This is a genomic window from Pseudomonas sp. BW16M2 (assembly GCF_014268865.1).
Taxonomy (GTDB): domain Bacteria; phylum Pseudomonadota; class Gammaproteobacteria; order Pseudomonadales; family Pseudomonadaceae; genus Aquipseudomonas; species Aquipseudomonas peradeniyensis.
On the sequence record NZ_JABWRI010000012.1, the window covers coordinates 1 to 172799 of the forward strand.

The following is a 172799-nucleotide window of genomic DNA, read 5'->3' on the forward strand; positions in this document are numbered from 1 at the left end:
GGCCCCAGCGCTTGACGGGCATCCATGCCCGTCACCTCCCTCCGCAAGGCCTGCGTTCGGCCTCCTGAAGTCGCGAAGGCACGGGCGGCGCCTGGACTGACGTAGCTGTCGCTAGCTGACGGTCTGGCTAATCTTCCGGCCACCAAGCTGTATGGCTCACCCACATGGGTTACACAGCAGTTCACTCACATAGGTAACAGTCATGAGGCCAGGGCCCCGCCCTTAATCGCTAGAACTCGCCTGATAACTATCAATCACTTCCTGCGCCGCCCGAAACGCATCAATCGCCGCCGGCACCCCGGCATACACCGCACAATGCAGCAGCGCCTCGCGGATCTCCTCAACGGTGCAACCGTTGTTAAGCGCCCCGCGTACGTGCCCCTTGAGCTCCTGCGGGCACTTGAGCGCGGTCAGGGTGGCCAGGGTGATCAGGCTGCGGGTCTTCAGCGGCAGCCCGTCACGGGCCCAGACACTCCCCCAGGCATGTTCGTTGACGAAGTCCTGCAGCGGTTGGGTGAACGCGGTCGCATTGCCCAGGGCGCGATCGACGAAGGCATCGCCCATCACCTGGCGACGAATGCTCTCACCAGTCTGTTTCGTGTCAGCCATGTTGTTTTCCTTAGTGTTGGCGGCGCCAGGCCCGAGCCGTGGTGTACAGCAGCACGATCCCGAGCACGGGCATCACATAGAACAGCATCAATCGTTCAAGGCGTCCGGCCAGCGGCATCCCGGTGGTGAAGGCCACCACATGCAGGCCGTAGGCCAGGTACAGGCACAGGAACACCAGGCCTTCGGCGCGGGTGACCCGGTAGCTGGAATAGAACACCGGCAGGCACAGGGCGGCGACACCGAGCATCACCGGCAGGTCGAAGTCCAGGGCGTTGGGTGAGATCGACAAGGGCTCGGGGGTGATCACCGCAGTAAGCCCCAGCACCGCCAGCAGGTTGAACAGGTTGCTGCCGATCACCGTGCCCACGGCGATCTCCCGTTCGCCGCGCAGGGCCGCGATCAGCGCGGCGGCCAGCTCCGGCAACGAAGTGCACACAGCCACCACGGTCAGGCCGATGATGCGTTCGGACAGGCCCAGGTCGGTGGCCACTTCCACCACCGCCTCGAGCAGCAGGTGCCCGGCCAGGCTCAGAAGACCCAGGCCCACGACGATCTGCAACAGCGCAGCGCTCCAGAAGCGCAGCGGGCTGGCATGCAGGGTGCTCGGCGCGGGGTAGGTGCGGGCGTAGTGGCGTGACTGATGCCAGAGCATGGCCAGGTAAGCCAGCAGGCCGAGCAGCAGCAGGCCACCTTCCAGGCGCCCCAACTGGCCGTTGAGCGCGAGCAGGTACACCAGGGCACTGGCCAGGATCATCAGCGGAATGTCCAGGCGCACCAGCTGGCGCGACACGCGCAGCGGAATGATCAGTGCCGCCAGGCCGAGGATCACCAGCACGTTGAAGATGTTGCTGCCCACGACACTGCCCAGCGCCACGTCCGGCGCGCCCTGGTAGGCGGCCTGCAGGCTCACGGTCAGCTGTGGCGCGGTGCTGCCGAAGGCCACCAGGCTCAGGCCGATGATCAGCGGGCGCACGTGCAGGCGGCTGGCCAGGCGCAGGGCGGCGCGCACCAGCAGTTCGGCGCCGATGATCAGCAGCACGAGGCCCAGGCCCAGTTGCAGCAGGCTGAAGGCGGGGAGGGTGGCCAGGTCGAAAATGGCGAGGGCTCCAGTCAGGTCAATCGCTCAGACCTTGTACCCGGACTCGCGCGGTTCCGCTACGGAGCATGCCGATTTTTTCTGCGGCGGCGCGTGACAGGTCGATCAGCCGGCCACGGGTATGCGGGCCGCGGTCGTTGATGCGCACCACGACGCTGCGCTGGTTGGACAGGTTGGTGACCAGCACCCGGCTGCCGAAAGGCAGGCTGCGGTGGGCGGCGGTGAGGCCGTGCTGGTTGAAGGGTTCGCCGCTGGCGGTGCGTTTGCCGTGGTGGCGGGCGCCGTAGTAGGAGGCGGTGCCGGTCTGGTCGTAGCCGCGTGGGTCGATGTCATGGCTGGCGCAGCCGGCCAGGAGCGAGAAGAGGGTGAGGGAGGTGATGGCGCGTCTTAGCAAGTCGGATGCTCCGCTGTTGCCGCTGATCATCGCGGGGCAAGCCCGCTCCCACGCCAGTGGGAGCGGGCTTGCCCCGCGATCGGGATCACCCTTCGAGCTTGGCCTTGAGCAATTGGTTCACTTGCCCCGGGTTGGCCTTGCCTTTGGACGCCTTCATCGCCTGGCCGACGAAGAAACCGAACATCTTGCCGCGCTTGGCCTCGTCGGCGGCGCGGTACTGTTCGACCTGTTCGGCGTTGGCGGCGAGCATCTCGTCGAGCATCTTGTCGATCGCGCCGGTGTCGGTGACCTGCTTGAGACCTTTGCTTTCGATGATGCCGTCGGCATCGCCTTCACCGGCGGCCATGGCCTCGAACACGGTCTTGGCGATCTTGCCGCTGATGGTGTTGTCGCGGATGCGCAGCAGCATGCCGCCGAGGTGCTCGGCGCTGACCGGCGACTGGTCGATCTCGACACCCAGCTTGTTCAGCAGGCTGCCCAGCTCGACCATGACCCAGTTGGCGGCCAGCTTGGCGTCGCCGCCGATCTTCACCACCTGCTCGAAGTAGTCGGCCTGCTCGCGGCTGGAGGCCAGCACGTTGGCGTCGTAGGCCGACAGGCCGTACTGGCTCTGGAAGCGCTCGACCTTCTGCGGTGGCAGCTCCGGCAGGGCGGCGCGCACGCTGTCGAGGAAGCTCGGTTCGATGACCACCGGCAGCAGGTCCGGGTCGGGGAAGTAACGGTAGTCGTTGGCTTCCTCCTTGCTGCGCATGGAGCGGGTCTCGTCCTTGTTCGGGTCGTACAGGCGGGTTTCCTGCACCACCTTGCCACCGTCCTCGATCAGGTCGATCTGGCGCTGGATCTCGCTGTTGATCGCCCGCTCGATGAAGCGGAACGAGTTGACGTTCTTGATCTCGCAGCGGGTGCCGAACTCGGTCTGGCCTTTCGGGCGGATCGAGACGTTGCAGTCGCAACGCAGCGAGCCTTCGGCCATGTTGCCGTCGCAGATGCCCAGGTAGCGCACCAGGGCGTGGATGGCCTTGACGTAGGCCACCGCCTCTTTGGCGCTGCGCATGTCCGGTTCGGAGACGATCTCCAGCAGCGGCGTGCCGGCGCGGTTCAGGTCGATACCGGTGGCGCCGTTGAAGTCTTCGTGCAGGCTCTTGCCGGCATCTTCTTCAAGGTGCGCGCGGGTCACGCCGATGCGCTTGATGGTGCCGTCTTCCAGGGCGATGTCCAGGTGGCCCTTGCCGACGATCGGCAGGTCCATCTGGCTGATCTGGTAGCCCTTGGGCAGGTCGGGGTAGAAATAGTTCTTGCGCGCGAACACGTTGCGCGGGCCGATTTCGGCATCGATCGCCAGGCCGAACATGCACGCCATGCGCACGGCTTCCTGGTTGAGCACCGGCAGCACGCCGGGCATGCCCAGGTCGACCAGGCTGGCCTGGGTGTTCGGCTCGGAGCCGAAGGTGGTGGCGCTGCCGGAGAAGATCTTCGACTGGGTGGCGAGCTGGGTATGAATCTCCAGCCCGATCACAACTTCCCATTGCATGTGTGAACTCCTCAGAAGCCGTTGGGGGCGCGGGTGTGCCAGTCGGTGACTTGCTGGTAACGGTGCGCGATGTTGAGCAGGCGGCCTTCCTGGAAGTACGGGGCCAGCAGTTGCACGCCCACCGGCAGGCCGTCGACGAAGCCGGCCGGCATCGACAGGCCCGGCAGGCCCGCCAGGTTGGCGGTGATGGTGTAGAGGTCTTCAAGGTACTCGGCGACCGGGTCGCCGGCCTTGGCACCGATCTTCCAGGCCGGGTTCGGCGTGGTCGGGCCGATGATCACGTCGACCTCTTCGAAGGCGGCCATGAAGTCGTTCTTGATCAGGCGGCGGATCTGCTGCGCCTTGACGTAGTAGGCGTCGTAGTAGCCGGCCGACAGGGCGTAGGTGCCGACCATGATGCGGCGCTGCACTTCGGCACCGAAGCCTTCGCCACGGGAACGCTTGTACAGGTCGGTGAGGTCCTTGGGATCCTCGCAACGGTAGCCAAAGCGCACGCCGTCGAAACGCGACAGGTTGGAGGAGGCCTCCGCCGGGGCGATCACGTAGTACGCCGGAATGGCGTGCTGCATGTTCGGCAGGCTGATTTCCTTGACCACCGCGCCGAGCTTTTCCAGCTCCTTGACGCTGGCCTGGACCAGGTCGGCGATGCGCGGGTCGAGGCCGGCGCCGAAGTATTCCTTCGGCAGGCCGATGCGCAGGCCTTGCAGCGAGGCGTTGAGGTTGGCGCTGAAGTCTGGCACCGGCTCGTCGACCGAGGTCGAGTCCTTGGCGTCGAAGCCGGCCATGCCTTGCAGCAGCAGGGCGCAGTCCTCGGCGGTGCGGGCCAGCGGGCCGCCCTGGTCGAGGCTCGAGGCGTAGGCGATCATGCCCCAGCGCGACACGCGGCCGTAGGTTGGCTTCAGGCCGGTGAGGTTGGTCAGCGCCGCCGGCTGGCGGATCGAGCCGCCGGTGTCGGTGCCGGTGGTGGCCGGCAGCAGGCGCGCGGCCACGGCGGCGGCCGAGCCGCCTGACGAGCCGCCCGGCACGTGCTCGAGGTTCCACGGGTTCTTCACCGCGCCGTAGTGGCTGGACTCGTTGGCCGAGCCCATGGCGAATTCGTCCATGTTGGTCTTGCCCAGGGTGACCATGCCGGCCTCGGCCAGCTTGGCGACCACGGTGGCGTCGTACGGGGCGGTGAAGTTGTCGAGCATCTTCGAGCCGCAGCTGGTACGCACGCCGTTGGTGCAGAACAGGTCTTTGTGGGCGATCGGCGCGCCCAGCAGCGCGCCGGTCTCGCCGGCGGCGCGACGGGCGTCGGCGGCGCGCGCCTGCTCCAGGGCCTGGGTTTCGGTGACGGTGATGAAGCTGTTGAGCTGCGGGTCGAGCTGCTTGATGCGCGACAGCAGGGCGCCGGTCAGTTCTTCCGAGGAGAACGACTTGTCGGCGAGGCCACGGGCGATCTCGGCCAGAGTGAGTTGATGCATGGCAGGCGCTATCCCTTAATCGATGACTTTCGGAACCAGGTACAGACCGTTCTCGGTCGACGGAGCGACGGCCTGGTAGCGGTCGCGCTGGTTGCTTTCGGTGACCTGGTCGGGACGCAGGCGCTGGGTGGTCTCCAGCGGGTGGGCGAGGGGTTCCACGCCGGTGGTGTCGACGGCTTGCATCTGGTCGACCAGCCCGAGAATACTGTTCAAGGCATCGGTGGTGCGTGGCAATTCGCCTTCATTCAGGCCCAGGCGGGCCAGATGGGCGATCTTTTCCACGTCGGAGCGTTGAAGCGCCATGGGGATCTCCAGGAAAACGACAGACGGAATGAGTCCGCAAATGAGGAACATGCTGGGATTCTGGCGGTCAAAGGGCCGCGATCATCGGCAGGCATGCTCGGAAAAACAGCCAATTTAACATATTGGCTCCTTGCCCAAAATCCCTGCCATTGTTAGAGTTTGCCGCACTTTTTTACCCACGCTTTCCCCAGGGTCACTTTCCCATGTTCAAGAAACTGCGTGGCATGTTTTCCAGCGATCTGTCCATCGACCTGGGTACTGCCAACACCCTTATTTACGTGCGTGAGCGCGGTATCGTCCTGAATGAGCCCTCGGTGGTTGCCATCCGCACCCACGGCAACCAGAAAAGCGTCGTCGCAGTCGGTACCGAAGCCAAGCGCATGCTGGGCCGTACGCCTGGCAACATTGCAGCCATTCGCCCGATGAAGGACGGCGTGATCGCCGACTTCAGCGTTTGTGAAAAAATGTTGCAGTACTTCATCAACAAAGTGCACGAAAACAGCTTCCTGCAGCCCAGCCCTCGCGTGCTGATCTGCGTGCCGTGCAAGTCGACCCAGGTCGAGCGCCGCGCCATCCGTGAATCGGCCCTTGGCGCCGGTGCCCGCGAAGTGTTCCTGATCGAAGAGCCAATGGCCGCTGCCATCGGTGCCGGCCTGCCGGTCGAAGAGGCCCGCGGCTCGATGGTCGTCGACATTGGTGGTGGTACCACCGAAATCGCCCTGATCTCGCTCAACGGCGTGGTCTACGCCGAATCCGTGCGCGTCGGCGGCGACCGCTTCGACGAAGCCATCGTCACCTACGTGCGCCGCAACTACGGCAGCCTGATCGGCGAATCCACCGCCGAGCGCATCAAGCAGGAAATCGGTACCGCCTACCCGGGCGGCGAAGTGCGCGAAGTCGACGTCCGTGGCCGCAACCTGGCCGAAGGCGTGCCGCGTGCCTTCACCCTGAACTCCAACGAAGTGCTCGAAGCGCTGCAGGAGTCGCTGGCGACCATCGTCCAGGCGGTCAAGAGCGCCCTGGAGCAGTCGCCGCCCGAGCTGGCCTCGGACATCGCCGAGCGCGGCCTGGTGCTGACCGGCGGTGGCGCGCTGCTGCGTGACCTCGACAAGCTGCTGGCCCAGGAAACCGGCCTGCCGGTGATCGTCGCCGAAGACCCGCTGACCTGTGTCGCCCGCGGCGGTGGTCGTGCCCTGGAAATGATGGACAAGCACGCCATGGACCTACTCTCCAGCGAGTGATCGCTGCGCAGTAGCATCCTCAGGTTTACAGGTGGCACGCACAGTGCTACCTGTATGCGCTGTGCTGGCGCCCGCCTGGGCGCCGTTTCCGTCAATCCGCAGCAGGCCGGTGCATTGCCCCATGTCCCATGACCTTCTGAGTCGTCCACGAGGAACGGCCTATTAAACCGCTTTTCTCCAAGGGCCCCTCGCTGGGCGTTCGCCTGCTCGTGCTGGTGGTGATGTCGGTCGCGCTGATGGTGGTCGACTCGCGCTTCGACCTGCTCAAGCCGGTGCGCAGCCAGATGGGCCTGGTGCTGATGGAATCCTACTGGATCACCGATCTGCCACAGCGCATGTGGCAGGGCGTGGCCGGCCAGTTCGGCAGCCGCACCGAGCTGATCGCCGAGAACGAGAAACTCAAGACCGAGGCCCTGCTGTTGCAGGGGCGCCTGCAGAAGCTGGCGGCCCTGACCGAGCAGAACGTGCGCCTACGCGAGTTGCTCAACTCCTCGGCGCTGGTCAACGAGAAGGTCGAGGTCGCCGAGCTGATCGGTGTCGACCCCAATCCCTTCACCCACCGCATCCTGATCAACAAGGGCGAGCGCGACGGCGTGTTTCTCGGCCAGCCGGTGCTCGATGCCCGTGGCCTGATGGGCCAGGTGGTCGAGCTGATGCCGTACACCTCGCGGGTGCTGCTGCTCACCGACACCACCCACAGTATTCCGGTGCAGGTCAACCGCAACGGCCTGCGCGCCATTGCCAGCGGCACCGGCAATCCGGAGCGCCTCGAACTGCGCCATGTGGCCGACACCGCCGACATCAAGGAAGGCGACCTGCTGGTCAGCTCCGGCATGGGTCAGCGCTTCCCGGCCGGTTATCCGGTGGCCACGGTCAATGAAGTGATCCACGACTCCGGCCAGCCGTTCGCCATCGTCCGTGCCATTCCGACCGCCGCGCTCAACCGCAGCCGCTACATGCTGCTGGTGTTCAGCGACCGGCGTACCCCGGAAGAGCGCGCCACCGAGGCGGCGATCGCCCAGGAAGAGGCCGACCGTCAGGGCGCTGGCCACACTCCGCCAGCGGCCACGCCCGCGACACCCGCGCCGGCCCATGCCGCGCAGCCCGCGCCTGGCACCACTCCCGCGGCTGCGCCAACGACGCCCAGCCCGGTGCCGGCTCAACCGGCCGCCGCGCCCGCTCAACCCCGGAGACAATAATGGCCAGCACCCGTAGCAGAAACGGCTGGGCCATCTGGCTGACCTTCGCCATCGGCCTGTTGCTCAGCGTCTCGCCCATGCCGCAGTTCATGGAAGTGTTCCGGCCTATGTGGCTGGCCCTGCTGCTGGCCTTCTGGACCCTCGCCGTGCCCGGCAAGGTCGGCATGACCACGGCATTCCTGCTCGGCCTGGCCGAGGACGTGCTGTACGGCACCCTGCTCGGCCAGAATGCCCTGATCCTCACCCTGATCACCTTCCTGGTGCTGTCGCTGCAGCAGCGCCTGCGCATGTTCCCCATGTGGCAGCAGAGTCTGGTGATCCTGGTGATCTTCGGCATCGCCCAGCTGATCCAGCTGTGGCTCAGCGCGCTCACCGGCAATCGCCTGCCGACCCTGGCCCTGGTCTGGTCGGCGGTGATCAGCGCCTTGCTCTGGCCCTGGGTGAGTTTCGCCCTGCGCGGCCTGCGCGTTCGCCTGCACATTCACTGACGACCCGCCGCCACTGACAGGGAGATGTCCATATGACTCAGCTGTACCTGGCCTCCGGCTCGCCGCGCCGGCGTGAACTGCTGACCCAGATCGGCGTGCCGTTCACCGTCGTCAGCGCACCCATCGATGAAACCCCGCTGCCGGGCGAAGCCCCGGCGGCCTATGTCGAGCGCCTGGCCCAGGCCAAGGCCGTGGCGGGCTTCGCCCACACCGACGGCGCCGGGGTGGTACTGGGCGCCGACACCACCGTGGTGCTCGATGGCCAGATCCTCGGCAAGCCGGAGAACCGCGAGCAGGCGCTGGCCATGCTCGGCGACCTGTCCAAGCGCGAGCACCAGGTGCTCACCGCCGTGGCGCTGACCGACGGCCAGCGCAGCATCAGCCGCTGCGTCAGCACCACCGTGCGTTTTCGCACCATCTCCTTCGAGGAAGCGCTGCGCTACTGGGACAGTGGCGAACCGGTCGACAAGGCCGGCGGCTATGCCATCCAGGGCCTGGGCGCGGTGTTCGTCAGCGGCATAGAGGGCAGCTACTCGGCCGTGGTCGGGCTGCCCCTGAGTGAAACCGCCGAACTCCTCGAGCAATTCGGCGTGCCATGTTGGCAACTGCAAGAGGGTTCCGCACAGCGCTAGCCAGCCACGCCGCAGCAATCCATCATTACCCCAGACCCCTGACGAGAGCGCGCCATGAGTGAAGAGATCCTGATCAACATCACCCCGATGGAGTCACGCGTGGCGGTGGTGGAGAACGGCGTCCTGCAGGAAGTGCACGTGGAGCGCACCCAGCGCCGTGGCATCGTCGGCAACATCTACAAGGGCAAAGTGGTGCGGGTCCTGCCGGGCATGCAGGCGGCGTTCGTCGACATCGGCCTGGAGCGGGCGGCGTTCATCCACGCCTCGGAGATCTCCCAGCGCGAAGGCTCGGCAGTGGAGAACATCACCGCGCTGGTGCACGAAGGCCAGGCGCTGGTGGTGCAGGTCACCAAGGACCCCATCGGCAGCAAGGGCGCGCGCCTGACCACCCAGCTGTCGATTCCGTCGCGCTACCTGGTGTACATGCCGCGCAGCAGCCATGTCGGCATTTCCCTGAAGATCGAGGAAGAAGCCGAACGCGAGCGCCTCAAGCAGGTGGTCACCGACTGCATGGCCCAGGAAGACATGAAGGACGCCGGCGGATTCATCCTGCGCACCGCCGCCGAGGGCGCCCGCGCCGAGGACATTCTCCAGGACATCCGCTACCTGCGCCGCCTGTGGGAGCAGATCGGCTCGCAGATCAAGACCTGCGGGGCCCCCATGGTCATCTACGAGGACCTTGGCCTGGCCCTGCGCACCCTGCGTGACCTGGTCAACCCCAAGATCGAGAAGATCCGCATCGACTCGCGGGAAACCTTCCAGAAGACCACGCAGTTCGTCGCCGAGCTGATGCCGGAGATCGCCGATCGCCTGGAGCATTACCCCGGCGAGCGGCCGATCTTCGACCTGTATGGCGTGGAGGATGAGATCCAGCGCGCCCTCGAACGCAAGGTGCCGCTCAAATCCGGTGGCTACCTGGTGGTCGACCCGGCCGAGGCGATGACCACCATCGACGTCAACACTGGGGCGTTCGTCGGCCATCGCAACCTCGAAGAGACCATTTTCAAGACCAATCTCGAGGCCGCCACCGCCATTGCCCGGCAACTGCGCCTGCGCAACATCGGCGGGATCATCATCATCGACTTCATCGACATGGAGGACGAGGAGCACCAGCGCCAGGTCCTGCGGACCCTGGAGAAGCAGCTCGAGCGTGATCATGCCAAGACCAACATTATCGGCATCACCGAGCTGGGCCTGGTGCAGATGACCCGCAAGCGCACCCGCGAAAGCCTCGAGCAGGTGCTGTGCGAGCCCTGCGCGGCGTGCCAGGGGCGCGGCAAGCTGAAAACCCCCGAGACGATCTGTTACGAAATTTTCCGCGAGATCCTGCGCGAGGCCCGCGCCTATCAGGCCGAGGGCTATCGGGTACTGGCCAACCAGAAGGTGGTTGACCGCCTGCTCGATGAAGAATCGGGCAACGTCGCCGAACTGGAGACGTTCATCGGGCGAACCATCCGCTTCCAGGTGGAGTCCATGTATTCCCAGGAACAATACGATGTGGTGCTGCTCTGACCTTCGCTAATGGCGGTCGCCCCATGGACGGGCTGGCAAAGCGCTATTCACCGGCCATAGTTAAGGGACGACTTGGAGGGCCATGGCCATGGAACGTCTGACCCGCGTTCTGGGCGCCTTGACCCGCTGGGGGCTGGGAATCTGCGCCCTGCTGGCGGTGCTGGTGGCGCTGTATGTCAGCCTCGGTCGGCAACTGGTACCGCTGGTCGCCGAATACCGTGCCGACGCCGAACTCAAGGCCGAACAGGCCTTGGGCATGCCCGTGCACGTCGGTGCCCTGGAAGGGCGCTGGAGTGGACTGGCGCCGGTGTTGCGCGTGCGCGACCTGCAGCTGGGCGAAGGCAAGGCAGCCTTGCGCCTGGACGACGTCAAGCTGGTGCCCGACCTGTGGGCCAGCCTCAAGGCCCGCGAAGTGCGCCTGGCGCGCATCCAGCTCAGCGGGCTGCAACTGATCCTGCGCGAGAGCGAGCAGGGCGCCTGGACCCTCGAAGGCCTGCCGCAGAAGGATGATGCGCCGCTCGATCCGGCCGATACGCTCAAGCGCCTGCGCCAACTGGGGCGGATCGATGTGTTCGACAGCCAGGTCACCCTGCATCCCTGGCAACGTGATCCCCTGACCCTCACCTATGTCAGCCTGGGATTGCAGGCCGGGGCGTCGCGCCAGAGCGTCGACCTGCGCGCCACGCTGCCCGACGGCCAGCCCCTGGCCCTGAACCTGAACAGTCGCGCCACCGCCAAGGCCTGGCGCGACGGTCGCGTGCAGGCCTACCTGAGCCTGCCGCAAAGCGATTGGGCGCGCTGGCTGCCGCCGCAGCTGCTGGGCCAGTGGCAGGCCGACACCCTGCGTGCCGGTGGCGAGTTCTGGATCGACTGGAGCAAGGGGCAGTTGCAGCAGGCGATGGTTCGTCTCAACGCCCCGCAGCTCAAGGGCGCCTACACCGGGCGCAAGGCCATTACCCTGGACAACCTGGCCCTGTCGGCCTGGTTCCAGCGTCAGGATCAGGGCTTCGACGTCGTCGTCGACTCCCTGGCCATGAGCCTGGGCAAGAATCGCTGGGAGTCGCACCTGCAACTGGCGCAGCGTCCTGGTCAGAGCCCGGCCGAGGAAAGCTGGCAGGTGCAGGCCGACCGCCTCGACCTGACCCCGCTGACCCCGGTGATCGACGCCCTGGCGCCGTTGCCGGACAAACTGATGACGGTGGTCGACGCGCTCAAGGTGACCGGCGCCCTGCGCAACGTGCGCCTGGACATCCGGCCCAAGGCCGAGGGCGACCGGCGCCTGCAGTTCGCCGCCAACCTGGAGAAAGTCGGCTTCGACGCCTATCACGGCGCGCCGGCCGCCGGCAACGTCAGCGGCGCCATCAGCGGTGACCTCGGGCACGGCGAACTGCGCCTGGACACCCAGGCCTTCATGCTGCATCTGTATCCGATCTTCGGCAAACCCTGGCATTACCCGAAAGCCAACGCACGGCTGACCTGGACCCTGGACAAGGAAGCCTTCACCCTGGTCGCCCCCTATATCAAGGTGCTGGGCGACGAGGGCAAGATCGCCGCGGACTTCCTGATTCGCATCCACCTGCAACCGGGCCATGAAGACTACATGGACCTGCGCGTCGGCCTCACCGAGGGCGACGGTCGCTACACCGCCAAGTACCTGCCCGAGGTGCTCAGCCCGGCCCTGGACGAATGGCTGCGCAGCGCCATCGTCAAGGGCAATGTCGACGAGGGTTACTTCCAGTACCAGGGCTCGCTGCATCACAACGCGCCGCCCCATGCCCGCGATATCAGCCTGTTCTTCAAGGTCCACGACGCCGCGCTGGATTTCCAGCCGGGCTGGCCGCAGGTGCAGCAGGTCGACGGCAATGTCTACATCGAGGACACCGGCGTGCGCATCCAGGCCCGCAAAGGGCTGCTGCTGGACACCCAGGTCAGCGATGTCAGCGTCAACATTCCCCATGTAGAGGGCGACCAGCACAGCCACCTGTTCCTCGATGGCGACTTCGACGGCAGCCTTAGTGATGGTCTGAAGATCCTCAAGGAAGCGCCCATCGGCACAGGCGAGATCTTTGCTGGCTGGGACGGTGAAGGCCCGCTCAAGGGGAAGGTCAAGCTCGATATACCCCTGGCCCATGGGCAACGGCCCAAGGTGCTGGTGGACTTCGCGACCCACGACGCGACCCTGAAAGTGGCGCCGCCGAGCCTGGAACTGACCCAGCTCAAAGGCGACTTCACCTTCGATTTCGACAAGGGCCTGAGCGGCAAGGACATCAGCCTGCACGCCTTCGGCAAACCGGTGACCGCGCAGATTACCGCCGAAGGGCAGGGCGGGCAGATCCAGACCCGCATCAATGCCAATGGCCAGGTCGGCCTCAAGGCCCTGACCGACTGGTTGCAGTACCAGCAGCCGCTACCGGTCTCGGGCGAGCTGCCTTATCAGTTGCAAGTGACACTCGGCAGTCGCGACAACCGCTTGAGCGTCAGTTCTTCGCTCAAGGGATTGGCCATCGACTTGCCGGCGCCTTTCGGCAAGGCCGCCGGGGAAACCCGCGACAGTCGCTTCGGCCTGACCCTGCAAGGCCCCGAGCGGCGCATCGATGCCAGCTACGCCGACCTTGCCCGCTTCGCCTACGCCGCGCCCGCCGACAAGCTGGCCCAGGGGCGTGGCGAGCTGCTGCTGGGCACGGGTGAAGCCAGCCTCCCCAGCGGCCAGGGCCTGCGTGTGCGTGGCCGGCTTGAGACCCTGGACCTGGCCCCCTGGCAGCAACAGATGGAGCGCCTGGCCGGCAAGGATCCGGGCGGCAGCGCCCGGCAGAACCTGCAGAGCGTGGACCTGAGCATCGGCCAGCTCAAGGCCTTCGGCATGGACCTCAACCAGGCGGTGATCCGCCTGATGCGCGGGGGCCCGGCCTGGGACCTGCGCCTGGACAGCCAGGAAGTCATCGGCAATGCCCGTATTCCCGATGCCAAGGCCACGCCCATGACCGTCCGCCTGCAGAGCCTGCGCCTGCCGCCGGCGGACCCGAATGAAGCCCAGGACGAGAACGCGCCGGACCCATTGGCCGGGGTCGACCCGCGCAAGGTGCCGCCGCTGGACCTGACCATCGACAAGCTGTACCGCGGCGACGACCTGTTCGGCAGCGTCAACCTGAAGCTGCGCCAGACCGCCAAAGGCATGGCCATGAGCGATGTAGACCTGGACCTCAAGGGGCTGCACATTGATGGCAGCGGTGGCTGGGAAGGCGAGCCGGGCAGCAGTTCGAGCTGGTACAAGGGCCGGCTGGATGGCAAGAACCTGGGTGATGTGCTCAAGGCCTGGGGCTTTGCGCCCACGGTCACCAGCCGCGACTTCCGCATGGACGTGGACGGCCGCTGGCCGGGCTCGCCGGCCTGGGTCAGCCTCAACCGTTATTCTGGCAGCCTCGACGCGGCCTTGCGCAGCGGCCAGTTCGTCGAGGTCGAGGGCAGCGCCCAGGCCTTGCGGGTGTTCGGGCTGCTCAACTTCAACTCCATCGGCCGGCGCCTGCGCCTGGACTTCTCCGACCTGTTCAGCAAGGGCCTGGCCTATGACCGGGTCAAGGGGCTGCTGGTGGCCAGCGAAGGGGTCTACGTGACCCGTGAGCCGATCACTGTCACCGGGCCGTCGAGCAATTTCGAGCTCGACGGCACCATGGACTTCGTCCGTGACCGGGTCGATGCCAAGCTGCTGGTGACGCTGCCGGTGACCAACAACCTGCCGCTGGCCGCGCTGATCGTCGGCGCGCCGGCGATCGGCGGCGCGTTGTTCCTGGTCGATCGGCTGATCGGGGACCGGGTGGCGCGCTTCGCCAGTGTGCACTATCGCGTCGAAGGTCCGGTCAAAGAGCCTAAAATCACCTTTGTGAAACCTTTCGACAAATAACCCGGGGTGGTCATGACGTCAGCTGTGATCCAGATGGTCAGCCAGGACGATGTGCTGGCCAACCTGCAACGTGCCACGGCACTGCTGGAGCAGGCCGCCGCCAGTGGCGCGCGCCTGGCGGTGCTGCCGGAGAACTTTGCCGCCATGGGCCGGCGCGATGCCGCGGCCATCGGTCGGGCCGAGGCGCTGGGCGAGGGGCCGATCCTGCCATGGTTGAAACGCACCGCCCGCGACCTCAGGTTATGGATAGTCGCCGGTACCTTGCCGCTGCCGCCGGTTGGCCAGCCGCATGCCAAGGCCCACGCCTGCTCGTTGCTGGTCGATGAGCACGGCGAGATCGCCGCCCGCTACGACAAGCTGCACCTGTTCGATGTGGACGTGGCCGACAACCGTGGCCGCTACCGCGAGTCGGACGACTACGCCCACGGCAGCCAGGTGGTGGTGGCCGACACGCCCGTTGGCCGGCTGGGCCTGTCGGTGTGCTACGACCTGCGCTTCCCCGAGCTGTACAGCGCCTTGCGCGCCGCCGGGGCCGAGCTGATCAGCGCGCCGGCGGCGTTCACCGCGGTGACCGGCGCGGCGCATTGGGAAGTACTGATTCGCGCACGGGCCATCGAGACCCAGTGCTATGTATTGGCGGCCGCCCAGGGCGGCCTGCATCCGGGGCCGCGGGAAACCCACGGCCAGGCGGCGATCGTCGACCCCTGGGGGCGGATCGTCGCGCAACAGGCGCGGGGCGAAGCGGTATTGCTCGCCACGCGCGACAGTGAAGAACAGGCGTCCATCCGGGCGCGCATGCCGGTGGTCACGCACCGGCGCTTTTTCTCGCAGGACGCCTTGCGGCCTGCGCACACCTCGGAGTGACTATGAGCGAGATTTTATCCACCGTCAGCGAGCAGCTCCTGGCCCCGGGCGGCCTGACCCTCGACAGCCTGCAGACGGTGCTGGGCGAGCTGGCCGGCCCCGGCATCGATGCCGCCGACCTGTATTTCCAGGGCCAGATCTCGGAAACCTGGGCGCTGGAGGACGGCATCGTCAAAGAGGGCAGCTTCAACCTCGATCAGGGCGTGGGCGTGCGCGCCCAGTCCGGCGAGAAGACCGGCTTCGCCTACAGCAACGCGATCAACCTCGAAGCCCTGACCTCGGCGGCCCGCGCCGCCCGCTCGATCTCCCGTGCCGGGCAGGATGGCAAGGTGCAGGCGTTCCGCAGCCAGGATGTGACTGCCCTGTACGCGTCTGACAATCCACTGGATGTGCTGAGCCGCGCCGAGAAGGTCGAGCTGCTCAAGCGCGTCGATGCCGCCACCCGCGCCCTCGACCCGCGCATCCAGCAGGTCAGCGTGAGCATGGCTGGGGTCTGGGAGCGGATCCTGGTCGCCGCAGCCGATGGCAGCCTGGCCGCCGATGTGCGTCCGCTGGTGCGTTTCAACGTCAGTGTGATCGTCGAGCAGAACGGTCGTCGCGAGCGCGGTGGGCAGGGCGGTGGCGGTCGTACCGACTATCGCTTCTTCACCGAGGAGCGGGTGATGGGCTATGCCCGCGAGGCGCTGCGTCAGGCCCTGGTCAACCTCGAGGCGATCCCGGCGCCGGCTGGCACGTTGCCGGTGGTACTCGGCCCGGGTTGGTCCGGCGTGCTGTTGCACGAGGCAGTCGGTCACGGGCTGGAAGGCGATTTCAACCGCAAGGGCAGCTCGGCGTTCAGTGGGCGTATCGGCGAGCAAGTGGCCTCGAAACTGTGCACCATCGTCGACGACGGTACCCTGGAAGGCCGCCGCGGCTCGCTCAGCATCGATGATGAAGGCACGCCGACCGAGTGCACCACGCTGATCGAGAACGGCATCCTCAAGGGCTACATGCAGGACAAGCTCAACGCCCGCCTGATGGGCATGGCGGTGACCGGCAACGGCCGGCGTGAATCCTACGCCCACCTGCCGATGCCGCGCATGACCAACACCTACATGCGCGCCGGCGACAGCGACCCCGAGGAAATCATCAAGTCGGTGAAGAAGGGCATCTACTGCGCCAACCTCGGCGGTGGCCAGGTGGATATCACCAGCGGCAAGTTCGTGTTCTCCACCAGCGAGGCCTACCTGATCGAGGACGGCAAGATCACCGCGCCGGTGAAGGGCGCGACCTTGATCGGCAATGGCCCGGAGGCGATGCGGGGTGTGTCGATGGTCGGCAACGACCTGGCGCTGGACAGCGGCGTGGGTACGTGCGGGAAGGATGGGCAGTCTGTGCCGGTAGGCGTTGGCCAGCCGACCCTGAAGCTGGATGCGATCACTGTCGGTGGTACAGGGGCTTGATGATCAATCGCGGGGCAAGCCCGCTCCCACGCAGCCTTTCCAGGCATCTGTGGGAGCAGGCTTGCCCCGCGATGGCCTCAACGCAGGCCGCGCTGGACCTCGTCGAGGTCGCGGATGTACTTGAACACTTTACGCGCAGCCGCAGGCGGCTTGTTCCGCGCCTTCTCGTGCTGGGCATGGCGGATCAGCGAGCGCAGGTGCTGGCGATCGGTGTCGGGGAACTCGTTGACGAAGCGTTCGAGGTCCTCGTCGTTGCCGTCGATCAGACGGTCGCGCCAGCGCTCGAGGCCGTGAAAGCGCTCGTTGTACTGGCGAGTCGAGCTGTCGACCTGCTCGAGCACGGCATGGATGGCGTCCAGGTCCTGCACGCGCATCAGCTTGCCGACGAACGACATGTGGCGTTTGCGGGCGCCGTGGGCGGTGTGCTTGCTGGCTTCTTCCAGCGCCTTGCGCAGCTCGTCGGTCAACGGCAGGCGGGCCAGGGTGTCGGCCTTGAGGGTGGTGAGGCGCTCACCGAGCTCGACCAGCGCATGCAGCTCGCGCTTGATCTGGGTTTTGCTTTTTTCGCCGTCGAAGGCGTCGTCGTAAGAATCAACCATGGGGGCAGTCCGCAGGAAATCGCCGCCATGATAACCAGTCGGGGGCCGCTTGTCCGGCCCGGTCGTAGAATGACCCACGCCGTACGCAGAATTTTCAGTGGAGAGAACCATGAGTGCAGTCCAGAGCGTAGGCCCCAAGGACCTGCCGGCGTTGCAGGAGCAGGTCGAGGCGATCGTTGCCGAGGCGCGCCGCCAGGGCGCCAGCGCCTGCGAAGTGGCGGTGTCGCTGGAGCAGGGCCTGTCCACCACGGTGCGCCAGCGCGAAGTCGAGACGGTCGAGTTCAACCGCGACCAGGGCTTCGGCATCACCCTCTACGTTGGCCAGCGCAAGGGTTCGGCCAGCACCTCGGCCAGCGGCCCTGAGGCGATCCGCGAGACCGTCGCGGCGGCCCTGGCAATCGCCAGGCACACCTCCGAGGACGAGTGTTCGGGGCTGGCCGATGCCGCCTTGATGGCCCGCGAGATCCCTGACCTGGACCTGTACCACGACTGGGACATCGAGCCGGAGAAGGCCATCGAGATGGCGCTGGCCTGCGAGGCGGCGGCGTTCGATGCCGACAAGCGCATCCTCAACGCCGACGGCACCACCCTCAATACCCACCAGGGCGTGCGGGTCTATGGCAACAGCCACGGTTTCATTGGCGGCTACGCGTCCACCCGGCACAGCCTGAGCTGCGTGATGATCGCCGAGGCCGAAGGGCAGATGCAGCGCGACTACTGGTACGACGTCAATCGCCAGGGCAACCTGCTGGCCGACCCGCGCAGCATCGGCCAGCGCGCCGCGCAACGCGCCGCCAGCCGCCTGGGCGCGCGTCCGGTGCCGACCTGCGAGGTGCCGGTGCTGTTCTCGGCGGAGCTTGCCGGCGGCCTGTTCGGCAGCTTCCTGTCGGCGATTTCCGGCGGCAACCTGTACCGCAAGTCATCGTTCCTCGAAGGCACCATCGGCCAGCGCCTGTTCCCCACCTGGCTGACCCTCGACGAGCGTCCGCACATCCCGCGTGCGCTGGGCAGCGCGGCGTTCGACGGCGATGGCCTGGCCACCTACGCCAAGCCGTTCGTCGACAAGGGCGAGCTGGTGTCCTACATCCTGGGCACCTATTCCGGGCGCAAGCTGAGCCTGCCGAGCACCGCCAACGCCGGGGGCGTGCACAACCTGTTCGTCACCCATGGCGTTGAGGACCAGGCGGCATTGATTCGCCGCATGGGCCGCGGCCTGCTGGTGACTGAGCTGATGGGGCATGGCCTGAACATGGTGACCGGTGACTATTCCCGTGGCGCGGCGGGCTTCTGGGTTGAAAACGGCGAGATCCAGTTCCCGGTCCAGGAAGTGACCATCGCCGGCAATATGAAGGACATGTTCCAGCAGATCGTGGCGATCGGCAGCGATATCGAGACCCGCAGCAATATCCACAGTGGCTCGGTGCTGATCGAGCGGATGACGGTGGCGGGCAGCTGATCGGCGCTCTATTGGCTGGGGAGGGTGGGAGCGGGCTTGCCCCGCGATAATCTCACCTGCAATCGCGAGGCAAGCTCGCTCCCACGCTGCCCTGCTCATGTCTTGTAAAGGACCCGGCCATCGCGCCGGGTTTCTTTTGTCCATTGCTCAGCTTGAACTGATTCTATTTATCACATAATAATGAATATCATTATCCAGTAACCCGGCGATGATGTTCATGAAATCCGTCCTCCACGAACTGCCCTACCTGGAAAACTGGCGCTGGCTCAGCCGGCGCATCCGCTGCGCGCTCGAACCCGACGAGCCGCGTCTGATCGAGCATTACCTGGCCGAAGGTCGCTACCTGGTGTGCTGCACCGAAACCTCGCCCTGGACCGTGGCGCTGACCGCCTTCCGCCTGCTGCTGGATACCGCCAACGATCGCATGCTGCCGTGGCATTGGCGCTGCCTGTGCCTGGACCAGGCCTGGCGGCCCTTGCTCGACCTGCGCAACCTCGATCGCTGCGAACAGAACCAGCGTTGGCAGCCCTACGCGATGCAGCTCGCCAACAGCGTGCTGCTGCCGTCGATTTCTCCCGAAGAACTGATGCAAGGACTTGAAGATGAGTGATACCCGTATCGAGCGTGACAGCATGGGCGAACTGCAGGTGCCGGCCCAGGCCCTGTACGGTGCCCAGACCCAGCGCGCGGTCGACAACTTCCCGGTCAGCGGCAAGCCGATGCCGGCCCAGTTCATCCGTGCCCTGCTGCTGGCCAAGGCGGCGGCGGCCAAGGCCAACGTCGAGCTGTCCCAGCTGAGCGCGGGGCAGGGCGAGGCCATCGTCAAGGCCGTGGAGCAACTGCTGGCCGGCGACTTCATCCAGCACTTCCCGGTGGATGTGTTCCAGACCGGTTCCGGCACCAGCTCGAACATGAACGCCAACGAGGTCATCGCCACCCTGGCCAGCCGCGTGCTGGGCGAGCCGGTCAATGCCAACGACCACGTCAACTGTGGCCAGAGCAGCAACGACATCATCCCCACCACCATCCATGTCAGCGCCGCCCTGGCCCTGCACGAGCAGTTGCTGCCGGCCCTGCGCCACCTCACCCAGGTGATCGAGGCCAAGGCGGTCGAGGTGCACAAGCATGTGAAGACCGGCCGCACCCACCTGATGGATGCCATGCCGGTGCGCATGAGCCAGGTGCTTGGCGGCTGGGCCGCGCAGGTCAAGGGCGCCCAGGCGCATATCGAAGCCACGTTGCCGAGCCTGCAGGCGCTGGCCCAGGGCGGCACCGCCGTGGGCACCGGCATCAACGCCCACCCGCAGTTCGCCGCAGGCTTTGCCCATCAGTTGAGCGGCCTGACCCAGGTCAAGTTCACCCCCGGTGAGAACCTGTTCGCCCTGATCGGCTCCCAGGACACCGCCGTGGCCCTGTCCGGCCAGCTCAAGACCGCCGCCGTGGCGCTGATGAAGATCGCCAACGACCTGCGCTGGATGAACTCCGGCCCGCTGGCCGGTCTCGGTGAAATCGAGCTGCAGGGCCTGCAGCCGGGCTCGTCGATCATGCCGGGCAAGGTCAATCCGGTGATCCCGGAAGCCACCGCCATGGTCGCTGCCCAGGTGATCGGCAACGATGCCACCATCGCCGTGGCCGGGCAGTCGGGCAACTTCGAGCTCAACGTGATGCTGCCGGTGATCGCCCGCAACCTGCTGGAAAGCATCGAGCTGATGGCCAACGTCAGCCGCCTGCTGGCCGACAAGGCCATCGCCAGCTTCAAGGTCAACGAAACCAAGCTCAAGGAAGCGCTGTCGCGCAACCCGATCCTGGTCACCGCGTTGAACCCGATCATCGGCTACCTCAAGGCCGCCGAGATCGCCAAGACCGCCTACAAGCAGGGTCGCCCGATCATCGACGTGGCGCTGGAGCACACCGACCTGTCGCGTGACCAGCTCGAGGCGCTGCTGGATCCGGAAAAACTCACCGCCGGCGGCATCTGAGCCCGGGCCGCCCAGGAGACACGTCATGCAGCACTGGAAACGCACCACGCAAGACGCCAACCGCCTGTTCGAGCAGGGCGAGCTGGTCGATGCCCGGGAACACTACCTGCAAGCCCTGGCCCTGGCCCAGGTGCTGTTCGAGCGCTGGCATGACGTCGACGAGGCGGTGGCCGCACTGGTCATCGCCCATCACAACCTGGCCGACCTGCACCTGCGCCTGAACCAGCCGCAGGAAAGCGCCGACTACCTGTGTGCGGCGCACCAGCGGCTGCTCCAGGCCAGCCAGGATCAGCGCCTGCCCCAGGCCCTGCGCGACGCTGCGTTGCGCCACAGCGGGCGCACCTACACCGAGTTGCTGAGCTTCATCGCCGAATACGGCCAATACCCGCGTACCGAGCGCCTGCTCAATCGACAGGCCCCGGTGGCCGGCGAGCTGGTCGCACATACGGATATCACTGATCGCACACCTGCCTACGGAATCCACTGACATGCCGCATACTTTGCCTGCGTTGCCCTATGCCTACGATGCGCTGGAACCGCACATCGACACCCAGACCATGGAGATCCACCACAGCAAGCATCACCAGACCTACATCAACAACCTCAACGCCGCCATCGAGGGCACCGAGTGGGCCGAATGGCCGGTGGAACGGCTGGTGGGCGCGGTCAAGCAACTGCCCGAGAAGCTCCAGGGCGCGGTGATCAACCAGGGCGGTGGGCATGCCAACCACACCCTGTTCTGGACCGTCATGTCGCCCAAGGGCGGCGGCCAGCCGGCAGGGCAGGTGGCCAAGGCCATCGATGCGCAGCTCGGCGGCTTCGAGGCGTTCAAGGAGGCTTTTACCAAGGCCGCGCTGACCCGTTTCGGCAGCGGCTGGGCCTGGTTGAGCGTGACCCCGCAGAACACGCTGGTCGTTGAGAGCAGCGGCAACCAGGACAGTCCGCTGATGCACGGCAACACGCCGATCCTCGGCCTGGACGTGTGGGAGCACGCCTACTACCTGAAGTACCAGAACCGTCGTCCGGAATACATTGGCGCCTTCTACAACGTGGTCGACTGGGCCGAAGTGGAACGTCGCTACCTTGAAGCCCTGAAGTGAGCCTGACCGGTATGCGTGCCGAGGTGATGTCTGTCAGCAGTGTGCGCCTGTTCCGCCTGGCGCTTGGGACCATGCTGTTGCTGGTTGGCACCGCGTTGCTGGTGGCACGCGGCATCGCCTGGCTGGACCTGGAGCCGCGCATGTTGCGTGCCCTCGAGGGCGGCGCATTGTGCGCACTGGGGACGGCGTTGGGCGCGGTACCGGTATTGGTGATTCGCAACATGCCGGTGGCCGTGGCCGACACCTTGCTTGGCTTCGGTGCCGGCGTGATGCTGGCGGCCACCGCGTTTTCGCTGATCATGCCGGGGCTGGATGCGGCCCAATCCATCGGTTTCAGCCCATGGGGCGCCGGTGGCCTGATCAGCGGCGGCTTGCTGTTCGGTGCGCTGTGCCTGTTCCTGGTCGACCTAAAGGTCTCCGGTGCCTCGCCAGAGGCCCTGGTCGGCAGCGATCAGCAGCCGGTGATCGCGGCGCGGATCTGGTTGTTCGTCATTGCCATCATCGCCCACAACATCCCCGAAGGCATGGCCATCGGTGTGTCCGCCGGCGGTGGCATGCCCGATGCCGACAGCCTGGCCATGGGCATCGCGCTGCAGGATGTACCGGAGGGCCTGGTGATCGCGCTGGTGCTGGCCGGGGCCGGCATGCCGCGGTTCAAGGCGTTCCTGATCGGCGCGGCATCCGGGCTGGTCGAGCCGCTGGCCGCGGTGATCTGCGCCTGGCTGGTGAACATCGCCGAACTGCTGTTGCCGCTGGGCCTGGCCTGCGCGGCGGGGGCGATGCTGCTGGTGGTGACCCAGGAGATTATTCCCGAATCGCGCAGCAACGGGCATCACCGCCTGGCGAGCCTGGGGCTGTGTGTCGGGTTCTGCCTGATGATGGTGATGGACACGGCGCTGTCGTGAAAAGAGCAGGAGGGTGGGTCGACCTTCTCGTTGCGCTTGCTTTGAGCGTTGCTCAGGCGAAGATGACTTCCACCCGCCCTTGAGGCCGTGAGCGCGGTGCGGCCTTGACCACGATCTGCACGTCTCGGCCAAGGCGTGCCAGGCAGTCGATCATCTTGCTTTCGCTGATGCCACGGAATTTTCCGCGAATCATTTCCGATACTTTTGGCTGAGGCAGGCCAAGGATTTGCGCGGCTTGCATCTGGGTCAGATGACGGGCCTTGATGATGCTGCAGATCTTGCTCGCCAGGCGTGCCTTGACCAGCATCTCGTCTGCATCCGGGCAGTTGAGGTCTGCGTAGACATTGCCGCTGCCCTGTTCGATTTCGCTCATGTCTGGATTCCTTCTGAGTGGGCCTGTGCAAGCTTCAATCGCTTGCGCACCAGGGCGATGTCTGTTTCGGGCGTCCTGATGCCCGCCTTGGACTTCTTCTGGAAGCAATGCAAGACATACACCGCAGCGCCAAGACGTACGGTATAGACCGCGCGATAGGTATTACCGTCATGGTCCTCCACGACCTCGAGCACGCCAGCGCCTGAAAACCCTCTGAGGACTTTCGCCTGGAGGTGCCTGCTTCCCGTCTGAGCCAGATGCAGAGCAAAGCCGACGGTTTGCTGGACGTCTTCGGGGAGGCACAGCAGATCCTTTTTGCTGCTTGCGACCCAGTAAAGCGGCTTGGGTTGCCTGTCCGATTCCATGAAATCACCTGCTGAATTTATACCTATATAGGTATAAATTCAATCTGGCGAAGCTGCATCCGGACAATTGGAAGAGGATGTTGCGGGAGGAGAAAGCGTTACTCGCCTTCGTCGAAGAAGTTCTCGATCAACGCGACCAGCGCATCCATGGCTTCAGCGTCCTGCTCGCCCTCGGTGTGCAGGTGCACTGGCGTGCCCTTGCCGGCGGCGAGCATCATCACCGCCATGATGCTCTTGCCGTCCACCAGCTTGTCCGGCGCGCGGCCGACCCGCACCTGGCAGGGGAAGCGACCGGCCACGCCGACGAACTTGGCGGCCGCCCGCGCATGCAGGCCCAGCTTGTTGATGATGGTGATTTCGCGGGCGGGCATCGTGGGGCGGATCCTGTGGGCTAGAGGTCGCGGTGGCGGACCTGGACGTTTTTCAGGGATTGCTGGAGCAGTTGGCCAAGCCGTTCGGTGATGTACACCGAGCGGTGGTGGCCGCCGGTACAGCCGATGGCGATGGTGACATAGGCGCGGTTGCTGGCGGCGAAGCGCGGCAGCCATTTGAGCAGGTAACCGGAGATGTCCTGGAACATTTCCTCGACGTCCGGCTGGGCGGTCAGGTAGTCGATCACCGGCTGTTCGAGGCCGGAATGCTCGCGAAGTTCCGGCTTCCAGTAAGGATTGGGCAGGCAGCGCACGTCGAACACCACATCGGCGTCCACCGGCATGCCGCGCTTGAAGCCGAACGACTCGACCAGGAACGCGGTGCCTGGCTCGGGCTGGTTGAGCAGGCGCAGCTTGATTGAATCGCGCAGCTGGTAGAGGTTCAGGCTGGTGGTGTCGATCTTCAGGTCGGCGAGGTCGGCGATCGGCCCGAGCAGCTCGCTTTCCACACGGATCGCCTCGGCCAGCGAACGACTGTCGTTGGTCAGCGGGTGGCGGCGGCGGGTTTCCGAGAAGCGCTTGAGCAGGGTGTCTTCGTCGGCGTCCAGGTACAGCACGTCGCATTGGATATGCCGTGAACGGGCCTCTTCGAGCAGCTCGGGGAAGCGCGACAGGTGGCTGGGCAGGTTGCGCGCGTCGATGGACACCGCCACCTTCGGTTGCAGCAGCTCGGTGTTGATCAGCGCGTTTTCAGCCAGCTGCGGCAACAACCCGGCGGGCAGGTTGTCGATACAGTAGTAGCCGTTGTCTTCCAGCACGTCGAGGGCGGTACTCTTACCGGAGCCGGAGCGGCCGCTGACGATGATCAGGCGCATGTTCAGTGCTCGTTCTGTACGTCCAGGACGACCTGGTACAGGGTCTCGCTGCTGTCGGCGGCACGCAGGCGATCGCGGACCTCCTTGCGATCGAGCATGCTGGCGATCTGGCGCAGCAGTTCAAGGTGGGCATCGGTGGCGGCTTCCGGGACCAGCAGGACGAACAGCAGGTCGACCGGGGCGCCATCGATGGCATCGTAATCGATGGGGGCGTCCAGGTGCAGCAGGGCGCTCACTGGCGCGGTGCAGCCCACAAGCCGGCAGTGGGGAATGGCGATGCCATTGCCAAAACCGGTGGAGCCCAGTTTTTCCCGAGCGATGAGCTTGTCGAAGACGTCTTGCATCTCCAGCTCGGGTACTTGCTCGGCGATCAGGGTGGCGACCTTTTCCAGGGCGCGCTTCTTGCTGCCGCCCGGCACGTTCACGAGGGAACGGCCGGGGGTCAGGATGGTTTCAAGTCGGATCATGGATGAGGGGGATCAGCGGGCGGCTGCGCCTTGCAGCAGGCTTTGCTGTTTTTCCTTGTGTTTTTTCAGTTGGCGATCGAGTTTGTCGGCCAGGGCGTCGATCGCCGCGTACATGTCTTGATGTTCGGCGTTGGCGACGACTTCGCCACCGGGAATCTGGAGTGTGGCTTCCACCTTCTGCTGCAGCTTCTCGACCTTCATGATCACCGTCGCATTGGTGATCTTGTCGAAATGACCCTCGACGCGGGCGAGCTTCTCGAGCACGTAATCGCGCAGTGGTTGGGTGACTTCTACATGCTGTCCACTGATGTTGACTTGCATACAGCTTCTCCTTTGTTGCCCGTGCATAAAGAGGCAGGTATTGCACCTGCCACTGAAACGCTGTGGCACATCCCGGGGCTACATCAGTCGCTTGCGCTCGCTCGACGGGGCGATGCCCAACGATTCGCGGTACTTGGCGACGGTGCGACGGGCTACCTGGATGCCTTGTGCCTCCAGTAAACCAGCGATCTTGCTGTCACTCAATGGCTTTTTCTGATTTTCCGCCGCCACCAGTTTCTTGATGATCGCGCGGATTGCCGTGGACGAGCATTCGCCGCCTTCGGCGGTGCTTACGTGGCTTGAGAAAAAGTATTTCAGTTCGTAGATACCGCGTGGGGTGTGCATGTATTTCTGCGTGGTCACCCGGGAAATGGTCGACTCGTGCATGCCCACCGCCTCGGCGATATCGTGCAGCACCAGCGGTTTCATGGCCTCGTCGCCATGGTCGAGGAAGCCGCGCTGGTGCTCGACGATCTGCGTCGCCACCTTCATCAGTGTCTCGTTGCGGCTCTGCAGGCTCTTGATGAACCAGCGCGCTTCCTGCAGCTGGTTGCGCATGAAGGTGTTGTCGGCGCTGGTGTCGGCGCGGCGGACGAAGCCGGCGTACTGCGGGTTGACCCGCAGGCGCGGTACCGCTTCCTGGTTGAGCTCGACCAGCCAGCGCTCGCTGTCCTTGCGCACGATGACGTCGGGCACGACGTACTCGGGCTCGCTGGACTCGATCTGCGAGCCGGGGCGCGGGTTGAGGGTCTGCACCAGTTCGATGACCTGGCGCAGCTCGTCTTCCTTGAGCTTCATGCGGCGCATCAGCTGGCTGTAGTCGCGGCTGCCGAGCAGATCGATGAAGTCGGTGACCAGGCGCTGGGCCTCGCTCATCCACGGTGTCGAGGCAGGCAGCTGGCGCAGTTGCAACAGCAGGCATTCACCGAGGGAGCGGGCGCCGATGCCGGCGGGCTCGAATTGTTGGATGCGATGCAGCACCGCCTCGACCTCGTCCAGCTCGATGTCGAGCTCCGGGTCGAAGCCTGCGCAGATCTCCTCGAGGGTGTCTTCCAGGTAGCCCTGGCCGTTGATGCTGTCGATCAGGGTGACGGCGATCAGGCGGTCGGTGTCGGACATCGGCGCCAGGTTGAGCTGCCACAGCAGGTGGCTCTGCAGGCTCTCGCCGACCGAGGTGCGGGTGGTGAAGTCCCACTCGTCGTCATCGTTGCTCGGCAGGCTGCTGGCGCTGGTCTGGTAGATGTCTTCCCAGGCGGTGTCGACCGGCAGTTCGTTGGGGATGCGCTCGGCCCATTCGCCGTCTTCGAGGTTTTCCGCGGTGCTGCTGGTACTGGTTTCCTGGAAACTGTTGTCCTGGACTTCGGCGGCCGGCTTGTTCTCGGCGTTGTCCGCCATCGGGTCGCTGTTGTCGAAGTCCTCGCCGTCTTCCTGACGTTCGAGCATCGGATTGGACTCCAGCGCTTCCTGGATTTCCTGCTGGAGGTCCAGGGTGGAGAGCTGAAGCAGACGGATGGCCTGTTGCAACTGCGGGGTCATCGTCAGTTGCTGGCCCATTTTTAGGACGAGCGATGGTTTCATGGCTGGGGCTTGATACCTTGTTGCCGGCGCGCATGCGCCATCCACTACACGGAGGGCGCCTGGGCGCCGATTTTAAGCAAGTTATATGCCTGAAATTGCAGCGTTTGCCTAGAGCACTGTAACAACTAAAGCCTCGAACAGGCGCCTGCGCCAGTGCTCCGGGCAGGCCGGGTCAGAGTCGGAACTCGTGCCCCAGGTACACTTCCTTGACCAACTGGTTGGCCAGGATGGTCTCGGCGTCGCCTTCGGCGATCAGCTGGCCATCGTTGACGATGTAGGCGGTCTCGCAGATATCCAGGGTCTCGCGAACGTTGTGGTCGGTGATCAGTACGCCGATGCCCTTGTTCTTGAGGTGGTGGATGATCTGCTTGATGTCGCCGACGGAGATCGGGTCGACACCGGCAAAGGGTTCGTCCAGCAGGATGAACTTGGGCGCGGTGGCCAGGGCGCGGGCGATCTCGACGCGGCGGCGTTCGCCGCCGGAGAGGCTCATGCCGAGGTTGTCGCGGATGTGGCTGATGTGGAATTCCTGCAGCAGGCTTTCCAGCTCCTTGCGCCGGCCGTCGCGGTCGAGGTCCTTGCGGGTCTCGAGGATGGCCATGATGTTGTCGGCCACCGACAGCTTGCGGAAGATCGAGGCTTCCTGCGGCAGGTAGCCGATGCCGGCCTGGGCGCGCCCATGCATGGGCTGGTGGCTGACGTCGAGGCTGTCGATCAGCACGCGCCCCTGGTCGGCCTGGACCAGGCCGACGATCATGTAGAAGCAGGTGGTCTTGCCGGCGCCGTTGGGGCCGAGCAGGCCGACGATCTGGCCGCTGTCGATGGACAGGCTGACGTCGCGAACGACCTGCCTGCCCTTGTAGCTCTTGGCCAGGTGCTGGGCTTTGAGGGTTGCCATTTACTCGGCCTTTTTCTTCGGTTGAATGACCATGTCGATGCGCTGACGTGGTGCAGTCACGTTGCCACCGCGACCGGCGGTAGCCACCTGGGTCTTGGTGTTGTAGACGATCTTCTCGCCTTCGGTGGTGTTGCCTTCGTTCTCGACCTTGGCGCGATCGGTGAGGATCACCATGTCTTTCTGCGCCTGGTACTGGATGGTCACGGCCCAGCCTTTCATCTTGTCGGGCTTGGCGGCGCTCTGCTGCTGCTCGAAGTAGGCCAGGTTGCCCACCGAGGTGACCACGTCGATGTCGCCGGAGGCGGCGCGGGTCATGGTCACGGTGTTGCCTTTGATCATCATCGAACCTTGGGTGATGATCACGTCGCCGGTGTAGGTGGCAACGCCCTGCTTGTCGTCCAGGTGGGCGTTGTCCGCCTGGATGCGGATCGGCTGGTCACGGTCGTTCGGCAGGGCGAAGGCGCTCGCGCTTCCCAGTGCTACGCCCAGGCTGAGCAGAAGGGGGATGGTTTTAACGAGCCTCATACTGTCCTCTTACGTTAGAGAGCAGGTCCATCCTGCCTTCTTTCAAATACGCTTTCATTCCTTTGCCCGTAGTCGTGCCACCGGCGCCGTCGATTCTAACGGCTTGCTCGGTCTGCGCATATTGCTTCTGCGGGAACACGGTCATGCGTGTGCTGGTGATGATGGTTTCACGTTGCTTCTCGTCGGTGCGCGCCACGCGCACATCGTCGATCAGTTCGACCTCGGTGCCGTCCGGGTTGACTTCGGCGCGCTTGCTCTGCACGTGCCAGGGGTACTCGGTGCCGCGGTACATGTGCAGGTCGGGCGTGGTCACCAGGGTAACCTCGCTGGCCTTGAGGTGCTCGACCTTGGCGGCGGTCATCTCGTACTGCAGCTTGCCGTCGGGCAGGAACTGCAGGCTGTGGGCGTTGATCGCGTAGTAGTCGATGGCGCTCTGGTCGACCTGGGCCTGCGGCTGGTCGAGGAAGCTCTCCGGGCTGATGTTCCAATAGCCTACCGCAACCAGCACGGCGGCGATCCCGCCTAGCAGCGCGACATTTCTGATCTTCTTGCTGAGCATGGGCAGCCTTACAGGTAATGGGCGTTGGCAGCGTCCAGGGTGCCCTGGGCCTGCATGATCAGTTCGCAGAACTCGCGGGCGGCGCCTTCGCCGCCGCGAGCCTGGGTGACGCCGTGGGCGTGCTGGCGAACGAATGCCGCGGCGTTGTGCACCGCCATGCCCAGGCCGACGCGGCGGATCACCGGCAGGTCGGGCAGGTCGTCGCCGAGGTAGGCGACCTGTTCATAGCTTAGATTGAGTTCGGCGAGCAGGCCGTCCAGCACCACCAGTTTGTCCTCGCGGCCCTGGAACAGGTGCGGGATGCCGAGGTTCTTCGCCCGGCGCTCGACCACCGGGGTCTTGCGCCCGCTGATGATCGCGGTGGTCACGCCCGCGGCCATGAGCATCTTGATGCCGTGGCCATCGAGGGTGTTGAAGGTCTTGAACTCGCTGCCGTCCTCGAGGAAGTACAGGCGGCCGTCGGTGAGCACGCCATCGACGTCGAACACCGCCAGCTTGATGGCCTTGGCGCGTTGCATCAGGTCCTGGTTCATTTACATCACTCCGGCGCGCAGCAGGTCGTGCATGTTCAGGGCGCCGGTGGGGCGGTCGTCCTGATCGACGACCACCAGCGCGCTGATCTTGTGGTCTTCCATGATCTTCAGTGCCTCGGCGGCGAGCATCTCGGCGCGGGCGGTCTTGCCGTGGACGGTCATGACCTCGTCGATGAGGGTCTTGTGCACGTCGATGTTGCGGTCCAGGCTGCGGCGCAGGTCACCGTCGGTGAACACGCCGGCGAGCTTGCCGTCGTCACCCAGGACCACGGTCATGCCCAGGCCTTTGCGGGACATTTCAAGCAGCGCGTCCTTGAGCAGGGTGCCGCGTTTGACCTGGGGCAGCTCCTCGCCGGAGTGCATGACGTTCTCGACCTTCAGCAGCAGGCGACGACCCAGCGCGCCACCGGGGTGGGAGAAGGCGAAATCCTCGGCGGTGAAGCCACGGGCCTCGAGCAGGGCGATGGCCAGGGCGTCGCCCAGCGCCAGCGCGGCAGTGGTGGAGGAGGTCGGCGCCAGGTTGAGCGGGCAGGCTTCCTGGGCGACGCTGGCGTCGAGGTTGACCTCGGCGGCCTGGGCCAGGGGCGAGCCCGGATTGCCGGTCAGGCTGATCATCTGGATGCCCAGGCGCTTGATCAGCGGCAGCAGGGTGACGATCTCGGCGGTGCTGCCGGAGTTGGACAGGGCAAGAATGACATCGTCCCGGGTGATCATGCCCATGTCGCCGTGGCTGGCCTCGGCCGGGTGCACGAAGAACGCCGGGGTGCCGGTGCTGGCCAGGGTGGCGGCGATCTTGTTGCCGATGTGTCCCGACTTGCCCATGCCCACCACCACGACCCGTCCCTTGCTGGCCAGGATCAGTTCGCAGGCCTTGACGAAGTCACCGTCGATGCGGGCCAGCAGGGCCTCCACGGCCTCGAGTTCGAGGCGCAGGGTGCGCTGGGCGGATTGGATCAGCTCGCTGGATTGGGTCATGTCGAAACGCAATGCCTGATGAAAAGGCGGCGATTATAGCCGCAATGTGTGAAAGGCTCATCCTTCGAATGTCATATGGATGCCGCGCCAGCCTGTCTGTGCCCTGAACGAGTGGGGGGACGCCCTTGGGGCGGGCCTATCAGCGGTGCTATAGTTCGCCGCTATTCAGCCCGCAGGGGACCTGTGTGCCTTCAAGATGAAGGCAGGCGTCCACATGACGAGGCTGCACTAGCAAGGAGTCTAGATGAGTGTGGATAGCGCCTACGCGGTCGAGTTGAAGGGCGTCACCTTCAAGCGCGGTTCGCGCAGCATTTTCAGCAATGTGGACATACGCATTCCCCGCGGCAAGGTCACCGGCATCATGGGGCCTTCGGGGTGCGGCAAGACCACCTTGCTGCGCCTGATGGGCGCGCAGTTGCGCCCGTCCGGTGGCGAGGTCTGGGTCAACGGGCAGAACCTGCCCGCGCTGTCGCGCAGCGACCTGTTCGATGCGCGCAAGCAGATGGGCGTGCTGTTCCAGAGCGGCGCGCTGTTCACCGACCTGGATGTGTTCGAGAACGTGGCCTTCCCGCTGCGGGTGCATACGCAGCTGTCGGACGAGATGATCCGTGACATCGTGCTGATGAAGCTGCAGGCCGTGGGTCTGCGCGGCGCCATCGACCTGATGCCCGACGAGCTGTCCGGCGGCATGAAGCGCCGCGTGGCACTGGCCCGGGCGATCGCCCTGGATCCGCAGATCCTCATGTACGACGAACCGTTCGTCGGCCAGGACCCGATCGCCATGGGCGTGCTGGTGCGCCTGATCCGCCTGCTCAACGATGCCCTGGGCATCACCAGCATAGTGGTTTCCCACGATCTCGCGGAAACCGCGAGCATCGCCGACTACATCTATGTGGTCGGCGACGGCCAGGTGCTGGGGCAGGGCACGCCGGACGAACTGATGGGCTCGGACAATCCGCGCATCCGCCAGTTCATGAAAGGCGACCCGGACGGCCCGGTACCCTTCCACTTCCCTGCGCCTGACTACCGCGCCGATCTGCTGGGGACGCGTTGATGCGCAGAAAATCCTTACTCGAACGTATCCGTCTGTTCGGCCGTTCGGCCATCGATGTGCTGGCCGTGCTGGGACGCTCGTGCCTGTTCCTCGGCCATTCGCTGGGCGGGCGCAGCGGCGTCGGTGGCTTCCAGCTGCTGGTCAGGCAACTGTATTCGGTGGGCGTGCTGTCGCTGGCGATCATCGTCGTGTCCGGCGTGTTCATTGGTATGGTGCTGGCCCTGCAGGGCTACAGCATCCTCGCCAGGTACGGCTCGGAGCAGGCCGTGGGGCAGATGGTTGCCCTGACCCTGCTGCGCGAGCTGGGGCCGGTGGTCACCGGCTTGCTGTTCGCCGGCCGCGCGGGCTCCGCGCTGACCGCCGAGATCGGCAACATGAAGTCCACCGAGCAGCTGTCGAGCCTGGAGATGATCGGCGTCGACCCGCTCAAGTACATCGTCGCCCCGCGCCTGTGGGCCGGCTTCATCTCGCTGCCGCTGCTGGCGCTGATCTTCAGCGTGGTCGGCATCTGGGGCGGCTCATGGGTCGCCGTGGACTGGCTGGGCGTCTATGAGGGTTCGTTCTGGGCCAACATGCAGAACAGCGTTTCGTTCAGCGACGACGTGATCAACGGGCTGATCAAGAGCCTGGTGTTCGCCTTCGTCGTCACCTGGATCGCCGTATTCCAGGGGTACGACTGTGAGCCCACTTCAGAAGGGATCAGCCGTGCCACCACCAAGACCGTGGTCTATGCCTCGTTGGCAGTCCTGGGTCTGGACTTTATTCTGACCGCCTTGATGTTTGGAGATTTCTGATGCAAAACCGCACCCTGGAAATCGGTGTCGGCCTGTTCCTCCTGGCCGGGATCCTGGCGCTGCTGCTGCTGGCCCTGCGTGTCAGCGGGCTGTCGGCCAGCCCGAGCAGCGACACGTACAAAGTTTATGCGTACTTCGACAATATCGCCGGTTTGACGGTCAGAGCTAAAGTGACCATGGCCGGTGTGACCATCGGCAAGGTCACGGCCATCGATCTGGACCGCGATTCCTACACCGGTCGGGTCACGCTGCAGCTGGACAAGCATGTCGACAACCTGCCGACCGACTCCACTGCCTCGATCCTGACCGCCGGCCTGCTGGGCGAGAAGTACATCGGCATCAGCGTGGGTGGCGAGGACGCGGTACTCAAGGACGGCAGCACCATCCACGACACCCAGTCGGCGCTGGTGCTGGAAGACCTGATCGGCAAGTTCCTGCTCAACTCGGTGGGCAAGGAACCGAAAGAAGCGCAACCGGCTAATTAAGGAGTTTCCATGATTTCGATCCTGCGACGTGGCCTGCTGGTTCTGCTGGCGGCCTTCCCCTTGCTGGCCCTGGCGGCGCCGGGGCAATCCGCCCGTGATGTGATCCAGGGCACCACCACGCAGCTGCTCAGCGACCTGAAGGCCAACAAGGAGCAGTACAAGGCCAACCCCGAGGCGTTTTACAACGCACTCAACAGCAACCTTGGCCCGGTGGTCGATGCCGACGGCATCTCCAAGAGCATCATGACCGTCAAGTACTCGCGCAAGGCCACGCCTGCGCAGATGCAGCGCTTCCAGGAGAACTTCAAGCGCAGCCTGATGCAGTTCTACGGTAACGCCCTGCTGGAGTACAACAACCAAGGGATCACCGTCGACCCGGCCAAGGCCGAGGACGGCGACCGTACCAGTGTCGGCATGAAGATCACCGGCACCAACGGCGCGGTCTATCCGGTGCAGTACACCATGCAGAAGCTCGATGGCGAGTGGAAGGTGCGCAACGTCATCGTCAACGGCATCAACATCGGCAAGCTGTTCCGCGACCAGTTCCAGGACGCCATGCAGCGCAACGGCAACAACCTGGACAAGACCATCGACGGCTGGGCCGGCGAAGTGGCCAAGGCCAAGGCGACCGCCGATACTTCGCCGGATAAGGAAGTCAAATGAGCGATGCCGCCGTGAGCATGGCCGAGCCGGGCGTCCTCGCCCTGGCCGGCGTGCTGGACTACCGCAGTGGCCCGGCCCTGCGCAAGCAGGGCAAGACGCTGGTCGAGGCGTGCCGCGAACCGCGCCTGGTGCTCGATTGCTCCGCGGTGGTGAAGTCGAGCAGTGTCGGCCTGTCGTTGTTGCTGGGCTTCATGCGCGATGCCCAGGCGGCCGGCAAGACCTGGGAACTGCGCGGTATTCCCGAGGATATGCGGGAAATCGCCGGGGTCTATGACCTCGATGAAGTCCTGGCAGGCTGATGCCCTGCCGTTCGGGAAAGGCCCCTCGGTCAGCGCGCCCTCTCATGGGCTTCGCAGGCGAGGGGCTTTTTTGTATGATGGCCGACCCGCGCGCGTTGGGCGCCGATCGAGGTTGAGCATGCAGGCCGTAGAAGTCAAAAGCTTTCTGGAAGAGAAATTGCCGGGAACCCGGGTCGAAGTTGAAGGCGAAGGCTGCAACTTCCAGTTGAACGTGATCAGCGACGAGCTGGCCGGCCAGAGCCCGGTCAAGCGTCAGCAGGCGATCTATGCTCACCTCAATCCGTGGATCGCCAACGGCAGCATTCACGCGGTAACCATGAAATTCTTCAGCAGCGCAGCCTGGGCTGAGCGCACCTGAGCCAACTTGGCGGCGAGATACGTATGGACAAACTGATTATTACTGGCGGCGCGCGCCTTGACGGCGAGATCCGCATTTCCGGCGCGAAGAACTCGGCGCTGCCGATCCTCTCGGCCACCCTGCTGTGCGATGGTCCGGTCACGGTCGGCAACCTGCCGCACCTGCACGACATCACCACCATGATCGAGCTGTTCGGCCGCATGGGCATCGAGCCTGTGATCGACGAGAAACTCTCGGTGGAAATCGATCCGCGCACCATCAAGACCCTGGTCGCTCCCTACGAGCTGGTCAAGACCATGCGCGCCTCGATCCTGGTGCTCGGCCCGATGGTCGCCCGCTTCGGTGAGGCTGAAGTCGCCCTGCCGGGCGGTTGCGCCATCGGTTCGCGTCCGGTCGACCTGCACATCCGCGGCCTGGAGGCCATGGGTGCGAAAATCGACGTCGAAGGTGGCTACATCAAGGCCAAGGCGCCAGAAGGCGGCCTGCGCGGCGCTCACTTCTTCTTCGATACCGTGAGCGTCACCGGCACCGAGAACATCATGATGGCCGCCGCCCTGGCCAAGGGCCGCAGCGTGCTGCAGAACGCCGCTCGCGAGCCGGAGGTGGTCGACCTGGCCAACTTCCTGATCGCCATGGGTGCGAAGATCCAGGGCGCCGGCACCGACACCATCACCATCGATGGCGTCGAGCGTCTGCAGCCGACCACCTATCGCGTCATGCCTGACCGCATCGAGACCGGCACCTACCTGGTCGCCGCTGCCGTGACCGGTGGCCGCGTCAAGGTCAAGGACACCGATCCGACCATCCTCGAAGCCGTCCTCGAGAAACTCAAGGAAGCCGGCGCCGACATCACCACCGGTGAAGACTGGATCGAGCTGGACATGCACGGCAAGCGTCCGAAGGCCGTGAACCTGCGTACCGCCCCGTACCCGGCATTCCCGACCGACATGCAGGCGCAGTTCATCTCGCTCAACGCCATCGCCGAAGGCACTGGCGCGGTGATCGAGACCATCTTCGAAAACCGCTTCATGCACGTCTACGAGATGCACCGCATGGGCGCGCAGATCCAGGTCGAGGGCAACACCGCCATCGTCACTGGCGTCAAGGCGCTCAAAGGTGCTCCGGTAATGGCCACCGACCTGCGCGCTTCCGCCAGCCTGGTGCTGTCGGCGCTGGTCGCCGAAGGTGACACCCTGATCGATCGCATCTACCACATCGACCGTGGCTACGAGTGCATCGAGGAAAAACTGCAGATGCTGGGCGCGAAGATCCGTCGCGTACCGGGCTAGTCGTCTGTACGGCGCAGGGACGCGCCCTGAATCTTTTGCGGTCGGGCCCTGTGCCCGGCCGGCTATAGCTGCTTAAGGACCGACGTTCCAATGTTGACCATCGCGCTATCCAAAGGCCGTATTCTCGACGATACCCTGCCACTGCTGGCTGAAGCCGGTATCGTGCCGACCGAGAATCCGGACAAGAGCCGCAAGCTGATCATCCCGACCACCCAGGATGATGTCCGCCTGCTCATCGTGCGTGCCACCGACGTGCCGACCTATGTCGAGCATGGCGCCGCCGACCTCGGTGTGGCCGGCAAGGACGTGCTGATGGAATACGGCGGCCAGGGCCTGTACGAGCCCCTGGACCTGCAGATCGCCCAGTGCAAGCTGATGACCGCCGGCGTGACCGGCGCGCCCGAGCCCAAGGGCCGGCTGCGCGTGGCCACCAAGTTCGTCAACGTAGCCAAGCGCTACTACGCCGAGCAGGGCCGCCAGGTCGACATCATCAAGCTGTATGGCTCCATGGAGCTGGCGCCGCTGATCAACCTCGCCGACAAGATCATCGACGTGGTCGACACCGGCAACACCCTGCGCGCCAACGGCCTCGAGCCCCAGGAACTGATCGCCACGATCAGCTCGCGCCTGGTGGTCAACAAGGCCTCCATGAAAATGCAGCACGCCCGTATCCAGAGCCTGATCGACACCCTGCGCAACGCCGTCGAATCGCGACACCGCGGCTGACCTCTGCGCGCGACCTCCGCTGTCGCGCCCGTCTATCCGCGTCATAGCCAATTTTCTCAGGTGCCCGCGCGGATGGAGTGGTAGCTTTAGGGCGCCTGAACATCCGCTAATAACGAGGCCCTCGCCATGACCGTGTCCACTGCAATTGCCCGTCTCAACGCCGCTGACCAGGATTTCGCCCGACATCTGGATCATCTGCTGAGCTGGGAAAGCGTGTCCGATGACGCGGTCAACCAGCGCGTGCTCGACATCATCAAGGCCGTGCGCGAGCGTGGCGATGCGGCGCTGGTGGAGTTCACCCAACGCTTCGACGGTGTCGATGCCACATCGATCCATGATCTGATCCTGGATCGCGCGCGCCTGGAACTGGCCCTGACCCGCATCACTCCGGTGCAGCGCGAAGCCCTGGAAAAAGCCGCCAACCGTGTGCGCATCTACCACGAACGGCAGAAGCAGGACTCCTGGCAGTACACCGAGGCCGACGGCACCGTGCTTGGCCAGAAGGTCACCCCGCTGGACCGCGCCGGCCTGTACGTGCCGGGTGGCAAGGCATCGTACCCGTCGTCGGTGCTGATGAACGCGATTCCGGCCAAGGTGGCTGGTGTGGCCGAGGTGGTGATGGTGGTGCCGACCCCGCGTGGCGAGGTCAACGAGCTGGTGCTGGCCGCCGCCTGCATCGCCGGTGTCGACCGGGTGTTCACCATCGGTGGCGCCCAGGCAGTCGCGGCCCTGGCCTACGGCACCGAAAGCGTGCCGCAGGTGGACAAGATCGTCGGCCCGGGCAACATCTACGTGGCCACTGCCAAACGCCATGTGTTCGGCCAGGTCGGCATCGACATGATTGCCGGCCCTTCGGAGATCCTGGTGGTGTGCGACGGCCAGACCGATCCGGACTGGATCGCCATGGACCTGTTCTCCCAGGCCGAGCACGACGAAGACGCCCAGGCCATCCTGGTCAGCCCGGACGCCGAGTTCCTCGATCGCGTGGCCGCGAGCATCGACAAGCTGCTGCCGACCATGGAGCGTGCCGAGATCATCGAGAAGTCGATCAACGGACGTGGCGCGCTGATCCAGGTGCGTGACATGCAGCAGGCCATCGAGGTGGCCAACCGCATCGCTCCCGAGCACCTGGAACTGTCGGTGGCCGACCCGCAGGCCTGGTTGCCGCAGATTCGCCACGCCGGCGCGATCTTCATGGGTCGTCACACCAGCGAGGCGCTGGGCGACTACTGCGCCGGCCCTAACCACGTGCTGCCGACTTCCGGCACCGCGCGCTTCTCTTCGCCCTTGGGCGTGTATGACTTCCAGAAGCGTTCGTCGATCATCTTCTGCTCCGAGCAGGGCGCGTCCGAGCTGGGTCACACCGCTTCCGTGCTGGCCCGGGGCGAATCGCTGACCGCCCACGCGCGCAGCGCCGAATACCGCATCCTCAACGAGAAGGGGAACTGAGCATGAGTCGATTCTGGAGTCCCTTCGTCAAGGACCTGGTGCCTTACGTGCCGGGCGAGCAGCCGAAGCTGGCGCGGCTGGTCAAGCTGAACACCAACGAGAACCCCTATGGCCCGTCGCCCAAGGCGCTGGAGGCCATGCGTGGCGAGCTCAACGACAACCTGCGCCTGTATCCCGACCCGAACGGTGACCGGCTCAAGCAGGCGGTGGCCGAGTATTACGGCGTGACGCCGGCGCAGGTGTTCGTCGGCAACGGCTCGGACGAGGTGCTGGCGCACATCTTCCACGGCCTGTTCCAGCATGACCGTGGGCCGCTGCTGTTCCCGGACGTGAGCTACAGCTTCTACCCGGTGTATTGCGGCCTGTACGGTATCGCGTTCGAGCAGGTGGCGCTGGATGAGCAGTTCCAGATCCGGGTTTCGGACTACAGCAAGCCCAATGCCGGGGTCATCTTCCCCAACCCCAATGCGCCGACCGGTTGCCTGTTGCCGCTTGAGGCGGTCGAGCAACTGCTGCAGGCCAACCGGGATTCGGTGGTGGTGGTTGACGAGGCCTACATCGATTTCGGTGGCGAGACGGCTATCAGCCTGGTCGATCGCTATGACAACCTGCTGGTGACCCAGACCTTGTCCAAGTCGCGTTCGCTGGCGGGGCTTCGGGTTGGGTTGGCGGTTGGTCATCCGGACCTGATCGAGGCGTTGGAGCGGATCAAGAACAGCTTCAACTCGTATCCGTTGGATCGCATGGCGATTGTCGGGGCGGCGGCGGCGTTTGACGACCGTGAATATTTCGATGAGACCTGTCGCAAGGTTATCGATAGCCGAGAGGTGCTGGTTGCCGAGTTGGTGGCGCGGGGGTTCGAGGTGTTGCCTTCGGCGGCGAACTTCATCTTTGCCCGGCATCCCGGGGAGGATGCTGCGGGGATCGCGGCGCGGCTTCGGGAGCAGGGGGTGATTGTTCGGCACTTCAAGCAGGAGCGGATTGCGCAGTTCCTGCGGATTACCGTTGGGACGCCGGAGATGAACCAGGCTTTGCTTGATGCTTTGAATTGATTTCAGGGGTTTGACTGGGGGCGGGTTTGAAGTTTTTATTATGACTTCTGACTCGCCCCTTGTTGTTTTAATAGTTCTGTTTTGGCTTTTTCAAGCGGCGACGCTTATATCGCTGTTTCGCCTTGCGGCGACTTACTTTTGTCTTGTCAAAAGTAAGCAAAACCGCGCGCTCACTCATCCGGCCCCTGCGCTTCGCTCCGGGGTTCCCTCACTCCGGCCTTGCTCCCGGGAGGACCGCGCTGCAGGGCCCATCCTGGGCCCCAGCGCTTGACGGGCATCCATGCCCGTCACCTCCCTCCGCAAGACCTGCGTTCGGCCTCCTGAAGTCGCGCAAATTACGGGCGGCGCCTGGGCTGGCGCAGCTGTCGCTAGTTAGAAATTCAATAATCTCTCGATCGTATCGCGGGGCAAGCCCGCTCCCACGCAGATGATTCAGCTTGGTGCGAGAATAGCGTGGGAGCGGGCTTGTCCCGCGATAGCTCGGAACGGCCAATATATAACTAACTGTCAATCAGCTAACTTCGAATTTCTTGCTCTTGCTTCTAAGCGCACAATAGTCCAGGCGCCGCCAATTGCGACTTCAGGAGGCCGAGCGGAGTTCTTGCGGAGGGAGGTGACGGGCATGGATGCCCGTCAAGCGCTGCGCCCCAGGATGGGGCGTTCAGCGCGGTCCTCCCGGGAGCAAGAACGGAGCGAGGGAACCCCGGAGCGAAGCGTAGGGGCCGGATGAATGGAGCGAGGATTTTTTGGTTCCTTTTTGATCCTTCAAAAAGGGACCCGCCGTAAGGGCGGAAAGGTGACTATGCGTCACCATCGCCAATGAATGCGCATAAAAAAACCAAAACAATCATCCCCGACCCCGACCCCCTTGCCCAATCCCCCCCCCAACCGCTATCGTCCAACCCCAAGAAAATTCATCCGATGACTGGACGTACCCACCCCGTGACCCCGCTCATCAAACGCTCCCTGGTAGAACAAGCCGTAGACCAGCTCCGCGACCGCATCGCCAAGGGCACCTGGTCGATAGGCCAACGCCTGCCCACCGAACCGGAGCTGGCCAGCGACCTGGGCATCAGCCGCAACACCGTCCGCGAGGCCATGCGCGTCCTGGCCTTCAGCGGCCTGGTGGAAATCCGCCAGGGCGACGGCAGCTACCTACGTACCGCCGTGGACCCCTTGCAGGCCGTGCAGGTCATGTCCCGCTGCGCAGTCGAACACGCCCGCGAAACCCGCCATATCCTCGAAGCAGAAGCCATCGGCCTGGCCGCCGTGCGCCGCACCGACGCCGACCTGCAGGCCCTGCGCGAGGCCCTGCAGCACAGCGCGGAGCACTTCCATGGCGATGTCGACGCCTACGTCGAATGCGACCTGGTGTTCCACCAGCGCCTGGTGGACGCCGCCCACAACCCCGCCCTGAGCGAGCTGTACCGCTATTTCTCCAGCGTGGTCCGCGCCGCCCTGCAGCACAACATGACCACCGTCCCCCGTTGCCAGGCCGTGTTCGACCTGCACGGGCAGATCCTCGACGCCCTCGAACAACGCGATCCGGAGCGGGCCAAGTACCTGAGCCGGACCCTCATCGAATCCTGACAACGAGAAGGCCATGGCCGAACAACTGACCCGCAACACCGCTCCCCGCGAGGCGGAGCTCGATGAACTGCTGATCGACGCCGAAGCCGACGACGAGCAGGTCCAGCAACAGCCCGTGGTGCTGCGCAGGCCCTGGCTGTTGCTGCTGGGACTGGTGTTGGTAGCGCTGAACCTGCGCCCGGCGCTGTCGAGCATGTCGCCGGTGCTCGGTCAGGTCTCTGAAGGCCTGGGGCTCAGCGCATCGCAAGCCGGGCTGCTGACCACCTTGCCGGTACTGTGCCTGGGGCTGTTCGCGCCGCTGGCGCCGATCCTGGCGCGACGTTTCGGCAGCGAGCGGGTGATCTTCGGCATTCTGCTGACCCTGGCGCTGGGCATCCTGGTGCGCAGCACTCTGGGCGCCACTGGCGTGTTCCTCGGCAGCCTGATGGCGGGGGCGAGTATTGGCATCATCGGCGTACTGTTGCCAGGTATCGTCAAGCGTGACTTCCCCCAGCACGCCGGTACCCTGACCGGCGTCTACACCATGGCGCTGTGCCTGGGCGCCGCGATGGCCGCCGGGGCCACGGTGCCCTTGACCCGCCACTTCGATGACAGCTGGGCGCTGGGGCTGGGCTTCTGGCTGCTGCCTGCCTTGCTGGCGATGCTGGTCTGGCTGCCCCAGTCCCGACAGGGCCATGGCGTGCACAAGGTCGCCTACCGCGTGCGCGGGCTGTGGCGCGACCCGCTGGCCTGGCAGGTGACGCTGTACATGGGCCTGCAGTCGTCGCTGGCCTACATCGTGTTCGGCTGGCTGCCTTCGATCCTGATCGGCCGTGGGCTGAGCCCGACCGAGGCGGGGCTGGTGCTGTCCGGTTCGGTGATCGTGCAACTGATCAGCTCCCTGAGCGCGCCTTGGCTGGCCACGCGGGGCAAGGACCAGCGCCTGGCCATCGTGGTGGTGATGCTGGTGACCCTGGGTGGGCTGTTCGGCTGCCTGTATGCGCCGATCGAGGGGCTGTGGGGCTGGGCGATCCTGCTCGGCCTGGGGCAGGGCGGTACCTTCGCCCTGGCACTGACCCTGATCGTGCTGCGCTCCAAGGACGCCCATGTGGCGGCGAACCTGTCCAGCATGGCCCAGGGCGTGGGCTACACGCTGGCATCCATGGGGCCGTTCGCGGTGGGCCTGGTGCATGATCTGACCGGTGGCTGGAGCGCGGTGGGCTGGATTTTCGCGGTGCTGGGCGTCGGGGCGATCCTGTTCGGTCTCGGCGCCGGGCGGGCGCTGCATGTGCAGGTCAGCAGCGAGCACGTTTAAGGAACTGGCTTGTCCCGCGATCGTCATTCACGACGCGAATGGGCATGGTGTTGCTGGCATCCAGGCAGTATCTTGCGGGTTTCGCACCTTGCGCAGGAACAGTCCATGAGCGATGCCAGCAGCGCCCTGATCACCCGTTTCTACCAGGCCTTCCAGCGCCTGGACGCCGAGGCCATGGTGGCCTGCTACAGCGAAGACATCGTCTTCAGCGACCCGGTCTTCGGCACCCTGCGCGGGCGTGACGCGGGTGACATGTGGCGGATGCTCACCGCCCGCGCCAAGGACTTCACCCTGACCTTCGACGACGTGCGCAGCGATGGCGCGCACTGGGTGGCGACCTACCTGTTCAGCCAGACCGGGCGGGTGGTGGTCAACGATATCCAGGCGCGCTTCGTGATCCGCGACGGGCTGATCTGCCAGCACGACGACACCTTCGACCTGTGGCGCTGGGCGCGTCAGGCGCTGGGCATGCCGGGCGTGCTGCTGGGCTGGACGCCGATGCTGCAGAACAAGGTGCGCCAGCAGGCGTTCAAGGGGCTTCGCGCATTCCAGCAGGCGCGCTGAGGCGTTAAGCTGGCGGCCTTCTTCCGTTGCACCGAACCGAGCCGTGAGCGAAACAGCGCCTTCCCCCGATTGCAAACCCTGGTACGTCTACCTGGTGCGTGCCGCCAACGGCTCGTTGTACTGCGGTATCAGCGATGATCCGCAACGACGGTTCATCAAGCATCAGAAAGGGCAGGGCGCGCGCTATTTCAAGACCAGCCCGGCGCAGGCGCTGGTGTATGTGGAGCAATGGCCGGACAAGGGCGAGGCCTTGCGCCAGGAGCGGTTGGTGAAGAAGCTGCGCAAGGCGGCGAAGGAGGCGTTGGTGGCGTCCTATGCGGTCAGCAAGGCTTGAACCGCGCGGGAGCGGGCTTGCCCTCAGGGAGCGGTTCGTCTGAGCGGGCGCCGTCGCTGGGCAAGCCCGCTCTCACGTATGCTTGAACTCAGTCCTTGCGCCGCTTCAACTGATCGATCAGCTGCGTCGGCAAGCCCTTGATAACCAGCGTCCCGGCTTCCTCGTCATACTCCACCTTCGACCCGAGCAAATGCGCCTCGAAGCTGATCGACAACCCCTCGGCACGCCCGGTAAAGCGGCGGAACTGGTTGAGGGTGCGCTTGTCGGCCGGAATCTCCGGCGACAGTCCGTAGTCGCTGTTGCGGATATGGTCGTAGAACGCCTCGGGGCGGTCCTCGTCGATCAGGCTGGAGAGCTCCTCCAGCGTCACCGGCTCGCCCAGCTTGGTCTGGGTGGTGGCGTAGTCGACCAGGGTCTGGGTCTTCTCCCGGGCGGACTCTTCCGGCAGGTCTTCTTTCTCGACGAAGTCGCTGAAGGCCTTGAGCAGGGTGCGGGTTTCGCCCGGGCCGTCGACGCCTTCCTGGCAGCCAATGAAGTCGCGGAAATAATCCGAGACCTTCTTGCCGTTCTTGCCCTTGATGAACGAGATGTACTGCTTGGAGTTCTGGTTGTTCTTCCACTCGGACAGGTTGACCCGCGCAGCCAGGTGCAGCTGGCCCAGGTCCAGGTGGCGCGACGGGGTGACGTCGAGTTCGGCGTTCACCGCCACGCCTTCGCTGTGGTGCAGCAGGGCGATGGCCAGGTACTCGGTCATACCTTGCTGGTAATGGGCGAACAGCACGTGGCCGCCGGTGGACAGGTTGGACTCTTCCATCAGCTTCTGCAGGTGCTCGACGGCGACGCGGCTGAAGGCGGCGAAGTCCTTTTCCTCATCCAGGTACTGCTTGAGCCAGCCACTGAACGGGTAGGCGCCGGACTCGCCGTGGAAAAAGCCCCAGGCTTTGCCTTGCTTGGCGTTGTAGCTGTCGTTGAGGTCGGCCAGCAGGTTCTCGATGGCGTCGGAGGCTGCCAGTTCGCTGTCGCGCGCATGGAGCACGGCGGGGCTGCCATCGGGCTTCTTGTCGATCAGGTGAACGATGCAATGACGGATTGGCATGGAATTCTCGGTGGTCTGAGCGGTGAAAAGCCGCGCTGCAAAAGTCGCTCAGTTTACCTCAGGGTGGGGGTGATGCAGTGGCCAGATATTGGCACAAATGCCGGTTGTTCGTTTTTTGCGCATTTTTTTGCGATTTTTCCGAAAACCCCCGAAAAACCTGCACAAAATCAATGTCGACAGCGGATATTTCTCGATTCCTGTGGTAGCTTTGCGCGGTCTTGCGCCCCTTGGGTGGCGCATTGCTGGCAGATCGCTTGCGCGGTGTCGAACCAAACGCCGATTTGCGTATCTACATACGCGATCGACGCGGCCTCTGGATTGTCCCGGGCTGGCCCGACCACCGACCAAGCATGCTGCACAACCTCTGATTTGATAGGGAAGGAACACCACCATGGCACTGACCAAAGACCAACTGATTGCCGACATCGCTGAATCCATCGACGCGCCGAAAACCACCGCGCGCGCTGCTCTGGAGCAACTGGGCCAGATCGTTGCCGACCAACTGGAAAACGGCGCCGAAATCACCCTGCCAGGCATCGGCAAGCTGAAAGTCTCCGAGCGTCCTGCCCGTACCGGCCGCAACCCTTCGACTGGCGCCGCCATCGAAATCGCTGCCAAGAAAGTCGTCAAGTTCGTTCCAGCCAAAGTGCTGACCGACTCGATCAACAAGTAATTGTTGATGCGTTGACGAAACCGCGCCCGGCTTGCCCGGGCGCGGTTTTTTCATGCCTGTGATTTGCGCGCGGCATGCCACTGCTGGCGTGCGCTGTCGTCCTGGAAGCTCCAGGCGACCATGCGGCTCTGCTTCTGCCCCTGGCCCATCTCGACGATGCGCAGGGCCTTCACCCCGGCCTTCTTCAAGGCCGTCTCGATACCCGGCAGGTTGCTGGCCTTGGACACCAGGCTGGTGAACCACAGCACCTGGGCCGCGTACTGTACGCTTTCGGCGACCAGTTGGCTGACGAAGCGGATCTCGCCACCTTCGCACCACAGTTCGTTGTTCTGCCCGCCAAAGTTCAGCACCGGCAGCTTGCGCTTGGGGTCCTGCTTGCCGAGGTTCTTCCACTTGCGCTGGCTGCCGCGGGTGGCTTCCTCGCGGGAGGCGTGGAACGGCGGGTTGCACAGGGTGACGTCGAAGCGTTCGTCGGCCTGCAGCAAGCCACTGAGAATATGCCTGGGCTGCGCTTGCTGGCGCAGGCTGATGGCCTTGTCGAGCTTGTTGGCCTGGACGATGGCCTTGGCCGAGGCCAGGGCCACGCCGTCGATGTCGGAGCCGGTGAAGCGCCAGCGGTAGTCGCTGTGGCCGAGCAGGGGGTAGATGCAGTTGGCGCCGACGCCGATATCCAGGGCGCGCACCTGGGCGCCACGGGGGATCTCGCCGGCATTGTCCTCGGCCAGCAGGTCGGCCAGCACGTGGATGTAGTCGGCGCGGCCAGGGATTGGCGGGCACAGGTAGTCGGTCGGGATATCCCAGTGCTGGATGCCGTACTGGGCCTTGAGCAGGGCGCGGTTGAACACCCGCACGGCCTCGGGGTTGGCGAAGTCGATGCTGGGCTTGCCGTAGGGGTTGGTGATGGTGAAGCGGGCCAGGTCAGGGTGTGCCTTGATCAGGGCGGGGAAGTCGTAGCGGCCCTGGTGGCGGTTGCGTGGGTGCAGGGTAGGTTTCTGAGTCATGGTTTGGTCCCGGAAAGCATCGCGGGGCAAGCCCGCTCCCACGTTCTCGCCCCTGTAGTGGGGGATGGCGTGGGAGCGGGCTTGCCCCGCGATGGCTTCACTGAATATTACAGCGCAGCAATCCGCGCATGCTGCTCGGTGAAGTTGGCCAGGGCCTGCTCCGACTCGGCCAGCTTGGCGCGTTCCTTCTCGATCACCGCAGGCGGTGCCTTGTCGACGAAGGCGGCGTTGGACAGCTTGCCGCCGACGCGCTGGACCTCGCCCTGCAGGCGCTGGATCTCCTTGCTCAGGCGCGCAAGCTCCGCGTCCTTGTCGATCAGGCCGGCCATCGGCACCAGCACCTGCAGGTCACCCACCAGCGCGGTGGCCGACAGCGGCGCTTCGTCCTGCTCGCCGAGCACGGTGAACGACTCGACCTTGGCCAGCTTCTTCAGCAGGGCTTCGTTTTCCTGCAGGCGACGCTGGTCGTCGGCGTTGGCGTTCTTCAGGAACAACGGCAGCGGCTTGCCCGGGCCGATGTTCATCTCGGCGCGGATGTTGCGCAGGCCCACCATCAGCTCCTTGAGCCACTCGATGTCGCCTTCGGCGGCAGCGTCGATGCGGCTTTCGTTCGCTTCAGGCCACGGCTGCAGCATGATGGTCTTGCCTTCGATGCCGGCCAGCGGCGCGATGCGCTGCCAGATCTCTTCGGTGATGAACGGCATGAACGGGTGCGCCAGGCGCAGGGCGACTTCCAGCACGCGCACCAGGGTGCGACGGGTGCCGCGGGCGCGCTCGACCGGGGCGTTCTCGTCCCACAGTACTGGCTTGGACAGCTCCAGGTACCAGTCGCAGTACTGGTTCCAGATGAACTCGTACAGGGCCTGGCTGGCCAGGTCGAAGCGGAACTGCTCGAGCTGGCGGGTAACCTCGGCTTCGGTGCGCTGCAGCTGCGAGATGATCCAGCGGTCGGCCAGCGACAACTCGTAGGCCTCGCCGTTCTGGCCGCAGTCCTCGCCCTTGTCCAGCACGTAGCGGGCGGCGTTCCAGATCTTGTTGCAGAAGTTGCGGTAGCCTTCGACGCGGCCCATGTCGAACTTGATGTCACGACCGGTGGAGGCCAGCGAACAGAAGGTGAAGCGCAGGGCGTCGGTGCCGTAGCTGGCGATGCCTTCGGGGAACTCGGCCTTGGTCTGCTTGGCGATCTTCTCGGCAAGTTTCGGCTGCATCATGCCGCTGGTGCGTTTTTCCAGCAGGGCGTCGAGGGTGATGCCGTCGACGATGTCCAGCGGGTCGAGGACGTTGCCCTTGGACTTGGACATCTTCTGGCCCTGGCCGTCGCGGACCAGGCCGTGCACGTAGACGGTCTTGAACGGGACCTGCGGGGTGCCGTCCTCGTTCTTGATCAGGTGCATCGTCAGCATGATCATCCGGGCGACCCAGAAGAAGATGATGTCAAAGCCCGTGACCAGCACGTCGGTGGAGTGGAATTTCTTCAGGAACTCGGTCTGCTCCGGCCAGCCCAGGGTGGAGAAGGTCCACAGGCCCGAGCTGAACCAGGTGTCGAGCACGTCGTCGTCCTGGCGCAGTTTCACATCGGCGCCCAGGTTGTGCTTGGCGCGCACTTCGGCCTCGTCACGGCCGACGTAGACCTGGCCGGCCTCGTCGTACCAGGCCGGGATGCGGTGGCCCCACCACAGCTGGCGGCTGATGCACCAGTCCTGGATGTCGCGCATCCAGGAGAAGTACATGTTCTCGTACTGCTTGGGCACGAACTGGATGCGGCCGTCTTCCACGGCGGCGATGGCAGGCTCGGCCAGCGGCTTGGTGGAGACATACCACTGGTCGGTCAGCCACGGCTCGATGACGGTGCCGGAACGGTCGCCCTTCGGTACCTTCAGGGCGTGGTCGTCAATGCTGACCAGCAGGCCCTGGGCGTCCAGGTCGGCGACCATCTGCTTGCGCGCGACAAAGCGGTCGAGGCCGGCGTACTGGGCCGGCAGCGAGGTGTCGATACCTTCGTTGACGCTGCCGTCGAGGTTGAACGCCTGCACGGCGGCCAGCACGGTGGCGTTCTTGTCGAAGATATTGAGCAGCGGCAGGTTGTGGCGCTTGCCGACTTCATAGTCGTTGAAGTCGTGGGCCGGGGTGATCTTCACGCAGCCGGTGCCGAACTCCGGGTCGCAGTAGTCGTCGGCGACGATCGGGATGCGACGGCCGACCAGCGGCAGTTCGACGAACTTGCCGATCAGTGCCTGGTAGCGCTCGTCGGTCGGGTTGACCGCGACGGCGACGTCACCCAGCAGGGTTTCCGGACGGGTGGTGGCGACCACCAGGTGGTCCTTGCCTTCGGCGGTCTTGGCGCCGTCGGCCAGCGGGTAGCGCAGGTTCCACAGGTGGCCCTTCTCGTCGTGGTTTTCCACTTCGAGGTCGGAAATCGCCGTGTGCAGCTTGGTGTCCCAGTTGACCAGGCGCTTGCCGCGGTAGATCAAGCCGTCTTCGTGCAGGCGCACGAAAGCCTCCTTGACCGCTTCGGACAGGCCGTCGTCCATGGTGAAGCGCTCGCGGCTCCAGTCCACCGACGAGCCCAGGCGGCGGATCTGGCGGCTGATGTTGCCGCCCGATTGATCCTTCCACTCCCAGACCTTCTCCAGGAACTTCTCACGACCCAGGTCGTGACGGTTCTGGCCCTTGGCCTCGAGCTGGCGCTCCACCAGCATCTGGGTGGCGATACCGGCGTGGTCGGTGCCCGGCTGCCACAGGGTGTCGCGACCCTGCATGCGGCGGAAGCGGATCAGCGCGTCCATGATCGCGTTGTTGAAGCCGTGGCCCATGTGCAGGCTGCCGGTCACGTTCGGCGGCGGGATCATGATGGTGTAGGACTCGCCTGCACCTTGTGGAGCGAAATAGTTCTCGGACTCCCAGGTGTTGTACCAGGAAGTTTCGATGGCGTGCGGCTGGTAGGTCTTATCCATGCGCGGCGGGACCCTTAGGCATTAATTCGGGAAAGCCGGGAAGTATAACCAAGCTGCGCGCTTCAAGACAGGTGTAGCGCCCATCGCGGGGCAAGCCCGCTCCCACGTGTGGTCGTGGGAGCGGGCTTGCCCCGCGATCCGGACGAATGGTTACTCGGAACGCTTGAGCAACCGCTCCAGCCGCGCATCGAGGCGACGCTTGATCTCGGTCTCGATGTGCGGGGTGAAATCGTTGATCACGTCCTGCATGATCAGTTGCGCGGCGGCGCGCAGTTCGGCGTCCAGGTGCAGCAGGGTGTCCTGGCGGCGGGTCTGGGCATCCTCTTCAGGTGCCGGGGCCGCTACCGGCGCTGCCTCGGCGACGGGCGGCGCGGGGGCCGGTTCGTCGAGTAGCAGGGGAATCTGCTCCACCGTCTCGGTCAGCAGCGGCGGTTGCAGGTCGGCGTCGCCCAGCAGCTCGCGGATCGACTCGAGGTCGTCGAGCAGGTGGGCGGAATGGGTCAGGGAGTTCAGCTGCTTGTCCATCGTCGTCAGAGTCGCTGTAAGCGGTGATCTTGCAGAGCATAGCCCTGTTCGCGGTAGAAACGGAATCGCTCGCGGGCGGCCAGGCGGATGGCCGGTTCCTCGACGACGATCTCGGCGACCCGTTCGAACTGGCCGACGAAGGCGGGAACATCGCCGCCCAGGTTGATCAGCAGGTCACGGTGTTCGCCGGCATCAGTGCCGACGCCCAGCGCGACAATGGCGTCCGGGTGCTGTTCGGCGTGGTCGTGGGGCACGAAGGCCTCGCCCTTGAACTGCCACAGGCGCAGGTCGAGCTCGCCGCGTTGCGCCTCGTCCTGGCAATGCAGGTAGACCCGGTGGCCGAGGCGCCAGGCCTTTTCGCACAGCTTGCAGGCAAAATCCAGCCGCACCGACAGTGAGTCGCTGGGCAGGATGTAGAAATCGACTTTGCTCATGATCGTTCAGTGCCGGCCGGTGGCGCGCAGGGCGCCACCGGTCGTGCGCCATCAGGCGCCGGCGCGGTCCAGCAGGTACTGGGTGAGCAGCGGCACCGGACGGCCCGAGGCGCCCTTGTCCTTGCCGCCGCTGATCCAGGCGGTGCCGGCGATGTCCAGGTGCGCCCAGTGGTAGGCCTTGGCGAAGCGCGACAGGAAGCAGCCGGCGGTGATGGTGCCGGCCTTCGGGCCACCGATGTTGGCGATGTCGGCGAACGGGCTGTCCAGTTGCTCCTGGTACTCGTCGAACAGCGGCAGCTGCCAGGCGCGGTCGTCGGCGCGCTTGCCGGCGTCCAGCAGTTGGCCGACCAGTGCGTCGTCGTTGCCCATCAGGCCCGAGGTGTGGCTGCCCAGGGCGACGATGCAGGCGCCGGTCAGGGTGGCGATGTCGATCACCGCCTGCGGCTTGAAGCGCTCGGCGTAGGTGAGGGTGTCGCACAGCACCAGGCGGCCTTCGGCGTCGGTGTTGAGGATCTCGACGGTCTGCCCGCTCATGGTGGTGACGATGTCGCCCGGGCGGGTGGCGCCGCCGCTCGGCATGTTCTCGGCGCAGGCCAGCAGGCACACCAGGTTGATCGGCAGCTGCAGCTCGAGCACGGCGCGCAGGGTGCCGAACACGCTGGCGGCGCCGCACATGTCGTATTTCATCTCATCCATGCCGGCGCCGGGCTTGAGGCTGATGCCGCCGGTGTCGAAGGTGATGCCCTTGCCGACCAGCACGAACGGTTTCTCGCTCTTCTTGCCGCCCTGGTAGTTGAGCACGATCAGCCGCGGTGGCTGGTCGCTGCCCTGGCCCACGGCGTAGAACGCGCCCATGCCCAGGTCCTTGATCTTCTTCTCGTCCAGCACCTCGACCTTGAGGCCCTTGTGCGCCTTGCCCAGGTCCTTGGCCTGCTCGGCGAGGAAGCTCGGGTGGCAGACGTTCGGCGGCAGGTTGCCCAGGTCGCGGGTGAAGGCCATGCCGGTGGCGATGGCGCTGGCGTGCTTCACGGCGCGCTCGGCCTCGGCCTGGCCGGCCTTGGCGGTGAGCAGGGTGACCTTCTTGATGGCACGGGGCTCGGCCTTCTGGCTCTTGTAGCGGTCGAACACGTAGTTGCCGTCGAGCAGGGTCTCGGCCAGCAGGCGGTACTTGCCGTAGTGGCCGTCGCGGCCGGTGACGGCGATGTCGTCCAGGGCCAGCACGGCGTCGCTGCCGCCCAGGCCTTTAAGCACGCCTGCGACGCTGGCGACCAGCTTGCGCCAGGCGCGATCGCCGAGGGCTTCGTCCTTGCCGCTGCCGACCAGCAGCACGCGCTCGGCCTTCAGGCCCGGCAGGTTGTGCAGCAGCAGGGTCTGGCCTGGCTTGCCGGCCAGGTCGCCACGCTTGAGCAGCGCGCTGATCGCGCCTTCGCTGGCCTGGTCGACGGCCTTGGCGGTGGCGCCGAGCTTGCGCCCTTCACCGACGGGTACGACCAAGGTCGCGGTCTTGACGGATACAGCGGCTACGCTCTTTACAACCAATTCCATGTCTGGGGTCCCCGAATGATCTGTCTGTCAGTGGGCGCTGTCTTTCGCAAGCGCTCGGAACACGCGGCTGGCGGGCGATGCCTGCCAGCGGAAAAGCTGCCAGTTTGAGCCTGCCGCGACCACGATGACAACCCCGATATGCGCCATGCTGCGTGGCCAAGTGACAGGCGCCGTCAATCACAGGATAATGCGCGCACTTTTACATGGAGGTTCGCCTTGGCGAACCGGCATTGGTCTTGGCTGTCCGAATCGTTCGTTTGGCTGTCCGCCCCTGACAACCCAGGAGTGTCTGGTTTGATCGTCTTTCGTTATCTGTCCCGCGAGGTCCTGGTGACCTTGAGCGCCGTCAGCGCCGTGCTGCTGGTGATCATCATGAGCGGGCGCTTCATCAAGTACCTGGCCCAGGCGGCCCAGGGCGCGCTCGATCCTAGCGTGCTGTTCATGATCATGGGGTTCCGCCTGCCGGGCTTCCTGCAATTGATCCTGCCGCTGGGGCTGTTCCTCGGCATCTTGCTCGCCTATGGCCGGTTGTATCTCGAAAGCGAGATGACCGTGCTGTCGGCCACCGGCATGAGCCAGCAACGCCTGCTGACCGTGACCATGGTGCCGGCGGCGCTGGTGGCCCTGCTGGTCGCCTGGCTGAGCCTGAGCCTGGCGCCGCTGGGCGTTGCCCAGGTGCAGAAGATCATCGCCCAGCAGGATGCCCTGACCGAGTTCGACACCCTGGTGCCGGGCCGTTTCCAGACCCTGCGCGACGGCTCCCGGGTGACCTACACCGAGCAGCTGTCCGATGACCGCATCAAGCTCGGCGGGGTGTTCATCTCCGAGAAACGCTTCAACCAGGACAAGACCAAGGACCGCGCGCCTTCGGTGCTGGTCGCCGAGAAGGGCCACCAGGAGGTGCAGGCCGACGGCAACCGCTACCTGGTGCTGGAAAACGGCTACCGCTACGACGGCAACCCGGGCCAGGCCGACTACCGGGCGATCAAGTACGACACCTATGGCGTTCTGCTGCCCAAGCCGGAAGTCGCCGAGGAGGTCACCGAGCGCGAAGCGATCCCGACGTCCGAACTGTTCGGACATGAAGGCATTCGCGAGCGTGCCGAGCTGCAATGGCGCCTGTCGCTGCCACTGCTGGTGTTCGTCGTGACCTTGCTGGCTGTGCCGCTGTCGCGCGTCAACCCACGCCAGGGCCGCTTCCTCAAGCTGCTGCCGGCGATCCTTTTGTACATGGCCTATCTGACGATGCTGATTTCCGTGCGTAGCGCCCTGGAGAAGGGCAAGCTGCCCATCTCGCTGGGCATGTGGTGGGTCCATGGCCTGTTCCTGCTGATCGGCCTGGCGCTGATGTACTGGGAGCCGCTGCGTCTCAAGCGCGCCGCCCGTCGTGCGGAGGTGGCCCGTGGTTAAACTGGACCGCTACATCGGCAAGAGCGTGCTGCTGGCGATCGCCGCCGTGCTGGGCATCATCCTTGGCCTGGCCTCGCTGTTCGCCCTGATCGACGAACTGAACGACCTGAGCGCTACCTACACCTTCATGGACGCTGGCAGCTTCGTCCTGCTGACCGCGCCGCGCCGGCTTTACGACATGCTGCCGATGGCGGCCCTGATCGGCTGCCTGATCGGCCTGGGCAGCCTGGCCAGCAGCAGCGAATTGACCATCATGCGTGCCGCCGGCGTGTCCATCGGCCGCATCGTCTGGGCGGTGATGAAGCCGATGCTGGTGCTGATGCTGGTCGGCCTGCTGATCGGCGAGTACGTGGCCCCGGTGACCGAGAACAAGGCCCAGGCCGACCGTTCGCTGGCCCAGGGCGGTGGCGAGGCGCAGAGCTCCAAGCGCGGCATGTGGCACCGCCAGGGCGAGGAGTTCGTGCACATCAACTCGGTGCAGCCCAATGGCCTGCTGCTGGGCGTGACCCGCTACCGTTTCGACGCCGAGCGCAAGATCCAGACCTCCAGCTTCGCTCGCCGGGCGCAGTATGTGGAAGGCAAGTGGATGCTCAACGATGTCTCCACCACCTACTTCCGCGGCGACCACACCGAAGTGGTCAAGAGCCCCGAGGAAGTGTGGGACGTCTCGGTGACACCGGAGCTGCTCAATACCGTGGTGCTGGCGCCGGAGTCGCTGTCGATCACCGGGCTGTGGGACTACATCCACTACCTGGCCGACCAGGGGCTGAACAACTCGCGTTACTGGCTGGCGTTCTGGACCAAGGTCCTGCAGCCGTTGGTTACTGCGGCGCTGGTGTTGATGGCGATCTCGTTCATCTTCGGCCCGCTGCGTTCCGTGACCCTGGGTCAGCGCGTGTTCACCGGCGTGCTGGTGGGCTTCGTGTTCCGCATCGCCGGGGACCTGCTGGGGCCATCGAGCCAGGTGTTCGGCTTCCCGCCTCTGCTGGCGGTGGTGATCCCGGCGGGGATCTGTGCGTTGGCTGGTTTGTGGTTGATGCGTCGGGCGGGTTGATGGCCTGAGTTGCACAAAGAAGCCGACCCTTGGGTCGGCTTTTTTGTGAGCAGGACTCTTGTAGGAGCGGGTTACTTCTTGCGCTTGGGCAGACGCACCAGTTGCGTCTCGGAATAGATGTCGTGCCAGCTGCGCTGGCGCTTGTCGATCAGCGACCAGAAGAACCCCAGCCCCAGGCACAGCCAGGAGGCGATGGACACCAGGAAGCGCAGCAGCGCCTGCCACAGGCTGATGGCACTGCCGTCGGCGTTCTGCACGCGCACTCCCCACACCTGCATGCCCAGGGTCTGGCCGCCATGGGTCCAGAACTTGGCGAAGAAGCCGAACAGGGCGAACAGCAGGATCGTCGACAGCAGCGGGTCGCCATCCAGCGCGCCGGCCTCGGTCAGTTCGCGCATGCGTGCCTCGCCGATGATCGCCATCTGGATCATCTTGTAGGCGCCGGCGGTGACGATCAGCAGGGCGGTGCACAGCAGGAAGTCATAGAACATCGCCGCCAGCCGGCGACCCAGGCCGACGGGGGGGAAATCACCCTGGGGTGAGAGCAGGGGCTTGGACATGCAGGACGGCTCCGAATGGCGAAGCCGCTATTCTACGGGCAAAAAAAAGCCCCTGCACTTGGCAGGGGCTTTTTGAATTCGGGTAATCGCTTAGGCGACAACCTGAACTTTGTCAGCCTGCAGGCCTTTCTGGCCTTGCACGGCTTCGAAGGTGACTTTCTGGCCTTCTTTCAGGCTCTTGAAGCCGTTGCCTTCGATGGCACGGAAGTGAACAAACAGATCAGCACCGCTCTCAGGGGTGATGAAGCCGTAACCTTTCTCGTCATTGAACCACTTGACGGTACCGTTCTGACGCTCAGCCATTGTCTTATTTCCTATGAAACTTGAATTTTGATGACAGTTTCTTTCACGCATTTGTAAGTGAAAGACTACTGGGCTGGGTTGCAGGAAAGTAAGAGACGTCGAACGGGTTGTAGCAGATTGCGGCTACTGGCCCAGGTCACGAACTGTTGCGACCCATGCAAACACAGTGCGATGACTCTACGCCAACTGCCGAGCGAAAAACAAGCCCTTGCGGGGGGTGAAAATCAGGGTTTTCCCGATAACCGAACGATTTGTCGGAAACGGCGTGGCGCCTGGGCTGGCGCTATGTTCAGAAGTTATTGGACAGGTTCGAAAACGAATATGTCGAACCCGTCCAATCCACTCATTCAGCCACGGTAGTAACGTTGTGCCACGAAAGGCATTTTGCTGACCTTCAGGGCAACTTGCTTGCCACGGACGACGGCAAACAACGCCGTGTCGAGGGCCGCATGTTCGCTATCGACATAGCCCATGGCCACGGGCGCGCCGAGCGTCGGACCGAAGCCGCCGCTGCACACTTCGCCGACCACCTTGCCAGCCTGGTCGACGATCTGCGCGCCCTCACGCACCGGCGTGCGTTCCTGGGGCAGCAGGCCGACCCGCTTGCGCGCCACGCCAGCCTGTTGCTGGGCGAACACGGTGTCTGCCCCAGGGAAGCCACCAGCGCGCGTGCCATCGGCGCGGCGCACCTTGGAGATGGCCCACAGCAGGCTGGCCTCGATCGGGGTAGTGGTGGTGTCCATGTCGTGGCCGTACAGGCACAGGCCGGCTTCCAGGCGCAGCGAGTCGCGCGCGCCCAGGCCGATCGGCTGGACCTCGGGCTCGGCCAGCAGGCGGCGGGCCAGGGCTTCGGCGGCGGCGGCCGGCACCGAGATCTCGTAGCCGTCCTCGCCGGTATAGCCCGAGCGGCTGACGAAGCAGTCGTTGCCGAGCAGGCTGACCGGGCGGAACTGCATGAAGGTCATGCCGGCCACTTCCGGGGCCAGGCGTTCCAGCACCTTGACCGCCGCCGGACCTTGCAGGGCGAGCAGGGCGCGTTCCTCGAACAGTGGCTGGATCTCGCAGCGATCAGCGATATGTTTGCGCAGGTGCGCCAGGTCCTGGTCCTTGCAGGCGGCGTTGACCACCAGGAACAGGGTGTCGTCACCGAGGTTGGCGACCATCAGGTCGTCGAGGATGCCGCCTTCGGCGTTGGTGAACATGGCGTAGCGCTGCATGCCCACCGGCAGGTCGACGATGTCCACCGGCACCAGGGTTTCCAGGGCACGGGCGGCGTCGCTGCCGCGCAGGATGATCTGGCCCATGTGCGAGACGTCGAACAGGCCGGCCTGCTCGCGGGTGTGCAGGTGCTCCTTGAGCACGCCCAGCGGGTACTGTACCGGCATGTCGTAGCCGGCGAAGGGCACCATGCGCGCGCCCAGTTCCAGGTGCAGGGCGTGCAGCGGGGTCTTGTGCAGTGTTTCGGACATCGGTGACTCCTCGTTTTTTGTTCGGGTCAACATTCGATGATGTTGACGGCCAGACCGCCGCGGGCGGTCTCCTTGTATTTGCTTTTCATGTCGGCGCCGGTCTGGCGCATGGTGCGGATGACCTTGTCGAGGGAGACGTAGTGCTGCCCGTCACCGCGCAGGGCCATGCGCACCGCGTTGATCGCTTTCACCGAGCCCATGGCGTTGCGCTCGATGCAGGGCACCTGGACCAGCCCGCCGATGGGGTCGCAGGTCAGGCCCAGGTTGTGTTCCATGCCGATCTCGGCGGCGTTCTCCACCTGCTGCGGGCTGCCGCCCATCACTTCGCACAGGGCGCCGGCGGCCATCGAACAGGCCACGCCGACCTCGCCCTGGCAGCCGACCTCGGCGCCGGAGATCGAGGCGTTTTCCTTGTAGAGGATGCCAATCGCCGCCGCGGTGAGCAGGAAGCGCACCACGCCGTCCTCATTGGCGCCAGGGACGAAGCGCATGTAGTAGTGCAACACTGCCGGGACGATGCCGGCGGCGCCGTTGGTCGGTGCGGTGACCACCCGCCCGCCGTAGGCATTCTCCTCGTTCACCGCCAGGGCATAGAGGTTGACCCAGTCGAGCACCGACAGCGCGTCGCGCAGGCTGGCCTCCGGATGACGGCTGAGCTGGCGGTACAGTGCCGGCGCCCGGCGCTTGACCTTGAGCCCGCCGGGCAGGATGCCCTCGTGGCGGCAACCGGCCTCGACGCAGTCCTGCATCACCTGCCAGATGCGCAGCAGGCCGGCGCGGGTCTCGGCTTCCGGGCGCCAGGCCGCTTCGTTGGCCAGCATCACCTGGCTGAACGACAGGTGCTGCGCGGTGCAATGGCCGAGCAGTTCCTTGCCGGTCTTGAACGGATAGGGCAGCACGGTGCTGTCCTCGACGATGCGGTCATGGCCCGCCGCGTCCTCGTCGACCACGAAGCCGCCGCCCACCGAGTAGTACTCGCGGCTGCGGATCTGCAGGCCGGCGGCGTCGAAGGCGCGGAAGATCATGCCGTTGGGGTGGTAGTCCAGCGGCTTGCGGATCATCGCCAGGTGCTGCTTCTCGACGAAGGCGATTTCATGTTCGCCGAGCAGGCGCAGGTGGCCGCTGTCGCGGATCGCCTGCAGGCGGGCGGGGATGGTTTCGGTGTCGACGGTGTCGGGATGTTCGCCTTCCAGGCCCAGCAGCACGGCCTTGTCGCTGCCGTGGCCCTTGCCAGTGGCGCCGAGCGAGCCGTACAGCTCGGCCTTGACGCTGACCGTGCCGGCCAGCAGGCCGTCACGGCGCAGGCCTTCGGCGAAGCGCGCGGCGGCGCGCATCGGGCCGACCGTGTGCGAGCTGGAGGGGCCGATGCCGATCTTGAACAGGTCGAAGACGCTCAGGGACATGGTACTTCTCCTGAAGATTTTGGGGCTGCTGCGCAGCCCATCGCGACGCAAGGCCGCTCCCACAAGAGCGGCGACGTCCCTGTGGGAGCGGCCTTGCGTCGCGAAAGGGCCGCAAAGCGGCCCCGCTTTCCCAAGACCGCCTCAGACGTCCTGATAGCTCTCGATCGACGGGCAGGCGCAGACCAGATTGCGGTCGCCGAACACGTTGTCGACCCGGCCCACCGGTGGCCAGTACTTGCCTTCCACCAGGCTCGGCAGCGGGTACACCGCCTGCTCGCGGCTGTAGCCGTGGGTCCATTCGCCGGCCAGCTCCGCCGCGGTGTGCGGGGCGTTCTTCAGCGGGTTGTCGTCCTTGTCCAGGCTGCCATTCTCGACGGCGCGAATCTCCTCGCGGATCTGGATCATCGCGTTGCAGAAGCGGTCCAGTTCCTCTTTGGACTCGCTTTCGGTCGGTTCGATCATCAGCGTGCCGGCCACCGGGAAGGACATGGTCGGGGCGTGGAAGCCGAAGTCGATCAGGCGCTTGGCCACGTCGTCGACGCTGATGCCGCTGGTGTCCTTGAGTGGGCGCAGGTCGAGGATGCACTCATGCGCCACCAGGCCGTTGCCGCCGGTGTACAGCACAGGATAGTGCTCTTCCAGGCGACGGGCGATGTAGTTGGCGTTGAGGATCGCCATCTGCGAGGCGCGCTTGAGGCCCGCGCCACCCATCATGCGAATGTACATCCAGGTGATCGGCAGGATGCTGGCGCTGCCGAACGGTGCGGCGCACACGGCGCCTGCAGTGTTCTCCAGCGTCGCGTGGCCGGGCAGGAACGGCGCCAGGTGCGACTTGACGCCGATCGGGCCGACGCCCGGGCCGCCGCCGCCGTGGGGGATGCAGAAGGTCTTGTGCAGGTTCAGGTGCGAGACGTCGCCGCCGAACTTGCCCGGGGCGCACAGGCCGACCATGGCGTTCATGTTGGCGCCGTCGATGTACACCTGACCGCCGTTGTCATGGATGATCGCGCAGATCTCGCCGATGGCTTCCTCGAACACGCCGTGGGTCGACGGGTAGGTGATCATGATCGCCGCCAGGCGCTCGCGGTGCTCGATGGCCTTGGCGCGCAGGTCGTCGATGTCGACGTTGCCGCGGGCATCGCAGGCGGTGACCACCACGCGCATGCCGGCCATGTGCGCGGTGGCGGGGTTGGTGCCGTGGGCCGAGGAGGGGATCAGGCAGATGTCGCGGTGGCTGTCACCGCGGCTGCGGTGGTAGGCGCGGATCGCCAGCAGGCCTGCGTACTCGCCCTGGGAGCCGGCGTTGGGCTGCAGCGACACGGCGTCATAACCGGTGGCGGCGCAGAGCATGGCTTCCAGCTCGGTGGTCATCTGCAGGTAGCCCTGGCTCTGCTCGGCCGGGGCGAACGGGTGCAGGTTGCCGAACTCGGCCCAGGTCACCGGGATCATCTCACTGGCGGCGTTGAGCTTCATGGTGCACGAGCCCAGCGGGATCATGCTGCGGTCCAGCGCCAGGTCCTTGTCGGCCAGGCGGCGCAGGTAGCGCATCAGCTCGGTTTCGCTGTGATAGCGGTTGAACACCGGGTGCTCGAGGATCGCCGACTGGCGCAGCAGGCCGGCCGGCAGACGCACGGCGACAGTGTTGGCCAGGGCGGTGAAGTCAGGGGTGGCCTGGCCGTCGGCGAACAGTTGCCACAGGGCCTCGACATCGGCCTGGCTGCTGGTTTCGTCCAGCGACAGGCCCAGCTGGGCGGTGTCGACCTGGCGCAGGTTGATGCCCTGGGCGCGGGCCTTGTCGTGCAGGGCGGCGGTGGCGTTGCCGGTGGCCAGGGTCAGGGTGTCGAAGAAATCGCCGGTGACGACCTTGATGCCCAGCTTGGTCAGGCCGGTGGCCAGGATCGCGGTCAGCGCGTGGGTGCGTTCGGCGATGCGCTTGAGGCCGGCCGGGCCGTGATACACCGCGTACATGCTGGCGATGTTGGCCAGCAGCACCTGGGCGGTGCAGATGTTGCTAGTGGCCTTCTCGCGGCGGATGTGCTGCTCGCGGGTCTGCATGGCCAGGCGCAGGGCGCTCTTGCCGAAGCGGTCGATCGACACGCCGACCAGGCGGCCCGGCATGTCGCGCTTGAACGCGTCGCGGGTGGCGAAGTAGGCCGCGTGCGGGCCACCGAAGCCCAGCGGCACACCGAAGCGTTGGGCGCTGCCAATGGCCACGTCGGCGTCGAACTCGCCCGGCGGGGTGAGCAGGGTCAGGGCCAGCAGGTCGGCGGCCACGGCCACCAGGGCGCCGGTGGCGTGGAAGCGCTGCACCACTTCGCGGTAGTCGAACACGTCACCGTTGCTGGCCGGGTATTGCAGCAGGGCGCCGAAGAAGGCGCTGACGTCGCCCAGTTCACGCTCGTCGCCCACCACCACCTCGATGCCCAGCGGCTCGGCACGGGTGCGCAGCACGTCGAGGGTCTGCGGGTGGCAGTGCACGGAGGCGAAGAAGGCGTGGCTGGCCTTGTTCTTCGACAGGCGCTTGCAGAAGGTCATGGCTTCGGCGGCGGCGGTGGCCTCGTCGAGCAGGGAAGCGTTGGCGATCGGCAGGCCGGTGAGGTCGCTGATCAGGGTCTGGAAGTTCAGCAGCGCTTCCAGGCGGCCTTGGGAGATCTCTGGCTGGTACGGGGTGTAGGCGGTGTACCAGGCCGGGTTTTCCAGGAGGTTGCGCAGGATCGGTGCCGGGGTGTGGGTGTTGTAGTAGCCCTGGCCGATGTAGCTCTTGAACAGCTGGTTCTTGCCGGCAATGGCTTTCAGCGCGGCGAGGGCATCGGCCTCGCTCTGGCCGTCTTCGCTGCCGAGCACGCTGGTGCCCTTGATGCTGTCGGGGATGACGGCGGCGGTCATCGCTTCCAGCGAGTCGAAGCCCAGGGTGGTGAGCATGGCCTGCTCGTCAGCGGCGCGCGGGCCGATGTGACGGGCGATGAATTCGTTGGCGGTGCCGAGGTTGAGGGTCATGGTGCGGTACCTCAGGCGTCGTCGTTGGCTTTGAGCAGGCGGTCGTAGGCGTCCTGGTCGAGCAGGGCGGCCACTTGGCTCATGTCGGCGGGGATGAAGCGGAAGAACCAGCCTTCGCCCAGCGGGTCTTCGTTGACCAGCTCGGGGCTGTCGTTCAGGCCTTCATTGACAGCGACCACTTCACCGGCCAGCGGCATGTACACCCCGCTGGCGGCTTTGACCGATTCCACGGTGGAGGCTTCGGCGCCCTTGTCGTACTGCTGCAGCTCCGGCAGTTGCACATAGACCACGTCGCCGAGGGCGTTCTGGGCGTAGGCGGTGATGCCCACGGTGACGCTGCCGTCAGTTTCGACGCGCAGCCATTCGTGATCTTCGGTGAAACGCAACTCGCTCATGGGAATTCCTCGGGAAGCAGGGGGCGTTGGGCGCGGTAGGCTCCGCGCTCTTAAGGTTGGAATTCTCTTAGCAATAATGCGGCCAGATAACAAAAGTCCTTATTAATCAATAAGTTAATTATATTTCTTAAGTTTTATACCATTCGCCTGGAACGAAATCGATACAGATGAGCAGGAAATCAAAAGCGTTGCAGGATCAAACCCTTGCAAAGGCGCATGCAAATGGATGTGTATCGATATCATTACGTCGTAATGATATCGATACGATAGGTGTGAGCTGAGTCAACCTCGGGTTGGAATTCCGTACTTGCGCAAGCGCTGGGCAATGGCCGTATGCGAAGTCTGCAAGCGTCCGGCCAACTGCCGGGTCGAGGGGTAGCTGGCATACAGCCGCTGCAACAGTTCGCGCTCGAAATCCCCCATCGCCTGTTCCAGGCTGGCCACCTCGCCATCCTGACCGCGTGCCACCGAGGTGCCGGCGATGTCCAGGTCGCCGATATCCACGACGTTGCTTTCGCAAATAGCCGCTGCACGGAAAATCACGTTCTGCAATTGGCGCACGTTGCCCGGCCAGGGGTTGGCCAGCAGCGCGGGGTGCGTGGCAGGGGCCAGTCGGCAGGCTGGGCGCTGGATCTGGGTGCAGGCCTGCTGCATGAAGAACTGCGCCAGCGACAGGATGTCCTGGCCGCGCTCGCGCAGGGGCGGGACTTGCAGGTTGAGCACGTTGAGGCGGTAGAACAGGTCTTCGCGAAAAGTACCTTCGCCGACCATGCGCTCCAGGTCGCGGTGGGTGGCGCTGATGATGCGCACGTCCACTTTGACCTCGCGGTCGCCGCCGACCCGGCGGAAGCTGCCGTCGCTGAGAAAACGCAGGAGCTTGGCCTGCAGGTACGGCGACATTTCGCCGATCTCGTCGAGGAACACCGTGCCCTGGTTGGCCAGTTCCATCAACCCGGGCTTGCCGCCACGTTGCGCGCCGGTGAAGGCGCCGGGGGCATAGCCGAACAGTTCGCTCTCGGCCAGGCTCTCGGGCAGCGCCGCGCAGTTGAGCGCCAGGAACGGCGCGCCATGGCGGCTGCTGATGGCGTGGCAGGCACGGGCCACCAGCTCCTTGCCGGTGCCGGTCTCGCCGTGCACCAGCAGCGGCGCATCGAGGGCGGCCACGCGCAGGGCGCGGGCCTTGAGGGTGCGGATGGCCGGGGAGTCGCCGAGCATGGCGTCGAAGCCTTCGGCGTGGTCGTGGTGCAGGGCCGACAGGCGCTCGCCCATGCGGTTCGGCGGGTACAGGGTCAGCAGGCCGCCGGCGTGGGTGATCGGCGTGGCGTCGAGTAGCAGGCTCTGGCCGTTGAGCTGCATCTCGCGCATGGGCAGGTGGAAGTTGTTGTCCTGCAGGGCTTGCAACAGGTCGGGATCACCGAACAGTTCGCCCACCGAGCGCCCGGCCGACTCGCGGCCGCACAGGGCGATCAGCGCCGGGTTGGCCAGCAGGACCAGGCCGGCGCTGTCCACTGCCAGTACCGGGTCGCTCATGGCGGCGAGCAGGGCGTCGAGCTGCAGGTGGCGGCGCTGGCCCGGGAGGATGTCGACCACTTCCACCGACTGCACGCCACGCACCTCGAACAGGGCGTCGTGCAGCTCTTCGAGCACGGCGGGGCTCAGGGTCGGGGCGTCGATGTAGACGTTCGGCGGGACCATCTCCACGGCATCGAGGTTCAGGTTGCGGGCGCCGAGCAGGGCCAGGACTTCCTGGGTGATGCCGACGCGGTCGATGAAGCTGACGTGGATGCGCATGGGGGGGCAATTATGGCCGAGGGAGGCCGTAGTATGCCTTGGGAGCCGGGGCTAGCCCAATATTGCCGGGGGCGCGTTGCGCCCCTTTCGCGACACAAGGCCGCTCCCACAGGTATCTCACCGCTTATGGATACGGTGCTTTACCTGTGGGAGCGGCCTTGCCGAGGCGTCGGACCGGTCGGAAAGGGCTGCGCAGCAGCCCCAGAGGTCACTCGAGGTGTTCAGGCTTGATCGGGTCGCCCGATTTCACATCCAGCTTGGTGCGAATGTCTTCGAACATGTAGTCATACAGCTTGTGCGGCGAACCGAGGTTCTCGAACTTCTTCGGCGCTGGCAGGTACGACTGGGCCTTGCGGCTCAACTGCATCAGAAAGCTCGGCAACACCTGGTCCTTGGCCAGGAAGAATTTCTCATCGACGGTCTTGCCCTCGATGTGGCCGTGCATGCGGAACTGGATACCTCTGCCTTCCTTGGGGTCGGTCGCCGCCTCGTATTCGATATTGAGGTCGTAGCTGTGGTCGTTCGTGTTCAGCGCGGTGCGCTCAATGTGTACATGACCGGGCGCGTACTGGGCCATGGCGAGTCCTCCGGAAGGTTGAAAACGGCGGGCGCCAGGCACCCGCCAACTGCATTCAACGGTAGCTGATACCGGGCTTGGCGGTGGAAACCCGCGTGCCGGCGGTGCCCTTGACGATGTCCTCGATGTTCTCCAGCGAGCTGATCACCGCCACCTTGCCGGTGTGGCGGGCGAAATCGCAGGCGGCCTGGACCTTCGGCCCCATGGAGCCTGCAGCGAAACCGAGCTTCTCGAGCTCGTCAGGATGGGCCTGGGCGATGGCCTTCTGGGTCGGCTTGCCGAAATCGATGTAAGCCGCGTCGACGTCGGTGGCGATGATCAGCAGGTCGGCTTCCAGCTGTTCGGCCAGCAGCGCCGAGCACAGGTCCTTGTCGATCACCGCCTCGATGCCCTTGAGCTTGCGGTTCTCGTCGTACATGGTGGGGATGCCGCCGCCGCCGGCGCAGATCACGATGCTGCTCTTCTCCAGCAGCCACTTGATCGGGCGGATCTCGAAGATGCGCTTGGGTTTCGGGCTGGCCACCACGCGGCGGTACTTGTCGCCGTCGGGCTTGACCACCCAGCCTTTTTCCTTGGCCAGGCGTTCGGCCTCGTCCTTGGCGTAGACCGGGCCGATGAACTTGGTCGGATCCTTGAACGCCGGGTCGTTGGCGTCCACTTCCACCTGGGTGAGCAGGGTGGCGAACGGCACCTCGAAGGCCAGCAGGTTGCCCAGTTCCTGTTCGATCATGTAGCCGATCATGCCTTCGGTCTCGGCACCGAGCACGTCCAGCGGATAGGCTTCATCCGGCTTGTACGACAGCCCCTGCAGCGACAGCAGGCCGACCTGCGGGCCGTTGCCGTGGGCGATGACCAGTTCGTTGCCGGGATGGATCTTGGCGATCTGCTCGGTGGCAGTGCGGATATTGGCGCGCTGGTTGTCGGCGGTCATCGGCTCGCCGCGGCGCAGCAGGGCGTTGCCGCCCAATGCAACAACGATACGCATGGGGAATGTCCTTTCGTGGAAAACCTGTAATCGTGGGAGCGGGCTTGACCCGCGATGGCGTCGGACCAGGTAACGATGCCATCGCGGCTGGCGCTATCGCGGGGCAAGCCCGCTCCCACCGAGGAACCCTACATGGCCATCAAAGGTCAGCCAGGGTCGACACCAGGATCGCCTTGATCGTGTGCATGCGGTTTTCCGCCTGCTCGAAGGCGATGCACGCTGGCGACTCGAACACGTCATCGGTCACTTCGATGCCGTTGGCCAGGTCCGGATACTGCTCGGCGATCTGCTTGCCGACCTTGGTCTCGGAGTTGTGGAACGCCGGCAGGCAGTGCATGAACTTGGTGCGTGGATTGCCGGTGGCTTTCATCAGCTCCTTGTTCACCTGGTAGGGCTTGAGCAGTTTGATGCGCTCGCCCCAGGCTTCGATTGGCTCACCCATCGACACCCAGACGTCGGTGTGGACGAAGTCTACGCCCTTGACCGCGGCTTTCGGGTCTTCGGTCAGGGTGATGCGCGCGCCGCTTTCCTCGGCGTACTTGTGGCAGCGCTCGACCAGGTCGTCATGGGGCCACAGGGCCTTGGGCGCGGCGATGCGCACGTCCATGCCGAGCTTGGCGCCGATCAGCAGCAGCGAGTTGCCCATGTTGTTGCGGGCATCGCCCAGGTAGGCGTAGCTGATGTCGTGCAGCGGCTTGTCGCTGTGCTCACGCATGGTCAGCACGTCGGCGATCATCTGGGTCGGGTGGTATTCGTCGGTCAGGCCGTTGAACACCGGAACACCGGCGAACTTGGCCAGTTCCTCGACGATCTCCTGCTTGAAGCCACGGTACTCGATGGCGTCATACATGCGCCCGAGCACGCGGGCGGTGTCCTTCATGCTCTCCTTGTGGCCGATCTGCGAGGAGTTGGGGTCGATATAGGTGACGTTGGCGCCCTGGTCGTAGGCGGCGACTTCGAAGGCGCAGCGGGTGCGGGTCGAGGTCTTCTCGAAGATCAGGGCGATGTTGTTGCCCTTCAGGTGCTGCTGCTCGGTGCCGGTGTACTTGGCGCGCTTGAGGTCGCGGGACAGGTCCAGCAGGTAGCGCAGCTCGCGGGTGCTGTGATGTTCGAGGCTGAGCAGGTTGCGGTTGTGGATGTTGAACGCCATGACGGTTCTCCTTGGATTCGGTGAGGTATCCGGCCGCTGCCTCGTGGGCGCGGCCGGTTTCGATGGGCGTTAGTAGTCGATAGGGTCGCGCACGATCGGGCAGGTCATGCAGTGGCCGCCGCCGCGGCCCCGGCCCAGCTCGCCGGCGCTGATGGTGATGACCTCGATCCCGGCCTTGCGCAGCAGGGTGTTGGTGTAGGTGTTGCGGTCGTAGCCGATGACCACGCCGGGCTCCACGGCCACCACGTTGTTGCCGTCATCCCATTGTTCGCGCTCGGCGGCGAAGCTGTTGCCGCCGGTCTCGACCACGCGCAGCTTGACCCCCAGGTGCTCGCCGACCACTTCGATGAACGACTTGTTCTCGCGGCGCACGTCCATGCCATACGGCTTGCTTTCGTCGGGACGGATGATGAACGGCACGATCTCCTTGACCACTTCCGGGAAGACCGTCACCAGGTCGCGGTCGCAGAAGCTGAACACGGTGTCCAGGTGCATCGCGGCGCGGGATTTCGGCAGGCCGGCGACGATAACTTTTTCCACCGCGCCCTTGGCGAACAGGTTCTGTGCCAGTTGGCCGATGGCCTGGCGCGAGGTGCGCTCGCCCATGCCGATGAGCACGACGCCCTTGCCGATCGGCATCACGTCGCCGCCTTCGAGGGTGGCGTTGCCATGGTCCTTGTCCGGATCGCCGTACCAGACCTGGAAGTCGGCGTTGGTGAACTCCTTGTGGAACTTGTAGATGGCGGTGGTCAGCAGGGTTTCCTGGCGTCGCGCCGGCCAGTACATCGGGTTGAGCGTCACGCCGCCGTAGATCCAGCAGGTGGTGTCGCGGGTGAACTGGGTGTTGGGCAGCGGCGGCAGGATGAAGCTGGAGTGGCCCAGGTAGTCGTTGTACATCTTGACCACGCTGGCGCCTTCGCTTTCCGGCAGGTCCTGGCCGGCCACGCCGCCGATCAGGAACTCGGCCAGGTGACGTGGCTCGAGGCCTTCGAGCCAGCTGCGCACTTCATTGGTGAGGCCGACGCCGACGGTGTCGGAGGTGATCTTGCGGTCGAGAATCCACTTCAGTGCGTCGGGCTGCTGGACGATGTCGGTCAGCAGGTTGTGCATCTCCAGCACATCGACGCCGCGCTCGCGCATCTTGGTGACGAAGTCGAAGTGGTCGCGCTTGGCCTGGTCGACCCAGATCACGTCGTCGAACAGCAGTTCGTCGCAGTTGCTCGGGGTCAGGCGCTTGTGCGCCAGGCCCGGGCTGCAGACCATCACTTTGCGCAGCTTGCCGGCTTCGGAATGGACGCCGTATTTCTGTTTCTCAGTGGACATGGTGAATCCTCCTGTAAAGCGAAGACGTGGGGTTCAGAGAGTCAGGAAGCCGTCGTACAGGCCATAGGCCGCCACCAGGGCGCCCGCGACCACGGCGGCGAAGATCAGTTTTTCCACGCTGGTGAAGATCGGTTGGCCGACCTCGCGCTTGGCCTTGGCGAACAGGATCGCGCCAGGGGCGTAGAGCAGGGCCGAGAGCAGCAGGTATTTCACGCCGCCGGCGTACAGCAGCCAGATCGCGTAGAGCAGGGCGATGCCGCCGATGATCAGGTCTTTCTTGCGTTCGGCCAGGGCCTGTTCGTAGGTTTCGCTGCGCCAGGCCAGCAGGAAGGCATAGGCCGCCGACCACAGGTAGGGCACCAGGATCATCGAGGTGGCGAGGTAGATCAGCGACAGGTAGGTGCTGTTGGAGAACAGGGTGATGACCAGGAAGATCTGCACCATGGCGTTGGTCAGCCACAGGGCGTTGGCCGGCACATGGTTGGCGTTCTCGCGGCGCAGGAACTCCGGCATGGTGTGGTCCTTGGCGGCGGCGAACATGATCTCGGCGCAAAGCAGCACCCACGACAGCAGGGCGCCCAGCAGCGAGATGATCAGGCCGACGCTGATCAGCACCGCGCCCCAGTGGCCGACCACGTGTTCCAGCACCGCGGCCATCGACGGGTTCTGCAGCTTGGCCAGCTCCGGCTGGGTCATCACGCCCAGCGACAGCACGTTGACCAGCACCAGGAACAGCAGCACGGTGACGAAGCCGATGACCGTGGCCTTGCCGACGTCGGAGCGTTTTTCTGCACGGGAAGAGAAGATGCTCGCGCCTTCGATGCCGATGAACACCCACACGGTTACCAGCATCATGTTGCGCACCTGGTTCATCACGCTGCCCAGCTCCGGCGTGCCGACGGCCCAGATGTCGGCGGTGAATACGTCGAGCTTGAAGGCGAACAGGCAGATCAGCGCGAACAACGCCAGCGGCACGACCTTGGCCACGGTGGTGACCAGGTTGATGAAGGCGGCTTCCTTGATGCCGCGCAGCACCAGGAAGTGCACGGCCCACAGCAGGATCGAAGCACCGATCACCGCCGCCGGGGTGTTGCCTTCACCGAATACCGGGAAGAAATACCCCAGGGTGCTGAACAGCAGCACGAAGTAGCCGACGTTGCCCAGCCAGGCACTGATCCAGTAGCCCCAGGCCGAAGAGAAGCCCATGTAGTCGCCGAAACCGGCCTTGGCGTAGGCGTACACCCCGCCGTCAAGATCGGGCTTGCGGTTGGCCAGGGTCTGGAAGACGAAGGCGAGGGTGAGCATGCCCACCGCGGTGATGGCCCAGCCGATCAGCACGGCGCCGACGCCAGCGCTGGCGGCCATGTTCTGGGGCAACGAGAAGATCCCGCCACCGATCATCGAGCCGACGACAAGTGCAACGAGTGCACCTAGTTTTAGTTTTCCGGGAGAATCAGACATTTAACGACTCCGTACCAGGAGAAAGTTGACCTCAGAATAAATCTGACGCCTGGATCATTCGCTGACTTAGATCAGTTCATGCCCGCATGAAGATCAGAAAAATCCTTCACGCGCCTCCTGGAGGATGCCGACAGCTCTGACGCAGGCCTTGTGCGCTGGCACCTCCATGCCTTTCTAGAGCAAACGCTCCGTTTCGCCTGCGAACTGAGAAGTTAGTCCGTTTTGCGGTTTTCGCAAATTTTTCACAGCAAATAGCGACGGGTTTAGACGATCCGCAAAGTAGTCGACTAATGTGGTTTTTATTAAGGTGTCGGTATAGACAGCATGGTTATGAGTGTTATAGGTTTAATGGCTTTATTTGATAAAAAACTTGTAACAATAGTGTCGGCCAATACGTTCACGCGCGCCCGCGCACGAGGAGTCCTATGAGCGAACCGGGACAGAAACTGCGCCTAGGTGCGCTGATCGCGCTGGTGGTCGGCTCGATGATCGGTGGCGGGATCTTCTCGTTGCCGCAGAACATGGCGGCCCGCGCCGATGTCGGGGCGGTGCTGATCGGCTGGGGCATCACCGCGGTGGGGATGCTGGCGCTGGCCTTCGTCTTCCAGACCCTGGCCAACCGCAAGCCGGAGCTGGACTCCGGGGTGTACGCCTACGCCAAGGCCGGCTTCGGCGACTACATGGGCTTTTCTTCCGCGTGGGGCTACTGGATCAGTGCCTGGCTGGGTAACGTCGGCTACTTCGTGTTGCTGTTCAGTACCCTGGGCTTCTATTTCCCGGTGTTCGGCGAAGGCAACACGCCGGTGGCCATCGGCTGCGCCTCGCTGCTGCTGTGGGCGGTGCATTTCCTGGTGCTGCGCGGCATCAAGGAGGCCGCCTTCATCAACCAGGTGACCACCGTGGCCAAGGTCGTGCCGCTGCTGATGTTCATCGTCATCGCCGCCTTCGCCTTTCGCGCCGACATCTTTACCCGCGACATCTGGGGCCTGAGCAATCCGCAGTTCGGCAGCGTGCTGGAGCAGGTGCGCAACATGATGCTGGTGACGGTGTTCGTGTTCATCGGCATCGAGGGCGCGAGTGTCTATTCGGGGCGGGCGCTGCATCGCTCGGACGTGGGCAAGGCCACCGTGGTCGGTTTTCTCGGCGTGCTGGCGCTGCTGGTGCTGGTCAACGTGCTGTCGCTGGGGGTGATGACCCAGCCGGAGCTGGCTGGCTTGCAGAACCCCTCCTTGGCGTCGGTGCTGGAGCATATCGTCGGGCCCTGGGGGGCGCTGTTGATCAGCATCGGCCTGGCGGTATCGCTGCTGGGTGCACTGCTGTCGTGGGCGCTGCTGTGCGCCGAGATCCTCTACGCCACCGCCCGGGACAAGACCATGCCGCGCTTCCTGGCGCGGGAGAACGCCAACCAGGTGCCGGCCAACGCGCTGTGGCTGACCAATGTGATGATCCAGGGTTTCCTGCTGATCACCCTGTTCTCGGCGGGGACCTACACCAGCCTGATCTACCTGGCGTCATCGATGATCCTGGTGCCGTACTTCTGGTCGGCGGCCTATGCCGTGCTGCTGGCCTGCCGTGGTGAAGGTTACCAGGGGCAGGCGGGGCTGCGGCGCAAGGACCTGCTGGTGGCGGCGATCGCGCTGTTGTACGCGGTCTGGCTGCTGTATGCCGGAGGGCTCAAGTACGTGCTGCTGTCGGCACTGCTGTATGCGCCCGGGGTGATCCTGTTCGCCCGGGCCAAGCATGAGCAGGGGCAGGTGCTGTTCACCGCGTGGGAGAAATTGATCTTCGCAGCGGTGCTGGCGGGGGCGGGGTTGGCGGCATATGCCCTGTATTCGGGGTTGTTGAGCCTTTGATCTTGCAGGCGCCGTCTCAACGTCGCTGTCTTTTGGCGCCGTGGCGCAAATGAATCAACCTTGCAGTTCGACGGCGCCTGGTGGCGTCGGACGTTCCGGTCGCGACCAGATCCACAGGTTGCCCAGGGTCATGCCGGCGATGGCGAGGAACACCGGCCAGTGGTGTTCGAGGAAGGTCAGCATCAGGCCGGCGCACAGCAGCATGCTGATGGTCGCGCTGACCTTGGCGCGGCGCTGGATCACCTTGCCGTTGCGCCAGTTGTAGAGAATCGGACCGAACAGACGGTGGTTCTCCAGCCACGCGGAAAGGCGCGGCGAGCTGCGGGTCGCGGCCCAGGCGGCGAGGAGGATGAACTCGGTGGTGGGCAGTCCGGGAATGACGATGGCCACGAGGCCGATGCCCAGGCTGACATAGGCCAGGATCGCGTAGAGCAGGCGGGACAGTTTCGAGCGGGCGATTCGGGTCATGGTCTCACTGCAACGGTGTGGCCGCCCGCAGGCGGCCGGATAAAGCGTGTCAGGCCAGCGCTGCATCGGCGGCGTAGGCATGCTTGAGCAGCTCGGTGAAGCGCTCGAAGGCGGCGACCGCGCCACGCTCGGCGGCGGCGTCTTCCTCGGGCGACAGCTCCAGGCTGTCGAGGATGCGGGTGAACTGCTTCCAGCCTTCGGCACGGCCACCGGCCGGCTCGCCCAGGTGACGGGCACCGAAGGTCTCGGACAGCTCCAGGGCCACGGCGCGCTTGATCAGGAACGCGGCACCCAGTTTGGAGCCTTCGGAGACGAAGATCCAGCCCAGGGCCTCGCCCAGGCTTGGCTTGCCCAGGGCGCCGGCGAAGGGCGCGGGTACTTCGGTGTCGAGGTCGGCCAGGTCCAGGCGGGCCTGTTCGGCGCGGCAGCGCGCGGCGAGGTCCGGCACGATGGCGATCAGTTGCGGGTCGGTGTACAGCGCCTGCAGCTCGGACTGGAACAGGTACTGGGCAACCACGAAGCGGGCGAAGCTTTCACGGCTGTCGAACGGCTTGTGCGATTTGACCAGGGCGTCCAGCTCGGTGTGCGGGGCGTGGGTGACCTGGTTCAGGCGCTGGGAGCGCAGGGCGGCGCGTTCGGTGGAAGGGGCGGTCATGGAGGCATCCTTGGAAAATGGGGCTGTCTAGTGACAAGACGAAAGAGAAGACGCGGGACAGTAAAAAAACCTCACCTGCGAAGTGAAATCATTCTCACGATCTAGAGTCGGGGCCATCGCGGGGCTGTGGGAGCGGGCCTGCCCCGCGATGGCGGTGACGTCGATCTCGATCGATCAGATATCCCACACCAGGTTGATGGCGAAGTTGCGTCCCGGCGCGGTCAGGCGATCCAGGTTGGCCGGCTGGGTGACGGCGGCTTCGCTCACGCCGGTGTTGTTGCCGACGCTGGCGTACTTGCGCACGTCATCCCACTGCCAGTATTTCTTGTCGGTCAGGTTGTACAGGCCGCCGTTGATGGTCAGGTCGTCGGTAATCCGGTAGAAGCCGGTCAGGTCGAGCACGCCGTAGCCCGGTGTGCGGAACTCCGAGCTGGAGCCGTCGGGCGCGAAGAACTGGGTGTCGTCCACGCGGTTCTTGCGCTTGACCACCGTCCAGCTCAGTTGAGTGCCATAGTCGATCTGCTCGTAGCCCAGGCCGAACACGCCTGTCAGGGGGTTGACGCTGTTGAGTGGTTGGCCGGTGTCATTGTTTCGGCCATAGGCGTAGGCCACCGACGCGATGGAGTACAGGCCTTCGGGCGCGCCGAAACGGTCGAGGTTCAGGCGGCCCTTGACTTCCGCGCCCTTGATGGTGGCGTGCTTGATGTTGTTGGCTTGGAACGTCGAGCCCAGGTTGGTGGACTGCACGGCATCTTCGTTGATGAAGTCGCGATACTTGTTGTAGAACACCGCCACGTCGAAGCTGCCAGCGTCGAAATTGCCGCGCAGTCCGGTCTCGTAGCTCTTGCTCTTTTCCGGCTCCAGGCTCGAGTTGGGCTCTACCACATAGCCGCCCGCGAGGTTCTCGAAACGCCCGTACAGAGCCTTGGCCGTCGGGGTGCGGAAACCTTCGGCATACTGGCCGTACCAGATGTAGTGATCATTGAAGGCATAGGTGACGCCGAGCTTGGGCGAAACGCGATGCCATTTTTTCGCCGAGTCATCCACGTTGCTTGCAGGGGTGGTGGCGCCGTTCTGCAGTCCCAGCAGGTACTCGTCGGTCATGTGCGGATCGAGCCGGGTGTAGTCGTAACGAAGGCCCGGCAGGAAGGTCCACTGGTTCCAGCGGATTTCGTCCTGGGCGAACAGGCTGTAAGTGTCGACGGTCGGGTCCGGGAAGTCACTTACGCGTGCCTGGGTGTCGTCCGTGCTGATTTGGCCAATGGCGCGGCAGCTGCCGCCGACATTGAGGCAGGTGCCGGTGCCACTGCGTGCTCCGGTGATCTTCTCGCGCTTGAGCGTGGTGCCGTACGTCAGCAGGTGCTCGGTCGAGCCGATGTCGAAGGCCTTGTCCAGTTGCGCGTCGAACACCCACTGGCGGTCCTTGTAGGTGGTCTGGCGATCGCGGTCGACCTGCCGGCCCCGGGCGAAGTAGAGCTCTTCGGTGGTCTGGTCGGTCTTGGCGATCTGGTAGTTCAGGCTCCACTTCACGTTGTCGGCCAGCAGGCTGTCGAGGCCAAATTGATGATTGATGCCGAAGCGCTCACGGGTAACGGTGTCGTTTCCCTGGCGCGCGCGATAGGAGTTCATCGCAGGGAAGCCGGGAATGAATGGACCGCCGACGGCGCTCAGCACATTCTGGTCGCGGTCGTCCTTGTAGCGCTCGTAGGTCAGCCCCAGTCGAGCGTCCTCGGCATAGTTCCAGCCCAGCTTGGCCAGCACGTTGGTGGTGCGCACGTCCTCGGGGTTGGCGGCGGTGCGTGACAGGCCGGTACCACCGTGCCCACCGTACGAATCGGTTTCGTGGCCGTTGCGCTGGCTCAGGTGCAACAGACCGTCGAAGTCCGCCTGGCGCCCGGCGACGGTGGCGGATGTCAGCCAGCTTTCATCGGCCGAACTGTAGCCGGTCTTCAGACGCGCGCCGACATCTTTGCCGGGCTTGATGATGTCCTCCGGGTCCAGGGTGAAGTAGCTCACCGCGCCGCCAATGGCATTGCTGCCGTACAGCACCGATGCCGGACCGCGCAGAATCTCCACGCGCTTGACGATCTCCGGGTCGACGTAGTTGCGCTGGGTCTGGGCATAGGGACCATAGAAGAAACTGTCGGGAATCGACACGCCGTCCACCTGGGTCAGTACCCGGTCGCCATCGATACCGCGGATGTTGTAGCCGTTCAGGCCGCTGCGCTGGCCGGTGCCGGACACCGAGACGCCGGGCTCGTAGCGCACCAGTTGCTTGATGTCGTTGACGTTCTGCCGATCCAGCTGCTCACGGGTCTGAACGCTGACGGTGCTCGGCACCTGGCTGACATCCTGGGCGCTGCGGGTGGCGCTGACGGTCACCTGTTGCAGGGCGATGGCGTTGCCGGCGGACTGGCGCTCGAGCACCACGTTGCCGTTGCCGATCTTGCGGTAGCCCAGGCCGGTGCCGCGCAGCAGGCGTTGCAGCGCCATCTCCGGGGGCAGCGAGCCCTGCACGCCCGGCGAGGCCACGCCGTCGGCCAGCTCGGCGCTGAAGCCGACCTGCCAGCCAGTCACCTTGCTGAAGGCGTTGATGGCCTCGACCAGCGGCTGCTGGGTGATGGCGAAGCGGTAGTCGCCCATGCGCGGGCTGCTGGCCTGGGCCGGTTCCACGGCCAGCGCCGGCAGGCTGCAGGCGCCGCTGGCGAGCAGGGCCAGGGTCAGCAGGGACAATTGCCCGCGACGGCGGGAAGAAGTGGACGGGCGGGTCTGACCTGTGGGCATCGAAAGCGCTCCCTGTCGCGCGTGAGTTATAGGCGGTGCTTGTTCTCGCTTTCGAACGAGAATCAATCGTATTGGCTATAACGAGACGGGCGAGCCAGGGCGATCGCGTAAAAAAACTTACCGGGTCAGTTGAGAATCACCACGGCTGGGTACTCGTGCAGTTGCGCCGAGGTGATATGGGCGAGGGCGCGCAGGGTTTCCAGCGGCTGGTCGAGACGGTAGTTGCCGGTGACCGCGACCTGCTCCAAGTGGGCGTTGCGGTTGATGATCCAACCCGGGTAGTAGCGGCGGACCTCCGCGAGCACCTGGCTCAGCGGGCAGTTCTCGAACACCAGGCGGCCTTCGATCCAGGCCAGGTCCTTGCTCATGTCGGGGCGCTGGCGCTGGCCGAAGCCCTTGGGGCCGACGCTGATGCTGTCGCCGGCGCTCAGGCGGATGCGCTGGTCGCTCGCGGCCTGCAGGTCGACATCGCCGCGCTGCACCCGCACCTGGGCCTCGCCATCGAGGTAGCGCACGGCGAAGTCGGTGTCGCGCACGCTGGCGCGCAACGGGCCGGCCTGGACTTCCAGGGGCGGCTGGCTGGTATTGGATACCTGGAAGTACGCCTCGCCCTGCAGCAGGCGGGCGACCTTGCGGCCCTCGCGCTCGTCGCTGGCGAAGGCCGAGTTGGTGTTGAGCAGCACCTTGGCGCCCGGGTCCAGTTCCAGGCGCTGGCGTTCGCCGACCACGGTCAGGTGGTCGGCCTGCAGGCGCACCGGCAGGTTGCCGAAGGTGAACAGCCCGACCAGCAGCACGGCGGCGGTGGCCAGCGGCTTCCAGTGGCTGCGCAGGCGCCCGGCGAGCGAGCGCTTGCGCCTGTGTTGCAACTGGCCGGCGGCCTGGCGTAGCGAGGCGCCGTTCCACAGCGCTTCGGCCTCGACATAGGCCTCGGCGTTCTCCGGCTCGGCCCCCAGCCAGTGCTCGAAGGCGCGGGTATCCTCCTCGCTGGCGCACTGCAGGCGGATCAACCAGTCCAGTGCCTCCTCGCGGGCACGGGCGCGGGCATCAGGCTCGGCGGGTGACGGGCGAGGGGTGGGGCGGTCGGTCACGGGGGATCCTTGCGAGGGGCTTTTTTTGCGCATGATCAGTGCAGACCCGGTCCATGGCAAGGGCTTTGCGCGGGTCAGCGGCGAGCGGTCGCATCACTGGTGGCGATCGGCCACGCCCATGCAGATGGCCATGATCAGCTTCAGCTCTTTCTGCACCGTGCTGGCCGAGACCTTCAACTGGTCGGCGATTTCCAGATAGCTGGCGCCGTGCAGGCGGCTGAGGATGAAGATGCGCTGCTGGCGTTCGCTGAGCTGGCCGAGGCTGACGCTCAGGTGCTTGAGCAGTTGCTCGGCGTGGGCGGCGTCCTCGCTGCTGGCCGAGGGCGCGGCGACATTGTGCAGGACCTGTTCGGGCACATCGTCCACCAATGTGCGCGCCTGCACCCGACGTGCCCGCAGGTGGTCCAGGGCCAGGTTGCGGGCGGTCTGGAAGACGAAGGGTTCGAGGTGCTCGATCGGTCGCTCGCCCAGGGCGCGGGTGACCCGCAGGTAGGTTTCCTGCAGCAGGTCCTCGGCGGTGCTGGGGTTGCCCACCATGCGCTGCAGGGTGCGCAGCAGGGAGAGGCGCTGGGTGAGGAACACTGAGTTGAACCGGGACTGACTCACGGGGAAACCTGGTCGCTTTTCGGGTGAATGATAATGCTTATCATCCATGCTTCAGGTCAAGCGCGGAAATGTCACGAACAGGTAAATATTGCGGTTAACGCGATCCCTGTAGGAGCGGCCTTGTGCCGCGAAAGGGCCGCTCCTACATGGGATCGCGTAAGACTTCACCTGGCGTTGAACAACGCCAGGCAGTTGTCCAGCATGCGATTGGAGAAGCCCCATTCGTTGTCGTACCACGCCAGCACCTTGAGCATGCGCCCGTTGGCGCGGGTGTGGTTGGCGTCGAAGATCGACGACAGCGGGTTGTGGTTGAAGTCGCACGACACCAGCGGCAGGGCGTTGTAGCCCAGCACCCGCGAGTGGCGGCTGGCCTCGAGGAACAGCTGGTTGACCTCGTCGGTGCTGGCCTCGCGCTTGAGGTTGACCGTGAGGTCGACCAGCGACACGTTGATCACCGGTACCCGCACGGCCATGCCGGTGAGCTTGCCGGCCAGTTCCGGCAGCACCAGGCCCACCGCCTCGGCGGCGCCGGTCTTGCTCGGGATCATCGACTGGGTGGCCGAGCGGGCGCGGTACGGGTCGCCGTGGTAGACGTCGGTTAGCACCTGGTCGTTGGTGTAGGCATGGATGGTGGTCATCAGGCCTTGCTCGATGCCGAACTCGCGGTGCAGCACCTGGGCGATCGGCGCCAGGCAGTTGGTGGTGCACGAGGCGTTGGAGATGATCTGGTGCGAGGCGCGCAGCACGTCGTGGTTGACCCCGTATACCACGGTGGCATCGGCGCCCTTGGCCGGCGCGCTGACGATCACCTTGGCGGCGCCGGCCGTCAGGTGGGCGGCGGCCTTGGCGCGTTCGGTGAACAGCCCGGTGCACTCGAACACCACGTCGATGGCCAGGGTCTTCCAGGGCAGTTCGGCGGGGTTGCGGATGGCGCTGACGGCGATGCGGTCGCCGTTGACGGTGAGGCTTTCGTGGTCGGCCTCGACACTGGCGTCGAAAATGCCGTGGACGCTGTCGTACTTGAGCAGGTGGGCGTTCATCGCGCTGTCGCCCAGGTCGTTGATGGCGACGACCTGCAGGTCCTGGCGGTAGCCCTGCGTGTACAGTGCGCGCAGGACATTGCGTCCGATGCGGCCGAATCCGTTGATGGCGATGCGTAGGGTCATGGCGTTACCTCTGGCAGTCGGGTGAAGCCTGTGGCACAAAGAGCAGCTTCACTGAAACGGTTTTGTTGTTGGAATTACAAGATTATTCACCGAGAGATAGAAAACAAGCCTTTTTACTGGCAGTATTTTGTTTAAACATACAACGAGTGGTCGGGTCAGCCCCATTTCGAACGGTCCAGGCACCTTTTTCTAGAGCCTAGGTCGCAATCGTTTGGAGGGGAAATGGCCAGTGGAGGCCGCCCCACAGTTAGCCTGGAGTCCAGTACATGCATCCGCGCATCCTTGAGGTCACCGAACGGCTGATCGCCCGCAGCCGCCGTACCCGTGAACGCTACCTTGAGCTGATCCGTGGGGCGGCCAGTGACGGACCCATGCGCGCCAGCCTGCAGTGCGCCAACTTCGCCCATGGCGTGGCCGGCTGTGGCGGCGAGGACAAGCAGACCCTGCGCCTGATGAACGCCGCCAACGTGGCCATCGTCTCGGCCTACAACGACATGCTCTCGGCGCACCAGCCGTACCAGCACTTCCCCGAGCAGATCAAGCAGGCCCTGCGCGAAGTCGGCTCGGTCGGCCAGTTCGCCGGCGGCGTGCCGGCCATGTGCGATGGCGTGACCCAGGGCGAGCCGGGCATGGAGCTGGCCATCGCCAGCCGCGAGGTGATCGCCATGTCCACCGCCATCGCCCTGTCGCACAACATGTTCGACGCCGCCCTGATGCTGGGCATCTGCGACAAGATCGTTCCCGGCCTGATGATGGGCGCGTTGCGTTTCGGCCACCTGCCGACCATCTTCGTGCCGGGCGGGCCGATGGTCTCGGGCATCTCCAACAAGGAGAAGGCTGATGTGCGCCAGCGCTACGCCGAGGGCAAGGCCACCCGCGAGCAACTGCTCGAATCGGAAATGAAGAGCTACCACGGCCCGGGCACCTGCACTTTCTACGGCACCGCCAACACCAACCAGCTGGTGATGGAGGTGATGGGCCTGCACTTGCCGGGCGCCTCGTTCGTCAACCCGTACACGCCGCTGCGCGATGCCCTCACCGCCGAAGCCGCGCGCCAGGTCACGCGCATGACCAAGGCCAGCGGCAACTTCATGCCCATCGGCGAGATCGTCGACGAAAAGGCGCTGGTCAACTCGATCGTCGCCCTGCACGCCACCGGCGGCTCGACCAACCACACCCTGCACATCCCGGCCATCGCCCAGGCCGCCGGCATCCAGCTGACCTGGCAGGACATGGCCGACCTGTCCGAGGTGGTGCCGACGCTGTCCCACGTCTATCCCAACGGCAAGGCCGACATCAACCACTTCCAGGCCTCCGGCGGCATGGCGTTCCTCATTCGCGAGCTGCTCGACGCAGGCCTGCTGCACGAGGATGTCAATACCGTGGCCGGGCATGGCCTGCGCCGCTATACCCAGGAGCCGTTCCTCGAGGATGGCCAACTGGTGTGGCGCGAAGGGCCGAAGGACAGCCTCGACGAAAGCATCCTGCGCCCGGTGGCGCGGCCGTTCTCCGCCGAGGGCGGCCTGCGGGTCATGGAGGGCAACCTCGGACGCGGCGTGATGAAGGTGTCGGCGGTGGCGCCGGAGCATCGCGTGGTCGAGGCGCCTGCCCGGGTGTTCCACGACCAGCAGGCGCTGGCCGATGCGTTCAAGGCCGGCGAACTGGAGCGCGACTTCGTCGCCGTGGTGCGCTTCCAGGGACCGCGTTGCAACGGCATGCCCGAGCTGCACAAGCTGACACCGTTCCTCGGCGTGCTGCAGGACCGCGGCTTCAAGGTGGCGCTGGTTACCGACGGGCGCATGTCCGGCGCCTCGGGCAAGATCCCGGCGGCCATCCACGTGTGCCCGGAAGCCTTCGACGGCGGCCCGCTGGCGCGGGTGCGCGATGGTGATATCGTGCGCGTCGATGGTGCCGAAGGCACGCTGCGGATCATGGTCCCGGCCGAGGAACTGGCCAGCCGTGAGCTGCCCGAGCCGCCCACGGGCAACGACCTGGGCTGCGGGCGCGAGCTGTTCGGCTTCATGCGCGTGGCGTTCAGTTCCGCCGAACAGGGCGCGAGCGCCTTCACCTCGGCCCTGGAGAACCTCAAATGAAGGCCTTGCTGGTCGGCGACATCGGTGGCACCAACGCACGTTTTGCCTTGTGGCGCGACAACGAGCTGCAGGCGGTCCAGGTGCTGGCCACCGCCGACTACACCAGCCCCGAGCAGGCCATCGAGGCCTACCTCGCCGACCAGGGCATCGCCCGTGGCGGCCTGGCGGCGGTGTGCCTGGCGGTGGCCGGTCCCGTGGACGGCGACGAATTCCGCTTCACCAACAACCACTGGCGCCTGAGCCGCAGCGCGTTCTGCCAGACGCTGCAGGTCGAGCGCCTGCTGCTGATCAACGATTTTTCCGCCATGGCCCTGGGCATGACCCGGCTGCGCGACGGTGAGTTCCGCGAGGTCTGCGCAGGCCTCGCCGACACGTCGCGTCCGGCGCTGGTGATCGGCCCCGGCACCGGCCTGGGCGTGGGCAGCCTGCTGCGCCTGAGCGAGCACTGGCTGGCGCTGCCGGGGGAGGGCGGGCATGTCGACCTGCCGGTGGGCAATGCCCGCGAGGCGGCGATCCACCAGGAGATTCACCGGCAGATCGGCCATGTCAGCGCCGAGACGGTGCTCAGTGGCGGTGGGCTGGTGCGCTTGTACCAGGCGATCTGCGCGCTCGACGGCGCCACGCCGACGCACAAGACCCCGGCGCAGATCACCGACGCGGCCCTGGCCGGCGAGCCCCGGGCGCTGGCGGTGATCGAGCAGTTCTGCCGCTTCCTCGGGCGGGTGGCGGGCAACAACGTGCTCACCCTGGGCGCCCGGGGTGGGGTCTACATTGTCGGTGGGGTGATTCCGCGTTTCGCCGAGTTGTTCCTGGGCAGCGGATTCGCCGCGAGTTTCGCCGACAAGGGCTGCATGAGTGGTTATTTTGCCGGGGTGCCGGTATGGCTGGTGACGGCGGAGTTTTCCGGGTTGCTGGGGGCCGGGGTGGCCTTGCAGCAAGCGTTGGATCATTGAGCGTCATCGCGGGGCAAGTCGCATCGGCGATTGGCCCTCACAGCAGACACTAAGATCTGCGAAAAACAAGAGGACTGACCATTGTGACCACTGCCGGCAAATCGATCCTGATGGTCGACGACGACCAGGACATCCGCGAACTGTTGCAGACCTACCTCGCCCGCTGCGGCCTGCAGGTCCATGCCGAGCCCGACGGCCAGGGCTTTCGCCGCGCCCTGGACGCCAACCCCTATGACCTGGTGATCCTCGACGTGATGCTACCCGACGAGGACGGCTTCAGCCTGTGCCGCTGGGTCCGCCAGCACCCGCGCCAGGCGCGGGTGCCGATCATCATGCTGACCGCGAGCTCCGACGAGGCCGACCGGGTCATCGGCCTGGAGCTGGGCGCCGACGACTACCTCGGTAAGCCCTTCAGCCCGCGTGAGCTGCAAGCCCGCATCAAGGCCCTGCTGCGCCGCGCCGATTTTGGCCAGGCAGCGCCGGCCAGCGCGGTGCTGGCCTTCGACGACTGGCGCCTGGACACGGTCAGCCATCGCCTGTTCCACCGCGATGGCGAGGAGGTGATCCTCTCCGGCGCCGACTTTGCCTTGCTCAAGCTGTTCCTCGACCACCCGCAGCAGATCCTCGACCGTGACACCATCGGCAACGCCACCCGCGGGCGCGAGCCGATGCCGCTGGACCGTATCGTCGACATGGCGGTCAGCCGCCTGCGCCAGCGCCTGCGCGACACGGAAAAACCCCCTCGGCTGATCCGCACCGTGCGCGGCAGCGGCTACCTGCTGGCGGCCAATGTCTGCCCGGCCTAGCGAGCGCCGCTGGCGCCTGCTGCCGCGCTCGCTGCTGGGGCGCATGCTGCTGCTCACCTTGCTGGTAGTGTTGTTGGCCCAGGGTCTGTCGAGCCTGATCTGGGTGGCGCAATTGCGCGCCAGCCAGCTGCAGGGCCTGCGCGCCAGTGCCGGCAGCCTGGCCCATTCGATGAGTGCCAGCGTCAGCTACTTCCGTTCGCTGCCGGTGGCCTACCGGCCGATGGTCCTTGACCAGTTGCGCAGCATGGGCGGGACGCGTTTCTTCGTCTCGCTCAACGTCAAGCCGCTGGAGATGCCGGTGCTGCCGATCACCCCGCGCAAGCAGGCGGTGATCGAGGTGTTCCAGCAGGTGTTGCACGAGCGCCTGGGCCAGCAGCTGGAGATCTCCGTCGAATTCGTCAGCCCTGACGACCTGCGGATCTTCAACAGCGGCCTGAAACTCGATGAGCTGCCTCGCTCGTGGGCGCATTACTCGTTGACCCTGGAGCCGCTCAACCCACCGGTACTGGTGACCCAGATCCGCCTGGGCGAGGGCGAGTGGCTGTATATCGCCTCGCTGCTACCCGAGCCCTACACCAGCCTTGAGGCTGAGCGCCTGCCGCGCCAGCAGATCGGCTTCATCGCCATGACCACCGCCCTGCTGTTGCTGTTCATCGGCCTGTTGGTGCACTGGCAGAGCCGGCCGCTCAAGCGCCTGGCGCGGGCGGCGCGGGAAATGTCGCTGGGCGCCGACGTGGCCCCGGTGGCCGAGGGCGGCGGCAGTGAAGTGGTCGAGGTGGGGCGGGCGTTCAACAGCATGCGCGAGCGCATCAGCCGTTACCTCACCGAGCGCTCCCAGTTGTTCAGCGCCATTTCCCATGACCTGCGTACGCCGATCACGCGCCTGCGCCTGCGGGTCGAGCTGCTCGAGGACGAGAAGCTGCAAGCGAAGTTCAGCCGCGACCTCGACGAGCTGGAACTGCTGGTCAAGGGTGCGTTGCAGTGCGTGAAGGACACCGATATTCACGAGAACATCGAGCCGATCGACCTTAACCAGGTGCTGGAGATGCTCGCCGAACCTTACCTCGGCGACGGCCGCATCACCCTCGAGGGACAGGCGCTGGCGCCGTATCCCGGCAAGTCGCTGGCCCTGCGTCGCTGCATCGGCAACCTGATCGACAACGCCATCAAGTACGGCGAGCGGGCGCACCTGCGGATTCTCGACAGCGCCGAGAGCTTCGTCCTGCAGGTGGACGACCAGGGGCCGGGGGTACCGGAGCAACGTCTTGAGCAGGTGTTCGAGCCGCACTTCCGGCTGGCCGGGCAGCAGCAGGGGTACGGTTTGGGGCTGGGGATCGCGCGCAACATCGCCCACAGCCATGGCGGCGAAGTGAGCCTGTTCAACCTGCGTGAGGGTGGTCTGCGGGTGACCTTGTACCTGCCGCGTACAGCCGAATGAGCCCTTATCGCGGGGCAAGCCCGCTCCCACGCCAACATGCGTGGCCGGCGTGGGAGCGGGCTTGCCCCGCGATAAAGGCTTCGATGTAACGATGTGGTGACAATCGAGCCAGTCTTCGTGACATGTCAGCCAGGACGGCTGACTAGAATCGGCTGACAACAACAAGGAAGACCACGCCCATGGCCAACCGCTGGATCGACTCCCCGACACACCATGCTTGGCTCGACGCCGAGGCCCTGCGCCTGCTCGCCTTCGCCAGGGCTTCGCGCCTGCCCCAGGGATTCGGCAACCTCGACGACGAAGGCCGCCTGCCCCGTTGCGCCTTGGCCGAGACCATGAACACCGCGCGCATGACCCACAGCTTTGTCCTGGCGCATATCCAGGGCGTTCCGGGTTGCCGCGAGCTGGTCGAGCATGGCGTCGAGGCCTTGCTGGGCCCGCTGCGCGACCAGGAGCACGACGGCTGGTACGCCCAGCCTGAAGGCCACGGCGACACCGGCAAGGCCGCCTACCTGCACGCCTTCGTCGCCCTTGCCGCCAGTTCGGCGGTGGTGGCGGGTGTCACACCGGCCCAGGCCCTGCTCGATGCCGTGGTCCGGGTCATCGAGCAGCACTTCTGGTGCGAGGAGGAGGGCGCCCTGCGCGAGTCGTTCTCCCGCGACTGGCGGCAGGGGGAGGCTTACCGTGGCGCCAACAGCAACATGCACGGCGTCGAGGCGTTTCTCGCCCTGGCCGATGTCACCGGCGACGTGCGCTGGCTGGAGCGTTCGCTGCGCATCGTGCAGCGCTTGATCCTGGCCCAGGCCGCCGCCGACGGTTGCCGGGTCACCGAGCATTTCGACGAGCACTGGCAGGCAGTGCCCGACTACAACCGCGACAACCCCGCCGACGGCTTCCGCCCCTACGGCACCACGCCCGGTCATGCCTTCGAATGGGCACGCCTGGTGCTGCACCTGGAAGCGGCCCTGCAACGGGCGCAACTGCCCGCGCCCGAGTCCTTGCTGCGCGCCGCCAGGGGCCTGTTCGACAGCGCCTGCAAGCATGCCTGGCAGGCCGATGGCGCGCCGGGGCTGGTCTACACCCTGGACTGGCGCAACCGCCCGGTGGTGCGCGAGCGCCTGCACTGGGTGCATGCCGAGGCCAGCGCCACCGCCGCGGCCCTGTTGCGGCGTACCGGCGAGGCGCAATACGAACATTGGTATCGCTGCTTCTGGGACTTTATCGCCAGCCACTTCATCGACCGTGGCCACGGTAGCTGGCACCACGAGCTGGACCCGGCGCTGTTGCCCAGTGCGCGGATCTGGGGCGGCAAGCCCGATCTCTACCACGCCTACCAGGCCCTGCTGCTGCCGCGCCTGCCGCTGGCACCGAGCCTGGCCACGGCCCTGGCTATGTAACCAGATGATGACATTCGCGCATCCGTTCGTTACCTGGCGGCGGGCGCGGGCTCCTTACACTCCATGCCATGCAAGCGACAGTCTTGCCTCGCATAACAACAAGAAAGGTATTCCCATGCATTCGACGCTTCGTCTCGCCGCCGCGATCTCCCTCGCCTCACTCTGCTCGCTCAATGCCCATGCCGCCGAATCCAAAGGCAACGTGGAGGTCGTCCATTGGTGGACCTCCGGTGGTGAAAAAGCTGCCGTCGACGTGCTCAAGGCCCAGGTCGAGAAAGATGGCTTCACCTGGAAGGACGGCGCCGTGGCTGGTGGTGGCGGCGCCACCGCGATGACCGTGCTCAAGAGTCGCGCGGTGGCCGGCAACCCGCCCGCCGTCGCCCAGATCAAAGGGCCGGATATCCAGGACTGGGCCGCGACCGGCCTGCTCGACCCTGACGTGCTCAAGGACGTGGCCAAAGCGGAGAAGTGGGACAGCCTGCTCGACAAGAAGGTCGCCGACACCGTCAAGTACGACGGCGACTACGTGGCCGTGCCGGTGAACATCCACCGCATCAACTGGTTGTGGATCAACCCGGAAGTGTTCAAGAAGGCCGGCATCGACAAGGCACCGACCACCCTCGAAGAATTCTATGCCGCCGGTGACAAGCTCAAGGCCGCCGGCTTCATCCCGCTGGCCCACGGTGGCCAGCCGTGGCAGGACAGCACCGTGTTCGAGAGCGTGGTGCTCTCGGTGATGGGCGTCGACGGTTACAAGAAAGCGCTGGTCGAACTGGACGAAAAGGCCCTGACCGGCCCCGAGATGGTCAAGGCGCTCACCGAGCTGAAGAAGGTCGCCACCTACATGGACCCTGACGGCAAGGGCCAGGACTGGAACCTGGAGGCGGCCAAGGTCATCAACGGCAAGGCCGGCATGCAGATCATGGGCGACTGGGCCAAGAGCGAATGGACCCTGGCCAAGAAGACCGCTGGCAAGGACTACCAGTGCGTGGCCTTCCCCGGCACCGACCAGGCCTTCCTCTACAACATCGACTCGCTGGTGGTGTTCAAGCAGAAGGACAAGGGCACCGCAGCGGGCCAGCAGGACATCGCCCGCAAGGTGCTGGGCGAGGAGTTCCAGAAGGTCTTCAGCACCAACAAGGGCTCGATCCCGGTGCGTAACGACATGCTCGCCGACATGGGCAAGCATGGCTTCGACAGCTGCGCCCAGACCGCGGCCAAGGACTTCCTGGCCGACGCCAAGACCGGCGGCCTGCAACCGAGCATGGCGCACAACATGGCCACCACGCTGGCGGTGCAGGGGGCGTTCTTCGATGTGGTGACCAACTACATCAACGATCCGAAGGCCGATCCTGCGGATGCGGCGAAGAAACTGGCCGCAGCAGTCAACGCCGCCAAGTAACCCCAATCGCGGGGCAAGCCCGCTCCCACGATGAATCCACTGTCGGCGTGGGAGCGGGCTTGACCCGCGATTCGGTGCATCGGAAATCCAGATCATGACCACAGCAACCGCCCGCCTGCGGGCCTCCCCCCTGGACGCGCTGCAGCGCTGGCTACCGAAGCTGGTGCTGGCGCCGAGCATGTTCATCGTCCTGGTGGGCTTCTACGGCTACATCCTGTGGACCTTCGTCCTCTCGTTCACCACCTCGACCTTCCTGCCCACCTACAAGTGGGCGGGCCTGGCGCAGTACGCCCGGCTGTTCGACAACGACCGCTGGTGGGTGGCGAGCAAGAACCTGCTGCTGTTCGGCGGCCTGTTCATCGGCATCACCCTGGCCATCGGCGTGTTCCTCGCCGTGCTGCTTGACCAGCGCATTCGCCGCGAAGGCTTCATCCGCACCATCTACCTGTACCCCATGGCGCTGTCGATGATCGTTACCGGCACCGCCTGGAAGTGGCTGCTCAACCCCGGCATGGGCCTGGACAAGCTGCTGCGCGACTGGGGCTGGGAAGGCTTTCGCCTGGACTGGCTGATCGACCCCGACCGGGTGGTCTACTGCCTGGTGATCGCCGCCGTGTGGCAGGCCTCGGGCTTCATCATGGCGATGTTCCTCGCCGGCCTGCGCGGCGTCGACCAGTCGATCATCCGCGCCGCTCAGCTCGATGGCGCCAGCCTGCCGCGCATCTACTGGACCGTGGTGCTGCCCAGCCTGCGCCCGGTGTTCTTCAGCTCGCTGATGATCCTTGCGCACATCGCTATCAAGAGCTTCGACCTGGTGGCGGCGATGACCGCCGGTGGCCCGGGCTATTCCTCGGACCTGCCGGCCATGTTCATGTACTCGTTCACCTTCAGCCGCGGGCAGATGGGCATGGGCTCGGCCAGCGCGATCCTGATGCTCGGCGCGATCCTGGCGATCCTGGTGCCGTACCTGTATTCCGAACTGCGGGGCAAACGCCATGACTAGCCTGACCGACAAACCCGCACTGAGCCTCAGCCGTATCGCCATCCATGCCGTGTTGCTGCTGGCCGTGCTGCTGTACCTGGTGCCGCTGGTGGTGATGTTGCTGACCAGCTTCAAGACCCCCGAGGACATCGGCAGCGGCAACCTGCTGAGCTGGCCGACCGCGTTCACCGCCATTGGCTGGAGCAAGGCCTGGGCCACGGTCAGCGGCTACTTCGTCAATTCGATCCTGATCACTGTGCCGGCGGTGCTGATCTCCACCGCGATCGGCGCGCTCAATGGCTATGTGCTGTCGATGTGGCGCTTCCGTGGCTCGCAGCTGTTCTTCGGCCTGTTGCTGTTCGGCTGCTTCCTGCCGTTCCAGACCGTGCTGCTGCCGGCCTCGTTCACCCTCGGCAAGCTGGGCCTGGCCAGCACCACCAGCGGGCTGGTGCTGGTGCATGTGGTGTACGGCCTGGCCTTCACCACGCTGTTCTTCCGCAACTACTACGTGAGCATCCCCGAGGCGCTGGTCAAGGCCGCGCGCCTGGACGGCGCCGGGTTCTTCACCATCTTCGGGCGGATCATCCTGCCGATGTCGACGCCGATCATCATGGTCTGCCTGATCTGGCAGTTCACCCAGATCTGGAACGACTTCCTGTTCGGCGTGGTGTTCTCCAGCGGCGACTCGCAACCGATCACCGTGGCCCTCAATAACCTGGTCAACACCAGCACCGGGGCCAAGGAATACAACGTCGACATGGCCGCGGCGATGATCGCCGGGCTGCCGACGCTGCTGGTCTACGTGGTCGCGGGCAAGTATTTCGTGCGCGGGCTGACCGCCGGCGCGGTCAAGGGGTAAGTCATGGCAACACTCGAACTTCGCAATGTGCACAAGACCTACGGCGTGGGCCTGCCGGACACGCTCAAGGACATCCAGCTGGCGATCAAGGACGGTGAGTTCCTGATCCTGGTCGGCCCCTCGGGCTGCGGCAAGTCGACGCTGATGAACTGCATCGCCGGCCTGGAAAGCATCAGCGGCGGGGCGATCCTCATCGACGACGAGGACGTCAGCGGCATGAGCCCCAAGGATCGCGACATCGCCATGGTGTTCCAGTCCTACGCGCTGTACCCGACCATGAACGTGCGCGACAACATCGCCTTCGGCCTGAAGATCCGCAAGATGCCCCAGGCCGCCATCGACCAGGAGGTGGCGCGGGTCGCCAAGCTGCTGCAGATCGAGCACCTGCTCGAGCGCAAGCCCGGGCAGCTGTCCGGCGGCCAGCAGCAGCGCGTGGCCATGGGCCGGGCGCTGGCGCGGCGGCCGAAGATCTACCTGTTCGACGAGCCGCTGTCGAACCTCGATGCCAAGCTGCGGGTGGAGATGCGCACCGAGATCAAGCTGATGCACCAGCGCCTGAAGACCACCACGGTGTACGTCACCCACGACCAGATCGAGGCGATGACGCTCGGTGACAAGGTGGCGGTGATGAAGGACGGCATCATCCAGCAGTTCGGCACGCCGCAGCAGATCTACAACGATCCGGCCAACCTGTTCGTCGCCAGCTTCATCGGCTCACCGCCGATGAACTTCATCCCGGTGCGCCTGACGAAGCAGGACGGCCGCGTGCTGGCGCTGCTCGACAGCGGCCAGGCGCGCTGCGAGCTGCCGCTGGGCGTGGCGGCGGACGAGCTGGAAGGCCGCGAGATCATCCTCGGCGTGCGCCCGGAGCAGATCGCCCTGGGGGCGGAGCAGGGCAATGGCCTGCTGGGCATCCGCGCCGAAGTACAGGTCACCGAACCCACCGGGCCGGACCTGCTGGTGTTCGTCACCCTCAACCAGACCAAGGTCTGCTGCCGCCTGGCGCCGGATGTGGCGTGCCGGGTCGGCGACAGCCTCAACCTGCAGTTCGACCCGGCGCGGGTACTGCTGTTCGACGCCGGCAGCGGCGAACGCCTGGACCTTGCCGCCACCGCCGTAAAGGACAACGTGACGCGTTTCAAAGGCCGATAAGCCAAACGCGAACGCCGTTAAACCGTTCTGTTAATAACAAGAAAAGAGGACGCAAAGGGATGGAACATCGCAACCGCATCAGGACGCTGGGCTCACTGGCACTGCTGGCCGTGGTCGGCAGCAGCGGGGCCCAGGCCGCCGAGGCTTTCTCGTCGGAATCGAAATGGATGACCGGCGACTGGGGCGGCACCCGCACCGAGTTGCTGGAGAAGGGCTACGACTTCACCCTCGACTATGTCGGCGAGGTGGCCGGCAACCTGCACGGCGGCTACAACGACGACAAGACCGCGCGCTACAGCGACCAGTTCGCCCTGGGCGCGCACCTGGACCTGGAGAGGATCTTCGGCTGGAAGGACACCGAGTTCAAGCTGGCGATCACCGAGCGTAGCGGCCGTAACCTGTCCAACGACCGCATCAGCGACCCGCGCGCCGGGCAGTTCAGCTCGGTGCAGGAAGTCTGGGGTCGGGGCCAGACCTGGCGCCTGACCCAGATGTGGATCAAGCAGAAGTACTTCGACGGCGCGCTGGACGTGAAATTCGGCCGCTTCGGCGAGGGCGAGGACTTCAACAGCTTCCCCTGCGACTTCCAGAACCTGGCGTTCTGCGGCTCGCAGGTGGGCAACTGGGTCGGCGGCATCTGGTACAACTGGCCGGTCAGCCAGTGGGCGCTGCGGGTCAAGTACAACATCACCCCGGAATTCTTCGTCCAGGTCGGCGCCTACGAGCAGAACCCGTCGAACCTTGAGACCGGCAACGGCTTCAAGCTCAGCGGCAGCGGCACCAAGGGCGCGATCCTGCCGGTGGAGGCGGTGTGGTCACCCAAGGTCAACGGCTTGCCGGGCGAGTACCGCCTGGGCTACTACTACAGCACCGCCAAGGCCGACGACGTCTACGACGACATCAACGGCAACCCGCAGGCGCTGACCGGCGCGGCGTTCAAGTCGCACTCCAGCAAGCACGGCTGGTGGGTGGTGGCGCAGCAGCAGGTCACCGCCCATGCCGGCGACGTCAATCGTGGCCTGAGCCTGTTCGCCAACTTCACCGTGCACGACAAGGCCACCAACGTGGTCGACAACTACCAGCAGGTCGGCCTGGTCTACAAGGGCGCCTTCGACGCCCGGCCCAAGGACGACATCGGCTTCGGCATCGCCCGCATCCACGTCAACGACGACGTGAAGAAGCGCGCCGAGCTGCTCAATGCCCAGAGCGGTATCAACGACTACGACAACCCGGGTTTCGCGCCGCTGCAGCGCACCGAGTACAACGCCGAGCTCTACTACGGCTTCCACGTCACCAACTGGCTGACCGTGCGCCCGAACCTGCAGTACATCAAGAGCCCGGGCGGTGTCGACGAAGTGGATAACGCGCTGGTCGCGGGGTTGAAGATTCAGTCGTCATTCTGAGAAAAATTGTTGTAAATTTACGCCATCCATCTCGACCTCCCGCTAACCACTGGCCAGCAGTGGTTAGCGGGCACGGATCGAGACAGCGCTATCTCGAACAACAAAAGAGCTTGGAACCATGCCCGAACATCCGCTACATCGTTTCTTCACTTCGCAACGGCCCAGGCCGACCTTCGAGTGGGAGCGTTACCAGCAGCGCGATGTGCTGATCATCGACCACCCACGTTGCCAGGCGGTGTTCAGCCGCCAGGGCGCGCAGCTGCTGCATTTCCAGCCTGCCGGCGAAAAGCCCTGGCTGTGGTGCGCCGAGCAGTGGCCGCAGGTGGGCGCCATCCGCGGTGGCGTGCCGGTGTGCTGGCCGTGGTATGGCCGTCATCCCAGCGAGGACCTGTGGCCGGCCCACGGCTGGGCGCGCCTGCTGGACTGGAAGCTGGTGGACAGCCTTGAGGACGAGCAGGGCGTGACCCTGAAGTGGCGCCTGGACCTGTGCGACTGGCAGGTCGACCTGCACGCCCGGCTCGGCGCGAGCATGGAGCTGAGCCTGAGCACCGAGCACCAGGACAGCGAGCCCTGCCAGCTGAGCCATGCGCTGCTGGCCTACTGGCGAATCAGCGACGTGTCGAAGATAGCGCTGTCCGGACTCGAGGATATCCAAGGCTACGATCGCCTCAATCGCCAGGCCTGCCGCGAGGATGGCGCGCTGACCCTCAAGGGCGGTTGCCAGAAAGTCTATCCCGGCACAGCCACGGTGCAGTTGCAGGATCCGGACTGGCAGCGCGAGCTGTGCATCGACACCGGCGACAGCGACGACACCGTGGTCTGGCACCCGGGCAATCGCCCGCTGATGGGCGTGACCGGGCGCGAATGCCAGGGCTTCGTCTGCGTCGAGGCGGCCAGCGGCAGTGGCGAGGGCCTGAGCCTGGCGCCGGGGGAGCGGGCGCACCTGCGGCTGCAGGCGCACCGGCTCAGTTGAGGTCGTCGTCCTCGATCGGGTAGCGACTTGCGTTGAGGCTTTCCTTGATCTTGCGCAGGTGCGGCTGGAAGTCCACGCCGCGGCGCAGGGTCATGCCGGTGGCCAGCACGTCGAGCACGGTGAGCTGGATGATCCGCGAGGTCATCGGCATGTAGATGTCGGTGTCTTCCGGCAGCGGGATGTGCAGGCTCAGGCTGCAGGCCTGGGCCAGGGGCGAGCCGGCGGCGGTCAGGCCGAGCACCGAGGCGCCGTTTTCCCGGGCCAGGCGCGCCACCTCGACCAGTTCGCGGGTGCGCCCGGTGTAGGAAATGATTACGAACAGGTCGCCGGTATGGGCCACCGAGGCCAGCATGCGCTGCATCAGCACATCGGCATGGGCCGACACGGCGAGGTTGAAGCGGAAGAACTTGTGCTGGGCGTCGAGGGCCACCGGGGCCGAGGCGCCGAGGCCGAAGAAGTGGATCTGCCGGGCCTGGATCATCATGTCCACGGCGCGGCTGACCTGCTGCGGGTCAAGCGCCTGGCAGGCGCTGTCCAGCGAGGCGATGGCGCTGGCGAAGATCTTCTGGGTGTAGGCGGCCGGATCGTCGTCGGCCTCCACCGCGCGGCTGACATAGGCGGCGCCGCTGGCCAGGCTCTGCGCCAGCTGCAGCTTGAGCTCGGGGTAGCCGCTGACGCCGAACGAGCGGCAGAAGCGGTTGACCGTCGGTTCGCTGACCTTGGCCGCCTGGGCCAGGGCGGCGATGCTGAAACGGGTGGCCTGTTGCGGGTTGAGCAGGATGACTTCGGCGACTTTGCGTTCGGCCTTGTTCAGCTCGTCGAGGCGGCCCTGGATCTGTTCCAGGAGGTTACGCACGCGGTCCATGGTGTGTCCTTGGGTCGGGAAGCTGGCTTTTTGCGCTGGCGTGTATCGTACTGTCGGTAGGATTGTCACACCACTTGTCTGTAATGGCTGTATTCAATGTTGTGGTTTTTACTACATTAACCCTTGAAAAGCAGGGTTGAAACCGGTATTCCTAGTCCAACATTTATAAAAGAACCAACATCATGGCCGCGATCAGTGTCGAACCCTGCACCTTCGCCCTCTTTGGCGCCTTAGGCGACCTGGCATTGCGCAAGCTGTTTCCCGCGCTCTACCAGCTCGACCGCGCCGACCTCCTGCACCCGGACACCCGCCTGCTGGCCCTGGCCCGCGAGCCGGGCGGCGTGCAGGAACACCTGAACAGCATCGAAGCCCATCTGCGCCGCCATGTGCCGGAGGCCGAGATCGATGCCGCTTCCCTGGGGCGCTTCCTCGGGCGCCTGAGCTACCTGCACCTGGACTTCGTCGAACCCGAGGGCTACCAGGCCCTGGCCGAACAGGCGCCGAGCGGGCAGCCGCTCATTGCCTACTTCGCCACGGCGGCGGCGGTCTACGGCGCGATCTGCGAGAACCTCGACAAGGCCGGACTGGCCTCGCGCACCCGCGTGGTGCTGGAAAAGCCCATCGGCCACGACCTGGAGTCGTCGCGCCGGGTCAACGACGCCGTGGCGCGGTTCTTCCCCGAGAGCCGGGTCTATCGCATCGACCACTACCTGGGCAAGGAGACGGTGCAGAACCTGATCGCCCTGCGTTTCGCCAACAGCCTGTTCGAAACCCAGTGGAACCAGAATTCCATTTCCCATGTGGAGATCACCGTCGCCGAGAAGGTTGGCATCGAGGGCCGCTGGGGTTACTTCGACAAGGCCGGCCAGCTGCGCGACATGATCCAGAACCACCTGCTGCAGCTGCTTTGCCTGATCGCCATGGACCCGCCCAGCGACCTGTCGGCCGACAGCATCCGCGACGAGAAGGTCAAGGTGCTCAAGGCACTGGCGCCGATCACCGGCGAAGGCCTGAGCACCCATGTGGTGCGCGGCCAGTACATCGCCGGTTTCAGCGACGGCAAGCCGGTGCCGGGCTACCTGGAAGAGGACAACGCCAACGCCCAGAGCGACACCGAGACCTTCGTCGCCCTGCGCGCCGATATCCGCAACTGGCGCTGGTCGGGCGTGCCGTTCTACCTGCGCACCGGCAAGCGCATGCCGCAGAAGCTGTCGCAGATCGTCATCCATTTCAAGGAAACCCCGCACTACATCTTCGCTCCGGAACAGCGTTTGCAGATCGGCAACAAGCTGATCATCCGCCTGCAGCCGGACGAAGGCATTTCGCTGCGGGTGATGACCAAGGAGCAGGGCCTGGACAAGGGCATGCAGCTGCGCAGCGGCCCGCTGCAGCTGAACTTCTCCGACACCTGGCGCAGCGCGCGGATTCCGGACGCCTACGAGCGTCTGCTGCTGGAAGTGATGCGCGGCAACCAGAACCTGTTCGTGCGCAAGGACGAGATCGAATACGCCTGGAAATGGTGCGATCAGCTGATCGCCGGCTGGAAGACCAGCGGCGACGCGCCCAAGCCCTATGCGGCCGGTTCCTGGGGGCCGATGAGCTCGATTGCATTGATCACTCGCGATGGGAGGGCCTGGTATGGCGATATCTGAACTGCAACTGCCGGCGACGGTGAAGGCACATCAGCTGACTGATGCAAAAACCCAGGCGGCGACCCTGGCCCGTGATGTGGCCGAGCGCCTGCGCCAGGCCATCGCCAGCAAGGGCCAGGCCTGCGTGGTGCTGTCCGGCGGCCGCAGCCCGGTGCCGTTTCTCGAGAAACTGGCGGCAGAGGCGCTGGACTGGTCGAAGGTCACCGTGAGCCTGGCGGACGAGCGCTGGGTGCCGGTGGAACACGACGACAGTAACGCCGGCCTGCTGTCCCGTCATCTGTTCAAGGGCGGTGCGGCCAAGGCGCGGTTCATCGGCTTGTACCAGAGCGCCGCGACCCTGGAGGCCGCCGCCGAGCAGGCCGACCAGGTGCTCGCCGACCTGCCGCCGATCGATGTGCTGGTGCTGGGCATGGGCGACGACGGCCACACGGCCTCGCTGTTCCCGGCCAGCCCCAACCTGCGCCAGGGCCTGGCCAAGGTTGGCGAGCGTCGCTGCCTGCCGATGCTGGCGCCGAGCGTGCCGCACCAGCGCCTGAGCATGACCCGCGCGCTGCTGGCCAGCGCCGGCTTCATCGCGCTGTCCGTGCAAGGCGCGGGCAAGCTCGCCACCCTGCGTGCCGCCCTGGCGGCCGAAGACCCTACCGAAATGCCGATTCGCGCCTTTCTTCACGACCCCCTGGACATCTACTGGTGCCCATGAGCCAAGGACCCATTGTCATGACCACCCTCGAACGCCCACAGCCTTTGCTCTCGATGGCCGACAAAGCCGCGCGGATCGACGCGATCTGCGACAAGGCGCGCATCCTGCCGGTGATCACCATCGCCCGTGAGGAGGACATCCTGCCCCTGGCCGACGCCCTGGCCGCCGGCGGCATCCGCACCCTGGAAGTGACCCTGCGCTCGCAGCACGGCCTGAAGGCCATCCAGGTGCTGCGCGAGCAGCGCCCCGAGCTGTGCGTCGGCGCCGGTACCGTGCTCGACCGTGGCATGTTCGCCGCCGTCGAGGCCGCGGGCGCGCAGTTCGTCGTCACCCCGGGCATCACCCAGGACATCCTCGAAGCGGGCGTGGACAGCGACATTCCGCTGCTGCCGGGCATCAGCACGCCGTCGGAGATCATGATGGGCTATGCCCTCGGCTACCGTCGCTTCAAGCTGTTCCCAGCGGAGATCAGTGGTGGCGTGGCGGCGATCAAGGCCTTTGCCGGCCCGTTCGGCGACATTCGCTTCTGCCCAACCGGCGGGGTGAATCCGGCCAACGTGCGCAACTACATGGCCCTGCCCAATGTGATGTGCGTGGGCGGCACCTGGATGCTCGACAGCAGCTGGATCAAGAACGGCGACTGGGCGCGGATCGAGGCGTGCAGCGCCGAGGCGATGGCATTGCTGGACTGACAGATTTCGTTGTGTGCTACACGGCTTGTGGGGCGCTTGGTCGGCGCCCCTTTTTTTTGCCTGAAGGTTTTCCGCGTTTGGGTTGGCTGACGGGGCTGCTTACTGCGAGGCTTTGGTCAGCAAACTGGAAAAGGCGCGTTTGGCGTCTTCTACGGCGTTGGAGATCTCCAGCGCTGCCTTGGTCGACTCGGCCCGGTAGGTTTCGGTGAGGCCTTTCATGTCATTCTGGAAATCCAGGGTGGCCTGGGCCAGGGCGCGCACCGATTCGACGCGCAGGGTCGAGCCATAGCTGGCTTTCATCGCCGCCCCCAGTTGCTGGTTGCCCAGCTCGCCCAGGGCTTCCAGGCCCTTGTTGATACCGGCGGTAGTGGCGTTGAGGGTATGGGTGGCCTCGGCCATGCCCTGGTTGGCGGTGAACGAAACCGCAAGGCTGGTGAGCACGATTTCGTTGGTGGCGAAGAACGACACCATTCGCTGGTACTGACGCTCCTTGACCACATGCACCTGGCTGATACGGGCAAAAACCATCTCGGCGGTGTTGTAGCCAACCCGTAGGTCGTCAGCGATATCCTTGACGATCTGGTAGCTTTTGTCTTCGTTCTGCAGGGCTCGCACCGCTTCGTCACGCACCAGCTCCAGTGCCGCGATGCGGGCGGGCGCTTCGCTTGCGGCCGCAGCCACGCTAGCGTTGGCGGTGTCCAGGGCACGGGTGCACTCCTGCAGGGACTGCCCTGCGATGGCCAGTACTTGCTGGGCATCGACCTCGGCAGTCTTCATGGCCAGGCGGAAGTCCATGTAGGCTTCCAGGATCAGGCTTTCGCGGGTGATCTGGTCGCTGGCGGCCGCGCACACCTCGAGGTAGTGCTTGCGGATGTCCTCGAAACGGCTCGGGATCGAGCCTCGCAGCATGCGCATCCAGGCCAGCTTGAGGCGTTCGAGGGTATCCAGGCGACCATCGTCCATCCATGTGGCCATGGCAGCCGCATCTTCACGAATTGACGTGAAGCTGTCGGTGATATCCATGTAGCGGTGAGAGATATCCATCCCGGCGATCTGCTCGCGTACGGTCTGGTTGAATAGTGACGCCTGCTGCAGTACTGCGGCGATGCCGGTGACACGCTGGTTGTCGTAGTGCGCGACCTTGTCCAGCAGGGTCAGTACTGGCGCTGGCTGGGGCGCCTGACCGAAGGCGATGCCGATTTTGCGCAGGCCGTCGAGGGCGCGTTCGAGGTATTGGCTCATGGTGATCCTTGCCTGAGTGGGTATCTGCAATTGAGTTGCGCGATTCAGAAACTGTTGGTTGTACGGAAACCACCACCGCCGGAACTGCTGGAGGTGCTGAAACCGCTTCCACCGAAACTGCCTGACGTGGAGAAGCTGCTGCCATGGGAGCTGGTCGAGTTGCTCCGGTCGTCATCCGGAAGCTGTGGCGACACGAACTGCCGGCCTTCATCGAGCAAGCGCTGCACGTCGGCCTGTTCCAGCTGGCCGCGCATGTAGTCGTCGAGTATTTCTTCGATGGGCCGCTGCAGCTGGTACACATGGCTTTTATCGCGGTGATGGGCATCGCGCAGCGCGTACTCCAGAGTCTTGGCCCGGTTATAGCGTTGGCGCTGGTTGTCACTCTGGTCGCGCAGGCTCCTCAGCGGTTGCTGAATCTCCCGTAGCCGCGCGTGCAGCAACTGCAGGTCGCCTACCAGGACATCGTCGTCCGGGCTAGGTGTCCTGGCGGCCTCGATGATCAGCTCGGCCAAGGGGCGCGCCCTGAGCCTGTCGGTGATGCTCTGGCGAATCTGCAACAGATGGGGATCGCGTTGCTGATTGAAGTCGGCCAGTTGAGCATGCAGCGAGCTGGCGTCGGCCTTGGCCTCGCTCAACAACACTTCCAGCTCCTGTTCCTCGGCCTGCAAGGCCTGCATGCCAGCTGCTTCTCGGGCTTTTTCCAGATGCTGCTGGTGTTGCGCCTGCAATTGCTGCCGCGCCTGGGCGAGGGTCTGGCGCTGGGTCTCGTTGCGCGCGTACATGGCCAGCAAGGTCTGTTCGTTGGCGTGGTTGACGTGAAAGTCGACCTTGCGCGCCAGGTAGTTGTCCAGTGCGCGCTGGAAGGGGTAAGGCCGGTATTGTTCGGTCCCATAGCTACAGGCCTTGAGAAAACGGTAGAGCGGGTTGCTCTTGTAACCCTCCAGCTTGTTGGCGCACTCGTTGCGGATTTCCTCGTAGCCCGCATCGGACTGCTGTTCGGCTTGCCGGGCTGCATTCAGTTGTTCCAGCAGTTGGGCGAAAGCAGGGTCCTGGTCGAGCAAACGCTGTGCCTGGGCATCGAGTTGGCCGAGATCACTGCGCACCTGCTGCCGTTTGTCCAGTCGGGCGGCTATCTGCTGCTCGACTCGTTCGAGCGCCTGGACCAGGATCGCTCGGGCGTGTGTGCGCTGCTCGAACAACAGCCGCGTCTGCAAGTCCTGGTCGGGGTCGATATTCAACTGCAGGGTGGCGATCTGGCCCAGCTTCGAGGTGATCTGGTCTTCCAGTCGGGCTTCCTGATCGAGCTGGGCATACAGCGCCTGCTCCGCCTCACGCATGGTCTGTTCGGTCTGGCGCGAGTTGTGTTCGAGCGCATTGACAAGGGCGATCGGTGTCATGGCATTACCATTCCAGAATCATGTCAGAGGTAGCGTTGGTGCTCTGGCTGAAGTGTATGCTCAGGTTGTTCACCGGTTTTCTGCCGATCAGGCGTTGGCTGATATGGCCATCTTCGAGCTTGTCCTGCCGGACCCGCAGGTATTCGTCGTAACTGACGCGGACTCCGAAACGATTGGCCCAACGGGTCTTGCCGGTCTCCACGCTGGTCACCGGCACCCACGTCTGCTTACCGGCAGCGTCGAAGGGTTCGACGATCAGATACCAGCTTTTGCCTCGGGTGCTGTTCGGGTTGCAGCCGGCGTTTTCGTAACAGCGCTCCACACCCGATTTGATGCCGGGGCGATCGATCAGCTCGATGGTCAGGGGTTCTGCGGCGTAAATCAGGTAGTCCTTCACTGCGTCGAGGCTGGCGTCGGCCTTTTCCAGTTGCAGCTTGGCGATATCTTCACCGGCACGGTTGAGCCAGTCAGCCAGTTGGTCATGATCGGCCTTGGGCAGCGGCATGGCATTCAGGCGATCCTGCAGTTGCTGCTGCCGGTCGAGGCTGATGTAGACGTGCTCCACGCGGTTGAGTCGTTTTCTGGCTTTTGCCAGGTTGTTTCGCGAGCCGGCCAACTCGAAATACGCTTGTTCTATTCGGGCATTGAGGGGGGGGCGATTGTCGCTGGTGATCGGATCGGGTCGCGCGACAGTCAATGATTGGCTGGGGCTGGGCAGCAGGCGCTCGACCTTGACGAGCAGATCCGCCACCACTGGAACCGTTTGGCGTGCCTGACGTGCCTTGGATTGTTCCAAACGCTGGCGCTGCGCAGCTAAGTCCATCTGCAACTGCTGGACGTCGATGGCCAGTTGGTCGGCGCGCAGGCCCGCCCGAATGTTTAGTCCACTCTCTACCAGAAAGAGCGTGCCCAGGCCCAAGGCAATCAGCAGCACACTGTAGGCCACGCCTTTTAGCAGCGCTCGGTAGGCCATGGCCAGGCGGGTCAGCAGGCGTTGCGTGAAGCCCAGTGCAGGGGCCTGGAATTCGAGACGTCGTGCGAAGAATTGACGTACGCCTTCCTCGACCGTTGCTTCGTCGAAGGCGATGCCATGGCTCTGGTAGTAAGTGCGAATGCCTTCGGCCACTTCGGCCCGGCGCCGAGGCAAGTCAAGGTGCTCCTGGATGGCCATTTCGCGATGACGCAGTTGGTCAACCAGCCCCATGGCGCCGATCCGTTCACTCAATGGGATGCTCATCGATTGCATTCCAGCGGGCGGTGGCGCGGTGCGCGCGCCAGGCAATAGCTCATGGTGCTCCTTGCATGAGTGGGGGAGGGCTCGCGCAGTATACCCATGAATGAAGGCCAAATGATGGCCCGCTCTCTGCAGCCTGCTAATCTCATCCAGCGCGCACAAAAAAGCCCGCATCTCTGCGGGCTCTTCTGATCGATCAGCGCATCAAGCCGCTTTGGCCTGCTGCTGGCTCAGCGACCGGTTCAGCGCGCTGAACAGCGCCTTGAAGCTGGCGGTGGTGATGTTCTCGTCGATGCCCACGCCATGCACCGGACGCCCACCGGCCACACGCAGCTCGATGTACGCTGCCGCCTTGGCGTTGGTGCCGGCGCCGATGGCGTGCTCGTTGTAGTCCATGATCTCCACGCTGACCGGCAGGCCGGCGACCAGCGCTTCCAGGGCGCCGTTACCTTTACCGTGCCAGTGCAGGGTGGTCTCGCCTTCACCGGAGACTTCCACCTGCACGTGGCTGCTGCCGTTCTCTTCCTGCAGGCGGTGGCTGACCAGCGCATACGGTGCATTGGCCTGGAGGTATTCCTTCTGCAGCAGCTTGTAGATCTGCTCGGCGGTCATTTCCAGGCCGAGACGGTCGGTCTCGCCCTGTACCACCTGGCTGAATTCGATCTGCATGCGGCGCGGCAGGCTGATGCCGTACTCCTGCTCGAGCAGGTAGGTGATGCCGCCCTTGCCCGACTGGCTGTTGACGCGGATCACCGCCTCGTAGCTGCGGCCGATGTCGGCCGGGTCGATCGGCAGGTACGGCACTTCCCACAGTTCGCCGTCCTGCTGCTTGGCGAAGCCCTTGCGGATGGCGTCCTGGTGCGAGCCGGAGAAGGCGGTGTGGACCAGGTCGCCGACGTACGGGTGACGCGGGTGCACCGGCAGCTGGTTGCACTCCTCGACGACCTTGCGCACGCCGTCGATGTCGGAGAAGTCCAGCTGCGGGTCGATGCCCTGGGTATAGAGGTTCAGCGCCAGGGTCACCAGGTCGACGTTGCCGGTACGCTCACCGTTGCCGAACAGGCAGCCTTCGGCACGGTCGGCGCCGGCCATCAGGCCCAGCTCGGTGGCGGCGATGCCGGTGCCACGGTCGTTGTGGGTGTGCAGGCTGATGATCACGCTGTCGCGACGGTTGATGTTGCGGCAGAACCATTCGATCTGGTCGGCGTAGACGTTCGGCGTGGCGACTTCGACGGTGGCAGGCAGGTTGAGGATGATCTTGTGCTCGGGGGTCGGGTTCCACACCTCGATCACCGCGTCGCACACTTCCTTGGCGAATTCCAGTTCGGTGGCGCTGAAGGTTTCAGGCGAGTACTGGAAGGTCCACTGGGTGTTCGGCTGCTGGGCGGCGTACTTGACGAACAGCTTGGCGGCGTTGACCGCGATGTCCTTCACGCCTTGCTTGTCCTGGTTGAAGACGATGCGGCGGAACGACGGGCAGGTGGCGTTGTACAGGTGCACGATGGCCTTCTTGGCCCCGCGCAGGGACTCGAAGGTACGGGCGATCAGGTCTTCACGGGCCTGGGTCAGCACCTGGATGGTGGTGTCGTCCGGGATGTGGCCGTCTTCGATCAGGGTGCGCACGAAGTCGAAGTCGGTCTGCGAGGCCGACGGGAACGACGCTTCGATCTCCTTCACGCCCACCTGCACCAGAGTCTTCCAGAACCGCAGCTTCTTCTCAGAGTCCATCGGCTCGATCAGCGACTGGTTGCCATCACGCAGGTCGGAACTGCACCAGATCGGTGCCTGGGTGATGGTCTTCGACGGCCAGGTACGGTCGGGCAGGTCGATGGTCGGGAACGCGCGGTATTTCTTCGATGGGTCTTTGAGCATGGTCATGGAAGCAATCCTTTTATGTGCGGCCGTGATCGGGCCTGCCAAACGAAAACGAGAGAAAAAGGCGAGGCGACGCGATTCACCCTGGTAGTCGGGCGCTGACCAGGCAGAGGCTGCGGTGTTGTCGGAGCAGGGTGCTGAAGATGTTCATAGGCTCAACCCTAACCAGTGGGTTGGGGGATGGCAAGCATTGCGGGAAAATTGAGAGGAATGCTTAAAAAAACGATGCTTATGTGTTTTTGTGGCTGCTAATTAGGTCTTGTTGAGATTTTATTGCGTGATGTTTTTTCATTGCGCAAACCGCGGGGCAAGCCCGCTCCCACGATGCCACCGTTGGCTGCGTGGGAGTGGGCTGGCCTCGCGATTACGCCTTCAGGGCTGGAACGCGCCGATGAAAATCGCAGGATCCACCCGCGCATCGTTGAGGCTGACGTTCCAGTGCATGTGCGGCCCGGTGGCCCGGCCGGTCGAGCCCACGCGGCCGACCACCTCGCCCCGGCGTAGCACCTGCCCCGGCTTCACGTCGATCTTCGACATGTGGCAGAACATGCTGATGAAGCCCTGGCCATGGTCGACGAACACCGTGCGGCCATTGAAGAAGTAGTCGCCCACCAGGACCACCTTGCCGTTGGCCGGGGTCTTGATCGGCGTGCCGGCCGGCACGGCGAAGTCAAGGCCCGCATGAGGGTTGCGCTCCTCGCCGTTGAAGAAGCGGCGCACGCCGAACTTGCTCGACAGCGGGCCGTTGACCGGCTTGTCGAGGATCAGGTTGCTCGGCAGGGTCGGGCTGAAGCTGCGGTAGGCCTTGACCTGCTCGGCCAGCTCGCGGTCGATGCGCTTGAGGTCCTCGGGCTCGGGGTTGACCTGGCGCTTGTTCTTCAGGGTGATGTGCTGTTCGGGGTATTTCTTGCTGCCCACGCTGAAGCGGATGTCGCGCCCACCCTGGCTGAGCACGGCGCTGCCGGGCTTCTGGGTGAGCGGGATGCCGACGATGGCCAGCCAGTTGTCCTGCTCCTTCACCACCAGCACCGGCTTGCCGTCGAAGCGGGCGCTCGGCGCGCTGGCGGCCGGCCCCAGGTTGACCACGGCCACGCCGCCGGGCACCGGCTTGTCGAGGGCGCGGGTGATGTAGCTGGCCTGGGCCGCGGTGAGCGGCAGCAGCAGGGCGAGGGCGAGCAGGGGCGCGAACAGGCGGGGCATGTGTCAGTCCAGTAGCGAGAGGGTGACCGGAGTCTGGTGGTTGTCCTCGACCCGCACCTTGAGCTCGCCTTCATTAAGGCGGGCGGTCAGGCGTTGGCCGTTGTGGGTCTGCGCGGCGCTGCGGATGGCCTGGCCGCGCTCGTCGAGGAGGATGCTGTAGCCGCGGGCGAGGGTCGCCAATGGGCTGACCACCTGCAGCGTCTGCAACTGCGCCTGGAAGCGTTGGCGGCGGTCCTTGAGCACGTCGCGCATGGCCCGTGGCAGGCGTTCGGCCAGGCTGTCCAGGCGTTGCTTGAGCAGTTTCAGGTTGCGTCCCGGGTGTTGCGCGGCAAGGCGCATGTCCAGGCGGCCGAGGCGTTCGTGGCGTTGGCTCATGGTCAGCGCGAAGGCGCGGCGCAGGCGCATGTCCAGGTCATCCAGGCGCTGGGCCTGCTGGCGCAGGCGCTCGCCCGGGTGGCGCAGACGCCGGGCCAGGCCCTCGACGCGCAGGCGGTCATGGGCCAGGCGGCTCTGCATGCGCAGCAACAGGCGTCGCTGCAGACTGTCCAGGCGCTGCTGCAGGCCGCTGCTGTCGGGGGCTAGCAGCTCGGCGGCGGCCGAAGGCGTGGGGGCGCGCACGTCGGCGACGAAGTCGCTGATCGACACGTCGGTTTCATGGCCCACGGCGCTGACGATCGGCGTCACGCAGGCGGCCACGGCACGGGCCACGGCCTCTTCGTTGAAGCACCAGAGGTCTTCCAGCGAGCCGCCGCCACGGGCCAGGATCAGCGCGTCGAAGCCTTGCCGGTCGGCCATCTGCAGGGCACGGACGATCTGTGCGATGGCCTCGCGGCCTTGCACGGCGGTAGGGATCAGGTTCAGTTCGACCTGCGGCGCGCGGCGCCGGAACACGCTGATGATGTCGCGGATCACCGCGCCGGTGGGCGAGGTGACGATGCCGATGCGCCGCGGGTGGGCCGGCAGCGGCTGCTTGCGTTCGGTGCTGAACAGCCCCTCGGCGCCGAGCTTTTCCTTCAGCGCCTCGAAGGCCAGGCGCAGGGCGCCGTCGCCGGCCGGTTCGACGGTGTCGAGGATCAGCTGGTAGTCGCCGCGGCCCTCGAACAGCGAAACCTTGCCGCGCACCTTTACCGCCAGACCGTCACGCAGGGCCTGGCGCACGCGGGCGGCGTTCTGCCGGAACAGCGCGCAGCGGATCTGCGCGCCGCTGTCCTTGAGGGTGAAGTACATGTGGCCGGAGGCCGGGCGGGCGAGGTTGGAAATCTCGCCTTCCACCCAGACGCTGCGGAACACGTCCTCGAGCAGCACGCGGGCGCGGCCGTTGAGCTGGCTGACGGTGAGGACCTCGCGGTCCAGGCCGAGTCGTTCGAAAGGGTCTCTGATCATGCCGGGCATCATAAAGGACCGAAGGCCTGGTTGTCTGTGCCGGCCTCATCGCGGGGCAAGCCCGCTCCCACGCTCATCCGACCTAGGGCGTGGGAGCGGGCTTGCCCCGCGATAGAGGCTTTCAGCCTTGCATGATCGCCACGAACTGACGCACCAACTCCCCGGCACCCCGGCGACAAGCCAGCGCCACGGTGCTTTGGCACGCCTCGGCTAGCGACACGAAACGTACCGCCGGCGGGGCGATCTCGCGCATGCTCTGGGGCAGCAACGCCACCCCGAACCCAGCCTGGATCAGCTGCAGTTGGGTGGTCTTGCGCGATACCACCTGCGCCGCCTGGGGAAAGAATCCCTCGTTCATGCACAGCGACGCCGACAGGTAGCTCAACCCGCCGCGCTGGCGATGGGGAATGGAAATGAAGCGCTCCTCGCGCAGTTGACCCAGTTGAACACTGGCTGCCGTGGCCAGAGGGTGGCTTGCCGCTACCGCCAGCAGCAGGGGCTCGTCGAACAACGCATGCAGCTCCACGCCCTCGTGCTGGCGCAGCACTGGCAGGCGCAGCAGGCCGATCTCCAGACGGCCCTCGGCGATGTCCTCCAGTTGCGCCTCCGACGATTGCTGGGCGATTTCCAGGGAGACGCCGGGGTTGTCCTCCAGGTAACCGCCGAGGCGCTGCAGCAGTTGACCTGTCAACGGCACGGTACTGGAGTGATTCAGCCGCAGGCTGCCGCGCAGGCCCTGGCCGACCTCGCGGGCCAGGCGTTCGGCTTTGTCCAGGTCGGCCAGCAGGCGCCGGGCGCGGTTGAGGAAGGCAACCCCGGCGGCGGTCAGCCGTGGCTGGCGGGCGGTGCGTTCGAACAGCGCGGACCCCAGGTGCAGCTCCAGTTCCTTGATCTGTCGGCTGAGGGCTGACTGGGCGATGTACAGCCGCTCGGCGGCGGCGCTGAAGCTGCCGGCCTCGGCGATTTCGACGAAGTAGCGCAGTTGGCGGATCGAGGTCATGTCATGCCTTTTCAAGATGGCTCATGGCGTAAAGGCATATTAGTCGGCATGGCTTGTCGCTGGCTAACCTTCCAGGGTCTCCCAAGGAATTGTCGCGATGTTCGCTCAACTGTCGTTTTCCACGCTCGACTGGCTACCCATCCTGCTGGGGGTGGGGGTGGCCTATATCGTCTTCGGCATCGCCGGCTTCGGCACCGCGCTGGTCGCCGGCCCCGTGCTTATCCATTTCATGCCGCTGTCGCGGATCGTTCCGTTGCTGGTGCTGCTGGACTTCGTCGCCGCCTTCGGCAACCTGCTGCCGTCGCGGCGCGACGTGGTGCGCGGCGAACTGCTCAGGCTGCTGCCGTTCATGGCCGTGGGTTGCACGCTGGGCGTGGTGTTCCTGCTGCGCCTGAGGTCGGATGTGCTGCTGTTGCTGATGGGGCTGTTCGTCACCGCCTACGCGGTCTATGGCCTGGCGGTGAAGGTGCGGCCGGCGAGCCTGTCGGGCGCCTGGGCGGTGCCCATGGGCACGGTGGGTGGCTTGTTCGGCGCCCTGTTCGGCAGTGGTGGTTTTTTATACGCGATCTACCTCAGCGCACGGCTGGAGGCCAAGGAGCAAGTGCGGGCGACCCAGGTCGCGCTGATCAGTTGCAGCACGGTGGTGCGCCTGTCGCTGTTCCTGATCGCCGGGGTGTATGCCGACGCCAGCCTGTTGCTGCTGGCCGCCTGCCTGCTGCCGGTGATGTTCGTCGGTACCTGGCTGGGCCGACGGCTGACCCTGAGGTTGTCCCGCGAGGCCTTCGTACGGCTGGTCACCTGGCTGGTGCTGGCCAGCGGCCTGGCGTTGATCGGTCGCTACCTGAGCGCCTGAGCAGGCGGTAGAATTGCGCCACTACCGCAGTTCGCAGGCCCGCCTCAAGCATGAACACCCAGAGCATCATCGTCCCCAAGCTGTCCACCGTGCCGGTTCACGAAGCCCGTGCCCGCGCCATCCTGCGCTGGCTGGTGCGCGAAAAGATCGTCGAGGAGCAACTGAGCACCTGTGGCCGCACCGGCAACCGCATGGGCCACGCCCTGGCCGAAGGGGCGCGCAAGGTGGCCCTGCACCCCGAGAAGCTGCCGTTCGGCGCACAGGTCAATGGCCTGGAGGTGATGCTCAAGCGCTGCATCTACACCCCCACCGACGGTTTTCTCGAGGAGGCCGGCTGCCCGGAATGCCGGCGCGAGGTGGGCGAGCCGCTGTTCGAGAGCCTGGAGGAGTGGATGCCGGGGGTGAGCGACAACTTCACCTGCCCGCTGTGCGGCTTCGAGGACGACATCAATGGCTTCCTCTACCTGCAGCCGTGTGCCTTTTCCAACCTGGGGTTCATCTTCAATAACTGGGGCGAGGCCGGGTTCACCCAGGCCTTCCTCGACAGCTTCGCCGACTGGCTGGACCAGCCGGTGGCGGTGGTGCAGGTAAAACTGCCGCACGGCTGACCGAAGGCCCTTATTTTGCATTGAGCGGCGCGCCATGGATGGGTATAATGGCGCGCTTCCATTTTTCCCTCCCGGGAGCCCCCGCGATGCTGCGTATCAGCCAAGAAGCCCTGACCTTCGACGATATCCTCCTTGTACCTGGCTACTCCGAGGTACTGCCCAATGAAGTCAGTCTCAAGACCCGTTTGACTCGTGGCATCGAGCTGAACATTCCCCTGGTCTCCGCCGCCATGGATACCGTGACCGAAGCGCGCCTGGCCATCGCCATGGCCCAGGAAGGCGGCATCGGCATCATCCACAAGAACATGACCATCGAGCAGCAGGCCGGCGAAGTACGCAAGGTCAAGAAGTTCGAGGCTGGCGTGGTCAAGGACCCGATCACCATCGACGCCGACGCCACCGTGCGCGACCTGTTCGACCTGACCCGCCTGAACAACATCTCCGGCGTTCCGGTGCTGGCGAACGGCGACCTGGTCGGCATCGTCACCTCCCGTGACGTGCGCTTCGAAACCCGCCTGGACGCCAAGGTCCGCGACGTGATGACCCCCAAAGAGCGTCTGGTCACCGTCCGCGAAGGCGCCGACAAGAACGAAGTCCGCGAGCTGCTGCACAAGCACCGCCTGGAAAAAGTCCTGATCGTCGACGACAAGTTCGCCCTCAAGGGCATGATGACCGTCAAGGACATCGAAAAAGCCAAGGCCTACCCGCTGGCCAGCAAGGACGACCAGGGTCGCCTGCGCGTCGGCGCCGCGGTCGGCACCGGCAAGGACACCGGCGAGCGCGTTGCCGCCCTGGTAGCCGCCGGCGTTGACGTGGTGGTGGTGGACACCGCCCACGGTCACTCCAAAGGCGTGATCGACCGCGTTCGCTGGGTCAAAGAGAACTACCCGCAAGTGCAGGTGATCGGCGGCAACATCGCCACCGGCGCTGCCGCCAAGGCCCTGGCTGAAGCTGGCGCCGACGCGGTCAAGGTCGGTATCGGCCCGGGCTCGATCTGCACCACCCGTATCGTCGCCGGTGTCGGCGTGCCGCAGATCAGCGCCATCGCCAACGTCGCCGCCGCACTGGAAGGCACTGGCGTGCCGCTGATCGCCGACGGCGGCATCCGTTTCTCGGGTGACCTGTCCAAGGCCATCGTAGCCGGCGCCTCGTGCGTGATGATGGGCTCGATGTTCGCCGGTACCGAAGAAGCCCCGGGTGAAGTCGAACTGTTCCAGGGCCGTTCCTACAAGGCTTACCGCGGCATGGGCTCGCTGGGTGCCATGGCACAGGCGCAAGGCTCCTCCGACCGTTACTTCCAGGACTCCTCGGCCGGCGCCGAGAAGCTGGTACCGGAAGGCATCGAAGGCCGCGTGCCGTACAAGGGCGCCCTGGCCGCGATCATCCACCAGCTGATGGGCGGCCTGCGTTCGTCCATGGGCTACACCGGCAGCGCGACCATCGAAGAGATGCGCACCAAGCCGGAGTTCGTGCGCATCACCGGTGCCGGCATGGCCGAGTCCCACGTGCATGACGTGCAGATCACCAAAGAAGCCCCTAACTACCGCGTAGGCTAAGGCTTCCAGCAATTACCGAACGGGGCTGTCATACACAGCCCCGCGTCGTTTCCGATTTCCACTGACGAGATTGAGTCATGGCCCTCGACATTCACGCTCACCGCATCCTGATCCTCGATTTCGGTTCCCAGTACACCCAGCTGATCGCCCGCCGCGTGCGCGAGATCGGCGTGTACTGCGAACTGCACCCGTTCGACATGGACGATGAAGCGATCCGCGAATTCAACCCGCGCGGCATCATCCTGGCCGGTGGCCCCGAGTCGGTCCACGAAGCCAACAGCCCACGCGCCCCGCAGGCCGTGTTCGACCTGAAGGTCCCGGTGCTGGGCATTTGCTACGGCATGCAGACCATGGCCGAGCAGATGGGCGGCAAGGTCGAAGGTTCCGACCTGCGCGAGTTCGGCTACGCCCGCGTCGACGTGGTCGGCAAGAGCCGCCTGCTCGACGGCATCGAAGACCATGTCGATGACGACGGCGTGCTGGGCCTGGACGTGTGGATGAGCCACGGCGACAAGGTCACCCAGATGCCGGGCAACTTCAGCGTACTGGCCAGCACCCCGAGCTGCCCGATCGCCGGCATGTACGACGACGCCCTGGGCTACTACGGCGTGCAGTTCCACCCGGAAGTGACCCACACCAAGCAAGGCGGTCGCATCCTGTCGCGCTTCGTCCAGGACATCTGCGGCTGTGAGGCCCTGTGGACCGCCTCGAACATCGTCGAAGACGCCATCGCCCAGGTACGTGCACAGGTCGGTTCGGCCAACGTCCTGCTGGGTCTGTCCGGCGGCGTCGACTCCTCCGTGGTTGCCGCGCTGCTGCACCGTGCCATCGGCGACCAGCTGACCTGCGTGTTCGTCGACAACGGCCTGCTGCGCCTGCACGAAGGCGACCAGGTGATGGCCATGTTCAAGGAGAACATGGGTGTCAAGGTCATCCGCGCCGATGCCGAGAAGCAGTTCCTCGACAACCTGGCCGGCGAAGCCGACCCTGAGAAGAAGCGCAAGATCATCGGTCGCACCTTCATCGACGTGTTCGATGCCGAGGCCAGCAAGCTGGAGAACATCCAGTTCCTCGCCCAGGGCACCATCTACCCCGACGTGATCGAGTCGGCCGGCGCCAAGAGCGGCAAGGCCCACGTGATCAAGTCGCACCACAACGTCGGTGGCCTGCCGGAGGAGATGAACCTCAAGCTGGTCGAGCCGCTGCGCGAGCTGTTCAAGGACGAAGTGCGCAAGATCGGCCTGGAGCTGGGCCTGCCGTACGACATGGTCTACCGCCACCCGTTCCCAGGCCCGGGCCTGGGTGTGCGCATCCTCGGCGAAGTGAAGAAGGAATACGCCGACATCCTGCGTCGCGCCGACCACATCTTCATCGAAGAACTGCGCAAGGCCGACTGGTACCACAAGACCAGCCAGGCGTTCGTGGTGTTCCAGCCGGTCAAGTCGGTCGGCGTCGTCGGCGACGGCCGTCGCTACGCCTGGGTCGTGGCCCTTCGTGCCGTCGAGACCGTGGACTTCATGACCGCGCGCTGGGCACACCTGCCGTACGAGCTGCTGGAAACCGTCAGCGGCCGCATCATCAACGAAATCGACGGTATCTCCCGCGTCACCTACGACGTGTCGAGCAAGCCGCCGGCCACCATCGAGTGGGAATGAGTTGAGCCACAAGGGCGCCGCAAGGCGCCCTTGTCGTATCTGCGCTCAGCTCAATGACTGATGTAGCGCATGCCGCGCAGGCTCAGGCGGGTATGCAGGTCGGCAAGGTGTTCGAAGCGGCGTTCATGCACGTCTGGCCAGTCGGGGCGTTCGATGTAGCGATAGCGCCTGTCTCGTTTGATCAGGGTGCGTCGCAGGGTCGAATTCCGGCTGCGGTTGATCACGTATTCCTCGCCATTGACCCGTTCGATGGTGTAATCACCTGGCGTGACCAGCATGCTGTCGAAGTCGGGCGACGTCGAGCTTACGGGCAACACTGCTGCACGCAGGAGCAGGTCGCTTTTCAGATGCCTGACGCCAGCCTTTGGGTCGACGACATCCCTGCCGGGGTCGACGCTGTAGGCGCCGATTCCGTCGATTGGAGCGTCTTCGACACGCAGGCCGATCGCGCCTTCCGTTTCAGCCAAACCGGTAACGCCATGGAAGTTGTTGGCGTGGCTGCTGCCCACCAGTGCAACCCATTTTCCCGGACCTCGTGCAGCCTGGTCGGCCTCGATGATCAGGTGCGCATAAAAGTTCATCATCTGCTGGCGTGTCACGGCGGATACCGGGCTTGCCCAGGCTTGGCGGTAGCTGGCCATGCAATCGATGGACTGGATACGCACACCATTTTTCTGTGCCTCGGCCAGTACCCGGCGGAACGTGTAGCGGCCCGCCGGATCGGTGCCGTGCCCGAGGTCTTGCTCCGTGACGTAGGCATCAAGGGCTTTGGGCATCACGCCACTGCGGTTGAACGTGTCCAGGTCCGCTTGCTGGAAGTCGGTCGTGTAGTGCTCCATGTATAGCGTCCTGACCTTCAACTTGCGCAGCAGGCGCATGTTGTCGATCAGCAATCGCTTGCTGCCAAGGCCGCTATGCGCCTCACCTATCACCAAACCACTGCTGTTCTCGTAGATGCTTTGCAGCACTTGTTTGGAGGCCGCGCCAGGAGGGATCTCAGGTATCTGTGGGCGTGGGGGAGGCTGCACCGTCTTCATGAAGTCATTGGCGTCTGTCGCCAATTGATCACGTAGCTGGCGGAAACGCTGGAGGGCGGCGTTGCGTTCTGGTGCATCCAATCGTTCCCGCGTACCCGTAATCTCATGTTCTGAAACATCGTTCAGTGATTGGCGCAGGTCGGCGGGGACGTCATAAGGTGTCTCTGCAAGCGCAGGCGGGCTCGCAGACGTTGACGGGCGGCCCCAGGCCTTCAGGCGTGTGAGCATGCCCCCTTTGAGGCCTGGGCGATCCACGGGTTGCCAGTGTCCCTCTGCATCCAGGCGGATCGGCTGGTTCTTGTAGAAAGATAGCGGGTTGTCGGGGTCGACGATGGTCCAGGTTTTCAGCTCTGATACAAAACGCACCTGGTAAGGCATATCTTCAACCAGTGCGTAGAATTGCCCGCCTTGCGTGTAGATCCCTTCAAGGGTACCTGACCCCGGTTCGCCGCTGAGCACTACATTAGTTTCGAAAGGGCGCAGCAGCTCCCAGCTTTGCGCAGGTTGGAAAGGGGCGGGTACCCAGGTTTTTATGGCATCCGCCACGCTTGTCGTTGAGTCATCCTCGACTTCGCTATCGCTGGAGGCCGCGGGTTCCTCCGTCTCGGTTGGGCGCTCCCCGATATCCGTTGTTCCGTCTGCTTCACCCAACTCGGCAAGGGATCTGCCGGGAGCGCTGAGCAGAAAGGTCGCATTGAACAGGGTCTCGATGGCGGCGAAAATCGCGCCCGTAACGCCTGCCTTGCGTTCGCGGGTCGTGTGCCCGTTGATCGCCTGGTCGATGTTCAGGCCGGTTTCGGCGATGCCAGCGCCCACCAGCGCCAAGGCCACCGGCCAGTCCACTGCTGCCATGGGGCCGAACACTTGCAGGCCTGCCTTCAAGTAACCGATCCACAGCTGTTTGCGCAGGTCGGCGTTGGAGCGCAGGGTGAAGTGCGCATCATCGAGCATCCGCTGGCGGGCTTTGTTGCGCAGCCAGTCGAAGGCGTCTTCGTCAATTTGCTGGTCCAGCGTATTGAGGCCGGAGAAATCCTGCCTGCCCCAGCCGTGGTAGAGCAGGTCGATCAAATGGTTCAACCCGACCTGGCTGTCGCCCTCGTCGCGATCGTTCAGGGAAAAGTGCGCCACGAAGCGTGCCCGGTTCTCGGCATGATTGCAGTGGTTGAGCACCCACAGGAACAATGCCTGAACATCCTGGAAGTGATACAGGCCGTCGATGTCCCCGGGCAGGTAGATGACCTGGCTACCGTCTTGCATCTGCAGGCGCAGGATATCCGTCGCGACATGGCCGCCGATATCGAATGTGCATACGCGCACGCCGTTATCCGGCAGCGTTCGTTGGTTCAACGCTTGCATCGATGGCGGCCAGGACATTGCTCCGGTCAGTGCCCGCACGATGTCACTGCTCTGACGGGCGAACGCCGACTTGGGGTCATGGGCGCAGGCTTCCAGTACCTTGCTCAGGAAGTTGGCCTTGGCCAGCGTGCGGAAGTTTTCCGAATGGTTCGTCCAGAAGGTGCCCATCCGCCGCTTGAAGTCAGCGGCGAAGTCGATCTTCCAGAAGTCCTCCAGCACATCCTTGGCATCGAGCCGTACTTCATTGTGTTCGTCGTAGCTGTCCTTGCCTGGCCCATCGCTGTAGAAACCCACCAGATAGCTGAGCAAGTCAGCGTTGTCCTGGTCATGAACATCGAAACGGTGCATCACCAGTTGTGGCAAAGTCAGGGACTCGTACGGCTGATCGAAGTGTTGCCAGCCGTTGAAGGTCCTGGGGCTGCTGACGGCGGTATTGAATCGGTGCAGGTACACACTGTCGGGATCCAGCGCTTTCAGGCCATTGCGGTCGAGGATCTGTTGCGCGACGGTTCGCGCCATCTCGCGCATGTCCGGGCAGTCTTCGGTGAGTTGCCGGGCGATTGCCAGCAAGGTTTGCCGATCGCTGGAGGTGCGGGTAATGATGGGCATCACGATGTTCCAATAGAGAAGGATGACCATCAGTCTCAAGCGGTCGAAAGCCCGGAAGGCGGTACATATTGATTGACCGACGCCGGGGTATTGGCGGCTTTCACTTAATCTTTCCCATTTGCAGGTGTATCGTATTCGCCCTTCATCGCCAGCCGCTGCTGGCAGGCTGATTGCGCAGAACACGAGGTACCCGCACCGATGTCCTTTACCCGTCGACAAATGCTCAAGGGCCTGACCGGCCTCGTGGTGGTAGGCCTGGGCGCCGGAGGCGCGGCACGCTACTGGCTGGGCAAGGTCGAGGACGACAACGCCGGGCACGACTACGAACTGATCGCCGCGCCCCTCGACGTCGAGCTGGTGCCGGGCTTCAAGACCGAGGCCTGGGCCTTCGGCCCGTCGGCGCCGGGTACCGAGCTGCGGGTGCGCCAGGGCACCTGGCTGCGGGTGCGCTTCATCAACCATCTACCGGTCGAGACCACCATCCATTGGCACGGCATTCGCCTGCCGTTGGAGATGGATGGTGTGCCGTATGTCTCGCAATTGCCGGTCAAGCCGGGCGAATACTTCGACTACAAGTTCAAGGTGCCGGATGCCGGCAGCTACTGGTATCACCCGCATGTCAGCAGCTCCGAGGAGCTGGGCCGCGGCCTGGTCGGGCCGCTGATCGTCGAGGAACGCGAGCCCACGGGCTTCCGGCATGAGCGCACCCTGAGCCTGAAGAACTGGCACGTGGACGAGCAGGGCGCCTGGCTGCCGTTCAGCATCCCCCGCGAGGCGGCCCGCAACGGCACCGCCGGGCGCCTGATCACCATCAACGGCCAGGCCGATTCGATCACCGAGCTGCCGGCCGGGCAGGTGGTACGGGTACGGCTGCTGAACCTGGACAACACCTGGACTTACCGCTTGAACCTCAAGGGCAACTGCGAGGCCATGATCTACGCCCTCGATGGCAACCCGGTGACCCCGCGACCGCTGGACGACGAGTATTGGCTCGGGCCGGGCATGCGCATCTGCCTGGCGATCCGCATCCCCGAGGCGGGTGAAGAGATCTCCCTGCGTGATGGCTTCGTGCGCCTGGGCACCTTGCGCTCGGTGGCCAGCAGCGAGGCGCCCGGCGACTGGCCCAAGGCCCTGCCGCCCAACCCGGTGGCCGAGCCGGACCTGGAGAACGCCGAGAAGCTCAACTTCAATTTCGAATGGGTCGGCAAGGTCTCGGTGAACACCGAGAACGGCAAGCCGCCGAGCCTGTGGCAGATCAACGGCCAGGCCTGGGACATCACCGACAAGACCTGTGCCGACCGGCCGATCGCCACGCTGCAGAAGGGCAAGAGCTACATCCTCGAGCTGAAGAACATGACCCAGTACCAGCACCCGATCCACCTGCATGGCATGAGTTTCAAGGTGATCGCCTCCAATCGGCGCAAGATCGTCGAGCCGTGGTTCACCGACACCTACCTTCTGGGCAAGAACGAGCGGGCGCAGGTGGCGCTGGTGGCGGACAACCCGGGTACCTGGATGTTCCACTGCCACGTCATCGACCACATGGAAACCGGCCTGATGGCCGCGATCGCGGTGGTCTGATGCGACCGCAGATCATCGATCGCAGCCGCGACCAGGAATTCATGCGCCTGGCCCTCGATTTGGCGGCCCAGGGCGCGGCCCTGGGCGAGGTGCCGGTGGGGGCGGTGCTGGTGCAGCATGGCCAGGTGATCGGCCAGGGCTTCAACCGGCCGATCATCGACAGCGACCCCAGCGCCCACGCCGAAATGGTGGCGATCCGCGCTGCGGCCAAGTCGGCCAGCAACTACCGGTTGCCGGGTAGTACCCTGTACGTGACCCTGGAGCCATGCAGCATGTGCGCGGGGTTGATCGTCCATTCGCGGGTGGCGCGGGTGGTCTATGGGGCGCTGGAGCCCAAGGCGGGGATCGTGCAGAGCCAGGGGCAGTTCTTCAGCCAGGGGTTCCTCAACCATCGGGTGATGTTCGAGGGTGGGGTGCTGGCAGAGGAGTGTGGGGCGATCCTCAGCGAGTTCTTCAAGGCTCGGCGGGCCAAAGGTTAACCTGCACCCACGTTATCGCGGGGCAAGCCCGCTCCCACGCATTGGCAGCGCAGGCCATCACATCGGCGGTGATTGTTCCGCCGGCTTGTCCTTGTTCACCGCTGGCACATGCAGGTTGCCCTCGGCCACCTGGCCCTCGAGCTGCGGCTGCGTGACCCAGGTGAGAATGTCGTAGTAGCGACGGATGTTGGCCACGAAATGTACCGGCTCGCCGCCGCGGGCATAGCCGTACTTGGTCTTGCTGTACCACTGCTTCTGCGACAGACGCGGCAGCATCTTCTTCACATCCAGCCATTTGTTCGGGTTCAGGCCTTCGCGCCTGGCCAGGGTGCGGGCGTCCTCCAGGTGGCCGCTGCCGACGTTGTAGGCGGCCAGGGCGAACCAGGTGCGGTCCGGCTCCTTGATGCTGTCGTCGAGCTGGTCCTTGACCAGCATGAAGTACTTGGCGCCACCCTGAATGCTCTGCTTGGGGTCCAGGCGGTTGGACACGCCCATGGCCTGGGCGGTGCGCTGGGTCAGCATCATCAGGCCGCGCACGCCGGTCTTGGAGGTGACTTCCGGCTGCCACATCGATTCCTGGTAGCCGATCGCGGCGAGCAGGCGCCAGTCGACCTGCTCGACCTTGGAGCTGGTCTTGAAGTGCTTCTCGTACTTGGGCAGGCGCTGCTGCAAGTGCTGGGCGAAGGTGTAGGCGCCGACGTAGCCGAGGACATCGACGTGGCCGTAGTAACGGTCCTTCAGGCGCTGCAGGGTGCCGTTCTTCTGCGACTTGTCGAGAAACTCGTTGATCTCGTTGAGCAGGCTGTTGTCTTCGCCGGCGGCCACCGCCCAGCGCTGGTCGCGGGTGTCGCCTAGGTCGAAGGCCACGCGCACGTTGGGGAAGTACACCTGGTTCATGGCCAGCTCGTTGGAGTCGACCAGGGTCAGGTCGATCTGGCCCTCGTCGACCATGCGCAGCAGGTCGACCACCTCGACGGCGTCGGACTCCTCGTACTCCAGCCCCGGGTTCTGCTTTTTCAGCTCGGCGAGCTGGTCTGCGTGGCTGCTGCCCTTGAGCACCATGATCTTCTTGCCGACCAGCCCCTTGGCGCTGGTCGGCCGTGAGCGGCCATTGCGGTAGATGACCTGCGGGGTCACCTCGAGGTAAGGGTGGGAGAACTTCGCCTGGGCGGCGCGACGCTCACTGCTGACCAGGCCGGCGGCGGCCAGCACCGGGCCGGACGGCTTGCCCAGCTGGTCGAACAGCTCGTCGAGGTTGTCGGCGGTCTCGATCTCGAGCTTCACACCCAGGTCGTCGGCGAAGCGCTTGACCAGTTCATATTCGAAACCGGTTTCGCCGTTGCGGTCCTGGAAATAGGTGGCCGGGCTGTTGCGGGTAATCACGCGCAATACGCCATCCTCCTTGACGCGTTCGAGGGTGCTGGGTTTTTCAACGCAGGCACCGAGCATCAGGAAGAGTCCGGTTGCGAGGAGCCATCTGGCGCATCGCTGGCGCAAAGCAGTGTGGGCGAACATAGGGTGCAGTATACGCAAAGGACCGGCGGCGCCATATCTCGACAATATGTGGCTTGTCTGGTAGCACGTCGCTGTGCCTGCGACAGGGCGCAGCAGGTCGTGGGAGCGGGCTTGCCCCGCGATTCGCCTGTTCAGGCAATCTCTTTGCCGGCAGGCGTCATCGCGGGGCAAGCCCGCTCCCACGATGAAATCCCCTGGATTTTTTTGACCCTGAAGTCCGGTTCCACCGCCCGGCAGCATTGGCTTCGAGCGGGTGCCGAAAGCCTGCGAATTAGGCTAGAATGCACGGCCTCTAAGCACACCCCTTCCTGAGGCTGTCCCGACGATGTTGATCCTGCGCGGCGCTCCTGCCCTTTCTGCCTTTCGCCACGGTAAATTACTCGAGCAACTGAGCCAGAAAGTCCCCGCTGTTACTGGTTTGTATGCCGAATTCGCCCACTTCGCCGACGTCGACGGCGAGCTGACCGCCGACCAGCAGCAGGTGCTGGGCCGTCTGCTCAAGTACGGCCCGAGCGTGCCGGTGCAGGAGCCAGCCGGCCGCCTGTTCCTGGTCGTGCCGCGCCTGGGCACCATCTCGCCCTGGGCATCCAAGGCCAGCGACATCGCCCACAACTGCGGCCTGCAGTCGATCCAGCGCCTGGAGCGCGGCATCGCCTACTACGTCGCTGGTAACATTTCCGACGCCGACGCCCAGGTGCTTGCCGCCGAGCTGCACGACCGCATGACCCAGCGCGTGCTGGCCAAGCTGGAAGACGCCGCCGACCTGTTCAGCCACGCCCAGCCCAAGCCGATGACCTCTGTGGACATCCTCGCCGGTGGCCGCGCCGCCCTGGCGCAAGCCAACATCGACCTGGGCCTGGCCCTGGCCGAGGACGAGATCGACTACCTGGTCAATGCTTTCCAGAACCTTGCGCGCAACCCGAACGACATCGAACTGATGATGTTCGCCCAGGCCAACTCCGAACACTGCCGCCACAAGATCTTCAACGCCAGCTGGGACATCGACGGCCAGGCGCAGGAGAAGAGCCTGTTCGGCATGATCAAGAACACCTACCAGATGCACAGCGAAGGCGTGCTGTCTGCGTACAAGGACAACGCCTCGGTGATCGTCGGCAGCGTCGCCGGCCGCTTCTTCCCGAACCCTGAGACCCGCCAGTACGGCGCGGTGCAGGAGCCGGTGCACATCCTGATGAAGGTCGAGACGCACAACCACCCGACCGCCATCGCCCCGTTCTCCGGCGCCTCCACCGGCTCCGGCGGCGAGATCCGCGACGAAGGCGCCACCGGCCGTGGCGCCAAGCCCAAGGCCGGCCTGACCGGCTTCACCGTTTCCAACCTGCGTATTCCGGGCTTCGAGCAGCCATGGGAGAAGCCTTACGGCAAGCCAGAGCGTATCGTCGACGCCCTCGACATCATGATCGAAGGCCCACTGGGCGGCGCCGCGTTCAACAACGAATTCGGCCGTCCGGCGCTGACCGGCTACTTCCGCACCTTCGAGCAGGGCATCAACACCCCGCACGGTGAAGAAGTCCGTGGCTACCACAAGCCGATCATGCTCGCCGGCGGCATGGGCAACATCCGTGAAGACCACGTGCAGAAGGGCGAGATTACCGTCGGCGCCAAGCTGATCGTGCTCGGCGGCCCGGCCATGTTGATCGGCCTGGGCGGCGGCGCCGCCTCGTCGGTCGCCACCGGCGCCAGCTCGGCTGACCTGGACTTCGCCTCGGTACAGCGCGAGAACCCGGAAATGGAACGCCGTTGCCAGGAGGTCATCGACCGCTGCTGGCAGCTGGGCGACAAGAACCCGATCGCCTTCATCCACGACGTCGGCGCCGGCGGCATCTCCAACGCCTTCCCGGAGCTGGTCAACGACGGTGGCCGCGGTGGCCGCTTCGAACTGCGCAACGTGCCCAACGACGAGCCGGGCATGGCCCCGCACGAGATCTGGTCCAACGAATCGCAGGAGCGCTACGTGCTGGCGGTCAGCGCCGAGGACTTCGAGCGCTTCCAGGCCATCTGCGAGCGTGAGCGCTGCCCGTTCGCGGTCGTGGGCGAGGCCACCGAAGAGAAGCACCTCACCGTCACCGACAGCCACTTCGACAACACCCCGGTGGACATGCCGCTGGACGTGCTGCTGGGCAAGCCGCCGCGCATGCACCGTTCGGTCACCCGCGAAGCGGAGCTGGGCGATGAGTTCGACCCGAGCACCCTGGAACTCAAGGACTCGGTCGAGCGCGTCCTGCGTCACCCGGCCGTGGCCAGCAAGAGCTTCCTGATCACCATCGGCGACCGTACCATCACCGGCCTCGTGGCCCGTGACCAGATGGTCGGCCCGTGGCAGGTGCCGGTGGCCGACTGCGCCGTCACCGCCACCAGCTTCGACGTCTACACCGGTGAAGCCATGGCCATGGGCGAACGCACGCCGCTGGCCCTGCTCGACGCCCCGGCGTCCGGGCGCATGGCGATCGGCGAGACCCTGACCAACCTGGCCGCCTCGCGCATCGAGAAGCTGTCCGACATCAAACTGTCGGCCAACTGGATGTCCGCCGCCGGTCACCCGGGTGAAGACGCCCGCCTGTACGACACCGTCAAGGCCGTCGGCATGGAGCTGTGCCCGGAGCTGGGCATCACCATTCCGGTCGGTAAAGACTCGATGTCGATGAAGACCCAGTGGAGCGAAGCGGGCGAGCAGAAGAGCGTCACCTCGCCGATGTCGCTGATCATCACCGGCTTCGCCCCGGTCACCGACATCCGCAAGACCCTGACCCCGCAACTGCGCATGGACAAGGGCGAAACCGACCTGATCCTGATCGACCTGGGCCGTGGCAAGAACCGCATGGGCGCCTCGATCCTGGCGCAGACCCACGGCAAGCTGGCCGCCCAGGCGCCGGACGTCGATGACGCCGAGGACCTCAAGGCGTTCTTCGCCGTGATCCAGGGCCTGAACGAAGACGGCCACCTGCTGGCCTACCACGACCGTTCCGACGGCGGCCTGCTGACCTCCGTGCTGGAAATGGCCTTCGCCGGCCACTGTGGCCTGGAGCTGGAACTGGGCAACCTGACCAGCAAGCGCGAGAAAGTCGCGGCCATCCTCTTCAACGAAGAGCTGGGCGCGGTGATCCAGGTCCGTCAGGACGCCACGCCGGATGTACTGGCGCAGTTCAGCGCCGCTGGCCTGGGTGAGGATTGCGTCGCCGTGATCGGCCAGCCGATCAACAACGGTGAAGTGCTGATCAACTTCGAAGGAGAAGAGCTGTTCAACGGCGATCGCCGCTTGCTGCAGCGCCAGTGGGCCGAGACTAGCTACCAGGTCCAGCGCCTGCGCGACAACGCCGACTGCGCCGACCAGGAATTCGACGCCCTGCTGGAAGAAGACAACCCGGGCCTGTCGGTCAAGCTGGGCTACGACGTCAACGACGACATTGCCGCGCCGTACATCAAGAAAGGCGTGCGTCCGCAAGTGGCGATCCTGCGCGAGCAGGGTGTCAACGGCCAGGTCGAGATGGCTGCCGCCTTCGACCGCGCGGGCTTCGCTGCGGTCGACGTGCACATGAGCGACATCCTGTCTGGCCGTGTCGACTTCGAAGCCTTCAAAGGCCTGGTGGCCTGCGGCGGCTTCTCCTACGGCGACGTGCTGGGTGCCGGTGAGGGCTGGGCCAAGTCGGCGCTGTTCAACGCCCGTGCCCGTGATGCCTTCCAGGCCTTCTTCGAGCGTACCGACAGCTTCGCCCTGGGCGTGTGCAACGGTTGCCAGATGATGTCCAACCTGCACGAGCTGATCCCGGGCACCGAGTACTGGCCGCACTTCGTGCGCAACCGCTCGGAGCAGTTCGAGGCCCGCGTGGCCATGGTCGAGGTACAGAAGTCCAACTCGATCTTCCTGCAGGGCATGGCCGGTTCGCGTATGCCGATCGCCATCGCCCACGGTGAAGGCCATGCCGAGTTCGCAAGCGAAGAGGCACTGCTGGAAGCCGACCTGTCCGGTTGCGTGGCCCTGCGCTACGTCGACAACCACGGCAAGGTCACCGAAGCCTACCCGGCCAACCCGAACGGCTCGCCGCGTGGGATCACCGGCCTGACCAGCCGCGACGGCCGCGTGACCATCATGATGCCGCACCCGGAGCGGATGTTCCGCGCCGTGCAGAACTCCTGGCGCCCGGATGAGTGGCAGGAAGACGCGGCCCTGATGCGCATGTTCCGCAATGCGCGAGTGTGGGTGAACTAAGGGTGTACAAGCTCGCCTTCTTCGTCCCCGACAGCCATGTCGAGGTGGTCAAGGCCGCCGTGTTCGCAGCTGGTGGCGGACGCATCGGCGACTACGACCACTGCGCATGGCAAACCCTCGGCCAGGGCCAGTTCCGCCCGTTGGACGGCAGCCAGCCGTACCTCGGGCAGACTGGCCAGGTCGAGGTGGTCGAGGAGTGGAAGGTGGAGTTGGTGGTGGCTGATGCGCTGATCGCCCAGGTGGTCGCCGCGCTCAAGCAGAGCCACCCGTATGAAACGCCGGCTTATGAGGTCTGGCCGCTGGCCGATTTCTAGAACGGCGTCGAATGTCATCGCGGGGCAAGCCCGCTCCCACAAGGTATCAACAGGCCTTGTGGGAGCGGGCTTGCCCCGCGATGCTTTTCAGCCCTGCAAAGCGCTGCCCAACGCAGGCGCCTTGCTACCCACGACCAGATGCCACACCCCACCCGCCTGCGGGCTCACACCCAGGCATCCCAGGGCGGCCAGGCGTTCCTGCTCTACCTTGGCCTCATTCCTGACCCGCACTCGCACTCGGCTCGAGGCCACGCACTGCGCCTCCAGTACATTCTCGCGCCCGCCCAGGGCCTGCAGCCATTCATCCGCAACGACCGTCTCGGTGGCCACTGCGGCCTTCTCGACAACCGGCGGCGCCACCCGCGCATGGGGCAGCTCCCCGCGAATCTCGTCGGCCAGTGCATCGGCCATCGGCCCCACCACCACCTGCAGGCTGCCACCGGTACCGGGGCGTACCACGGCGAGGGCGCCAAGGGCCTTCAGGTCCTGGTCGCGGGCCAGGTTGCGGTCGGCCAGTACCAGGCGCAGGCGCGTGGTGCAGGCATCCACGCCCTGCAGGTTGGCCGCGCCGCCGAGGGCATCGATATAGCGTCGGGCCCGCGGCGCATCGCTGCCCTCGGCCTGGCTGGCCGCCTGTTCCTCGCGGCCGGGTGTCTTCAGGTCGAAACGGCGGATGCAGTAGTCGAACACGAAGTAGTAGACCAACCCATAGAGCACGCCCACCGGGAACACCAGCCAGCCGTTGCTCGAACGCCCCCAGCCCAGGGCCATGTCGATGCCGCCGCCGGAGAAGGTGAAGCCCAGGCGGATCCCCAGCAGGTCGCAGATGGCCATGGACAGCCCAGTCAGCAGCGCATGGATCAGGTACAGCAGCGGCGCCAGGAACATAAAGGCGAATTCGATCGGCTCGGTCACCCCGGTCAGCGCCGAGGTCAGCGCCATCGACAGCAGCACCCCGCCGATCAGCTTGCGCCGCTGCGGCAGGGCATGGCGGTACATGGCCAGGCAGGCGGCGGGCAGGCCGAAGATCATCACCGGGAACATGCCGGTCATGAACTGTCCGGCGTTCGGGTCGCCGGCGAAGAAGCGCGCCAGATCGCCGGTGACCACCTGGCCGCTGGCCGCCTGGAAGCTGCCAAAGACGAACCACACCAGGTTGTTGAGGATATGGTGCAGGCCGGTGATGATCAGCAGTCGGTTGAGCACGCCGAAGAAGAACGCGCCGATGCTGCCGCTCTCCAGCATCAGTTGGCCGAGTGCGTTGATGCCGTGCTGGATCGGTGGCCAGATCAGGCCGAACAGCAGCCCGAGAAACACCGCCGACACCCCGGTGGCGATCGGCACGAAGCGCCGGCCACCGAAGAACGCCAGGTAGTCCGGCAGCTGGATGTCCTTGAAGCGGTTGTACAGGCCGCCGCCGAGCAGGCCGCAGATAATGCCGGCGAGCATGCCCATGTCGATCTTCGGATCGATCACCTTCAGCGTAGCCACCAGCACCAGGTAGCCGATGGCGCCGGCCAGGCCCGCGGTGCCGTTGTTGTCGCGGGCGAAGCCCACGGCGATGCCGATGGCGAAGATCAGCGCCAGGTTGGCGAAGATCGCTTGCCCGGCGTCATGCACCAGGGCGATGTCGAGCAGGTCGGTGTCGCCCAGGCGCAGCAACAGGCCGGCGATGGGCAGGATGGCGATGGGCAGCATCAAGGCGCGGCCGAGCCGCTGCAGGCCCTGGATGAAGTGCTGGTACATGGTGCGCTCCGATTATTGTTGTAGGGCCACGGGGGCCGCGGGTTGGGCGTGGGATTGCGCGGCGAAGTCGCGGCAGGCCTGGCGTACGGCCCCGGCGCTGGCCAGGCCCAGCAGGCCCTGGCTGAAGCGGCGGCAGGCGCTGGCGTCGAGCTGGCGGACCAGGGCCTTGATCTCGCCGATCTGCGGCGCGCTGACCGACAGCTCGGCCACGCCGAGGCCGACCAGCACCGGCGTGGCCAGCGGGTCGGAGGCCAGCGCACCGCACACGCCGACCCAGCGACCGTGCTTCGCCGCGCCCTGGCAGGTCAGCTCGATCAGGCGCAGCAGTGCCGGGTGCAGGGCATCGACCCGCGCCGCCAGCCCGGCATGGTCACGGTCCATGGCCAGGGTGTACTGGGACAGGTCGTTGGTGCCGATGGAGAAGAAGTCCGCGTGCTCGGCTAGGCGCTCGGCGAGCAGCGCCGCGGCCGGCACCTCGATCATCACCCCCAGTTCGGCGCGTGCCGTCACGCCCAGCTCGGCGGCCAGCCGGTCGAGGCGCTGGCGGATGGCGATCAGCTCGTCGACCTCGGTGACCATCGGCAGCATGATTCGGCAGCGTCGCTGCGGGCTGACCTGGAGCAGGGCGCGCAACTGCTGGTCGAGCAGCTCCGGGCGCACCTGGCCCAGGCGGATGCCGCGCAGGCCCAGCACCGGGTTGGCCTCGGCCGGCAGGGGCAGGTAGTCGAGCTGCTTGTCGCCGCCGACGTCGATGGTGCGGATGATCACCGGGCGCTCGGCCATGGCGTCGAGCACCGCCTGGTAGGCGTTGCGCTGCTCGGCCTCGTCCGGTGCGGTGGGGCGGTCGATGAACAGGAACTCGCTGCGCAGCAGGCCGATGCCGTCGGCGCCCTGGGCCAGGGCCTGGGCGGCCTCTTCGGCGCTGGCGACGTTGGCCGCGACCTCGATCAACTGGCCATCGCGGGTACGCGCGCCTTGCTGCGCGGCGGCCTGCTGGCGCTGGCGGATTTCGCGGCGTTGCTGCAGGTGGCAGTGGACCTCGGCCAGGCGTTGCGGGGCGGCCTGGGTTTCCAGACGACCCTGGTCGGCGTCCAGCACCAGGGGCGTGCCGGCGGGCAGGTCGAGCAGCGCTTCGCCCACGGCCACCAGGCATGGCAGGCCGCGGGCACGGGCGAGGATGGCGACGTGCGAGGTGGCGCCACCGGCGGCCATGCACAGCCCGGCGACATCGTGGCGGGTAAGCAGCAACAGGTCGGAGGGGGTCAGCTCGTGGGCGACGACGATGGCCGCCGGCGGCAGGCGCAGTTGCCGGGTTTCGCCGAGCAGGGCGCGCAGCACCCGCTGCTGCAGGTCATAGAGGTCGTTGGCGCGTTCGGCCAGCAATGGATTGCCCAGGCTGCGCAGGACCTGGCACTGGGTCTCGATGGCGCGGCTCCAGGCATGGCTGGCGGCGACGCCGCCGGCGATATGCTGGCGGGCGTCGCCGAGCAGGGCCGGGTCGTCGAGCAGGGCCAGGTGGGCCTCGAGGATCGCCGCCGCGTCCTCCTGGCCGCGAGGCAGGTGCCGCCAGTCGCGGTCGATGGCATGGCGGACCTCGGCCAGGGCAGTGTTCAGCGCCTGGTGCTGTTCGGCGGGGTCGTTGTCGCCGCTGTCCGCCGGCAGGCTGATGCCGTCCAGGCGCGCCAGTGGCCCGAGGGCGAGGCCGGGGGCGGCGCAAACCCCGTTTAGCACGCCGGGCTCGGCATTGGGTTTGGGCGTGGCGATGCTTGTGGGGGCATGCGCGGCATGGCGTTCAGCGACCGAGGCGGTCTGCACGGCGGCGATCAACGCCTGCAGCGCGGCCTGGCTGTCCGGCCCGGTACAGATCAGTTCGACTTCGGCGCCTTCGCCAACGCCCAGGCCCATGACCGCCACCAGGCTGGTGAGGTCGGCCTCGCGCTCGGCGAAACGCAGCACGGCATGGCTCTGGAAGCCTTGCGCGGTCTGGCGCAGCAGGGCGGCAGGGCGGGCATGCAGACCGCCGTGATGAGCGACCCGGGCATGACCGCGTGCGCACTCATGGCTGACCGGTTGTGCCTGCGCTTCGCTGCCGGTGGCCTCGACCTCCAGCAGCGCCGCACCCAGGCGCGAAGCACCTGTGTCCAGTCGCGTCAGGCCAAAGCCCGGGCCATTGCTGACCAGCATCACGGTGACCAGGCTGACGCAGTGCTGCGCCACCAGGTCCATGTCGAAGCGCACCAGCGGTTGTCCCTGTAGCACTTGGTCGCCCAGCGCTACCAACGGCGAGAAGCCGCGCCCCTGCAACTGCACGGTGTCGACACCGATATGCAGGAGGACTTCCGCGCCGTTGGCCGCGCGCAGGGTCAGCGCATGGCCGGTACGGGCCAGTTGCACCACTTCGCCCGCGCAGGGCGCGTGCAGCACGTCGTTCAACGGGTCGATGGCGACGCCGTCGCCCAAGGTGCCGCTGCTGAACACCGGGTCCGGTACCTGGTCCAGCGGTACCTGTGGTCCGGCGAGCGGGGCATGGAGGATGATCTTGTTATTGTCGGGCATGCGCTGTTCCTCGCGGCTTCACTGCGTGCAGGTCACTTTGCTCAGGTGGCGCGGCTGGTCGGGGTCGAGGCCGCGGGCCTCGGCCAGGGCCGCGGCCATGATGTAGAAGCTCTGGATCGCCAGCAGCGGGTCCAGGGCCGGGTGTTCGGCGCAGCTCAGGGTGAGGTCGCGCCCGGCGATATCGGCCGGCGCCGCCAGCAGCACGCGGGCACCGCGCTGGCGCATGTCGGCGGCCAGCTGCAGCAACCCGGCCTGCTCGACGCCACGGGGGGCGAACACCAGCAGCGGGTACTGGGCATCGATCAGGGCCATCGGGCCATGGCGTACTTCGGCGCTGCTGAAGGCCTCGGCCTGGATCACCGAGGTTTCCTTGAGCTTGAGCGCGGCCTCCTGGGCGATGGCGAAGCCCGCGCCACGGCCGATCACCATCAGGCGCTCACTGTCGCGCAGGGTATCGATGGCCGGGCTCCAGTCTTGCCCGGCGGCCTCGCGCAGTTGCGCGGGCAGGGCAAGGCCGGCTTCCTGCAGGGCGCGGTCCTGGCCCCAGTGGGCGACCAGGCGGGCGCCGGCAGCCAGGGTGGCGACGAAGCTCTTGGTCGCCGCCACCGACAGCTCAGGGCCTGCGCACAGCGGCAAGTGATGCTGGCAGGCCTGCTCCAGGGGCGAGCCTTCGGCGTTGACCAGCGAGACCGTGGTCGCCCCGCACTGGCCCAGGCGGCGCAGGCTGTCGACCAGGTCCGGGCTCTGGCCCGACTGCGAGAACCCCAGGGCCACCTGGCCACGCACCCGCAGCGGTGCCTGCTGCAGGGTCACCACCGACATCGGCAGCGAAGCCACCGGCAGGCCCAGCTGCTGCATGGCGATGTAGGCGAAGTAACTGGCGGCGTGGTCCGAGCTGCCCCGGGCCACGGTCAGCGCCACTTGCGGGTCGAGCCGGCGTAGCTGTTCGGCCAGGGTTTCCAGGCGCGGGTCCAGCGTCTGCGTCTGACGTTCGACGACCTCGGCGCAGGCGCGGGCTTCTTCGAGCATCCTTGAACTCATGCGGTTTCTCCTTCGATCATCACGGCGGTCAGGTTCAGTTGGCGGTCCAGCAGCACTGCGTCGGCCCAGGCGCCCGGTTGCAGGCGGCCACGGTCGGCGATGCCGAGATAATCGGCGGGATGGCGCGACAGGCGCTCGGAGGCTTCGGCCAGCGGCAGGCCGATCTTCACCAGGTTGCGCAGGGCCTGGTCCATGGTCAGGGTGCTGCCGGCCAGGGTGCCGTCGGGCAGGCGCACGCCGCCCAGGCACTTGGTCACGGTGTGGCTGCCCAGGCGGTATTCGCCGTCGGGCATGCCGGCGGCGGCGGTGGAGTCGGTCACGCAGTACAGGCACGGGATCGAGCGCAGGGCCACGCGCATGGCACCGGGGTGCACGTGCAGCAGGTCGGGAATCAGTTCGGCGTAGCGGGCGTGGGCCAGGGCCGCGCCGACGATGCCCGGCTCGCGGTGGTGCAGCGGGCTCATGGCGTTGTACAGGTGGGTGAAGCTGGTGGCGCCGGCCTCCAGGGCCGCCACGCCTTCTTCGTAGCTGCCCAGGGTGTGGCCGAGCTGCAGGCGGATGCCGCGCTGGCTCAGGGCCTGGATCAGCGGCAGGTGGCCGGCGATTTCCGGGGCGATGGTGATGACCTTGATCGGCGCCAGGGCCAGGTATTGCTCCACCTCGTCGAGCAGTGCCTGGTGGGCGAAGTTCGGTTGCGCGCCGAGCTTGCCGGGGTTGATGTACGGGCCTTCCAGGTGCACGCCGAGGATGCGCGCGCCCTGGCGCGGGTGCTTGAGGTGCTCGCCCAGTTCGGCGAGCACGCGGGTCAGTTCCTCGCGGGGCGCGGTCATGGTGGTGGCCAGCAGCGAGGTTGTGCCGAAACGCCGGTGGGTGCGGGCGATGGTGGCGAAGGCGTCGCCGCCCTGCATGATGTCGCTGCCGCCACCGCCGTGCACGTGCAGGTCGATGAAACCCGGCAACAGGTACGGCAGGTCGTTGGCCTGCGGGTCGCACGGCGTACCGTCGATGGCCCGGATGCGGCCGTTTTCGAGGTGCAGTTGTCCGCGCACCCAGCCGTCGGGGGTGAGGATGTTGGCGATGTCCATGGGGGCTCCGGTCAGCGTCGCAGTTCGGCGACGAAGTCGTAGTAGTCGTTGCGGCAGTAGGTGTCGGTCAGCTCAATGGCGGTGTTGTCGTCGAGGTAGCCGATCCGGGTCATCAGCAGCATGGCGGTGCCGGGGGCGATGCCCACCTGGGCGGCCAGCTCGTCGCCGGCGTTGATCGCGCGGATGTGTTGCAGGGCACGGACCACCGGGCGGCCGAGCCGGTCGAGGTGCTGGTAGAGCGAATCGCCGATGGCCTGTGGGTCGCCGAGCAGGCGGGCGGGCAGGGTGCTGACCTCCACCGCCATGACGATGTCGTCGGCCTTGCGCAGGCGCTTGAGGTGGACCACCTGGTCGGTGGGCGACAGGCCGAGGCGGATCAGTTCGTCGTTGCTTGGGGTGCCGATGCTGCGCTCGAGCCACTGGGAGCTGGGCACGAAGCCTTTCATGCGCAGCATTTCGCTGAAGCTCGACAGGCGTGACAGGGGTTGTTCGAGGCGTGGCGTGATGAAGGTGCCGGAGCCCTGGATGCGATGGATCAGGCCTTGTTCGAGCAGGACCTCGAGGGCCTTGCGCGCGGTGACCCGGGAGATGTCCAGGGTTTCGCTGAGGGTGCGCTCCGAGGGCAGCGCCTGGTCGGCGGTCCATTGGCCGGCGTGGATGGCCTGCTCAAGGTTGCGCGCCAGCTGCAGGTAGAGCGGGGTGGCGCTGGTGTCGTCGGGGCGCAGGGCCGATAGAGGACGCATGGGCGGTGTCCGGTATTGTTGTTGGATGGAAATTAATACCACTTTAATACCAGGTCAATACCACTGGTCAGGTCATCTGTCGCAATCCCAGGGGGCGCCTTGCGCCCCTTTCGCGGTACAAGGCCGCTCCTACAGGGATGCGCGTACTCCTATGTAGGAGCGGCCTTGTGCCGCGAAAGGGCTGTGAAACAGCCCCAGCGATCTCAAGAGCTGTCAGACATTTCCGAACCTGAAACCAAATGCTTCAGCCAGCAAAGCTTGGGAACTATCCTACGCGCTTGCCGGAAGCCGCCGCGTTGTCGGGGAAATACCCCAGGGATAACTTCATCGGGTCGCCAGATTTGGTGACCAGGGTGTGAGAATCCTGGAGTACAAGTTTTTCGGCAGTCCCTTCATGGCAGCCGTGCACGGGCAGACTTCGGTCTGACCGGGTTTCTTGTGCCCCGGATTCTCACCCCGTTCACGGCTGCCACCCTTTGTCTTGTGAGAATTGCCATGGGATGGCGCTTCCTTGGAACGCACAAGAGTTGGACCTATGAAAAAAATTGTCCCCGATCCACCCCGTCTCGCACCCTTCATCAGTATCCGTTCCACGCTCACCCGCGATAAGGCCGGTACAGCTTTACACCACCCGGCGCACCAACCCACACGCCAGCAACCCCACCTCGAACAGCACCCACATTGGCACCGCCAGCAGGGTCTGGGAAAACACATCCGGCGGCGTCAGGATCATCCCCACCACGAAGCAGCCGACAATCACATAAGGCCGGCTGCGCCGCAGCGTGGCGACGTCGGTCAACCCCGCCCAGACCACGATGAAGGTCGCCACCGGGATCTCGAAGGCCAGGCCGAACGCCAGGAACAGCGCCATGATGAAGTCCAGGTACAAGCCGATGTCGGTCATCATCGCCACCCCGTCCGGGGTCACGCTGGCGAAGAAGCCGAACATCATCGGGAACACCAGGAAGAACGCGAAGGCCATGCCGCCGTAGAACAGCAGGATGCTCGACACCAGCAGCGGCAAGGCAATGCGCCGTTCGCGGCGGTACAGCCCCGGGGCGATGAAGCCCCAGGCCTGGTGCAGCAGCAGCGGCATGGCGACGAACAGCGCGCACATCGCCGTCAGCTTGAACGGCGTGAGGAACGGCGAGGTGACGCTGGTGGCGATCATGCTGGCGCCTTCGGGCAGGTAGCGGCGCAGCGGTTCGGAGATCTGCGTGTACAGCGTCTGGGCGAAGGGGAACAAGCCGCAGAACACCAGCGCGACCACCAGCAGGCAGCGCACCAGGCGCTTGCGCAGGTCGCGCAGGTGGTCGGTCAGCGGCATGCGCGCCGCCTGGTCGAGGGCGAGGGACATCAGGCGCTTTCCTTGGTGTGGAGCGTGGTCGGGTCATTGGCCGGCGTCGCGTCGAGCTGGATACCCTGGCGGATCTCCTGCTCCAGGCGCTGCAGCGGCGCGGCATCCAGGGCGGGCATGTCGATCTCCCGCTCCACCTGCGCCTTCAGTGCATTCAGCGCCCGGCGTGCCTGGCCCAGCCCACGGCCGAGGGTACGCGCCGCCACCGGCAGGCGCTCGGGACCGAGCACCAGCAGGGCGACGATACCGACCAGCAGCAGTTCGGTGAAGCCGATCTCGAACATCAGGCCTGACGATCCGTCTGCGTCTGTTGTACCGGCTGATTGTTCAGCACTTGCGGTTGTTGCTCGACGCTGTTGTCGGCAGTACCGCCCATGGACTTGCGAAAGCCCTGGATCGCCTCGCCGACATCACTGCCCAGCCCCTTGAGACGCTTGGTGCCGAACAGCAGGAAGACGATCAACAGCACGATCACCAATTGCCAGATTCCGATGCCACCCATGTAAGACCACTCCTGTCAGGCCAAAGAAAAAGGAAGGCCAATCCTGCCCTGCGCAGATGACGGGCACATGACTGCCATCTGGTTGAAACAACGGGCGTGTTGACTGGCGCTTTGCAGTGGCCACGGGAAGACAGGGATGGGGCGCAGGCGACAACAGGGCGCGGCACTGCTGATGGTGCTGGTGGTGTTGGCGATGCTCGCGGCGGGGCTGGCCTGGCTGGTGGAAGATGGCCGGCGCCAGGTGGACGAGGTGCGCCTGTTGCACCAGCGGGTACAGGTGCGGGCCATGGAGCAGGCGGGGCTTGCCTATGCCTCCCAGGCCCTGCGCGATCCGGCCTGGCGGGCCAGCCCGCTGTTCTGGCAGGCCCTGCGCGGGCAGCCGCTGGCCTATGACTTCGGCGCCGGCAAGGCGCAACTGCGGGTGATCGACCAGCACGGTTGCTTCAACGTGAATGCGTTGTTGGGCGAGGATGGCCCGCGGGCCGAGCGCCAGCTGCGCCACCTGCTCGGCGACGACATGGCCGCCGAGCGGTTGGTCGATGCCCTGGCCGACTGGCTGGATGCCGACAGCGATGCCCGCTTGCAAGGGGCCGAGAGTGCCCAGTACCTGCGCCAGCAGCCACCCCGGTTGGCGGCCAATCAGCCAATGCTCGACACCAGTGAACTCAACCTGCTGTTGGAGCCGGACAGTGGCCGACAAAGCCGCTACCGAATGCTCTGCGCACTGCCATCGACCGGTGGCTGGCGACTCAATGCCAACGCCCTGGGGCTGGAGCACCTGCCGTTGTTGGAGGCCCTGTACGAGGGGCAGTTTTCCCGTTCGATGCTCAGCCGCATCATCAGCGGCCGGCCGGCGGCGGGCTATGTGGATGCCGCGGCACTGCGCCAGGCGCTGGGCGCGGTGGATGACGAGACCTTCGCCCGGCTAAGCGAAGGGTTGTTGCTCAACAGCGGCCATTTCGTGCTGCAGCTGTCGTTCGAGGAAGAGGGGCGCACGTTGCGCAGCCAGTTCCAGATCGAGGCGCTGGGCGTGGTGCAATGGCATGCGCGGGTGCCGGCGCAGCAGGTGCGGGTCAGGGGGCGGGAGGCGGTGGCCTGGTAGTACGTAATCGCAGGCTATATGCAACCTCTGTAGGAGCGGCGTGAGGCTAAAGCTGATCGATCAGACGGTACCGATCTCTCCGCCGTCATTACGCTGGATCACCACCGTCGAAGCCCGTGGCCGCACCGAGGTGCCGGTCGGCGTGACGTCGGTGGCCTTGTCGGTGGTCGGCCAGTTGTCCGGGTGCTGGATGTTGACGAACATCGTCTTGTTGTCCGGGGTGAAGGTGATGCCCGTCACCTCGCAACCGTTCGGCCCGACGAAGAAGCGACGCAGGTCTGCCTGGTTGGTGGCGTTGACCGGGATCTGCTTGCCGTTGGCGTCCACCAGGTCGGTGGGGATCACCGCCAGCACCTGGTCGTTGGTGTAGCTGGTCAGGGTGGCCTCGCCGTTGTCGGTCTCGAACCACAGCACGCCGCGGCTATCGAAGCTCATGCCGTCGGGGCTGGCGAACTGGTTCAGTTCGGTCAGGCCCGAGCGGTTGATGTCCGGGGTGCCGGCGGCGTTGGCGCCGAACACGAAGATGTCCCAGGTGAAGGTCTTGTGGTCGTCGCTGTCGTGCCAGCGGATGATGTGGCCGTGGCGGTTCGGGCCGCGCGGGTTGGCCGCGTCGACCTTGGCGGCGGTGCGCGCGCTGTTGTTGGTCAGGGTCAGGTAGACGTCGCCGTTGAGCGGGTTGACGGCGGTCCACTCCGGACGGTCCATGGGCGTGGCGCCCACGGCGTCGGCGGCGCCACGGGTGTTGAGGATGATGCCCGGCAAATCGGTGAACAGCGCGCCAAGGGTGCTGCCGCCGGTGGTCGGGGTGGCGACGTCGAGCAGCAGCCAGGCGCCGGTGCCGTTGGCGTCGAAGCGGGCCACGTAGAGCTTGCCCTTGTCCATATATTTGGCACCGGTGGCCAGGCGGTCGGCCGGGTTGGCGTCTGCCGGATCCCACAGGGCGTCGGAGACGAACTTGTACAGGTACTCGTTGTTGGAGTCGTCGCCGGTATACCAGACCAGCGGCTTGCCGGCCACCGGCAGGCCCGGGCAGCAGCCTTCGTGGCGGAATCGGCCCAGGGCGGTGCGCTTCACTGCCAGGGTGTTGCTGGTGTACGGGTCGATCTCGACGATGTAGCCGTAGGTGCTGGCTTCGTTGCGGAAGTCGTCGGTGGCGCTGGCGCCGGTGGGGGTGATGTCGAAGCGGGCGAACTCGCCGGCCACTTCGCTGGCGTCACCGGCCGCGGTTTCCCACTTGTACTGGCCGCTGCTGCTGGAGACGCCGATGCGCACCTGGTTGGCCGGGCGGGTGCCCTTGTTGACGAAGATGCCGGGCCAGTTCTCCTCGCAGGTCAGGTAGGTGCCCCACGGGGTATAGCCGTTGCCGCAGTTGTTGTTGGTGCCGCGGCACTGGGTGCCGGTGGGCGAGAACTTGGTCTTGACGTGGTCGGTGCCGCGCATCGGGCCGGCAATGTCCATCAGCGAGACGGTGGTGAAGCGGCGGTTGAGCGGGTCGTTATTGACCACCTGCCAGCGCCCGGCGACCTTGCTGATGCGTACCACGCCCGCACCATGGGCGTTGATCTCCTTGCGTACCTCTTCGACCGGGCGCTTGCCGGCGACGGTGGTGGGGCCGGCCGGGTGCAGGGCGGCGGTATCGATGTACTCGAAGTTGATCGCCAGCAGGCCATCACTGGAGCTGCCGTTGATGGGGAAGAAGTGCATGCCGTCGTGGTGCATGCCCATGGCGTTGGCCTGGTCGGTGGAAGTGTTGCTGCCGTCGGCCTTCCAGGGGTTGGCGGTGGCGTTCAGCGGCGTGCCCCAGGGCGCCAGCACATAGGCGCTGTAGCCGGCGGCGACCACGCAGGCATCGGTGCGCGAACCTGGGATGGAATTGAAGCCCAGCTTGAGTTTCGGTTTTTCCGGCTGGGGCGCCGGATCGTCGTTGTCGGAGCCGCCGCCGCCGTCGAAGCAACCGGTCAGGCCGGTGCCGGCGATCATGGCGATGGCGGCGCCGAGGCTGCCGCGCACCACGGCGCGACGGCTCAGGTAGGTGTCCATGACACTGGCCATCGGCAGGTTGCCGCTCAGGTTCCGGTCCAGGTTATCGCCGGTATCTCGACTCATCAGGGTGTCCTTTTTTGGCTGAGTTGAAGGAAACCGCGACTGTAGACGGCAAGTATGTCGATTGATTGGCAGAAATGTTAAAGGGCGTTTAAAACGCACTGCTATTACTAAAGGCCTAATCAAGGCTGTTTTGGAATTATCAGCGGATTTCTGCCATCAAACTGTCACGCCAACGCCGCAATATCCGGGTCCCAACGTGAACAGGGATGGCGGAGTCGATGGCAAGCAGTGTGGGCAGGCGCGAGGTGATCGGGTGGATGGGCGTCGGTGCGCTGGCGCCGCTGCTCGGCGCCTGTTCCGCGCTGCCGGGGCCGCGTGGCGGCAGCGACCGGGCGCTGGATCTGCTGTATGTGGCCGACACCCTCGATGCCCGTCAGCCGGGCCAGGCCGTGGTACCGGCCACGCGCCTGGGGCCGGTCAGCCATCTGGGCCGCGCGCCGTGGATGAGCGGGCCCAACGCCAGTGCCGGGCAGCCGGAGCTGGCGCCGTTGCTCGACGCGGGCTTGGCCGGCCAGGCCCGTACCGGCGGTTACGCGGTGCTTGCGGCACTGCTCGAACAATTGCGCGCCGAAGCCGGCAGTGAGCAGTGCCTGACCCTGGAGAACGGCCAGTGCTGGAACGGCAGTGGCCTGGCCTACCTCACCCAGGGCGAAAGCGGCGTGCAGGGCAGCCAGCTGCTGGGCAGCGAGGCGCGGGTCAGCAGCGACGAGCGGGTATTGTGGCCGCAGCGTAGCGCCGGGCTCTATCGCCAGTCTTCTTCTATTACCCTCGGCGCCGGACTGGCCGACACCCAGGCCAAGGCGCTGGGCGTTGAAGGCGTCAAGGTGTTCCAGCGCGCAGGCGTGCGCATTGCGGTGGTGGGGGTCACCGACCCTTACGCCCAGGACCAGAAAGCCTCCCTGAAACAGTGGTACCAGTCGCTGCAACCGAGCTTCCAGCAGGCCCGGCGCGAGGCCGACCTGGTAGTGGCGCTGGCGGATGTCGGTACCGGCCCCGGTCTGTGGCTGGCCGAGCGGGTGCCGGAAGTGGATGTGCTGCTGTGCGCCCGTGGTCAGGACCTGTGGCCCGCGCCGGTACTGGCGAGCCAGGCCAGTGGCCGGCGGGTGCCGGTGCTGTTCGCCGGCTGCCGGGCCAGTGGCGCGTTTCGCCTGCGTTGCCGTCAGGCCGGTGGCCAGTGGCAGTTCGAGGCGCGTTTTTTTCCGTCCTTCGAGCACAGCCTCGGTCCGCAGGCCCAGGCCCGCGCCAGCCAGCTACGCGGCGAGCTGCAACGCCAGCGCAGCGGCCACGCCGCCTGGCTCGACCAGCCCCTGGCCCGCGCCCCCGAAGCGCTGTGGCGCCGCGATACCCGTGGCGGCAGCTGGGACCGCCTGCTGCACCAGGCCCTGGCCGACGATTCGAGCATGCCGGTGCTGCTGCCCGGCCTGCGTTACGACTTCCCGCTGCGGGCGGGCGAGCCGATCACCCGTGAACACCTGATCAGCCTCACCGGTGGCTACCCCGCGCCAGTGGTCGAAGCCCCGGCGCGCCAGGTCGAACAGGTGCTGGAGAACGCCGCCGAGCAACTGTTCGGTGACCCGCTGCTGCTGGACAACAGCCAGGACCTGCCGCGCTGGCAGAGCCAGAACTGGCAGGTGAGCTACAGCCCCAACGGCAAGCGCATCATCGGCCTGCAGCCGGTCGAGGGCCTGTGCCGCACCTTCGGCCTGCACTTCGACGCCCAGGCCGGTGTGCCGCTGTGGCAGACCCTGGAGGCCTGGCTGACCCGGCAGACGCCGGGCTGGACGCTAGCAACCTTGCAATTGCCGGCGGTGCGCTACGTCCAGGGTCATCCGGGCTGGCACCCGCACCAGGTGGCGGCGTGACTTCGCGCCTGGTCACCTTCGCCTTGCTGACCCTGGCCGCCTGGCTGGCGGCGCAATGCGTGCTGCTGCTCAGCCGCCAGCCGCTGCCGGCCAGCGCACCGGTTCAGACGGACGTCGCGCTGCCGGGCCTGCTGGTGGAGCACTGGCAAGCCCCCATCGATGACGGAAGTATCCCCATCACCCGCCTGCCCCTGGCCTACCTGGGCGGGCTCAAGGCCCAGCCGCTGTCGGCGAGCGTGGTGGTGCTGCGCCACGGCCAGCAGGTGCGCACCCTCGGCCGTGGCCAGCGCCTGGCACCGGGCATCGTGCTGCAGGACATCGACGCCGATGGCCTGATCTTCGACAACAACGGGCGGCGCGAGCGCCTGCCCTGGCCGCCACGTCCCGCCGTGACCGGCTTCAAGCGCCAAGGATGAATGATGATCGCAAGGTACTGTCTGGCCGGGCTGCTGATGCTCGGCATGTCCCTGGCCCGGGCCGAAGAGCCGGAGGTGTTCACCGACGACGGCACGCCGCTGTACGAGGTCAATTTCGTCGACACCGAGCTGGGTGAGTTCATCAATAGCGTGTCGCGCATTACCGGCACCACCTTCATCGTCGACCCGCGGGTGCAGGGCAAGGTCACCGTGCGCACGGTCGATCGGCATGACGCCGACGCCATCTACGACATCTTCCTGGCCCAACTGCGGGCCCAGGGTTTCGCCGCCGTGGACCTGCCCAACGGCAGCGTGAAGATCGTCCCTGACCAGGCCGCGCGCCTGGAACCGGTGCCGGTGGAAAGCGCCGGCAAGAAATCCGAGGGCAGCGATGGCGTGGCCACCCGCGTGTTCAATGTGCGCAACGCCGCCAGCGAGCAGATGCTCGGCATCCTCAAGCCACTGATCGACCCGCGGGTCGGCGTGATCACCCCGTACCCGGCCGCCAACCTGCTGGTGGTCACCGACTGGCGCAGCAACCTGGAGCGTATCGACAGCCTGCTGCGTCAGCTCGACCAGGTCAGCGACGAGCCGTTGCAGGTCATCCCGCTCAAGCACGCCAGCGCCGCCGACACCGCGGGCCTGGTGACCCGCCTGCTGGCCCGCGAGCAGGGCAGCGACGCCGCCCAGGTGGTTGCCGACCCGCGCAGCAACGCCTTGCTGGTGCGCGGCAGCGCCGACAGCCGCGAGCGGGTGAGGGCCTTGCTGGCCCAGCTCGACCGGCCCGGCGACAACCTGCGCAGCAGCAATACCCAGGTCATGTACCTGCGCCACGCCAACGCCGCCGAAGTGGTCAAGGTACTGCGCGGTCTGAGCCAGGCCGGCGCGGTGCCGGCCGCCGAAGGCGAGGGCAAGGACGCGGCGCCGGTGCCGGTGGCCAGCGATTCGGGGATCCGCCTGGAGTACGAGGAGGGTACCAATGCCGTGGTGATGGTCGGCCCGGACAGCGAGCTGGCCGCCTTCCGCAGCATCGTCGAGCAACTGGACATCCGCCGGGCGCAGGTGGTGGTCGAGGCGATCATCGCCGAGGTGTCAGACAGCAGCGCCCAGGAGCTCGGCGTGCAGTGGCTGTTCGCCGACGAGAAGTTCGGCGCCGGGATCGTCAACTTCGGCGGCAACGGGGTGAACATCGCCAGCATCGCCGGGGCCGCCAGCAGCGGCGACAACGAAAAGCTCGGCAAGCTGCTGTCGGCGACCACCGGCGCCACCGCCGGCATCGGCCATATCGGTGGCGGTTTCAACTTCGCCATGCTGGTCAATGCGCTCAAGGGCAAGAGCGGCTTCAACCTGCTGTCCACGCCGACCTTGCTGACCCTGGACAACGCCGAGGCGTCGATCCTGGTCGGCCAGGAGGTGCCGTTCGTCACCGGCTCTGTCACCCAGAACAACGCCAACCCCTACCAGACCATCGAGCGCAAGGAAGTGGGGGTGAAGCTGCGCATCAAGCCGCAGGTCAACGTCGACAACAGCGTGCGCTTGGACATCGTCCAGGAGGTGTCGTCGATCGCCGATTCCAGTGCCGCCAGCGACGTGATCACCAACAAGCGCGAGATCAAGACCAAGGTGATGGTCGAGGACAACGGCCTGGTGATCCTCGGCGGGCTGATCAGCGACGAACTTTCCACCAGCAACCAGCGGGTGCCGCTGCTCGGCGACATTCCCTATCTGGGCCGGCTGTTCCGCTCCGACGCCAGCAAGAACACCAAGCAGAACCTGATGGTGTTCATCCGCCCGCGCATCCTGCGTGACGGCGAGAGCCTGGCCGGGCTGAGCCAGCAGAAGTACCAGAGCCTGCAACAGAACACGCCACTCAAGCTGCCGTCGCTGGCCGAGGGCCTGCCGTTGCTGCAGGTGTTCCCCTCCAGCCGGGCGCGCCTCGAAGGCGGTGACTGGTGATGCTGCCCTATCGCCTGGCACGCCAGAGCGGGGTGGCCATGGCGCCAGCCGAGGGCGGCTGGCAGCTGTGGCTGCGCGGCGACGCCGACAGCGACCAGTTGCAGGAGCTGTTGCGCGTGCATGGCTTGCCGGCCAGCCTGGAACATCTCGACGGCGCGCAGTTCGACGAGCGCCTCGGCCAGCTCTACCAGGCCGGCGAGGCGGCGACCGAGGCCTTGATCGAAGGCATCGGTGAGCAGGTCGACCTGGACAGCCTGATGAGCGAGATGCCGCGCATCGAGGACCTGCTGGAAAGCGATGACGAAGCCCCGGTGATCCGCCTGATCAATGGCCTGTTTGGCCAGGCCTTGCGCCTGCGTGCCTCGGACATCCATATCGAGACCTTCGAGCAGAGCCTGGTGGTGCGCCTGCGCGTCGACGGCCACCTGCGCGAGGTGCTGCGCCCGCCGCGGGCGCTGTCGGCGATGCTGGTGTCGCGGATCAAGGTCATGGCCCGCCTGGACATCGCCGAGAAGCGCCAGCCCCAGGACGGCCGCATCACCCTGCGCGCCGCCGGGCGCGAGGTGGATGTACGGGTCTCGACCCTGCCCGGCATTCATGGCGAGCGGGTGGTAATGCGCGTGCTCGACAAGCAGGCCAGCCTGCTGGCGCTGGACAACCTGGGCATGCCCGCCGCCGTGCTGCGTGGCCTGCGCGGCTGCCTGGCGCGGCCCAACGGTATCGTGCTGTCCACCGGCCCCACCGGCTCGGGCAAGACCACCACGCTGTACGCCAGCCTCAACAGCCTGAACGACGGCAGCCGCAACATCCTCACCGTCGAGGATCCGGTCGAGTACGCTATCGCCGGCATCGGCCAGACCGCCATCAACCCCCGCGCCGGGCTGACCTTCGCCAGTGGCCTGCGCGCGATCCTGCGCCAGGACCCGGACGTGATCATGCTTGGCGAGATCCGCGACCAGGAAACCGCGCAGATCGCCGTGCAAGCCAGCCTCACCGGGCACCTGGTGCTGTCGACCCTGCACACCAACAGCGCCGTTGGCGCGGTGACCCGCCTGCGCGACATGGGCATCGAGCCTTTTCTGATCGCCTCGTGCCTGCGCGGCGTGCTGGCCCAGCGCCTGGTGCGGCGGCTGTGTGCCTGCGCGGTGGCACAGCCACTGCAACGCGCCGAGCGCGAGCTGTGGCCGGAACTGGGCAGCCTGCGCGAGAGCTATCACCCGGTTGGCTGCGAGCATTGCCAGGGCAGTGGCTTTGTCGGTCGGCTGGGGCTGTACGAATTCATCGAGCTGGATGCCGGGCTGGTCGCCTTGCTCTACGACGGCGAGAGCGAGCTGGCCATGCAGGCCTACCTGGATGGCCGTCGGCAGAGCCTGGTGGCCATGGCCAGCAACTGCCTGGCCCGTGGCGAGACCAGCCTGGCCGAAGTGCTGCGCGTGGTGCAGGGCTGAGCATGCCGACCTATCGCTATCAGGCCGTGGACATGAACGGCAAGGCGCACAAGGCCAGCGTGCAGGCCGACAGCGAGCGGCATGCGCGCCAGTTGCTGCGCGAGCAGGGTTTGTTCGCCCGGCAGTTGCAGCGCAACGATAGCGCGCAGCCCCGTCGCCAGCGCCTGACCCGCGCCCAGCTGTGCGAGCTGACCCGCCAACTGGCGACCCTGATCGGTGCCGGCATCCCACTGGTCGATGCCCTCGCGACACTGGAGCGGCAATTGCGCCAACCAGCCCTACATGCGGTGCTGGTGACCCTGCGTGGCTCCCTCGCCGAAGGCCTGGGGCTGGCCCGTAGCCTGGCACGCCAAGGCGCGCCGTTCACCGGGCTGTACTGCGCGCTGGTCGAGGCCGGCGAGCGCTCCGGGCGCCTGGGCCAGGTGCTGGCGCGCCTCGCCGATCACCTGGAGCAGGTCCAGCGTCAGCGCCACAAGGCACGCACAGCGCTGATCTACCCGGCGGTGCTGATGGGCGTGTCGCTGGCGGTGGTGGTCGGCCTGATGACCTTCGTGGTGCCCAAGCTCACCGAGCAGTTCGCCCATTCCGGGCAGAGCCTGCCACTGATTACCTCACTGCTGATCGGCATCAGCCAGGGGTTGGTCCTGGCCGGGCCGTACCTGTTGGCCTTGGCGATCGGGTTGGCCGTGGCCGGCGGCTGGCTGTTGCGCAAGCCGCACTGGCGCCTGCGCCGCGACGACCTGCTACTGCGCCTGCCGCGTGTCGGCGCGGTGTTGCAGGTGCTGGAGAGCGCGCGCCTGGCGCGCAGCCTGGCGATTCTCTGCGGCAGTGGCGTGGCCCTGCTCGAAGCCTTGCAGGTGGCCACCGAGACGGTCGGCAACCTGCGTATCCATGCCGCCATGGCGCAGGTGCGCCAGCAGGTGCAGGGCGGCACCAGCCTGCACCGGGCGCTGGACGGCGCCGGCCAGTTTCCGCCGCTGCTGGTGAACATGGTCGGCAGCGGCGAGGCCAGCGGCACCCTGGCCGACATGCTCGAGCGCGTGGCCGATGACCAGGAGCGCGGCTTCGCCCGCCAGTTGGACACCGCCATGGCGCTGTTCGAACCGCTGATGATCCTGGTGATGGGCGCGGTGGTGCTGTTCATCGTGCTGGCGGTGCTGCTGCCGATCATGCAGCTCAACCAGGGATTGCAACTGTGACAAGGAGACCTTTCATGCAACAACGACGCAACCGCCAGGGTGGCTTCACGCTGATGGAAATCATGGTGGTGATCTTCATCATCGGCCTGCTGATCGCCGTGGTCGCGCCCAGCGTGCTGGGCAACCAGGACAAGGCCATGAAGCAGAAGGTCATGGCCGACCTTGCGACCCTGGAGCAGGCGCTGGACATGTACCGCCTGGACAACCTGCGCTTTCCCAGCAACGAGCAGGGCCTGGCGGCGCTGGCGAAGAAACCGACCCAGGAACCGTTGCCGCGCAGCTGGCGCAGCGATGGGTATATCCGTCGTCTGCCGGAAGATCCGTGGGGCACGCCGTACCAGTACCGCATGCCCGGCGAGCATGGCCGGGTCGATGTCTATTCGCTGGGCGCCGATGGCGTACCGGGCGGCGAAGGGCTCGATGCCGACCTGGGCAACTGGGCGCTCTGAAATGCCTGCCCGAAGTGAATGCAACTGCGTGGGAGCGGGCTTGCCCCGCGATGGCAATGTTGGCCATGCCACCGCCATCGCGGGGCTAGCCCGCTCCCACGCTGTCCCGATCCAACAGCGCGGCTTCAGCCTGCTCGAACTGTTGGTGGTGCTGGCCATCGCCGCGCTGATGACCAGCCTGGCGGTGGCCTGGCTCGACAGTGGCAGGAGCAGCGTCGACCAGACCCTCGACCGCCTGGCCGCCGCCACCGTGGCCCAGGCTGACCTGGCGCGCCATGCCGGGCAACTGCGGGGGATACGTTGGAACGGTCAGCGGCCTGAGTTCGTGCGCCGTCAAGGGGATCAATGGCAGGTGGAAACCGTGGCCTTGGGCGATTGGCCCAAGGGCCTGCGCCCGGACTGGCCATCCAGCCAGACACCTGCGCTGCTGTTCACCCCCGATGGCTGGGCCCGCCCGGGCACTGTGCGCTGGCGCTGGGCAGAAGGCGGCCGGCGTTGGGACTGGGACCGCAGCGGCCAGTTGCGCGTGAGCGTGATGCCATGAAGCGCGGGCAACGGGGGTTCACCTTGCTCGAAGTGAGCGTGGCCCTGGGCATCGCCGCGGTCCTGGCGGTGATCACCAGCCAGGTCCTGCGCCAGCGCCTGGCCGTGCAGGACACGGTGCAGCAGCATCGGCTGGGCCTGCTGTGCGCCCGCGAGCTGCAGGCGCGTTTCGCGGTCGAGCAGTACTGGCCGGCGGCCAACCAGGACAGCGGCGTGCTGGTCGAGGGCGGGCAGGCCTGCCATTGGCAACTGCAACTGCGCCGTACCGGCGTGCGCGACCTGCGTCGCGGCGAAATGCTGTTGCATACTGACCGCGACCAGCGCCTGCCGCTGGGACAGTACACCATCTTTCTGGAGCGGCCATGAAGCGGCGCCAGGCGGGCATGACCCTGATCGAACTGCTGGTGGCCCTGGCCCTCACCGCCTTGCTCGGGGTGTTGCTGTCGGCGCTGGTCAACGGTTGGCTGAAGGTGCGCGAGCGGCTCGACGAACAGGTGCGCGAAACCGGCGTGCTGGATTTCTGCCTGGCCCTGGAGCGGCGCTTCGACAGCCCGGTGCTGCGCCGCCTGTATGAACAGCGCCTGCCACTGGCGCCGCGCTGGCTCGACTGGCAACCCGACCGCCAGCAACTGCTGTGGGTGGCTGCCGCGGCCTGGCCGCAGGCCGAGGGCGGCTCGCGCCTGCAGCGCCAGCGCCTGCGTTTCGAGCCCCGCGAACAACGCCTGCTGCTGGAAACCTCGGCCGACCTCTACGCCGCCGCAGCCCCGCAATGGGTGATGCGCGAGCGGCTGGAGCGGGTCAGCGCGATGAACATCCTCTACCACCAGTCCGGCCGCTGGCTGGCCTGGCCTTCCGAACAACCGACGCACCCCGGGCGGGGTGTGCGCGTGGAGCTAGTGCGTGATGGAGCACCGTTTACCTGCACCTTCGTTCTGCCCTGGGGGCGCTCATGAAGCTTGAATGGCGCCGCCGGACGCCGGCACAACCCTGGCTGCTGCTGCGCCCCGGCGAGGTCTGGGAGTGGCTGCTGGTGATCCAGGGCCGTCCGGTGCGCGAGGGACTGGGGGAGCCACCGCCAGGGCTGGAGGCGCGCGTCGCCCTGATCGTCCCCGGTGAGCACTGCAGCCACTTCCAAGTGGCCGCGCCGCCGGGGCTCAAGCGCGAGGAGTGGCCGTTGCTGGTCGAGGACCGCTTGCTGCAAGGCGTCGATGAGGTGCTGTGTGCCTGTATCGGGCGTCACGCGGGGCAGATGCAATTGCTGGTGGTGGCGCGGGCGAGGCTGGACGAATGGCGTGCGCAGTGCGCCGCCTGGGCGCTGCCGGTGGAGCGTTGCTGGGCTGAGTTCCAGCTGCTGCCCAACAGCGTGGGCGCGGCGGGTTGGCAATGGCGACGAGGGACGATGAGCCTGTACAAGGCCCAGACGCGTTGGTTGGCCTGGCCACAGGCGCTCGGCTTGCCGCCTACGCTGGACTGGCTGGCCGATGACGCCGAATGTATCGAGGGCCCATGGCCAGAGGTGCTGGCGTCGCTCGATGGCCTGCCGGGGGTGTTCGAGGCGCGACGTGCCCGCTCACGCCCGTGCTTGCAGGGCGGGCAATCGCGCCTGGCCGTCGCCTGCCTGGCGCTAGCCCTGGCGTGGGGTGGACTGTGGTGCGCGCAACAGTGGCGACAGGCCCAGGTCTATCGCGCTCAGGTGCTGGCGGTGACCGGTCCCCAGGCGACACCACGCCAGGCGGCGTTGGTGCTCAAGCGCCTGCGGGACGATGCAGGTGAAAGGCAGGTGCGCCTGCGTCTGCTCGACGCGGTGCAGGCGCAGGTCCATGCCTGGTTGAGCGATCACCCTGGCTGGCAGGTGCGGGCGGTGCGATACGACGGTCAGCGCTGGCACCTGGAGCTGGAAGGCGAGGGCACCGCCGCGCCCTGGCAGGACATGGCCACGGCGATCGGTGTGCAAGTCCAGGTGGAAGATGAGGCGCGCCGTGTGGTGTTCGACTTGGGGAGCGCAGCATGAACCGCGAATGGTTGCAGCAGCATCGGCTATCGCTGGCCTGGGGCGTCGTCGCGCTGTTGGTTACGCTGCTGGCGCTGCGCGAGGGTATCGCCTATTGGCGCGAGCAGGCGCAGTGGCGGGCGCTGGCCGAATCGCTGACGGTGCAAGCGCAGCAACCCGCATTGACCCTGGAAGGGCTGCACCAGTCGGCCCAGGCGCGACATATCGAGTTGGCCGAGGTGCAGCCCGAGGACGAAGGTTGGCTGACGCGTGGCAAGGTGGCCGATGCCCAGATGCTGCAAGGATGGTTGCAGGCCTTGCGCGATGATGGCACGCAGCCTTTGCAGTGGGGATTGGAGCGGGACACCGAGGGGCTGCGCTTTACCGTGCGGCTGCGGCCATGAAGCGGCGGGCTGGTTTATGGGTAGCCCTGGTGTTCTGCCTGACGCTGTTGGCCGAGCTGCCAGCGCGCTGGCTGGTCGCGGGATTCGGGCTACCGGCCGAGGGCGTGAGCGGCAGCCTGTGGCAAGGACAGGCCGCCCGGCTGGGTGCGGCAGGACCGGTGCAGTGGACGTGGCGACCGTGGCAGCGCGACCTGCAGGTGCGCTTGGGCTTTCAAGGCCAGGGCTGGCTAGGGCGCCTGAGCGGTTGGCCGTGGCGTTGGCAGGCCGGGCTACAGGCAGTGGGCTCGCAGCCCAGCGCGGCCCTGGGATACCGCCTGACCGGACAGTGGCAAGGGGGCATCAGCCTGCAAGGCTCGGGGCAGCGTTGCCTGGCCGCCGATGGGCGGATCACGGTGGCCGACCTGGCATTGAGTGCACCGTGGTCCCTGGGATTGGGGCAGGGGACGTTGGAAATGGATTGCCACCAGGGTTGGCGGCTGGTCGCGGGGCTGGTTCGCCAAGGTCAGCACCAGCTCGGCCTGGAGGCCGACCTGGTGGCGCGACGGGCGCAGCTCGACTTCGCAATGTCGGCCGATGCCGGCCTGACGCCGGTGCTGCGCGGCCTGCAATGGCTGGGGCCGGAAGACAGCGTCGGCCAGCGCCGGCTGAGCTGGTAGCTCAGATGTTCAGTGACCACTGCGCGACCCAGAAGCCTTGTTCCAGTGCCTTGCGTGGCCGATCGCTGGCATACAGCCCACGCTGGTAGTCCAGGCGCAGCTGGCTGCGCGGCAGGCTCAGTTCGACGCCTGCCGAGGCGCCGACCAGGCGCTGCGACGGGCTGCTGCGTGCATAGCGGGCCCAGCCCAGGTCCAGGCCTAGGGTGGGGCGCACCTGTACCGGCAGCGGCAGTGGCTGGCTCAGGGTATTGCGCCAGGCGCCGGCACTGGCGCCGGAGACGTTGTGCGGGCGGAAACCACGCACGGCCGAATGGTCGCTGAGTGACATCTGTTCGACGGCGGGCAGCACATGGGTGCTGTATTGCAAGGCCAGTTCGCTCTGCCAGCGCCATGGCCACTGGGCGGGGCCCTGGCGCAGGTGCAGCAGGTTGGCGCGGTACTTGGTGAAGTCCGGTCTTGGCGCCTGTTTGTGGGCGAACGGGCGGTCGGCGCCGAGCCAGTGCATGCCCTGGCTCAGCCCCAGGTAGGCGTTCCACAACCCGCCTTCGAGCCACAGCAGGTTGAGCCCGGCCTCGACGGTGGCCAGGGTCGGGCTCTGCAGGGCCAGCACGGCGGGGCCGAAGCGGTTGACCAGTTGCTTGCGGTCCAGCCGGGCGCTGGCGCTGAGCATGCCCTGGTGATTGCGCCACAGCACGCGCTCGGCGCCGAGGCCGAAGAACTCGCTGCGGCCGCTGCTGGCATGGCGGGTGTTCGGGATCGGCGCGCGGTAGCGCATGCGGCTGGCGTTGAGGGTGAAGGTCCAGCGGCCATGGGGCAGGCTGTAGTACAGGCTGCTCCCTTCGCTTTGCCCGGGCGCGCCGAACACCACCGAACTCAGCGACAGGCGCAGGTCGTCGTTCAACCCCAGCGGGCTATCCAGGCCAAGGCCGAGGTTGAGGCGGTGGCGGCCGGTGAGCTCACCGCCGCGGTTGTCGAGGAGGGCATTCAGATGCACGGGCGAGGCGACCCGTCGTGGTTCGATCACGACACGGGTGCCACCGCGCAACTCACCCGGCAGCAGGGCCATCTCAAGGTCATAGGCGCGCAACCGGTTGAGCTGGTCCAGACCCTGTTCGAGGTCCGGCAGATGCAGCGGCTGGCCCAACTGGCCAGGAAACGCGCCGCGCAGTGACAGTGGCAGGTTGGCGCCGGCCAGCTCGATCGACTCGATGAAGCCTTCGACGATGACGATGTCCAGTGGCGCACCATGCTCGGGCGGGCTGGCCACATAGGGGCGGCTGGTGGGGTAGCCGGCCTCGACGTAGTGCTGGGTCAGGTGCTTGAGCAATCGGTCGATTTCAGCGACGCCCATGCAAGAGGAAGACACTGCGCGCACGGTCGATTCCAGCTGACGGGTATCGAGTGTGCGGTTGCCAGCCAGGCGCACGCCTCTGATTGCCCAGCAGTGCTGATCGGGCGCGGTGAAGGTTGAGTCGGTGGCGTCCAGGGCGGTGGAGGGCTGGGGACGTTGCCAGCGATCGAGGCGCTGTTGCTGTTCCAACTGCCGCAGCTTCTGCTGCTCGTTGCGCAGTTGCTGGCTGGCCGGATCGGCCTGGGCGAGGGGGATTGCCGTTGCGAGGATGGCGAGCAGGCGTTGGGGGAGGCGTCGCGCAATGGCGACTGAGTGGAGTCGTTGTGTGGTCATTGGCATCTGGTCTGGTCACGGAGCCGTTGTGCAGGGAGCAGAGTTCGCAGGTAGTCAGCGTGCCCTGCAGGAGATCACGCAGCCCTTCCGGGCTGCGCTATCGCGCAAGGAACAGGGTTCCAGCGTGGGAGCGGGCTTTCCCAGTTAAATCAAAGTATTAAGTTAAGTTTCATGAGAGCCGGCCTAGTGCCTGCGACCCTCCTCGACCTTCGAAACGTACTCGACGCTGCGGTCGTGCCCGCTGGTGCGGACCAGGCCGAGGTCAAGTGGCTTGTCACCGTTGTCGGTTCCGTCTTTGCCCGTGACCTTGTCCTTGATGAACGAGAACAGGGTGTCTGCCAGGTCGACCGGCGAGAACGAGGCATCGACCTTCACTTTTCGCTCATGGTCACGGCCGCTCAAGGTCTTGCGGGCGACGCCACCTTCACCAAGCTCGACCTGGCCCTCGCTGGCGCGCAGCGTGGCGCCCACCAGGCGGGTTTCGCCGCCGACTTCCAGGTCGATGCCTTGCGTCGCGGACAGCGTGCTCTGCTGGTTGACGGTGTCGTTCTTGCGCTGGGCGTACTCGGCCTTGAGAGACGGCGTGAACTTCGCGGTGATCTTGTTCCAGAGCGCCCCGGCGATTTCCCCGAGGTTGCCGCTGGCGAGCGCTTCCAGTGGACTGGCCGACTCATCAGCGCCTTGGGTGGAGGCCTTCTGGGTCAGGCTGGCGTCGATGTCGAGGGCCAGGCTGTCGACCTGATCCTGGCGGCTGGCGACCAGCAGGTCGCCGCCGACCTTGCCTTCGATCCGCTTGGCCTCCACCTGCGCGCCTTCGACGCGGGTATCGCCCTGGCTGCGCAGGTCTACCAGGTCGGCGCGCAGGTTGCTGTCGTGCCAGGTGGTGTTGTTGCGCTTGTCCAGCTTCAGATCGACCTGGCCGTTGATGCCGCCGAGATCCAGGGCCGCCAGTTTGAAGCCGCCGCCGACTGTGACGGCGAGATTGTCGTGATGCTCGGTGTTCTTGGCCGCCTCGATCAGCAGGCCACCATTCTGGGCATCCAGGCCGATCCGCTCGGCACTTGCCTGCAGGCCCTGTACCTGCAAGGCGATGTCTTCGCGGGCAAGGCTGGTGAGCTGCACCGCGCCCTTGCCGGTGAACTGCGCGCCAACAGCCGTGCTGGCCTGTTCGTTGACCCAGCCAAAGGTCCCGTGGCCACCCAGGGCGCCACCGGTGGCGCTACCTGTGACATCCAGGCCGCCACCCCAGGTCTTGCCCTCGCTTTTACGGGTGTCGTGGGCGGCGGTCACCTTCAGCACGCCGTCGCTGTGCAAGCGGATATCGCCTTCACGGCTGTCGATACGGGTGCCTTCCAGGTGCAGGTCGCCTGTGCTGGACAGCTCGATCGTGCCTTTGCCGTCGATCTGCGCCACCCTTGCCTTTTCGGTGTGCTGCGCGAGTGTGGTGTGCTTGAGGTTGCCGTCCAGCCCGCCGTTGGGGCCGAGCAGCCCGGTACCACCTTTGGCTGCCAGGCTGGCCTCGAATTTGGTGCTGCTGCTGGAGGTGTGGTCGTGGGCTGCGGCAAGGGTCAGGTCGCCACCGCTGTTCAGGTTGACTGCACCCGCTTCACTGGCGATGTGGGTGCCTTGGTAGCGGCCTGCGCGTTCAAGCTGCACCTCGACGCCGCTCTTGCCACGTAGGCTGCCGACACGGGCGAGCGATGCTTCCTCTTTTTGTGTCAGGTTGGAGCCTTTGCCTTCGAGCCTGGCGTTGATGTCCGTTGCCAGGGTTGTATCTACCCGCAGGCTACCGCCTCCGGTGATGTGCTTGACCTCACGGGTCTTGCGGTCAGTGGCGGCCAGTGCCTGGTGTTCTCCGGCCTCGATTCGCAGGCTGCCGGTCCTGGCGTTGTAGTCGGTGCCCTCGTCCTTGATGTGGTCGGCCTTGACCCGGACATCGGCGCCGCTGAAGGTGCTGACCTGCGCGGTACTGTCGATGTCTTTCTGCAGGCGTGTCTGGTGCCCGATGGCCAGTTCGGCGCCGGTCTTGGGCAGTGCCAGTTTGTCGATCAGGGTGGAGGGGCGGGCACTATCGGCTTGCTTGCCGGTGAACAGGCGTTCGATTGGGCGGGTGATGCGTTGGTAGTCGGTACTGACGCCAAGGCTGCCGTCCCATTGGCTGAGGCTGGTCTCGGTTTCCCGGGTATTGGCGGCCGCACGGTTGTCGATACGCTCGGCGTTCACATACAACGTACGGCCCGCTTGCACATTCGCCGCTTCGGTGGTCAGTTGCCGGGTATCGAGTCGCAGGTCGCCGCTGGCCTGAAGGGTGCTGCGGCGCACGTTGCTTTCACGTTCGATCAGGCCGGCCGGGCCACGGTAGGCATCAATGCCCAGGCCCAGGCGGTCCATGCCGCCGGTGACGGCCAGCGCGGCGCCGGTGCGGGTGTCGACGGTCTGTCGGGCCACGCTGTCGTGGGCGGCGGCGAGTTCGATTTCGCTGGCAGATACCTCCAGGTTGCCGGCGTTCGCCTTGACCTCGGAGCTGCTCACTTTCAGTTTCTGTCCACTGCGCACGGTTACGGCGGCGCCACTGATGCTGCTGGCGACCTGGCGTGTGGCCGAGGTCTGCTCGTCGCTGTGCAGGGCTTCGTAGCCCACGCTCGCGGTGTACTGGCCCGAGCCTGGCTGGTCATCCTGCCCAGGCTGGGTCTGCCCGGCTCTCGCGGTGAAATGGCGCTTGCCGGTGGACCGCTCGGTGCGGGCGTTTTCCTCGGCGCTTTCGATTGTCAGGTCGCCGTTGGCGTCGAGCGCGATTGTCTTCTTGGCTTCGAGCTTGGCTGCGCGCAATTGCAGATCGCCCCCGGCACTGGCAACCACGGTGTCGGCCTTGAGCGTGCTGGACTTTACTTTCTCGGCGTAGGACTTGCTGTCGATGCCCGTATTGTTCAGGTAGACGCGATGGTTGAGCTGCTTATCGACTTGCTCGCTATCCAGGCCGGCATCGATGGTCATCGTGTCGCCACTGCGCAGCGTTAGCGCATTATCTGCATCCAGCTGCGCGGCGGTCAGGTGCAGGTCGCTGCCAGCTTGCAGGTTGGTGATGTCCTCGGCGCGCAGCCGGCTGCCCAGTTGCTCGCGGCGGGTCGTTGTGGTGTTGCCGTCGAACGCTTCGGTAGTGACGAACGCCCACTCCTTCTTCCAACTGGTGGGATCCTCCAGCACCTTCTCCCGGGTGACGGTGTCCAGGGTCAGTTTCTTGCCGGCATTGACCTCGATTTGCCTGGCCTTGCCCTGGGTAGCGGTGAGCCGCAGGTCGCCGGCGGCGTTCAGGTCGAGCTTGCCGGTGCTGCTGGTGAGGCTGGCCTGGCGCCTGTCGCTGCCCTGCACATGCAGGTCTCCGGCGGAGTGGATGATCAGGTCACGGTCCGCCAGCAGGCTGGCGTCACCGACCTGCACACCGGCGCCTTCGCCAGTGCTGACGATACGGATGCGTCCGCCCTGCATGGCACCGAGCAGCTTGGCATCGATGGAGGCGCTGGCGGCAGGCAGGTGCTCGAGGACTTCGCGGTTGCCGGCATCGATCCGGTTGCGACCAACGGTCAGGTTCAACTGGCCCTGGGCCAGGAGCGGCCCCTTGCTGTCAATGCGTGGGGCGATCAGGTCGAGGGCGCCCCTGGCGTTGCTCTGGCCGCCTCCCAGTACCTGCAGGGTGGCGCTGGCTTCGCGGCTGTCGAGGTGCTTGAGCTGGCCGTCCTGGATGTCGACATTGCCGACCAGGAACCCGGCGCGGGTGGTGTTGATGAAACTGCCACCGTTAAGGGTGATGCCATTGGGGTTGGCGAGCAGGTAGTCGGCCTTCTGGCCGAAGATTTCCTGCGCGCCTTCGATCCGCGAGGCGTTCTGGCTGACCACCTCGTTGAGGATGGTCGAGGCGGCCTGGCCCTGGAACTGCGGGTTGGCGCCCAATTGGCCGGCCAGTTGCGATTGCCCGGCCTGCAGGGCGTTGTTCAGTACCAGGCCTTGCTTGCCGACGTTGTAGTCGAGGAACTGGTTATGCGACAGGCCGCCGGCATTGGGCGCGACGATGTCGATGACCGGAACGCCGTGGCCATTGTCGATGATCGGGGTGCCACCCGGGCCCTGCGTTGGTGTCAGGGCGCCTTGCGCCTCGACCTGGGTGGTGCCCAGCAGGGCGAGAAAGACGGCCCAGCGTAGGGTGTCAGGCCTGGTCTTTGGTGTAGGGATTTGCATGAGAACCTCGCAAGTGATGTATGAAACAGAGAAATCATTTGCGGGAATTTTAAGAATGCTGGTGATGGCATTTGTATGGCTCAAAGCCATCACCTTGTGGGAAGGAAGGCTATTGCGTGCGTAGGAAAAGTGAGCGGTTGTGCGTCGAAAGGGAATATCGGCGGTGAACGACAAAGGCCTGCCCCGCGTGAGCGGGACAGGCCTTTGTTGTAGTCGAATGCTGTCGAGGGTGGTTCAGGGCCGGATTTCGATCAGCGTGCCGTCCTTGACCATGCTCCACACCTCGCGCATGTCGTCGTTGCGCATGGCGATGCAGCCCTCGGTCCAGTCGAGGGTGTGGAAGTACCACTCGGGGTACTCCTCGTTGATCGGCGTGCCATGGATCATGATCATGCTGCCGGCGGCCACGCCTTCGTTGCGGGCCTTGGCGGCATCGGTGATGTTCGGGTAGGAGATGTGCATGGCCAGGTTGTAGCGGTCGCTGACCTTGCGCCAGTCCAGCCAGTACAGGCCTTCGGGGGTCTTCTTGTCGCCCTCGCGCTCTTTGGCGCCCTTGGGCTGCTTGCCGAGGGAGATGCGGTAGGTCTTGAGCGGCTCGCCGCGGCTGATCAATTGCAGGCGGCGTTCGGACTTGATCACCAGCACCTTGTCGATCAGCCGTTCCTGCTGGGCGCTGCCAGCGGCGGGCTGGACCGGCGAGGGCACGGCCGACGGCGTCTTGCGGATGATGGTCTCGGTGAAGGCGGCTTGCGACACCGAGGCGACACTGAGGCAGAAAAGGGCAAGCAGCCAGCGCATGAAACCGTATCCCTGAAGACTTAAGTGGTGGGCGACGAAACGTTCATCGGCGGCAGGTATTCATGGCCTATCGGGTAGTGCTGCCTGATGCGGTCGCGATAATAGCATTCTAGTGTGCGTGTGACGGTGCGGAAAGCCAGCTCGCCCCAGGGAATCTCGTGTTCCTCGAACAGGCGCACCTCCAGGCTCTCGACCCCCACGGCGAAGTCCAGGTCGGCCAGTTCGGCGCGGAAGAACACGTGCACCTGGTTGATGTGCGGCAGGTCGAACAGCTGGTACAGGCTCATTTCGGCGACCCGGGCGCAGGCTTCCTCGACGGTTTCGCGACGGGCGGCGGCATCCAGGGTCTCGCCGTTCTCCATGAACCCGGCGGGCAGGGTCCAGAAGCCCCGGCGCGGCTCGATGGCGCGGCGGCACAGCAGCACCTGGGAGCCCCAGGTGGGCAGCACCCCGGCGACGATGTTGGGGTTCTGGTAGTGGATGGTCTGGCAATGGTCGCAGACATACCGCAGGCGGCTGTCGCCTTCGGGGATCCGCTGGGTGACCGGTTGGCCGCACGCGCTGCAGAATTTCATGCTTACATTCATTCCAATGGGGTCGGACTATCTTGGCGCGCCCGGCCCGCCCACCGCAAGCGGCCTGCGGGCGGGGCTTGGGTGCCTCGCGGCTTTGGTGCATCATGCACGGCAGGCCTTGGACACGAGAGTGCGTAATGCTGGACGAGCTTCTTCGCCGAATGAGCAACCATACCCCCGCGTCACTGGAGACGGACCGCCGTTTCCCCGAAGCGGCGGTGTTGCTGCCCATTACCCGCAGCGAAGAGCCGGAGCTGGTACTGACCCTGCGCGCCCAGGGCCTGTCGACCCACGGCGGCGAAGTCGCCTTCCCTGGCGGGCGGCGCGACCCGGAAGACCCCGACCTGGTGTTCACCGCCCTGCGCGAGGCCGAGGAAGAAATCGGCCTGCCGCCCGGGCTGGTCGAGGTGATCGGGCCGCTGAGCCCGGTGATCTCGCTGCACGGCCTTAAAGTGACACCGTTCGTCGGCTTGATCCCCGACTATGTCGAGTACCGCGCCAACGACGCGGAAATTGCCGCGGTGTTCACCGTGCCGCTGGCGTTCTTCCGCCAGGACCCTCGTGAGCATACCCACCGCATCGACTACCAGGGGCGCAGCTGGTACGTGCCCAGCTACCGCTACGGCGACTACAAGATCTGGGGGCTGTCGGCGATCATGATCGTCGAACTGGTCAACCTGCTGTTCGATGCCGGCATCAGCCTGCACCAGCCACCCGAGCGTTTCATCAAGAACTGAGCGGGGCACACCCCGCCACCGCGTTCAACCGTGAGGAGCGATACATGAAATACCGCCTGGGCGACCTGCGGGTCGAGACCCATCCCGAGAGCTGGACCGCGCCCAACGCCACCCTGATCGGCAAGGTGCGCCTGCAGGCGCGTGCCAGCGTCTGGTTCGGCGCGGTGCTGCGCGGCGACAACGAGCTGATCGACATCGGCGAGGACAGCAACGTCCAGGACGGCACGGTGATGCACACCGACATGGGTTCGCCGCTTAACATCGGGCGAGGCGTGACCATCGGTCACAACGTCATGCTGCATGGCTGCACGGTCGGCGACTACAGCCTGATCGGCATCAACGCGGTGATTCTCAATGGGGCGCGGATCGGCAAACATTGCATCATCGGCGCCAACGCGCTGATCCCCGAAGGCAAGGAAATTCCCGACGGCTCGCTGGTGATGGGCTCGCCGGGCAAGGTGGTGCGTGAGCTCACCGAACAGCAGAAGCGCATGCTCGAGGCCAGCGCCGCGCACTACGTGCACAACGCCCAGCGCTATGCGCGCGAGCTGGTGATCGATGAAGACTGACGAACGGCCTGTGGCCTCGCCCTGCGTCAGCATCTGCGCGCTGGACGAGCAGGATATCTGCACCGGGTGCCAGCGCACGGTGGACGAGATCACCCGCTGGGGGCGGATGGACAACGAGCAGCGCCGGGAGGTGCTGAAGAAGTGCCATGAGCGGGCGCTGGCGGCCGGGCTGGTGATTGGCCTGTAGTACTGAAGCTCGTGGCGTGGGAGCGGGCTTGTCCCGCGATGGGGCCGGCGCTAATCTGTGCGGCTGGCCCACCGAACACACAGACCATGTTCTATCTCATCGCCTACATCAGCAGCGTGGTGCTGATCAACTACGCCTTTTCCAGCGCGCCACACCTGGACGTGATCTGGTCCGCCTGGGGTGGATTGGTGTTCATCCTGCGCGACATGGTGCAGACCCGCTACGGCCACGGCGCGCTGCTGGCCATGCTGGTGGCGCTGGTGCTGTCCTATGCGACGTCGGAGCCGGCCATCGCCCTGGCCAGTGCCACCGCGTTCTTTGTTTCCGAGCTGATCGACTGGCTGGTGTTCAGCGTCACCCGCCGGCCCCTGCGTGACCGCCTGTGGCTGAGCTCGGCGCTGAGCATTCCGGTGGACACCTTCATCTTCTTCGGCATGATCGGCGCGCTGACCCCGGCGGTGATCGGCACCGCGTTGGCCTCGAAGTTCGCCGGGGTCACGGCGGTGTGGTTGATCATGGCCTGGCGGGCACGGCGCGCGGCGCTGGCCGGCTGATCATCGTCGCGGCTATCGCGGGGCAAGCCCGCTCCCACGGAATCTTGTAGAATACCGGTCCATTTTTCAGCGGGCGGCAGCCAGCGTGGCGCGGCCCCGGACGCCTTCGAGGACCTGAAATGACCCGTATCGGAACCCCATTGTCGCCCACCGCGACCCGTGTACTGCTGTGCGGCTGCGGCGAGCTGGGCAAGGAAGTGGTGATCGAACTGCAGCGCCTGGGTGTCGAGGTGATTGCCGTGGACCGTTACGCCAATGCGCCGGCCATGCAGGTCGCGCACCGCAGCCACGTGATCAATATGCTCGACGGCGTCGCCCTGCGCGCGGTGATCGAGGCCGAAAAGCCGCACTACATCGTGCCCGAGATCGAGGCCATCGCCACCGCCACCCTGGTCGAGCTGGAAAATGAAGGCTTCAACGTGGTGCCTACCGCCCGCGCCACCCAACTGACCATGAACCGTGAAGGCATCCGCCGCCTGGCGGCCGAAGAGCTCGACCTGCCGACTTCGCCGTATCACTTCGCCGACACCTACGAGGACTACGCCAAGGCCGTGGCCGACCTGGGCTACCCGTGCGTGGTCAAGCCGGTGATGAGCTCCTCGGGCAAGGGCCAGAGCCTGCTGCGCGGCGACGATGACCTGCGCAAGGCCTGGGACTACGCCCAGGAAGGCGGCCGCGCCGGCAAGGGCCGGGTGATCATCGAGGGCTTCATCGACTTCGAGTACGAGATCACCCTGTTGACCGTGCGCCATGTGGGCGGCACCACCTTCCTCGCGCCGGTCGGTCACCGTCAGGAGAAGGGCGACTACCAGGAGTCCTGGCAGCCCCAGGCCATGAGCCCGAAGGCACTGGCCGAGTCGCAGCGCGTGGCCCAGGCGGTCACCGATGCGCTGGGCGGGCGTGGCCTGTTCGGCGTGGAGCTGTTCGTCAAGGGCGACCAGGTGTGGTTCAGCGAGGTCTCGCCGCGTCCTCACGACACCGGCCTTGTGACCCTGATTTCCCAGGACCTGTCGCAGTTCGCCCTGCATGCCCGGGCCATTCTCGGCCTGCCGATCCCGGTGGTGCGCCAGTTCGGTCCATCCGCCTCGGCGGTGATCCTGCCGGAAGGTCAGTCGCAGCAGACCAGCTTCGCCAACCTCGGCGCCGCCCTGAGCGAGCCGGATACCGCCATTCGTCTGTTCGGCAAGCCGGAGATCAACGGCACCCGCCGCATGGGCGTGTGCCTGGCCCGCGACGAGTCGGTCGAGGCCGCCCGGGGCAAGGCGACCCGTGCTTCGCAGGCGGTCAAGGTCGAGTTCTGATCTGCAACGATCGCGGGGCAAGCCCGTTCCCACGCCTGTATCAGCCTGGCGTGGGAGCGGGCTTGCCCCGCGATTGATTCAAAGCTCGGTATGACGGGTTTCTTTCAGGCACAACACGGCAATCAAACTGATCACCGCCGCCACCGACACATACCCCCCGACCCAGCTCAATCCCCCCATGCTCACCAGCTTCTGGGCAAAGAACGGTGCCGCCGAGGCGCCGACGATGCCGCCCAGGTTGTAGGCCGCCGAGGCGCCGGTGTAGCGCACATGGGTCGGGAACAGCTCGGGCAACAGCGCGCCCATCGGCGCGAAGGTCACCCCCATCAGGAACAGCTCGATGGCCAGGAACAGCGCCACGCCCGTGGTCGAACCTGAGGTCAGCAGCGGTTCCATGGTGAAGCCCGAGGCGATCGCCAGCAGGCCGCCGACCACCAGCACCGGCTTGCGCCCGTAACGGTCACTGAGCCAGGCTGACAGCGGCGTGGCCAGGGCCATGAACACCACCGCGAAGCACAGCAGGCCGAGGAAGGTCTCGCGACTGTAGCCCAGGGTGGTCACGCCATAGCTGAGCGAGAATACCGTGGAGATGTAGAACAGCGCGTAGCACACCACCATCGCCGCAGCGCCCAGCAGGGTCGGCAGCCAGTAGCGGGCGAACAGGTCGACCACCGGCATCTTCACCCGCTCATGACGGGCCACGGCCTTGGCGAACACCGGGCTTTCCTCCAGCTTCAGGCGCACATACAGGCCGACCAGCACCAGCGCCGCGCTGAGCAGGAACGGAATGCGCCAGCCCCATTCGCGGAACTGCTCGTCGCTGAGCACCAGGGCCAGGGTGAGGAACAGGCCATTGGCGGCGAGAAAGCCGATCGACGGGCCCAGCTGCGGGAACATGCCGAACCAGGCGCGCTTGCCCTGTGGCGCGTTCTCGGTGGCCAGTAGCGCCGCGCCGCCCCATTCGCCGCCCAGCCCCAGGCCCTGGCCGAAGCGCAGCAGGCAAAGAATGATCGGGGCCCAGACGCCGATGCTGTCATAGCCGGGCAGCACGCCGATCAGCGTGGTGGACACGCCCATCAGCAGCAGCGAGGCGACCAGCGTCGACTTGCGCCCGATGCGGTCGCCGAAGTGGCCGAACAGCGCCGAGCCCAGCGGGCGGGCAAGGAAGGCGATACCGAAGGTGAGGAAGGCCGCGAGCATCTGCGCGGTGCCGGAGCCGGACGGGAAGAACACCGGCCCGATCACCAGCGCGGCGGCGGTGGCGTAGACATAGAAATCGTAGAACTCGATGGCGGTGCCGATGAAGCTGGCGGTGGCCACCCGGGCCGGCGAATTGACCGGTGTTGCCGAGGCAGGTTCGGCGTAGGTGCTGCTGGTAGTCATGCGAAGGTCCCTGACAGTCATGCTCCATGGGGCACGGCCCATGTGACGGGCACACGGGAGCCGGAGCGTATTGTTGTTGGTCGCGCGACTGACGATAGCCCAGGGGATAGGCGGTGAGCGGTTGCTGTTCGGGGTGCTGAAGCAGGACCGCGGGGCGTGTCAGTGGTGCGGACTGGCCGTCGGGCGCCAGGTGCGGGTAGCGGGCGGGACGGCAGGGCTGGGTAAGCGTGTTTCGAGTATAGCTATCGAGTCAGTGTCCAGACCAGTACCTTGCTTGCGCAATTATCCTCGGTTTCGAGGATTTCCAGCCGATATCTGCCAATTTTCAGGCAGACCGCGCTTGCCGGGATACTTTCCAGCGCCTCGGTGACTAGGCCGTTGAGGGTTTTCGGCCCGCCGTCGCAGGGCAGGTGCCAGCCAAGGGTGCGGTTGATCTCGCGCAGCGAGGCGGTCCCTTCGATGACGAAGCGGCCGTCCGGTTGGGGATGGACGTGAGGGTTGTCCAGGCTCTGCTCGTCCTCGAACTCGCCGACGATCTCCTCGAGGATGTCCTCCAGGGTGACGATGCCCAGCACCTCGCCGTATTCGTCCACCACCACGCCCATGCGCCGCTGCTGCTTGTGGAAGTTCAGCAACTGCATCTGCAACGGCGTGCTTTCGGGGACGAAGTAGGGTTCGTAGCAGGCCGCCTGGAGTTTCTCCGGGGTCAGTTCGGCCCGTGGCAGCAGGTGGCTGATCAGCTTGGTGTTGAGTACCGCTTCGACCTGGTTGATGTCGTTGTGGTAGACCGGCAGGCGGGTGTGACGGCTGACGATCAGCTGCTCGATGATGCGCTCGATGGGGTCGTCGAGGTTGATGCCGTCGACTTCGTTGCGTGGCACCAGGATGTCGTTGACGGTGATCTTGTCCAGCGCCTGCAGGCCTTCCAGCAGGCCGTTGCGGGTGTTGTCGACCGGGCCGTCCTCGTCGAAGTCGTCGTCTGCCTGCGGGTGCAGGGCCACCGCGGTGGGCTGCACGCGGAACGGGCGCAGGATCAGCCTGGCGCAGCCATCGAGCAGGCAGCCCAGCGGCTGCAGCAGCGCCAGTGGCCACTTCAGCAGGTTGCCGCCCAGGCTCAGGAAGGCTTGCGGGTCGCGGCGGGCCAGGCGGCGCGGCAGGTAGTCGGCGAGCACCAGCAGGGTGAAGGTGGCCCCGAGGCCCGCCAGCCAGAAGCCGTGCTCACCGTCGTAGCGCTGGCCGATCAGGCAGGCCAGGCCCAGCACCAGCAGCTTGCCGAGGCTGGCGCCGAGCACCAGGCCCTGGGCGGGGAGGGTGGCGTCGCCCTGGGCAGCGGCTTGCTGGCGGGCGCTGTCGACCGCGGTGAACAGCGCCGACCACAGCAGCGCCAGTGCGATGATGCCGAGCAGCGGGGCGTACGGCAGGGTGTCCATGGGCGGCCGTCAGATATGCAGGATGAATTCGCGGACCAGCTTGCTGCCGAAATAGGCCAGCATCAGCAGGCAGAAGCCGGCCAGGGTCCAGCGGATCGCCTTGTGACCGCGCCAGCCAAGGCGTGTGCGGCCCCACAACAGCACGCTGAACACGACCCAGGCCACACAGGCCAGCAGGGTCTTGTGCACCAGGTGCTGGGCGAACAGGTTGTCGAGGAACAGCCAGCCGGAGATCAGCGACAGCGACAGCAGCACCCAGCCGGCCCAGAGGAAGCCGAACAGCAGGCTTTCCATGGTCTGCAGCGGCGGGAAGTTGCGGATCAGCCCGGACGGGTGCTTGTGCTTGAGCTGGTGGTCCTGCAGCAACAGCAGCAGGGCCTGGAACACGGCGATGGTGAACAGGCCGTAGGCCAGGATCGACAGCAGGATGTGCGCGAGGATGCCGGGCTCTTCGTTGATCAGCGGCACCGTGCCGGGCGGGGCGAACTGGGCCAGCAGCGCGGTCACCGCGCCGAGCGGGAACAGCAGTACCAGCAGGTTCTCCACCGGGATGCTCAGGCAGGCGAGCAGGGTCAGGCCGATCACCGCCACGGCGATCAGGCTGGCGGCGCTGAAGAAGTCCAGGCTCAGGCCCAGGGGCGTGATCAGCTGGAAGAACAGGGCGCCGCCCTGGGCGACCACCGCCAGGGTGCCGAGCAGGCCCAGCAGCCGTTTGTCGGCGCGGGCGCCACGGGCCAGTCCGGTGGCCTGGTAGACGGTCGCGGCCAGATAAAGGAAGGCGGCGAGCAGATTGGGGATGAGGCTGGGTGAAGAGAACATAAGTCCTGGCAGGCAAGCCCTAAAGGGACGGAGTTTGGCATAGATCGCGGTGGGCAAGGAAGACTGCGTGTCAATCGCGGGGCAAGCCGGTGGTCCCGAGCGAGGTGTGCGTAGGAAGCAGTCTCCGCTATAATCGCCGCCTTGCTCTGCCCGGCGCGTGTACATGTTCACCTGGGCATCTGAAAAACCTCGGCTCCACTGGGCCTGAAAGGATCACCATGTTCGAAAACCTGACCGACCGCCTGTCACAGACGCTGCGCCATGTCACCGGCAAGGCCAAGCTGACCGAAGACAACATCAAGGACACGCTGCGCGAAGTGCGCATGGCCCTGCTCGAGGCCGACGTCGCCCTGCCGGTGGTCAAGGATTTCGTCAACAGCATCAAGGAGCGCGCGGTCGGCACCGAAGTGTCGCGCAGCCTGACCCCGGGCCAGGCCTTCGTGAAGATCGTCCAGGCCGAGCTGGAAAGCCTGATGGGCGCGGCCAACGAAGAGCTGACCCTCAACGCCGCGCCACCCGCCGTGGTGCTGATGGCCGGTCTGCAGGGCGCCGGTAAGACCACCACCGCTGGCAAGCTGGCGCGTCACCTGAAAGAGCGCAAGAAGAAGAGCGTGATGGTGGTGTCGGCCGACGTCTACCGTCCGGCGGCGATCAAGCAGCTCGAAACCCTGGCCAACGACATCGGCGTGACCTTCTTCCCGTCGGATATCAGCCAGAAGCCAGTGGCCATCGCCGAGGCGGCGATCCGCGAAGCCAAGCTCAAGTTCATCGACGTGGTGATCGTCGACACCGCCGGCCGCCTGCATGTCGACGCCGACATGATGGACGAGATCAAGGCGCTGCACGCCGCGGTCAAGCCGATCGAGACCCTGTTCGTGGTCGACGCCATGACCGGCCAGGACGCCGCCAACACCGCCAAGGCCTTCGGCGACGCCCTGCCGCTGACCGGCGTGGTGCTGACCAAGGTCGACGGTGACGCCCGTGGCGGTGCCGCGCTGTCGGTACGCGCCATCACCGGCAAGCCGATCAAGTTCATCGGCATGGGCGAGAAGACCGAGGCCCTGGAGCCGTTCCACCCGGATCGTATCGCCTCGCGCATCCTCGGCATGGGCGACGTGCTCAGCCTGATCGAGCAGGCCGAGCAGAACATCGACAAGGCCAAGGCCGACAAGCTGGCCAAGAAGCTGAAGAAGGGCAAGGGCTTCGACCTCGAGGACTTCCGCGACCAGCTGCAGCAGATGAAGAACATGGGCGGCCTGGGTGGCCTGATGGACAAGCTGCCGAGCATCGGTGGCGTGAACCTGTCGCAGATGGGCAATGCCCAGGGCGCGGCCGAGAAGCAATTCAAGCAGATGGAGGCGATCATCAACTCCATGACCCCGGCCGAGCGTCGCGACCCCGACCTGATCAGCGGTTCGCGCAAGCGCCGCATCGCCCTCGGCTCCGGCACTCAGGTGCAGGACATCGGCCGCTTGATCAAGCAGCACAAGCAGATGCAGAAGATGATGAAGAAATTCTCCGCCAAGGGCGGCATGGCCAAGATGATGCGCGGCCTTGGCGGGATGCTGCCGGGTGGCGGCATGCCAAAACTGTAAAAGAATCCGGTGGGCTTCCTTATATGAGGAAGCCCGCCAGACCCCCGCTACGGCGGGATCATGGCCACCGCGAGGTGGCCCAAACCGGCAGAACTGAGCGGCAGGCCCCGGCATTGCCGAAAAAGGCATTTGCAAATGTCCGTGTATTCCCCGAGAATATGCGGCCTTTTGGGCACCCGTGTGCCCATTGGGCATTCAGTTTTGCAGCACCGACTATAGGAACGATGTTCACATGGTAACCATTCGTCTGGCCCGTGGCGGCTCGAAAAAGCGCCCATTCTACCACCTGACCGTGACCAACTCGCGTAACGCCCGTGACGGCCGTTTCGTTGAGCGCGTTGGCTTCTTCAACCCGATCGCATCGGGCGCCGAAGTCAAGCTGTCGGTCAACCAAGAGCGCGTCACCTACTGGCTGAGCCAGGGCGCACAGCCGTCTGAGCGCGTTGCTCAGCTGCTGAAGGAAGCTGCCAAGGCTGCAGCCTGAGCAGTATGAACGCGACGCCAGAAAAGGCTGATGACCTCATCGTCGTTGGCAAGATTTTTTCGGTTCACGGCGTTCGCGGCGAGGTGAAGGTGTATTCCTTTACCGATCCGATTGAAAACCTGTTGGATTACCCGCGCTGGACGCTCAAGCACGAAGGCAAGGTAAAACAGGTCGAGCTGGTCAGCGGTCGTGGCTCCCAGAAGGGCCTGGTCGTGAAACTCAAAGGCCTCGATGATCGTGATGAAGCCCGTCTTCTGAGCGGTTACGAAATCTGCATCCCGCGGAGCCTTTTGCCCAACCTGGCAGCCGACGAGTACTACTGGTACCAGTTGGTGGGCCTGAAGGTCATCAATCAGGACGAACAACTGTTCGGCAAGATCGATCACCTGTTGGAGACCGGCGCGAACGATGTAATGGTGGTCAAGCCCTGCGCAGGCAGCCTGGATGATCGCGAGCGTCTGTTGCCCTATACCGGGCAATGCGTGCTGGCAATCGACCTGGACGCAGGCGTGATGCGGGTTGAGTGGGACGCGGACTTCTAGACGATGGGTAACCTTCGCGTAGACGTCATCACGTTGTTCCCCGAGATGTTCTCGGCCATCACGGAGTACGGCATTACCAGCCGCGCGGTGAAACAGGGGTTGCTGCAAGTGACCTGCTGGAACCCGCGGGACTACACCACAGATCGCCACCACACCGTGGATGATCGGCCGTTTGGCGGTGGTCCGGGCATGGTGATGAAGATCAAGCCTCTGGAAGACGCCCTGGTTAGCGCCAGGCAGGCAACCGGAGCATCGGCAAAGGTGATCTACCTTTCGCCACAAGGCCGCAAGCTGACCCAGCAGGCGGTCAAAGGCCTGGCCGAACAGGAATCGTTGATCCTGATCGCCGGTCGTTATGAAGGCATCGACGAGCGCTTTATCGAGGCTCATGTCGATGAGGAGTGGTCGATTGGCGACTATGTGCTTTCCGGTGGCGAGCTGCCGGCCATGGTACTGATCGATGCGGTTACACGGCTGCTGCCCGGAGCTTTAGGGCATGTGGACTCGGCGGAGGAAGACTCTTTCACCGACGGTCTGCTGGATTGCCCGCACTACACCCGACCTGAGGTGTATGCGGATCAGCGTGTTCCCGACGTGTTGCTAAGTGGCAACCATGCACATATCCGGCGTTGGCGGATGAAGCAGTCCCTTGGTAGGACCTTCGAACGACGCGCCGATCTTCTGGAAAGTCGCTCGCTTTCTGGAGAAGAGAAGAAGCTGCTCGAGGAATACATCCGCGAGCGGGACGATAGTTAAACGTATCGATGGTGGATCAAGTATCCATCTTAGGAGCACAGCATGACCAACAAGATCATCCAGCAGCTCGAAGCCGAGCAGATGAGCAAAGAGATCCCGACCTTCGCACCAGGCGACACCGTTGTCGTTCAGGTTAAAGTGAAGGAAGGCGACCGCTCGCGTCTGCAGGCGTTTGAAGGCGTCGTTATCGCCAAGCGTAACCGCGGTCTGAACAGCGCCTTCACCGTGCGCAAGATCTCCAGCGGCGTTGGCGTAGAGCGTACCTTCCAGACCTACAGCCCGCAGATCGACAGCCTGGCCGTGAAACGTCGTGGTGACGTGCGTAAAGCCAAGCTGTACTACCTGCGCGACCTGTCCGGCAAAGCCGCTCGCATCAAGGAAAAACTGTCCTGAGTACAGTTTGCCTGGCGGCCTAGGCCGCCTTGCGAGAAAAAAGCAGCCTTCGGGCTGCTTTTTTGCTTTCTGAAACCCGCCCTTGCGATGTGACCCGAAGATGACCACCCGAGACCAGGAAATCCAGCGCCGCACCGAGCTGTCGGTGACCCGCGTGACCAAGGCGGTGTTCCCCAACACCACCAACCACCACAACACCTTGTTCGGCGGCACCGCCCTGGCGTGGATGGACGAAGTGTCGTTCATCGCCGCCACCCGATTCTGCCGGTTGCCGCTGGTGACCGTGTCCACCGATCGCATCGACTTCAAGCACCCGATCCCGGCCGGTTCGATCGTCGAGTTGGTGGGCACGGTGATCAAGGTCGGCAACACCAGCCTGCAGGTGCAGGTGGATGTGTTCGTCGAGAACATGTACCTCGATGGCCGCGAGCGGGCGATCCATGGCGTGTTCAGCTTCGTCGCCATCGACGAGGACAAGCGCCCGGTGCCGGTGCTGCCGTTGGCCTGATTCCAGGGCCATTCATGGATCAATGCGCCACAGGTTGCTCGGTCAGCTCCGGCTCCACCAGCGCCACCAATGTCCACCCAGGCTGCGGCTTGAGCGGATTGTCCGGGCTGGCCACATGCACCCAGCCTTGCCCGTCCCGGGCGAACAGCAGCGTGGCCCGCGGGCCATGCAGTTGCTGGTAGTCGCTCCAGCCGAAGGCCTCGGTCAGCGTGGTGCTGTACAGCTCGGCGCCCTGGTGCAGCAGCTTGGCCAGCTGTCCATAGGTCATCGGGCTCGACCCGAGCAATTGCCCGCGATGCTCCTCGCTGGCCCGGTGCTTGTCGCTGCGCTGTTTTTCCAGGCCGCTGGCCAGCACGAACAACCGGGCCTGGCCGAAGTCATGGCGAAAGCGCGCACAGGCCAGGGCATTGAGTTCGCCCGCTGGTGACAGCCCCAGCAGATGGCCCAGGCCGACCAGGTCGAGGTGGGCGTCGGCGTGCTGCGAGGCGGGGTTGCCGAAGTAGGTCGGCAGGTTGTCCATGCGCGCGGCGCGGATGTTCTCCCAGCTCGAGTCGGTCAGCAGCACCCGACAGCCCAGTTGCTGCAGGGCCTTGGCGATAACCCGTGCCGGTGGGTTGGCGCCGACCACAAGGAACCCGCTCGGCGCCGGTTCCGCCACCTTCAGCAGGCGGGCCAGGGGCCTTGAGGTGGCGCTTTGCAGTACCACGGTGCCGATGATCACGGCGAAGGTCAGCGGCACCAGCAGCAGGGCGCCTTCATGCCCGGCCTGGTCCAGGCGGATGGCGAAGATCGCCGACACGGCCGCGGCCACAATGCCTCGTGGCGCGATCCAGGCCAGCAACGCCCGTTCCCGCCAGCTCAGCGGCGAGCCCAGGGTCGACAGCAGGACGTTCAGCGGCCGTGCCAGCAACTGGATCACCAGCAGCAGCGCCAGTACCGCCGGCCCCAGGGCCAGCAGCGCGTGCAGGTCGAGTCGCGCGGCCAGGAGGATGAACAGGCCGGAGATCAGCAGCACGCTGAGGTTCTCCTTGAAATGCAGGATCTGTCGCACGTCCACGCCGGGCATGTTGGCCAGCCACATGCCCATGAGCGTGACCGCCAGCAGGCCCGATTCATGGACGATCTGGTTGGCGGCGATGAAGATGCCCAGCACCGCCGCCAGCGAGGCCAGGTTGTGCAGGTATTCCGGCAGCCACTGCTCGCGCATGACCTGCCCGAGCAGCCAGCCACCGGCAACGCCCAGCGCGCTGCCGCAGAAGATCACCCCGGCAAAGGTCGCCAGGCTTTGGCTCAGGCCCTCGCCGGCGGCGCTGGCGATGATGAAGCTGTACACCACCACCGCCAGCAGCGCGCCGATCGGGTCGATGACGATGCCTTCCCAGCGCAGGATATTGGCGATCGCCGCCTTTGGCCGCACCACCCGCAGCATGGGCACGATCACCGTGGGGCCGGTGACCAGGGTCAGGGTGCCGAACAGGATCGCCAGGGGCCAGTCGAAACCCAGCAGCCAGTGGGTGGCCAGGGCGATCACCAGCCAGGTGCTCAGCGCGCCGACGGTGACCAGGCGATGCACCACGCTGCCGATCTCGCGCCATTGCGACAGGTGCAGGGTCAGGCTGCCCTCGAACAGGATCAGCGCCACCGCCAGCGACACCAGCGGCATCAGCAGCGGGCCGAACAGTGCCTGGGGCTGCAACCAGCCCAGCACGGGCCCTGCGAGGATGCCGCACAGCAGCAGGAAGAGGATCGCCGGCAGCTTCAGGCGCCAGGCCAGCCATTGGCAGAGCAGGGCGGCGGCACCGATGCCGCCGACACTCAAAAGAATCTGCTGTTCGTTCATGCGGGCTCCCTCTGCATGCCGTGTTATGAAAGACTAAGCGTCATTTCGTCGTTTGCCACCGAGTCTTCATGCCTGCACTGGACCACCCTCTGATCGACCAGTTCCTCGATGCCCTCTGGCTGGAGAAGGGACTGTCAGACAACACCCGCGCTTCGTACCGCAGCGACCTGGCGCTGTTCAATGGCTGGCTGCAGGAGCATGGCGTGGCACTGCCCGATGCCGGGCGCGAGCTGATCCTCGACCACCTGGCCTGGCGTTTCGATCAGGGCTACAAGCCGCGTTCGACCGCGCGCTTTCTTTCCGGGGTACGCGGGTTCTTCCGTTACCTGCTGCGCGAGCGGCTGGTCGCGGTCGACCCGACGCTGCAGGTGGACATGCCGCAGCTGGGCCGGCCCCTGCCCAAGTCGCTGTCGGAGGCCGATGTCGAGGCCCTGCTGCAGGCGCCGGACCTCGGCGAGGCCATCGGCCAGCGCGACCGTGCCATGCTCGAGGTGCTCTATGCCTGCGGTCTGCGGGTGACCGAGCTGGTCAGCCTGACCCTGGACCAGGTCAACTTGCGCCAGGGCGTGCTGCGGGTGATGGGCAAGGGCAGCAAGGAGCGCCTGGTGCCGATGGGCGAGGAGGCGGTGGTGTGGATCGAGCGCTACCTGCGCGATGGCCGCGCCGAGCTGCTGGGCGGGCGCCCCAGCGATGTGCTGTTCCCCAGCCAGCGCGGCGAGCAGATGACCCGCCAGACCTTCTGGCATCGCATCAAGCACCAGGCGCGGGTGGCTGGCATCGACAAGCCGCTGTCGCCGCACACGCTGCGCCACGCCTTTGCCACCCACCTGCTCAACCATGGCGCCGACCTGCGCGTGGTGCAGATGCTGCTGGGCCACAGCGACCTGTCCACCACGCAGATCTACACCCATGTGGCCAAGGCCCGGCTGCAGCAGTTGCACGCCGAACACCATCCACGTGGATGAATGCTTTTCATGTTCCGCCGACCGGTGCCTGAGTACCCCTACTGCGCCAGTTTGTTGTGGTAGGCTTGGACGGTTTGTTGCAAGGGCCGAATGTTCGCCACCCGCCAGGGTCAAGTAACGCCCCCACGGCCCCGTCCGCCTTCAGGAGTACCCCATGCGCGTGACCCAGATTTTCGCCGCCGCCGCCCTGGCGTTGGCCAGTACCTTTGCCGTCGCCGCGGCCACCGATGCCAACGCCGGTGCCGAGCAGGCGATCCGCAAGTCCTTGCAGAACCTCGAGCTGGAAGTGCCGGTCGAGAGCGTCAGCAGCAGCCCGCTCAATGGCCTGTACGAAGTCAAGCTGCAGGGCGGTCGCGTGCTGTACGCCAGCGCCGACGGCCAGTTCGTCATGCAGGGCTACCTGTTCCAGATCCAGGACGGCAAGCCGGTCAACCTCACCGAGAAGACCGAGCGCCAGGGCATTGCCAAGCTGATCAACGGCATTCCGGTTGGCGAGATGGTGGTCTACCCGGCCAAGGGTGAAACCAAGTCGCACATCACCGTGTTCACCGACACCACCTGCCCGTACTGCCACAAGCTGCACGCCGAAGTGCCGGAACTCAACCGCCGTGGCATCGAAGTGCGCTACGTCGCCTTCCCGCGCCAGGGCCTGGGTTCGCCGGGTGACGAGCAACTGCAGGCGGTGTGGTGCTCCAGCGATCGCCGCGCGGCGCTGGACAAGATGGTCGACGGCAAGGAGATCAAGGCCGCCAAGTGCGCCAATCCGGTCAGCAAGCAATTCCAGCTGGGCCAATCGATTGGTGTAAATGGCACGCCGGCGATCGTTCTACAGAATGGCCAGGTGATTCCGGGTTACCAGCCGGCGCCGCAAGTGGCCAAGCTGGCCCTGGCCGAGAGCAAGTAATCAATTCAGACGCCGTCGTCATGGGGTGACGGCATGTTTCACGGTCGGCGCAGGTGCCGGCCGTTCTATGGGGAGTTCACAGTGAAACCGGTCAAAGTAGGCATCTGTGGGTTGGGGACCGTCGGTGGCGGAACCTTCAATGTACTTCAGCGCAACGCCGAGGAGATCGCCCGCCGTGCCGGGCGCGGTATTGAAGTGGCACAGATTGCCATGCGCTCGCAGAACCCGAACTGCCAGATTACCGGTACCCCCATTACCGCTGATGTGTTCGAAGTCGCGAGCAACCCCGAGATCGATATCGTCATCGAGCTGATCGGCGGCTACACCATTGCCCGCGACCTGGTGCTCAAGGCCATCGAGAACGGCAAGCACGTGGTCACCGCCAACAAGGCGCTGATCGCCGTGCACGGCAACGAGATCTTCGCCAAGGCCCGCGAGAAGGGCGTCATCGTCGCCTTCGAAGCCGCCGTGGCCGGCGGCATTCCGGTGATCAAGGCGATCCGCGAGGGCCTGTCGGCCAACCGCATCAACTGGCTGGCCGGCATCATCAACGGCACCGGCAACTTCATTCTCACCGAGATGCGCGACAAGGGCCGCGCCTTCCCCGACGTGCTGGCCGAAGCCCAGGCGCTGGGTTATGCCGAGGCCGACCCGACCTTCGACGTCGAAGGCATCGACGCCGCGCACAAGCTGACCATCCTGGCGTCCATCGCCTTCGGTATCCCGCTGCAGTTCGACAAGGCCTACACCGAGGGCATTACCCAGCTGACCACTGCCGACGTCAACTACGCCGAGGCCCTGGGCTACCGCATCAAGCACCTGGGCGTGGCCCGTCGCACCGCCGACGGCATCGAGCTGCGCGTGCACCCGACACTGATCCCCAACGATCGCCTGATCGCCAACGTCAACGGCGTGATGAACGCGGTGATGGTCAACGGCGACGCCGCCGGCTCCACCCTGTACTACGGCGCCGGTGCCGGCATGGAGCCGACCGCGTCGTCGGTGGTCGCCGACCTGGTCGACGTGGTCCGTGCCATGACTTCCGACCCGGAGAACCGCGTGCCGCACCTGGCCTTCCAGCCGGACGCGCTGTCGGCCCACCCGATCCTGCCGATCGAAGCCTGCGAAAGTGCCTACTACCTGCGCATCCAGGCCAAGGACCACCCGGGCGTGCTGGCCCAGGTCGCCAGCATCCTCTCGGAGCGCGGCATCAACATCGAGTCGATCATGCAGAAGGAAGCCGAGGAGCAGGACGGCCTGGTACCGATGATCCTGCTGACCCACCGTGTGGTCGAGCAGCGCATCGACGACGCCATCGTCGCCCTGGAAGCGCTCCAGGACGTGATCGGCAAGGTCGTGCGCATCCGCGTCGAACAGCTCAATTAATTTCGGCGGCGGGCCGCGACGGCGGCCCCCCCCCCCCCCCCCCGCCCAGCATCGAAGGTTTGCACCCATGCGCTATATCAGTACCCGCGGTCAGGCTCCGGCCCTGAACTTCGAAGACGTCCTGCTGGCTGGCCTGGCCAGCGACGGCGGTCTGTACGTACCCGAGAACCTGCCGCGCTTCACCCAGGAAGAGATCGCCTCCTGGGCGGGCCTGCCGTACCACGAACTGGCCTTCCGGGTGATGCGCCCGTTCGTCGACGGCAGCATCGCCGACGCCGACTTCAAGAAGATCCTCGAAGAGACCTACGGCAACTTCGCCCACGCCGCGGTCGCGCCGCTGCGCCAGCTCAACGGCAACGAGTGGGTGATGGAGCTGTTCCACGGCCCGACCCTGGCCTTCAAGGACTTCGCCCTGCAACTGCTCGGCCGCCTGCTCGACCACGTGCTGGTCAAGCGCGGCGAGCGCGTGGTGATCGTCGGCGCCACCAGCGGTGATACCGGCTCGGCCGCCATCGAAGGCTGCCGCCGCTGCGACAACGTCGACATCTTCATCCTGCACCCGCACCAGCGCGTGTCGGAAGTGCAGCGCCGGCAGATGACCACCATCCTCGGCGACAACATCCACAACATCGCCATCGAAGGCAACTTCGACGACTGCCAGGAGATGGTCAAGGCCAGCTTCGCCGACCAGTCGTTCCTCAAGGGCACCCGCCTGGTGGCGGTGAACTCGATCAACTGGGCGCGGATCATGGCCCAGATCGTCTACTACTTCCACGCGGCCCTGCAGCTCGGTGGCCCGGCCCGTTCGGTGGCGTTCTCGGTGCCGACCGGTAACTTCGGCGATATCTTCGCCGGCTACCTGGCGCGCAACATGGGCCTGCCGATCAGCCAGCTGGTGGTGGCGACCAACCGCAACGACATCCTGCACCGCTTCATGAGCGGCAACCAATACGTCAAGGATTCCTTGCACCCGACCCTGTCGCCGTCGATGGATATCATGGTCTCGTCCAACTTCGAGCGCCTGCTGTTCGACCTGCATGGTCGCAATGGCGCCGCGGTTGCCCAGCTGATGGACACCTTCAAGCAAGGCGGTGGTTTCAGCGTCGAGCAGGATCGCTGGACCGAGGCGCGCAAGCTGTTCGACTCGCTGGCCGTCACCGACGAGCAGACCTGCGAGACCATCGCCGAGGTGTTCAAGGCCACCGGTGAAGTCCTCGATCCGCACACCGCGATCGGCGTCAAGGCTGCCCGCGAGTGCCGCCGCAGCCTGGATACGCCGATGGTGGTGTTGGGCACCGCGCACCCGGTCAAGTTCCCCGAGGCGGTGGAGAAGGCCGGTGTCGACAAGGCCCTGGAGCTGCCAGCGCACTTGAGCGATCTGTTCAGCCGCGAGGAGCGCTGCACGGTGCTGGCCAACGACCTGAAGACCGTCCAGGCCTTCGTCAGCCAGAATGGCAACCGCGGCAAGCCGCTGTAAGCCGAGCGCTATGCGAAAAAGCCCGTCCTAGACGGGCTTTTTTGTGTCCGCGACACAGGGTTTCGCTCTTTCAGACTTTTCCCATGTAGTTCGACACATACCCCTACTAAAGTGGTCGTTCCAACCTACAAGGCACACTGTTCCGGGGGAAGCTCATGCGTCAGCTCAATGTTCTTATCCACCAGGCTCGGCCCTACCACCAGATGCTGTTGCATCAGGCCTTCAATGCCCAGGGCGTCTACAGCGTCCGGGTCACCGATGACGTGCCGACCGCGACGACGCGGCAGCGCCCGGTGGATGTACTGGTGCTCGACCAGCGCATGCCCAGGGGCTATGCCCGGCGCCTGTTCAAGTACCTGGTGCAGGCTTCCTGCGCGGGGGGATTGCTGTTCGTCGGGTGTGCTGGCGCGGGGGAAATGGATCTGGCGCTCGAGGCCCGCCAGTACGGTTTGAATGTGCTGGCAGAGTTGCCATGGCCGATGTCGATGGTGGGCCTGGAACAGGTGCTGGAGCGCCTCTGATCGGACGCTGGCTGGGTACATCGAAACTGTCATGTTGTCCGCGCATGCTCGCGGTAACGGGCCACGGAGAACGTTCCGTCGGCCCGATGGTCAGTTTCCTCGAACCTTAGCCAGCGAGTGATCCGGATGGAAAGAATCTGCAGACTGCTCAACGACGCCCTTGCCCCATACCAGGCCAAGCTTGGTACGCCCGACAGCCTTGGTAGTCGTCAGTTGACACTCTATGACGAGCACGGGGTGGCGATCCTGCAGCGTGGGGTCTGCGCTCGTCAATTGGCGGAGCAGCAGTTGCTGATCGACCTGGTCGATGGCCTGCACCGTGACCTGCAGATCGTCGAAGGTCGCCTGCAACCCTGTGTGATCGCCGCCTTGCAACATCAGCGGCAGATGCACGGAACCTTTGCCTGACAGGCCCATCAGATTCAGCAAGGGCCGTCTGATGGTGCTTTGCTCCGGTACCGTCCAGACTGTCACTGGAAGTCCCAAGGGCTTTCGCTTGACCCTGGTCGTCCTCCCCAGCGGCCGGGGTTTCTTTTTGTTCCGACTCCAGATACGCCCCTGTGCCATCGACTTCGGAACGCTTCAGCGCGCCGACGGTTCACCCTGGTCGAAGAAATGCCTGGCCTGCTCCAGGTAGTCCTCCTGCAGCCCCGGGTCCAGCCAGTGGGCGTACAGTTCGGGCAAGGAATCGCGACGCAAGGTCGGCAGCAGCTTGTCGATATGGGCGATCGCCTCGCGCCCCAGCGGGGTATCCGAGCAGCCTACATGCAGGAACTGGTAACGGTTCACGCCAAGGATGGGGTGGAAACTGTAGTCGTCCAGCGAGCCATTCTGCTGCTGGATCAGGTAGCGGATCTCCGGCCAGTAGCCGAGCACCAGTTGCAGGCGGCCCAATTGCTGCATCTGCAGCAGGCTGGCCGTGGCATCGTTGCCGTAGTGGCGGCTGAAGGCGGTATCAGGCAGTTGCCGGAGCACCTCGTCGACCTGCACGCTGTAGCTGCGCTCGGCGACGATGCCCAGCTTCAGGTGGGTCTCGGCCAGCAAGCGCTGCAGGTCGACCTGCTGGCCGTCCAGGTACGGCGCGAGCAGGGCCTGGTCCTGCTTGCGCACGATCAGGCCACTGCTCAGCACGCCCAACGAAGGTTGGGAGAAATGCACATACCTGGCGCGTTCAGGGGTCCACAGCAGGGTAGGGTCACAGGTGAAACTGCGCTCCTGGAGCATCTGCAGGCCCCGGGCCCGGTTGACCCGGACGATGCTGTGGTCGTACTCGGGCATCTGGGCAATCAGCATCGGCAGCAGTTGGTCGATCACTCCCTGGCTCTTGGCAGGTCCTTCGAAGATGGTGAACGGCGGCAGGTCGCGCACCAGCCACAACAGGCGCTCCCTGGCCTCAGCCGATTGGCCCGCGAGTGCGAACAGCAACAGGCAGAGCACGATGGGCAAATGGCGGATCCGCATGGTGCGTGGGTCAGACCGTGCCGGCCGCACGCAGGCGGGCAATGGCGGCTGGGTCGTAGCCCAGGTCGGCCAGCACCGTGGCCGTATGCTCGCCCAGTGCCGGACCGACCCACTCGGCGGAGCCCGGCGTGTCGGACAACTTGGGCACGATGCCCGGCATCTTGAATGGCTTGCCGTCCGGCAGCCGGGCCTGGAGGAACATCTCGCGGGCGAGGAACTGCGGATCGCCCAGCATGTCCTCGGCGGAGTAGATCCGGCTGGCTGGCACCTCGGCATCGTTCAGCGCCTGCATCACCTCGGCCAGCGGCAGGCTGTTGGCCCAGCGATCGATGACCCCGTACAACTCGTCGCGGCGGGCATCGCGGCCGTCGTTGGTGGCCAGGGTCGCATCGTTGGCCAGGTCGTCGCGGCCAATGGCCTGCATGAAACGCTTGAAGATCGCGTCGCCATTGGCGCCGATCTGCACGTGACGGCCATCGGCGGTGGTGTGGATGCAGGAGGGGGTGATGCCCGGCATGATGTTGCCGGTGCGTTCGCGGATGAAGCCGAATACGTCGAACTCCGGGACCATGCTCTCCATCATGGCGAAGATCGCCTCGTACAACGCCACGTCCACCACCTGGCCCGCGCCGCCGTTGACCTCGCGATGACGCAGGGCCATCAGCGCGCCGATCACGCCCCACAGGGCGGCAATGGAGTCGCCGATGGAGATCCCGGTACGTACCGGCGGGCGGTCCTCGAAACCGGTGATGTAGCGCAGCCCGCCCATGGATTCGCCAACCGCGCCGAAGCCCGGCTGGTCTTTCATCGGCCCGGTCTGGCCAAAGCCCGACAGCCGCACCATGACCAGGCGCGGATTGAGGGCATGGAGCACGTCCCAGCCCAGCCCCAGCTTCTCCAGCACGCCGGGGCGGAAGTTCTCGATCAGGATGTCGGCGTCGGCCAGCAGGCGCTTGAGCACGTCGCGGCCTTCCGGGTGCTTGAGGTTGAGGGTCAGCGACTGCTTGTTGCGCGCTTGGACGAACCACCACAGCGAGGTGCCTTCATAGAGCTTGCGCCATTTGCGCAGCGGGTCGCCGCCATCGGGGGACTCGACCTTGATCACCTCGGCGCCGAATTCGGCGCAGATCCGCGAGGCGAACGGGCCGGCGATCAGGGTGCCGAGCTCGATGACTTTCAGGCCGGCGAGGGGTTTGCTGGGCGTAGGCATGGGGCATCCGTGGCGGCTGGGCGTGAGGGCAGGTTGTATCACAGCTCGGCGGTGGCAGGTATATCGGTGTTGTCTGATCCGACGCTGGCGCCCGGGATCAGTTAGACTGTGCGACTTTCTCCCGCAAGAAGCCTATTGCCCATGGCCCAGCCGTCCACCACCTACAAGTTCGAACTGAATCTGACCGACCTCGATCGCGGCGTGTACGAGAACGTCCGCCAGACCATCGCCCGTCATCCTTCGGAAACCGAAGAACGCATGGCCGTGCGCCTGCTGGCCTATGCCCTCTGGTACAACGAGCAGCTGTCCTTCGGTCGCGGTTTGTCGGATGTCGATGAGGCGGCCTTGTGGGAAAAGAGCCTGGACGACCGCATCCTGCACTGGATCGAAGTCGGCCAGCCCGACGCCGACCGCCTGACCTGGTGCTCGCGGCGGACCGAGCGCACCAGCCTGTTGGCCTACGGCAGCTTGCGCGTCTGGGAAAACAAGGTGCTCGGCGCAGTCAAGGGCCTGAAGAACCTGAGTATCGCCGCCGTGCCGCAGGACGTGCTGGAAGTCCTCGCCACCGACATGCCGCGCACCATCAAGTGGGATGTGATGATCAGCGAAGGCACGGTGTTCGTCACCGACGACCGTGGCCAGCACGAAGTGCAGCTGCAGTGGCTGCTCGGCGAGCGCGGCTGACCTGATTCACTCCAGATTATCGAAGACTCCATGCGTATCGAACCTCGTCCCCTGCCGTCGCCCCTGCCATTGCTGGGCAACCTGCCGCCCCTGCTGACCCGCCTGTATGCCGCCCGTGGCGTGCAGTCCGAGGCTGAACTGGACAAGAGCCTGGCGCGCCTGCTGCCGTTCCAGCAACTCAAGGGCATCGATGCGGCGGTGGACCTGCTGGTCGAGGCGCTCGACCAGCGCCAGCGCATTCTCATCGTCGGTGACTTCGACGCCGACGGTGCCACCGCCAGCACCGTCGGTGTGCTTGGCCTGCGCCTGCTGGGCGCGGCGCATGTCGACTACCTGGTGCCCAATCGCTTCGAGTATGGCTATGGCCTGACCCCGGAGATTGTCGAGGTCGCCCTGCAGCGCCAACCGCAGTTGCTGATCACCGTGGACAACGGTATCTCCAGCGTCGACGGTGTCGCAGCGGCCAAGGCTGCCGGGCTCAAGGTGCTGGTCACCGACCACCACCTGCCGGGCGAGCAGTTGCCCGCCGCGGATGCCATCGTCAACCCGAACCAGCCGGGGTGCGGGTTCCCGAGCAAGTCCCTGGCTGGTGTGGGGGTGATCTTCTACGTGCTGATGGCCTTGCGCGCGCGGTTGCGCAGCCTGGGGCGCTATGAGACGCAGCCGCAGCCGAACATCGGCGAGCTGCTCGACCTGGTGGCGCTGGGCAGCGTCGCCGACGTGGTGCCGCTGGATGCCAACAACCGCATCCTGGTGCACCAGGGGCTGGAGCGCATCCGCGCCGGCCGTGCCCGCGCCGGGCTCAAGGCCATCCTCGAGGTGGCGCGGCGCGATCATCGACGCATCACCTCAACCGACCTGGGCTTCATCCTCGGCCCTCGGCTCAATGCCGCCGGGCGCCTGGACGACATGAGCCTGGGTATCGAATGCCTGTTGTGTGAGGACGCGGCGTTGGCGCTGGACATGGCCCAGCAGCTGGATGGCCTGAACCAGGATCGCAAGTCCATCGAGCAGGGCATGCAGCGCGAGGCGCTGGCCCAGCTCAAGGACCTGCCGGTCGAGTCCATGCCTTATGGCCTGTGCCTGTTCGACGCCGACTGGCATCAGGGGGTGATCGGTATCCTCGCTTCGCGGTTGAAGGAGCGTTACCACCGTCCGACCATTGCCTTCGCCGATGCGGGCGAGGGGATGCTCAAGGGCTCGGCGCGTTCGGTGCCGGGGTTCCATATCCGTGACGCGCTGGATGCCGTGGCGGCGCGGCATCCGGCGTTGATCAGCAAGTTTGGCGGGCACGCGATGGCGGCGGGGTTGTCGTTGCCGGCCGAGCACTTCCCGGCGTTTGCCGAGGCGTTCGATGAAGAGGTACGGCGTCAGCTGCGTGAGGATGACCTGACCGGTCGGCTGTTGTCGGATGGCACCCTGGCGGTTGAGGAGTTTCACCTTGACCTGGCGCGGGCATTACGCAATGCCGGGCCGTGGGGGCAGCACTTTCCCGAGCCGTTGTTCCATGGGGTGTTCCAGTTGGTCGAGCAGCGGGTGGTCGGGGAGCGGCATCTGAAGGTGGTGCTCAAGAGCGAGTGTGGGGCGGTGCGGTTGGATGGGATTGCCTTTGGGGTTGATCGGGAGGTTTGGCCGAATCCTACTGTGCGGTGGGTGGAGTTGGCTTACAAGCTGGATGTGAATGAGTTTCGGGGGAATGAGAGTGTGCAGTTGATGATTGCTCACATGGAAGCTCGGTGATTTTGTTTTGATTGGTTGATTGGTTGATTGGTTGATTGGTTGATTGGTTGATTGGTTGGTTGGTTGGTTGGTTGGTTGGTTGATTAGTTAGTTGGTTGTTTGGTTGTTTTTAAGTTGTATGCGCATTCATTTGCGATGTCGACGCTTATTCACCTTTCCGCCCTTACGGCGGGTAACTTTTTGAAGGA

158 protein-coding genes are annotated in these 172799 nt (G+C 65.5%); 86 read left to right on the forward strand and 72 right to left on the reverse strand.

The annotated features are described in order from the left end of the window. Positions 1 to 222: 222 nt before the first annotated feature. The 6 genes from HU735_RS13000 to gatC all read right to left on the reverse strand — a co-directional run bounded on the left by HU735_RS13000 (position 223) and on the right by gatC (position 5396). Complete coding sequence (locus HU735_RS13000; RefSeq protein ID WP_186713841.1) at positions 223 to 609, reverse strand: carboxymuconolactone decarboxylase family protein; 387 nt, start codon at positions 607 to 609, stop codon at positions 223 to 225. Between the two features lie 10 nt (positions 610 to 619). Continuing rightward, a complete protein-coding gene (locus tag HU735_RS13005) occupies positions 620 to 1663 on the reverse strand; it encodes a calcium/sodium antiporter (RefSeq protein WP_186713933.1) in 1044 nt (347 codons plus the stop codon). Between the two features lie 61 nt (positions 1664 to 1724). Next, on the reverse strand, positions 1725 to 2099 hold the full coding sequence (locus HU735_RS13010; RefSeq protein WP_186713842.1) for a septal ring lytic transglycosylase RlpA family protein: 375 nt from the start codon (positions 2097 to 2099) through the stop codon (positions 1725 to 1727). Positions 2100 to 2184: 85 nt separating this feature from the next. Further along, positions 2185 to 3630, reverse strand: a complete 1446-nt coding sequence (gatB, locus tag HU735_RS13015) for an Asp-tRNA(Asn)/Glu-tRNA(Gln) amidotransferase subunit GatB (protein ID WP_050704079.1) — start codon at positions 3628 to 3630, stop codon at positions 2185 to 2187. A gap of 11 nt (positions 3631 to 3641) precedes the next feature. Then, a complete protein-coding gene (gatA, locus tag HU735_RS13020; RefSeq protein ID WP_186713843.1) occupies positions 3642 to 5093 on the reverse strand; it encodes an Asp-tRNA(Asn)/Glu-tRNA(Gln) amidotransferase subunit GatA in 1452 nt (483 codons plus the stop codon). Between the two features lie 15 nt (positions 5094 to 5108). Then, positions 5109 to 5396, reverse strand: a complete 288-nt coding sequence (gatC, locus tag HU735_RS13025; protein ID WP_028689639.1) for an Asp-tRNA(Asn)/Glu-tRNA(Gln) amidotransferase subunit GatC — start codon at positions 5394 to 5396, stop codon at positions 5109 to 5111. A gap of 203 nt (positions 5397 to 5599) precedes the next feature. On the opposite strand from gatC, the gene mreB reads away from it, so the two are divergent. The 8 genes from mreB to tldD all read left to right on the forward strand — a co-directional run bounded on the left by mreB (position 5600) and on the right by tldD (position 16672). Beyond that, positions 5600 to 6637 (forward strand): rod shape-determining protein MreB, encoded by a 1038-nt coding sequence (gene mreB, locus HU735_RS13030; protein WP_003255163.1) that lies wholly within the window; start codon positions 5600 to 5602, stop codon positions 6635 to 6637. Positions 6638 to 6798: 161 nt separating this feature from the next. Further along, positions 6799 to 7836 carry a rod shape-determining protein MreC gene (gene mreC / locus HU735_RS13035; RefSeq protein WP_186713934.1) on the forward strand — a complete coding sequence of 346 codons (1038 nt, stop codon included), beginning with the start codon at positions 6799 to 6801 and terminating at the stop codon, positions 7834 to 7836. Beyond that, positions 7836 to 8324: a rod shape-determining protein MreD gene (gene mreD / locus HU735_RS13040; RefSeq protein WP_028689641.1), complete on the forward strand. Its 489-nt coding sequence runs from the start codon at positions 7836 to 7838 to the stop codon at positions 8322 to 8324. Before mreC ends, mreD begins: the two co-directional genes overlap by 1 nt. Before the next feature lie 32 nt (positions 8325 to 8356). Beyond that, positions 8357 to 8956 carry a Maf family protein gene (locus HU735_RS13045; RefSeq protein WP_186713844.1) on the forward strand — a complete coding sequence of 200 codons (600 nt, stop codon included), beginning with the start codon at positions 8357 to 8359 and terminating at the stop codon, positions 8954 to 8956. Positions 8957 to 9010: 54 nt separating this feature from the next. After that, positions 9011 to 10468 (forward strand): ribonuclease G, encoded by a 1458-nt coding sequence (gene rng / locus HU735_RS13050; protein WP_186713845.1) that lies wholly within the window; start codon positions 9011 to 9013, stop codon positions 10466 to 10468. A gap of 82 nt (positions 10469 to 10550) precedes the next feature. Continuing rightward, positions 10551 to 14366, forward strand: coding sequence for a YhdP family protein (locus tag HU735_RS13055; protein WP_186713846.1), 3816 nt, complete (start codon positions 10551 to 10553; stop codon positions 14364 to 14366). 12 nt (positions 14367 to 14378) lie between these two features. Then, positions 14379 to 15230: a carbon-nitrogen hydrolase family protein gene (locus HU735_RS13060; RefSeq protein ID WP_186713847.1), complete on the forward strand. Its 852-nt coding sequence runs from the start codon at positions 14379 to 14381 to the stop codon at positions 15228 to 15230. 2 nt (positions 15231 to 15232) lie between these two features. Beyond that, the gene (gene tldD / locus HU735_RS13065; protein WP_050704086.1) at positions 15233 to 16672 is read left to right on the forward strand and encodes a metalloprotease TldD; all 1440 of its coding nucleotides are present in this window, start codon (positions 15233 to 15235) and stop codon (positions 16670 to 16672) included. A 77-nt stretch (positions 16673 to 16749) separates the two neighbouring features. Here the strand turns inward: tldD and yjgA are convergent, their stop codons facing one another. Further along, positions 16750 to 17271, reverse strand: a complete 522-nt coding sequence (gene yjgA, locus HU735_RS13070) for a ribosome biogenesis factor YjgA (protein WP_028689647.1) — start codon at positions 17269 to 17271, stop codon at positions 16750 to 16752. Positions 17272 to 17380: 109 nt separating this feature from the next. Here yjgA and pmbA point away from each other — a divergent pair, with 109 nt between their 5' ends. From pmbA to HU735_RS13100, 6 genes are all read left to right on the forward strand, one after another. Next, positions 17381 to 18727 (forward strand): metalloprotease PmbA, encoded by a 1347-nt coding sequence (gene pmbA / locus HU735_RS13075; protein ID WP_050704087.1) that lies wholly within the window; start codon positions 17381 to 17383, stop codon positions 18725 to 18727. Positions 18728 to 18935: 208 nt separating this feature from the next. Next, positions 18936 to 19337, forward strand: coding sequence for a FagA protein (locus HU735_RS13080; protein WP_186713848.1), 402 nt, complete (start codon positions 18936 to 18938; stop codon positions 19335 to 19337). Then, positions 19330 to 20706 carry a class II fumarate hydratase gene (locus HU735_RS13085; protein ID WP_186713849.1) on the forward strand — a complete coding sequence of 459 codons (1377 nt, stop codon included), beginning with the start codon at positions 19330 to 19332 and terminating at the stop codon, positions 20704 to 20706. Before HU735_RS13080 ends, HU735_RS13085 begins: the two co-directional genes overlap by 8 nt. Before the next feature lie 25 nt (positions 20707 to 20731). After that, a complete protein-coding gene (locus HU735_RS13090) occupies positions 20732 to 21193 on the forward strand; it encodes a hypothetical protein (RefSeq protein ID WP_186713850.1) in 462 nt (153 codons plus the stop codon). A 1-nt stretch (position 21194) separates the two neighbouring features. Then, the gene (locus tag HU735_RS13095) at positions 21195 to 21806 is read left to right on the forward strand and encodes a superoxide dismutase (protein WP_062572908.1); all 612 of its coding nucleotides are present in this window, start codon (positions 21195 to 21197) and stop codon (positions 21804 to 21806) included. Between the two features lie 11 nt (positions 21807 to 21817). Next, the gene (locus HU735_RS13100; protein ID WP_186713935.1) at positions 21818 to 22711 is read left to right on the forward strand and encodes a ZIP family metal transporter; all 894 of its coding nucleotides are present in this window, start codon (positions 21818 to 21820) and stop codon (positions 22709 to 22711) included. Between the two features lie 52 nt (positions 22712 to 22763). Here the strand turns inward: HU735_RS13100 and HU735_RS13105 are convergent, their stop codons facing one another. From HU735_RS13105 to HU735_RS13160, 12 genes are all read right to left on the reverse strand, one after another. Continuing rightward, a complete protein-coding gene (locus tag HU735_RS13105) occupies positions 22764 to 23084 on the reverse strand; it encodes a helix-turn-helix transcriptional regulator (protein WP_186713851.1) in 321 nt (106 codons plus the stop codon). Next, complete coding sequence (locus HU735_RS13110) at positions 23081 to 23449, reverse strand: type II toxin-antitoxin system RelE/ParE family toxin (RefSeq protein WP_186713852.1); 369 nt, start codon at positions 23447 to 23449, stop codon at positions 23081 to 23083. Before HU735_RS13110 ends, HU735_RS13105 begins: the two co-directional genes overlap by 4 nt. 98 nt (positions 23450 to 23547) lie before the next feature. After that, on the reverse strand, positions 23548 to 23820 hold the full coding sequence (locus tag HU735_RS13115; protein WP_096048637.1) for an HPr family phosphocarrier protein: 273 nt from the start codon (positions 23818 to 23820) through the stop codon (positions 23548 to 23550). 20 nt (positions 23821 to 23840) lie between these two features. Further along, the gene (rapZ, locus tag HU735_RS13120; RefSeq protein WP_186713853.1) at positions 23841 to 24695 is read right to left on the reverse strand and encodes an RNase adapter RapZ; all 855 of its coding nucleotides are present in this window, start codon (positions 24693 to 24695) and stop codon (positions 23841 to 23843) included. Between the two features lie 2 nt (positions 24696 to 24697). Then, positions 24698 to 25162, reverse strand: coding sequence for a PTS IIA-like nitrogen regulatory protein PtsN (gene ptsN, locus HU735_RS13125; RefSeq protein WP_050704097.1), 465 nt, complete (start codon positions 25160 to 25162; stop codon positions 24698 to 24700). 12 nt (positions 25163 to 25174) lie between these two features. Further along, positions 25175 to 25483: a ribosome-associated translation inhibitor RaiA gene (raiA, locus tag HU735_RS13130; RefSeq protein WP_011532415.1), complete on the reverse strand. Its 309-nt coding sequence runs from the start codon at positions 25481 to 25483 to the stop codon at positions 25175 to 25177. A gap of 78 nt (positions 25484 to 25561) precedes the next feature. Next, positions 25562 to 27061, reverse strand: coding sequence for an RNA polymerase factor sigma-54 (locus HU735_RS13135; RefSeq protein ID WP_050704098.1), 1500 nt, complete (start codon positions 27059 to 27061; stop codon positions 25562 to 25564). Between the two features lie 172 nt (positions 27062 to 27233). Beyond that, positions 27234 to 27959 (reverse strand): LPS export ABC transporter ATP-binding protein, encoded by a 726-nt coding sequence (lptB, locus tag HU735_RS13140; protein WP_011532417.1) that lies wholly within the window; start codon positions 27957 to 27959, stop codon positions 27234 to 27236. Then, positions 27960 to 28484: a lipopolysaccharide transport periplasmic protein LptA gene (gene lptA / locus HU735_RS13145; protein WP_011532418.1), complete on the reverse strand. Its 525-nt coding sequence runs from the start codon at positions 28482 to 28484 to the stop codon at positions 27960 to 27962. Beyond that, positions 28471 to 29043: an LPS export ABC transporter periplasmic protein LptC gene (gene lptC / locus HU735_RS13150; RefSeq protein WP_028689658.1), complete on the reverse strand. Its 573-nt coding sequence runs from the start codon at positions 29041 to 29043 to the stop codon at positions 28471 to 28473. The genes lptA and lptC overlap by 14 nt, the downstream gene beginning before the upstream one ends. 8 nt (positions 29044 to 29051) lie before the next feature. Then, positions 29052 to 29576, reverse strand: a complete 525-nt coding sequence (locus HU735_RS13155) for an HAD family hydrolase (protein WP_028689659.1) — start codon at positions 29574 to 29576, stop codon at positions 29052 to 29054. Then, positions 29577 to 30551, reverse strand: a complete 975-nt coding sequence (locus tag HU735_RS13160) for a KpsF/GutQ family sugar-phosphate isomerase (protein WP_186713854.1) — start codon at positions 30549 to 30551, stop codon at positions 29577 to 29579. Between the two features lie 244 nt (positions 30552 to 30795). Between HU735_RS13160 and HU735_RS13165 the strand changes: the two genes are divergently transcribed. From HU735_RS13165 to HU735_RS13230, 14 genes are all read left to right on the forward strand, one after another. After that, positions 30796 to 31605 carry an ATP-binding cassette domain-containing protein gene (locus HU735_RS13165; RefSeq protein WP_028689661.1) on the forward strand — a complete coding sequence of 270 codons (810 nt, stop codon included), beginning with the start codon at positions 30796 to 30798 and terminating at the stop codon, positions 31603 to 31605. Then, on the forward strand, positions 31605 to 32399 hold the full coding sequence (mlaE, locus tag HU735_RS13170; protein WP_186713855.1) for a lipid asymmetry maintenance ABC transporter permease subunit MlaE: 795 nt from the start codon (positions 31605 to 31607) through the stop codon (positions 32397 to 32399). The genes HU735_RS13165 and mlaE overlap by 1 nt, the downstream gene beginning before the upstream one ends. Next, positions 32399 to 32884, forward strand: a complete 486-nt coding sequence (gene mlaD, locus HU735_RS13175) for an outer membrane lipid asymmetry maintenance protein MlaD (RefSeq protein WP_028689663.1) — start codon at positions 32399 to 32401, stop codon at positions 32882 to 32884. The genes mlaE and mlaD overlap by 1 nt, the downstream gene beginning before the upstream one ends. A 9-nt stretch (positions 32885 to 32893) precedes the next feature. After that, positions 32894 to 33547 (forward strand): ABC transporter substrate-binding protein, encoded by a 654-nt coding sequence (locus HU735_RS13180; RefSeq protein ID WP_186713856.1) that lies wholly within the window; start codon positions 32894 to 32896, stop codon positions 33545 to 33547. Continuing rightward, positions 33544 to 33846, forward strand: coding sequence for an STAS domain-containing protein (locus tag HU735_RS13185; RefSeq protein WP_050704102.1), 303 nt, complete (start codon positions 33544 to 33546; stop codon positions 33844 to 33846). Before HU735_RS13180 ends, HU735_RS13185 begins: the two co-directional genes overlap by 4 nt. A gap of 118 nt (positions 33847 to 33964) precedes the next feature. Continuing rightward, complete coding sequence (locus HU735_RS13190; RefSeq protein ID WP_028689666.1) at positions 33965 to 34204, forward strand: BolA family protein; 240 nt, start codon at positions 33965 to 33967, stop codon at positions 34202 to 34204. Between the two features lie 23 nt (positions 34205 to 34227). After that, a complete protein-coding gene (murA, locus tag HU735_RS13195; protein ID WP_050704103.1) occupies positions 34228 to 35493 on the forward strand; it encodes a UDP-N-acetylglucosamine 1-carboxyvinyltransferase in 1266 nt (421 codons plus the stop codon). Positions 35494 to 35583: 90 nt separating this feature from the next. Beyond that, a complete protein-coding gene (hisG, locus tag HU735_RS13200) occupies positions 35584 to 36219 on the forward strand; it encodes an ATP phosphoribosyltransferase (RefSeq protein WP_011532429.1) in 636 nt (211 codons plus the stop codon). A 126-nt stretch (positions 36220 to 36345) separates the two neighbouring features. Then, complete coding sequence (gene hisD, locus HU735_RS13205) at positions 36346 to 37668, forward strand: histidinol dehydrogenase (RefSeq protein ID WP_186713857.1); 1323 nt, start codon at positions 36346 to 36348, stop codon at positions 37666 to 37668. A 2-nt stretch (positions 37669 to 37670) separates the two neighbouring features. Continuing rightward, positions 37671 to 38720 (forward strand): histidinol-phosphate transaminase, encoded by a 1050-nt coding sequence (hisC, locus tag HU735_RS13210; protein ID WP_050704105.1) that lies wholly within the window; start codon positions 37671 to 37673, stop codon positions 38718 to 38720. A gap of 921 nt (positions 38721 to 39641) precedes the next feature. After that, complete coding sequence (locus tag HU735_RS13215; RefSeq protein ID WP_186713858.1) at positions 39642 to 40310, forward strand: FadR/GntR family transcriptional regulator; 669 nt, start codon at positions 39642 to 39644, stop codon at positions 40308 to 40310. A 13-nt stretch (positions 40311 to 40323) separates the two neighbouring features. Continuing rightward, positions 40324 to 41604 (forward strand): CynX/NimT family MFS transporter, encoded by a 1281-nt coding sequence (locus tag HU735_RS13220; RefSeq protein WP_028692004.1) that lies wholly within the window; start codon positions 40324 to 40326, stop codon positions 41602 to 41604. Positions 41605 to 41709: 105 nt separating this feature from the next. After that, complete coding sequence (locus HU735_RS13225) at positions 41710 to 42168, forward strand: nuclear transport factor 2 family protein (RefSeq protein ID WP_028692003.1); 459 nt, start codon at positions 41710 to 41712, stop codon at positions 42166 to 42168. Positions 42169 to 42211: 43 nt separating this feature from the next. Further along, on the forward strand, positions 42212 to 42502 hold the full coding sequence (locus HU735_RS13230) for a GIY-YIG nuclease family protein (RefSeq protein WP_186713859.1): 291 nt from the start codon (positions 42212 to 42214) through the stop codon (positions 42500 to 42502). 88 nt (positions 42503 to 42590) lie between these two features. On the opposite strand, the gene yejK is transcribed toward HU735_RS13230, so the two are convergent. Continuing rightward, a complete protein-coding gene (gene yejK / locus HU735_RS13235; RefSeq protein WP_062360406.1) occupies positions 42591 to 43598 on the reverse strand; it encodes a nucleoid-associated protein YejK in 1008 nt (335 codons plus the stop codon). Between the two features lie 391 nt (positions 43599 to 43989). On the opposite strand from yejK, the gene HU735_RS13240 reads away from it, so the two are divergent. Continuing rightward, positions 43990 to 44271, forward strand: a complete 282-nt coding sequence (locus HU735_RS13240; RefSeq protein WP_011535502.1) for an HU family DNA-binding protein — start codon at positions 43990 to 43992, stop codon at positions 44269 to 44271. A gap of 50 nt (positions 44272 to 44321) precedes the next feature. Here the strand turns inward: HU735_RS13240 and rlmF are convergent, their stop codons facing one another. The 5 genes from rlmF to HU735_RS13265 form a co-directional block, all read right to left on the reverse strand. Beyond that, on the reverse strand, positions 44322 to 45272 hold the full coding sequence (gene rlmF / locus HU735_RS13245) for a 23S rRNA (adenine(1618)-N(6))-methyltransferase RlmF (RefSeq protein WP_186713860.1): 951 nt from the start codon (positions 45270 to 45272) through the stop codon (positions 44322 to 44324). Positions 45273 to 45379: 107 nt separating this feature from the next. Beyond that, on the reverse strand, positions 45380 to 48226 hold the full coding sequence (locus HU735_RS13250) for a valine--tRNA ligase (protein ID WP_186713861.1): 2847 nt from the start codon (positions 48224 to 48226) through the stop codon (positions 45380 to 45382). A gap of 150 nt (positions 48227 to 48376) precedes the next feature. Continuing rightward, positions 48377 to 48751: a hypothetical protein gene (locus tag HU735_RS13255; protein ID WP_050704116.1), complete on the reverse strand. Its 375-nt coding sequence runs from the start codon at positions 48749 to 48751 to the stop codon at positions 48377 to 48379. Positions 48752 to 48756: 5 nt separating this feature from the next. Continuing rightward, the gene (locus HU735_RS13260; protein WP_186713862.1) at positions 48757 to 49185 is read right to left on the reverse strand and encodes a DNA polymerase III subunit chi; all 429 of its coding nucleotides are present in this window, start codon (positions 49183 to 49185) and stop codon (positions 48757 to 48759) included. Between the two features lie 51 nt (positions 49186 to 49236). Then, complete coding sequence (locus HU735_RS13265; protein WP_050704118.1) at positions 49237 to 50730, reverse strand: leucyl aminopeptidase; 1494 nt, start codon at positions 50728 to 50730, stop codon at positions 49237 to 49239. A gap of 294 nt (positions 50731 to 51024) precedes the next feature. On the opposite strand from HU735_RS13265, the gene lptF reads away from it, so the two are divergent. Next, positions 51025 to 52140, forward strand: a complete 1116-nt coding sequence (gene lptF / locus HU735_RS13270) for an LPS export ABC transporter permease LptF (protein WP_050704119.1) — start codon at positions 51025 to 51027, stop codon at positions 52138 to 52140. Further along, positions 52133 to 53194, forward strand: coding sequence for an LPS export ABC transporter permease LptG (lptG, locus tag HU735_RS13275; protein ID WP_050704120.1), 1062 nt, complete (start codon positions 52133 to 52135; stop codon positions 53192 to 53194). The genes lptF and lptG overlap by 8 nt, the downstream gene beginning before the upstream one ends. A gap of 71 nt (positions 53195 to 53265) precedes the next feature. Here the strand turns inward: lptG and HU735_RS13280 are convergent, their stop codons facing one another. From HU735_RS13280 to arcD (HU735_RS13335), 12 genes are all read right to left on the reverse strand, one after another. Next, positions 53266 to 53754, reverse strand: a complete 489-nt coding sequence (locus HU735_RS13280) for an RDD family protein (protein WP_028691993.1) — start codon at positions 53752 to 53754, stop codon at positions 53266 to 53268. A gap of 90 nt (positions 53755 to 53844) precedes the next feature. Beyond that, positions 53845 to 54057, reverse strand: coding sequence for a cold-shock protein (locus HU735_RS13285; protein ID WP_050704121.1), 213 nt, complete (start codon positions 54055 to 54057; stop codon positions 53845 to 53847). A 347-nt stretch (positions 54058 to 54404) separates the two neighbouring features. Further along, the gene (gene gcvT, locus HU735_RS13290; protein ID WP_050704122.1) at positions 54405 to 55526 is read right to left on the reverse strand and encodes a glycine cleavage system aminomethyltransferase GcvT; all 1122 of its coding nucleotides are present in this window, start codon (positions 55524 to 55526) and stop codon (positions 54405 to 54407) included. A gap of 26 nt (positions 55527 to 55552) precedes the next feature. Beyond that, a complete protein-coding gene (locus HU735_RS13295) occupies positions 55553 to 56929 on the reverse strand; it encodes an L-serine ammonia-lyase (protein ID WP_186713863.1) in 1377 nt (458 codons plus the stop codon). A 141-nt stretch (positions 56930 to 57070) separates the two neighbouring features. Further along, the gene (gcvP, locus tag HU735_RS13300; RefSeq protein ID WP_186713864.1) at positions 57071 to 59926 is read right to left on the reverse strand and encodes an aminomethyl-transferring glycine dehydrogenase; all 2856 of its coding nucleotides are present in this window, start codon (positions 59924 to 59926) and stop codon (positions 57071 to 57073) included. 11 nt (positions 59927 to 59937) lie between these two features. After that, positions 59938 to 60321 carry a glycine cleavage system protein GcvH gene (gene gcvH / locus HU735_RS13305; protein ID WP_186713865.1) on the reverse strand — a complete coding sequence of 128 codons (384 nt, stop codon included), beginning with the start codon at positions 60319 to 60321 and terminating at the stop codon, positions 59938 to 59940. Positions 60322 to 60603: 282 nt separating this feature from the next. Next, entirely contained in the window at positions 60604 to 62112 is a 1509-nt protein-coding gene (locus tag HU735_RS13310; RefSeq protein WP_186713866.1) for a sigma-54-dependent transcriptional regulator, read from the reverse strand. Positions 62113 to 62320: 208 nt separating this feature from the next. Beyond that, positions 62321 to 62689 (reverse strand): DUF5064 family protein, encoded by a 369-nt coding sequence (locus tag HU735_RS13315; protein WP_186713867.1) that lies wholly within the window; start codon positions 62687 to 62689, stop codon positions 62321 to 62323. Between the two features lie 55 nt (positions 62690 to 62744). Continuing rightward, complete coding sequence (gene arcC / locus HU735_RS13320) at positions 62745 to 63674, reverse strand: carbamate kinase (protein WP_110738300.1); 930 nt, start codon at positions 63672 to 63674, stop codon at positions 62745 to 62747. Between the two features lie 139 nt (positions 63675 to 63813). Next, entirely contained in the window at positions 63814 to 64824 is a 1011-nt protein-coding gene (locus HU735_RS13325; RefSeq protein ID WP_186713868.1) for an ornithine carbamoyltransferase, read from the reverse strand. Positions 64825 to 64893: 69 nt separating this feature from the next. Continuing rightward, positions 64894 to 66147, reverse strand: coding sequence for an arginine deiminase (gene arcA / locus HU735_RS13330; RefSeq protein ID WP_186713869.1), 1254 nt, complete (start codon positions 66145 to 66147; stop codon positions 64894 to 64896). 33 nt (positions 66148 to 66180) lie between these two features. After that, a complete protein-coding gene (gene arcD / locus HU735_RS13335; protein ID WP_050704130.1) occupies positions 66181 to 67608 on the reverse strand; it encodes an arginine-ornithine antiporter in 1428 nt (475 codons plus the stop codon). 425 nt (positions 67609 to 68033) lie between these two features. On the opposite strand from arcD (HU735_RS13335), the gene arcD (HU735_RS13340) reads away from it, so the two are divergent. Further along, positions 68034 to 69461, forward strand: a complete 1428-nt coding sequence (arcD, locus tag HU735_RS13340; protein ID WP_110738304.1) for an arginine-ornithine antiporter — start codon at positions 68034 to 68036, stop codon at positions 69459 to 69461. Positions 69462 to 69515: 54 nt separating this feature from the next. Here arcD (HU735_RS13340) and HU735_RS13345 read toward each other — a convergent pair whose 3' ends face one another. The 6 genes from HU735_RS13345 to gap all read right to left on the reverse strand — a co-directional run bounded on the left by HU735_RS13345 (position 69516) and on the right by gap (position 76228). Further along, entirely contained in the window at positions 69516 to 69929 is a 414-nt protein-coding gene (locus tag HU735_RS13345) for a YbaN family protein (RefSeq protein ID WP_096049431.1), read from the reverse strand. Between the two features lie 49 nt (positions 69930 to 69978). After that, complete coding sequence (locus tag HU735_RS13350; RefSeq protein WP_028691979.1) at positions 69979 to 70584, reverse strand: biliverdin-producing heme oxygenase; 606 nt, start codon at positions 70582 to 70584, stop codon at positions 69979 to 69981. Between the two features lie 174 nt (positions 70585 to 70758). After that, positions 70759 to 73368, reverse strand: coding sequence for a TonB-dependent receptor (locus tag HU735_RS13355; protein WP_186713870.1), 2610 nt, complete (start codon positions 73366 to 73368; stop codon positions 70759 to 70761). 125 nt (positions 73369 to 73493) lie between these two features. Next, entirely contained in the window at positions 73494 to 74456 is a 963-nt protein-coding gene (locus HU735_RS13360; RefSeq protein WP_186713871.1) for a FecR domain-containing protein, read from the reverse strand. 93 nt (positions 74457 to 74549) lie between these two features. Next, complete coding sequence (locus tag HU735_RS13365) at positions 74550 to 75062, reverse strand: RNA polymerase sigma factor (RefSeq protein ID WP_186713872.1); 513 nt, start codon at positions 75060 to 75062, stop codon at positions 74550 to 74552. Positions 75063 to 75226: 164 nt separating this feature from the next. Then, positions 75227 to 76228 carry a type I glyceraldehyde-3-phosphate dehydrogenase gene (gene gap, locus HU735_RS13370; protein ID WP_186713873.1) on the reverse strand — a complete coding sequence of 334 codons (1002 nt, stop codon included), beginning with the start codon at positions 76226 to 76228 and terminating at the stop codon, positions 75227 to 75229. A 266-nt stretch (positions 76229 to 76494) separates the two neighbouring features. Between gap and edd the strand changes: the two genes are divergently transcribed. The 11 genes from edd (at position 76495) to HU735_RS13425 (ending at position 89686) form a co-directional block, all read left to right on the forward strand. Beyond that, positions 76495 to 78321, forward strand: a complete 1827-nt coding sequence (gene edd / locus HU735_RS13375) for a phosphogluconate dehydratase (RefSeq protein ID WP_050704138.1) — start codon at positions 76495 to 76497, stop codon at positions 78319 to 78321. Next, positions 78318 to 79274, forward strand: a complete 957-nt coding sequence (locus HU735_RS13380) for a glucokinase (RefSeq protein ID WP_186713874.1) — start codon at positions 78318 to 78320, stop codon at positions 79272 to 79274. The genes edd and HU735_RS13380 overlap by 4 nt, the downstream gene beginning before the upstream one ends. Before the next feature lie 83 nt (positions 79275 to 79357). Then, positions 79358 to 80080, forward strand: coding sequence for a response regulator (locus HU735_RS13385; protein ID WP_186713875.1), 723 nt, complete (start codon positions 79358 to 79360; stop codon positions 80078 to 80080). Beyond that, positions 80064 to 81518, forward strand: a complete 1455-nt coding sequence (locus HU735_RS13390) for an ATP-binding protein (RefSeq protein ID WP_186713876.1) — start codon at positions 80064 to 80066, stop codon at positions 81516 to 81518. Before HU735_RS13385 ends, HU735_RS13390 begins: the two co-directional genes overlap by 17 nt. A 179-nt stretch (positions 81519 to 81697) precedes the next feature. Next, entirely contained in the window at positions 81698 to 82915 is a 1218-nt protein-coding gene (locus tag HU735_RS13395) for an AGE family epimerase/isomerase (RefSeq protein ID WP_186713877.1), read from the forward strand. Between the two features lie 115 nt (positions 82916 to 83030). Then, positions 83031 to 84317 (forward strand): ABC transporter substrate-binding protein, encoded by a 1287-nt coding sequence (locus HU735_RS13400; RefSeq protein ID WP_186713878.1) that lies wholly within the window; start codon positions 83031 to 83033, stop codon positions 84315 to 84317. Between the two features lie 94 nt (positions 84318 to 84411). Next, on the forward strand, positions 84412 to 85320 hold the full coding sequence (locus HU735_RS13405; protein ID WP_186713879.1) for a sugar ABC transporter permease: 909 nt from the start codon (positions 84412 to 84414) through the stop codon (positions 85318 to 85320). Further along, a complete protein-coding gene (locus HU735_RS13410) occupies positions 85313 to 86158 on the forward strand; it encodes a carbohydrate ABC transporter permease (RefSeq protein ID WP_186713880.1) in 846 nt (281 codons plus the stop codon). Before HU735_RS13405 ends, HU735_RS13410 begins: the two co-directional genes overlap by 8 nt. A gap of 3 nt (positions 86159 to 86161) precedes the next feature. Next, positions 86162 to 87310 carry a sn-glycerol-3-phosphate ABC transporter ATP-binding protein UgpC gene (ugpC, locus tag HU735_RS13415; RefSeq protein ID WP_186713881.1) on the forward strand — a complete coding sequence of 383 codons (1149 nt, stop codon included), beginning with the start codon at positions 86162 to 86164 and terminating at the stop codon, positions 87308 to 87310. A 59-nt stretch (positions 87311 to 87369) separates the two neighbouring features. Further along, on the forward strand, positions 87370 to 88713 hold the full coding sequence (locus HU735_RS13420) for a carbohydrate porin (RefSeq protein ID WP_186713882.1): 1344 nt from the start codon (positions 87370 to 87372) through the stop codon (positions 88711 to 88713). A gap of 118 nt (positions 88714 to 88831) precedes the next feature. Next, complete coding sequence (locus HU735_RS13425; protein WP_186713883.1) at positions 88832 to 89686, forward strand: D-hexose-6-phosphate mutarotase; 855 nt, start codon at positions 88832 to 88834, stop codon at positions 89684 to 89686. Here the strand turns inward: HU735_RS13425 and hexR are convergent. Continuing rightward, positions 89679 to 90542: a DNA-binding transcriptional regulator HexR gene (gene hexR, locus HU735_RS13430; RefSeq protein WP_186713936.1), complete on the reverse strand. Its 864-nt coding sequence runs from the start codon at positions 90540 to 90542 to the stop codon at positions 89679 to 89681. The genes HU735_RS13425 and hexR overlap by 8 nt on opposite strands. Before the next feature lie 191 nt (positions 90543 to 90733). Between hexR and zwf the strand changes: the two genes are divergently transcribed. From zwf to HU735_RS13445, 3 genes are read left to right on the forward strand one after another with little or no spacing between them, the layout of a single operon-like run. Continuing rightward, entirely contained in the window at positions 90734 to 92203 is a 1470-nt protein-coding gene (gene zwf, locus HU735_RS13435; RefSeq protein WP_186713884.1) for a glucose-6-phosphate dehydrogenase, read from the forward strand. Next, positions 92190 to 92903, forward strand: a complete 714-nt coding sequence (gene pgl / locus HU735_RS13440) for a 6-phosphogluconolactonase (RefSeq protein ID WP_186713885.1) — start codon at positions 92190 to 92192, stop codon at positions 92901 to 92903. The genes zwf and pgl overlap by 14 nt, the downstream gene beginning before the upstream one ends. A gap of 17 nt (positions 92904 to 92920) precedes the next feature. Next, positions 92921 to 93595 carry a bifunctional 4-hydroxy-2-oxoglutarate aldolase/2-dehydro-3-deoxy-phosphogluconate aldolase gene (locus tag HU735_RS13445; protein WP_050704151.1) on the forward strand — a complete coding sequence of 225 codons (675 nt, stop codon included), beginning with the start codon at positions 92921 to 92923 and terminating at the stop codon, positions 93593 to 93595. A 99-nt stretch (positions 93596 to 93694) separates the two neighbouring features. Here HU735_RS13445 and HU735_RS13450 read toward each other — a convergent pair whose 3' ends face one another. The 7 genes from HU735_RS13450 to HU735_RS13480 all read right to left on the reverse strand — a co-directional run bounded on the left by HU735_RS13450 (position 93695) and on the right by HU735_RS13480 (position 102926). Then, positions 93695 to 94837 carry a merozoite surface protein 3b gene (locus tag HU735_RS13450; RefSeq protein WP_186713886.1) on the reverse strand — a complete coding sequence of 381 codons (1143 nt, stop codon included), beginning with the start codon at positions 94835 to 94837 and terminating at the stop codon, positions 93695 to 93697. Between the two features lie 44 nt (positions 94838 to 94881). Beyond that, positions 94882 to 96234, reverse strand: a complete 1353-nt coding sequence (locus HU735_RS13455) for a hypothetical protein (RefSeq protein WP_186713887.1) — start codon at positions 96232 to 96234, stop codon at positions 94882 to 94884. Positions 96235 to 96238: 4 nt separating this feature from the next. Then, a complete protein-coding gene (locus HU735_RS13460) occupies positions 96239 to 97471 on the reverse strand; it encodes a DUF6384 family protein (RefSeq protein WP_186713888.1) in 1233 nt (410 codons plus the stop codon). 201 nt (positions 97472 to 97672) lie between these two features. Next, on the reverse strand, positions 97673 to 99346 hold the full coding sequence (leuA, locus tag HU735_RS13465; protein WP_186713889.1) for a 2-isopropylmalate synthase: 1674 nt from the start codon (positions 99344 to 99346) through the stop codon (positions 97673 to 97675). A gap of 369 nt (positions 99347 to 99715) precedes the next feature. After that, entirely contained in the window at positions 99716 to 100543 is an 828-nt protein-coding gene (locus tag HU735_RS13470; protein WP_186713890.1) for a M23 family metallopeptidase, read from the reverse strand. 3 nt (positions 100544 to 100546) lie between these two features. Further along, positions 100547 to 101926, reverse strand: a complete 1380-nt coding sequence (gene xseA, locus HU735_RS13475; RefSeq protein WP_186713891.1) for an exodeoxyribonuclease VII large subunit — start codon at positions 101924 to 101926, stop codon at positions 100547 to 100549. Positions 101927 to 102047: 121 nt separating this feature from the next. Beyond that, positions 102048 to 102926: a LysR substrate-binding domain-containing protein gene (locus HU735_RS13480; RefSeq protein ID WP_186713892.1), complete on the reverse strand. Its 879-nt coding sequence runs from the start codon at positions 102924 to 102926 to the stop codon at positions 102048 to 102050. Between the two features lie 97 nt (positions 102927 to 103023). On the opposite strand from HU735_RS13480, the gene HU735_RS13485 reads away from it, so the two are divergent. The 4 genes from HU735_RS13485 to guaA all read left to right on the forward strand — a co-directional run bounded on the left by HU735_RS13485 (position 103024) and on the right by guaA (position 107598). Then, positions 103024 to 103779 (forward strand): sulfite exporter TauE/SafE family protein, encoded by a 756-nt coding sequence (locus tag HU735_RS13485; protein WP_186713893.1) that lies wholly within the window; start codon positions 103024 to 103026, stop codon positions 103777 to 103779. Positions 103780 to 103829: 50 nt separating this feature from the next. Next, entirely contained in the window at positions 103830 to 104387 is a 558-nt protein-coding gene (locus HU735_RS13490) for a sugar ABC transporter ATPase (protein WP_186713894.1), read from the forward strand. An 86-nt stretch (positions 104388 to 104473) separates the two neighbouring features. After that, a complete protein-coding gene (gene guaB, locus HU735_RS13495) occupies positions 104474 to 105943 on the forward strand; it encodes an IMP dehydrogenase (RefSeq protein ID WP_186713895.1) in 1470 nt (489 codons plus the stop codon). A gap of 77 nt (positions 105944 to 106020) precedes the next feature. After that, the gene (gene guaA, locus HU735_RS13500) at positions 106021 to 107598 is read left to right on the forward strand and encodes a glutamine-hydrolyzing GMP synthase (protein WP_186658345.1); all 1578 of its coding nucleotides are present in this window, start codon (positions 106021 to 106023) and stop codon (positions 107596 to 107598) included. Between the two features lie 50 nt (positions 107599 to 107648). Here guaA and HU735_RS13505 read toward each other — a convergent pair whose 3' ends face one another. Next, a complete protein-coding gene (locus HU735_RS13505; protein ID WP_238349812.1) occupies positions 107649 to 110630 on the reverse strand; it encodes a membrane-targeted effector domain-containing toxin in 2982 nt (993 codons plus the stop codon). A 168-nt stretch (positions 110631 to 110798) separates the two neighbouring features. Between HU735_RS13505 and HU735_RS13510 the strand changes: the two genes are divergently transcribed. Together HU735_RS13510 and tadA are read left to right on the forward strand one after the other, a co-directional pair. Continuing rightward, positions 110799 to 112181, forward strand: coding sequence for a multicopper oxidase family protein (locus HU735_RS13510; RefSeq protein WP_186713897.1), 1383 nt, complete (start codon positions 110799 to 110801; stop codon positions 112179 to 112181). Continuing rightward, on the forward strand, positions 112181 to 112660 hold the full coding sequence (gene tadA, locus HU735_RS13515; RefSeq protein WP_186713898.1) for a tRNA adenosine(34) deaminase TadA: 480 nt from the start codon (positions 112181 to 112183) through the stop codon (positions 112658 to 112660). Before HU735_RS13510 ends, tadA begins: the two co-directional genes overlap by 1 nt. Positions 112661 to 112717: 57 nt before the next feature. Here the strand turns inward: tadA and mltF are convergent, their stop codons facing one another. Beyond that, positions 112718 to 114175: a membrane-bound lytic murein transglycosylase MltF gene (gene mltF, locus HU735_RS13520; RefSeq protein WP_186713899.1), complete on the reverse strand. Its 1458-nt coding sequence runs from the start codon at positions 114173 to 114175 to the stop codon at positions 112718 to 112720. A gap of 325 nt (positions 114176 to 114500) precedes the next feature. Between mltF and purL the strand changes: the two genes are divergently transcribed. Together purL and HU735_RS13530 are read left to right on the forward strand one after the other, a co-directional pair. Then, the gene (gene purL / locus HU735_RS13525) at positions 114501 to 118400 is read left to right on the forward strand and encodes a phosphoribosylformylglycinamidine synthase (protein ID WP_186713900.1); all 3900 of its coding nucleotides are present in this window, start codon (positions 114501 to 114503) and stop codon (positions 118398 to 118400) included. Between the two features lie 2 nt (positions 118401 to 118402). Then, positions 118403 to 118714, forward strand: a complete 312-nt coding sequence (locus tag HU735_RS13530) for an NGG1p interacting factor NIF3 (RefSeq protein ID WP_050704166.1) — start codon at positions 118403 to 118405, stop codon at positions 118712 to 118714. An 87-nt stretch (positions 118715 to 118801) separates the two neighbouring features. Here HU735_RS13530 and nagE read toward each other — a convergent pair whose 3' ends face one another. The 8 genes from nagE to tatA all read right to left on the reverse strand — a co-directional run bounded on the left by nagE (position 118802) and on the right by tatA (position 127744). Next, a complete protein-coding gene (gene nagE / locus HU735_RS13535) occupies positions 118802 to 120460 on the reverse strand; it encodes an N-acetylglucosamine-specific PTS transporter subunit IIBC (protein ID WP_186713901.1) in 1659 nt (552 codons plus the stop codon). A gap of 12 nt (positions 120461 to 120472) precedes the next feature. Continuing rightward, positions 120473 to 123016 (reverse strand): phosphoenolpyruvate--protein phosphotransferase, encoded by a 2544-nt coding sequence (gene ptsP, locus HU735_RS13540; RefSeq protein ID WP_186713902.1) that lies wholly within the window; start codon positions 123014 to 123016, stop codon positions 120473 to 120475. Positions 123017 to 123034: 18 nt separating this feature from the next. Then, on the reverse strand, positions 123035 to 124057 hold the full coding sequence (locus tag HU735_RS13545; RefSeq protein ID WP_186713903.1) for an SIS domain-containing protein: 1023 nt from the start codon (positions 124055 to 124057) through the stop codon (positions 123035 to 123037). Then, on the reverse strand, positions 124054 to 125142 hold the full coding sequence (gene nagA, locus HU735_RS13550) for an N-acetylglucosamine-6-phosphate deacetylase (protein ID WP_186713904.1): 1089 nt from the start codon (positions 125140 to 125142) through the stop codon (positions 124054 to 124056). Before nagA ends, HU735_RS13545 begins: the two co-directional genes overlap by 4 nt. A gap of 11 nt (positions 125143 to 125153) precedes the next feature. Then, positions 125154 to 125885 (reverse strand): GntR family transcriptional regulator, encoded by a 732-nt coding sequence (locus tag HU735_RS13555; protein WP_110738341.1) that lies wholly within the window; start codon positions 125883 to 125885, stop codon positions 125154 to 125156. 622 nt (positions 125886 to 126507) lie between these two features. After that, entirely contained in the window at positions 126508 to 127242 is a 735-nt protein-coding gene (gene tatC / locus HU735_RS13560) for a twin-arginine translocase subunit TatC (protein WP_186713905.1), read from the reverse strand. Then, complete coding sequence (gene tatB, locus HU735_RS13565; protein ID WP_186713906.1) at positions 127242 to 127526, reverse strand: Sec-independent protein translocase protein TatB; 285 nt, start codon at positions 127524 to 127526, stop codon at positions 127242 to 127244. Before tatB ends, tatC begins: the two co-directional genes overlap by 1 nt. Beyond that, positions 127526 to 127744 carry a twin-arginine translocase TatA/TatE family subunit gene (gene tatA / locus HU735_RS13570; protein ID WP_050704176.1) on the reverse strand — a complete coding sequence of 73 codons (219 nt, stop codon included), beginning with the start codon at positions 127742 to 127744 and terminating at the stop codon, positions 127526 to 127528. Before tatA ends, tatB begins: the two co-directional genes overlap by 1 nt. A gap of 136 nt (positions 127745 to 127880) precedes the next feature. Between tatA and gspK the strand changes: the two genes are divergently transcribed. Further along, the gene (gene gspK / locus HU735_RS13575; protein WP_186713907.1) at positions 127881 to 128846 is read left to right on the forward strand and encodes a type II secretion system minor pseudopilin GspK; all 966 of its coding nucleotides are present in this window, start codon (positions 127881 to 127883) and stop codon (positions 128844 to 128846) included. A 60-nt stretch (positions 128847 to 128906) separates the two neighbouring features. Here the strand turns inward: gspK and HU735_RS13580 are convergent, their stop codons facing one another. Then, on the reverse strand, positions 128907 to 130952 hold the full coding sequence (locus tag HU735_RS13580) for a PhoX family phosphatase (RefSeq protein ID WP_186713908.1): 2046 nt from the start codon (positions 130950 to 130952) through the stop codon (positions 128907 to 128909). A 218-nt stretch (positions 130953 to 131170) separates the two neighbouring features. Between HU735_RS13580 and HU735_RS13585 the strand changes: the two genes are divergently transcribed. The 12 genes from HU735_RS13585 (at position 131171) to HU735_RS13640 (ending at position 141875) form a co-directional block, all read left to right on the forward strand. Next, complete coding sequence (locus HU735_RS13585; protein WP_186713909.1) at positions 131171 to 132814, forward strand: lipoprotein UxpA; 1644 nt, start codon at positions 131171 to 131173, stop codon at positions 132812 to 132814. Beyond that, positions 132811 to 133230: a pilus assembly protein PilZ gene (locus HU735_RS13590; RefSeq protein ID WP_186713910.1), complete on the forward strand. Its 420-nt coding sequence runs from the start codon at positions 132811 to 132813 to the stop codon at positions 133228 to 133230. Before HU735_RS13585 ends, HU735_RS13590 begins: the two co-directional genes overlap by 4 nt. Before the next feature lie 3 nt (positions 133231 to 133233). Continuing rightward, positions 133234 to 135186, forward strand: coding sequence for a type II secretion system secretin GspD (gene gspD / locus HU735_RS13595; protein ID WP_186713911.1), 1953 nt, complete (start codon positions 133234 to 133236; stop codon positions 135184 to 135186). Further along, positions 135186 to 136634: an ATPase, T2SS/T4P/T4SS family gene (locus HU735_RS13600; RefSeq protein ID WP_186713937.1), complete on the forward strand. Its 1449-nt coding sequence runs from the start codon at positions 135186 to 135188 to the stop codon at positions 136632 to 136634. The genes gspD and HU735_RS13600 overlap by 1 nt, the downstream gene beginning before the upstream one ends. Before the next feature lie 2 nt (positions 136635 to 136636). Next, positions 136637 to 137833: a type II secretion system inner membrane protein GspF gene (gene gspF / locus HU735_RS13605; protein ID WP_186713912.1), complete on the forward strand. Its 1197-nt coding sequence runs from the start codon at positions 136637 to 136639 to the stop codon at positions 137831 to 137833. A gap of 14 nt (positions 137834 to 137847) precedes the next feature. Further along, entirely contained in the window at positions 137848 to 138282 is a 435-nt protein-coding gene (gene gspG / locus HU735_RS13610) for a type II secretion system major pseudopilin GspG (protein ID WP_028691608.1), read from the forward strand. 109 nt (positions 138283 to 138391) lie between these two features. Further along, positions 138392 to 138826 carry a type II secretion system minor pseudopilin GspH gene (gspH, locus tag HU735_RS13615; RefSeq protein ID WP_346655363.1) on the forward strand — a complete coding sequence of 145 codons (435 nt, stop codon included), beginning with the start codon at positions 138392 to 138394 and terminating at the stop codon, positions 138824 to 138826. Continuing rightward, a complete protein-coding gene (locus tag HU735_RS13620) occupies positions 138823 to 139191 on the forward strand; it encodes a type II secretion system protein (protein ID WP_186713914.1) in 369 nt (122 codons plus the stop codon). The genes gspH and HU735_RS13620 overlap by 4 nt, the downstream gene beginning before the upstream one ends. Next, entirely contained in the window at positions 139188 to 139778 is a 591-nt protein-coding gene (locus tag HU735_RS13625; RefSeq protein WP_084943514.1) for a prepilin-type N-terminal cleavage/methylation domain-containing protein, read from the forward strand. The genes HU735_RS13620 and HU735_RS13625 overlap by 4 nt, the downstream gene beginning before the upstream one ends. Continuing rightward, positions 139775 to 140836, forward strand: a complete 1062-nt coding sequence (locus tag HU735_RS13630; protein WP_186713915.1) for a type II secretion system protein GspL — start codon at positions 139775 to 139777, stop codon at positions 140834 to 140836. Before HU735_RS13625 ends, HU735_RS13630 begins: the two co-directional genes overlap by 4 nt. Continuing rightward, on the forward strand, positions 140833 to 141219 hold the full coding sequence (gene gspM / locus HU735_RS13635; protein ID WP_186713916.1) for a type II secretion system protein GspM: 387 nt from the start codon (positions 140833 to 140835) through the stop codon (positions 141217 to 141219). The genes HU735_RS13630 and gspM overlap by 4 nt, the downstream gene beginning before the upstream one ends. A gap of 29 nt (positions 141220 to 141248) precedes the next feature. Then, a complete protein-coding gene (locus HU735_RS13640; RefSeq protein WP_346655362.1) occupies positions 141249 to 141875 on the forward strand; it encodes a hypothetical protein in 627 nt (208 codons plus the stop codon). 1 nt (position 141876) lies between these two features. On the opposite strand, the gene HU735_RS13645 is transcribed toward HU735_RS13640, so the two are convergent. The 4 genes from HU735_RS13645 to HU735_RS13660 all read right to left on the reverse strand — a co-directional run bounded on the left by HU735_RS13645 (position 141877) and on the right by HU735_RS13660 (position 149165). After that, the gene (locus tag HU735_RS13645) at positions 141877 to 143559 is read right to left on the reverse strand and encodes a ShlB/FhaC/HecB family hemolysin secretion/activation protein (protein ID WP_186713918.1); all 1683 of its coding nucleotides are present in this window, start codon (positions 143557 to 143559) and stop codon (positions 141877 to 141879) included. A gap of 183 nt (positions 143560 to 143742) precedes the next feature. After that, entirely contained in the window at positions 143743 to 147792 is a 4050-nt protein-coding gene (locus HU735_RS13650; protein WP_186713919.1) for a hemagglutinin repeat-containing protein, read from the reverse strand. Positions 147793 to 148026: 234 nt separating this feature from the next. After that, positions 148027 to 148590 (reverse strand): L,D-transpeptidase family protein, encoded by a 564-nt coding sequence (locus tag HU735_RS13655; protein WP_186713920.1) that lies wholly within the window; start codon positions 148588 to 148590, stop codon positions 148027 to 148029. A 20-nt stretch (positions 148591 to 148610) separates the two neighbouring features. Further along, entirely contained in the window at positions 148611 to 149165 is a 555-nt protein-coding gene (locus HU735_RS13660) for an NUDIX hydrolase (RefSeq protein ID WP_050704191.1), read from the reverse strand. 137 nt (positions 149166 to 149302) lie between these two features. Here HU735_RS13660 and HU735_RS13665 point away from each other — a divergent pair, with 137 nt between their 5' ends. From HU735_RS13665 to purT, 5 genes are all read left to right on the forward strand, one after another. After that, positions 149303 to 149902, forward strand: a complete 600-nt coding sequence (locus tag HU735_RS13665) for a CoA pyrophosphatase (protein ID WP_186713921.1) — start codon at positions 149303 to 149305, stop codon at positions 149900 to 149902. A gap of 44 nt (positions 149903 to 149946) precedes the next feature. After that, positions 149947 to 150471: a gamma carbonic anhydrase family protein gene (locus HU735_RS13670; protein ID WP_186713922.1), complete on the forward strand. Its 525-nt coding sequence runs from the start codon at positions 149947 to 149949 to the stop codon at positions 150469 to 150471. Continuing rightward, positions 150461 to 150658 (forward strand): DUF1289 domain-containing protein, encoded by a 198-nt coding sequence (locus tag HU735_RS13675; protein ID WP_028691596.1) that lies wholly within the window; start codon positions 150461 to 150463, stop codon positions 150656 to 150658. The genes HU735_RS13670 and HU735_RS13675 overlap by 11 nt, the downstream gene beginning before the upstream one ends. An 86-nt stretch (positions 150659 to 150744) precedes the next feature. Continuing rightward, a complete protein-coding gene (locus HU735_RS13680; RefSeq protein ID WP_050704194.1) occupies positions 150745 to 151212 on the forward strand; it encodes a VUT family protein in 468 nt (155 codons plus the stop codon). A gap of 119 nt (positions 151213 to 151331) precedes the next feature. Beyond that, positions 151332 to 152513 carry a formate-dependent phosphoribosylglycinamide formyltransferase gene (purT, locus tag HU735_RS13685; RefSeq protein WP_186713923.1) on the forward strand — a complete coding sequence of 394 codons (1182 nt, stop codon included), beginning with the start codon at positions 151332 to 151334 and terminating at the stop codon, positions 152511 to 152513. Between the two features lie 78 nt (positions 152514 to 152591). Here the strand turns inward: purT and HU735_RS13690 are convergent, their stop codons facing one another. The 3 genes from HU735_RS13690 to ccsA all read right to left on the reverse strand — a co-directional run bounded on the left by HU735_RS13690 (position 152592) and on the right by ccsA (position 156145). Beyond that, positions 152592 to 153896, reverse strand: coding sequence for an MFS transporter (locus HU735_RS13690; RefSeq protein ID WP_186713924.1), 1305 nt, complete (start codon positions 153894 to 153896; stop codon positions 152592 to 152594). 242 nt (positions 153897 to 154138) lie between these two features. Then, positions 154139 to 155326 carry a transporter associated domain-containing protein gene (locus tag HU735_RS13695; RefSeq protein ID WP_186713925.1) on the reverse strand — a complete coding sequence of 396 codons (1188 nt, stop codon included), beginning with the start codon at positions 155324 to 155326 and terminating at the stop codon, positions 154139 to 154141. Between the two features lie 9 nt (positions 155327 to 155335). After that, the gene (gene ccsA / locus HU735_RS13700; RefSeq protein WP_050704198.1) at positions 155336 to 156145 is read right to left on the reverse strand and encodes a cytochrome c biogenesis protein CcsA; all 810 of its coding nucleotides are present in this window, start codon (positions 156143 to 156145) and stop codon (positions 155336 to 155338) included. 218 nt (positions 156146 to 156363) lie between these two features. On the opposite strand from ccsA, the gene ffh reads away from it, so the two are divergent. The 6 genes from ffh to HU735_RS13730 all read left to right on the forward strand — a co-directional run bounded on the left by ffh (position 156364) and on the right by HU735_RS13730 (position 160423). Beyond that, positions 156364 to 157740: a signal recognition particle protein gene (gene ffh, locus HU735_RS13705; protein WP_050704199.1), complete on the forward strand. Its 1377-nt coding sequence runs from the start codon at positions 156364 to 156366 to the stop codon at positions 157738 to 157740. Between the two features lie 232 nt (positions 157741 to 157972). Beyond that, complete coding sequence (gene rpsP, locus HU735_RS13710; protein ID WP_011535318.1) at positions 157973 to 158224, forward strand: 30S ribosomal protein S16; 252 nt, start codon at positions 157973 to 157975, stop codon at positions 158222 to 158224. Between the two features lie 5 nt (positions 158225 to 158229). After that, positions 158230 to 158766 carry a ribosome maturation factor RimM gene (gene rimM, locus HU735_RS13715; RefSeq protein WP_050704200.1) on the forward strand — a complete coding sequence of 179 codons (537 nt, stop codon included), beginning with the start codon at positions 158230 to 158232 and terminating at the stop codon, positions 158764 to 158766. Between the two features lie 3 nt (positions 158767 to 158769). Continuing rightward, positions 158770 to 159522, forward strand: a complete 753-nt coding sequence (gene trmD, locus HU735_RS13720; protein ID WP_028691588.1) for a tRNA (guanosine(37)-N1)-methyltransferase TrmD — start codon at positions 158770 to 158772, stop codon at positions 159520 to 159522. 42 nt (positions 159523 to 159564) lie between these two features. After that, positions 159565 to 159915: a 50S ribosomal protein L19 gene (rplS, locus tag HU735_RS13725; RefSeq protein ID WP_011535315.1), complete on the forward strand. Its 351-nt coding sequence runs from the start codon at positions 159565 to 159567 to the stop codon at positions 159913 to 159915. Positions 159916 to 160015: 100 nt separating this feature from the next. Continuing rightward, complete coding sequence (locus tag HU735_RS13730) at positions 160016 to 160423, forward strand: acyl-CoA thioesterase (protein ID WP_023629813.1); 408 nt, start codon at positions 160016 to 160018, stop codon at positions 160421 to 160423. A 19-nt stretch (positions 160424 to 160442) separates the two neighbouring features. On the opposite strand, the gene HU735_RS13735 is transcribed toward HU735_RS13730, so the two are convergent. After that, entirely contained in the window at positions 160443 to 162263 is a 1821-nt protein-coding gene (locus tag HU735_RS13735) for a sodium:proton antiporter (RefSeq protein ID WP_186713926.1), read from the reverse strand. Positions 162264 to 162331: 68 nt separating this feature from the next. Between HU735_RS13735 and xerD the strand changes: the two genes are divergently transcribed. The 6 genes from xerD (at position 162332) to HU735_RS13765 (ending at position 167924) form a co-directional block, all read left to right on the forward strand. Then, entirely contained in the window at positions 162332 to 163228 is an 897-nt protein-coding gene (gene xerD, locus HU735_RS13740; protein WP_186713927.1) for a site-specific tyrosine recombinase XerD, read from the forward strand. 154 nt (positions 163229 to 163382) lie between these two features. After that, entirely contained in the window at positions 163383 to 164132 is a 750-nt protein-coding gene (locus tag HU735_RS13745) for a thioredoxin fold domain-containing protein (RefSeq protein WP_028691584.1), read from the forward strand. 81 nt (positions 164133 to 164213) lie between these two features. Then, entirely contained in the window at positions 164214 to 165518 is a 1305-nt protein-coding gene (locus HU735_RS13750) for a homoserine dehydrogenase (protein WP_050704206.1), read from the forward strand. A 67-nt stretch (positions 165519 to 165585) separates the two neighbouring features. After that, on the forward strand, positions 165586 to 166995 hold the full coding sequence (thrC, locus tag HU735_RS13755) for a threonine synthase (RefSeq protein ID WP_186713928.1): 1410 nt from the start codon (positions 165586 to 165588) through the stop codon (positions 166993 to 166995). A gap of 155 nt (positions 166996 to 167150) precedes the next feature. Beyond that, positions 167151 to 167516 (forward strand): histidine kinase, encoded by a 366-nt coding sequence (locus HU735_RS13760; protein ID WP_186713929.1) that lies wholly within the window; start codon positions 167151 to 167153, stop codon positions 167514 to 167516. A gap of 126 nt (positions 167517 to 167642) precedes the next feature. Further along, positions 167643 to 167924 (forward strand): DUF3509 domain-containing protein, encoded by a 282-nt coding sequence (locus HU735_RS13765; protein ID WP_186713930.1) that lies wholly within the window; start codon positions 167643 to 167645, stop codon positions 167922 to 167924. A 174-nt stretch (positions 167925 to 168098) separates the two neighbouring features. Here HU735_RS13765 and HU735_RS13770 read toward each other — a convergent pair whose 3' ends face one another. Both HU735_RS13770 and HU735_RS13775 read right to left on the reverse strand, forming a co-directional pair. Beyond that, on the reverse strand, positions 168099 to 168977 hold the full coding sequence (locus HU735_RS13770) for a TIGR02285 family protein (RefSeq protein ID WP_186713931.1): 879 nt from the start codon (positions 168975 to 168977) through the stop codon (positions 168099 to 168101). A gap of 10 nt (positions 168978 to 168987) precedes the next feature. Then, the gene (locus HU735_RS13775; protein ID WP_186713932.1) at positions 168988 to 170187 is read right to left on the reverse strand and encodes a CaiB/BaiF CoA-transferase family protein; all 1200 of its coding nucleotides are present in this window, start codon (positions 170185 to 170187) and stop codon (positions 168988 to 168990) included. A gap of 141 nt (positions 170188 to 170328) precedes the next feature. Between HU735_RS13775 and HU735_RS13780 the strand changes: the two genes are divergently transcribed. Together HU735_RS13780 and recJ are read left to right on the forward strand one after the other, a co-directional pair. Continuing rightward, the gene (locus tag HU735_RS13780) at positions 170329 to 170871 is read left to right on the forward strand and encodes a YaeQ family protein (RefSeq protein ID WP_050704212.1); all 543 of its coding nucleotides are present in this window, start codon (positions 170329 to 170331) and stop codon (positions 170869 to 170871) included. A gap of 30 nt (positions 170872 to 170901) precedes the next feature. Further along, positions 170902 to 172611 (forward strand): single-stranded-DNA-specific exonuclease RecJ, encoded by a 1710-nt coding sequence (gene recJ / locus HU735_RS13785; RefSeq protein ID WP_050704213.1) that lies wholly within the window; start codon positions 170902 to 170904, stop codon positions 172609 to 172611. Positions 172612 to 172799 lie beyond the last annotated feature (188 nt).

Bases quoted from the DNA above. Each gene is read 5' to 3' on its own strand.
- HU735_RS13315 (WP_186713867.1), bottom strand. From the start codon at position 62,689: ATGGCCCAGTACGCGCCCGGTCATGTACACATTGAGCGCACCGCGCTG.
- HU735_RS13490 (WP_186713894.1), top strand. From the start codon at position 103,830: ATGAACACCCAGAGCATCATCGTCCCCAAGCTGTCCACCGTGCCGGTT.
- HU735_RS13190 (WP_028689666.1), top strand. From the start codon at position 33,965: ATGCAGGCCGTAGAAGTCAAAAGCTTTCTGGAAGAGAAATTGCCGGGA.
- HU735_RS13095 (WP_062572908.1), top strand. From the start codon at position 21,195: ATGCCGCATACTTTGCCTGCGTTGCCCTATGCCTACGATGCGCTGGAA.
- hisG (WP_011532429.1), top strand. From the start codon at position 35,584: ATGTTGACCATCGCGCTATCCAAAGGCCGTATTCTCGACGATACCCTG.
- rapZ (WP_186713853.1), bottom strand. From the start codon at position 24,695: ATGCGCCTGATCATCGTCAGCGGCCGCTCCGGCTCCGGTAAGAGTACC.
- mlaE (WP_186713855.1), top strand. From the start codon at position 31,605: ATGCGCAGAAAATCCTTACTCGAACGTATCCGTCTGTTCGGCCGTTCG.
- HU735_RS13240 (WP_011535502.1), top strand. From the start codon at position 43,990: ATGGCACTGACCAAAGACCAACTGATTGCCGACATCGCTGAATCCATC.
- HU735_RS13410 (WP_186713880.1), top strand. From the start codon at position 85,313: ATGACTAGCCTGACCGACAAACCCGCACTGAGCCTCAGCCGTATCGCC.
- tadA (WP_186713898.1), top strand. From the start codon at position 112,181: ATGCGACCGCAGATCATCGATCGCAGCCGCGACCAGGAATTCATGCGC.
- lptA (WP_011532418.1), bottom strand. From the start codon at position 28,484: ATGAGGCTCGTTAAAACCATCCCCCTTCTGCTCAGCCTGGGCGTAGCA.
- HU735_RS13680 (WP_050704194.1), top strand. From the start codon at position 150,745: ATGTTCTATCTCATCGCCTACATCAGCAGCGTGGTGCTGATCAACTAC.
- HU735_RS13395 (WP_186713877.1), top strand. From the start codon at position 81,698: ATGGCCAACCGCTGGATCGACTCCCCGACACACCATGCTTGGCTCGAC.
- HU735_RS13105 (WP_186713851.1), bottom strand. From the start codon at position 23,084: ATGAGCGAAATCGAACAGGGCAGCGGCAATGTCTACGCAGACCTCAAC.
- rlmF (WP_186713860.1), bottom strand. From the start codon at position 45,272: ATGACTCAGAAACCTACCCTGCACCCACGCAACCGCCACCAGGGCCGC.
- mreD (WP_028689641.1), top strand. From the start codon at position 7,836: ATGGCCAGCACCCGTAGCAGAAACGGCTGGGCCATCTGGCTGACCTTC.
- HU735_RS13400 (WP_186713878.1), top strand. From the start codon at position 83,031: ATGCATTCGACGCTTCGTCTCGCCGCCGCGATCTCCCTCGCCTCACTC.
- HU735_RS13255 (WP_050704116.1), bottom strand. From the start codon at position 48,751: ATGGACAAGCAGCTGAACTCCCTGACCCATTCCGCCCACCTGCTCGAC.
- hisC (WP_050704105.1), top strand. From the start codon at position 37,671: ATGAGTCGATTCTGGAGTCCCTTCGTCAAGGACCTGGTGCCTTACGTG.
- HU735_RS13285 (WP_050704121.1), bottom strand. From the start codon at position 54,057: ATGGCTGAGCGTCAGAACGGTACCGTCAAGTGGTTCAATGACGAGAAA.
- HU735_RS13280 (WP_028691993.1), bottom strand. From the start codon at position 53,754: ATGTCCAAGCCCCTGCTCTCACCCCAGGGTGATTTCCCCCCCGTCGGC.
- HU735_RS13345 (WP_096049431.1), bottom strand. From the start codon at position 69,929: ATGACCCGAATCGCCCGCTCGAAACTGTCCCGCCTGCTCTACGCGATC.
- ptsN (WP_050704097.1), bottom strand. From the start codon at position 25,162: ATGATCCGACTTGAAACCATCCTGACCCCCGGCCGTTCCCTCGTGAAC.
- guaB (WP_186713895.1), top strand. From the start codon at position 104,474: ATGCTGCGTATCAGCCAAGAAGCCCTGACCTTCGACGATATCCTCCTT.
- arcD (WP_050704130.1), bottom strand. From the start codon at position 67,608: ATGTCTGATTCTCCCGGAAAACTAAAACTAGGTGCACTCGTTGCACTT.
- HU735_RS13730 (WP_023629813.1), top strand. From the start codon at position 160,016: ATGACCACCCGAGACCAGGAAATCCAGCGCCGCACCGAGCTGTCGGTG.
- HU735_RS13215 (WP_186713858.1), top strand. From the start codon at position 39,642: ATGACTGGACGTACCCACCCCGTGACCCCGCTCATCAAACGCTCCCTG.
- thrC (WP_186713928.1), top strand. From the start codon at position 165,586: ATGCGCTATATCAGTACCCGCGGTCAGGCTCCGGCCCTGAACTTCGAA.
- arcC (WP_110738300.1), bottom strand. From the start codon at position 63,674: ATGCGTATCGTTGTTGCATTGGGCGGCAACGCCCTGCTGCGCCGCGGC.
- HU735_RS13480 (WP_186713892.1), bottom strand. From the start codon at position 102,926: ATGACCTCGATCCGCCAACTGCGCTACTTCGTCGAAATCGCCGAGGCC.
- HU735_RS13000 (WP_186713841.1), bottom strand. From the start codon at position 609: ATGGCTGACACGAAACAGACTGGTGAGAGCATTCGTCGCCAGGTGATG.
- HU735_RS13695 (WP_186713925.1), bottom strand. From the start codon at position 155,326: ATGGACACCCTGCCGTACGCCCCGCTGCTCGGCATCATCGCACTGGCG.
- xerD (WP_186713927.1), top strand. From the start codon at position 162,332: ATGCCTGCACTGGACCACCCTCTGATCGACCAGTTCCTCGATGCCCTC.
- ffh (WP_050704199.1), top strand. From the start codon at position 156,364: ATGTTCGAAAACCTGACCGACCGCCTGTCACAGACGCTGCGCCATGTC.
- gcvH (WP_186713865.1), bottom strand. From the start codon at position 60,321: ATGAGCGAGTTGCGTTTCACCGAAGATCACGAATGGCTGCGCGTCGAA.
- ptsP (WP_186713902.1), bottom strand. From the start codon at position 123,016: ATGCCCGACAATAACAAGATCATCCTCCATGCCCCGCTCGCCGGACCA.
- HU735_RS13090 (WP_186713850.1), top strand. From the start codon at position 20,732: ATGCAGCACTGGAAACGCACCACGCAAGACGCCAACCGCCTGTTCGAG.
- guaA (WP_186658345.1), top strand. From the start codon at position 106,021: ATGGCCCTCGACATTCACGCTCACCGCATCCTGATCCTCGATTTCGGT.
- mltF (WP_186713899.1), bottom strand. From the start codon at position 114,175: ATGTTCGCCCACACTGCTTTGCGCCAGCGATGCGCCAGATGGCTCCTC.
- HU735_RS13620 (WP_186713914.1), top strand. From the start codon at position 138,823: ATGAAGCGCGGGCAACGGGGGTTCACCTTGCTCGAAGTGAGCGTGGCC.
- HU735_RS13510 (WP_186713897.1), top strand. From the start codon at position 110,799: ATGTCCTTTACCCGTCGACAAATGCTCAAGGGCCTGACCGGCCTCGTG.
- HU735_RS13310 (WP_186713866.1), bottom strand. From the start codon at position 62,112: ATGCGCATCCACGTCAGCTTCATCGACCGCGTCGGCATCACCCAGGAA.
- HU735_RS13445 (WP_050704151.1), top strand. From the start codon at position 92,921: ATGACCACCCTCGAACGCCCACAGCCTTTGCTCTCGATGGCCGACAAA.
- HU735_RS13455 (WP_186713887.1), bottom strand. From the start codon at position 96,234: ATGACACCGATCGCCCTTGTCAATGCGCTCGAACACAACTCGCGCCAG.
- trmD (WP_028691588.1), top strand. From the start codon at position 158,770: ATGGGTAACCTTCGCGTAGACGTCATCACGTTGTTCCCCGAGATGTTC.
- HU735_RS13220 (WP_028692004.1), top strand. From the start codon at position 40,324: ATGGCCGAACAACTGACCCGCAACACCGCTCCCCGCGAGGCGGAGCTC.
- HU735_RS13555 (WP_110738341.1), bottom strand. From the start codon at position 125,885: ATGCGTCCTCTATCGGCCCTGCGCCCCGACGACACCAGCGCCACCCCG.
- HU735_RS13675 (WP_028691596.1), top strand. From the start codon at position 150,461: ATGAAGACTGACGAACGGCCTGTGGCCTCGCCCTGCGTCAGCATCTGC.
- HU735_RS13100 (WP_186713935.1), top strand. From the start codon at position 21,818: ATGCGTGCCGAGGTGATGTCTGTCAGCAGTGTGCGCCTGTTCCGCCTG.
- HU735_RS13655 (WP_186713920.1), bottom strand. From the start codon at position 148,590: ATGCGCTGGCTGCTTGCCCTTTTCTGCCTCAGTGTCGCCTCGGTGTCG.
- rimM (WP_050704200.1), top strand. From the start codon at position 158,230: ATGAACGCGACGCCAGAAAAGGCTGATGACCTCATCGTCGTTGGCAAG.
- purL (WP_186713900.1), top strand. From the start codon at position 114,501: ATGTTGATCCTGCGCGGCGCTCCTGCCCTTTCTGCCTTTCGCCACGGT.
- raiA (WP_011532415.1), bottom strand. From the start codon at position 25,483: ATGCAAGTCAACATCAGTGGACAGCATGTAGAAGTCACCCAACCACTG.
- gspK (WP_186713907.1), top strand. From the start codon at position 127,881: ATGGGGCGCAGGCGACAACAGGGCGCGGCACTGCTGATGGTGCTGGTG.
- HU735_RS13420 (WP_186713882.1), top strand. From the start codon at position 87,370: ATGGAACATCGCAACCGCATCAGGACGCTGGGCTCACTGGCACTGCTG.
- HU735_RS13060 (WP_186713847.1), top strand. From the start codon at position 14,379: ATGACGTCAGCTGTGATCCAGATGGTCAGCCAGGACGATGTGCTGGCC.
- ccsA (WP_050704198.1), bottom strand. From the start codon at position 156,145: ATGTTCTCTTCACCCAGCCTCATCCCCAATCTGCTCGCCGCCTTCCTT.
- pmbA (WP_050704087.1), top strand. From the start codon at position 17,381: ATGAGTGCAGTCCAGAGCGTAGGCCCCAAGGACCTGCCGGCGTTGCAG.
- recJ (WP_050704213.1), top strand. From the start codon at position 170,902: ATGCGTATCGAACCTCGTCCCCTGCCGTCGCCCCTGCCATTGCTGGGC.
- tatC (WP_186713905.1), bottom strand. From the start codon at position 127,242: ATGTCCCTCGCCCTCGACCAGGCGGCGCGCATGCCGCTGACCGACCAC.
- HU735_RS13225 (WP_028692003.1), top strand. From the start codon at position 41,710: ATGAGCGATGCCAGCAGCGCCCTGATCACCCGTTTCTACCAGGCCTTC.
- edd (WP_050704138.1), top strand. From the start codon at position 76,495: ATGCATCCGCGCATCCTTGAGGTCACCGAACGGCTGATCGCCCGCAGC.
- hisD (WP_186713857.1), top strand. From the start codon at position 36,346: ATGACCGTGTCCACTGCAATTGCCCGTCTCAACGCCGCTGACCAGGAT.
- HU735_RS13355 (WP_186713870.1), bottom strand. From the start codon at position 73,368: ATGCCCACAGGTCAGACCCGCCCGTCCACTTCTTCCCGCCGTCGCGGG.
- gspF (WP_186713912.1), top strand. From the start codon at position 136,637: ATGCCGACCTATCGCTATCAGGCCGTGGACATGAACGGCAAGGCGCAC.
- mlaD (WP_028689663.1), top strand. From the start codon at position 32,399: ATGCAAAACCGCACCCTGGAAATCGGTGTCGGCCTGTTCCTCCTGGCC.
- HU735_RS13085 (WP_186713849.1), top strand. From the start codon at position 19,330: ATGAGTGATACCCGTATCGAGCGTGACAGCATGGGCGAACTGCAGGTG.
- HU735_RS13670 (WP_186713922.1), top strand. From the start codon at position 149,947: ATGAAATACCGCCTGGGCGACCTGCGGGTCGAGACCCATCCCGAGAGC.
- HU735_RS13405 (WP_186713879.1), top strand. From the start codon at position 84,412: ATGACCACAGCAACCGCCCGCCTGCGGGCCTCCCCCCTGGACGCGCTG.
- rplS (WP_011535315.1), top strand. From the start codon at position 159,565: ATGACCAACAAGATCATCCAGCAGCTCGAAGCCGAGCAGATGAGCAAA.
- HU735_RS13585 (WP_186713909.1), top strand. From the start codon at position 131,171: ATGGCAAGCAGTGTGGGCAGGCGCGAGGTGATCGGGTGGATGGGCGTC.
- gatC (WP_028689639.1), bottom strand. From the start codon at position 5,396: ATGGCGCTTCAACGCTCCGACGTGGAAAAGATCGCCCATCTGGCCCGC.
- pgl (WP_186713885.1), top strand. From the start codon at position 92,190: ATGGCGATATCTGAACTGCAACTGCCGGCGACGGTGAAGGCACATCAG.
- HU735_RS13260 (WP_186713862.1), bottom strand. From the start codon at position 49,185: ATGAGCAAAGTCGATTTCTACATCCTGCCCAGCGACTCACTGTCGGTG.
- nagE (WP_186713901.1), bottom strand. From the start codon at position 120,460: ATGTACCAGCACTTCATCCAGGGCCTGCAGCGGCTCGGCCGCGCCTTG.
- gspG (WP_028691608.1), top strand. From the start codon at position 137,848: ATGCAACAACGACGCAACCGCCAGGGTGGCTTCACGCTGATGGAAATC.
- rng (WP_186713845.1), top strand. From the start codon at position 9,011: ATGAGTGAAGAGATCCTGATCAACATCACCCCGATGGAGTCACGCGTG.
- HU735_RS13780 (WP_050704212.1), top strand. From the start codon at position 170,329: ATGGCCCAGCCGTCCACCACCTACAAGTTCGAACTGAATCTGACCGAC.
- HU735_RS13470 (WP_186713890.1), bottom strand. From the start codon at position 100,543: ATGCCCCGCCTGTTCGCGCCCCTGCTCGCCCTCGCCCTGCTGCTGCCG.
- HU735_RS13460 (WP_186713888.1), bottom strand. From the start codon at position 97,471: ATGAGCATCCCATTGAGTGAACGGATCGGCGCCATGGGGCTGGTTGAC.
- HU735_RS13665 (WP_186713921.1), top strand. From the start codon at position 149,303: ATGCTGGACGAGCTTCTTCGCCGAATGAGCAACCATACCCCCGCGTCA.
- HU735_RS13350 (WP_028691979.1), bottom strand. From the start codon at position 70,584: ATGACCGCCCCTTCCACCGAACGCGCCGCCCTGCGCTCCCAGCGCCTG.
- gatB (WP_050704079.1), bottom strand. From the start codon at position 3,630: ATGCAATGGGAAGTTGTGATCGGGCTGGAGATTCATACCCAGCTCGCC.
- HU735_RS13775 (WP_186713932.1), bottom strand. From the start codon at position 170,187: ATGCCTACGCCCAGCAAACCCCTCGCCGGCCTGAAAGTCATCGAGCTC.
- HU735_RS13110 (WP_186713852.1), bottom strand. From the start codon at position 23,449: ATGGAATCGGACAGGCAACCCAAGCCGCTTTACTGGGTCGCAAGCAGC.
- HU735_RS13265 (WP_050704118.1), bottom strand. From the start codon at position 50,730: ATGGAATTGGTTGTAAAGAGCGTAGCCGCTGTATCCGTCAAGACCGCG.
- gatA (WP_186713843.1), bottom strand. From the start codon at position 5,093: ATGCATCAACTCACTCTGGCCGAGATCGCCCGTGGCCTCGCCGACAAG.
- HU735_RS13325 (WP_186713868.1), bottom strand. From the start codon at position 64,824: ATGGCGTTCAACATCCACAACCGCAACCTGCTCAGCCTCGAACATCAC.
- gap (WP_186713873.1), bottom strand. From the start codon at position 76,228: ATGACCCTACGCATCGCCATCAACGGATTCGGCCGCATCGGACGCAAT.
- leuA (WP_186713889.1), bottom strand. From the start codon at position 99,346: ATGACCATGCTCAAAGACCCATCGAAGAAATACCGCGCGTTCCCGACC.
- HU735_RS13165 (WP_028689661.1), top strand. From the start codon at position 30,796: ATGAGTGTGGATAGCGCCTACGCGGTCGAGTTGAAGGGCGTCACCTTC.
- tatA (WP_050704176.1), bottom strand. From the start codon at position 127,744: ATGGGTGGCATCGGAATCTGGCAATTGGTGATCGTGCTGTTGATCGTC.
- HU735_RS13545 (WP_186713903.1), bottom strand. From the start codon at position 124,057: ATGAGTTCAAGGATGCTCGAAGAAGCCCGCGCCTGCGCCGAGGTCGTC.
- HU735_RS13115 (WP_096048637.1), bottom strand. From the start codon at position 23,820: ATGCCCGCCCGCGAAATCACCATCATCAACAAGCTGGGCCTGCATGCG.
- HU735_RS13650 (WP_186713919.1), bottom strand. From the start codon at position 147,792: ATGCAAATCCCTACACCAAAGACCAGGCCTGACACCCTACGCTGGGCC.
- HU735_RS13645 (WP_186713918.1), bottom strand. From the start codon at position 143,559: ATGACCACACAACGACTCCACTCAGTCGCCATTGCGCGACGCCTCCCC.
- HU735_RS13625 (WP_084943514.1), top strand. From the start codon at position 139,188: ATGAAGCGGCGCCAGGCGGGCATGACCCTGATCGAACTGCTGGTGGCC.
- arcD (WP_110738304.1), top strand. From the start codon at position 68,034: ATGAGCGAACCGGGACAGAAACTGCGCCTAGGTGCGCTGATCGCGCTG.
- HU735_RS13390 (WP_186713876.1), top strand. From the start codon at position 80,064: ATGTCTGCCCGGCCTAGCGAGCGCCGCTGGCGCCTGCTGCCGCGCTCG.
- arcA (WP_186713869.1), bottom strand. From the start codon at position 66,147: ATGTCCACTGAGAAACAGAAATACGGCGTCCATTCCGAAGCCGGCAAG.
- zwf (WP_186713884.1), top strand. From the start codon at position 90,734: ATGGCCGCGATCAGTGTCGAACCCTGCACCTTCGCCCTCTTTGGCGCC.
- HU735_RS13765 (WP_186713930.1), top strand. From the start codon at position 167,643: ATGGAAAGAATCTGCAGACTGCTCAACGACGCCCTTGCCCCATACCAG.
- xseA (WP_186713891.1), bottom strand. From the start codon at position 101,926: ATGATCAGAGACCCTTTCGAACGACTCGGCCTGGACCGCGAGGTCCTC.
- mreB (WP_003255163.1), top strand. From the start codon at position 5,600: ATGTTCAAGAAACTGCGTGGCATGTTTTCCAGCGATCTGTCCATCGAC.
- HU735_RS13135 (WP_050704098.1), bottom strand. From the start codon at position 27,061: ATGAAACCATCGCTCGTCCTAAAAATGGGCCAGCAACTGACGATGACC.
- HU735_RS13045 (WP_186713844.1), top strand. From the start codon at position 8,357: ATGACTCAGCTGTACCTGGCCTCCGGCTCGCCGCGCCGGCGTGAACTG.
- HU735_RS13600 (WP_186713937.1), top strand. From the start codon at position 135,186: ATGCTGCCCTATCGCCTGGCACGCCAGAGCGGGGTGGCCATGGCGCCA.
- HU735_RS13425 (WP_186713883.1), top strand. From the start codon at position 88,832: ATGCCCGAACATCCGCTACATCGTTTCTTCACTTCGCAACGGCCCAGG.
- rpsP (WP_011535318.1), top strand. From the start codon at position 157,973: ATGGTAACCATTCGTCTGGCCCGTGGCGGCTCGAAAAAGCGCCCATTC.
- HU735_RS13055 (WP_186713846.1), top strand. From the start codon at position 10,551: ATGGCCATGGAACGTCTGACCCGCGTTCTGGGCGCCTTGACCCGCTGG.
- gspM (WP_186713916.1), top strand. From the start codon at position 140,833: ATGAACCGCGAATGGTTGCAGCAGCATCGGCTATCGCTGGCCTGGGGC.
- HU735_RS13380 (WP_186713874.1), top strand. From the start codon at position 78,318: ATGAAGGCCTTGCTGGTCGGCGACATCGGTGGCACCAACGCACGTTTT.
- lptC (WP_028689658.1), bottom strand. From the start codon at position 29,043: ATGCTCAGCAAGAAGATCAGAAATGTCGCGCTGCTAGGCGGGATCGCC.
- ugpC (WP_186713881.1), top strand. From the start codon at position 86,162: ATGGCAACACTCGAACTTCGCAATGTGCACAAGACCTACGGCGTGGGC.
- HU735_RS13745 (WP_028691584.1), top strand. From the start codon at position 163,383: ATGCGCGTGACCCAGATTTTCGCCGCCGCCGCCCTGGCGTTGGCCAGT.
- lptB (WP_011532417.1), bottom strand. From the start codon at position 27,959: ATGGCAACCCTCAAAGCCCAGCACCTGGCCAAGAGCTACAAGGGCAGG.
- HU735_RS13295 (WP_186713863.1), bottom strand. From the start codon at position 56,929: ATGTCCCTGAGCGTCTTCGACCTGTTCAAGATCGGCATCGGCCCCTCC.
- gcvT (WP_050704122.1), bottom strand. From the start codon at position 55,526: ATGTCCGAAACACTGCACAAGACCCCGCTGCACGCCCTGCACCTGGAA.
- murA (WP_050704103.1), top strand. From the start codon at position 34,228: ATGGACAAACTGATTATTACTGGCGGCGCGCGCCTTGACGGCGAGATC.
- purT (WP_186713923.1), top strand. From the start codon at position 151,332: ATGACCCGTATCGGAACCCCATTGTCGCCCACCGCGACCCGTGTACTG.
- HU735_RS13160 (WP_186713854.1), bottom strand. From the start codon at position 30,551: ATGACCCAATCCAGCGAGCTGATCCAATCCGCCCAGCGCACCCTGCGC.
- HU735_RS13660 (WP_050704191.1), bottom strand. From the start codon at position 149,165: ATGAAATTCTGCAGCGCGTGCGGCCAACCGGTCACCCAGCGGATCCCC.
- HU735_RS13450 (WP_186713886.1), bottom strand. From the start codon at position 94,837: ATGAGCCAATACCTCGAACGCGCCCTCGACGGCCTGCGCAAAATCGGC.
- HU735_RS13180 (WP_186713856.1), top strand. From the start codon at position 32,894: ATGATTTCGATCCTGCGACGTGGCCTGCTGGTTCTGCTGGCGGCCTTC.
- nagA (WP_186713904.1), bottom strand. From the start codon at position 125,142: ATGGACATCGCCAACATCCTCACCCCCGACGGCTGGGTGCGCGGACAA.
- HU735_RS13630 (WP_186713915.1), top strand. From the start codon at position 139,775: ATGAAGCTTGAATGGCGCCGCCGGACGCCGGCACAACCCTGGCTGCTG.
- gcvP (WP_186713864.1), bottom strand. From the start codon at position 59,926: ATGACCCTCAACCTCGGCACCGCCAACGAATTCATCGCCCGTCACATC.
- yejK (WP_062360406.1), bottom strand. From the start codon at position 43,598: ATGCCAATCCGTCATTGCATCGTTCACCTGATCGACAAGAAGCCCGAT.
- HU735_RS13690 (WP_186713924.1), bottom strand. From the start codon at position 153,896: ATGACTACCAGCAGCACCTACGCCGAACCTGCCTCGGCAACACCGGTC.
- gspD (WP_186713911.1), top strand. From the start codon at position 133,234: ATGATCGCAAGGTACTGTCTGGCCGGGCTGCTGATGCTCGGCATGTCC.
- HU735_RS13505 (WP_238349812.1), bottom strand. From the start codon at position 110,630: ATGGTCATCCTTCTCTATTGGAACATCGTGATGCCCATCATTACCCGC.
- tldD (WP_050704086.1), top strand. From the start codon at position 15,233: ATGAGCGAGATTTTATCCACCGTCAGCGAGCAGCTCCTGGCCCCGGGC.
- HU735_RS13250 (WP_186713861.1), bottom strand. From the start codon at position 48,226: ATGGATAAGACCTACCAGCCGCACGCCATCGAAACTTCCTGGTACAAC.
- HU735_RS13760 (WP_186713929.1), top strand. From the start codon at position 167,151: ATGCGTCAGCTCAATGTTCTTATCCACCAGGCTCGGCCCTACCACCAG.
- tatB (WP_186713906.1), bottom strand. From the start codon at position 127,526: ATGTTCGAGATCGGCTTCACCGAACTGCTGCTGGTCGGTATCGTCGCC.
- HU735_RS13155 (WP_028689659.1), bottom strand. From the start codon at position 29,576: ATGAACCAGGACCTGATGCAACGCGCCAAGGCCATCAAGCTGGCGGTG.
- yjgA (WP_028689647.1), bottom strand. From the start codon at position 17,271: ATGGTTGATTCTTACGACGACGCCTTCGACGGCGAAAAAAGCAAAACC.
- HU735_RS13485 (WP_186713893.1), top strand. From the start codon at position 103,024: ATGTTCGCTCAACTGTCGTTTTCCACGCTCGACTGGCTACCCATCCTG.
- HU735_RS13580 (WP_186713908.1), bottom strand. From the start codon at position 130,952: ATGAGTCGAGATACCGGCGATAACCTGGACCGGAACCTGAGCGGCAAC.
- HU735_RS13080 (WP_186713848.1), top strand. From the start codon at position 18,936: ATGATGTTCATGAAATCCGTCCTCCACGAACTGCCCTACCTGGAAAAC.
- HU735_RS13770 (WP_186713931.1), bottom strand. From the start codon at position 168,977: ATGCGGATCCGCCATTTGCCCATCGTGCTCTGCCTGTTGCTGTTCGCA.
- HU735_RS13735 (WP_186713926.1), bottom strand. From the start codon at position 162,263: ATGAACGAACAGCAGATTCTTTTGAGTGTCGGCGGCATCGGTGCCGCC.
- HU735_RS13185 (WP_050704102.1), top strand. From the start codon at position 33,544: ATGAGCGATGCCGCCGTGAGCATGGCCGAGCCGGGCGTCCTCGCCCTG.